The following is a 189,588-nucleotide window of genomic DNA, read 5'->3' as shown; positions in this document are numbered from 1 at the left end:
TGGTAACACATTGAGTCGAGTGATACTAATAGCTCGTGAGGCTTGACCATATTACGAAATGAAAGTAATAACCTTGAGTAAGACTTACTTCTTACTTAAGGTTGGTAACAACGCCAAGTGGGCATCGTAAGATGCCCCGCATGAACATCCATATGATGATCAGCAACAGTGAGATATTCGCAAGTTATAGGACCTAAAGGTCCTGCAGCCGACAATAGTCGACTGTAGTGTGTTTAAGAATAACACTCCAAAAGCCAGAGTTAACACTCTGGCTTTTTTATTATCCGCACCCTCCAGTTGAATAGCGACTTCGTTTTTACTTTGTAAGACGAAGAGATGGAACGAGAAAATAATAATCTGTAATATTACAAAGTGCTAACGTTGTGTATTGTGCTAAAGGCAATTTTTGATGTTTCTCATAGAGGGAATTTGCTAATAACCTTCTATATCCCAAATATTATATTCGATCCTATTAATAACTTCATTTGAATATTGCGAAAATTTAATTTTTGCCATAGATGCTTTCAATATTCATTGAGATTTGTCTTTAAGCTAAATTTTCTGTATATACTTAAGTAAAATACATCTCGAGAATTTCTTTGGATCATTCATGTTTAAAATTTTATAAGATTGTGACGGTTATCGTTTTCTTCTTTGCATTTGGAAATTGTACAAAGGATACATCGATCCCATTACTATTTGGAGCATCATCTTCGAATGGTTCCTATAAAGGGATCCAAGGTATATACTTGATTGATCAAGAGGGAAAAAAATATCCAAGTGGTTCTACATATTCCTTTGGAAATTCTTATGAATATACCTCAAGTCCTGTCCAAAACTTTACAATAGCTTGTGATTGTCCGGATTCTGAGTTCGTAAATTTAACGGGGAACCCGATCATTGATGTTGCAGGTTTACATCTTGATCAATTTATGTTTCCCGGAATTTTACCTTCTTATGGCGAGACAATTTCCGAAAATAATCCATCGAATGTAGAGATTAGTTTTTTACCTAGTAGCTTAGGAGTTAAAACAGCAAAACTGATTATCCCAACAAACGATCCGAATATTGGATCCTATATTCTGAATTTAGTTGGGACAGGTAAAAATTTTGCCGCTCCTAGATTTCAAGTAACTGAAGAAGGTGAAAATACTTATATCGGGGGTAGGATTAATTTTGTTACTTCTCCTGGACAAAGTATAACAAGGACTTTTGTTGTTTCTAATACTGGTGAAAAAGAGTTAACAGTGAATTTGGAAGATCCATATTCAGATCATATCGGATTTACTTGGTCGGAAACAAATTTAACGATTGCGCCAGGCAAAAAAAAGAAATTCACAACGACCTATAACTATAGTCCCACTGGCTTTCTATATTATGGGATAACTCTTCGGTTTACTACGAACGATCCAAACTCTCCCATCTTCGACCATTTTTATGGAGCATTCTCCGTTGCTACACCTGCTCCTGCCGTAGATATTTCTTATGGAAATGAGAATGGAATGATCGATGTAAGGGGGTCCGGCGCTGTTGTTCAAGTAGGAAATGCTGAACCTGGGAAAACCTCTTCCGCTTTGGTATTCACTATGAAGAATACAGGGAACGCGAATTTAGATTTTTCTCAAGGCACATTTAGTTTAAGCGGGGACAATCAAAACGAATTCGTGGTTATCCCTCCTACCCAAGCCATCTTGGCTCCAGGAGAAAAGACAACCTTTAGTGTAAGATTGAAGCCGAACTCTGTTGGATTTAAGATTGCTCTGTTAACTTTTGAATATGCGACTAGATATGCTGACGATCCGTATCCTTACCCCTTCAACATTACTCTTCTCGGAGGGGGAGGTAAGAAGGATGTTTATGTTACCTGGCCCATTTCCAGAAACAAAGAGGTGAACACTTATAAAGGAGGTCACACTGTCTGCTATAAGAAAGGATCCAGCTTTTCTGCGGAGACTGATCCTGGAACAAAATGTGAAGACGTGCTGAATTGGGAATCGTTTGCTTATGCACCTACATTTACAAAATTATATAAACTTTCCAAAGGAACTTGGTATGTTCGTATAAAATCATTTGTGAATCGTTCTCCATACGGCCTTTGGAAATCTGAGTTTTCTCCAGTGCAAACGGTAGTTATTCCATGAAATTATATATGAAGAACCGCTTTTTTATTTACTCTTTATTTTTCTGCTTTTTAGGTTTCGCATTAGTTAGTGGACTTTATTCTCAAAGTAAAGGTATACATGCTCTAGATCTATTTAAATCTGTTTGGTATGCTAACGGAACAGAAAGTAATAGCTCACACTGGAAAGGAGCATATTCATCTTCTCAAAAAATTTTTTATCATCCAACGGAAATTCTAGTCAAGTTTAGAAATAATTCCGGGAATTCAGTAAAGTCGTACGTTGCAAATAGTTTTAGCGCGAAGGTCGAAGATTTTCAAGTTTCAAACAATGGGCTTTCGTTAGTTTCCATTCGTGAGGGATCTTCGATCGAAGAAGCGGTTCAGGAATTTTCAGAACATCCTGATGTAGAATTTGCTCAACCGAATTATATTTATACTGCGAGTATTATCCCGAACGATCCTCTCTTTTCAAATCAATGGGGTTTTCGTAATATAGGGCAAACAATATCAAATTCCGTTTATGTAACGAATAACCCACCAGGAAGCACCGGAAATGATATGGGACTTGCCGAGGCTTGTGAGAATTTTGAGAAAACTTGTAATCAAACTACCGTCGCAGTTTTAGATTCTGGGATCAATTATAATCACCAAGATCTGAATTATTGGAGTTCATCGGAATGTTTTTCCGAGCAAGGAGTTTCGCTAGGAGCTTGTTCATACGGCTGGGATTTCGTAGAGAACGACGGCAACCCAATGGACTTCAATGGTCATGGAACTCATGTTGCAGGTATCATTGGTGCAAAGGGAAATAACGGACTTGGAGGAACAGGTGTCTGTTGGGGAGCGCCAGTTATGGCTGTCCGAGTATTAGATGGAAATGGGATAGGTTCTACGTCCTCTGTTGTAAAGGGAATACAATTTGCAGTTCGTAATGGAGCGAAAGTTTTAAACCTAAGCCTTGCAGGATCTAATTATGATGAGGCTTTACGTTCTGCAATTGCTGAAGCCGGTTCTAAATATGATGCATTAATTGTAGTTGCTGCTGGAAACGAGAATGCTAATCTAAAAGATTCCAATTCATATCCTTGTGAATTCTCTGAATCAAATTTGCTTTGTATCGCCGCTTTAGACCAAGCCTATCAATTGGGAAGTTTCTCCAATTACGATACTTCTCGAAAAAGTGTAGATTTAGCTGCTCCTGGAACAAATATTCAAAACGTATGGGCAGGAGCTGAATCGGACGCATTTGCGAGTTCTGAATTTTCAGATTGGACTTATCAAAATGTTTCTGGAACTCCATTTGGATATTTATCTTGTTTAGTATCTGTAGAGGGCGAACCAGCCTCATCTTATACCAGTTTGCTACTACCAAATAATTGTAATATACCTCTTGCGGGAAAAACAGCAGGTGCTTATCTTCCATCCACTCTTTCTCGTGTTTATAAGTCTGTGCCGATTAGCTCTTCTGCTGATAAGGTAATCGCGGAAATGGTTTTGACTGTTGATTCTCTTCGAGATTATGATTCTCTAAATTTCTTTTACGGGATCAATTCATCCGCTCCCTTCTTGGAACCGAACGGAAAAATGATCTCTTATATAAGCGGAGAGATGAATGGGAAGTTATTACCTTTGACTTTACCTTTAAACGATTGTGTCGGCCAAAGTAGATGTACATTTGGATTTGAATTTTCCTCAGGACCTTATACGGGAAAGTCTGGAGTAGCTGTTATTGGGATTAGCTTAAATACATTTGATAAAGATGTATTGAATGTGTATAAAGTATTAAACGGGACTTCTATGGCTGCGCCGCATGTGGCCGGACTTGCAGCTCTGATCCGTTCTTATAATCCCGAATTTAATTATAAGGACACGATAAATGCTCTTACTACGGGGGGTAGGGCGGTCCCTGATTTGGCTAATAAGACTAAATACGGGAAAGCTGCCGAAGCAGTCGGTTCCTTCAAATATTTAATCCCACCAGAAGAGATTAAAATTGTATTACCTTAATGTATTGTATACAAAAGCCAGAGAAAGATCCCTGGCTTCTTATTTTAAAATTATATAATATTCTTTAATCTAAGGACGGACCTTCCACAGATCATTTTGGAATTCGTTATTTCCATTTGAATCTATACCCATTCCGCCAAAGATCCAGATATTTCCTTTTGAGTCTGTCCATCCGCTAGATCCGTAACGACCTCCGGGATAATAGTCTGTTCCTGCTTTTCCTTTTGGCCCAAAATTTCCAGCCTGAGTGATCAAATCCGTTCCACCTTTCCAGGTCCATTTTTTTCCGTCGAAAATCCAGAGATCGTTTAGTTGCCCCGAGTCGCCGGCAGAGTCTACCCCTTGCCCGCCAAAAATCCAAATCTTACCATTTGGAAGTTTTCCTCCGATTGCGCTATATCGACCCCCGATACTATTACTAGATTTGGTTATATTCTTTTTACCATAAACTCCCGTTTGATCCGACAAGTTAGAACCACCTTTCCAAGTCCAGTTTGTACCATCGAATTTCCAGAGATCATTCAACTGTCCTGCATCATCATAGCTCGCTCCACCGAATAACCAAAGATTGTCGGAAGAATCGACCCAGGATACTGCCTTCCCTCTGGAAGAAGGAATATTGCTGGCAGAAGTAATATTGATCGTTCCCCAATTTCCATCTCCAGGGCCCCCTATTGTTTTCTTTCCAGCTACCCAGGTCCAATTGGCTCCATCAAATTTCCAGAGGTCTTGCATCACTGAGGTAGAGCCGAACGATTCATCGAGGCCGGCATTCGCTCCGAATATCCATGCAGTATCGGAAGAATCTATCCATCCAACGGCACCTTGTCTTCCTCCAGGAAAATTCGCAGAGTTGGCGACACCTTGTGTGCCATAGACTCCGTTTGTATTCTTAGTATTTGGCCCAGCTACCCAAGTCCAATTTGTTCCGTCGAATTTCCAAAGATCACTAAAACAATCGGAACTGTTTATGCTACTGCAACCCCCGAAAAGCCAAAGATTTCCGGAAGAATCCACCCAAGTAGTTCCACTCATCCTTGCACCCGGATCATTTCCTGAATTCGTTACACCTTTAGTCCCGTAAGCTCCTGCTGAATTTACACTATTCGATCCTCTCACCCAAGTCCAATTTTCACCGTCGAATTTCCATAGATCATTCAATCGTCCGAAACCAGTTGCCGCGTCTCTTCCTTGTCCACCGAAGAGCCAAAGATTATTGGATGAATCCACCCATTGCATTGAGTCTTGGCGTCCTCCTGGGAAATTTGCAGGATCGGCTACACCTTTTGTTCCGTAGACAGGTAGGCCGTAGCCACCGCCGAGAATATCCGATGATCTTCCGCTCATCCAAGTCCATGTGGTTGGCAGTTCGGTGGATCCGCCAAGCAAAGCTAATAGACCGAGAGAGTTGTTGCCACCTCCATCCGAACAAGCGGATAAGAAAAACATTATTAAAATTGAATATAGAAATTTGCGCTTCCGTTTTAAGAAATTCACTAGGACGTCCCAAAATTTAAATTATAGGGAATTGTACCTATATTTTGGGAAATTTCTATTCGTACTAATACTTATGTTGAAGAGGCAAATTGGTAGTTATACGAATTTATACGCCTGTAAGAAAGTTAAACGATCGGTAAAAAGAACTGGGACCTTATTCGATCTGCAGAAAATGTCCCATTTAATAAGAAGTAAATTTAAGGGCCGACTACCACACTACCAATGTCTGCCACGTTGATCTCAACGACTCCTATGATTTGCCCCGCCCGCAAGTCCGGAAACCATACATTATAAACATTATCAGAGACTCGATAAATAACTCGAGCCTTTCCTGGAGTAAAACCACTTACGTTAAAACCATCTGAATAGTTAGGAAAGCAGTCATCTATATAAAGATTATCCCAGGTACCGTGTTCGCCACCTGAAATTGTAATATTCGCACCATCTTTACTTCCATAGAAGGTTATGTTTACTTGATTACAGCCGCCTGAAAATGGGAGAGTTCCTGAAACCGTATAATTTCCGCTATTCCCTGCCATAAAGTTTACAGGTGTGCTCGGAAAACTCATCCAACTGATCGGCTCGATTACTAAAGGTGCTTCGCCTGATGAACCACCTAATAACGCGAGTAAGCTTGAGTTTTGATCCTCGCGACCCTGTCCATCTAACTTGTTCTTATATAGAAGCGCCATCCCACAATTGGTATAACTAGATAGGCAAATGGAGATTATAAAGAGAATTTGAATGAATTGTTTTAGCATTTAAATGGCGATTCGGAAAATCTAAGACCGTTTATAATACTTACCAGACCAAAGAACAAGAGATTTTTATGAAGACAGAACAGTCTAAGTAAGAAAACTTAATAAAGAAATGGATCCGGTCCATTTTATATATATAAATACTCGGGAGATTTTCGTGCTAGATTGGATTAAAAATTGGGTCTCAAATCGTACAACGATCCATCAAGGAAAGGAGCTTTTCGCCTCAATTGAAAAAGGCGACAGGCAGGGATTTCGCAAGATCCTGGATCATATCAAAGCAAAAACAGGTCTTAAAGAATGTACGAAAGGGATGCTCGGCTTTTGTGCTTCCGAGATCCAAGACCCGTTCTATTTGGAGACGTTACTCAATATGGGAGTGGACCCGAATATTCCGGATGCCGCTGGGATCTTTCCCCTTCATAAAGCAGTAGAGAACGGTAAATTCGAACCTGTTCAAATTTTATTGGAACATGGGGCTGATCCGAATGTTGCGGATCCTAAAGGAGTTACCCCTTTACATATTTCTTATAGTTATGATGGGTTAGGCGATATCTCGGATCTACTTTTGGCAAAAGGAGCCAATCCGGATCAAAGAGATAATATAGGCAAAAGATATCTAATGTAGAATCCTACAAGTGGGTCTAACGTAAAGTGAATCGTTTCATTCTTTTTTGTTAATCATGTTCACTTATATAAGCCGGATTGCTTTAAGCTTGCGGAAAGAAAGATGATAAAAAGGGAGAAAAGAACAAGGAAAATGCTCTTCTCCCTTCTATCAAATTTTTATAATTCTTATAATTACTTTCTTTCCGTATCGGAAGTTAAATCCGTACTAAAATATCCAGTCTGATCTAACTTCAAAAAAATAGCACCATTCGGGATTGAATATACTACTTTGAAAGCCGTGGATTCACCCGGAGAAAGCCAACCGGAACTAGTACTTGCTCTGTCCGTATCTCGGGACATTGGGGTTCCAAACTCACATGCAACCATTGCCGCTGCGAATAGGTTACCGCTTATATTAGGGAATACCGGTTTACCCGAATAGGTAGAAACCGGATGATTTACTGCAGACGGAATTTCCACTATAAGCTTCATTTGTGGAAAGCCTTGGAGAAATCCTTCTTTGTCGAATTGTTCCGGGTTGGCCTGATAAGCAGCTTTGATATTTGGGTTCCTAGAAAGAATATAATTAAAATTGAATTCTTTTAATTTGTTATTACATACTTGATAGAATTTGTATTTTTGAGATACGTTCTTAACTCGAATTTCGGCAATGTAGAAATCCTTTCCCCACCAATTCCCTCGAACGTCACGATAAAGTCCAAAATCCGCCAATTGGATTTCCCAATCTTTAGAATCATTTTTTACGTTAGAAGCACGGTAATATGGTGCACGAATATCTAAACTCATACAACTCGTAAGAAGTAAAAGTGCTGCAATTTGAAGTAATATCTTACTTTTCATTGCGCTAATATATTTTTTATTTTCATTCTTTCAATAAATTTTTAAGAAACTACTACTTTGACAATCTCTCCTCTCTTTGGAATAAAGTTTCTGATTCGAATCGGATTAATTGTGTAGGACTTCCAACTTCTGGTCGAAGGTTTTGGGCGGCTCGCTCGCGAAATGCTCGCGACCGCGCTGCTACGTGCTTCGCTATCGCTTCGGTCGCATTCGCGACTTCCACTTCGCATCGCTGCCGCATACAAAATACTTTTCTATCATTCAATTTCTGGCGGATCGATATCTTACAAGAACTCGGTTTCTTTACTTGTATCCAAAATTTAATAATCGTATCTGAAATTTTAGGATCTTTACTCGTTTCGACTTATCCTATTTCCTTAGATGAAGAATATATTATTCTTTCGAAAAGGGATCATTTTTAGTTTATTCCTCTTAGTTTTATCCTGCAATAGAGAGCCTGGCTTTTCGTATTCTGTTCAAATTATTGATCAAGATCAAAAAGAAGAAATTCATTCCTTGGCAAAATGGGCAACGGAAGAACAATTTCAAACGAGCGGTTCTAAAATTCGAACAAACGCGATTTTGGTCTCTAAAAATGGGAAGATCGTTTTGGAGGCCTATTCTTCCGGATTCGATGCCGAAACACTTCATCCGACTTGGTCGATCAGTAAATTTTTACTGAATGGTGCTGTAGGCAATGCAATTTCTATCGGAAAACTGGATCTTGAAAAACCGGTAAAACAGTACCTAAAAAATTCTCCCATTCATCCCAACGAAGAATTAAAAGTGAAACATCTCCTTTTCTTCGCATCAGGACTCGACTGGAAGGAAAGATACGAGTGGAGCCCTTTTAATTCGGATATTCTAGAAATATTATACGGAGAAGGGAATTCGGATATTACGGAATATATATCTAAATTAAATTTTTCAAATATACCAGGAACAGCTATTTCTTACTCGAGTGGAGATTCGAATCTATTATCCGCGGTCCTTAATTCGGTAGATCCTGATTATTCCAATTCTTTATTCCGTAAATATGGCATTCATTCCTATATTTGGGAAAAAGATCCGAAGGGTGTACCAATTGCTTCTTCCTATGCTTATTTATCCGCAAGAGATCTTTCTAAAATAGGACATATATATTTAGAAGAAGGATGGGGGAGTGCTTCCGGTATTTTTCCGAAGAATTGGGTTCGGGAAACATTTCGCTATTACGATCCTAAGATTGAAAGGCCTTGGTACACAAAATTGATCCGTCTTCCGATTTTAGGAGGCCATGTTTATCTCAATCGTTCGAATACGAAAACGGATGATCTTTATTATCCTCAAATTTCTTCGGATTCTTTTTTTGCTTCGGGGCATTGGGGGCAGTTTTTAGTGGTCGATCCTAAATCGAAATTAGTCATCGTACGTTTCGGGAACGATCGTGGAGGCAGATTTCCTATGGGAGAATTTTTGACTAAATTAACGAAGGTCCTCGAAGACGAAAAATATATGGATAAATAAAATGAATCGATTTATAAAATTCTTATGTATTTCCTTTTTCATTTCGTTAGTATTAATTCTCTCTTTATATTCCATTTTAAATTGGAGAATTTTGCCGGACAAATTAGGCAAAATATATCCTTCTTTTGCAGCCAAGGAAGGCTGCTCTTGTCTATTTGTAGCCAAAGGTTCCGAAGAATATTGTAAGGATTATGTGAAACAGTTTTTTAAACCGGATGAATGGATTGCCGGGAAAAACTTTCTATCTATAAAATTTTCTACATCGTTTTCGGATTTTCACGTAAAGGCAGTATATAGGCCAAAGCTAGGATGCAATTTGGGACCTATTCCCTGATTAAAATAACCCGAATATTTAAGTTTTAAAAGAGCCGGCCTACTTAATCCATTTCTAAGAGTTTCTTCAATTTTCTGATATTCTTATTTTCCGGATCGATCTCTTCTGCAGACTTTGTGAAGCCAATTGCTTCTTCTCTATTTCCTAAAAGACGATTTAGATCGGACAGATGGACTAAATTTTGTACATTCATAGGCTGCATTTGATTCACCATCATCGCTGCTTCCAAGGATTGAGCTAAATTGCCGATCCGCTTTTCTGCGATCGATAAATAATACCAAAGTTCCGCGGTATCAGGATCTTGAGCTAGATATTTGCTGAGCACTTTTACAGCTAAAGGATAATCTTTTTCTTTGAAAGAGATCAATCCCAGAAGTTTATTCAACTTCTGATTGCTTGCGTCTGTTGCATAAGCATCTAATAGAATGGAGATTGCCTTCTGAGCTTCTCCATTGCGATAGAGTTCTTTTCCTTCTTTATAAAGGTTTTGCAATACCACTCTATCTGCAAATTCGTTTCCATCATCTCTTTGTTCGATCGATGGAGCGTTTGTTTCTTGAAAGCCGATCCGTAAGATGGAAAGATCGTCGATTACTTCTCCGATATTTCGTATATTTTTTTCTATATTTTTAATATCTCCGTCTGAATTTTCCACCACTTCTAAGAATACGTTTTCGTCTTCGTTGATGATCCGTTTTCCATTATGATGGGATAGCAACAGATCGTCTCTTCCGTCAGACGCCAAGATAATTAGATCTCCAGGCAGAAGTTGGAATTTTTTCACCTTAAATTCAAACTCGGAATCTAACCCTAATTTACGAAGTTCTAATGTATCTTCTATAAAGGAAGCTTTTCCGTCCCTGTAGAGAACTGAAAAAGGGTGCTCTGCATTCCAATAGAACATCTCCCCGCTTTCATCGTCAATGAGTGCGACAGTTGCGGATATAACCATGGTCCCGTCAAAACTTTTGAATACGGAATGGATCTCGTTATAAGCTTCAGTTAGCCATTCTGCTGCAGTTTTATTTAATACTCTTTTATTAGCAGCGGAACGGGCCATGATGGAATTCATTACGACCCCCATCACAAGAGAACCTCCGGCACCTTGCATGGATTTCCCCATTGCATCCCCGTTCATTGCCATGGTGTATTTTTTATAATGATCCGGAGTTCCCAGTCTTAGATTTCCGGTTAAGCAGATATCTCCTCCCAATTCTCCTTGTTTATTTCGGAATTCGAAATATTTCTTTTGGCGGATCAGAAAGTTCGTATTAACTTTCGATGATTTGTTTGCATTATAGAAGAGAGGTTTTGCTAAGAGAGAAGTTAAGAAATAGTCCCCATCCTGTTGTATTTTAAGACGTTGGACCTCCTCCATTTTTTCCTGCACTTCTTTTGTACGTTCTTCTACCTTCTCTTCTAGGTGATCTGCGTGTTCTTGTAATTGTTCTCTTGCAACTCGTATAGAATCTACCATGGAGTTAAAGGAGAGAGAAAGGAATCCTATCTCGTCCATAGTTTTTATCCGAACGTTAACGTTTAAATCTCCGTGATTTACTTTTTCAACTCCGGATAGAAGATTGTTTAGAGGGTCGATTAAACTAACTCTTAGTAGGATCGGAAAGGCTACTAAAATGAAAAAAGTGGTCCCGAAGATGATCAAAATTAACCAACGTGCCACGTCATGGATGATCTGTCTGAATTCTATGTATGCAAACCCTACTTCGTATCTGGTTTGCCCTAATTCAAAATCATAATGGATAAAAAAATCTCCCGCGACTCTAAAAAGCCTGGATCCTAGAGGTAATTCGGTCTCTTTCATTTCTTTTAGGGAAATTTCCTCTAGTTCCGGATCGGATTTTCCCTTATGTTTTCTTCTGATCTTCTCTACTGATTCTCTGAGAAGTTGATTTTTATAATACTTCTCTCCTTCCTTCAGAGTATTTTGGTTCAATCCATCCTTAGAATATAAGATCTCATATTTATGATCGAATATGCCTGTCCCGACAGGGCGTGAAATGACGTATTTCACGTTTGGAGGAAAATTAGAGTCCCCGTTCCTGATCTCGGTTTTTACCGAGTTCATCTCCACTAAGTCTTCTTTTTCTATGGATCTATCTGTGGAGAATAGAGTGATGTAACTGATCGCACCAAGAGCAAGAACCACTGTGACGACCGCACTTGAAAGGATCTTGACCATGAAGCTTGTCGGTTCGGGAGAATGATTTAAATAAGCGGTCTGAATGAAAAATATCGTAACTACAGATAAAATAAAATAGGTGATCGCATAAGTATCGTAGGATAAAACTCCTGATTTATTCAGTACATTATTATAAGCATTTACGATATTCAATATTACAGTGAATAAAAATGCTCTTAACGCAATTCCTTCTTTCCCCGCAGGAAGAAGGACTCTCATAAAATTTAATGGGAGGAAAATTGCGACCTTTGTTGCGATTTTTAAAGGTAAGGGTAAAGAGTTGGAGCCTATATTCCATTTTAAAAAGATCCCGGAATAACGGGAGAAATGTATCGTCTTCCTGATCAGTATAATCGTGCTAATAATAAAACAGAGTAATATTGCAAAGCTTGCTTCTTTACCAAAGTCGAAACTGTAATGATGTGCCGTGAATAAATATATCTTCTCTTTGCCATATGTCTTTATTATAAAATGGATCCATGCTCCAAGGGCGATGAAAAGGGAAAGTGGGATAACTACTTTAGATTCTTTAGGATAAATGTTTCTGGGAAAATGATAACAAAAGCCTATAAAACCTACGATCCCGAATATCACGAAAACTGTAAGATATCTATGATAGGCTGCGAATGGGTGAAACGCCGAATAGGATAAGAAATATCCCAAGAACATGATCCCGTATCCCCAATACATTAAAATTAAATAATATGTAGGGAGGCTTCTGCTCTTTTTGAAGATGAGGAATCCTGAAAGAACGAAGGTTAAAAGGAATAAAGAGAAAACTCCGCTAGCGTGATGTGAGAATAAGATGGAGTCGACCATATCGGACTTGTTAGGTTTTGCATAAATGGGTAATTGTCAAGAGGATTCCATCTATCTTCATAAATTGATGGAATGTAAGATATAGTTCCTAGCTTTTTTATCGAGCATTTGATCGACAAAAATAATTTTAAGATCAAGTCGAATGCTGCCTATTACAAATTCGAAATTCGTTTCAAATTTGTTTCGGATTCTGTGTTAAATGACGTGCTGCACTAAGTCTTTAGGATTATGGAGCTGATTCGACTTTCTTATATTAGGTGAGATGAGATAAATTTTTTCGTAACGATTGCTCGGTCTTAAACAACAAATAACTTGTTTAAGACCGAGATCTTAGTTTAGTTCAACCAGACTTTCTTATTTTCTTCTGCATATTGATCAAAACTGATCGGTTCTTTACCGGTGATCTCCTTTACCGTATTTAAAATAGGAGATGCGTGACCTTCTTTTAAGGCTCCGGCAATAAATACCATAAAACTTGCATAGTCTTCGGGGAGTCCCGCTTCTAAGAGTCCGCTTTTGAAAGTTTCCGGGCTAATGTCTTCATAACCTATCTTCAACCCGGTATGTTTTGAGATCTTATCAGCAACTTCTCCATGAGTGATCGCTTCCTTGCCGGTTAAAGTAAGTCCTTTTCCATTGAATGAGTCATCAAGCAGAACGGAGACAACGGAAGAGGCGATATCGTCAGCATGAATGAAGCTTGTTTTTGCATCTCCAGCAGGGAAGTAGATCTTCTTATCCTTTAATATGCTTGAGATCCAATATGTTTGGAAGTTTTGCATAAACCAATTCGGACGAAGGATCGTATAACTTAATCCTGAGTTTTCTAAGCTTAATTCCAATTTTCTGAACGGAGCCTCAGGAGGAGCAAAGTCCACTCCCATTGCGGACATTAAAACCGTTTTTTTCAATTTTACGGATTTGGCTTTTTCAAACCAAGGATTCAGGACGGAATATTGATCCGTATATCCAGGAGGAGAAAGGAAGAAGGCTCTTTCAACTTTTTCTAAAATTTCCAAACCTTTGTTCGGTTGTGTCGCATCTGCGAATACCCAATGTAGTCCGTTTGATTTTTTTCCTTCTTCCGGTTTCCTTGTGCCTGCGTATACCTCGTGTCCTAAGTCCAAAAGTTTTTTGATCACCAAACCGGAAATATGGCCTGTTCCGGCGTAAACGAATACTTTCATATATATTTCTCCTTGTATAAATAATAGTAGCTCGGAATTAAAAAATAGGCTATGTCCCAGGATCTAAAAAACATATCCAAAAGTATAATTGAATCGACTTTTAGATATGTTGGAATATATTATAAGAATGGATCTATTATCTGAAATACTGACTAATGCGGCTTGGAAAGCAGATCTTCTGGCCAGAACATCCGTTTATAAAGCTTGGGGGCTTCGTTTTCCTTGTAGCAAGAGTGGAGGCTTTCATATAATTTCTCAGGGTTCTTGTTTTGCAAGATTGAAGGGAAAGTTGATCCAGTTGGAAAAGGGAGATATATTATTCGTAGCGAAAGGGCTGGACCACGAGCTTGTATATTCTCCAAAAGATAAAGTGATGGACATTACCAAGTTTCATGAAATGTCCCAAAAAGAAAATAAGGCAAACAGACCTCCTTTAACTACTTTCGTTTCAGTGCGTTACGAGGTTCCTGAAACTCCTCAGCATCCGTTCTTTATGGAAATTCCCGAATATATTTTAGTCCGTTCTTCTGATATACTTGCTCATCATCCACTCAATGCCACCCAGATCCTAATTTCTCAGGAGCTAGATTCTGGGATAGGATCCGATCTTATTCTTCAAAGATTGACGGATATACTATTATATTACGTAATTCGCCATTGGTTGGAAATCCATCCTAGTTCTTCCCCTGGATGGAGAAGCGCTTTTAAAGACGAAAAGATCCTAAGCGCTTTGGAAGTTTTACATCGTAGGATCTCCTACCCATGGACTTTAGAAAAACTTTCGAAATCCGTAGGAGTTTCCAGAGCTTCGATCGCGAATCGTTTTAGGGAAGTTTTAGGTTGTACTCCCATGGATTATCTGGCTAAACTTAGAATGGATAAAGGTAAGGTCTTAATGGCGGACGCGAATTCCACTTTAGAGGAAGTTGCTCGGACCGTAGGTTATTCTTCTGCATTCGCTTTCTCAAAAGCATACAAGAGAATTCACGGACTTTCTCCAAGGAATGACGAACAGGAAAAGATCGGAGCTTGAGAGAGGATTATTTTCTACTATAACCAGTTCTAATCTATATCGTTGTAAAGTTCAGGCGTATCTATACGTCTTTTTAAAGGCCGGTTTTATATCAGAAATATTCGTATTTGATCTGTGGATCTATCGTGATATGAAAGCCTAAATTCTTCTTTAAAACCAATCTTTCTTGACGGAAAACTTTTTGGGAATTCTGCTTGGGCAGCCTTTATGGAACAGTTCTATTTTAATTTTTATTTCTTCGGTTCTTTACTTGCCTGTTTATTTTCCATCTATGTGACCTACTTTTTCTTAAGCATCAAGGATAGAAGTAAGGCTGCATTCCATTTAGGTCTTTCCACTTTGGCGATGACCATATTTCATCTCGCGTATATTATCGCCTTCATATCTTTCGAAGAATGGACAATATTTCATCGTTGGCTGGCGATACCGTCTCCGATGATGGGTTTTACTCAATGTTTTATATTCTTTTTCTATTTTCCAACCGAAAGAAACGTTAAGCTTGGTTTGACCATTTATTCTATTCTTTATGCCGGGCTTGCTATTGTTACGGCGACTTTTATCGCTATCACATTGCAGTCCGATCATCGTTTTAATATCGGCAGTAACTATTGGGATTTCGAATCGCATAATTTTTATAAAAAATTTTCTATCATTGTTCTGATCTATAACTTCTCTTTTCTTGCATCCGCTACTTGGAGAGCGATCATCGAAAAAGGAAAAGAACGTAGATGGATCATTTATATTGCAGTCGCTTATTCCACGATCACGATCGTTCCGGGAATTTTAAATGTGATGAGCAGGGATGGATCCATTTCTAGGAAAGTGTTCCAACATACTACGGATATAGCCCTTGTAGCCGGATTGTTTTTAGTACTCATCATCTATGCGAATGCAACTAAAGAAAGAACAACGATCCTAAGTAAGATCGTCGCAGTCACAATGGCGACCTTTCTTTTGGCATTTCAGTTAGTAGGTTACGTACTATTGAATGGTTACGATACTTCCTACGATCAGTTAAAGTCCCAAGCATCTGAACTAGCTGCTATCCAGGGTAAAAAACCGGAAGGATTTGCTTATTTGGTTTCTTATGATCCTGACCAGAAAGAATTCAAATTGGAAAGGGGGGAGAAGGACCCTAGGTTTGATCCGGAAGATAAATTAGAGATCAAGTTTTTTGATACATCTAGAAAGTTAGCCGATCTTGGAACTTTAACTGCAAAAGAGAGATGGGAAAGATCTAAGATAATTTTATCCGACTCTCCTAAAGAGTTTTACGCATATTCGGAAGGGATAAAAGAATTTTTGGGATCTAAGGGCATAGACAAAGTCTCAGACGAAGAGATCCTGATCTTTTTCAAATATTTAAATGAAAAGTTAAATATTGTAAAAAATAAATTCTCCAACCTTCCTTCGAAATCGGATCTTACTTCAATCTCCAAATTACTGAATTCAAGTGAACCCGGCTTAAAGGCTGTGCTTGAGCAAGTCCGTAAGAGAGTAGAAAAGGATATTTCTTCCGGAAAATCCGAAAATGAGATACGTTCTTCTTTTATTCTGCCCTTGTCTCCTTTGCGAGCAATCGGAGAAAGAATGTACAGAGGTGCTAAGTTCAATAAGGCGAACGAAAAAACTCCTGAGTTCTACGTGGCGTATCTGGTACTTCATCCGGAAAATGGAAAAATTTACGAAGTAGGTTTTACATACAGATCTTTAAGGGAATACTTACATTCTCCTTCTTTAATATTAGTTATCTGTCTTTTGGCGGTTATTTTTACGATCAGTTTCGGGTTTAGGTTTTTCTTTCAAAATGCGATCGTGAATCCTATGGAAGAAGTCGTAGTTGGATTGACTGAAGTCAATTCCGGAAACTTGGAATATAGATTAGTGCCAAGAGTAGAGGACGAGATCGGATTTATTGCTCGTTCATTTAATAGAATGGCAAGATCCATTCAGGCCGCCAGGAAAAGATTAGAACAATACGCCAACGAATTAGAAGAGAAGGTCAAGGACCGCACTAAAGAATTAGAACAATCCCTGAATGAGGTGCAGGAACTCAAACAACAACAAGACGCGGATTATTTTTTAACTTCCTTATTGATCAAACCTTTGGGATCCAACAAGGCAAACCAGGAGAATGTTAAGGTCGAGTTCCTCTTGAAACAAAAGAAAAAATTCACATTTAGGAAACACGAGGATGAGATCGGTGGTGATCTTAATATTTCAAATCATATTGAGTTACAGGGTAGATCTTATACAGTCTTTTTGAACGGAGATGCGATGGGTAAATCCATGCAAGGGGCGGGAGGAGCCTTGGTTCTCGGATCAGTATTCGAATCGATCATTGAAAGAACAAGGGTTGTGGATATTATAAAAAAGCAGTCCCCAGAGAGATGGTTAAAGAACGCGTTTATTGAATTGCATAAAGTATTCGAAAGTTTTGACGGCTCCATGTTGGTTTCTTCAGTTATAGGTCTTGTGGATGATGAACTTGGAATATTATATTATATTAATGCGGAACACCCTTGGACTGTTTTGTATCGGGACGGGATCGCCAGCTTCATAGAAAACGAGTTTATGTTCCGCAAATTGGGAACTACCGGAGTAGAGGGTACTATTTTTATCAAAACTTTCCAATTGGAACCGGGGGACGTGATCTTTGCGGGATCGGACGGAAGAGATGATATTATTCTCGGAATGGATTCGGATGGGGATCGTATTATCAACGACGACGAAAAACTATTTTTACATTCTGTGGAACAAGGGAAAGGGGATTTGCAGGAAATCTACAAGGTGATCCTGAATAGAGGGCCGCTAAGTGACGATTTATCTTTGATCCGTTTATCTTTCGAAGGAAATGGTAAAAACGAAATACTCCATGGAGAAAAAAGGCAGAGGATCAAGGAATTACTTCGAAATGCAAAGGAGACTTTTTTGAATAAAGACACTCAAGAAGCTTTAAGTTATTTGGAAGAAGCGGAATCTTTGGATAGTAGAGTCCCGGAAGTTAAAAAGAATTTCGTTAAATTGTTCTTAAAACTGAAAGATTATCAGAAGGTCGCTAGATATGCGGAAGATTATTTTAAGATCAATCCGATCGATAATGAGATCTTATATGTAGCTTCCTTTGCTGCAAGGAAGGTCGGGCAGATCAGAAAGGCATTGGATTTTAGCGAAAGGCTCCGTTTAAGAGAACCGGCTCATATAAAAAATTTGGCTAATTTGGCGGAAATTTATATAGCGATCAAAAATTTCGATAGAGCGGCTTCTATCCTAAAAGACGCGGATAAATTAGAGTCGAATAATGAATCTATTTTAAAAGTAAAAGAATTATTGAAAAAATATTCGGAACGTTTTGCAAACAAGAATGGAAAGCCGAAGGAATGAATAACTTCCCTCGGCGTTTGCACTTTATTATTTTTTAATATGATATCCTGTTTTAAACATCCAGGCGACCACTCCTAAGCAGGATGTTAAGAATAATAAGATCATTAAAAGGCTGATCTCCAAGCTTACGTCTCCAATTTCGTAGAAGCTCCATCTAAATCCGCTAACTAAATATAGGATAGGGTTGAATAGGGTCACTTTTTGCCAAAAAGGTGGGAGCATGCTTGCCGAATAAAAACTTCCTCCTAGGAAAACAAGAGGAGTGATCACGAGCATAGGAATTACTTGCAGTTTCTCGAAATTGTCCGCCCAGATCCCGATGATAAATCCGAAAAGGCTGAACGAAACACAGGTTAAGACTAAGAAGAAAACCATTAAGAAAGGATGTGCTATTTTGATCTCCACGAATAAGGATGCAGTTGCAAGCATGACTGTTCCTAAGATCAAGGATTTGGTAGCTGCGGCTCCAACAAATCCGATGACCGCTTCCATACTGGAAACCGGCGCGGATAAAATTTCGTAAATAGTACCTGTAAATTTTGGGAAATAGATCCCGAAAGAAGCATTTGAAATACTTTCAGTTAATAAGGAAAGCATTACGAGTCCGGGAACTATAAAAGAGCCATAAGAAACTCCATTCACTTCTTGGATCCTGGATCCGATCGCTGAACCGAAAACTATAAAATAAAGTGAAGTAGAAAGAACTGGAGACGCGATACTTTGCATTAAAGTCCTTCTAGTTCTCGCCATCTCGAAAAAGTAAATTGCCTTAATTGCGTTCAGGTTCATTTGGACTCCTTCACTAGTTGTACGAAAATTTCCTCTAGACTGCTTTGAGTGGTATTCAAGTCCCGGAATTCTATACCTGATTTTTTTAATTGGTCCAAGAAATCCGCAATTCCGGTCTCCTTCTCATGACCATCGTAGGTATATAAAAGTTGTCTTCCTTCATTCTTTAATTCTAATTCATATTTTTTTAAACTATCAGGAAGAGACTTTTGAGGAGATACAAGATCCAGTAAGATCTGCTTTTTTCCCAGTTTATGCATAAGTTCGGTTTTTTCTTCTACTAGTACTAGTTCTCCCTTATTTATGATCCCGACCCGATCTGCGATCTCTTCCGCTTCTTCTATATAATGAGTCGTTAAAATAATCGTGACTCCTTGGTCCCTAAGAGATCGGACAACGTTCCACATATCTTTTCTTAATTCTACGTCTACTCCTGCACTAGGTTCGTCCAAAAACAGGACTTTAGGCTCGTGAGAGAGTGCTTTAGCGATCAAAACCCTTCTTTTCATCCCTCCGGATAAGGTCATGATCATTTGGTCTTTTTTTTCCCATAAGGAAAGGGATCTCAAAACTTTCTCCACATAATCGGGATTAGGTGATTTTCCGAATAGACCTCTGCTGAAATTTACAGTAGTAAGGACTGATTCGAATGAATGGACAGTTAATTCCTGTGGAACCAATCCGATCATGGACCTGGTTTGCCTGTAATTTTTTACGATGTCGTAACTACCCACCGTGACGGTTCCTTCTGTAGGAGTTACGATCCCGCAGATCAAAGAGATCAGTGTGGTTTTTCCGGCGCCGTTTGGACCCAAAAGTGCGATGATCTCTCCTTCTTGGATCTCTAAATTTATGCTTTTTAAGGCCTGAAAACCGTTGGAGTAAGACTTAGAAATGTTTTTGATCGAAACAATAGAGGATTTGGACTGCATATGATTGATCTTATTTAAATCCGTTCAATAAATTGTAGGATAATCCAAATTATAGAACTTCATTCCCTGAGCACAGTTCAATTTTGTAGGAAGATCCGTTTTGGTGTAAGATAGAAATAGGTCGGTCCCTGTGATCAGGAACCGACTGTAGGAACTCCTACTTATTCGGAAAAATCGATCAGTTCGAGCTTTGTTTTCCTCTTAGGTAAATATAATATGCGAGTCCGACTGCGACTCCAGGAACAACTCCTAGTAAAAGAGCGATCCATCCATTTTTGATACCTTTGGTCTTTGATTCGTATAGGATCCAAGCAGCTAAAACGAACCATGTAAATATAACATCCAAAGAATATCCTGTGGAGAACGGATTTACAAACCCGCCTAAAAAAGCTCCGAAAACATCGAAGTTTTGGGAGAGAGGAGGGATTACTAAATACAGAAAACAAATCGTAAAAGCGGAGCCTAATACGATCAAAAATATATGTAAGGTTTTCAAATTCATAGCTGAGCACTTGTATTTATGTTTTTCAAATCTACAAGCTTTTTTAAAATTTCAGGTCTATATCCACTTAAGTTCTTTCTGAGCGATTGAAAATACTGGTATACCTTATGCATTCTCATGAAATGATCTCATTTTTGGTACATGGATCCTGTTGCGGAATTAAAAAGTAAGTTCGGTATCTCGGAATTCAGATCCTCTCAAGAGAAGATCATTCGAGATGTTTTGGATGGAACTAATTGCCTGGTCATTATGCCGACCGGGATGGGAAAATCCATCTGCTATCAGTTGCCTGCTCTAATCTTGGATGAATTGACTGTAGTTATTTCTCCTTTGATCGCGCTTATGCAGGATCAGGTGGATCGTTTGAAATCCATAGGAGTGGATGCGGAATATATCAATTCTTCCATAAGTAAAGAAGAAAGGATACAACGTTACGAAAATCTAAAGAATGGAAAATATAGGATCTTATACGTTTCTCCGGAAAGATTTCGTAAATCCGCTTTTCTAGAAATTTTTAAAACTAGAAAAGTTTCTCTATTGGTTGTGGACGAAGCGCATTGTATCAGCCAATGGGGACATGATTTTCGCCCGGATTATACTAAAATTTCAGAGTTCAGAAGGATCCTAAGTTATCCTAGAACAATCGCTTTAACTGCTACTGCAACTTCCGAAATACAAGAAGATATTATCCGTCAGATTGGATTATCTAGATCGGAAATCAAAGTTTATAACGAGGGAATTTGTAGGCCGAATCTTTATATGGAGGTTCGAACTTTTACGGATTCTTCTTCAAAGGCGAAGGAGCTGATTTCCTATCTTAAAGAGTCTAAAGGAAATACGATCGTATATTTTAATCTGATCAAAAACTTAGAAAGTTTCTCCGAATTATTAGATCTTGAAAAAATGAATTATAGGATCTACCACGGTCAGCTAAATCCGGATCGTAGAAAGAAGGTCCAAAACGATTTTTTAAACTCTAAAAATATGTTATTACTCGCTACGAATGCTTTCGGGATGGGAGTGGATAAAGCAAATATTAGGACCGTGATCCATGCTGAATTACCTTCTTCGCTTGAGTCTTACTACCAAGAGATCGGTAGAGCAGGCAGGGATGGTGATCGATCTAATTGTTTACTTTTTTATAATGAAGATGATCTGGCGGTATTGATGGATTTTATCGAATGGCAAAATCCGGATCCTAGTTTTATATCTAAAACCTATCAGGTATTAAAAAGAGAAAAAGATAAATTATCCTCTTTAGGTTACGAGGATCTGCAGGCTATGTTGGTCCATAAGAACAGAGGGGACCATCGTTTGCAAACGGTCTTGAATCTTTTTGAAAGACACGGAGTGGTTTCGGGTGAATTGGAGAGAAATTCGTTAAAGTTAAGAGGTGAAGTTCCGGATACGCTGTTAGATCCTAAACTTTCGGCGGAGAGGAAAACGAAAAGCCTGAACCGTCTGTATCAGATGTTATTATATTCTAAGAGTAAAACATGTCGAAGGGAATTTTTATATAAGTATTTTGATGCTAATTTTTCGGAATGCGGGAATTGTGATATTTGTTTAGGGAAGGATCAAAATTGAGGAATGGAAAAGATGAATTTACTTCCATTTTTTTCTTCCGATTCGACTGAGATCTTTCCGTTATAAGCTTTTATGATGCTATAGACCAGTGGTAATCCTAGGCCTGTTCCGGATTCGTTTTTAGTTCCTAAACGTGTGGACTTGATCTCCGTTGCAAATAAGTTCGGGATCATGTCTTTTGGGATCCCGATCCCAGTATCTTCCACGAAAAATTCTGGGCCTCTTTGACCTTCCACCGTTCCGATCTTGATGATATCATTCTCTCTACAGAATTTAATGGAATTAGAAATTAGATTAATAAAAATTTCAGCGAATAAGGTCCGGTCCACATTCAATTTCAGATCATCAGGAATCTCATTCTTGAGTTGTATTTTTTTAGATTCAGCTTGAGGTAAAAGTTTTAATAATACTCCTTCTACCTCGGGATATACATAGATTAGGCTATTATCTAATGGGAAGGATCCGGACTTTAATCGATTTAAATCGAGTAACGTAGCGATCATTTCCAAGGATTGAGAGGATGTATGTTCTGCTCTATCCAACCATTCGAGTATGGAAGCTTCATCCATTTGTTTGTATTCGTTTTTAATAAGTTGCACTATTCCGATGACCGTAGTGATCGGAGATCTTAGATCATGAGTTACTAAGGAAAGGAATGTATCTTTAAGAGAATTCGCTTCTTCGGCGACTTGTTTCGCTTCTGCTAATTCTTTGGTCCTTTCTTTTACCTTTTGTTCTAAAGATTTTTGTAATTCTTCCAATCTCACAAATGCGTTGGAAAATCTTAAGGAAAGCATGACGGTTTGGGAGAATAAGAATGCGAGTAGTCCCCAGCTTGCAATATATTCTGCTTTTATAACTAAGCTTTGGTTTAATATATCATTTAAGGTTGTTATGAATAAAATGAATGAACCAAGAGAGAATAATATAGCGCCCTCGCGTCTTTTGACGATGGTGACTACGATCAATGCGAAGAAGTAGAAAATGGCACTTCCGACGAACCATTGAAAGAATTTAATATAATACATGTATTCGGAAGAAGGTAGAAATAATACTACGATGAAGAATACGGAACTAACTGCAAAAAATCCCTTATTGAAAAATTGATGGAACTTTTCCTCAGGGAAAACGGCCTTGAGAAAGACCGAAAAAAGAGGAAGTGCTAATACGAAAGTCAATATATCTAATTTATGCAGGAATATCCAAAAAGAATCCGGTGTGATCTCATAGATGAAAACGGATCCCGTAAAAAATCCTCTGAGACTAAGATCGATACAAAACAATCCGAACCATAATGCGGATTTATCCACTCTTCTCATCAAAAATAAGATCAGATGATACAATCCCATGAAGAAGGTGGCTCCGAATACGACCCATCCTAATGCTACCTGTCTTTTTTTAGCCTCGAAGATCGGTAGGGTTTGACCGATCCGGATCGATTTACGAAGGCCTCCGGTTACATGATAAAAATTTGATATTTGTAAGGTAATATTTAGTTCTTTGGATTCTTCATTGATCAATACGATCGGATGTTTATAAGAGGGAAACATTTCCTCTTTCGTTTTTCCTACTTTACCGTTCTCGATCAGGAGTTTTCCATTCAGATAAAGTTTGAATGCGGTAGAAATATCACCCACTAAGAATGCTAAATTTTTGACCGGTTTATCTAAAAGTATTTTGAGTTTATAGGTTCCGGCACCCTGGCCACCATGTGTTTTGCCATTATTTGAGAACTTGTTCCAAGCTCCCGGAACAGGAATGAAACCTTCTTTTGTGAAATTTTCAGGCTCGGCTAATCCGTCGGTAAATTCCCAATCTCCGTCTAAAGAGACGATTGGAAAAACATCACCGTTCCAATTTCTTAGATCCAAAACCCCTTCCTTAGCGATCGGGGAATAAGTTTCAATGTCTTGTTTGCATCCGCCAAATATTACAAGACAGAATAGGAAATAAGGAATGAAAGACCTCATTTGGATTTCAGGTATGAGTTTATACTCCTCCCAAACTATGTATAGAAAATTTTTTAATCTAAAATAGGACAATTCATAAGGCAATTACAGACCGTATGATAATATAACTTGCGGGGGCATGTAGCGAAATGATGAAAAAAAGATTTCAAATATGAATTTTAAAGGAACGGATCAATATTTTTAGGCAACAGTAGAATTCGATCTAAATTAAGAAAATTGCATATTCTTCGCTCTTAGAATAATACGGAAAATCCCAAGAAAAATCCTCTTAGGATCTCATAGTTCCCGGATCTCGAACCGTTTGTGATAGTGAATGCACCCGGAGCTTGAGTTTGACAAGTTAAATCCAATTGATCATAATGTAAATAACTGAAATAAGAGTAGATCTGATTATAGCCTGCATGGAATTTCATATTAGAATGGAATTGGTATTGGAAGGAAATTTCTGATTCGGTCCCTCTATAGATCCCTCTCGTTCCAGCGCTTCCATTTGTGATCAAAAGTGTATCCGGAGTAAGAAGAGGGGTTTTAAGAAAGCGAGTGCCTTCCGTATAAAATAGATCCAAACTTAGATTTAAAGAAAAATTTTCCGTAAAAAGGTAAGAGGATTGCAGAGAGATCTGAGGACCGTACGTATAAAAATATTCACTAAAGGCTCCGTCTTTAACGTAATTTCCGTAAGTATACTTGTTTATATTTCGAATTCCACCGCCTAAAAAGAGGCTCCAATTCTCGGTTGGGTTTATAATTTTATAGATATTTGCTTCGAATTCAGATCTTGCGAGTGGAGAATAATAATGCCTCTCTGCGGAAAGAATACCGGAGTTACTTTTTAGAACATTAGAATTCGGATTTACTAATTCCACTTCATAATAAGATATCTCGGCTCTAAAATTTTTCTCATAATTCTCATAGCTGAAAACTGCAGGGACTAAAACTTTCTGGTTTTGTTGCAGATGATTTGCCACTACAGATTCATTGGGATCTGTTCTCTCCGAAAATGAAGTAAAATTATATGGTGTAATACTATATGTCTGTCTTTTGAGAAGTAGTTCGAACTTTTGTTTCTTTTTTCCGGCAGGAATATTCCCGTTTTCTTCTTCTGAAGCTTCTAAACCAAAAACAGATAAAAGCATAAAGAGTAGAATATGGCATTTTCTGAATATTTTCATACGAACTCCCTTAAGAAGGATCTTAAACGGAATATATGGTAAGTAGGATTAAATTTTTTAAAATCTATTTTTAGGATTTTTTTCTCTATATTCCGTAGGCGACATTCCGGTAAAAGATTTAAATGCAGGATGGAAAGAGGATTTAGAATTGAACCCCACGGAAAGAGCCACAGTTAAAACTGAAAGATTTGGATTTGAGATCAATAATTCGCATGCTTCTTTGATCCTGTATTCGTTTATGAACTGATTGAAATTCTTTTCGTAGGTTGTATTCACAAACTCGGAGATCTGTTCCGGAGTTATTTTTTCCCCTTCTTCGTTCAGAGAAGATGCGAAAACGGAAATGCTCAATTCTTCCGTTCTATATATTTTTTCTTCTTCTAAAAGTTTTTCTATTCTTTGTTTTAGCCGAGCAATATCCAGGGATTGTAATCTACTTTTCTTTTGTTTTCCATTCGGATCCGGGCTGAAGAGGATAGGGAATCTTTGAGAGAAAAAATATAAAAAGCAGATCGTGAGAGTGATAAATAATGCTCCTAAGCCGTGAAGATCACTTTTTAGCATTCCTAAGGATTGTGCGATTAAACTGATCCCAGTTCCAAGTGCCGCAATTGCAGTAAGAAGTAGGAAACTTCTACGAAAAGAGATCCAATCCTTATCCTGCCTATTATTCTTTAATCCTTCTATAAATAGAATGATCGAGATCAGGATTGTAATGATCCTAGGGCCATATGAAAAAAATGCAAGTGGGATGGAAGAAGGAGTTCCTACATTCGGATCGGACCAGGTTGCGACCGCAAGATCTTTCCAATCATAAACTTCCTCTCTGCAAATCCAAAGAAAGAATATTTATAGAATAGATACGAATATGAAAAGGAATATAGAAAGATATGGCTCTTTTCGTATTCGGATTTCAGGCTCTAAAAGTTTTTTTCCGTATAGGTAGAATAAAGGAAGAAATGCGTAAGCCGCCGGAAGATTTAAAAGAGAATAGGGCGCTAGTATTTCCTTTTTCAATTCGAGCAGACTAAAAGCGGTCTGTCCCTGCCAAATACCGAGTAGGAACAACATAAACGCTAGAATAAATTGAGAAGATGATTTTTGGGGCTTAAATAGGATCCCTAAGAATAAGATCCAAGAAAAAAAGGCTCCTAGAAGGACTGCAAATCCCAGGGCGGAATTCATAGAAAAGAAAGATCCTCGAACGTTCTTCTCAGATCAATTCGGAAAAATTGTGATCTTACACTGGTCCGAGATCCTGATTTTGGACGACCAATCCCTTCTAATATTGTATATTCTTTTGAGAAGTTTATTTAAGGATCCATTAGGAGAAGATATGAACGTATTTATTACGGGTGCCTCAGGTTTTGTAGGAGGAGCTGTTGCCCGGCATTTGAAAAACAAATATAAGATTAAGGTATTATCCCGTTCCCAAAAAACGGATGAATTATTATCTAAAGAAGGTTTTGAGATCGTAAGGGGAGATCTTGGGTCCATTCGCCCGGAAGATCTCAAAGGGACTGATATAGTCATACATTGTGCAGCTTTTGTGGGGCCTTGGGGAACCAAGGAAGATTTTTGGAAAGGGAATGTAGACGGGACAAGCAGGCTTCTGGAAATTTCAAAAAAAGCGGGAGTAAAAAGATTCATCCATATGGGGACGGAGGCAGCGTTGTTTCATGGACAAGACATGATCCAAATAGACGAAACATATCCTTATCCTAAAAAAACACCTTATCTTTATAGTATCACAAAGGGAGAAGCGGAAAGAAGAGTGGTTTCTGCAAATAGTTCCGGATTCGAAACGATCGTGCTAAGACCAAGGCTCGTTTGGGGACCGGGAGATACTTCCGTTCTTCCTGTTTTAAAACAAATGGTCTCTGAAGGAAAATTTATGTGGCTGGATCATGGGACCGCAAAAACTTCCGTTACTTGTATCCCGAATTTAGTTGCCGCAACCGAACTTTCCATTACGAAGGGAAAACCCGGCGAAGTATATTTTATCACCGATGATGAAGATAAGACGATACATGAATTTTTAACTTCAATGATGGGAACTCAAGGGATCGTTCTACCTAAAAATTCTATCCCTTCTTCCATTGCAGGATTTGCAGCGAGGATTGTGGAGGGTATCTGGAGAATATTCGGAATTCGTAAAGAACCTCCTTTGATGAGATTTCCGATCGATATTATGGGAAAAGAATGTACGATCCGTATAGATAAGGCAAAAAAGGAATTAGGTTATAGGCCGGTCGTGACCGTGGCTCAAGGCCTGGAGCTAATGAGAAGCGCCCACTAAATTCGATTCTTTCTAAACTAGATTAACGCTTAGCTCTTTGTTTTCTATTCTGATACTTTCGAGAATGGTGTCCAAAAGGCCCGGAAATTTTTTTTCCAAGATCTCTTTGCGCAGAATAGAAAACCTTTGGGTCCCCTCGTATCTGGTAAAGATTAGGCCAGCTTCTCTTAGTTTACTCATATGGTAGGAAAGATTCGTTTTAGGCGCATAGACCAGAAATGTCGAACAATTGGATTCTCCTCTTTCGGAAAGGTCCCAGAGGATCTTTCTACGGATCGGATCGCTAACCGCTTCGAAAATCGAATTCAATTCTATCTGCTCAATACCTGGATGGGTTGGGTTCTTCGACATTGGATTTTTTCCAAAACTCCTAATAAAGTTCAATAATATTTGAACAAAAGATTGACAAGCACTTTCTAAGTTTTATAGTTCAAATATTATTGAACTAATGGGAATAAACGTCGTTCTACCTTAAAAAACCGAAATAAAGGCAGGGCGACGAAAAGGAGACTCCTTATGATAGAGCTTAGGTCGATCCATAAAACTCACAAAAGTTTTCCTCTTCTATTGTTTTCTTTCTTTTTGCTTTCTCCTCTTTATGGGGACGAGATCAAACTGAAGTCCGGGAAAACACTTCAGAATCTAAAACTGGAAAAAGAAGCGGAAGATTATTATATATTTAGTTTGGAAGATTCGATTCCGGTCCGGATCCCGAAATCGGAAATTGCAAGTATCCAAAAAGGCGAGACCAAAACCCAGGAATTAAAAATTGAAAAGCCTGGGACTGCGATCCCTCCTAAAAGGAATTTCGATCTGACTTGGACCCAGTCCTTGACGAATGATGTTTTCATTAACGGAAATAGTTTATATGGGAACGCGTTTGATAGAAGAGGCGGATTACATTACTCGGATATGCCCAAGGCACTTATTTTAGATACTATGGTAAACATTCCAACTCCGATCGAGGGATTGAGCCTAACGATCCGAGATTATTCTCCTTTGACTGCCAGAACAAATCGGGATGTGGACGGTGTGTATCAGGCGCATACATACGGACCCGGAGTCGATCTAGAGAAGGCGATGCAAGATCCGAATACATATCAATTGAGAAAGGAAGCCAACGGATTGAGAGAAGGTCTTGCTACACTGCTCAATTATAGATGGACCACGAATCGATTGGGAGACTGGAATGCAGGTTGGATCTATTATGCAAATAACCAACCTAGTTTTGCTTTAGGCTTATTCACTTTCGGATGGGCGTTACCTATTTTTAAATATGTTCATCCTACATATCAATACAACGTGAGGGTGACTTCTGAAAGAATGGGTGGATCGAGTATCGGAGGTGAGAAGGACTTAGAATCAGGTTATCCTACAAATGCGTTCAACGGAACTACCTTCCATAGATTTTCCTTATTCCATGAATATGAGATCACTGAAAATTTTAAGATCCAACCTGGAGTGGATTTCGGATATCAGTATTATAATGATAATATAGATAGAAGATCCGGATTTAAGAATATAGATTATAAGATAACTGTTAAGTATCTAGGACTTTCTTTCTCTTTAACGGATGTTTATAGACCGAACACTTATATGGTGGATAATAACTATTATTATCCAAATACTGTAGGAGGTCAAACCGTGGGAACAGTTCCTGGAGCTACTTGGGTTACTCCTCTAACCGGAAATACGAACGATGGTTTAACAGTAGATCCTTCTAAAGGTTATGGTTTTGTGAACGATTTTATCTTAAGTTCTATCCAGAACTCAGGGTTGGATCCAAACGTAAAACAGGCATTAGTGAACAAACATCTGGAACAAAAAATACCTCTTCATAGTATCGTTTGGTCTTTCGGATATTCGATCAAGATCTGATCGGAAAAACCGGAGAAGATATATTAAAAAAAATGAATTTACTTCTCCGGTTATTTCAAATTTAGGATGCTCTTCCGAGTTCGGTTGCTTCCTTTACTTCTACCAATTTTCCGGTTCTTACATCGTAATAATAACCGTACACCGGGATATCCTTAGGGATCAAAGGATGGTTTCTGATCCTTTTTACATCGTCTACCACGCTCTTTTCCAAATTTTCGAAAGTTAAGAACGGGATATATTTCGCTTCGTCGGAACCTCCGGATTCTTCCAAGTTTCTCCAACCATTTGCATCAACAGTTGCTGTTTTCAAACTTTTCGCTAATAGGTTTCGGATGATCTGGTCAGTGAATAATTCCATCCCACAATCGGAGTGGTGGATCACGAAAAATTCTTTTGTGCCTAAAAGTTTGTGGGAGATAATCAAAGAGCGGATCGCGTCGTCGCTTGCTCTTCCTCCGGCATTACGAATTACGTGCGCATCTCCTTCGGAAAGCCCGGCGTATTTTGCCGGATCCAAACGAGCGTCCATACATGTGAGGATCGTGAAACTTCTGGCAGGAGGAAGAGCTAATTCTCCCTTCTTCCCGAACTCTGAAACATATTTATTGTTTGCTTCGATTACTTCTTGGTGGATCTTACTGGTTTCTTTTTGCAGAACTGCTGAATTTGACATAGCGTAATTTTATCCGTAATAACGGATAAATCTTCAGTTATTTTAGACAGGGTTTAAGAAAAAGCGGAAATCGGGCCAATTCTCTCTAGAGGTTTCTAGTATTTTAGCCAGTGCATATTGCGTTATTCGGCCTTGGAAGGAGGGAGTTCCTGCCAATCGAATGATTTATTTCCAAAATTTGTCCGTATAGATCGCAGGCAAGATATACGTTTCAGGACGGAAGCTCCGAATCTATGATCAAAAAAATATTTTGCCTAAGTACCTTATCTATACTCTTACTGAATTGTTCCAGCCTTCAGAAAATTTTCACGAACGATCGGAACGATTTTCTATTTTCTTCCCGTTATAAAGAAACCCAAGTTTTTCTCATCCAAGCAGACAAAGACTCTCAAGTGAAAGGAGAAGAGGGAACCATCATCCATTTTCCTTCCAGCTCCTTGCTTGGAGAAGATGGAAAACCGTTGGTAGGAGAGGTTCGGGTAGAACTTTCGGAATATTATTCCAACGCAGATATTCTGCTTTCCGGTTTAAGCACTACAAGCGGCGAGAAAGCGATCGAAACCAAGGGAATGATTCGCTTAGAGGCGTATTCGTCTGAAGGCAAAAAAGTAAGGATCAATAAGAGAAATCCTTTAAGTATAGAATTCAAAAATTCTCCGGAACCAGGTTACGAGATTTTTTATGGTAAGAAGAAAGAAGACGGAAGCCTAGATTGGACGAACGATAGTCTGGGTTGGAATTCCGACATTTCTTTTGCTCCGGCTAAAACAAAAGCTCAGGCAACAAGCCCTTATCCTTATTCTGAAACTGACGGATCCATTCGAATAAACGAAAGAGAAGGTTTTACTCTCTATAATTTCGGCTGGATCAATTGTGATCGCTTCTTAGGCTTCTCCCCAATCATTCCACTTTATCTCAATGTTCTGGAAGAAGAGGTCGTGAAAAAGAATTTTGAAGATAGACCGATCTTTTTGTTAATTTTCAAAGACATCAGTTCTATTATGCCTGTTTATACGGATCCAAACAAAAGAGTTCTATATTTTCCGAATCTACCTCCCGGAAAAAAAGCAACTGTGATCGGTTGGAGAAAGTCTGGAGAAACTAAATGGCTTTATTGGAAAAAAGATCTAATAATTGGAGAAGAAGACAATCTAACTCCTGAATGGACTTCTCATTCTACGAAACAATTGGCTAAACTTTTGAAAGAGATAAAACCGGACGAGCCTCTGGCAAAGAAATAGGGATCTTACGTAATAGGTCATTTAATTGAAAATCTTTAGCCTTTTCATTTTTATATCATTAATTTCCTGTATTTCTATACAGAAATTAAATTCCCAAAGAGATCAAGAGTCAATTTTGACTTTAATGTATAAGAAAACTCAAGTCTACTATACCGATCCTGCGAAAAATTCCGAAATTAAAGGTGATGAAGGTACTCGAATTTATATACAAAAAAATTCAATTTTAACAAAGGACGGAAAGCAAGTTTCTGGAATTGTTAGATTCGAGCTTTCTGAATATTATTCATTTTCTGATATTATCTTGTCTCGACTTTCGACGGAGAGTGAGAGGAAACCAATACAAACAAAAGGGATGATTCGGCTACATGCATATTTGGAGTCGGGAGATTCTTTAGAAATTAATCCAGATTATCCTATTGAAGTTCGTTTTGCAACGCGGCCAGAAAAAGGATATGAACTTTTTTATGGAGGAACAAGAGGAGATGGGAATATAGATTGGAAAGCTGGCAACAAAGATAGAACATTTGATGCTCAAATAAACAATTACAAAGATGATAGTTTGGGGTTCTATACATTAGTAACCTGTGCAAAGCCTAAGGAACGAAAGGGAGCGCCTTTTGCTATTTCATCTAAAAAACAATTATGTTCTGTCGAGAAAAGAATCAGTTTGCCAATTTACGAATTTGGTTGGATTAATTGTGATCGATTCTTGAATTTTAATGATCTAAGAACCATTGTAATTACGGAAAATGAAAGAAGTCTGGATTTGATTGAAAGCCCATACTATATTTTACTATTCCCTGAAATTAAATCTATTCTTCCTGCAGTTTTCGATCCAAAACAAAAGAAGTATATATTTCAGAATATACCCAACGGTGAAAAAGCAATTCTCCTAGGTTTCATACGAATGGAAAACAGGAAATGGAATTACGGAGAGAAAAAATTTATTGTTGGAGCTGAAGGCATTGAGATATCAAAATGGATTCAATATGATGCTCTTGAATTGGAGAGAAGGATTCAGAGTCTAACATTCTGATATTCACGGTTTACATTATCACAACATACAATCTGCAGGAATTCTTGCGGATTGTATTTCATCAAAAGATTAATCTGAAACTCGTTTATCACTTCTCTTGCGGATCTTATCTCCGATCCATTGGAAACTTTGCACTAATGCAATGAGCACGAAAACTGTCGCAAACATGATATCGTCTTCGTATCTATAGTATCCGAATCGGATTGCAAGATCCCCGATCCCGCCTCCTCCTACAATTCCCGCCATTGCAGAATATCCGAGTAAGCTGATCGTAGTTACAGTGATCGCTGAATAAATTCCGGGTAAGGCTTCCGGGATCAGTACTTCTTGGATGATCAATGAAAGTTTTGCTCCGGTAGAAACTGCAGCTTCCAATACTCCTTCCGGAATTTCCCTGAGAGATGTTTCGACTAGTCTTGCTAAGAAAGGTATGGCTGCGACGGATAATGGAACGGAAGCCGCTAATGGGCCGATCGTAGTTCCTACTAATGCTTGTGTGAGAGGGATAAGCGCTACGAGTAAGATCACAAAAGGAATGGAACGAATTAGATTTGCAATAATTCCTAGAACCGCATGAAAGAATTTGTTCGGAATAAATAATTTTTTATCGGTTAGGTAGATTAGAAATCCTAAAGGGATCCCGAATATCAATGCGGAAGATAAAGATATTCCGAGCATTAAGAATGTTTGTCCGAATGCATTCAGTAATTCAGGAAAAAGCTCGATCCATTTAGCAAAATTCATTTGAAAATTTCCTCTACGAAAGCTCCATATCTAACGAATGCAGATCGGATCGTTTCTGCTTGGTCGTCTAGATCCGTTTCTAAATAAAATACTCCGATCGGTTTTCCACCTATGTATTCTATTTTACTATGTATGATGTTCGGGACTATGTTCGTGGCTCGGATGACTTTCCCTAAAATAGGTTCTGTTGCGATCTCGTTTTTCAAGACTATCCTGAGTATTCTACCGTTCGTTCTGGCTAAGGTTTCTTCCGGGATGGAATAATTGAAAACGTTCCCCGTTAATTTTCTGGTGATCTCTTGGGAGGGATCTGCAAACAAGGAATAAACGGATCCACTTTCGATCAATTTACCCTTTTCTAATACTGCAACCGAATCGCAGATTTCTCTTACTACATTCATCTCATGGGTTACAATAAGTATTGTGATCGAAAATTTTTCGTGAATGTCTTTTAGTAAAGATAGAATAGAGCGTGTTGTTTCAGGATCCAATGCAGAAGTAGGTTCGTCGCAGAGTAATAGTGTCGGATGATTTGCAATGGCTCTTGCAATCCCCACCCTTTGTTTTTGCCCTCCACTCAATTGGCTTGGATAAGAATTGATCTTATCTTCCAATCCGATGAGTGAAAGTAATTCCGTGACTCTATGTTTTATATCTGCGGAGTTCCATCCGGAAGCTTTGAGAGGTAATGCGATATTATCGAATACCTTTCTGTTCAGTACTAGATGGGATTGTTGGAATACCATCCCAACTCTGGATCTATGCTCTCTGAGTTCTTTTCCGTTTAAGGAAGAAATATCTTCCGATTCGAAGAATACTTTCCCTGAGTCTGGAGTTTCGAGTAGATTTGCAAATCTAAGTAATGTACTTTTTCCAGCGCCTGTCGTGCCGATAATCCCGAAAATATCTCCTTTACGTATTTGTAAGGATATATCTTGGATAGAAGGATGTAAAGATTTCGGGAACGTCTTAAAAACGTTCCGAAATTCTAATATAGTTTGGTCTTTTTGGTTTACTTCCGTTTCCCGAACCATTCCGGCTTTTGGAATCCTTTAAAATCAGTATCGACTACGGTTTCGAAATTGGAAGAATGGACCGCTTCAACGATATCTTTCGCGAATACGCTGTCCTTTTCCTCTTCTCTCACTACGATGATATTCTTATGTTCTTCCGCCAATTTTTCCAGAATGACCGCTTTTGTCAGATCTAAACCGGATGCGATCGCGAAATTTCCATTGATCGCGGAGAAATCGGTGCTCTCTAATGATCTAGGCAACTGAGCAGCTTCCAAAGGAAGGAATTGGATCTGCTTTTTATTCTCTACTATATCGCTTATAGAAGCTTTTGTAGGAAGAGCTTCCGGATTTACTTTAATAAAACCTAATTCTTGGAATAGTTTTAATGCTCTTAATAGATTAGTGGGATCGTTCGGAAGAGCAATGGATGCTTTTTCTTTGATCGCTTTAGGATCTTTTGTCTTTCCAGCAAATACCGACATCGGAGCTGTGGGAACATTAACGATCGCGCTCAGTTTAAGATTCTTATCTGCAGTGAATTTTTTTAAGTAGGGAACATGTTGGAACAAATTCGCGTCTATATCACCAGATGCGAGTGCCAGATTCGGTTGGATATAATCGCTAAACTGAACGATCTCTATCTTATACCCTTTCTTTTCTAACTCAGGAAATACTCCCTTCTTTAAAAGGTCACCGTAAGGCCCGGGACAGATCCCTATCTTCAGGTTCTTCCTATCACCTGGAAGATTCGGAGCTTCTTTCTTTCCGCAATTGATTAGAAGGGAAAGAAGGGTCATAGCTACGATAATTGCTTTTCGATTCACTTTATTTACCTCTTGCATCATATTTTGACGGGTATTAAAATTTGTAAATCGATATGTCTCGGATGACAGAAAAAATACGTTATATTGAATAATATATTCAAAATAACGTCATGAGATTGAATGGGAATATAGAAGTGGCAGGAACTCCTTTCAAGGAAGAGAATCAGCGTATTCTTTCAATTTATGGAAGAAACGATTTGCTTCCGGATAGGTGAGGTGAAGCCCGTCGCTGTCCTCGTACACAGTCGTTTGATCTCTAAACCAGAGATATTCGGAGGGGGGAAATTTTTTCAAAATGGAATCTCTTGTTCTAGTTTCCTTTGCTGAGATTAGAATTTCAGGATGCATAGGCATTTCGAAAAAAACCGGCCGGATCCCTTTGGAACGTAATTCGCCGAGAACACCTGCAATATACTCCGTTCTCTCATTTAATTTTTTCTGCTCAACGGCGGCGCCATACCAACGTTTCACTTCTTGGATATGATCCTCTTTTAACTTTTTGGAAATTTTTACAGCTTCTTCGTCGGTTCCATTTTTTGTTTGGGTCTCTTTTGGGAAGAAACGATCCGTGAATTGGATCACAAAACCTACTGCATAATTCAAAGGTTGTTTTTCAGAACGTAAGATCGGAAAATTCCTGCGAGTAAATACGAAAAACGGATCCGTGTTCTCTTTGGAAAACTTCTCATTCTCTTTTACAGAGAGTTGATTCACTTCTATAAATACGAATTTAGGAACAGAATCGGAACGGTTTAATATGGATAGCCCGGTCAATCCTCCTTCTCCCACTAAAGAAAGATTGAACCATCCTGAATCTTGTTCAGGCAACATTCTATCCGACATGGAAGATCCTACGATCACGTATTTCGCGTCTTTTCCTTCTGTCAGAAAACTTTCTACTCGTACCCGATTATGCTGCCACCAACTTTGTTTCGGGATCTTTACCGGAGATACAAAATGGATCAAGATCGCATAGAGTCCTGAAAATATCAAAAATAGAAGAGTGAGCCTTAGAAAAAATTTCATAATTAAAACTGAAAATAGATAAACGCCGCAGAAGGGCCCTTATTCAAAACGATCAGAAAAAGCAAAAACGCATATCCGATAACCGAAAGTTTTTCATTCGTTTCATTTTGCGATCTTTCCTTATACCATCCATAAAAATGATATAGGAATACCGGAATGGAGAAGAATATTATAAAAGTGCAAAGTTCCCAATCGGTTGCCAGGTTTAGATTCGTTTTTACCAATCCCAAATATTGTAATGCCACTTCAAAATTCGGTAAACGGAAAAGAAGCCAGAGTAGGGAAACGCTTAAAAAGACGAGTCCTCCTCTTAAAAAAGAAACGATCCTATTTCCGGGAAGTGAGAAAGGGATATTCTGTTCAAAAAATCTTTCTATCAATAATAGTAGTCCGTGGCCTATTCCCCAGACCATATATCTCCATTCCGCTCCATGCCAAAGACCACCTAATGCCATGACTAGAAATAAGTTTATATAGGTCCTGAAATTTCCCTTCCGGTTTCCTCCGAGAGGAATGTAAAGGTAATCTCTCAACCATGTAGAAAGAGATATATGCCATCTTCTCCAAAATTCGGAAAAGCTGGAAGATATATAAGGAAAATTGAAATTTGTAGGAAGTTTATATCCGAATAAAAATGCAGTCCCGATCGCGATGAGAGAATATCCGGCAAAATCGGCAAAAATCTGAGCAGAATATCCAAAGATCAGTAAGATCAATGTGAATGTAGAATGATGAGTATTATACGGGAAATCGATCACAAAAGTGAGATCATTTAGATTATCTGCGATCACTGTTTTTAAAAAATATCCCAAGATCAGGATTTTTGCAGACTGGATCCATGGAATATCCTTAAAATACTTGGGCTGGATCTGAGGAAAAAATTCCTTCGCCTTAACGATGGGGCCTGCTACGAGTTGAGGGAAAAAGTTTATATAAAGTGAAGAGCGTAAGATCAGATTCGGATAGGGGACCTTCTCTTTAAAAATTTCAGGTCCGATCCTATAAAAATCCACGACCATACTGATCCCATGGAACGTATAAAAGGAAATTCCGATCGGTAAAGGGATCAAAAATATCCAGTGCAAATCCCCTTGGCCGGAACTTCCTAAGAAAGTTTTAGCAAATAATCCGCTATATTTAAAAAAGAATAATACGGTTAGATTTAAGACGACCCCGAGTGCTAAGATCGATCTTTTGGAGCGAAAATCCGGAGACTGTATTAAATATACGATACTCGCATTCCAAAAGATGGAGAATAAGAGTAGGATCAAGAGCCAAGGATCAGCGGCTGCATAGAAATAAAAACTTGCTCCGACTACGGTGGCTAATTGGAATCTTTTTAAAAAGGGAAGGTAATAAAGGAAGAAGGTGATCAGTAGGAAAATGAAAAATTCGAGACTGTTAAAATTCATTGGAAAGAAGAACTGACTGGTTCAAATTCTTTCCTGGAATTCTTAGGTCAAGGAGCAATAGGATCGTTTTCCAAAATATTTCAGGACTAGGTTCTTATCTGCTCTTCTTCCTGTTCTCTTGCCGCCTTGACTAAAAACATCTCGATCTCTCCCTTGTTTTTGGCTTTGATGAGCCCTCTTGGCTCGCAGATAAAATCTTCTCTTACAAAATGGAAAGTGTCTTTGGAGATATTTACTTCACCTGGGACTCCTGAACTTTCCATTCTACTAGCTGTATTGACCGTATCTCCCCATATATCGTAGGCAAACTTTTCAGTTCCGATCACTCCTGCGACTACACTCCCAGTATGTATCCCTAAACGTAATTCCCATGTAGGAAGACCTAATTTTAGTTTCTCTTCCTTATGCTTTTTCATAAATTCCTGAAATTCTAAGCCGCAAAAAACCGCGTCTCTCGCATGAGTATGATTTTGTGTAGGAAGTCCTCCAGCAGCCATATAGGAATCCCCGATGGTTTTGATCTTTTCCAAACCGTATTTTTTAGCGATCTTATCGAATTCCGCAAAGAAATAATGAAGTTCTCCTACAAGTTCTTCCGGGCTCATTTTTTCGGCGATCTGAGTGAAACCGGCCATATCCGTAAAAAGTACAGTTACGCTTTCATATCTTTTCGGTTGGACGGAATCGTTCATCTTTAATTCTTCAGCGATAGATTCCGGAAGAATATTTCGAAGTAGATTATCAGATTTTTTTCTTTCTATGTTCAGATTTCGACTTAAGATAAAAATTAATATACCGGTCAATATTTGCACAAACAGATAATTCCCGCCCAAGTCCATGTATTCAGAATCTCTATCTTTTTGAGGGACGATCAGATTCGGATATATATACTCGATCAGATAAAGTGAACCTGTTATGAATGCATAGAACGCATAGATTAAAATAATATTATGGTTTTTTAATAATATGGTGGCAATCACTAAGGCAGGTATGAAGTAATAATGATTCCCTCCGTTGGATCCTCCGTGCAAAAACCAGAGTGAAGAAAGGAATATCAATATTGTTAGGTTTAAAGGCCAGAATAGAACGTAATAGATGCTCTTTACCCTGGAAAAATAATACATTGCTAAAAGGATTAGCCCGGAAACCAGATTTAAGAATATCACCCGATGGGAATATTCTGTCTTTTCTTCAAAAATAGAACCTAATATATTCAGGCTTCCGTTTACCAAAGAGATCGCGTTGAAAAGCCTATGCTCTAAGGAATTCTTTTTAGGATCTCCAAAAATTAGATAAATCAATCGGACAAGTTTCTGTTTCATACGATCCACCCAAATCTGAAAGCCCTAACTGGAAAGGTCGGAGATAATCCTATCCCCTAAATAAAAATTATATAATGCTTTTAAAATGGAAAATAGACCTGCACGTTTTCCCTTGGACTGTCTGGAAATTTTAAAGAGAATTTTCCATTGAGAAAATAGGATGGAATATCTTTCCTTCAGTGAAAATCTAGGATCGTATAAGTTCGTGGACTCGGAAGTGACTCCATTTAGTTCCACAATATGCAAATCCTTGCCTTGCAAAAAGTTTTGTAAGGAAGAGAATCGAATATCATATCTTCCAAAATAAAATCCCGGAAAAGTAAAAGAGATCTTATCTATACTTTCTTCCAATTCCGGAGTGATCCATTCCGAACCGTCCAAGAACAAGGTCCCTTGACAATGATTCCCGGCTTCCGACAATGAGATCGTTTTTCCTTTGGGCAAAACTTCTTCCCAAATTCCTGAAAATCTAGCTCTAAATTTTTCTTTTTGAAGTTTGAACCTAGGATGATCCTCGATCAAAGTTTTAAGAGCCGAGATACCGTCTCCGGTTACTCTAGGAAATACTTTCCTAGTGATAGAGAAAATTCTCCCTTTTTCTTCATTCGGGAACCTATAGTAAAAGATCCCTACCTCAAACGGACCAGGATGATATTCTTGAACGAGTAGGTCCACATTCGATTCTTTTAGATAGTTTTCCAACTCGAAAGAGTTTTTGATCTTTCTTACTCCTTGTCCTCTTTGTCCTGAATCCGGTTTGAGGATGATAGGAAATTCTAATCCAAGAGAATTCATTTTTTCTAAAATGGTTTCCGGATTTTTGGAATCTTTCGGTATAAAAAAGAATTTGAGGACTGATTCAGACTTTATGTTATTTAATATCTGTGCTTTAGATTCTCCGACTAATCCTCCAAGAGGGATGGCAGGATTTGCTGCAGAGATAGAACCGAAACCTAAAGAGCTTAACGATCCAAGGCGTATGGAGCGAAACGATTCGAATACGATATAAGGAATTAGAGGTAGATATAATTTCCAAGTCGGCCAAAATTCCATACTGTCCGATTGGCGCAGTAGATCTTGTTCGGTTTGGGATTCTAACATACTAAATGACCGGATCCCAAGCGAGTAATGGTCTAGAGCTATTGTATTGCAAAGTAGAAATTGCGAACCCGAAACTTTCCGGTATATCTTCAAAGCCCATATGCTCTAACGCCACACGAATGATCGCTTCGTGGTGAATAGTATGTTCTTGAACGTATAACAATTCCCTTTCCCAAGAAGAATCTAATATATTCTCTATTCCGGAGTTAGGATCTACAAGGTAAGACACTTTTATATCACCCTCCCAATCGATACGATTGAATTCTTTCGCAAGTTCCAATATCCTTTCCGCTGTGGCTTTGGGAGAGTTTTCGTAAATAGGATTTCTTGCTCTTTGATCGTAGGAGATTAAATCGGAACCAAAGCCTGATACAAGTGTTTCGGCAACTTCTAAGCAATGGCGGACCTGCTTTCCTACGGTTGCTCCCGACAATAATTGTAAAGGTTTTGTATAGTTTTTATCTGAGATCTTTAAAAGTAAATCCGCTAGCCTTTGAAACAAGGATTCGATCGATCCAACTAATGCAGGTTGTGTTTGGTACATCGCGGAGAACTTCGGATTTCGGTCCCAGTAGGTTACATGAATAAAAAGATTTTTCCATTACGAATTTCTCTTTGGGATAAAAAGTATAAAGAAAAGAGGGTTTAAGGATCGAGAAGGGCAAAAAAAAGCCGGCTATAGCCGGCAGATGATAGGAAAAAATTTCTTTTGGTTAACCGAACTTTCCGGAAATATAATCTTCGGTTTCCTTTTTGGAAGGGTCGTGGAACATTTTTTTAGTAGTATCGAATTCCACTAAACGACCCATATAAAAGAATCCTGTATAATCGCTTACCCTGGCAGCTTGTTGCATATTATGAGTAACGATCACGATCGTATAAGAATCCTTAAATTCAGAGATAAACTCTTCCACCTTTTTCGTGGAAATCGGATCTAATGCGGAGCAAGGCTCATCCATAAGGATCACTTCAGGATTCATTGCAATCGCTCTTGCAATACAAAGTCTTTGTTGTTGTCCACCGGAAAGACCTAAAGCGCTATCGTTCAATCTATCTTTGACTTCTTTCCATAAAGCGGATTTTCTCAAACTTTCTTCAACGATATGATCCATTTCGTCTTTGGAAACTTTACCGTTCAATTTTAATCCATAAGCGATATTTTCGTAGATAGATTTTGGAAACGGGAATGATTTTTGAAATACCATTCCGACCCTTTTTCTAAGCTCTACGACATTCATTAGAGGATCGTAAATATTGATCCCGTCTATTTCCAGTTTGCCGTTTATTTTAGAACTATCGATCACGTCGTTCATACGATTGATCGAACGTAGGAAAGTGGATTTACCACAACCGGAAGGTCCGATAAAAGCGGTCACTTTTTTGGATTGTATTTCCAAGGAGATATCGTGCAGAGCCTGGTTCTCTCCGTAGAAAAAATTGAAATGGCGGGATTTGATTTTTATTTTTGTATCTTTCATCTGCGATTAACTCCTCGCATTCACAATAAAAACATTATACATGGGAACTGCTCCTTGATCTTCGGATCCTGTATCTTAGGAAGGTCGCAAAGAAACTCATTCCGAAAGTAAGAGTAAGTAGAACTACAGTGGTAGCATATTGTTTCGGCATCGCAGCATCCACGTCCGGAGACTGGGTCGCGAGAACGAATAGGTGATATCCTAACTGCATGAATTGATCGGAAAGATGAGAGGGTAGTTCCGGTAAGGAATATACTACTCCTACAAATAGGATCGGTGCTACTTCTCCGGCTCCTCTTCCTATTGCTAAAATTGCTCCAGTCAAGATCCCGGTTAAGGAATTTGGAAGGATGAGTTTCCAGATCGTCTGCCATTTAGTAGCGCCGAGTGCTAAGCTCGATTCTCTCATTTCTCTCGGAATACTTCTCATCGTTTCTTCTACAGAAATGATCACTACTGGTAATGTAAGGATTGCAAGTGTTGCCGCTGCCCAGATCAAAGCTGGTTTTCCCCAGATCGGAGTGGAGTTATTCGCAACGTAATCCATTCCTTTTCCGATGAATTGGATAAAAAATCCGACTCCAAACAAGCCGAATACGATGGAAGGAACTCCTGCCAAAGTATTGATCGCAAAACGAACGGTCATAGCGAACTTGGAATCCCTGGCGGTATATTCGGAAAGAAAGATCCCTGTAGCTGTCCCGATCGGAATACTAAAAAGGATCATTATGAAAACAAGATATACTGTTCCGTAGATCGCTGGGAAAATACCTCCCTCCAGGTTATTATTCCTTGGAGATTCGGTCAAAAATTCCCAGTTCACTCCCGAAATACCTTTATAAAATATATTTCCGAGCATTAGAAGGATTGCAGATAAGATGAGTCCGGTCGCAAGCATCGGGGCTCCCCAAGCAAGAACGGAATAAATCTTGTCTCTAATGATCCTTCTTCTTTTAAGTCTGACTTTTTTCCATTTCAAAGAGGTTTACCAAATCTTATTCGTATTAGGAGCCTTGGAATTTTTTCATGAGTTTCTTTTTAACGTATAACTCAGTGATTGCATTCAAGGTAAAAGTGAAAAGGAAAAGTAGCACCCCTAGGAAAAACAGAATATTATAATGTTCTGATCCCCAGATAACTTCTCCCATTTCCGCGCCGATAGTGGCTGCAAAAGTCCTGCTCGGGTCAAAGACCCCGAAACTCATCATAGGGGCGTTCCCGGTTGCCATTAGTGCGATCATTGTCTCACCAAATGCACGGCCGACCCCTAAAAGAACTGCTGCGAAAACACCGGGTAGTGCCGCTGGAAGCATCACTCTATAAGCAGTTTGCCATTCCGTGGCTCCTAAAGCTAAGGAAGCCTGCCTATAAGATTGGGGAACTGTACTAAGAGCGTCTTCCGCTACGGTGAAGATGATCGGAGTAACTGCAAGAGCGAGGCCGATCCCTCCAGTAAGAGCGTTCAATCTAAAATCAATATCGAATGTTGCTTTTACTACGGTCGCAACATCCATTAAACAAAAAAATCCGATCACTACGGAAGGAAAGTTTGCAAGCATTTCGATCGCAGGTTTAACTATTTCTCTTACTCTTCTCGGAACAAAAAAAGTGATATTTAATGCCGCCAAGATCGCCAAAGGAGCTCCGAGTAAGATTGCAATAAACGTAGTTTTAGCAGTTCCTACGATTAAAGGAAGTATTCCGAATTTAGGAACGGAAGAAACCGGTTGCCAGATCTTGCTCACAAGATTTTCGAATAAGGAAAGTTTTTCCGGTTCAGGGACGGGAATCGTTTCAGTCTTTGCAATTTCCAAAGTATCTCCGTCCGGATTGTATTCGGTTGGAGCATCATTCGTGGTTTGTTCGATGGAAGAAGACGAAGAAGGGCTCGAGAAGAATAGGGAAGAAGCTTCTCTAAAAACGAAGAAAAAAATTAGAAGAATGATCAGGATGGAGGTCGCTGCGATCCCTTTTACCAAGGTTTCTGCGAAGATGTCTATTTTTCTTCTGCTCGGATGTAATAGATATCTCAGCAGAGGATCGAGTTTGCTCATTTAGGATATTCCAAATTTTGGATTTAGGATCGGCTCTCGTTCCCGAGAGCCGACCTATTAGATATTATTTTTTCTTAAGAGGGAAGTAACCTACGTCCTTCACTACTTTTTGTCCGTCTTTTCCGATGATCCAATCGATAAACTTTTTAGTTTGATCCTTTGGAGCTTCTCTCAGATAAAAATACAGATATCTGGAGATCGGATATTTATTTGAAAGGATATTCGCTTCTGTAGGAAGTTCGGCTTTGGAATTTGCATCCGCAGCGACTGCGATGTCCTTCACTCCGGCAGCGTAAGCTGCTCCACCGTAACCGATTCCCCATTTGTCTTTAGAGATCGCGTTAACAAGTGCAGCTGTTCCTACCATATGCTGAACGGAAGCATCAAAATCCTGTTTTTCCAGGACATGATCCTTAAAGTATTCGTAAGTTCCAGAGTTATTTTCCCTGCTGTAAAGAACGATTTTATGATCTTCTCCGCCTAATTCTTTCCAGTTGGTGATCTTTCCTGTAAAAACTTTGCGGATTTCTTCGATAGTCAGCTTTGCAACTGGGTTTTTCTTATTTGCATAAATAGAAAGCCCGTCAATTGCCACTTTGATCTCCACGCCGTTGGAATTGTATTTTTCTTTTAGCTGTTGGATTTCTTGAGGTTTAAGTGGACGAGAAGCGGAGCAAATATCCGTAGTTCCGTTGATTAGAGCTGCAATTCCGGTACCGGAACCCCCTCCAGTAACTTGGAATTGAACGGATTTATCCGGAAAGGTTTCCGTCCATTTTTGGACTAGGATAACCATTGTATCGGATCCTTTGATCGTAATTGTCTTTTTCTCTTCCCCGGATACGGAAAATGAAGAAAGAACTAAAACTAATAAGACAGAAAGTCTTAAACCTATCTTTTTCATCTCTTTGATATTTCTCCTGAAATATTTTTGAATCATAAATACAAACCGTTACGAACTGATTTCTCGAATATTACAATCCTGATACACTCGATTCTATCGCATGGAAACGGCATTTTAACGCATTCTACGAAAATGAAGAAGTTCCCGGAATTACCGGGAACTTTGGTCCATTAATCTGTAGGAAATCCTACTGCAGTCTTGATTTTGTCACCGCAATTTCCGCCCGCTTGGCCTAAATTCGGATCACAGGTATAGTATTTAAAGTTTACAGGGGTCGCATTTGTCGGGATCCCCGATCCTAAAAATCCTAAAGAGGAGCAGGTAGAACTAGAAAGAGCTGACTTTCTAAGCTCGGTATCCAGCGAATGACCAAACATTATGTAAGTATAATAGTTGGTCGGAGAGATCTGGCTATTAGAAACTCCAAGTACAGTAAAACTATCGTAACATTCTCCGGTATAATCCGTAAAGTTACCTGCAACTTCCACAACTACGATCGATTTGTTTCCGTCGTCAGGAGTTCCAACTAATGCAGTAAGCAAGGCGGAATCTTCCGTTTTATTTGAAGAACAAGAAATCGCCAAGAATCCTAAAATAGGAAGGATGAATTTAAGTTTAGATTTCATAAAAATTTCCTAGTCCTCTTAATCTAATCTTGTATTTAATTGGTCCGGGGTTACCATTCCGGTCCAGAATGTCGCCTGGAGTTGGAAATAGATCGTTTGATTATTGACAGTTTCAGGCTCTCTTGTGATCGGATCTATTCCCAGTTTTAAAACAGGGATTTGGTAGAATAACTGCGCTTTGAATAAGTGTTTGTCTCCGAAAAGATTTAAACCCACCCAATAGTATTTTTTCAAATCAGTCTCTTCGATCTTGCCGTTGCGATTAAAATCTCCTTTTAGGAAATCGTATCTGAATACGGGCATAATATAGTATTTATCGAAGATTTGGATATTGTATCCGACGGTTGCCTGCCATCCGGAGAGGCTATTGGACGCAGCTCCTGTATAAGTGGTATAAGCTCCGCTCAGATAGAAACCGTTCCAGCTCATAGTTCCGTCGTACGTATATCCTCTTAAATCCAGATTTTTTTGGCAATAGCTCGTTTGGTAACTTGGAACAGTGCAATCGTAAGTGCTATTATCCGCAGTTGTTTGAGTGGTTAGAAGATATTGTGTAGGAGCTCCTCTTGGAATGGCTCCATCCACTGCTAAAGTGGAAGCAGGACCGGAACTAAAACTTACGTTCTTGGTCTGCATAGTAGCGGCGCCTAAGGATATTTTAAGGTCTTTTTGGAAAATTTCTTCTCCTTCTTGCCATCCTACATTGCTTCCATTCTCTTTTACTAAACCTCCAAGTACGTTCCATTGAACCCTTGCGAAGTAAAGAGGGGAGTTTAAGATCGGTTGATTCGGTCTTCCCGCAACAGTTAGATCTTGGCGTCTACCAGTACCATAGTCTCCGCCACCACCGTGTCCGTTTCCTGCCATCAGATCGATCGTAAGATATCTTTCGTATTTCCCTTCGAAAAAATCCTTTAAAGGAGAGAGTCTTAAGTTTACTCCCATATCGAATTGTGGGTAAGCGTTTGTCATATAAGAACGTTCTAATGCGATGAAGTTTGCAGAAGACATCAGGTATTCCCTGTGGAATTGAGTAGGCAGCTGGCCAAAACTCAATCTCGCACCTAAAATTGGAATATTCACAAAAAGTAAAGCTTCTTGAATATAACCTCTACCTTCTCTTAGGGAAACGTTCGTTACTTCTCCGGTCGCGTTTTTTGATTGGGTGAGATATGGAGCATTCAACATGTTTTCACCACGGATGTTCAAGGCCATTCCCCACCAAGAATTTCCTTGGTATTGAAGTCCCAAACGAAGACGTCTGAAGTTCCAATCTACTGAATTAAAATCCCCGTTCCCATTATTATAATTAGAACCTGTCTGAGCGGAAATCCCTCTAAATTGGATCCTGCCTGTGATAGTCAGTCTTTCTTTCTGAGGTTCGTCGGGTCTACTAGTTAGATGATTTGGATAAGCATTGAATTTAGGGTCGCTCTTATTGATCGCCTTATCCATTTTACTTTTAAAACGTCCTGGTCCGGGCTTAGTGTACAATTGCCCGTCTTGATCTTCATAGATCGTAAATTCTTCCGGTTTCGGTTTTTCTACCTTAGGAGGCTCGCCTCCCGCTTGGGCGATATCATTCGTCGAGTTCGCCTGAGCGAAGAGCGACTTAGAGAATAGGATCAGCCCAAGAATTAGAAAATGAATTTTTACTCCCTCTAAGTTCTTTCTCTTTTTTGCATTCTGGTTCATTCAGAGTTACCTTTGGTATTCGCTTGTTAGGATTTCCCTTTGCGAATTCTATTTTACGTTCGGGTAACAGAATGCCCCTATTTGGTTACAAAATGATTACAGTATAATGAGGATTTAGTCACAAGGGCCGGTTTATGCAGGTTTGGTATCATTCTAATTACAGATACAAAACATAAATATCTAATCATATGTTTGTATTTAATGTATGAATTCGAGAAAATTTACCTAAATAGTTGAGAATTCTCTGAGCTTTGTTTTCGAATTGTAACAATTAGGGGAAAGTAGAGGAAGGATCAGCGTAGAGAGCCATACTATATTCTTAGTCTTTTACTACTCTCTACGCGTTCTCTGAGATCTATTTGCCTGATGCTAATTCCTGTTTCATTCGGTTTGCATCTATTGAGAAACTTCTAGATGCTAAGAAGACGAATACGGAAGTTAAAAGCACGGTGACCGGGATCAAATATAAGGAATCATGCAGTCCAATTGCCTTGAATTGTTCCGACATCTCAGTCGCTCCTGCTTGGATCATTGCAGTACGAGTCAGATAATCTGAAAGTGAGCCGACAACTGCGGGCCCCGCGGCCCCACCTAATAGATACATTGCTGCGAAATAAATTGCCATTGCAGTGGCTCTTAAGCGAGGCTCGATCACATCTTGGATAGCGGGATAAACGCAGGTATAATAATTATAAGAGAGCAGCCAGCCGGCTCCGAGAAGAAGAGAAAATGCTAATACTAATTCTTCCGTCTGAAGAAGAGAAAGCAAGATCAGAATTCCTGAAATGAAGAGTGCTAAGGCGCCGAAAAGTAAACGACCTTTCTCAGATCTTTGATGGATCTTATCTGCGATCCAACCGCCTACAGTAAGTCCGACTAAACCTGTGATCCCAACAATAAAACCTGTAGTCACAGCTGCTTTGACCAGAGTGAAATGGAAAAATCTTTGGAGAAGTGAAACTAGAAAACTATTCACTGCGTATGCGGCAAAATTGAAAGTTAATCCGGAAAGAATGATCCACCACATGGTCGGAATTCTAAGTACTTTACGGATCGGTTGTTCAGGTTTTGTTTGAGAGATCTGTACGGATTCTGCGGCTCCTCTTTCCGGTTCTTTAATGAAGAAAAAGAAAATGGATAGAAGAATACCGGGAATGGCTGCTATGAAGAACGGAGCTCTCCAACTTCCGAATGCTTTCACAAGAGCGCCTATCGTAAAAAACGCGAGTACAAGTCCTAAAGGTAATCCGAGCATGAAAATTCCGACTGCTCTTGCTCTTTTATGAGAGGGAAATAGGTCTCCGATGAGCGAATTTGCAGCGGGAGCATAACTTGCTTCTCCGATCCCGACTCCCATTCTTACCAAGACAAAAGAAAAATAATTCCAAGCATAACCGTTCAATGCAGTAAACCCGCTCCAAACTGCAAGACCCCAACCGATGATCTTCTTTCTGGTCCCTGTATCCGCCAATCTTCCTAGAGGTAATCCGGCGATCGCGTAAATGATAGTAAACGCGGATCCTACTATACCTAATTGAAGATCCGTTAGATCCCATTCGTGACGGATCGGTTCTATAATGATCGCAGGTATTGTTCTATCGAAAAAGTTTAAAAGATTCGCAAAGAATAAAAGGATTAGTATTCTCCAGGCGTACTTTGATTGATTCGAATTTGATTCCATTTATATATTCTCCCAGGCCGGAATTGGCTCAGGTACGAAACAAAAATCAAATCATAAAATTGTAATTCGAACGACTGTTTTGGGATAAAATATAATAGATAAATAATGAACGGGTGTTAGGTGTGAAATTAGAACTTCTTCTTCCGATTGGAAGAAGAAGATATTATCAATAAAGGGAGAAACGGACCGGAACGTAAACCTTTACGGTTATCTTTTTTCCGTCCAAAACGGAAGGTGAGTATCTTTTCTTATAGAAGGCTTGGATCGCGGATTCTTCCAATCCGTAACCTAAGGTTTTTCCTATATTACGAACTCTTAAAACTTCTCCGGTATCCGCAATGATCACTTCTAAGGTCAATGTCCCGCCTATACCTGCAGATTGAGCATCTTTAGTATATTCAGGTTGAACATTCGGAGAAAGATCCACCGGTGCCGTAGCTCCGGAAACGATAGCATCCTGAGCTCCTGCAATCCTTGCGTCTTCTTTCTTTTTAAGAGTATCTGTTACTTCGAACTCTCCATCGTCAGGAGCTTCTCCTACGTTTGGATCTTGGATCACTAAATTCTCAACGAAAGCAACTTCGTCTATGAGTTTGTCCAAATGATCATAACTATTCGGAGGAGTGTACCAAAATAGTAGGGCAGCAATTTGTAGAAAGGCTGAAGAACCTAAAAAGGTCTCCATTCTATAACGATCTACGAATCTACGAAGAGCCGAACGTTTTTTGGAAGAAGGAGGCGCTGCAACTTGGTTCATTTCAGTCCTCCACCTTGGGTAGTCTTGGTAACCAGGGAAACTTTTAATGCCCCTGCTTCTTTCAATAATTCGAAAACATTATCCAGATCCGCATAATTCAGTTCTTTATCCGCATGGATCAGGACTTTTAGATCGGGAGTAGTAGTCAGTTTAGCGCGAACGTTATTGATCGCTTCGTTCAAAGGCATCTTTACTTGGTTAAAGTAAATGGACTTGTCCTTATCCGCACTTAGATAAAGGTTCGCGATTTTCTTATTTAGCTGTTCTCCGCCTGGAACGTCGGGAAGAGCAATGGGAAGATCGGGATCCGTATCCAGGACCGAAGTCACCATGAAGAATACCAAAAGAAGAAAGGCGATATCGGCCATGGAGCTGACCGGAATAGAAGGTGGAGCTTTTTTCTTTTTAAGTGCCATATCTTATTTTAATCTTTTAACGGAGACCTGTTTGAATCCTCTCAACTGAACAGCAGAGAGAGCATCCAACATATTTCCGTACTTCGTTTCGCCGGTCGTTTTGATTAGAGCCACTTTCTCGTCGATATTCGGGATTTCTATATCGTTCAGATCTTTTCTGAATTCTTTTAGATCCTTATAATCTCTATTACCGAGAGCCTTGTTTCTCATCTTAACCGTATCTCCGGCCACCAGAATCTCGTAGATATTCTCTCTTAGGATCAGGGTAGGGTTGGAGTTCTTACGAGGAAGTTGAATATTCAAACCTTCCTTAACGAAGAACACCGCGGTTACCATGAAAAATACAAGGAGAAGGAACGCGATATCCGACATGGAAGAGGCGGAAATCTCTTCCAAACCTCTTTTTTTCTTAAGCTGAATCATATTCTGAATTCCTAATTGGAAGAACTAAGTATTAAGCCCTTGCGTTACGTTTTAGGAATTCTTTATAAATTCTATTTGCAGCTTCTTCTACTTCGGAAGTGAATCCGTCGATCCTGGAAGTAAGGTATTGGTGGAAAGTCATTGCAGGAATTGCGATGATCAAACCTGCCGCAGTGGTGATAAGAGCTTCTTTAATACCGCCCGCTACCACTTTCGCGTTTACTTGGTCCGCATTTGCGATCGCGTCGAACGCGTTGATCATACCGGAAACGGTTCCTAAGAACCCGATCAAAGGTGCGATTGTGGAAACTGCAGCTAAGATCACAAGTCCTCTTTCCAGAACTACGATCACTTCCGCCGCTTCTCTCTCGATCCCTTTTGCGAAAATTTCAGCGTTTCCTGCAGATACGTCGATCCCGTTTTTAAGAATATCAGAGATCTTGTAAGAAGGATTTGCATCGATGAATTCTTTTGCTCCATCAAATCCTTTCTCGTCCACTTTTTCTCCCAAATCGATATTAAATCCTTTTGGAAGAAGTTTGGAAGTAGTGAGGAAGTAGATCCTTTCAAAAATAATTGCAAGAGCGATGATGGAAGAAAGTGCCAATGGATACATTGTCCATCCACCTTTATTGAAAAGGTCTACGAATCCCCATGTTCCACTTTTTTCAGGAGCGGGCGCTGGAGCAGGTTGCTCTGCAGCTGGTTGTTCGGTTTTATTTGCGTCAGTAGGTGCTGCGTCTTGGGAAAAAGTAGGTAATGTTGCAGTTAGGACAAATCCTCCAACGAGTGCAATGGCGATCCATTGGCGTAGGGAGAGATTAGTATATCGATTATGCATAGCTTTCGGAAGCTCCATAAGAAGTAATGAGACATTTTTACGTGATTTGAGTTACATATTTATTACGAAGTGATTACGGGTTGGTTAGTTTGGGGAAGAGGAGAAGAGAGCGGAAGGCGAGGATCGTAAGGGCTGATGCGGGATTGTAATAGTGAGGGAGTGGCACTCCGGTTCATCCGAGCGGGTTGGTTCTTTAAAAATCCAAATTAGATCGATATTTTCTCAAAGTTTCATAAGGATCCTTTGCAAATAGATTGGGAGAAATGCGGATTTCTTCCTTTCTTTTTATCTTAAGTACAATAACTGGCCCTGCTTTTCTATTTATACTCTTTTTAAATATGCTGGAGATGTCTTCTTTAAGAATGATCCGTCTTGGGAAAACTCCCTTTTTATAAATTATGAATTCAGGATGTAGGGAGATCTCGATATGCGATTCGTGATATAGGCAGATTGTAAGAATTAGAAAAAATAGTATGAGCATTATGTTTACCGTGTCCATAAGGTCTTCGCCATTTAAATAAGCGCGAATTTCTAATGGTGTAATTGATACAAATAGAATGGGAAGAAAAACGATCTTAATCCAGAGGGAACTTTTAAATATTATTTTGTTTGTTTCTTGGGACATTTTATTTAAAACATCACTTTAGTTTTATTTTAGGAAGAGGAGTAACATTATACATTTGCAGAATTTCTACTTTTGGAGCTCCTCCAATTTTAAGCGACGGGGTAGGGAATGTTAACGGTTTTGGTCTGGCAGGTGGTAAGACGATTTTCTTTTTTCCGCCTTTTAAGGCTACGTCGAATTCGGAAGATAGAACCCCTTGGACTGTCGATCCTGGTACTTCGCCTGCTAATGTAGCAGTCAGCATTTTACCCATTGTTTTTAATTTCGTATTCAAAAAATTCGCAGTTCCATTTTTATATTTTGTGATCATTTGTTTTGTGACTTGTTTGAAACTTCCTCGCCCTGCAGTAATTCCTTGAATTCCAGGACTCGGGATCATACCAAAAACTGCACCTAATGCAGCATCAAATGCTACTTGCGAAATCATTTCATTCCAGCCTTTGTTACCATTTGGATCGTAATTTTTCCATTCAGTCAGTGCACTTCCAAGGCCCGCAGAAAGACCTCCAGCTACAACTGGATTTTTGAAAGCGTATAGAAGTTCTCCTTGGACAGCACCTGCAACCCCTGCAATTGTATAATCAAGCATATCGCTTTTATTGCCGGTGATTTTATCTGCGGCTATTTTGGCCGAAATTCCTGCCGCGGCCCCCAGTCCTGATGCAACAAGATGATCGACCCAATGTCCGGTAGGATCCTTATATTGGATAGGGTTACCTTGTGTATATGAGTATCTATTCCAACCTTGAGTATTTTCAGAACCATCGATTACGCTATCTGCACTAGTAAACCTGGCGATTTGCGGATCATAATACCTTGCATTATAAAAATAGAAATTAGTCTCTCTATCTAGTTCTTGGGAGTTGTATTTAGGAGCAAAGTCCAAAGTTCCCCTTTGAACGAGAGTTTCTCCATATGGCTCATACTGCATTCTGCTAAGAGTATGAGCTCCTTCGTCCAATACATGTGCTACAGAATCGACTTGATCTGTTAGGAAATAAGCGGTGATCCCATCTTCATTTAGGGCAGCGATCCGTACGCCGTTGAGATAAACGTTGTTGATAGAGCTTAAAATATTCGTTTCTTCTGAATATTCTAATCCATAGAATTTACTCGGATATAAGATCTCTTGATTTTTGAAAGAAGCTCCGCTTGGAATCAAAGCTTGTTTACGAACTCTGAATCCACCTTCGTCATACCAATAATTTCCGATAGTAGTGCTTAGAGCATCTTGGACTTGTGTGATCCTGTTTTGAGAGTCGATTGTGATGGTTTTTGTCAGATCTTTGAAGTTATCTCTCTGGTAAGTCATGTTTCCGGAAGGATCGTAGTTCATGACCAATCGATCGTTTCCGGTTTGTGTTGAATCTATATGAGTGACTTGGTGGTTGGAATATTGATAATTCCACTCATCTATGAGGGTATTATCATTGAAGTTATGATTACGTTTTGCGAGTAGGTTCCCGTTCTTTGCGTAGGCAAAACTTTGGCGGAACGTTTTGGTATAGTTATCTGCAGATTCTTGGTATTGTCCGTCTGCAGCTGTAAGTCTGTTTAAATCATCATAGCTATAGTTATACGCGGTTGTGTATTCAGAAGAGGTGTTTGTGATCCCTGTGATATTGTTTCTGCTATTAAAAGCATACACTGCATCTTGTAGAGTTTTTGTAGTTCCGTCCACATCTCCTACGGAATTGATGCGGATTAATCTTTGTTTTATATCGTAGGTATAATTCGTTTGGACTCCATTTCCTAGACCAAATCCTGCAGTTTGTCCGAATTCATTGTACGTGATATTTTCTACGATAGTTTTGTTACAATATCCGGGGATGATCCCGTTTGTGTTGACTTGGACTGAAATCCCAGCGATATACCCGGCGGTTCCATAGGCATAACAAGCTTTCATTCTGGTATGGCTCACCGGATGTTCTGGGTAATCTATAGAAGTTATGCGACCTAAAAGATCGTATTTATATTCGGTAATATAAGGACCATCTGCGAGTTCTATCGTCAGATTTTTGATGTTTCTGGTTTCTTTCTTGGTACGGCCTAGTTTATCGTAGCTGAATGTTTTAATCTGAACGGAATCTTCTACTCTTACAAGTTTTCCGAGAGCATTTTCGGCCCCAGACCCACTATCATAATCGAAGTATAAGGTTCCATCCGGAGTATCTTTTGTTGCCATTCTTCCAAGAGAATCGTAAGTAAGTGAAGTTGTAATTCCGCGAGCATCAGTAGATTGCGTCAAATCACCAAAAGCATTGTAAGAAGCTGTGCTTACCCCGAAATCAGGATCGCTGTTTTTCTTTAATCTACCAAATGCATCATACAACCAATACGCCTGGTTTTTTCCGGATGTATCTTTTACGTTAATTCCACTTGTATCACAGGATAAAGCACCTCCGTCGTTCAGATCAGACTTTTTGATCATCTTACCTGCTAGATCAAAACAGAAACCGATCTTAGCCTGGGTTCCATCCGACCCGAAATCTTCAATATAAAGAACCTGACCTCTTCCGTCTTTTACGGTTCTTTTGCTAGTTCCACCACTATGAGTTTCAATAATTTCAAAAGGGTCGCTATAAGTTACGATTAAAGTAGTCGCTTCGGTTTCTCCGGCTGCGATTGGTTGAACGGTTTTTTTCGCTCTCCCTATTGCATCGTATTGGATATAACTTGGATTTTTTTCTTGGTTGTGTAAAACGAATGAATCAATTTCTCCGGGGTCTGCCCAATCGGGTTGTCCTAATCGGATAACTTGGCCATTTCCATTATAAGTAATCTTTCCTGATCTTACATATTGTCCATTAGATCCTGTTTTTACAGTATGGACCACTCTTCCCATTCCATCTTTGTAAGAACGAAGAGCGAAACTTGGATCGGGTCCGCCTGTAGGAAAGATTGTCTTTGCACTTAATGGAAAGTTGGATCCGTATTCGTAAATAGAAAGGACCTTGATTCCTGAATCGGTATCCGCACTGGATTCTACTAATCTTCCATAATCGTCATATTCGAAATAACTCTTATTCCCATTTGGATCAGTGGAGTCATCCGGAGAGCCGAATGCTTTTGCATAATTTGTAGTATATCTTGTCTTAAGTTGGATTGAACCGCCAAAGCTGGTTTGTTCTTTTACAAACTGATGTAGCTGGTCATCATAAACATAGGAAGTCCCACGGTTTGGGCTCGCACTCACATTTTTTTCTAGGGATTTATTCCCGTATGTATCGTATTCATATTCCGTAATGTTAGCGGGAACGGATGGAAGTCCGGAACCTGTATAAGTTACCGCATTCCTTGTCAGATTTCCTTGAGAATCATAAGTAAGAGTGCTTGTAGTTTCATGAGAAGAGCCGGATAAAGAAACCGTTTTCTTTGGTCTTGTTTGATTACTTGTAGAATCCGTTTCAAAATCCGTTACCGCACTAAAAGTCTGTGAGGGGTGTGCAGAATCCGCATAATGATCTGTACTTACATCCGTCTTTTTGGTAAGATTATACCCATTAAAGATCACGGAACCTTCGGAAGTAGTGGTCGCGGTTCCATTTATAAAATTCTGTGTTTTGCTCAAACGAGCAAGATAGCTGATCTTTCCCGGAACAGTTTCAATTTGTTGTATCTCGTATGTTTTTTTATTCGAACCATAATCTTGGTTATCCGAACCAATGATATGCATTTCTTTTTCGGCGCCTGAAAGAGCTCGATTATGCATAAAATTAGAATAAGGTTGACTGAAATATGAATGAACTGTGCGAGAGCCGGTTGAATCAGTCATTGTAAACTCGGTAAAACCGAATGCATCAGTTTCTTTTTTGCCATTGATGAATGCAGAGAAAGAAACCCCGTTTTTATAACTATATGTTTTGTAGATCGTATTTCCGAGTCCGTCATCTAAGGTGATCTTCGTACAAACTTTATAATTGATGGAAAGATCCGGGATATTGTCTCCCCCATTATTATCAAACTTGGTCGAATTGGAATATTCTAAGGAGTAAGTTCCACCGATTCCGTTTTTAATCTGCTCGACCACATCCGGAACAGTACCGGAAGACATTGCAAAATACCAAGTAGGTTCTTTGAGATGAATAATACCGATATCAGTGAGTCCGTCTCCATTATAATCCCCTTGGATCCATTCGAATGGATATACCTTGGTCATTAGATCCGGACGATCTAAGGATAAGGCGAATACAGGAGAGGCAGCAGTTATAATCTTACTCTGAGAAAGATCATACACTTTATTCTCTCCATCGGAAACTACGATCGGATTTCCTCTATGATCAAATTGATTATTAAATCCTACAAGGCCTGGATTGTATGCAGTTCTCGTAATGGTAGTTGCGGTAATTCTAATTTTAGAAAATACGATGGAAGAAGTATCTGTAGGATCTTCGTACACAATGGAATTTCCGGCTACTTCAGGATAAAGTGCGTATTGGATTCCGGCTTGGCTTGTTTTATCATAAACTGTAGTAGATACAGGTACATTCACAGAACCAGTCAAAAGTTTGAAGTTGATTGCTGTCATACCAATGGTTCCCAAATACCATTTATGAGTTGTTCCGGTTCTATCAACGAGCAGGATCTGTGCTTTTCCGACTCCTGCAAAATCTCCGGAGAAAATACTGAAACTTGTTCTTCTGTTTCGATTGGTTTCAGTTCCTACTTGGAAAAGATTTTGGAGATATGAATCGAGCACATCTCCAGTAACCGTTAAATATTTCGTTCCACTTGGTCCTGTGAGTAAAAATCGCTGAGCACTTACGGTTGCTCGGTCATTTAGAATAAGAGCTGATTTGGAATTGTTAGAATCGAAATTGTCGATTGCATATGCACTTTCGTTTATATCGAACGATACTACTTGAGAATCCGCAATGCTTGCAAGATCGGTTCTTTTGAATGCAGTTCCGCTATCTTGAGTTACTACGAAAAATTTACTTGTGGTTCCGAAATCCCCGAAGAATAGAACTTCGTCTCTGGTGTTTACCGTATAACGATCCGCTTTTCCTCTATTGATCGTTACGACTCCATTTGTTTCCGGATTAAATCCTGTTAATACGGATTCAGTAAATATGCTTCCTTTCTTAAAATCAAAGACTCCGGTTTTGCGATCAAAGAGCAAAAGTTCAGGAGAAGAAGAACAATCGTTTCCGGTAAAACATCCTACAAACGGAAGTTCTCCTTTGCCCGGGTTGGAGTTCCCATCATACTGATAATCTAATAATACCGTTTTTGTATCTGAAGAAGTGGAAAAAACAGCAGATCCTTTGACAGGTTTGACTTCATCCAAAGGAAGAGGAGTTTGCATCACTCTTTCTTGGTTCGGGCCGAAGCTCATATCACTATAAACTTTGTAACGAAATCCGTTAGATGTTGCTTCGCCGATCCAAAACTTTCCGTCGTTTGCAGAGAAAAATCCGATATCTGTCGCTCCGTCTCCATTGAAATCCCCTTGGAGCCAGCGAGTAACTGTTTTAAATTGAGGAGCCTTGGACCAAATTTGAAAATTGATCGTTTGGTTGATTGTCGCTCCTAAAATCCATTCTCCGGATGAACGATCGAATAATAAGAAATCGGAAGTTCCATCTCCATTAAAATCTCCGGAGAATTGGTCATTAGAGAATAATGTCTGTTCCGGTGCAGTGAATACTTTGTATAAAACCCAGTTGGTAATAAAATAGATAGGGTTTGTTTTATCCGGATTGCGAACATTTTCTCCCACAAACCATTTTCCGCTTCTCTGGTCATAGATGGAAATGTCCGTAAGTCCATCCGCGTTATAATCTCCGCTTAAGAACTTAACTTTTGCTCTATCTTTTCCGTCGATAGTTGTATCATTTGTACTAACACTATCCTGATTCGGATTCGGGGAATAATCTCCTCTGAAAACGTTTTGGAATTTTTTCCCAACTTTTAGAAATTCAAAACTTCCACCTTTGTTCAACATCAAAGTCCAAAGGCCGGTTGGCTCGTCGAATAAGAGAGAATCGGAGAGTCCGTTTCCGTCATAATCTCCCGGAAACCATTCCATCCGGAATATATCCGGAATTCCGCTCATGAGTCTTCCATAATTACGAAATTGGAATACTTGTCCGTCATGTTCGGCTACGATAAAGTCTTTTGTTTCCGGAAGATAGAATGCAAGATCCGCTCTTCCATCTCCGTTAAAATCACCACTTACGTTTCCTTTGAAGAATCGGATCTTAGATGAATCGTCATACCCTTTGTATCTGTTTCCATAGGTTTTGAAATTATATCCGCCTTCTTTTCTTCCTTCTGCTGCTCTCCAATTCCCGGTCTGAGGATTGAAATATACGATATCCGAAATCGCATCCCCGTTAAAATCGCCTTCGAAATATTGAGTGGATGCCGGGAGTAATTCTGGTTCGCTTGATCCTTGGTTGACTATATTCTGCCAAGTTAGAGTTCTTACAGAGGTTGTGTATTTAAATTCAGGTTTAGTGGTATGGCGATCCGATTCTACCGTTTTTAAAATGGGTCTTCCCGAATCGAAAGAAATATCATACACCATTGTGTATGTCCAAAGTTTTCCACCAGTCCAGCCCACTTCTACTTTATCTAGAAGTCTATCCATGACCATGGTAAACCCGGGAGCCTTACTTACATAAGAATCTGCTCTTTGTTTAGTGATAAACTTAACGTACTGTTTTGCAGGGAAGCCACTCCTGCTATTTCCTGTGTATTTGATTTCTTGGATGTATAAATTTCTTTTTTCGGAATATTGGGAGGTGTCGTAAGTCACGTCCATATAGTTCCCGTTTCTATCTTCCGTTCTGGAAAGATACCAACTATATGTTTTTGTAATTTGATTTGGATCGTAGATCCGTTTAGAGGCAGAGTCCCCAAAAATTGTTTTGGTTCCGGAGGAATCCAAGACTTCCCAGGTTCCTCCGTTTTCTATATTTGTTAATTTTAATAATGCAAAATCTTCTTCCGTGATCTCGGGTCTATATACTCCGTTCTCGTTGGAAGTGGAGCCGGAAACCTTAATCAGTCTTTTTCCGTTCCAAGTAAATGTATCTCTGGAATCGTAAAATAATGCTCCATATTCAGGAGTTCTTGTAATCGCTCCGAGTCCGATACTCCAACCTATCCCTGTCCATCCATCTCCTCCGGTAGAAGAATAAGATAGTGCTAAGTTTGGCTGAACTCCCGCTCTTCCTGCAGGAATTTGGATTGGATAATTTAAGGATACTGCTCCATAATTATTCGGCTCAGGAGGAGCGATAAACGATGATCCGGCAACTGCATCCGCCTTTGTTTCCGGATCATCTATTGCTTCGCTATAGTTTGTGGAAATAGAGAATAGATCGCTTCCTTCCGGAGCAGGTGCAGAACCTGGAGATAAAAAAGATGTTCCGGACGGAATGACTCCCGCAAACCGGAATAACTTACTCATCATGTCAGAGCCACCAGAACAAGAAGCTAAGAAGAAAGGAAAGGCGGCCAAGTAAATGGCCGCTTTTCTGAAAATTTCCATAATAGATTACCCGAGATATTTGTTACTGAGTAACCTTAGTCCATATGGTGAAGTCTCTTTCAATCATTGGGGCAATGAAGAAGTTGTTCATTCCATATTGGAGGGTTCCTGGGTTTGCTAGGTTTAAGTAGGTTCCTCTGATTGTCCTCTTTAATGCGTCTTGCGATGACCAAGCTACGAATCCATTGTCTCCGGAATTTGCAATAGTCGGAAACACTTGATTCCCTTCGTTTGTAGTGCTTACGAAAAAATCACCGGGTCCTTTTATAGCTAAAGGGGCAATAGATACAGAACGGCCCCTAAGTGTCGTTTTTCCTCCCTCTGTATGTTCCCAAAGTAAAATTAAGGTATTACCATTTATAATCGAACTTGCGATTCTTTTAGATGTCGCAGATGTTGCCGAGTCGATAGCCAGCGGGGCAACAGAAGCAAATAGGCCTGTGGTCAGATCTACTGTTCTTAAGTAAATTCGATTTCCTTTGGAATAGGTGACTATTCCGGTATTGCTTGAAACATCTGTTGTAGACTGTGAAACACCTGTATCCAATGACAAAGTATTAATAATATTGCTATTTGACAGATCAACAATTTGTGATTGTAGGCTCCCTCCACTCGTACTACTTGTAATTCCTGTGACAATTGCTCTTGCAGCACTCATAGCGATTGATAGATCAGCATTTCCTGTTATCGTAATCGAGCGATCTGAACCTATTTTATTACCAGTGCTTAAATCAATTATTCCATATTTAATGTAAGTTTGGCTAGTTCCATCGTAGTAACGAATGGCCACTATGGCTTTCCCGCCGTTAACTTTCGATAATAGGTAATATATCGACCCGTTGTCGGCATTGTAGTTTATCGTAATTGCAGTTGCTGCAGCGGCAACTGGCAAGCCAGTACTTAGATTGTAGACTCTTGCCTTTACTTGTGAATCTAACCATGAAACAAAAGCTCGTGTCGAATCAGTCGCTAACGTTAATTTTTGATAAGAGCCTGACGAACTTATTACAGTCCCTGAGAAAGTAGTATTAAGAGAAGTGATATCAAAGATTTTAATATAATCCGAAAATGTATTAGCACTATTATCGTATTCTTCCCAAACTAAGACAGCATTTGTTCCTTGTATAGACAGGTCGAAGTTGTCTATAGAAGAACGAGCAACATTGGTAAGTATTACAAATTCATTAGTTAATGCTTGGCCAGTTAAAACATTAAAGTATAACCCTTTCAGTTTCATAGCTACGGAATCATAATGCACCTTGAAACCGGTATTTCCTGAAATTACTACTTTAAGTGAATTACCTAAGCCTCCTGCATTTTGTACAGCGTCGCTTAAAACCACATCTGATTTGGAAGAATCTAATCGATATACTTTTCCAGTATTCGTGGATAATCCAAAGAGCCCACCGGATAAGAATGTCGGAAACTTTGTCGCGTCGGCCCAAGAATTCCATAGTGCAACTCCTTTATTATAAGCTCCTGACCAGTTAACAGCTTCTAAATTCGGAGTAACCCCTAAGCAACTTAGGGGATGGAAAGGATTTGCGGAACAGCTAACGGAGGTTCCAAGTTCGAATGGCAAATATTGGCTAATGTTCCATCCAGTAGAATTAAATGCGGATTGAACTTGAGTATTCCAATCTGTAGCAAATCCATTTTCGACGGTTAGTCTTACATCAGGAGCCGTAAGACTCCCTTTAACATAAACTTCGGTGGTCTTCTTGCTTACCTTCTTGATTGTTGAGCCAATTGTAACTACATAGGAACCATCAGAAGCTGGTGTTCCTATATTAGATATCGTATATGAATTTGAATCTCCAAGTATATAGATACTTTCTCCGATGGCTGCAATTCCCGAGCTATTTGCTACTGAAATAGTATTATCTCCGATTGCTACAGGATTCGCTAATTCACCTCTCATTTTACGGACATCCGTATAAGGAAGAGGCCAAATAGTCCTTCGGTAGGCGTTACTCAATGACGGACGAAGATAAATATTGATCAAACTGACTTCCGGATCTACATAATTATGCTCAGTCGGAAGTTCGATACAAAGAGTGTATGTTTGGTTTACATAATCCAAAGTTCTACCACAATTTTTGGGTTTATATGCATTCGAATTATCTAAATCTTTTACGATATGGAACCAATCTGATCTTTCTCCTCCAAATCCAAGATTGATTTCGAAATCAGCCACCTGATCTATAGAAAGTTTTTTGAGATCATTTGTGATATTATAACTAAAATTAGAATAGTATTGAAATAGGCCGCCATTTACAGGCAACCCGAAGTCTGGAGTTATATATTGGTTATTATTCAATTTAATGTTCAGTTCTAATCTTTCTCCGAATCCTAATTTTCCTAAGAAGAGAGAGTTTACTTCTGGATCGTATGGATATTTTCCTAGTTTGCTAAGGTCCCATGAGGAATTAATCATATAATCTCTTTGTGTTTCGAGAGGATTGGTTCCGAACGTTTTTTCTTCTTCCTTTTTTAACATATCTTTAAAGGAAATATAAACAATATCATAATAGTCTCCCGCCCAGATAATAGAATCCACTCCCTTTACCATTGGTACTTTTTGGCTATTCGTCGGATCGAAAGTTCGAACCGAATCATCTAAATCTTTATAATATTCTGTAAGATTATAATACTTACCGTTGGAGTAAATTGCCCATACTCCTGCATTCTTTTTTTCCTCTTCACTCCATTCGTTTGTTGGTTTTTGTACGCAAGCTGTTCTGGAAACGCCGTCCGATCCGGTCTTTGTCTGATATGTACACGGAATGTTTGTAGGAACAGGACCTAGATTTTTAATTCCCTTGAGATGTATTTTATATTCCCCTAATGAAGGAGCAACTTCAGAAAAATCTATCACATAGTCTTCAAATTCGACTTTAAAACCGTTACATTGTAATCTTTCTAACGCTTTTCTAAGCGTAATGCCAGGTGAAAGTGAGGTTGCCGTTCGAGCACAAGGATCCGAATTTTCTGGAGCGTCGAATGCAGCCACTCGATACATTTGTCTAATGTTTGGCCCATATACTCGAACCAAACCCGTTCTTCCTTTTGCATTTTCTTCGATAATTTTTAGATTATTTCCTGAGAAGTTTAAAAGTGAAGATTTATAATTGGAGTCTTCAACATGTGTCATTTCGTAATCTACGATATAGATTTTCGGATTATATCCTGCTGCGATTGCATTTTCAATTTCAGATGTATTGAGGCCGGACAATTGAACGACGTATGGTCCAAATTCAGAACCACCGTAAACACTAACTTCGAAAAGACTGAAATCATCATTTCTTAGTCGAAAGCTTTGAATCGGTATAAGATCGCCTGTCCCGTTTTCAAACATTAAAGAACAAAGAATATTCTTTAATTTTACTGGCATATTCACTGAAGTGTTTTTAATATAAAGAGCAGCGCGCACATAACCTGCGTTTGCATCGATCTGTGCGGTCTCATTAATCTTTTGCGCCTTTTCGGAACGAAACTTTTTAGCTTTAGAAGTGGCTGATGATGATTTCAAATTATTAGATTGTGTATCAATATTATTCTTAAAAGGCTTGTCGGCCCATTTTGTGGTAGTCATCGAAGTAGAGTTTTTGGATTCCCAACTGATGGAATTGCTCATTCCGTAGTTAAACCCAGTAGAAACGGGGCCAATACCAACCTGTGTTCCCACATTGAAGCTATTATTGACAGTCCCCGAAAGCTCATTTGAACTTGCGAATGAATCTTGGAATTGAACTGTTCTTAAATTTACTTCGTTTTGGTGAATTTTTTCCGATCCTTGTGTTTTAGTGGATTCAAAATCGCTCGAATTGATCTCACTTGTGATCTCATCAGACGTGTTTTGAGAATTTTTTAGAATTTCTATTTTCATTGTGACTGGTGGAGCAACGATTGCTTCGATTACAGGATAATCTGCAACCCATACGTTAGTAGTCGTTTCGTCTGCATTTAGGATCCCGTCTCCATCGAAGTCATTTACGATAGTTGTACCGGTGGGATCTATAGTGCCGCCTAGGGCTGCGGCTTTTACTTTTGTTCCCGGAGGCAATGAGAATAAATTGTTCACAGGAATTGTAGGTTTAACCCCCGGAATTCCTCCCTTATCTACAATGAGAGGGACCTTTTCGGCAACAAGCCATGTGGCTTTTGATAAATCTACATTTCCATTGTCCCAAAAATTCCAACTGCCGGAACATCCTATAAAGAGTTGGAATACGATAATAAAAGAAATATATAATCTGGGATATGATACTTTATTCATATAATCTACCTCATGTGTAGGCTAACGTACTTTTTTATTCGGCTAACTAGCTTTAGGCGATTATAAAAAGTCAAAAATTATTTTATTTAATATTATTACAAATTAATGTTTATTTATATTAATTTAATATTCCGAATGGGATATGTAGAATATTAGGGGAGATGGAAATTGTTTTGAAGAAGAGGGGGCTCGGATTTTCTTTGAGCGATGAGGGAGTTGGGGCTAAAATAAAAAAGCAAACCTACCGAAATTTTATTCGATAGATTTGCTTAATGCTAGCAATCTTTTTGCTTAAAGTTTATATGTTGCTTGGAAAGAGTAGCTTACCCCTGTTCTATAAGATAGGAAGAGTTCCTTCTCTCCTGTAAGCTCATTCTTCTGATATACTCTATAACGAGTGTCAAAGATGTTTTGAGCAGAAACTTTAAACTCTAAATGATCTCCGCGTTTCGCAGTATAAACTACGTCAGTTAAACCCACGGCTCTTTCATACGCGTCCGGTAAATAGTTTGCACCGACTGCATAAAGTCTGTCGCCGAAGTAGTTGTAATAAAATCCAAGTGTTTGGGTCTTCTTCTCGTTTAAGTAGAAGTCGAACTTTAGGTTGAATACGAATGGTGACTGACCTTGTAGAGGCCTGGATAAATTTGTAGGGTTGTAAGACGCAGCCCTGGATAAAGTATCTACCATCCCGGATTGAACTGCAATATACTGCTCCCAAGAAAGAACATCCACTCTTGACTTGATGAAGAACATATTGGTTTCGAATCGAAGCCAGCTTGTTAGTTCTTTTCTAAAGTCAAACTCAACTCCTCGGATTGTCGCTTGTTGAGCGTTTGCGAAAGTGAATTTCTGGCTGATACCACCCGCAACCGGCTGACCGATCATCTCGATCGGATCGGAAATTTGTTTGAAGAATGCTCCGACCCCGACGTAGTCCGTTGAATTCAGATAATATTCATAACGTAAATCGTAGTTATGAATATAAGACCTTTGTAGGGAAGAGTTACCAAAAATAGTGTTTGCTCCATAGTATGGAGTAAATCCGAAAGGAGATAGTTCTCTTAGATCAGGTCTTGTTAAAGTTTGAGTCACCGCTGCTCTTAAAATCTGATCTTTTGCTAATTCCCAGTTCACGTTTAAGGAAGGAAGACGGTCTTTTGTTCTAAGTTCTCCGACCCCGTTATTGAACTGATCACAGACATTATTTCGAACTAAAGCAATCCGAGCGGTTTCATCACTTACGCCACATCCGTAGTCTAGATTCAAGAAGCTAGTAGTGTTCCCGGTGTAATACGTTTTTACCTTTTGATAACTATCCTCATAACGCATACCGAATAATACTTTAAGTTTAGGTAAAATTGGTAAGTCCACCTGGGTATAGTAAGCTTGTAACTTTTGAGAAGCTGTGTAGGCATTGGATTGACCCGCTAACTGTAAAGAAAATTGGTTCGTATTATCCAAGAAGGTAACCGGATTTGAATAAACTTCTCCTGGTAAAGGATAACGTTCTAATCCGGTGGAAGTATTTGGTTTTTGACCATACCAATAAAAAGTGAAATCTTTTTCTCGGGTGGTGGTATAAGTTCCGAGTTTTAATAATGCTTTTAGACCTGACCATTGGTCGAAAGGAATTTCATAATTTAATTTTATGGTTTTGGTAATATCTCTAGTGTTGGAGAAGAATCGAGATCCATCATTAGAATCCCCTAATCTTGTCATATCATAAGGATTCGGGTTACCAATTCCTTGTCTCCAAACCTGTTGTTGTAGGTTTGGTTGGTCTCTATCGGCTTGCGCGTAGTTTACTCTCCAGTCGAATTTATGTGCACGATCTCCAAACCAATTTAAGGCATGATCTCCACCTAAAGTATGGTGTTGGATCAAGCTACTAGTATACTGAGTTGTTTGAGCTTTAAAATGAGCTAGATTGATATAATCATTACCATCTGACTGACGAACAACTCCTTCTCCTTGTTGCGTATATAAAGATTTAAGAAAAACCTGCTGGCCTTTAGTAATTTCGTAGGCTAGGTTCATGTTATTTCCCCAGTTACGCTCTTCAGTATAAAGATCAGCTTTCTGATCTTGTAATTTATTTAAGGTAGAACCTGCAGTTGTTAAAGGGATCGCAGCCGATCCAATATAACGATTTGATTCTTCTTGTCTGAATCTATAATTTCGGTTGTAAGTCGAACCGACTAAAATCCCGATCCTTGAAGTAGCTCCTACCTTAAACGTATCTCCATAATTGATGGAGAAGTTTTTGTCGAATGGGGCAGGACCTGAGTTTGGGGTCCATTTTTGGTTAAATTCTGCAGTACTCGCCTGGACTACTGTAGGATCGTATCCGCCGAAGATGGATCCTGGAATTACTGGAGTAGCATTAGGAACATTTGCAAGAGGGTTTTTCTGGTTATCATTTACTCCTCCTAACATAGTTCCTTGGTTCATATTTAGGAATTTATGACCGGTTGTATTATAGTTCCCTCCAGCTCCTACGGAAACGCTGAAAAGTTTTTCTTCCGGATATTCTTGGGTCTCTATCTTTACAAGACCACCCGAGAATTCAGCAGGAAGTTCCGGAATAAAAGTTTTTATGATCCGAACGTTTTTCAAAACCCCGGAAGGGAAAATATCTAATGCAACAACTCGTTTGTCAGGCTCGGTTGAAGGGACAAGAGTATCGTTCAATTCAGTATTTGAATAACGTTCTCCGAGTCCTCTTACGAATACGAATTTACCACCGACTAAAGTGATCCCTGTAACTCTTCGCACCACTTCACCTGCGGAAGAGTCCGGGCTTTTCTTGATCGCTTCTTTCGAAATACCGTCGGAAACGGAAGAAGATTTCTTTTGCAAAGCGAGTAGGGCAGCCTCAGCGTCGTTGAGTGCACGACCTTTTACATCCACTGTTTCCAAGGTTTGAAGTCCGAAAGTCACGTTAACAACTTGAGGTTTTCCCCCAGTGACTGTAACAGAACGTTTCTGAGGAGCAAACCCCATCATTTGGAATTCGACTTCATGAGTTCCGAGAGGAAGCTCTAAGTCATATGCCCCATCAAAATCCGATTTAGCGAATTTTTTAAGAGAACGAACGACGATGGTCGCACCGAATACGGCCTCCCCGTTATCCCCATCTACGATTTTTCCCCTTACTTTTCCGGTCGCTTGCGCGAAAACATTTTCCGAGAAAGTAAAGACCAGTAAAGCGATTGCAAAAATTTTTATTTTCATAGTTTTATTCTGTTTCAATGTTTTTTAATATTAAGATCCAATAACGCAGACTTTGAATTTCCCTTGGTGTTCGATGACAAGCCGCACTTCTTCAAGTTCAACTTTATCTTTTCCAAAACTGATTACCAAGTTACCAACTCGATGCCCTTTTAATACTTTGAGAGGTCGATTTTCATATTTCCAAGTCAATGTTTCGATTTTGAATTTTTGACCCTTATGGCTTTTAAATACGTTTTGGATTTTTTCTAATGCTACGTATCTACGGAGGTCCGTAAATTTCCATGTTTGCTCTAAAGGCATTGTGTTGGATAACGTATTCTCATCGATGGAGTTAGATAGAAATATGTTTATATATTCATCTTTGGTGAAAATATAACGGTCCGTCTGACCATTCTGAACAGCTTCTAAAAATTTTTGTATTGCTTCTTCTTTGCTATTACTTAGATCAGAAATTTCATAATGATCTTTTAGCTGAGACTTTAAATAAGCCTTTGATTCTTCTATCTTGTTGAAATATTCAGGGTCGTCCCCTTTATATTCTTTTTTGCAATCACTTAAGATTACGGTTATAATTAGTGCAAAGACGATTTGCGAGTTAGCAATCATTCTGCCTTTCATTTTGTATCGATTCCCGGAATTTTATTTTTTTATCTATTTATAAAAAGACCTCCTCTTTTGGAGGAGGTCTTTAGGTCTTAATTTAGTTTTCGATTAACGAGCTCTCCAAACGGCCCAGTTTGCATACCAGCTATTTCCTCCAGTAGGAGTAACAGTGGTTGTTCCATCGAAGTCAGTCAGAGTGCCGCTAGCCGGTGCTCCGCCCCAAGTGAGGGAACCTGCAACGCTGGTTTTTAGATCCGGTTTGAATCCTAAGAAACCGCAATTGTTTTGGGTGCTGGTAATGGACACAACAGGAGCACTAGTTAGAGAAGTTGTTCTGTTGGTTACTGTACAGGTTGCATTTGCATCAAGAAGTGAAGTATCATCGCTGATTAAACCATCAATGATAGATGCGGAATCTCCGTACCCAGTTCCGCTTGTGGTGGCGTTTTCACATTTAACCGTTTGCTTAAATTTGTAAGCGAGGCCATGCAAAAATAATCCTTTCATACCTTCTCTGTGGCGTTCTGCATAACTTGCAGTTTCGTTTACACCGATCAGAGTATATTGGTCAACAAATGGGTTGGAAGGTTCATGAGTTGCAGCAGCACTTGGAGTTTTGGTGGTTCCATCCACTCCGTCCATTTCCATTCCACCTGGGTCTGTAGAAGGTGTTCCACCACAAACTTTAGGGTATTTAACTGCGATAATGTATTTTAGGGATCCAGAGAAACCTTCATCCATATCGAAGTCGTCATCCATACCACCAGTTCCGAGTAAGAATTTACCTTTGAAAGTACGCTCAGTTGCTCCACCAGTTCCTGTTAGGTTCGGAGAACCTGCAGTTCCTACATCAGGAGCGCTTGCGCCTCTTCCGCCTCCCCACCATTCGAAGGAATCATCCAATCCACGGTGAGCTTGCACGTAGTTATAGTTTCCGGTGTTAACCGCATATTGAGAGTAAGAGTTTAACTCGTCCCCAGGTGCTACCTCAGTACCAGCAAATTCATTGATGGTATAATTAAGAGTAACAGAGCTAGAACCGGAAGAAAGTGGATAAGACTGAGGAGAAGTTCCTTCAGTTAAAGCCGCAGCCACTCTGGTATTATTTCCACTTCCGATGAAAGTTAATCCACCCCAGTCTCCAGGGAATCTGGATCCTCTTGCTTGCGCAGAAGTGAAACATACAGGGTTAGCAGCTGTTCCGTTCGTTACAAGGTTTGCACCGATAAAGAACATTGCAGATCCTCTTTCTCCGTAGATCACTGCGCCTGCAGGAACAGTGATAGTTGCTCCATTAGTTACAGTTACAGTTCCACGTAATAGAGTGAATGCTCCTAAGGTTTTGTTAGAAGTGATATTTCCAGAAACGATCTCAGGGGTACCGATAGAATCACATTTGTTCTCTCCAATTGTTGCACCCGGGTTGCTATAAACACCTTTTACTGCGGTGATTAAAGTAATATCGGAAGCAAGGGTGGTTCCGTCGAAAGTCCCAGTAATTTGAAGTCCTGCGCTCGATGCTGCAACATCCGGATCTATTACACCAGTTTCATTTGAGAATGTAACTTGCCCTACGTTAGTAGGATCGCTTACATCAATATCAACTGCCATATCGAAAGTTCCGATTAGTTCGGTGTAGTTAGCTGCGACGTCGCAAGGATTTGTCGAAGAACTATTACAAGTAATTGTGTCTGGAACTGAGTAGACATGACCTTTCAAATTTGTATTTGAGGTGCCAATACGAGTTGTAATGTTAAACTCAGCAGCATCATTGTTTCCGCTGCCACTTGCACATGCAACAGTGAAGTCAGTTCCGCCTGATACGATTGAAGAACCAGTAAGTTTCACAAATAAAGGTTTAGTGAAGGCAGGAGAACTATTAAAGTTCGCAGGGAATTGACCTACACAGTTTGTTTTTGCAAAAGTTCCCGATTGGGTTAACTTCCCGTTGATAATTACGGTTGCTTCGTAGCTATTTCCGCTTAGCGCCGCTAAAGCTAGAGCCGCTCCGTTACTTCCGCCTCCGGAATCACAACCTACAAGAGAAGCAGCAACAACAAGGGCGCTGATCACTTTCCAGGTTTTTTTATTTAACGATTTCATGGATCGAATTTCTCCTATTCATTCTGAAAGAGGCCGAAATCCGATCGACCTCGAGGATTATGTTAGATAAAAATCTTTACGACTTGATTACGTACCTGTTAAGGTTTGAGTTCTTTAGGGTAAAAGTAGTACTATCAAAAAGATCCCACCGAAGATCGCGTAATCGGTGTATCTTTCCTTATCTGGATAGTTTTCTTGCTCTTTTTGTTTCCATTCAACGGGTTTAGCTTCCACAGTAACGACTGTTCTATCAAAACCTCTGCGAGAGCCGTCCTCGAACTCAACGATCACACCCTGTTCTGACTGAGTGGTTTTTACGTTTTCGATTACTTCTTTTGTTTTTGTATTCGTAACCGTATCTGCAGATAGGCTTCCTAAACATATTAGAAAGATTGAAATTGTAATAATTGCTCTCGTAACCATAATGTAATACTTCCGATTCGTTCTATCCTCCTTATGGAAAGGATAGGAACTTCTGCAATTCGATTTGAATGGGAACTGTTACAAACAGATTAATTGTAATATTGGATAGGCTCTTAGAAGGAAGGGTGAGAAGTAATTTGGGAACTTTATTTACTTTTGAAGGTGAATAAGGTTTTTAAATAGGAGTGAAATTAGCTCATTCAGCGGATTTTTTAAGAAGGATAGCTTTTATACCTGCACGAATTTCTCCAATTCTTCTAAGGAAATTGGTCTACTGAATAGAAATCCCTGCGCCTCGTCACACCCTAGGTCCTTAATTTTCTGCAATTGTCCCTCTGTTTCTACACCCTCTGCAGTGATCCTAAGCCCCAAACTTTTACCTAAAGCCACGATTGTTTTGGAAATCGCGAGAGAATTCGGATCCGTGAGTATCTTTCTTACAAAGGATTGGTCTACTTTTAAGGTTTTTAACGGGATTTTACTTAGGTAGGAAAGGCTGGAATATCCAGTCCCGAAATCGTCCAAAGCAAGGGAAATTCCCCAGGAATGTAGCTCTCCTAAAATCTCAAGAGCTGATTGCATATTAGTAATTAAGCTGGATTCGGTGATCTCAAGCTCTAGATCCTCTACGCTCAGCTGGTTTTTCTCAATCACTTGTAGGATCTTTTTAGAAATATTAGGATCTTCTAATTGTTTTGCGGATAGATTCACCGAGATCCTTATAGGTGGATTTCCTTTCTTTTTCCATGCGCCTAGATCTTCCATTGCCTTGGAAAATACCCATTCTCCCATTTCTGCAATGAATCCGCTTTCTTCGGCTATAGGTACAAAAATTGTAGGGGAGATGATCCCGTATTCCGGATGATTCCATCTTAATAATGCTTCTGCGGAGATCTTTTTGCCGCTTTGAACTTCGATCCTCGGTTGGTATTGTAGGAATAATTGTTTTTTACTGATCGCTAGTTTCAGATCTTTTTCTAAAAGGTATTTTTCCTTCATCCTTTCTTTCCATTCGGAGGAATAGGTTTGGATCTTAGAGTTTCCGGAAAGTTTTGCTTGGCTTAAAGCCGTTTCTGATTTCCATAAAAGTTGATCAGAAGATTTTCCATCATAAGGAAAGACCGAAATGCCAATCTGTATTTCAGAAGAGATTTGTTGGTCTATTACTGTGAGTGGAGATGAGATAGTTTTCTGGATCTTCTCCGCCCAGTGTTCCGAATCGAATTCCAATACTTGGGAAGAAGATGAGAGAGGAAAAAAAGATAACTCTCCATCGCCGGTCCTTGCGAGTACAGTCTCCGGACCGAGTATGTTTTCCAATTTTTGGACTAAGGCTCTTACATAAAGATCTCCCATATGGATCCCGAAATTGGAACGGATCTGCTTTAAATGAGTCGCTTCCAAAGAAAAGATCGGAAAACTCAAAGTTTCTTCCTTAATAGAAAGCTCATGCAATGTGAAATTTAATTTTTCTAAGAATAGATCTCGATTCGGTAAACCGGATAAACCGTCATAGTTCGCCATATAATGAATAAGCTCATCCAACTTGCGAACAGTGGTAACAGTATCCGCCATCAAGGAGCCTGCCTCATCATCGAAGCTCACGGGTAAATTTGGGATTTCCCGTTCGGTTAAGTATCTGTTTAAAGATTTGGATGTAAGCACCACGGGCGCTAAAAGTTTATGTAACGCAAGAAGTGTCGCAAATGTCCCGATCAAGGTTGCGACCAACGCAATCCCTAGAATTTTTAAAGCGGTTTGAAGATCTTGTGCGGTAGAAATTACGAAAAATAAAAGTAACGTGATCAAGGGGACGTGAGTTCCCAAGAAGGCGACCAGCATAATTTTACTGGAATAAGTTTTAAGAAGTCGGATACGACTTAAGTAAGAATAAAAATTTAATCCGTTAAGACTCATCAAAACCTCTTTGTTTATTGAATGGGAACGTTATACGTTTTCGCGTTTGGATGGAGCTTTTCGTCTTGAGCAGAAATAATTTTTCTTCTTATTTACCATGCTTTTGAAGAAGGTTCCGTAAACAAGGACAAAAAACGGACACGTTAGTTCCAAAGGTATAGTTGATAATTTATTTCGTAAGATAATTGCTGATCGTTCTACTTATTAGATGAAGTTTTATCGTTTGAAATTATGTATTGAGTAAAAGTTTTAACGTGGCCTTCGGAAATAAGGAAGTTAACTTCTTTGGCTTTCCGATTATAGTTCGATAATCACCAAAAATCGGAAATTTTGTCATTTGTTGGGTTTGCGAATTTTCAACCTCCTGCACGGGAAAAACGAAAAGAAAGCCTTCTGAAATAAAGATTTGGGACATTTTAAAACAATTGTTATAAAAAATATCAGTTTTAGGATTTTTTTCTTGCTTCAAACCCGACTTCTGATATAATACCAAACGTTCGAAATAAATTAGAGACCATCGATTTCGATATAAATCGAAATAGGAGAGAGTGAAATGAGCGTTGGGAAGAGATTATCCTTTTTGATCGCATACCTGATCCCATGCCTTGCAGTGGCTGGGTATTATCTGGGAGGCGGTTATAATTTTCTAACTTTGGCGGTAGTGTTCGGAGCACTTCCTGTTTTGGATCTTTGGATCGGGCCAGATGCAAGTAATCCGAAAGAAGAGGAAGTTCCACAGCTTCAACAGGAATTCTATTTTAGATTTTTGACCTATATTTGGGCGTGGATCCAATTTGCTTTAGTGATCTGGTCCCTTTGGGAAATCCAAAATCACTCTCTTTCAGCGTTAGAATGGGGAGCATTCGTTTTGGCAATCGGTGTGAACACCGGCGGGATCGGGATCACGGTTGCTCATGAACTAGGGCATAAGAATACGAAGATAGAACAATGGTATTCTAAATTCATTTTGATGACTGTTTGTTATATGCATTTCTTCATCGAGCATAACCGCGGACACCATGTGAATGTTTCTACTCATGAAGATCCTGCCTCCAGTAGAAAAGGAGAATCCTTCTTTGCTTTTTATCCAAGAACGGTTTTTGGAAGTTTGACCAGTGCTTGGAATTTGGAGAAAAAAAGATTAGGGAAAATCGGTAAATCCGTTTGGACCTTAGATAATGAGATGATCACTTCAATCATCGTTCCGATCCTGTTTATCTCTTCGGTTACCGGGATTTTCTACGTGATCACTGGGAATTTAAATTGGCAAGTTCCTGTATTCTTCTTCGTTCAAAGTTGGATCGCATTCAGTTTGCTTGAACTTGTGAACTATATAGAACATTACGGTTTAGCACGTAAGGAAGTATCTCCGGGAAAATTCGAAAAGGTCCTACCGATCCATTCTTGGAACCAAAACTTTAGCCTATCTAATGCGTTCTTGTTCCAGCTTCAAAGACATTCCGATCATCATGCGAATGCAGGTAGAAGATATCAATCTCTCCGTCATTTCGAGGAAAGTCCTCAATTACCTTATGGATACGAGTTGATGATACTATTGGCACTATTTCCTCCATTATGGTTCAAGGTAATGGACAAAAAATTGGAGGAATGGAAGTCAGAGCATGGCGAATCTTCCTCAAATTCCAAAATTAAAAAGGAACCTGTAACGGCTTAATCCAGTCTTATATATAGATCTTTTTGGTAAAGAGCTTGAGAGGCTGCCCTCCAAGCTCTTCTTTTTATTAACTCTTATATTTTTCCAAAACTTTCAGAGTCCTTTCTATATCGTCCCTTTGTTGTTGGAGATCCTTCTTTAGTAGTTCAGGTAACTTTTTGTTTTTGTCTAAAAAGTCCTGAGTTCTCTTTAATAAGTTCCTATCCGGTTCGAAAGAAGGGAACATCAAATGTCCGAATGCTGAAGCAAAATGAGGATCTCTAGTTTCATAGACCGAAATGACCGAATAGAAGAAAAGATCCGAAAAGGAAATTAAGATCTGTTTCTGATGATTCCATTGGAATCCTCTCATTCCGTATCTGAGGAAGTCAGTAGAATCTCCTTCTTTTGGTTTAAGAAAACGATCCCAATATTCCCTCTTCGAATTTTGATCCGGGAAGGAAACTTTCGCTAAGAAAGCTTTTTTCGCGCCTAGGTCTGTGTTGTCTTTTGTTAGTTCCGCTTCTATCCTTTTGGATGCTTCCGGATCTCCATAAGCACTCAGTCTAGAAAGGATCACCCATCTTCTTTCTTGGTCCATCGCGATCCCGGGGATACTTTTTTTCTGGTCCAATAATTCTTTTAGGTAAGAAAGTTGTTCGGAAGATTTAGAAGTATTTTCTAATATTCTAAACCATAAGATCTGTTCTTGTTCCGGGTTTTCGGCGAGTAGGGATCTCTCTTTTGCGATCTTGTTAAGTTTATCCGACCAAGTTTTCTTTTCGGTTTCCGGAATATAATTATCGATCACGGTCAATGCCTTGGTGAGGATATGACTGTTCCTAACGGAAAGATCCGGCTCTTTCAGGCCTTGGTCCAAAGAAAGTTCCAGAAATTCTTTAGGTGAAAGTTCTGCATCCCTTACCATTTGCCATAAACTTCCCCATACAACCCTTCTAGAAAATCTGTCCTTGAGTGTATGAAGACTTCTTTTTAGGATCGGGAGGGAGTCTTTGCTAAGATACGTTTTTGCGTATGCGTAATCTTCCGTATTTAAAAGTAAAAGGTCCGCTTCTTCCGTATAATTTTCTTCTAATAGGGTTTCTTTTCCTTTAACGAGTACTCTTTTTTTCCAAACTTCTTCTAAGATCCCGTTCTTTTCTCTGAATAATGTGGATTGAAGAGCATGTGTTCTGAGTAACCCGTTATTTGCGGAAGGCCCTTGTGAAAGGAATAATCTTCCGTTTTGTCGGATCGGGCTAAGAGTGTTTACTCCGGTAGTCTCGAGCCATTCTTTACTCCAGCCTCGGATATCTATCCCGCTTGTTTCGGACATACAGGATAGAAAATCGTTTAGAACTGTATTCTTCTCCGCATATCTTTTGAAATATAAACGCATCGCGTCTCTGAACTTTTCCTCGCCTACATAATACATGAGCTGGCGAAGAACGGATGCTCCTTTGGAATAAGAGATCCCGTCGAAATTACTGATAGCTTCTAATGTATTCTCAGCTTTCCCTGCGATCGGATGTGTAGTGGATAATTGGTCTTCTCTATAGGCCCATTCTTCTCTTACGTAAAAATGTTCTAATGCGTCGGGGAAAATTTTTCCTTTAGACATGGAGTAGTAGGAGAGGTAGTCCGCGAAACTTTCGTTTAGCCAGAGATCATTCCACCATTTCATAGTGACCAAGTTTCCGAACCACATATGGACCATTTCGTGGTACACTGTGTTTGCGCGGTTCAGATATTCGGAATAGATTCTAGGTCCGCGGAAGATATAACTTTCGGAGAATGTCACAGCGCCCACGTTTTCCATCGCTCCCATATTGAATTCGGGAACAAAAATCTGGTCGTATTTGCCGTAAGGATAAGGAACTCCGAAATATTCCTGCAAGAAACCGAATGCTTCTTTGGTGATCGCAAATAAATTCTCCGCATCCATATATTTAGCTAAGGACTTTCTGCAGAAAATCCTTAGAGGAATGTTTCCCGCTTTATCTTCCCATACCGCATAAGGACCGACGATCAGGGAAAATAGATAAGTTGAGAATTTTTTGGTTTTATTGAACCTTATGTTTTTATAATTTCCCTGGGTCTCTTCCGATAAGGGGACAGTGTTATGGATATAGGTCCATTCGGAAGGGCCGGTGATCTCCAGTTCATAGGTGGCTTTCAAGTCCGGCTGGTCGAAAGAAGGGAAAAGTCGATGGGCTTCGAAAGGTTCGAAGTCCGTATGCATATATTCTGCCTTATCCGAAGGATCCGTAAATTTGTGAAAACCTGATCCGCTATGATCGAATACGTTTTTGTATTTGATCCTGAGTTCGTTTTTTCCGTCCGTTAATAATTCCCCGGATAAAAATAATGCGGATTCTTTCTTTTCGAAATTCGTTTCTTCTTTTCCGTTGAGCCAAAGGATCTCTATCTTTTTAGATACAAAATCCACTTTGAGTTTTCCTTTTTTACCGCCGGAATAAAGGAAACGGACTGTTGTTTCTCCTTCGTATTCTTGGGAGCCTTTTTCCAGTTTGAGTTTTAGGGAATACTCTACTTCGGAGATCTGTCCTGAACGAAGCATTGCTTCTTGTTGTGTGAGAATATTGTCCATGTTGTTTCTGTTTTCGGAAACGGATAGGTCGTAGAAATTGATCGCCCTAATTCTTCCGCATCGCTCCTTCTGAAATGATAATAGGATAAAAACTTAATATAGTAGGAAACTTTCTTTGTAAAACCGATCCGAAGATCCGGATCTTCCCGGCAAATGTTGGAACTCCTACAATATAAGGAATCAGCCCCCGCCCCTTCGCAAGCGATCCGTAGAGAGCGAGAAGGCGACCGCTAAAGCGAGTCGATGACCGTAAGGTCAAACGAGTCGGTCCTCCGAATTGAAATGCTCTGCCTTCATCGCACATATTTTTTACAACCACTTTTAGCGAAGATCTTCTTTGTAGGAATTCCTACAAAGCTCTTACAGGAGTTTGTCTTCGAAATTTCATCTCGAAAAAAATTTATCCTAAGAGAGTCTCCCATTTCTGATTTTAGACCGTGATATCTTTTAGATCCATTTTTCTGAGACGAGGTGCGACTGCAGTAACGATCCCCACTGTGATCAGCGTAAGTGTTCCGCCGATAACTACGGATGGAACGAGACCGAACGCCTTCGCGGTTGCTCCGGATTCGAAGGCTCCTAATTCGTTGGAGGAGCCGATGAATATATTATTCACTGCCGAAACTCTTCCTCTCATATGTTCCGGAGTATACATTTGAACGATCGTATGACGAATGACCACGCTTACCATATCGAATGAACCGCTTACGATCAATGCGGCGCAGGAAAGATAGAAATTCCTTGAAAGTGCGAATATGATCATACAGATCCCGAAGCCGAATACACTGCTAAGCAGTATGATCCCTGAATTTGTTCTAGGTGGGCGAACCGCGATGTATAATGCGCAAAGCACGGCACCTATCGCAGGAGCGGATCTTAAAATTCCGTAATATTCCGGCCCCATTCCTAAAACTTCTCTGGAGAATGTTGGAATAAGTGCAACTGCTCCTCCGAATAATACTGCGAATAGATCCAAGGTGATCGCGCCTAAGATCAACTGATGACTAAATACGAATTTCCAACCGGTTCCTAAACTTTTCCAAATGGACTCCTTCTCTCCTTGTTTTTCTGGAACAGGTTTGGAAGGGACTAATAGAAGAAGAAATAAAGAGAGAACCATAATGCAGAAGTCTGCAAGATAAGCAGTTTGTACCCCGTTAAATCCGGTGAGTAATCCTCCAAGCATTGGACCTAAAACTGCAGAACCCTGCCAAGCAACTCCGCTCCAAGTAGCCGCATTTGGAAAAATTTCCTTAGAGACTAATTGTGTTTGGAAGGCGGCAATACTTGGAGATAAAAATCCTCTGCAGATCCCGGAGAAAAAGATCACTGAATAGATTGGATATACCCAATAATCTCTGATTACCCATTCAAAAGCAGGAAGAGTAAAGAGTAGAAGTAAAAACGAGCTAACCGTTAATCCGCTTAAGGAAAGAAAGATGATCTTTTTTCTAGGAAAGCTATCTACAACCAGTCCAGAAAAGAAGGAGACTGCTACGTTCGGAACAAGTTCGGCAAATCCGATAAGTCCCACAAAGAGCGCGTCGTGAGTGATATGGTCTATTTGCCAAAATACAACCGTGGATTGCATTACGAAAGAAAGTGTGACCAAAAATTTTCCAGCCAAGAAGTTCCTGAACTCCGGAACTTGCAGGGAGACGAATGGATTTGTGTTTAAGGATTTTGTCATGAGGTTCTAGTTCTACTTCTCTTATTTAGTTCCGTGTTTCAAAAAGAATAATCCGAATGCAGCGACAACCATCGCGTGGTGAAGGATATTTTTTTCTAAAAGTTCCGGAATTTTATTTAAAGGATATTGATACACTTCGATTTGTTCGCTTTCATCTAGATCCTGTCCGTTTGGATGAGGATAGACGTCTCTTGCAATATATGTATGACACCAATTGTCCATGAAGGCAGGGTTTGCGGAAACTTTTCCTAAATATTCCCAATCATCCGAAACAAGACCTGTCTCTTCTCTTAGTTCAGCCTGTGCGGATTCTAAGATCGTATTTTTTTCTGCGATCCCTCCTGGGATTTCCAAACAATAAGAATGTTTTCCATGCCTGTATTGATCGATCAGGATCACTTGTTTGTCGGAGGTAAGTGCGATTACATTCACCCAATCCTTGGATTCTACCCTGAAAAAATTTCCGGAGATCGTTTTATCGGGAGAAGTTTTCGGAACGGAAACCAACTCGAAGATCGGGGTTTTGTAGGCAGAAGTTTTTTGCCCTTCTTCCCAGAGATTTACATTCGGATGATAATTTTCTGGGTGGAAATCCTTCATATTCCGCACTTTCTTCCAGTGTTTTGAAATCCTTTCAGATTCGCAAACCTTTGCCTGTACGCGGTTGACAAGAAGAGAAAAACCAGGATTATGTCGCTTGAACCTCGGATCCAAAAATGGAATTTTTCGGACCCAGGTCCTATTATTGCCCTAATAAAATCGGATGAAAGAAGATACAAATCATAGTTCCGACCTGTTCTCCCATATGGAAATTCCGGAGAAAAAGCAGGATAACTCCGCCCAGGATCTCCCATTTCTTAGTTTTTCGGAGGCGATCGCCGCAGAGCCGGAGCCTCAAAATATGGAAGGAACTCCCTCGATTTCTTCTCCGGAGGAAGTGGAAGAAGGATCGTATAGTTCTTCTTTTTATGAGGATGATGATCTCACGGAAGAAGTTTCGGCCCCGGATCTTTCTTTTTCCACAATCTCTTCTGCGTCGGATCTAGAACCTTCACCGGATATGGAAGGAACTCCCTCCCAGGAAATAATTTCAGAGGAGTCTTTTACGGAAGAAGAGGAAGTTTTCTCTGTTCCAGCCAACTTCGTCGACTCAGGATCTGCAGAACAAGTGCAAGAATCGGCAGGAGTTCCTTCCATTTCAGAAGAGTTAGATTCCTCTGCGGAAGTCTCGGAAGAGAATACTCATTCCGGATCCACGGAAAACTCTTCGAAAGAAAAAACTCCTTCTAAAAAAAGAAAAGAGGATACCAGTTCTAAGGAATCCAGGGCAGCAATTTTTCAAAGTTTATCTCCGGAGCAGGCGAGGGCAGTGCAAACAGTCCAAGGTCCCCTGCTTATTTTTGCTGGAGCTGGTTCCGGAAAGACAAGAGTAATCTCGAATCGAATCGCTCATATGATCCAAGATCATCATATCCCTGCCGGAAAGATAGTAGCACTTTCATTCACAAACAAAAGTGCGAAAGAAATGGGGGAGAGAGTTCGTAAACTTATCCCACGAAATCTATTAAAAGGGATCGCGCTTTCTACATTCCATTCCTTGGGTTTGGGAATATTAAAAAAACATATTGAAAAACTCGGATACAAACAGCCTTTCCTTCTTCTGAACCAAGCGGATCAAGAAGGTCTTGTGACCGGAATGCTTGTTGCCCAGAAGCTCGAGCCAAAACGTCCCCAGATCATGGAAGTCCTTTCTAAAATCTCCCGTATCAAAAACTCCGGAGAAGATTATTTAGCCGATATGAGAACCTCCATGAATGAAGGAGACCTTCTCGCTGCGTCATTATTCCAACAATACCAGGATACACTCAAAGAGCAGAATTCGATCGATTTCGACGATTTGATCCTTCTTCCTTCCAAACTTCTAAATCAATTTGAAGAAGTTCGGGATGAATATCATAAGAAATATCAATACTTCATGGTGGACGAGTTCCAAGATACGAATCCGATCCAATACGTTTTCTTAAGAGCTCTCATGGGAGAATCCGATAACCTATGTGTGGTCGGTGACGACGATCAATCTATCTATGCATTCCGGGGATCGGATGTAAGTTTGATCCTAGGCTTTGAAAATGATTTTAAAGGCGCGAATGTGATCCGCCTTTTGGAAAATTATAGGTCCACAGACATCATAGTATCCGCAGCGAATTCTCTCATCCGTCATAATCTTTCCAGAAGATCCAAAGAACTTTTTTCAAAAGTCCCAGGCGCTCTCAAAGTAAAATATGTGGAGAGGGCAGACGAGAAAGACGAAGCTGAATGGGTTGCCGACAAGATCAGAGAAGAGATCATCAAAGAGGCAAGAAAGGGAAGCCAGATTGCGATCTTATTCCGCACGAATTTTCAGTCCAGACCTTTCGAAGAAGCGTTCAGAGCTAGGGAAATGCCTTATAAAGTTGTGGGTGGATATAATTTCTTCGACCGTAAAGAAGTCAGGGACCTGATCTCTTATATCCGCCTGATCGCAAATCAAAAGGACGACGCATCTTTATTAAGAATTATTAATTATCCAAAACGAGGGATCGGTGCCGGTTCAATTTCCCTAGTCCATGAAAAAGCCGCTCAGAATAAAGAATCATTATATGAGACATTATTCAGGGTCTGTGAATCTCCTGATTTTATTCCTGATCTAAACCGTAAAATTTCTTCCGAGGTCTATAACTTCGTAAACTTGATCGAGAAAGCCAAAAAGAAATTCTCTTCTGCGCCTAGACTATTCTTCGCATTGAGAGAGTTAATCGCAGATCTGGGTTTGGAAAAAGAAATTATCTTAGAGGAAAAAGAAGAGAAGGTCGCAAAGGCACGTATTTACAATATGTCAGAGCTTGTAAATATGCTCGCGTTCTTCGAGGAGAATAACGACTCGGGGGAGAAGCCAACCTTATTCGACTTTATCAACCGTTTGGCGATGCTGATGGAAGACGAGCCGAATGATGAAAAGGAAGATAACAGAATACAGTTACTCACCATTCACCAATCCAAAGGATTGGAATTCGAGTCTGTTTATGTCGTAGGACTCGAAGAGGGGATCTTGCCATCAGGAAGAGCCACTGTAGAAGACCAATCTGTGGACGAAGAGCGCCGTTTGATGTATGTAGCGATGACTCGTGCTAAGCGGCATTTATGCTTGACAGGGGCCGCTAATCGCCGCAAATTTGGGGAGCAATTGGCCTCCGAGCCGTCTCGTTTCCTAAAAGAGATAGATCCGGAGACCTTAGACTGGCTTTCTAACGAGGAAACCAGGAAGCAGGAGACTGATGATTTCCTGCAAGAACTCGAAAAATTGAAAATCGGATGAGAAAATGAGTAAATATCTGACAATACTAGTGATCGGAACTCAATTCCTCCTCGCCTGCGCAAGTACACAAAAAGAAGGGGCGGTTTCTGCCAATTTGGAGACCCAAGTTCGAGCGGAAATCAAGGGAATCGACCAACAATTAAGTGACATCAGCCCTGATGACAAAAGACGTTCTGAACTACTTCTCCAAAAATCCAAACTTTTCCTAAAAATCGAATCTTTCAAAGAGGCTTCTCTTGTATTAAGAGAACTCCAAAATTCGAAGGAAGGCCGTAATCTTCAACATTTGGACCATTATTTAGGTTCAGCATACTTGGGGATCAACGACTATGATAATGCTATCGTTCATTTCCGTAAATCGGACAATGTGGACCGTGATTTTGAGTCTGTTACTCGCAAAAAAATGTGGGCAAAAGCATATTTCGAAGACGAGAAATACGGCCAAGCTCTTGGGATCTTAGGTCGAGCTTCCAGAGAGAAAAATTTCGAGAAAGATCTTTTCTACTATGAAACAGTAGTAGTCAGCTTCTACAGAATTAAGGAATACAAAAGATGTCAGTTGGTTCTGGAAGAGGGATTACAGAAGTTTCCGGAAAGTCTAGTCCTGAAGGAAACCTCGGAGAAAGTCAACCAAGTTCTCCAACGGTAATCTATTACTCTTTTTTAGTCCCGAAAAACCCGTTTATCAAAAAGGACAGATTTACATTCCAGTTATCTGTCCCTGCTAAACTCTATCGTTTCGTCTCTTCTACATTTCTAAAAATCCAATCGATTACCGAAAGACCTTCTTTCCGGAAAATTTCGATCTCCTTAATCATAGTTTTCATCTTACTCGCGGCTGCAAAAGAAACCGCTGAATGGTATTTTGTTCGAAGAGTATTGGATTTAAGAGGAGTGAAGGAACTCACTCGAGGATTCATCAATGAAGAATTGGATCGTGCTGTAACATTAGGAGTTGTAGAATACGAATTTCCGAATCATGTTTTTATAGAAGATCTCAAAATTTCAAACGATGAGGACTTCGCTTCTCAAAGAATGATCTTCAAGGCGAATAAGATCGAACTTTTACTAAGAGGTCTTTGGAAGGGACAACCTTCTGTTCGAGCGATCCGAGTTCGTAACGCGCAATTAAGTATAGATCTAGAAGATAAAATATCCAGCGAGATACTATCGTATATCCACAAGATCAATATTCCGGAAATCAGATTAGAAGATACGAATGTGACAGTCTATAAGGGCGGGAAGATTCTTTTAGAGAATGTGAAGGGAATAGATCTTACTATCCGAAAGGAAGAAAGTAAGATCAACGTTCAGATCTCGGACTCGTTATTTCCGATCCCCGGTTTTAGATATATGAAGGGAATGTTTACCACAGATATCGGAAGTAAAAATATGCGTCTTGATATTCTGTTTAAAAATATTAAGGCAGGATCTTCCGGTGGATTATATTCTGAATTTACTCAATTCTATCCTAAGAGTGGAAAAATTTCAGGTCAGGCGGTTTTAGAGTCTGACGGTATCAATCTGAAGATCCAGGGAAAAACAGAATTTTCTAATATAGATGGGATTGTTCTACAAGAACTTCCTCTTCAGACTGATATTTGGGAATGGAAGGATGTGAATTTAGACCATGAATGGTCCAGATCGCAGCAAGGAAATTCCTACACAGAAGAACATAAGGTTTTTTCCGGAGAAGACCGTCTTACTCTATCCAAATCCAAGAATGAAAAAGGGTTAAAATCCTGGGATCTAAGTTTAACTGTCCAGGACCTAGACGATGTCCGTAATTTTCTGCCTGTCTCTTCCGATCTAGAAGTTTTTGGAGGAGGTTTGGATCTTCATTGGAAAGGAAATGAAACGGGAAGTTACGGCGATTGGATGAAATCAGAAGCAAAACTTTCTCTTCAAAATTTCAAATGGAAGGATCCTCATCTGGATCTAGAGATCAAAAATGCAGACTTAGGCTGGAATACTTCCGGAGTTTTAGACGCGAAGTTCAGCGGGAAACAATTCGGTTTACCTTGGTTCGCTAGTTTGAAAGGAAAAACGGGATATAGAAAAGGTGTCAAAGGAGACGGGACCGCTTACTTTCCATTGCAGGGCGAATACAATTTAGAACTGGAAACAGAATCCATAGTTCTCTCTAATTTTTTACCATTGTATAGAACGGTTCGTCAATGGATCAGAGAAGATATCCATACTAGAATGGAGAAATTGATCCCGGAAATTAATTTCACTAGAACTCCTATCTATAAATACTTTCTGGAATTCCCAAGTGGAACGATCAAACTCATTTCCAAAGAAGTGAAATGGGATTCAGGGCTTCCGAGCATGGGAAAACTGGATACTTCTCTAAAATTTACCGCTTCTCAATCTAGACTGGATGCAAGTCTGAACGGAACCGGGACTGCTAAACTAAATTCTTATTTTACTTACGGCACTGATAACCCTTATTTCGGGATCGATTTTGAAACGATCAATCTACCTTGGGGAGTTCCTAGTTTTACTTTCTGTGGAGGGGACTTGATCCCTGAAACCTTGGATTCCGACGGAAATATCCGGTTCAACGGGAATAACTTCTTAGACATTCATGATAGAATGTACATTACGATCGATAAGGTAAAACTTTCCAATACGATCTGGAAAGGAAAGGGGGAATTTCCGGTTCCAGTTCCCCCAAAATTTGAGATGGGTTTCGACTATTGGAATCCAGGAAGCCCTCCTAAGAGGAATGTATATTGGAAGGGTGGAAATTTGAGCGCTACTGCTAACTCTTATATAGATTCTGATTCCGTAAAATACTTCGTAACCGGAAATACTTACTCTATCTCAAGCGAATCCAATTCTGCCGTTCCGATCTCAGCATTTGCATTCAAGATCAAAGAGAATAGTGCAGGCTGTATAAAAGAATAATTTTTAAACGGAAGGCGTCGGTTTTTCTTTTAAAAAATGAATAATGGCCCTTGCGGCGTTTTTGGAGCTATGCTCTTCTCCCAAAGATTCTTTTACTGATTTAATCTCTTCTAACATCTGGTTTCTATATTTTTTATTCTTTAGGATAGCCATTGTTTCTCGAACAGTTTCTTCGGGTGTACATTCCGCTTGGATGAGTTCTTTTACTGTCTCTCTTCCGCTTAAAATATTCACGAGCCCGATAAAAGGCGTGCGGATGAGAAGTGCGGAGATAAAATAACTGAGTAAACTTACCTTATATAAGATCACCATCGGCTTTTCGAAATAGACAACTTCTAATGTCGCGGTCCCGGATGTGACTAGTACCAGATCCGAAATTTCTATAGATCTCAAAGATCGATCAAATAAATATTCTATTCGGATGCCTGGACTTAGGATTTCAGTTTCCTGGATCTTGGTTTGGATAAACTCTTCTTCTTTTAGATTAATATTCGGAATTAGAAAACGTACATGTTTTTTATCAGCTTCTGCCTCAGCGTGGATTAAAGAAGCGGATTGAAGAAGTGTATCTAACATCCTATGGATCTCACCCGAACGAGAGCCAGGCATTAGAGTGATCGTCTGTATATTTCCTAGTTTTTCATCTTGTGGAATGATCGCTTCCTTACGGATCTTCTCTCTAATCCTTTGCGCGATAGGATGTCCTACAAAAACGGAACGAACTCCATAATCGTCATAGATCTTCTTTTCAAAAGGAAATAATACGAGCATAAGATCCACACATTCTTTGATCTTATGGATCCTTCCAAAATTCCATGCCCATAATTGAGGGGAAACATAGAAGATAACTTTAATTCCGAGTTCTTTTAATCTTACTGCTAATCTTAAGTTAAAGCCTGGATAATCCACTAAGATCGCGTGGGTGCAAGAACGAGCAATCGCTTCCTCTACTAGTCGATCCATAAGTGCTTTCAGGAATTTATATTTGAATAATACCGCTGTGAAACCGATGACTGAAAGTTCTTCCATATCTTCTATGGATTCGAAACCTTCTTCCAACATTCTTGGTCCGCCGATCCCGAAAAATTGATACTCCGGATCATGCCTTTTTAGTTCTTTTAATACTTCTGCGCCTAGTAGGTCGCCGGAATGTTCTCCGGCCAATACCATAAATACGGGAGAGGAAGAGACGGAATTGATATCCGCTCTGATCTTGTCCCCGGCTTTCTTAGGCTTTAGGGAGCTTTTTTTGGGAAGAGTTAATTTTCGAGACGTTGCCACGGCCGATGCTCAGGATATGGATTTTCAATTTTTCTGCAAGGTTAATAAATTCGGTAGGATTAACTACGATCGTTTCTCCTTCCCTTAGGGCGAGGGTATCGCAGTTATTCTCGCTCATTACTTTTAAGGTTTCGACCCCGACTGTAGGAAGATCGAATCTAGGATCTTGGCTGGGTTTGGAACTTTTACATACAACAGCCTTTCTTTTTTTGGCGAAACTTCCACCTCTGCGGATCGCCTGGTCTGTTCCCTCTACGGCTTCTACTGCCAATACGGATTTATCTACGACTACTACCGCTTGCCCGATATCCAGGTGAGCGATCTTTTCCGCGTATTCCATTCCGAAGGCTACATCCTCGATCTGCTTTTTGTCTAAAGATTTTTTGGTATAACGTCCTTCCGGAAGTAGTAAGGACTTCAGATAAGTTTTCTGGGAAATGATATGAATCCCTTCTTTTTCGAAATCTTCTGCGACTGTTTTGAAGATGGAATAGTCGTGTCTGTTCACCATTCTTGCAAGAAGCGCGATCGCCTTTAGATCGAAATTCAGGCTTTTAAAGATAATCTCTTTTTTAACTTTTCCTAATAGAAGAAGTCTATCTATCTTATTTGCCTTACAGGTCTTTAGGAGACCTCCGATCTTTACGATCCGGATCGGTACAACTCTCTCCGGATAATCACCTGGAGTAAAATCTGATTCAGCAATAGAAAGAAAGAGCGGATCTTCCCCTGCGGCGAGAGCTTCTCTCATTCCTATCTGGGGAAGATTTCCTCCTCCCGCGAGTATTCCTAAACGTCCCAAACTTAGTTGGAAGAAGAGCCGGAGGATCCGGTGGATGATTCAGAACTTTTAGAAGAAGATGATTTATTATCCGTAACGTAGAAACCGGAACCTTTGAATATGATCCCGCCTACGTTGGAGATCAATCTATCCACTTCTCCGGTCTTTCCACATAGAAGACAGGTTGTGATAGGGTCGTCCTTCATGGATTGAAAATGTTCAAAAGTTTGTCCGCAAGCCTTGCATCTGTAATCGTAAGTAGGCACTGATTTCCCTCGCTTGATCCAATGATCAAAATAAAAACTTAAATTGGAACGCTGCTGCATTAGAATCGGATTTTTTATCCGCTTGTAATAGGCAGAGTTTGAAAAGAACTCCTTCCGTAGAACCGAGTTCTTCCTCTGGAGAGATACCTTGTAATACTGTTTTCTCTCCTACTAATAGAGACGCCGAAGTCGCCCCGTTTGCCGAAAAAATTCCGAGCTGGAATCTGTTCTTTCCGGACGCATTTCCAAGTATATACTTGTTCCTATTGATGGAAATACTCTCTCTGTCAAGGTCGATTTGATATGCTGATTTCCACTCTCCCGGTCTTCCAGAGTATAGTTTAAAGATCGGGACCGGTTCTTCTCCGCTTAAACTTGCTGTTAAAAATTCTAAAGATCTAAAAGGTTCCTCTACGATCCTGCATATCTCTTTGTATTTTCCTGTCTTAGCTTTGTACAATACGATCCCGTAATCACCGTCTAAGGCTAATTTTTCCGTAGGAACATATTCCCCGTGAAATCCGGGCGGGATCTTGTCCTCCGTCCAAAATGCAAAGTCCCAGGCTTGGCTTTTTTCGGATTGGGAAAATTCAACAAACATCTCTTCCGCTTTTGTAACCGGATACGGATCTTCTTCTAAGAAATGGGAGAAGATCCAACCTGAGATCTGCAATTCAGGAATATAAACTTGGACCCAATTTCCTTTTCTTCCTTGGACGGTCTCAGATCTAGGATCCTTGTCTATCGCATAGAGTAGAATCCCTTTCTTTAAACGAGTTTTACCCGGGTTCTCAGTCCCTGGGCCTGTTCTTAGATTGGTGTTTTCTCCGGTGTTTTTGAATCTGGAACCTAATAGATTAGAGTCTTCTCTTACGGAAAGAAAACCTAAAAGTTCGGAGACCTTATTTTGGTCTCCGTCACTCAGTTTAGTTTCTCTTCTGAGTGCTTTTTTAAGAACGATTGAATAATTAGAAATTCCTAATGTAACTGGATTACTTCGGATCAATTCTTTCAGGTCTCGTAGGAATAATATATCGTCTTCCCATTCTCCCGCGATCTCTATTCTGGAAAGGATTGCCTTTTGCCTCCAGTATCCGCCCGGTCTTAACTGTAGAAGGAAAGGGTCCTCGAATACTGGAAATTCTCCCTTGGATTCTAAAGATTTACCGGAAGAGATCCCGTTTTCTTTTTGGAGTCTTGTGGAAATTTTTGCTCTATCTTCCGCATCCATCGAAACGAGGTCTGCATTTAATTTCAGAAGAGATTGAGAACCGTAGAAAAGATCTTCCGGGGTAGGAGAGGCGGATTTTTTAACGAGAGAAATTACCTTCTCCCATTTTTCCTTTTTATAATATTCGTAGATCGTATCGGAAGGCTTCGGCCAAAATTTGACCGTAAGCCATACAATCAGCCCGAATAAGACAATCCCGAATATGGAAAGGAAAAATCCGCGTTTCAACGAGAACTACGAAGCCTATTATTCCAAATGTGGGAGAAGTTTATCCACATCTAGATCGAATCTTTCCAGAAGCATGTTTTTCGCGATATAGTATCTCATTAGATCTATATTGAAATTCACTTTTGCTTGAGTAAGACTTAATTGATCTCTTACTAAAGTATCCAGAGCGTTTTTAACAGCCACCGCATCCGCTCTTCCTTGTTGGAAACTGCGGAGAACTCCATTATAATAGTTTTGAGTTTCTTTTTCAGTAACGATCGAATTCTTATAAATTTTATAACTAGCTTCCAAAGAATCGATCCTTCCACGCATATCGTCGCGAACTTCGTTCTTTACTTCGGTTTCTTTAAGAGTTGCCTGTCTTACTCCGATCTCGGAATCTCTATGGCCTGCCGCAACTCCCTTATCAAATAGTGGATAAGAGAAACTTACTTTTCCGTTAAAGTCTTTATAACGTGCAGACTGGACTCCGTCGGTCGCATCCGTAAAATTTTTATCAGGGCTTGTGATTGTCTGAGCTTGGGAAGATGCGGAACCTGAAAGAGTTAGGGTAGGCAATAGGTCGTTTTTTGCGTTCTTCAATAAAAGTTCTGCGATCTCTTTCTCTCTAACTGCGTTTAAGTAATCCGCTCTTTTTTTATAAGCGATCTCCAGATCCTTATTGAAATCGGGTTTTTCAGGAATTTCTTCGAGTAGATCTGTTTCTTCGGAAAGGTCCGAATCGTTCTCTAATTTTAAAGTACGAGCTAATTTTCTTTTTGCTTCGTCCTTTTGAACGGATGCAGTTTCCAATTGGCTATCTGCTTGAGCAAGTAATGCGTTCCATTGGTTGACTTCGAATCCTTCCGATAGTCCTAAACCTTGTTTACGCACTGTAAGATTTCTAATATTGCTTACGTTATCTTTTAATCTACGGAATGTTTTTAAGGACTGCAGTTTAACTGAATAGTCCCAGAAGTCCACGAGAGATCCTACGATCGCTTCGGAGATCTGAAGAGAGACTTGGCTTTTTGCCATCTCCTTTTGATTATCCAAAATTTTCTCTTGGTTTTTACCTTTATATCCAAAGGAGTTTTTTAATAGATCTTGGGAGATGGTAGCAGTGATAAATCCTGTATAAAGAGGAGGAAGAGCGAGTCCTTGGAATCCGGAAGCGAGAGGATTCGATTTATCTTCGAATGCATTCGAGTCGAATCTTCTATTCCCTGCTTCTAACTTGAAGTAAGTTCCGGTAGCTCGGATCGTTTTTTCGATACCACCTTTGATCGTATCGTCGGAGGTTTTTGTTCCGGTAAAGATATTGTTCTGGTTTAAAGGAAGAACGGTTTGTCTGAAACTTCCGTCGGCTACTAATCTCCAAGAGTATTGAGACTCTGCCTTTAAGTAGCTGGAATCGGTTTTTGCCAATTCGTATCTTAGGTTTTGGAGTTTGAAGTTGGAGTCCAAAGCCCTTTTCACGGTTTCTTCCGTAGTAAGTCTTACAACTTTTCCGGATTTATTCTCTTGTGAATAAATTCCGGATAAGCTCGTTAGGAGGATCAGGCCAGCCACTAAAAAGACGGAGAACGCCTTTTTGTTTCCTAGTTCGGTCCAAAAGTTTCCATTTTTCAGTTTCATAACCTTACCTCCGATTATTCGACTCCGGATATTAACCCAGAGCCTTCTTCATTTTTTCGCCCACTTCGGCGATGGATTGGCAAACTGAGATCCCTGCGTCTTGCATTGCAGCCATTTTGGAGGAAGCTGTTCCCATTCCCCCACTAATGATCGCACCTGCGTGACCCATTCTTTTTCCCGGAGGAGCAGTTTGGCCTGCGATAAAACCTACTACAGGTTTTTTTACATGAGCTTTGATATAAGCGGCAGCTTCTTCTTCTGAAGTTCCGCCGATCTCTCCGATCATTACGATACCTTTTGTTTCAGGATCTTCATTCAGAAGTTTGATCGCTTCCGTATGGTTCATTCCTGGAACAGGGTCTCCACCGATCCCGATCACGGTAGATTGTCCTAAACCGTGTTGAGTTAGCTGAGCAACTGATTCATAAGTTAAGGTCCCAGAACGGGAAACAATCCCTACGCTTCCTGCTTGGTGAATGAAGCCAGGCATAATTCCCATTTTTACTTTGTATTTCGGGGAGATCACACCAGGACAATTCGGTCCAACTAGTCTGGTTTTGGAATTACGAAGAGCGCTATACACTTTCAACATATCGTGTGTAGGAATTCCTTCGGTAATACAAACCACTAATGGGATCTCGTTGAAGATACCTTCTAAAATTGCGTCCGCAGCGAATGGAGGCGGAACGAAAATGATAGAAGCGTTTGCTCCTTCTTTTACGATCGCGTCCTTTAAGCTGTTAAATACAGGAACGTTTTTGCTTGCGAGTTCGACCGATTGTCCACCCTTGCCTGGAGTTACTCCTCCTACGACATTAGTTCCGTACTCGATCATTTGTGTAGCGTGGAAGGAACCTTCTTTTCCGGTAATCCCTTGAACTACTACTTTCGTATTGCTATCTACTAATACTGCCATGATATATTAAGTTAACCTTATGTGATTTATTTAATGGCTTCCGCCACTTTTTTAGCTGCGGTGCGAAGATCCTCTTCTCCGATGATGTTTAAACCGGATTCATTTAGGATTTTTTTACCTTCTTCCGCGTTGGTTCCTTTCAAACGAACTACGAGAGGAACATTAATGTTCACAGCTTTCGCAGCTTCGATGATACCAAGAGCGACTCGATCACAACGAACGATCCCGCCGAAAATATTGATGAAGATCCCTTTTACGTTCGGATCTCCTAAGATAAGTTTGAATCCGTTGGTAACAGTGGTAACGTTTGCTCCACCACCCACATCTAGGAAGTTTGCAGGTTCTGCTCCAGCAAGTTTCACGATATCCATAGTTGCCATCGCAAGACCGGCACCGTTCACCATACAGCCGATGTTTCCATCTAACTTAACATAGTTGATATTGTACTCGCTTGCTTGGACTTCTAAAGGATCTTCCTCTGAAACGTCTCTGAAAGCTGCGTTCTCAGGATGACGATATAATGCGTTTTCGTCCAGGTCCATCTTACAGTCACCGGCAACGATCTCATTCTCTTTAGTAAGGATCAAAGGGTTGATCTCTAGTAGAGATGCATCTTCTTTAATGTATGCGTTATAGATGGAAGAAAGAAGTGCTTTGAATGATTTATGGGATTCTGCTGGAAGACCAAGATCAAAAGCTAATTGAGAAGCTTGGTTTGCTTGTAATCCGATCCCTGGATCGATCGCGATCTTTAGGATTTTTTCAGGATGAGTTTCTGCAACTTCTTCGATCTCCATTCCACCTTCAGTGGAAGCCATGATGATCGTTTTACGGATCGCGCGATCCAATAGAATACTAAGATAATATTCCTTCGCGATATTGATCCCTTGCTCTAAATAAACTTTAAGGACTTTTTTTCCTTCTGCTCCCGTTTGAGGAGTTATGAGCTGCATGCCCAGGATCTTATCGATAGCGGCCAAAGAGTCTTCTTTGGTTTTAGTAACTTTAACTCCGCCGCCTTTTCCTCTACCACCTGCGTGGATTTGAGCTTTAACGACGACTACGGATGCCCCGGTTTTGGAAGTTACTTCCTCATGTGCTTTTGCACCGTCTTCTTTTTTATCAATTACTACGCCGAAAGGAACTTTGGCGTTATGGCGTCTCAGGATTTCCTTTGCCTGGTACTCGTGAATTTTCATGAATCAACCTTGTTTTTTTGGATGTGAGTTCAGTTTGGAATGCTTTTTCTAAGGATTTTACCTGGAAGAATCCTGTCCATCCCCTTTCGGTAGGAGTTCCCACAGGAGCCTGGAAATGCAGGGACAAACCTTAGTTCAACTATGAGTTTTGGCCGCCTCTTTGCGAGCAATCCATGTGATCGAGGAGATGCCAATTCATTCATTCGCAAAGACTGGGCTGCTACGGGCTCGGCTATTGCCTCGTCACTTCGTGACTAAAGCCCTTCGCATCCCTGGCGGGTTTGATTTCGTGTGCCTTTATTCTAGATAAGATTTATCTTTGTTTCGATTTCACGCAGAGCTCACAGAGAGCACGGAGATTTTCGATGCCATGAAACTTAAAATCTCTCAGTGAACTCAGTGTTCTCTGTGCGATAGTTCTTATCTGAAAATTGACCGGACATTTCTATGACAATACTTTGGAAACCGTACTAATATATTTTCCGTTATTGCATATAATTCTCCATAATATTGGATAAATGGACTGATTTTTAGGATCATTCTAACCAGAAAGGGCTAACTCGTGGTTCGCCACGTTAGGAGATATATAAATGAAGGTGATCTATATTGGGCTATTGGTAAGCCTATTTTCAGGGGCATTCGTTGCCTGCGACCCGGGAGGCTCGGATTCGAATGCTGCCTTAGCTGCTTTGGCAGGATTCGGTTCTACTATTCCGGTACGTTCCGCTTCTGATCTAACGAATGAATCTGCAGCTTCTTACGATGATAATGAATGGGGATTAGTTACCGCTAGTCGTTTAGAGAGTTGGGTATCCGATTGGCAGACAAATAAACCTGCGCATATCAAGGGTAAACTTGTGATCCTACAAAGTAGCCTCGCGAACAATTTTTCGGGGGATACGAGTGGGAGATCCTACATCAAATCAGACAATTCAAACGGGGTCTATGTGTATCATCTGGACGATTTCCAAGCCGGATTTCGTTTCAACCAGCAAAGAAACATTGGATTAATTCGCAACTCGGTTCGTTACCAAGCGGATGGTACGACTGTGGACCAATGGTTGAAGGTGTATGGGATCAATTTGAATACGGACCTAGTAGTATTCGCAGTTGGATCCGCAAATAATAACGGCACAGCTTATACGAACGGAAGTCAAACCCAAGACGTAACGAGAGGGATTTACTGGTTAAGATATTGGGGGGCAGATATCAAACATCTCGCGATCTTAAACGGAGATATCAGGACCAATTTTACAAACGCTTCCTATCTTGACGCAGCGAAGGATGTTGCTCCAAATGCAAATGGTGGTTTCAGTGTAAAACAATTGAAAGTGGATAATACAATCATCACTTTAACTCTGGAAGATATCATTAAGATCGTGAAGAATAACGGCACTGCTTCTATCAGTGGTTTGACCGGAACTCAGATTATTGTGGATGCAAGACCTACTGCTCAATACGATCAAACTGTTGGGATCACGAATACCGGAGCAAATCATATCACTACTGCTTGGAATGATTCGGGTGCTCCTGTTGCAGGTGTGAGTGGAACTCCTAAAAAGTATGTTCTTTTTGAAACTAGGATCAAAGGAGCAAAAACTTTCCCTTGGGCTTCTCTTTTGGACACTTCCGCTACAGGATATAGATTCAAAGATAAGGCGACTCTTGCCGGGATTTTTGCAAATACAGGAACTGGAGGTGCAAGTTACACTGCAGGAGCAACTATCGTTTCACAATGTAGAACGAATTTCGAAGCTCAGGTGAACGGATTTGCTTCTCAAAATATATTAGGATATCCTACTGTATTTTATGACGGTTCTTTGGTTGAGTGGACTTCTCTTGTAGCGGGGTATCCTGATGGAACAGAAGGAACAAGTTTTAATAAACTTTCTTTAACTTCTCCTTTCAGGACTGACACTTCCGATCTAAGTTATGCTCCGAGTGGAACGATTAATTATAACTCTTATGCTTCCGGAGGGACTTCTTCTCCATACGTAACTGTTGCTCAAGCGGATGTTGATCCAACTTCCAATACTACTCGTAAGGCACAATTAGAAGATAAGGCTTATAAATATTAAGATCTTTGTGTCCTTTCGTGAACTCAGTGCGAAAAAAAATCGCACAGAGGGCACAGAGTTCACTGAGGGTTTATAAAAGAAAAGGCTCCTAATTAGGAGCCTTTTTTAACTAAATATTCTATATTTATAATATTTTAGTTTAAATATGGTAAAAGAGCTAAATCTACAGAGTAAGCTCCGCCGCCTACGATCCCAAGAGCGATTGCAAGTCCGATCGCTAAAACTTGGAATTCGTATCCTTCTCCTTTTTGAGCTCCGAACCAATTCATAAAAAATCCATGTTCTCTATGAACGAGAAGTGCTGCTCCAAGCATAATGAGTCCGATCGAAATTGCGGAAAAACGAGTGAGTATCCCGAGGATCAATGCGACTGAACCGAAGGATTCTCCAATGATAACTAAGAATGCGATGATACCGGGAAGACCGGCAGTTTGAGTGAAATAACCGTAGGTTCCTTTGAATCCGTAACCACCGAACCATCCCAATAGTTTTTGGGCTCCATGTGGGAAAATGACGATACCAAGGGTCAATCTTAGGATCAATGGAGCGATATCGTTGCTTGTTGCTAAAAGTGTTTCTAACATTTTGAATCTTCCTTCTATTTATTCGTTTATGAATTAATAGTTTATTCTTAAAGTATATTACTTTGAGTATGAAGTATTTCTTACAAGTTTTTTTCACTCTGGTCGCCTAAAAACCGGAAAATTTTTCAGGCAGGAACTCCTTCCCATGGTTTGAAATATTTTCTCCCTTAGCTAAAATGCAAAGAAATCCTGTTTTGAGCCGGTTTGAGGAGAGTTTCGCCTATGTTAAAATATTATTCAGTCATACAGCTATCTGGTCAGAATTTTTCTTTAAATTCAATATAACAGAATATAATCTGTTATTTCTGAGGCCCAATTTTGGGATGATTCTAATGATCTTAAGTTAGTACTTAAAAGATCAGTTTGGGAGAAGTAGATGACTGGAACGTTACAATCGATCCTATCCGCTGTATTTTTAGGATTTGTTTTGGGATTTCCTTGGTTCGCAGGAAGTTTTACCAAAAAGTATAAGTGGCTTGGATTTTTGGGCCCGGTCGTTCTATGCTACGCTTCCGGAATTATTCTTGGGAACTTGATCCCGAAAGAGTTCCTGCCAAAGGGCATTTTCGAAACCGTTTCCGAAGTTTCTATCCCGATCGCGATCCCACTTTTACTAGCTTCTTCCGATTTTTTAAAAGGGATTAAAGAAGCAAAACTCGCTTTGTTTTCCTTTTTCCTTTCCTGCATAGCGGTAACGATTGCATCAGTTTCCGTAGGGTTTTTATTCGCTTCTTTGCATCCTGAATCACCTAAGATAGGTGGAATGCTTGCTGGTTTGTATACCGGTGGAACTCCGAACTCGAATGCGATCGGTCAGGCGTTAGATACTGGAAAATCTACGATCGCACTCGTAAATACTGTGGATCTACTTGTCGGTGGATCGTATTTACTTTTTCTACTTAGCTTTTCCAAAAAAGTATATTCGTTTTTTCTAAAACCGGAGCCGGAAGTGGAATTGGGAATTTCGGAAGAAACAGAAGTTTCAGTTTCCCCTAAAAATCCTGTACTTCGTTTGGTAATTGGAATCCTACTTTCTGTGGCTGGACTCGGACTTTCTCTCGCACTATCTAATATTCTTTTCGGAACAGCCTCTGCTCCGTTTATTCTTTTAGGAATTACAACTTGGGGAATAGGGATCTCTTTTTTAAAGAAGGTGAGGAATTTAAATACGTATTCCGCAGGATATTATTTTATCTTAATATTTTCCGTAGCGATCGGATTTCTGGCCGATTTCGGAAGCTTAGTAAAAGGAGCTTCCGGAGTATTGTTTATAGTATTAGCAACGATGTCTGTTGCGATCCTTTTACATTTACTTTTCGGGATTTTATTTAGGATCCCGGTAGATACTTGGATCATTACTTCCGTTTCGAGTATTTATGGCCCCGCATTTGTTCCCTCTGTGGCAGCCGCTATCGGAAATCGTGGTGTTTTGATCCTTGGGATTTTAACAGGTCTCGTCGGATACGCAGTAGGAAATTATCTAGGCTTGGCCGTGTATTGGTTCCTGGCGAGATAAGAAAAAGAAAGCTTGCGTTGGATAATTTTCATGATTCTCTTTCCGGATGATTTCACGTTTCAACAGGTTCATAGATTGGGTCCAATTAACCGGACTCACTCAAGGTCTCAGTGACCAAGAGATACGCGCCATTCGTACCACTGGATCCACACAGTTCATAATATTTATAATCCCAACTTTTCTAGCGATACCAATTTATTTCACTGAGCCCCCTGAAACACATTTATATTCCTATTCTATGCTTACTACCTTCCTTATCGCTCTCGGGTTTGCGCGATATTTACTTACTAAGCGGAGACAGACAGCTGCAGCAGTTATGACACTTGTGGCTCTGAATTTCGAGTTTACAGTTCTCGCTGTCGCACAAGCGGATGACCCTGCACCGCTGGGATTTTTGGTCAGTTCTATTTTGCCGTTCCTGATGATTTTGCGGACTCGGACGAAAACTCTTTGGAGCCTCGTAATTCTTCCGGTCCTTTTTTTCTTGGCCTTTCAATATTATTATAGGGTATTTGGCGGGTCGGCGATATTCGGTCCTCCTAGATGGATTGTGCCTGCAGATTATCTGATGCCTCCTCTTGTTCTTTTGGTAATAGCGATGATCTCTATTATTTATCAGTTCGTAAAGGCGGTCAACAAAGCCGAGGACAAACTGTCCCAAGAACACGCTCAGTCTGAGAAACTTCTGCTTAATATTTTGCCTAGGGAAGTTGCAGATGAATTGAAGCAGAATGGGATCAGTAAACCTCGTCATTTTCCCTCCGCTACGGTTTGTTTCACTGATTTTGAAGGCTTTACTAAAATTTCCGAATCGTTAGGACCTAGCGAACTGGTCGCAGAGTTAGATCGATGTTTTTCCTATTTTGATAGTTTGATGGATCGATACAAACTTGAGAAACTCAAGACCATCGGCGACAGTTATATGTTTGTTGGAGGAATTCCAAATAGCAGCTCTACTCATGCTGTGGACTGTGTGCTCGCAGCTCTCGAGATCCAAGCATTTATGAATCAGATGAAGGAAATTAAGACATCTCAGAATCTTCCATACTGGCAGCTTCGATTGGGAATTCATTCAGGGGACTTGGTGGCAGGAGTCATCGGCGAGAAGAAGTTTGCCTATGATGTTTGGAGTGATACCGTAAATACGGCGAGCAGATGTGAATCTTCCGGTGCCACAGGTAAAATCAATATCTCAGGTGCAACCTATGCACTCGTCAAAGATTTCTTTGATTGTGAGTATCGTGGTCAAATTGCTGCAAAGCATAAGGGGAATATTGATATGTATTTTGTTCAAGGACTCTTGCCTGAATTGCATAGGGCAGGGGAGCCTAGGGTGCCAAACTCCGAATTCGAAAAACGTTACTCGGCTTTGCTATCAAACATGGAGAAGGTTAAGATAGAAAATGCCGGTTAACGAATATTTGGTCCGATTTGTTGGAGTTCAAACCCACACGATTACTTAAAGATTTTTTAATATCTCTCGGATGAGTTCGCCGGTGTCTGTGAAAGATTGTTTTTTTAAGATCTTCTCTACTTCTTTGAGAGCTGCCTTGTCCTCGAATCCGAGTTGGACCAGGGCCTGAACTGCAGTTTCTTTGAAACGATCTTCAGGAGAGGGGAGTCTTTCTTTCGCAATTTCAGGAACAGAAGGATCTTCTGAGCCTGCTTCTAAAAATAATTCTAACTTTTTCAGGTTTTGTTTTACTTCGAAAAATATTTTTTCGGAAGTTTTTGCTCGGACCTTCGGGATCTTTTCTAGCTCCTTTGCTTCTCCAGTGGAAGCGATCTTATGAAGTTCCCAAGGAGTGAAGAAGGATAATACTTTGAGTGCGGTCATTTCTCCGATTCCGTGTAGGCCCTTCATTACTTTGAAAAATTCTTTGTCTCTTTCCTGCAAAAACCCGAAAAGTTTTTGGCCTCTCTCATTGATGGAATGATGAACATGGAGCCTAATCTCTTTTCCGGAGGATTGGAGTTCTTTCAATTCCCAATATGTTTTAAAAGAAATTACGATTTCATAAGTAACTCCGTGTACATCTAAATATACGGAGCCTACTTCTAATTTGCGAATAAAACCTTGGAGACCTGAGATCATGTGTATGAGGACTTTAGAAAGTGATGCCTGCAGAGGCAATCATTTCCACAAAACCGAAGTTTTGTGTTGCTCTATCCTTGGATTTTCCGTTGGTATAGATGCTTGTTAGGTCTATATATCCGCCTTTTGCTCCGAATTCAAAGAAGAAGGATTTGAATAAGTCGATCCTAAGCGCTGAATATCCTGAAACTCCGTATCCGGAAAGGTGAAATCTGTTATTATGGCCTTCCCCGAAGAGCCGAACGTCACTTCTACAAACTACCGGGCCGGCGCCAACCGAACCCACTAAACTGAATGCATTCTCTCCGTTTGCAGAAACCCATAGTGGTGCCACATATCCTACATCTACAAATAGATAATTGAGTCCATCCGTGTGTTCGAATTTTAGGAAGTCGGGAGTGATATTGATGGTTTCTCCTCCGTGGTATCCTGCAAATTGGTTTATATTATTCGGAAATAGTAATGCATATGGAGCGGACTCGAACGAAGTGTGTAGTCTTCCATTTTCTATCGCCAATGGATCTATGTATCCGCTAATACTTGCAGCCTGTCCTCTGGACATTACATATTTCATATGGTCTTGGCCGAAAGCGATGAATAGATTATCAGTGATATAATAAGTAAATTTAAGATTATACTGCGGGATCTCCCAGAGAGAAGGGTTTAAGTAAACATCTGTAGAAAATTTTTCAGGTTTATCCCGAGCGACCACATCCTTTAAGGTGAATTGATAGCCTGGACCTTTGAAGTTAATGTCGCTTTGAGTATAAGAATCCCTGTTGTATCCCCATTGAAAAGACCAACGACCTTTTCTTTGATCTACTCTTCTTTCTTCCTTTTTAGGCTCTTCGGTCTTTTTTTGTTCTTCCGCCTTATTAACGCTTAAGGGTTGGAATTTTTCTTCTCCACCTATTGCATAAATAGAAGAAGTTGATATAAGTAATATTAAAATAACAGAATATTGTTGGATAAGGGATTTCGGCCAGAAATTCATTTTGGGGAATAGCCTCCGCGAAGCACAGTTCTATGCCAGGATTACGAAGTAATTTCGGGAGGCTATGTTTTTTCTTAAAGGCAAAATTTCAAAATCATTCCAAATCTATTCCGCTTCCGATAGTCCACGGTACAATTTTGACCCCATCCTTATTTCCCCAGGAAACTCCGTCGCTAGAGGGAGATATTCCTTTGGTGTCCGGAGAAGAAGGAAAGCTAAGCCTTTGTTTGAGGTCCAACATCGGCTCTTTTGGCAGATCATCTCCTAACGGGAATGTTCCCCAATGGATAGGTGCAAAGGATTTTGCGTTCAAATCCTTAGTAGCCAACAAAGCTTCCGTTGGTCCGATATGCGCATACTTCATGAACCATCTAGGTTTATATGCACCGATAGGAAGAAGTGCTAGGTCGATCGGCTTTCCTAAACGTCCCGAAATATTTTTGAAATGGGAAGAATAGCCAGTATCTCCCGCGAAATAAATAATTTTCCCCTGCGCTTCCAACGCATAACTTCCCCAGAAGTATTGGTTCGTATCGGAAAGCCCCATTCTACTCCAATGATGGGCAGGCATAAAGGTGATCTTCACCGAATTTTTAGATGTTACCTGGCCGAGTTCCTGAGGAATTGAAAGACCTAAATTTTCTTCTTCCGAAAAAGATTTCATACCGGAAGGAAGTAATATTTGTAAGTCCGGATTTTTGCTTCTTAGATAGCGTAAAGTATCTCGATCTAAATGGTCTCTATGAGCGTGACTGACCACTACAAAATCCACAGTTGGAAGATCTTCTTTCGGGACCGGTAGTTTTACTAATCTAGTAACGAAAGGGGGAGCCTCGAAGATAGGATCCGTTAATATGTTTACCGTTTTTCCATTTTGAGTGGATGATATCCATACTGTGGCGTGGCCGAACCAAATCACTCTGACTTTTCCTTCCGGGGCGATCAGATCTTTCGGGCTTCTTTCGAAGACAGTAGGGAGTTCGTCAGTCAATCCTTCTACCGCAGGTGGATCTTTCGGTCCCCATAATTTCCAACGTAAAATGGCCCAAGGTGACTTACCTTGTAATTCCTCGTCCGGATCCAGGTTATGATATCTTCCTTCTCTATAACTTGGGGATTTTACCCGATCCTGATCTAATGGAAAACAGAAGAAGAATGAAAGTCCTAAAACAATGGCAGATATATGGAACAATAAACTCATATTGAAGTTTTTGACCCCCCGTCGTATTTTAGGAGCCGTTTTTTTTCGAAAAACCCGGAATTCATCAATTTATTTCTATATGGAAAGACCCGGGTTTGAATTTGGAATTTTTTTTCAAACCGACCGATGTCGCTGGCCCTATCCCTTACAGGTTGCTTGCAGAAATCAGCCTTTTCACGAGTTCTATCCTAAATGGAAGCCTCTATCCAAATTCGGGAATTGCCGTTTGTTAAAAATCGGAATCTGTCTGGAGCAGTACTATTTTTATTTATCAGCTTCCATTATTTGATCCCTTTGGGACTTTTATACGGCTCGATCTCTCTTTGGTTTGCCTGGATTTTTGCAGCCGTCTTAGGGCCTGTGTCTTATACTTTTTGGAATTTGATCCACGAAAGTATTCATGGCAACTTTTCGAATGAAAGAAAGGAAAATCATTTTTGGGGAAGGCTACTTTGTATCATATTCGGGGCGCCTTATTCCGTTTTGAAATCTAGTCATTTGATGCATCATAAATTTAATCGGGAACCCGGGGATAGAATAGAATTTTATGATCCTTCTTCATCAAAACCTAGATGGATCCAAAGTCTAAATTATTATTTTAGAATAACGGTAGCAACTTATATCTTCGAAGTTGGGACAGGGCTTTTATTAGCTTTGCCTCCCAAATGGACAAGGTCGGTCTCTGAAAAATTTACGGAGTACCCGATAGAAGAAGGATTTTTTAAATGGATCTATCGTCCGGAAGTTTTGAGCGAACTTAGAAAGGATATATTTTGGATCTTAATTTTCTATATTCCTTCATTTTGGTTGTTCGGAAAGAATTGGGAATTGTTGGTATTCCTACTTTTTACTAGATCTTTTTTTATATCGTTTTTTGATAATGCGTATCATTATGGGAAAGAAATTAATGATAAAAATTCCGCCTATAATTTAACTCTACCGAAAGCGGTAAGCGTCTTTTTTCTGCATTTTAATTATCATAGAATACATCATAGATTTCCGGGATGTTCCTGGGATCGACTGCCTAGACAGATGGAGGTTAGTGGGGATACCTGGGATAAAAGTTTTATAAAGCAAGCATGGAGCCAATGGGGCGGGCTCCTAGAACCATTGGATGGAAAAAATTCTAAATAAAAAGAAAAACATATGAGAACGTTAATACAATCATTCATTCACAATAGACTCTTCATGTATTTGGGGATTATATTCATAGTCGTCGCCGGAGGATTTGCTCTCTACAATTTGCGTAGGGACGCGTTTCCAAACGTTGATATGAAACAGCTCGTAATTACCACTAAATTCCCGGGAGCTTCTCCTGCGGATGTGGAATTACGGGTAACGTATCCGATCGAAGAGAAGATCAAAGAAATCGACGGCATAGACGAGATCCGTTCCTTTTCCAGGAACTCCGTATCCGATATAGACGTGCGAGTTAGTCTGGAAGAAAAAAATCCGGAAAAAGTTTTGGATGAGATCCGAAGGGCGGTTGATAACGCGATCGCTGATTTTCCGGTCCAAGTCACCGAAAAACCTAAAATTACCGAAAGAAAATCCGGTTCTTTTCCTATCATGGATTTTTCGGTGTATGGTGGAAAGGATGAAATAGAGCTTCATTCAGTTGCCGAATTTATAGAGCTGGAATTGGAAAAGATCCCAGGGATCGCCAGAGTAGATGTATTCGGAAAACGTGATAGAGAATGGCATATTCTGGTCAACGCGGATAAGCTGAAACAATATCAATTAGATCTGTCGGATATAACAAGGACTATCAGAACTAGGAACATCAATCTTCCTGCCGGATCCGTAGATTCGGAAGACGCGTTTGATCTTCGTATTGATGGTGAATTTAAACAACCTGCTGAGATAGGAAAAATTCCAGTCCGGACAAACGATATTTTTAGTACCGTGAAGATCGGGAACCTTGCAAGAGTTGAGGATACTTTCGAATATCCTAGATTTCTTGCGATCGCGAATGGACAACAAGGGCTTATTCTTTCTGTGATCAAAAAGGAAAGAGCCGATGCGATAGAAGTCGCAAGCATGGTAGAAGCCAGGCTCAAGGAATTAGAGAAAACCTATCCGGAAGGTATCAAAACTTTCAAACTAAATGACGAGGCTAAGAGGACAAAAAACCGTTTGAATGTGGTTTCGTCTAACGCTTTGATCGGATTCTTGATCGTTTTCGGGATCTTGTTCCTATTCTTAGATTTTAGGACCGCTACACTTACATCGATGTCTTTGCCGATCTCGATGCTTATGACTTTCGCAGTGATCCCTTTTTTCGATGTGTCCTTCAATATGATCTCCATGATGGGGCTTATTATTTCTCTTGGGATGCTCGTGGATAACTCCATTGTGATCTCGGAGAATATTTATACTTATTTAGGCGAGAAGATGGATCGAGCCTCTGCGGCGCTAAAAGGAACCACCGAGATGGTGGTCCCGATCTTCGGTTCTTATCTAACTACTGTAGCAGCATTTCTTCCTATGCTATTTATGGCAGGGATCATGGGGAAATTTATCTGGCAGATCCCTCTTGTGGTGATCATCGCATTGACTGCGAGTTTGATAGAATCTTTTCTTTTCCTTCCGGCAAGGATCGCTGCATTTGCGAAAACTCCTGAAGAGTTAAGACAAACCTCAAATTTCAGAAGATCATTAGATGAGTTTTTCGGAAGAATGGAAGAAAGATTTTCCGATTTTGTGGCATTGATGATCCGAAATCGGAACAAATCCTTTTTTGGGATCATTCTGATCGTATTGGGATCTTGCGGAACCATGATGAATATGGATTTCATCCTTTTTCCAAAAGAAGATATTGAGATTTTCTTAATTAAAGCGGAATTCCCTCCTTCTTCTAGAATTTTCCAAACCAGGGAAAAAATGAAGTATATGGAAGATATACTCAAAAAAATCCCTAAAGAAGAATTGGTGAGTTATTCCACTAAGATCGGTGTACAACAGACGGATCCTGATGATCCGCTTTCTAGATTCGGAGAGAATTTAGGAGTGGTGATGGTGTACCTAACTCCGGAATCCCAACGGAAAAGAAAAGCTTCTGAAATACTAGCCTCCATCGAGAACGATATTCGAAAAACCCCTGGATTGTCCGACGTATATTTGGAAGAAATGGCGATGGCTCCTCCTATCGGGGCCCCAATCACGATCGGTGTACTTGGAAAAGATTACGAAGTTCTAAAGAAGGTTTCCGCGGATCTTCAATCCTTCTTAAAAGGGATTAAAGGTGTACATTCAGTTCGAGATGATTACCGTAACGGTCGAAAACAGATGTACATCAAGCTGGATGAAGGTTTGGAAAGTTTTACTGGAATATCTACATTCTCCGCAGCAAATTTACTTCGGACAGCGTATGACGGAGAAAGGGCCGGGAACGTTCGACAGGGAAAAACGAAAATATATTTGAGAGTAATGTACGATAAGAGCTTCCGAAAAAATCCGAATGAAGTAAGGACGATCCCACTTCGGAACAAGGCGGGGAATATCACGAATCTCGCCAAAATTTCTAAGATGGAAATACAGGATTCTCCTGAACTTCTTTCACATAGGGATTTTGAAAGAGCAATTACGGTAAACGGTGATATCAAAATCGAGTCCGGAATGACCTCTATGGAAGCGAACCAAAAAGTCGCTCAAGAATTTAAACCTCTGATCGAAAGACAGTATCCAGGTGTCTCCATCGTATTCGGTGGAGAAGAAAAGGATACCCAGAGATCCATGGCGTCACTTGGAAAGGCTGCACTCATGGCACTTTTGGGAATTTATATCATTCTTGCATTAACCCTGAAGAACGCAGTGAAACCTATTTTGATCTTAAGTACGGTTCCTTTAGGTTTCGTAGGAATTGTTGCCGGATTTATTCTTTCCGGAAAAGCATTTAGCTTTTTAGCTATGATCGGGATCATAGGTCTTGCAGGAGTTCTTGTAAACGCTTCCATTGTTCTTGTGGATTGTATTGATTCGATACAGAAATCTTCGAACGAACCATTGGATGAGATCTTACTCGAAGCTAGCCGCAGAAGATTCCGTCCGATCCTTCTGACCACATTAACTACGGTCGCGGGACTTCTTCCTACTGCATATAGTGTGGGAGGATCCGATCCTGTTTTAATTCCGATGACATTGGCATTGGGTTGGGGATTAGGATTCGGGACTTTGGGAAGTTTACTGTATGTTCCTGTTACACTTTCCGTTTTTGGCAATTTGAGAAACAAATTAGGATTTAAAACGAAACCAGTACCGAAACATCATTAAGAAATTGAGAAACTAAGGGCGCACGGAGGCCACGGAGATCGCAGAGGAAATTCTATGATCCTCCTCCGTGTTCTCTGTGAACTCTGTAGGAAACAAACTTCGCAGCTCATAAATTTAGATTTACGAAGGGCGAAGGCCTTTCGAATTCTCTTGCCTCCGTTTCCCCCCGCATCATTCTGTCCAGAAAATGGCGTACGAGCATAAGAATATCCTGGATACGGACCAGTTCACCAAAGCGGATTTGGACTTTCTCGTGGAAAGAACCAGAGAAATGGAAAGACTGGTGGAGCAAAACAAGGCCTTCGGAATTTTAGAAGGTAAACTTCTGGCTTCTTTATTCTTCGAAGCCTCTACAAGGACCAGGCTTTCCTTCGAAGCTGCGATGGAAAGGTTGGGGGGAAGAGTAATTTCCACAGTAGGATTTCAATTCTCTTCTATCTCTAAGGGGGAGACATTGTACGACACCATGAAAATGGTGGAAGCTTATGCGGACATCGCAGTGATCCGTCACCCTGTAGAAGGATCTTCTAGGATAGCAGCCGGAGCAGTAAAAATCCCGGTTATTAATGCAGGAGACGGAGCAGGGCAACACCCGACTCAAGCGCTACTGGACTTATATACGATCATTTCCGAAAAAGGAAAACTCGACGGACTCACACTTGCGTTTATCGGAGATTTGAAATACGGAAGAACGATACATAGCTTGATCAATCTTCTCCGCCATTATAAAGTTCATCTCTATCTCATTTCTCCTCCTGAACTTTCTCTACCTGAGTCTTATAAAAAAGGGCTCGAGGGATTTCCGATCACATTCGAAGAGTCGGATGATATCAAAAAAGTTTGGGAATGTGATATCGCTTACGTGACCAGGATCCAGGAAGAAAGATTTCCGGATCATAAGGAATACGAAAGACTTAAAGAATCCTTTAAATTGAATAAAGAATTAATTCTTGCTTCTAAAAAAGAGACAACAGTGCTTCATCCTCTTCCTAGAGTAAATGAGCTCTCTACGGATGTGGATGATCTTCCGAATGCGGCTTACTTTCGCCAGGCGAAATATGGAGTGGTCAGTCGAATGACCCTGCTTTGTCTTTCCTTAGGTGTGAAATTCTAAAGGATAGAATGGAACGTAAGATCTGGACATACGAAGACGCTCGCAAAATTTTGCCCTATGTCAGATCCATTACGGAAGAATTTTATGAGTCTGTCGGAAAAGTTCACAAAGAACTAAAAAGCGGGCTCTACCAAGAAAACGAACAGGAAGCTAAGGAAGCAAAAGTAGAATGGCTTTTGACTGAATGGTCTTCTAAGGTTCGAGAACTTGGGATTGAAGTGAAAGGCCTTTGGCTTGTGGACTTCGATAATGGAAAAGGTTATTATTGTTGGCATCTGGGAGAAGAAGATCTTCTTTTCGAACACGGATACGACGAAGGTTTTGCAGGACGCAAGCCGATCGAGAACATAGACGAGGATTACGAATAATTAATATGGCAAATATAAACGAAAATTACCTGAAATTAAAAGCCGGATATCTTTTTCCGGAGATCGGAAGAAGAGTAAAAGTTTATTCCGAAAAAAATCCTTCCGCTAAGATCATTCGACTCGGGATCGGGGATGTGACTCTTCCTTTAGCGCCATCCGTTGTAGACGCTTTGATTTCTTCTTCCAAAGAAATGGGAACAGCTGAAGGTTTTCACGGATACGGTCCGGAGCAAGGTTATTCTTTTCTATTAAAAGCGATTGCTGATAACGATTATGCTCCTCTCGGAGTAAAATTGGACGAAAGCGAAATTTTCGTATCCGACGGATCCAAATGTGATTGCGGGAACATCCAAGAAATTTTCTCCCAGGACGCAAAGATCGCGATCGGAGATCCAGTATATCCGGTTTACGTAGATACAAACGTGATGGCAGGAAGGACTGGAGAAGCCGGCCCTGATGGAAGATATACAAACCTGATCTATATGCCTTCCACAAAAGAAAACGGTTTCCAGCCTGATTTTCCGAAAGAAAGACCGGACCTAATCTATTTATGTTTTCCGAATAATCCGACCGGAACAGTAGCTTCCAAAGAATCTCTCAAGGCTTGGGTAGAATACGCTAAGAAAAATAATAGTATCATTCTTTACGATTCTGCATACGAAGCGTTTATCTCCGAGCCTGGAGTTCCTCGTTCCATTTACGAAGTGGAAGGAGCAAGAGAAGTTGCGATCGAATTCCGTTCCTTCTCCAAAACCGCAGGATTTACCGGATTACGTTGTGCATACATTGTGATCCCTAAAGAATTGAAGGGAAAAACCAAAGACGGACAAGAAGTTTCCATCGGACAACTTTGGAGCAGAAGACATACTACTAAGTTCAACGGAGTCTCGTACGTAACCCAAAAAGCAGCAGAAGCGATCTATTCTCCTCAAGGGAAAAAAGAGATCAGAGCGAGCATCGATGCCTACATGAGTAACGCAAAAGCGATCCGAGAGGGACTCATCAAGGCAGGATACGAAGTATTCGGAGGGGTGAACGCTCCTTATATTTGGCTCAAGACCCCGAATAATCTCAGCTCTTGGGATTTTTTCGATCATCTTTTAGACAAGGCACAGGTTGTCGGAACTCCTGGTTCCGGATTCGGACCTGCTGGAGAGGGATATTTCAGACTTTCCGCCTTTGGCAAAAAAGACGATGTAACCGAGGCGATCCGCCGCATCAGCGCTCTTTAATCCCCAACAACAATGGTTTCGCACAGAGGCCACTGAGAGCACAGAGAATTACGAGTGTGTAGGAACTCCTACTGCAACAGTAATTCCGTGTTCTCTGTGAACTCGGTGAGAAATGAAACCTCTGAAGCTTTTTTCCCAAAAAAAAGAGAATATACATTTTCTAACCCTGCCGATAGACTACTAGTAGGGAAAGCTATGGGTTCGAAATATACACGCATTCTTCTTTTATTATTCGTTGCGGCTCCGATCTTATTCACGGATAGAGCGCATGCAGTTTCGCCGGACCAGACAAATCTTGCGATCCTGATCGATGAGAATAAGATCAATCTGAAATTCATCAATATTTGTATCAGCAATTTGGCCCCTCCTATGGAAGAGGGAAGCGGTCCTAAATCCCAGGCGGGTGTGGCAACTGCCGCAGAAAATGCTCAATCTGGCCAAGGACAAAAACCTGCCTCTAGCCAGGATGAACTTTTCAAAAAGCTGAATGGAATCGACAATTACCGCTCTTTCAAGAAGGCAAACCAAGCTGACTTTAACGGAAATATGTGGTATTTCCAAAGTAATTACAGCCTATCTTATAAAAATCTAAAGTCGGCGCAAGGGGAGATGAAAGATATCTTCCAAGTGGTCCATGAAAATTATATCAGGACAGCAAGAGTGCTTTTAGAAGCCGCTTCTCCTATGATCATTCGCTCCAATGATAAGATCGCTCAACATCTATTAAAATTGGGATTCAGGGATCTAAAATCTTCCGAGGACAGTTTTACAAGCGCATACAATTCTTCTCCATATCAATATAGAGTAAAATTGGTTTTATTCGGAGAAGGGATCAAGATCGCAAGAAGAGCCAGAAGATTCGCGATCCTTTCCATGATCGCAGCAAAAACTCCGAATGACGATAAACACGAATTTCAATTTGTGAATTTGGACGAAGTTCGTAACGCTGCAGAAAAAGAGAATATTTCCGATTACGATCGAATTAGAAACACTCTTATCGATTATATAGACAATGAATTATTAAGCCAAAAGATCGCTCCGCCGGGAGAAGGAAAAGACAATCCGATCGATCTTCTGGAAGTTCATGATGATAATTACAGTTTTATCACGAACGCAAGGGTTTCTTTTTTAGAAAAAAGTAATGAAGAGATCCGATCAGACGATATCAATAAGAACGAAGCTCTTCCTCCTGTACCTAAGCCTGGAGGATCCAACTAATGGATCTGCCTACTCCTGCTGAGATCACTTCTCTCAGAATGAAAGGGGGAAGGTTCTGGAAATGGGTCCTTATCTGTACTGGGCTCATTTTTGCGATGGTTGCTTGGCAAGGGATCTATTCTTCCCAATCGAACCAAGGTTTTAGAGAAAGAAAAAAATCGGCAGATTCCAAGGTCCGCATCTTAAGAGAGATCGGGACTACGTTCGATTCAGTAGAGCTTAAAAAAGATCTACAAAAAATAGAATCTTATTCCGCAGACCTGCATTCAGCATCCAAAGTTGGGAACGCTCAGGAAAAATCAGATTCACTTGCCATCTTAGAAAAAGCACTTCCGGATTCTATGAAACGTTGGTCCGAATTCGCAGAAAATTCTTCAGATAAACTTCTCCAGCATGTAGCGAAAGAATCCCGGTTCTTGAAAATGGGATCCGAAGATAGACATCCTCTAACTGCTAAAGAAGAAGAAAAAGCCAACGATTATTTCAGAATGGCCAGAGAAGAATGGTTATCCGGAAACAAATTCCGTAGGGACGGAAACAATCTATACGCGCTCGTTTTATATAAAAGATCTCTAAAATACTCCCTATCCAGCTTGAAAGTATCCAAACTTCCATATCCGGACGAATACAAAACCGCCGCCACCCGCCTAGTTAAGTAGATTTTATTTCGCACAGAGCTCACTGAGATCACAGAGTTTCTTATCACTCAAAGCTCTCTCACGTTCTCTGTGCGCCAAAAAACTTAGTACCATATGGAAAAAAGTAGAGGAATTTTCCGGCTTAGGCTTCAAAAGAAGTCATTCCGGAGGAAAAAGTCCTCCTTCTCACCATGAGAATCGAAGTCTTATATAAATTTTTTCTTTATAGTCCTACAAGTCATCTTCCGGTTTGGGAGGAAGGTCCCGGTCTACTCGGACTTCTTCCTAAAGAAAGAGTGCTTATGGAATTGGCGGATCTTAGCGCCTCTGAGAGAGAATTTAGTCGTATTCCGGAAGAGTTTCTGATCCGAGAAATTCCAGAGTCCTTACTTTCTTTTTTCCAAAAACAAAGAACAATTCCTGTTCTAAATCCGTTGGGAGAAAAACTGGAAGACTGGGATAAACCCAGATTTTTAGCGGAACTTAGCAGATCGTCTTGGATGGCAAAAGAGCCTGAAAAACCGAAGGCAACTCCTCAAAAAACGGAAGAAGAGAAAGCGAAACAAAGCCAATGGTTTATGGAAGTTCTTCTCCAAAACTTCCCCGATGGATTGCTTGCTACCGATCTAGATGGGCATACAGTATTTTATAACGAAACATTCGAACAAGAGATCCTGGTCAAAAAATGGTTTCGAGACAGTATTCTTCAGGCAGAGAAATTGCTGAAAGAAATGTCCAAAGAGTTACTCGGGAATTATTTAAAAACCCATGAACTCAGATTGGAAGAAGGAAAACTTTCAGTTCAGACCTATCTTCCGGACCTGGATTCTATCGTTCGAGTTTCCGTCTTAAAACAAAAAGGAAAACCTTTAGGATACTTATATCATTTCTCTCCTGCATCCGCTAAACTAAATAGCCAAGATGGGGAAGGGATGGAATTCCCTTCCGTAACCGAAGCATTCAACCAGAAACTTCCACTCGAAACGATCCTAAAAGAAGTGGAAGGAAGTTATATTTATCATACCTTAAAAAGAAACCAAGAGAACGTATCTCATGCTGCATTGGATCTGGGAGTTCCTAGAACCACATTACAGAATCGGATTAAGTTTTTAGATCTAACCAGTAAGTTTAAATTGAACAAGGATCAGCCGATTCCTCGTAAAAAGACAGGAAAACCGAATCTTCCTAAAAAGGTCGCTCCGACTGTAAATAAACCATCTGTAGCGGAATCTAAGCCGAAACAGGCTGCGAAAAAAAAGCAGGTTGTTTCTAAGAAAAAGGCACCGTCTAAAAAAAGGACAAAGCAGAAATAAAATCATTGACAGAGCTTATAATCTGGAAATAGTCCACATTAAGAGCCGACCCTTGCCCCTCTTCGAGCCAATCGCTCGTTTGAAAAAAATAAGGTTCCTCGGTCGCTTAAAAAGAACCGAATAATCCGGATCCTCAAAACCCGCTCTTAATCGAATAAAAAAGAATACAGGAAGGTCCTCCTTCCAAATCCAATAACGGTATTCCATGGCCAACCCAAGACGAGACTCCAAGCCCAGAAACAACTACCAAAACAACAATAACGACGTGCAAAACGACAATAACGAAGAAGAACCGAATTTACCGGAAGATGATCCGGAAACAGCGGAGATCCGTTCCAGAAAAAGACGTCGTGGTTCCTACGAAGGACCTACACCAGCTCCTATCGATCTGGTAGCCCTCAAAAAGACATCCATTGCCGAACTTATAGAAGTCGCTAAAAACCTAGGCGTGGAGAACACAGGCGGGCTAAAAAAGCAAAACTTAATATTCGCCATCCTACAAGCCCAAGCCGAAAGAGAAGGCCAAGTGCATGCAGCCGGGGTTATGGAAAGACTTCCGGATGGATACGGGTTCTTACGTTCCCCGGATTATAACTATGTTCCGGGGCCGGATGATATTTACGTATCTCCTTCTCAAATTAAATTATTCGGGCTTCGCACTGGAGATACGGTCGAAGGTCAGATCCGTCCTCCGAAAGAATCGGAAAGATTTTTCGCGATGCTTCGTGTGGAAACTGTCAACGGATACACTCCTGACGTAGCCAGCAAACGTGCGTTATTCGACAACTTAACTCCGTTATATCCGAATGAAAGATTGAGAATGGAACATGATCCTTCTCAGTTAGATACAAGGATCGTGGATTTAATGTGCCCGATCGGAAAAGGACAAAGAGCTCTAATCGTAGCTCCTCCTAGAACCGGTAAAACCATCCTGATGCAGAATGTCGCAAACGCGATTACAAGCAACCATCCGGAAGTTACACTCATCGTTCTACTCATAGACGAGCGTCCGGAAGAAGTAACAGACATGGCCCGTAATGTTCGAGGAGAAGTAGTATCTTCTACATTCGACGAACCTGCTACCCGCCACGTTCAGGTCGCAGAAATGGTGATCGAAAAGGCAAAAAGACTCGTGGAACACGGAAGAGATGTGGTCATTCTACTCGACTCCATCACCCGTCTTGCTCGCGCTTATAACCAGGTCATTCCTACTTCCGGAAAAATACTCTCCGGTGGGGTGGACTCCAACGCACTTCATAAGCCTAAAAGATTTTTCGGGGCAGCTCGAAATATAGAAGAAGGCGGATCTTTGACGATTATCGCGACAGCACTTGTGGACACCGGATCCAAAATGGACGAGGTGATCTTCGAAGAGTTCAAGGGAACAGGTAATATGGAGATCCATTTGGACAGAAAACTCTCTGACAAACGGATTTTCCCTGCGATCGATATCAATAAGTCCGGAACCAGAAAAGAGGAGCTCCTACTACCTAAGGAAACCCTCCAGAAGGTCTTTGTGCTTCGAAAAGTGCTTTCTCCCATGAGCATCACAGAAAGCATGGAATTATTACTCGAGAAGATGAGACAGTCTAAGACTAACGAGAGCTTCTTGGGCAGCATGAACGCCTAATAAGATTTTGGAAAAGGGGACAACATGAAAACAGACATTCATCCTAAATACGCTGACGCCAAAATTCGCTGTGCTTGTGGGGCGGTATACGAGACTCGCACTACGGTCGGAGACATCCACGTGGAAATTTGCTCCAACTGCCACCCATACTTCACCGGAAAATCCAAAATTCTGGATACAACTGGTCGAGTAGACAAGTTCAAGAAAAAATACAAAATCTCTTAATCGAGGTTTTAGGCTCGGGGCGTCCCCTTCGCAAAGCCATTCGGCTTAGCGAAGGTCGCGCTGCTCCGGGCTTTGGTCGCTTTGCGACTGCTTTCGCACCCTCCACATCGCTGACGCGGACAAAAAAGAAATCTTCCCTCTTAAAAGTGCTTTCCTGTTCCATCAACAAAGTCTAATCTTAGAAAGGCAATCATCATGTCAGTAATGGATTTTAACAGATACAAAGAGATCAACGACCAACGGCTGAACTATAGAGAAATGGAAGATGCAACCGTGGTTTCTAATTATAGAAACGTAGGTTGTGGAGATGGATATAGGATCTATCTCAAGATCGATGAGAACAGAATGGTCACCGATGCAAGTTACACCACAACAGGTTGTGGGTTCGGGATCGTAGCACTTGCCATGGCTACGGAGATCGCAAAGGGAAAATCCATAGACGATCTTAAAAACGTCACGCCTGATGATGTAGAAAAACAATTCGAGTTCCCTGAAAGACGTAAAAATTATCCTGAGTCAGCAGTGGCGGCGCTCCAGCAAGCGATCCGAGACTACGAAAGTGGACAAGGTGTCCCGAAAGAAAGAAGGATCACTGCATCTAAAGCAAAAGAGATCCTTGCAGAAACAGGAAGTCTGAAAGGCCAAGACTTATCTTCAATCATATTAGAAAAAGAAGATCTACATGGTGTGGATTTCTCCGGAGCGAACTTAAACAACGCATTCTTAACCAATTGTAATTTTGCAGGAGCCAATTTCGAAGGAGCAAAACTTCGAGGAGCTTTTTTAAATGGGGCCGATCTAACCGGCGCCAATTTTAAAGGAACGGATTTACGTTGGGCAAAACTTGCAGGAGCCAAGATCGAAGGCGCGGATTTTACGGACGCAGTCTACGATATCGGAACTAGAGTGGATCAAAGACAAATACATATTTTCTCTTCCATGAAGAAGGAAGGAAAAGATATCTATATGGAGAAACATGAAGCCGGGTGATAAAGCCAAACTGACCAAAAGAAGTTTTCTTTTAAAAGGGGTGATCGTACTCACCGGCGCTCAAGTAGAGATCCAAGAAATCAACGGAGATAAAGTTTCCGTCCTATACAATGATCGAGAGGGATATCCCCATACAATCGAAGATCTCTCCCTCGCTGATTTAGCTCCCATCGAATAAAGTTTTTTCTCACAGGAGTCCACGGAGAACACAGAGTTAATTCTCATGTGCTATACTCATTAAAAATTCCCACAATCTCCGCGGACTCAGTGTTCTCTGTGCGAAACTAAAATCCTCTGCGACTTTGCGCCTCTGCGTGAAAACCACCCCGCGTCTCTCCTAAACTCCGCGCCTTCTTTCATATTACAAAAACATGACGTTATTTCTCTTCTCTGAGAAACTGGTATTCAGATTTTTGTCTGGATGAGAATTGATCCGAATATATAGCTGTATGAGAAAAATATTCCTATCGATTCTATTATTCGTAAATTCTTGTTCTAATCCTATCATTCCAGGGCCTGATATAATTTCTTCCTACGATGCAAATGAGAAACTATTGGATCTTTTACCTATAAAATTGCTTCTCCAAGGAGATGAAAAGACTCGTAAGATGGCCCTTGATATATTTCCCAGAACTTCTGGAGACGATGTGATTAACGGTTGTGAAAGAAATGTTGCCTACTTTAAGGAAGACGTGCATAGATGCGAGATTCTCCTTCTTTTAGGAGAACCGAATCGCAGCTTTGATGAAATTTCCGGGGAATACTTTCGAGTATTACTCACTCTATGTCGTTTTAAAACAGCAAATGCATTCGACGTAAAAAATTTCGGTCAAGGGGAATTGCCAATCTTCTGTTTCTGAAACCTCTGTGAACTTAGTGTTCTCTGTGCGAACCATCTCTCCGCGTCCCCGCGCCCCTGTGTGAAAATCGCTCCGCGTCTCTCCTAAACTCTGCGTGAAAACGAATTAAATTTAAAAGAATACTGTCTTAATTTGGTCATCAGAACGATTTAATAAAGTATGATCCGAGCAATTTTGATATTTTTTCTCATTCAAGGAATCTTAAGCGCAGAAGAAAAAATTCCCTCTCTCATGCCAGTACCGGTGGGCGGTAGCTTTTGTAGATATATAGACGAAGAGGGAAATTTTAAATTTAAAACCTATTATAGATGTTCTGAATTCGAATCAAATCTGGCAGTCGTGTATGGAAGGGATTACTCACATATTCTTATCGATCAAAATGGAAGGGAAATCCAAAGGTTGCCTTCCGGATTTGAATATATAGGAGTGAAGAACGGAAAGATCAAGATCCGAAAAGGTTGGCTTTTTGGAATGCTACATTTGGACGGAAGAGTATTTATAAAACCTGAATATTATTCGTTAGGGTACGAGCAGGAAGGAAGGATCGCTTATTGTGAAAAACAATATCGGAATTGCGGCTATCTAGATTCTAATGGAGAGAGGAAATTAGGCGGAGACTTTACCCAGGCTGATGATTTTAAATACGGAGCGGCTAAGGTCCGTAATAAAGAAGATCAAGCTACGCTCATTAACCTTGAAGGGAAACCTATTCTTCCGACAGGATATGAAGCTCCTTGTGGAATTGGGGAAGGATTATTTCCGGTTATTTCCGGCCCAAACAAAAAGATCCATTATTATAGTCTGGATGGAAAATCTAAGGATTTACCGAGTGGAATAAGATTGGTATCCGTATTTTCGGAAGGACTCTCTTTTTTCTTTAAGGACCGTTCTTTCGGAGTGTTGAATGAAAAATTCGAGATCGTTTGGGAGAAACCGTTTCCGGATCTGAACAAACTTTTTATCTACGAGCATACCCCGGTAACGGATGGAGACAGGCAATACTCTATATGTTATTCACCGAATCAATATAGATCCGGATTTGCATTCGTTCGCCAAAATGAACCTCCGCATCATATCGTATTTTTGGATCCGAAAGGAAATCAGCTCGGAACGTTCGGATTTATGGATGCACAACATTTCCAAGGAAACTTTGCTAAAGTCGAAATTACTAAAGACCAATTCGGCATATTGAATCGCTCAGGAAGGATCATTTATAAATATTCTAGAAGAGATTAGATCCATTTTGGATTATCCTTAATTATCAAAACTATCCGCTCATAACCTCCGTGCACTCAGTGTTCTCTGTGCGAACCAGAACTCTCCGGACCTCAGCACTTATCGAATAGTAAAGTTCACGCGAAGTCGCTAAGGTTAAGAAGATTCCTTTCGTGATCATAAAATACCTTCTTTTTCTTTGCGCCTTAGCGTGCTAAACTCAGCGACTTCTTCCCCAAATAAGAGATTGCATTTTATCTAAAACAAGTTCTTTAGAGAAAGTGATCCGTTTTTCAAAAGGAATCTGTGTCTCCTTATTCTCGACCGCATTCTTATTTGGATGTGGCACATATTCTACGTTCTCATATTCCAAATACGAACAGATCCGAGCTTCTCGTTCTAATGCGATCTCTTCCGAAAATTTAAGCCTGATCACAACCAGATTCTTAAAGAGTAACGACCTTTACGAAAAATACAAAGAAGCTCCTAGAGTAGTAATATACGATCTGGACAATCGACTCATTGCATTAAAGACAAGAGATCTCGCATATTATCTTGCGGAGCTTTGTTTTCATACAGGTTCCACTTTGGATTTGGAAGATCCGATGTTTGCAAGAATGTTTGCCTCTTCTTTGGTGTACTCCTATACATATTTATTCGATAAGAAGGCGACCCCGGCCGCAGATCCATTCTCTATGGAATTCAGATTTGCGCTCGAAACATACAATCATTCTCTTGCTCAACTCGTTCGTTTCGCAAAGAAGAATCGAAAACTTGCAAATCTGACTGACTTAAGCCTTCCATTAATGCGAGGGGCACTTCAGATGACAAAGGCTGAAGTGGAAACTGCATGGACCCCGAAAAACTTTTTAGAAGTGGAAGTTGCATACGACTATAAGAACGAGGGATTTTCCAATCAAATCACCAAATATGGGATTGGGACCCCATTAATTCTGATCCGAAAACATCCCGAAAAAGAGCCGATCGAAAGAAGGAAATACGAGTTTGTGGCCGGAGTAGGGCAGGCGTATCCGGGGACCGCACTTCTCACATTGGAAGAATCTTATTTAGAAAATCGTAATTTAACATTAAAAGCGGTCATCCATCTATATGATCCTGTTCATAGGGATCGGATCCAGTTTTCCGGTTTAGATCTTCCAATGGAAAGCGATACAACTACTCCATTGGCTTATATGTTGTCAGGCGCCGAAAAAAGAGATGGATTTACTGCAACATTCGACGGGGAGGTCGGCTTAGAAAGAAAAGGTTTGTATCTGATCTATCCTTACAAAAAAGGAAAAATCCCCGTAGTATTCGTACATGGACTCGCCTCTTCTCCGTTTATCTGGTTCCCGATGATCAATGAGTTATTATCAGATCCTAAGATAAAGGATACATATCAGTTTTGGGTATACTGGTATCCTACAGGAAGTCCGATCACACTTTCTGCAGCTGATTTTAGGGGCACTTTAAAAGACTTAAGAAAAACGTACGATCCTAAGGACGAGGATTCTTCTTTCGATAAGATGCTTCTCGTAGGCCATAGTATGGGTGGGCTTATTTCAAAATTAATGGTGACCAGAAGTAAGAAAGAAGATTGGATGAAGGTTGCCAATGTTCCAATCGATCAATACAATTCTCTTGCTTCCGATACGAAGGAAGAAGTAAAACGAGTCTTCGATTTTACACCTTTACATTTCGTCAAACGTGTTGTGTTCATTGCTACTCCTCATAGAGGTTCTTCACTCGCAGAAGGAATCTTAGGTTCCATCGCGAGAGTACTATTTGTTCTACCTAAAAGTGTGATCCATAATATAGGAAAGGCGTATAATTTCCTAACCTTGGATTCAAAGGAGGAATCCATCGTTCCGGAAACTTACGGCGTAGATGGCCTTTCTCCGAATAGTCTATTTATAAAAGTCACAGGCGATCTTAAGCCGGAAGTGAAATTTCATTCGATTATCGGCAATTCAAAATTCCGCGATCTGGATTGGATCAATGATTCTGTAGTTTCTTACGATAGCTCCCATTTGGACGGGGCGGAGTCCGAACTTCTGATCGATTCGGATCACTCGGTTCAGGATCATATGCCCACCATTTTGGAAATCAAACGTATCCTCCTGGAACATTCCGGGGCCTCTCGTAAATAATCTCAATTTCGTAACCTTTTCCGTTCGGGGAGATGAGCGAAATTTTACTTTTAACATTAAGATATCTTAATGTTGATTATCATTTTTGGTCCATTGATGGAATAGTTCCCTTATAACGAATGGTATATAATGTAATTTTTATATTAAATATGGGATAAAAATATTTTTGTAAAATTTTGGCAATATTGTTTTCCGAAATGTATACCTTATTTTGAGTCGAAAAAAAATAAGAGAGATTTTTATGTTCAGAATTTTTGTGACTGTGCTTCTGGTGTTTAATATTGGTTTTACAAGTTTTTCTTGTACCGAAAACGAGAGAGATGATTTTAATCCGTTTAGCGATACTGACGAAGAAGAGAAAGAGGCTTTTAATAATTTTGTGAAACTATGGCTTCTTCTGGTAGCGACTGCTCAGGCTACTATGAATAATCCACCTTCCTGGTTCCCTTCTTCCGTAGATGCAGAACAAGCAAGGGCAGAGTGGAATAAATTGTCCTCAGAAGCTAAAGCAGAGGCTTGCACCTACGCATTTGCCAGTGGTGAAAACCCTCCAGCAGAATTTTGCTCAAAATAAAAAGTGAATTCACTTGGATCGACGGCAATCTACAATCTCCTTGGTCAGAAAACCGTCGGTCCTTTCTTTTAAGTAAATAAGTCCGGAAATTTTTTAAAAACTACGTTGGATAAACCAATAGGCTCCTAATGAAGAGAGTATAAACAAAAACGAAAGAGATAGTATTTTCTCCTGTTTTTCGTTTTGTTTTAGGTAACGGATCTGACCTCTGATCCAAAGGAAAAGAAACACGATCCCTACAAGGATCAATTGCCCGAGTTCCACTCCTAAATTGAAGCCGAACAGGGGTGCAAAAAGGTGTTCCTTATCCAATCCTGCTTCCAGTAAAAAACCTGCAAAGCCGAACCCATGGATCATTCCGAATGCGGCTGTGCTGATCCCTAAATAGATAACTTTCCCGTTGGAGGTTGGTATATAAGGTTTTAGTGATAGATAGCAGAAAGTAAAAAACGACATTCCGATATAAGCTAAGAATATATGACTTTCTCTCGTCCCGAGTTTCCAAGAAACAAATCCGATTGATAAAGCGACCAATGCCAAAATAAGAGAGATTTTTTTTCGGTTACTGGGTTCCTTTTCGCACACATATTCCGCTGCTACGATCCAGATGGTGAGCCCAATGAATGCTTCTATTCCTAAAGAACTCGGGGATATTTTTGAAAGAACGGAAACTGAGAGTGTGAGGCTATGACCCAGAGTAAATCCGGTTATGGATAATAAGACATCTTTACCTGTCTTTGAGACGAATAAGATCGCCAATAAAAATGCGATATGGTCCAATCCACTTCCTATATGCTCAATCCCTGCAATTACGAATTGTAAAAATCCTGAGATCGGTTGATCCGTCTGGGAAGATCCTTGGTTTAGATCCCATTCAGTTCGTTTAGATTGAAAAAGGTTCTCCGATAGATTCCCATTCTCGAAATATAATCTGGAATAATGTAAATGAGAAGGAGCGTATTCGAATAATCCAGTATATATAAGTAAGTCTGGTGCAGAGTCCCTACAAGTATAAGTTAGTTCTACTCGGATAAACGTGGAAGAAGATCTTAAAATGCGAGGTTCGGATGAAACGGGGCAATCCTCTTTTTGGGAACGAATGATTATATGGGAAACTAAATAAGATGAAAAACGTTTTCCTAAATTATCCGTTTCTTCTTTAGAATAGGGGATCCTTGTGGCTTCTTTTGCAGGTATCGTAATTATTCCGTGTAAGTTGTTTTTTTTAAGATGCCAAACGGAAGAAGACTCACTTTTATTATGGGCCTGCGTATTTGAAACGCCGGATAAAAGAAGGATGATATAAAAAAACAGTTTCATCGACTATAAAGGGAATCTTTTTATTTTCGATTTTCTTTTGAGTAGATCCAGATACTCTCTTAAAGATTTGTCTTCTTTGTCTTGTTTATACTCCGTTTTTATTTCTTCTTTGATCTCTCCGAATTTTGGGATATTTCCGGGCTCTAAAGAAAGTATCTTTAAGATCAGGAACTTGTTTCCGGATCTTAAAGGCAACGATACTTCTCCAGTTTGCAGATTTTCTAAAGCAGCTGTTGCGAACGGGCCTAAATAATCCAAAAGTTTACGAGGAGGAAGAGGCGAATCCGGTAAAGGTACTATAGTTCCATTCTGTATTTTACCGTTCTTCTTCCATTCTTCCGATAGAAGAATCGCCTTTTTTTCTTCGGCTTCCTCGTAGGCTAAAACTTTGTATCTAGGTGTAGAAAAGAATTTTTCTTTATGAGATAGGTAATAAAAACGTAATTCTAATTCGCTCGGTTCTTCTGCCGAGATCTCAGAGATCGCGGATTGGATCACTGAACGAACTAATCCCGCTCGGATCTGTTTGTCTTGACTTGCAAAACCTAATTCTAATCCTCTTTGGACAAGTAATTCTTCTTCGATCAATCTTTCCAATACATTGGCCCTGATCTCGTTTGTCAGTGGGTTTTTACTATCTGAAGAATATCCTGCAAGAGCTCTTAGATATTCTTCTTTTCCGATCCGGACACCGTTTACATCTGCTGCAATATCTTCAAAAGAATTTTCTATATTCGGAAAAAGTAAACCTATGAGAGCAAGAGAAAAGCCGAAAAACGATCCCAAACCTAATAGAAGGCCTGGAAGTGTTTCCGATTTGTATTCTAACTTCATTTATTTTCCTTTTGGTCTGGTCAAATAGATCGGAGAAGACCAGGCTCTTTCTTCGACATTTGCAGTACAGTCATCCTTAGGATCGGTACGGTAATCTCCGTAGCATGGTTTTACTTTTATACAACGTCCTTGATCGTCGTATTCACATCTTAACTGTCCACCGTTCACAGCAGGAGAAGGTTCTTCTATCGCTCTTACATAATATAATGCATCTCTTCCTAAACGTGCGTAATCTGGATCTTGGAATTCCGCCTCACATCCGGATTGATTCGGTTTGCACGATATGGTTTTCCAAGGATCCTGGATGAGTTTTTCTACTTTTTCTTCCGGAGAAGTTTGGGGAAGAATACGGATCACTTCTATCCTCGTTATTAGTTTTCTTTCGGAAGAAGGGTTATAACATTCTCCTTTGCATAATCTCTGTAATCTTTCATTTCCGATCCCGGTTACACTGGATTCAGGGCAACCCGGTTTTTGTTTAAATGCACCTAATGCTTTCACTTTGAATATTGGGTTTTTAGAAAATTCTAACTCGGAGCCCATCGGAATTCCCGATCTTTCTTTAGAATTTCCGGAATTGATCAAGTGAAACCAAAGAAGGATCCTATCTCCCGAAGTTGCATAAACTTCTCTTCTTTCCAGAGAATCCCAGATAGAATCCCGATTTCTTTCTTTAGAATGTACTGCGACGAGTCCTGCAGTTAAAAAGAAGGATGCTTGTCTTTCTGCTTCTACCACTTCGAAACCTCCGATCCCTCCTCTTGCTTGGAAAGGAACCGAATAGGGAACCGCTTTTTTCCGATTTTTTGCAGGCTCCAATAATCCAAACGGATTCGGTTTATCCGGACCGGCAGCTTCAGTTAATCCCTTTCTCCAGAATTCTTTATAACCATTTCCTGCTCTTGCAGTATGAGAATCACTTGAGCCTATAAAACCTAAACGAAAATTTCTAGGATGATTCGGATCATCGAAGTTTGTGATCGCTAATGCATACTGGACAGAATTGCTCGGCCTATAATTGAATGCTGGAAGAAAACAATCCGGACATTGTCCTGCATTTCCCCAATCGTCCGGAGTAGCTCCGGGCACGGTTAAAAATCCGGAAATCCCTGCTTGAGCATGATTGCTTCTTGCGACTTCTGCTCTCTTCTCACATTCTTCTAATGTTTCCCCGGTCTTTAAACATCTTTGTCGGATAATTTCTCCTGCTCTCCAACATGAAGGTTCGAAACCTTGTTTCGGTTCATTACAGACCGCCTTTCCATCCGGATCAAAACTGACTTCTTGCCAAGGGCGGTATTCTTCAGAATTTCCATGACCTGAATAGATCTCTACTAACTTCTGCAATCCTTCATCATGATCTTTTCCTTTCAGTTGTTTATCGTAATTGATCCCTGGTGGAGTATAGAACCCCCAGGTAGTTCCATGAGGAATTACTAAAGAAGGAATATCCCATTGTTTTAATTTTTCAAAAAGTTCGGAAGGAGTTGCTGCCCATTCAGTACAATCTTTCGGAAGATCTTTTACATGAACTCCCTTAGTGCAGCGAGGAACATCTAGACGTTCCGTAATAAAATCAGAGAAATCATAATATGCTTGGCGATTTCCTCCAGGAGCGATGATCTTCAGAAGTGTTCTTTGCAAAAAACCAGGACCGACTAACGCTTCTCCCGCAGGCCCAGATGCACCGATCGGACGAGTAGGAACTTTATCTTCTGCAGTATCTTTGAAGATCACATTCCTATGTCCGTAATGATTTTTTACGTCCGTTCCGATTTGGGTCCATTCCCATCCTAAAAAGGAAACCATTTCCGGATTGGAAGGATCGCCTGCATTCGCATTACACTGGCGGATCAGATCTTTTTCTTCCTGCCATTGTTTAGAAGTCATTCCTTCTGCATGATCGTTTAAGGACCAAAAATCCAGAGAAGAGCAATACCTTGCAAAATCACATGCGTCTTTTGGAGGATGAGCTCCTTCTCCATTTAGCATAGGCAAGCTGATCGCGAATGCATCCGGTGAGAAAGTAGTGTGAACATGTAGATCTCCGAAGAGGATCTGCTTTCCGTAGAGTGGATCTTGGTTGGCCTCCTCCCTCGAACGAGGAGTGGATTCCTTTTTCTGGCGAAAGGGAGCTCCGAACCAATCTTCTGTAGAACCGTACAATATTATAAAAAAAATAATTCCGAATAACCCCAGAGACGAGACAATCTTCTTCCCCATCTACTTCTCCTAACGTTTTAAGCTAAAACGAACTCTTCACGACAAACTGGATTTCTTTCGATCCAAGAATTTCGTAATGTAATTTCGCTATATTTACAATTAATCCCTTATAAGGAAAATTATATTTGATATATTTTATTATAATTCGTTTTGATGGATAAAAAATTCAATATATAATAATACGAACCAGATTTTCCGGATCATTTTCTTTCGAGGGGGAAGGAGAAAAACCGACTTCGGTTTGTTTTTGAAAGGAGCATTCGTGGAGATTTCTTCTCATCGAATTTTAAAGAATGCATTTTTAGCTCTAAGTGCATTCGGAGTTTGGAGCCTTCCCTCATCCCTAAGCGCAATTGCGAGCAATAGTCGAAATGCGATCAATGCAAGATACGAAGGTCTTGCGGGTGTGAACCTTGGATTAGGCGGTTCACCCATTGACGTAGCATTGAATCCTGCCAACCTTTCTCTCACAAAAGGAAAGAAAGTGGAATTCGGACTTGGTGGCACTTATGCTACTGTGAAATTTCAGGATCGTTTTTTAGATGATGATCCGAATTCGAATTATTCAAATTCTAAAACCAGAAGTTCTGCGGGTCCTGCACCTTATCTTGCATTAAAACTTCCTGTGACTGATTCTATCGATTACGGATTTGCTGCATTCGTCTACGGTGGAGTGAATGGCGCCGCAGAAAAAATCGATCGGAATACTCCGAATGGAGAATCCGTAAACCAATGGGCAGGAGTAAACTTACCTGGAGCGCTTGGTGCCGGAAGAAGGATCCAAGAAACATCAGAGAATCGAGGAGTTTTCATAAAAGCTGTTAATGGCCTTTCCGTAAAACTTGGAAATCTTTCTATCGGTGGAAGTTTAGAAGTCAACTACGCGAGACAAACCCGCTCTATCAAGTATTACGATGCATCCGGAAGTTTTGAAATTCCAGGGCAAGGAGTTTCTTACGAAAGCAGAAGTAATGCTTTGGCTCTAAGTGGAATATTAGGTTTAAATTATAGATTTTCGGATTGGTTTAGAGTAGGTTATTCTTATCAGACTAGGACTAGTTTTCCTTTTGATGGGACTTATACCTTCAATCAAAACGATCCGAATTATTATAGATCAACCGGAGTTTCTTATCAATTTAATCTTCCTGAAAAACATGGATTGGGATTTGCTTTTGGTCCTGAAAATCTGAAAGTAGGGATCGATTTTGTTTATTCCAACTACGTAACCTACTTAAAAAATATACATCAACACTTGGGAGATTCTTGGTATCCTTCTCCTCAAGGAAAAACTGCGAATGTGATCGGACATTTAAATTATAGGGACCAATGGGCAGCATTGATCGGGCTTGAACATAAAATCACTCCTGAATGGACTTATCGTCTTGGATATAGTTATAATTCTCCGATCGTTTCTCCGAATGCTGCAAACGGAGCACAAGGGATCGTTCTAACATTCAATCAGGTCGTTGCTGCAGGTTTTAGTTATTTAACTGGACCTTGGAGTTTTGATTTCGGTTTCAGTTATTTTCTTCCTGGAAAAAGTTTAGAAGGAGGGAAGGGAACGGATTGGGCTCTTACTCATGCGATCAACGGACCGAATGAAAAAAACTTCGTAGGTTATTCTTATAACGTGCAAGCGATCAATTCGATCGGGATTAATTTCGGTGCGACCCGTTCTTTTGATTAAGGACGGTTTCTGATAGAATGAAAAAGTTTTTGATCCTTTTAATCTTCTGTTTTCCGTTTTCTATTTTGTTTGCCGCTCCTGAGAATGAAGCGGTTCCTTCTTCCGAAAGATCTCGTTGGGATATCATTTGGAGAAGTGCGGTGGTTCCCGGTTGGGGACTCATTCATGCAGGTGAAACTAGAAAAGGGATTTTTGCATTCAGCACTTTCGCAATCTTTGTTGCCTTGGAAATCCAAGGGCATAAGGACCTAGAGCATAGAAACGAAAAATACGAACAAAGCCAGGATATTTTGAACGTTTATCTTTTGCAGTTTCACAGTAATCCTGATCCGGTAACACTTGTGACCTTGCAGGCCCAGAAGGAGATCCAACATCTGGAATATGAGAACGCCGCCTATAAATCCAATGTGAAACTAGGTTTACTGGTCCTAAAATATCTGGTCCAATTGGGATTTGCGAATTATTACGGGTTGAAATGGGAGAAGGGAGAATTAGGAAATGGTTTCCGTTTAGATGTGGATAAGGATTATGCTTCTTTACCTTATCAAGGAGCTAATTCCTCTTTTGCATCTTCACAGAGATATAGCCTATCTTATTCCTTCTTATTCTGATATTTGCGAAAAGGAAATTTTATATGAGTCGCTTTAGTTTTGTTTCTTGGTCTTTGATATTTGCTTGGACAATCGGTTGTGGTAGTTTTACTCCAAAACAAGAGACAAAACATTCTGATCCTAAGTTGAGTGAATTCAATAAAGAATTCGAAAAGAAGATCTATGAAGTGACTCCAGGGATTTACTCTGCGGTAGGATATGGGATCGCTAACTCCATACTGATTATAGGAAAAGACGGATTGATCATAGTAGATACTATGGATGATCGTAAGGCAGGAGAAGAAGTCTTTGCAGAATTCAGAAAAATTTCCACTCTTCCTGTAAAAGCGATCATCTATACTCATAGTCATCCGGATCATATTTTCGGTTCTGGTGCTTTTGCAAAGGACGGAAACCCTGAGATCTACGCTCACGAAACTTTAAAAACAAATGTAGAACGTCTCGCTAGTGAAACTGCTCCGATCATAAGCCAAAGAAGCGCAAGAATGTTCGGGAACTTTTTAAAAGAAGAAGAGCTGATCAACGCAGGTATTGGCCCTTTTTTGGGATACACAAAAGAAAGTAAGGCAGATTATATTCCCCCTACAAAAACGTTTAAGGACAAACTTTTAGTCAAGATCTCAGGAATATCTTTGGAACTCATCCATGCTCCCGGAGAAACGGATGACCAGATCTATGTTTTTATTCCTGAAAAAAAGACGATCTTAACGGGAGATAATTTTTATAAAGCATTCCCGAATTTATATACGATCCGTGGAACATGGTTTCGTAATTTAAAAAATTGGTATAGATCTCTGGATATCATTCGAGAGATCCGACCTGAATTTTTAGTGCCTAGCCATGGACGTCCTTTATCTGATGCTCAAATAATATATGATACAGTAACTGATTACAGGGATGCGATCCAATTTGTACATGATCAGTCTTTAAGAGGGATCAACGGGGGGCTTCATCCTGACGACTTGGTAGAATATGTAAAACTTCCGGCTCACTTGGCTAAATCTCCTTATCTTCAAGAGATATACGGAAAAGTTTCCTGGTCTGTAAGATCCTCTTTTAACGGAAACTTGGGTTGGTTTAGCGGGGATCCGGCAGAGTTACATCCCTTGCCTAGGGACAAATTTGCCGGGTTTATCTCGGAACTTGCGGGAGGAAAGGATTCCTTATTAAAATTTTCTAAAGAATACTTTAATAAACATCAGTATCAAGAGACTCTCCAGTTGACCGGTTATATTCTTAGATTAGATCCTAAGAATAAGGAAGCATTAGATCTTAGGATCTCTTCTTTAGAACGTTTGGGAGAGAAGGAAGAGAATGCGAATGCGAGACACTACTATCTCACAGAGGCCTTAGAACTAAGGGAAAAGTTCGTGGCAAAACTTCCGATCCAAGCGAGTACCGAACTCTTAAAAAAATATTCCGTATATGTGATCTTATCTGCTTTGGTCGCGAACTTAGATCCGAGATCGAGTGCAGATCTGGATCAGAAAGTGGGTTTCCAATTTAATGATACAGGAGAAGAATATACGATTCATATCCGAAAGGGAGTCGCGGAATTGAAACGTAACTTGGATGAAAATCCCGACATCTTGGTGCAACTGGATTCACTGGAATGGAAGAAGATGCTTTCTAAGATTAAGAGCCCTTTACTTACATTGCCCGGGTTTCATTATAAAAAAGGAAATTCTCTTCAATTCGCAAGATTCTTAAAGAACTTCTCACCCTTGGAGCCGAAACTCCCGTTTGAAAAACCTTAAGAATGTAGTTTCGAACTTTAAGAATTCATTCCTTTCCAGATCCAATCGAATGATTCCGAAAGTGCGGATCCTAAATCACCTTCTAATAGCCATAAATTCTTATTCATGAAGGCGTTCTTTACGTCTTCCGGAGGATTATGATGCTGCCAAAGCATTAATCCTAAAAAATAAAAACGTAATATGAATTTTCTGGCGTTTGCGATTGTCAAATTTGTTTCTTTGGAAAGCCAAACTCTAGCCAGTTCATCCATCGAATCCGAGGTGGTTCTTTTGAATTCATAAAGAAAATCATGATCCACATTACTTTCCAAAATTCCAGGAATGATCAGCCCTAAAAACATGAAGATCTCATTTTGAGAGAATTGATGGATAATTTTCTCTTTCAATTTCGCCAAGGAATAATCCTGACCCTGTAGGAGTTCCCCCAATTCTTTAAAAAAAAGATCAGCTTCCTGCAGATGTAAGGTTAAAAAGATCTCTTCTCTTGTTTTAAAATAAAAATAGATCACACCTTTGGTGACACCTGCGGCTTCAGCGATCTCTTGGGTGCTAGGAAGAGGATGTTTTTGTTTTTCTAAAAGAGTTCGCAAGGCAGTCACAATGGACTGCTTGCGGATCTCTTTTTCTTCCGGCCGTCTGGCTCTTTTTTTATCCACGTCCAGGAAACTATACTGCAGTGGACAACATCCAGTCAACCGTCTCTTGAAGCGATTTACGGATCGGCATTGGTTTCCAATGGAATTCTTTCGCTAAACGATCCGAATTATATTCCTGTTTTCTTTGAAGATAATCTTCTACGATCTCCGAATTGATCTGTCTGTCCAATCCTGTCAGAGCATGTTTAGCTGCATCTAAGTAAGGCATAACACGAACGATAAAAGAAGGTAGTTCCTTACCTGTGGTTTTTGCCTTAGGATGGATCTCCTTTACTAATTTACATACTTGAGAAACGGATAATGTCTCTCCTGTTGCGATGTATCTTCCTTTTGCGGAAGGATTTTCATACGCTAGAATATGTGCCATTGCCACATCTCTTACATCTACATAAGAGAAAGTCATTTTAGGTGCAAATGGAAGCTGTCCTTTTAAGATATCCTGGATCAATTTTAAGGAAGAAGTAGGTTGAGTGAATTGGGGACCCAAAATGGTTCCAGGTAAAACGGTAACAAGGTTCAGACCTAATTTTTCCGCAATTTCCCAAGCTAATTTTTCGGACTGTGTTTTTGAGATCGCATAAGGTTCTTTAGCAGAATCGTTCCAGGAGGATTCATTCAAAGGATTTTCACCATCTGCAATTGTTCCTACAGCAGCTATACTCGAAGTATATACGATCTTTTTTATCCCTGCTTTATGAGCTTCTTCTAATATATTTCTAGTCCCGTTGATATTCGGTTCTACAACTTCTTTTTGCGGATTTTTCGCGGTAAGGTTGAAGGCCGCCGCAACTTGGAAAAGACCGTCTTGTCCTTTAAGAGCATTTCGTAAGGATTCTCGATCTTCCAAATCCGCCGATACTAATTTTGCTCCTAACTTTCTCAGGCTTGCAGTTTTCTTTTCATCGTTCTTATTTCTCACTGCAGCGGTTACATCGTATCCCTTTTCCAGGAGAAGTTTTACTAAGGAAAATCCCAGATGCCCACTGGCGCCGGTCACTAATACTTTTTTCATGGAGTTACTACCTCTTATTATATTCTATTGGACTATAAATAATATACTAATAGTCAATTATTTTTCAAAAAGATGAATTGCTCTGTTTTGGAATTCGCTGCCAATTTGGCATATTCGAAAGAGACGTGTAATAGGGGGTTTGACTCTTTCAGATCAAAATAATTACGTGAAAGAAAAATAAGTAAGGTGAACTACTATGTTTGATAAGTGAATATTATGATATGTTAATGTAATATTTGAATGCCGCTATTTCTTTTAGCGCCTTTTGATAAGACCCGAGTGAGTTTATATCCCCTATTGGGTAATGCGTGATCTTCCTCTTATTTTAATTCTAGTTGTCTTAGCCCTTCTTGATAAAACTATGTCTTAACTTTCAATCTATTCGTATAGATGAAGTAAGGTAATTTCAAATTATAATATTTTCATGAACAAAAGTTTCATTCTATTATTACTTCTTTTTTCTATTTCCATTTTTTCTCAAGATCAGATCCCGGAATCTCCAAAAGTACAAGAGGATACTAAGGAGCTAACAAAATCGGAACAATCTGTAAGACCGGAAACACAAACGTCCGAAAAGAAGACGGATGCTATCGAGCCTAAGGAAACTTCAAAAAAAGAAGTCCAGGATGCAAAAGATACGAATGCCCCCATTGTAGAATTCGGGATCCGTATGCAGAAATCGGAATATGCACCTTATGACTACAAAGCAAATTCAAATATAGCAATGCAAAGGGTGAATTATGATTTTAATCTTACTGGAAATGTAAGAACTATCTATCCTATTTATTTAAAGTATATAAATGCAGATAGGAAATACGGATTGGAATTTCAATTTGCAGAAAATTCGCTGAATAAAGCTCGCTATTATTCTTTCGCAGGAGATCCTAGTGGGGTAAGTTTTAGCCGCAACGAAGTAGTCGATCTAGAAAGAAGGGATTATAAATTAAACTATTTGGCGTATCATTTAACTCGTTTCGGAGAGAAATTGTATTTTGGATTGGGGCTGAGAAAGATTGATCGCGCGGTTTGGGACGGATCACTTTTTTCTATATATTCAAATCGAGTGGAAACCTTAGGACCTCAATTAAGTGTTAAAAGCAATATACCTTTGTATGAGAATCTGTCTCTAAATATGAGTTTGGAATTTTACTACACCCAAGGTTCTCGTACCTTTGCTCGCCAATTCTTTTTTCCTTACTACGAAGTAGACGTTACGATCCAAAGGGAAAATACTTTGGGAATTTTTAGGGGAGTTGAATGGGATCTTTCTCTTTCTTATCTTTGGAAAGGAAAGTATAAGTTTTACTTCGGCTATAATTATAATAAGGCGAATTTTGCGAACCAAAATGCCTTAGATTATAGATTGAGCTACAATGCTACATTGGATAGTGTGAATTTATATTATAATTTACCTGAGTCTGGTAGAGAGATCATTAGGGGATATTATCTAGGTTTTTCGACAGTGCTGTAGATTGTTGGATAAAGGGGCAGGGAAAATTGAAAAAGAAATTCAAACTAAAAGCAGAAGAGATTAAGACCATTATTTCCGGTTTGGGAGCTTGTCTTGCTACCGATCAGATTACCGTAGAGGGATTGCCCGTACATTTTATGTATCGCGAAACTCCGGACAATGATATGGATAGCGGTTGGAGATTTTTTTCTGGAATGGAAAGTGAAGAGTATATTTCGGATCCGAAAAATACTTCCGTTTTCGATGTGAACACGATCGCAAATTATGATGAGTCCATTTTACCTTTCTTACATTCCGAGATCAATACAGCATTTGAAAAGGATCCTAAAACCAAAAAGTTTCATCAGGTTGATGATTTTGAGTTCCCTGAGTAGAGACCTGTTACAGTAAATCGTCTTCCAAATTTTATTTGGATTTCTGTTTTCTATACATTGCAGGAGACATTCCTGTAAACTTCACGAATTGAGAATGAAAAGTGGATTTAGAATTAAATCCTACCGCAAAACCTACATCTAATACCGAAATTTCGGATCCTTCTTCTAATCGTTTGCAAGCTTCTTGTACCCTGTATCGATTGATTAGTTCGTAAAAATTCATCCTATGAACTTCATTTAGATATCTAGAGGTCTGATGAAGATTTAAACTTAATTCTGCCGCCAAATCCACAAGCCTGAGTTCACTATCTCTATATAAATATTTGATCTCTAATAATTCTTTGAGTTTGGAATTTGCAGCCTCTATTTCTTTTGTGAGAAGGGAAGTGTTTTGATATTTCGCATTTTGAATGACTTCACTGATCTCGCTAAAGAACCCTGGATATTTTTCTCTAACGATAAATAGTAAAAGGATCATGATGCAGATTAAAGATGCACCAGATTCGAATAGAAGTTTGTTTTTTAAGAAATAAGCGGAGCCAATCATACTATTTGCGAGGACAGGAAGTAGTAAAATGAGCCAAACTAATTTGAGTTCGTAAATTTCGTATTTGCGACTTACTTTATGATACAGGTACAAGCAGAATAAAGAATAAAAGGAAACTTGTAGGCTTGCGATAAAACTCGCCATATGAGCCGCATCAAAACGGAATTCTATACTTCCTTTGATGATCTGGTTTCTTAATTCATTTCGGTCCTGTAGGAAGAAAAAACATTCGAAGATTGCAAATAATAACACCGGCCAAAAATGAATACAAACTCGTACAAGTTTATTGCGACGATTTTCTGTTTCTTCTTCATTTTGTAGAAAAGAGCGGATATAAATATAAATTAAAGGACCTACAGCTATCACGCTCGTATGCAAAAATAAAAATAGATAAGGAAATTCTAATAGGTCATCCTGTAAATACCATGAATATCTAAGAAGAATACTTCCGGTTAGGATCATGATCAGTATTAGGATCCTGTTTTTGTCCCTATTCTTCGTTAACTCTAAAAATCCGTATAAAAAAGATGCTCCTGCTCCAAATTGCAGAAATTTCAGAAAGAAGATATGCAGATATTCCATGATAAGATTTGGGCCGCAGGCTATTAGATCTTTTCCATATTTTCTGCCAAACAGATTTGAGAGAATTTTGTACGGAATCGACCCTTGAATTCCTGTTGGAACTCCAACAGGAATTTAGGCTGAAAAAATCCCTTGAAAAGGCTGCGATTTTCTGCGGAATTTTCGTTCAGAGCGATTTAGGCTATGTTCTCAGTGGTTTTTGCTCCCTGCGGCAGAGATACGAAGGGCTTTAGTCCTGGCCTTGAGGCCAGGATGAGCGCATTGCGCGAACCCGTAGTAGCTCGGTTCGAGCTTTCGCGAGAAGCCGCCCAAAATTTCCCGTTGGAGTTCCTACATAATGGTGTCCAAGTATCCGATCCGATAAGTTCGGATATCCGAACCTATGGAGAAGGTCGACGTTTCTTTTGGAATTTGCTAATCTTAGTGAATGAATTCAGAGACCTATCCTTTAGCAGTTCTTCAATTGAAAGGTTCCCAAGTCGAAATGGGAAGACAGTTCGGCGAGATCATGAATGAGATCGGACAATTCGAACCGATTTTTGATTTTTATCCTGTAATGGCAAGAAACCTACTCTTAGGAAGTTTGCCCCGCAGCCAAAGGAATTTTTTAGCGAAAGGTGTTACTTCTTTTTTGGTCAACTGGATGTCCAAAAGAATGAAGAAACATCGGCCTTCCGAATTTTCGGCTAGAACGATTGCAGCCTTGGAGGCAGCAGGGCGTTCTTCTAAGTTGGAGAAGGAACTTTTTACGATGGATGCGTTCCAAAATTCCGTCGGCTTCTTGGGAATGATCCAACTTCTTCCTGAATTGGCTCACTTGAGCCCCGCGAGAAATCCTCAAATTATTCCTGCATGCACAAGTGTTTCTGTTTGGGGAGATCAGAGTGCGGATGGTAAATTATATCATGCACGCAATTTCGATTTTCCAGGTGTGGAAGTCTGGGATAAACGCCCGATCGTTGTTTTCTGCACTCCTGAAAAAGGATTACGTTATGGTTATATAGCATGTAGGGGGGCCGATGTTCCGGGGATCACCGCGTTTAACGAAGCAGGGCTTACGATCGCTTTCCACACTCGCTTTCATAAGAAGATCGGTTTTAGCGGTTTGGGAGTGATAGACTTCGGGCATAAGATCATTTCGGAAGCTAGAAGTATAGAAGACGCAGTGAAGATCGCCAAGGACCATAAAATCAATTCTACTTGGGGGTTGATCGTTACCAATCATAATGAAAAGGGGCCTAAGGCCGCAATTATAGAGACAAATTATGGAAATGTGGATGTGGTCTACCCTAAATTAGGAAAAGATCATATAGTAAACACAAACCATTATCAAAGCGAAAAATTACAGGATGGAGAGATCATGGCGGCTCCTGTTTTCTATCATCATTGTTTGAGCCGTTTTGATAGGGCAGAACAACTTCTTTCTTCTCAAAAAAGAAAGGGGACTAGCGTGGTTGATCTTCAGAATATTTTAAATGATACCGTGGATTGTACAAGCGGAGAGATCCGGACCATGGGATCTACGATCCGCCAAATCACTTCGGTTAAATCAGTAGTGATGAGTGTAGAGGCCCGTAAAATTTACGTTTCAGTCGGAACCGCTCCTACCGGAAGCGGCCCTTATATGGAAATTCCTATGGCTTGGGGAGAGCCAGGTTATAAAGTATTGGATCTTTCCAATACCAAAAAGGCAAAGGTCACAAAACAAGGAAAGATCGACCAAGGGAAAACGGACACAGCGATAAAATATTATAAAAATGCAATGCTTATCAACGATGACCCTAAGTTGGGAGGAGTGGACGAAATTCTTTCCGAATTGAATAAGGCAAATAACTTAGCTTCCGGTAAGGACCCGTCCATTTTATTTTTGGAAGCGATCTTGTATTTAGAAAAGGGGAACCTGAATAAAGCGGCGTTTTTATTGGAACAAGCCGAAGATTTGGAAACTTCTTCTTTTAGAAAACAACAAAGTGCATTGTGGTTAGCAAGGACTCAATCGGTTTTGGGAAAACAAAGGATCGCAAATCATTTCTATGATAAGATCAGAAACTCTAAAACGGAATTTTCTACTCAGATCTGGAAACAGAAAGTTTTTCAGGACAAAGGGAAATATTCCGCAAAAAAACTCAGACAGGTCACTCCGAACTTTATCATCGTAGAAGCGAACGAACTATAAAAAGCGGGACTTCTTCTTTTATTTCTATGAAGAAGAAGTCCTATTTAATCCGGCTTAAGGTCCTGCTACGCAGCGAGCTCTAGTCGAATTGGTTTCGGTTTTAGTAGTAGTAGTAAGCTGATAGGAATTTTGAGTATATGCCTGAGTGAAAAAACTCGTGCTTGTAGATGTCCAAGTGACTAAGACACTATTCGGGAAATAATCATTTGGAAGATCTCCAACTCCGTAGCTAGGTTCTGAATGAAAGTATGCCTCTCTAGCCGATGGTAATCTCCAATCTGTCCTTCCTGCAAAATCTAAATTATTGCATGAGTCTAAAGCTTGTTGCCAGGTTAAAAAAGTAGCGGCGCCAGTACAATTCGCATCGTTCGCTTGCCCCTGTGCACATTTTTTGATGAGTAACCCGGTGCTTTCTTCTCTGATTGTTCCATCTCCTTGATCTGTGAACACGGCTTGGGGAATTTTAGGACCGGAAACGCAACGTACTTTTAAACCGGTATTTTGGTCTGATTGCCCTATACCCCCAGCTGCATACGCAGTGAATCTTCCGAAAAAAGAAGTGATCGGTGTAGAAGCCCAGTAAGAGCTTGCACCATTATTCGGAAAACTTATAGGAACAGCATTCGTTTGTGAGAAGTCTCCGAAAAAGGAAGCTTCTCTTGCAGTAGGTAATCTCCAGTTTCGACCCGCAAGAGTGAGAGAAGAACAATACTCATCTGCTGCCTGCCAGTACAAGTTTAAGGCTCCGGCTTGGCAGGTTGTTCCATTCCATGTGCTTCCGAAGGAGCATCTTTGCCAGACTAACCTGGAACTTTCTTCTAATACTGTATGCCCTCCGTCTTGGATTTGAAAGGAAAGGGGAGCCGGTGTATTCAGAAATTCCCCATCTTCTCCCGTTCCTGAACAAGCTCTTGTGCTTCCGGTAGAATCGGAACATACGGTTTGATTCGAATCCGGAACAAGGAATGGTGTTGCTGAGGCAGTGGGAGTGCTACTTAAGTTTAGTAGCATGGAAGTTTCCAAGGCATAATCCTTGGATTCAGGTGCGCAATTCCAATGACTCAATAGTAAAAGGAATAGAATATTAGAATATTTGATTTTTCTCACGTTATAGCATCCGATTTTCAATATTTTATACGGATTCTATACATTTGTGAGATAGATGAAGTCAGGTAGAAGACAAAAAATATCCCATTTTGAATGTGTTTTGGCTATTTATCTCGGATCTTATATCCTAAATGAGTAATATTATCTTTCGCTTGCGACGGATTCCCTTTCCATCCACATTCCGGAATCTTTGATGAGTTGTACAAGTCTTTCGTCTGCATCTTCGGAAGGAACATTTTTTAGAACGATCTCTTTGCCCCTATAGAGATGTACTTTTCCAGGTCCTGCTCCTACGTATCCGAAATCCGCGTCTGCCATTTCGCCTGGACCGTTTACAATGCAGCCCATTACTGCGATCTTTACACCTTTTAAATGCCCAGTTTTTTCTTTGATACGTGCAGTAGTAGTTTGCAGATCGAATAAGGTCCTCCCACAGGAAGGGCAGGAAATATATTCGGTTTTTGTAAGACGAAGTCTGGTTGCTTGGAGTATATCGAAACCTAATTGTAAGATGTTTTCAGGTTCTGAATCGACTACTTTGATCCTAAGCATGTCGCCGATCCCGTCTGTGAGCATTCCTCCGATCCCGATCGAAGATTCATAAAGAGCAGTTTCCATATCAGGATATTCCGCGCTTAAGAAGATAGGATAATCGAAGTCGCTTAGGATCCTTGCGAGCTTTCTGTAATCATGGAGAATATGAGAGGTTTGGACAGAGAATGCAACGGATTCTATACCTGCGTTTTTAAATTCGTCAGGTAGGCCTTTTAAACTTTCTATCTGATATGCTTGAACATTCAGTTCTGTGACACCTTTACCTTCTCGTTTATTCAGAAAGTCTAATAGAGAATCCCTATTTTGAAAATGGTGAAAAGGATCCACAGTCACTTTAGGGAATGGGATCAGATCCTCTATAACATCCTCAAGTAAAAGTTCGTTTTGTTCTACGATCACTCCCATTGGAACTGAGGAAGACTTACTTGCAGAAATACATTCTTCTCTCAGGAATTCGTCTGTTGGTAAAGGAACCGAAACCATTTCCAATTCTAAAGATCTGGATCTGGCATAATTTTTAAGAGAAGAAAGTTCTTGGGAAAATTTACCTTCGGACTCGAAAGGAAGGATCGTTTCTATTCGAACTGCCTGAGTTTCTCCAAGGCCTAATGTTCCTACTTGTATCGGTTTACTATAAAATCTTTGATAAGAATAAGGATTTCTAAATTCAGAATATCCGATGCTTGGGGCTTCCGGAAATCTAAGTTTATTATATTTATCCGCAAGTAACCTTGCGACTGGAACTTCGTGGATTGGATCCTCAGTCAGAGAAACTCGGATCGTATCTCCTAACCCGTCTTCCAATAAGGAACCTATACCGATTGCGGATTTAATTCTTCCGTCTTTTCCGTCTCCCGCTTCGGTGACTCCTAAATGAAGTGGATAGTCCATTTGTAGTTCCATAAATCGACTACAAAGAAGTCGATAAGCTTGGACCATGACTTGAGGATTGGAAGCTTTCATACTTACTATAATATCTTTGTAAGAAAGACTTTCCGCAATACGGATAAATTCGATCGCGGACTCCACCATACCTTGAGGAGTGTCACCGTATCGATTCATGATACGATCGGACAAGGAACCATGATTTGTTCCGATCCTCATGGAAACGCCTAACTCTTTACAACGTAAAACTAATGGGCTGAATACTTCGGAAATTCTTTCCAATTCCTCTGTGTATTCTATATCAGTATAATCTCTAACCGCGAATTTTTTCTTATCCGCAAAATTTCCTGGATTGATCCGTACTTTTTCAACCCATTCTACTGACTTCATCGCGACGCTAGGAGTGAAATGAATATCCGCCACAAGAGGGACCTTACTTCCTAGACGTTTTAATTCTTGTCGGATATTGGGAAGATTATCCGCATCCGGTTGAGAAGGTACAGTCAAACGAACGATCTCACATCCTGCCTTTTCCAATTCCAAAATTTGTCTTACTGAGTTTTCAGTATCTCTAGTATCCGCAGTGATCATGGATTGGATCCGGATCGGATTATTACCACCGATCCCTACATCTCCCACTTTTACCTCTCTGGTTTTACGACGTTGGTAGGAGAATGGGGAATGATTATAGCGGAAGTTCATTGTGGCTCTCTTATTCCATTTAGAACGAAAGCAATCGGCTGTCATTTAGGATTTTTTCGAAAAAAGAACGAACTTACGTATGTTTTTGGCATTTTGTCGGAATTCCTACTACATGGGATCCCCGACAAAAGGGCGGAGAATCTAAAAAATTGACTGATTTTGGCTATCATTCAAATTTGCAAAAATAGATCCGATATGAAGTTCCTCAAAAGTTTCCTTAATAAAATAGAATCCGTTCAGGAGGCGGAGGAATTCTTAAATTTTTCCTCCAAGATCTTATTTTGTATCGGGATCTTACAAGGGATTTTGTTCGCTTTTCTTTTAGGTTCATTAAGTACTTTTTATTTTGATCCGCTCTTGATGTTTGTCTTCGGATTAGTGATCCGTTTTTCGAGAAGCAGGACTGCCTCGGTACTTCTATTCGTTTATTCTTCTATCATTTTTATTGCGACTGGACTTAGTCTTTTGGAAATTATCGGAGGAGTGGGGAATAATCCGATCTTAGCTCTGGCTTTGTTTCTGGTTTCTATTAGGATCTTATATGCGAGTTTTAAATTTCATTTTTTAATGAAGAGTATTTTTGTTTGGAAAAACATTTGGATACGTAATTTGATCTCTATTGTTTTTGCATTTGTGACTTCGGTTATTCTTTTTATATTTTTCGTATTTCTTTCTAGATCTATAGGGATCATTCAATTGAATAATGTACAGGGCGAGATCTTATTATTTTCATTTCCGATCCTTTATATTCTACTCTTACTCCCTTTCTTTCCTTGGGCGAAAAAAAGGCCCATGTATCTTCCTTCTGAGAAGGGAGATTTAGTCGGGACCTGAATTTTATAGGTTCAATTCCGTCAAAGAAAAGCTTCTGTTTGATATCAAATAAATCGGATATTCCTCTGTAGTGCTCGTTACATGAAATGTGAGCTTTTCCTCACTTTTTTTATTTTTGATCCAAAAAACGATCCATAAAGTTAGCAACAATTTGTTGTTCAGAACATATCGGATTGAACCGCAAACTTGTATAACGTGTTCTTTGGGCGAAGTTTTGAAACCAAAGGAATTCATCAACTCACATAACACGCGTTTATTCCTGAATTTGTATTGTTCATTCCGAACTTTCCGATCAGTTCTTAAAAAACTCGGAAAATTAGAGGGCCTTCATCTTTACTGTGTAAAAAAGTTATATTGGTTAAAATGAGTTCTATAAAAATAAAAAGTTACATTATCAAAACTATCTTAAGCATATTGGTACTTTCCGAAGTTTCCTGTTCCGAAGATCCTAAAAATCTTGGTGAACTAGTAGCAGCCGCAAAATCGGTCTTAGACGGAACAAATGCGCCGGTTCCGATCCCTCCTGGAAATCCTGCTCCTCCGGGGCAACCTGTGAACGCACCTGATCTTCAAGAATCAACGATCACTAGTTTCGATATTTCGGATGAAGACGAGCTTAGTTTTTTGGGATTATTCTCTATTCAGTCGATCGATTTTGTTTTGCCGGTTCATGATAATACTACAGTTTCTGCATTCATCGGCGGAAGGAATATGGCACTGACTCCGGAGAATACAGTTATAAATTCATTCTCTCATTGGACTGTAACTGCTGGACAACTTGCGCAGCCGGGTGCAAATCCTCCTGCCTTGGTTGGACCTTCGGATCGGAAATTGAAGATCTTAATCGTGGCAAGGAATGAATTCGGGATCTCTTCCAAAGTAAAACAACTAGGACAAGGGCATTTCTGCACTGGTGCTGCGGCTCTTCCTGCTACTGTTGGAACTTGCGCTCCTGCGTGTGCGAAGGCTTCCTTAAATGGAGATACGGTAGAATTTAAATCCGAATTTGCGGTCTCTGTAGATACCTTCGATTATTTGTACACCGATATCGCTGCTAGTCAACCTATCTCTTTTTCTATTCCAGCGGCTCCACTCGGGTATTTCGACATATTTGATCCGGTCCCTCCCGGAACATATAGCGCTACAACAAGTTTGAATCGAAATAATTTTGATTATATGTGTGTAGAAATAGTATCGTATTCTTATGCGGATGGCCCCTTTCAGGACTATTTCCTTCGTGGAAGAGTGACGATTCCTTAAAGTAAAAGCGAAAGTATATATAAAATAAATAGAATATGCCGTATTGGACCATGAAAAAAATAACCGTTTGCCTTCTGATCTCAACTTTGACTTTTTATAATTGTTCCCAAGAGGGGCAATCTTTCGATCCGGTAAGTGCTTTGCTTGCAGTGATCTCTCCAAGTGGAGGAACTGGAACTCCAACAGATCCAGCGCCTCCTGGAGATGCACCTCAATGGGTTACTGCAAGTGACGCGACATTTACGAACAAGGTAGAGATCAACTGGGATCCGATCCCTGCATCCGAATATCGAGTCTTTAGAAAGTCCAGTTTTGAGTCTTCTTACCAACAAATCGGAACAACTTCCAACTCTACGTTTACGGATAATGTTTCAGATACTCAGAAATCTTTTCAATATGCAGTCCAAGCTGTCAGCTTAGAAGGTAATGTTTCCTCCATGAGTTTGTTCGATACGGGAGGGATTTCGTATAATACCGGTTGCTCCACAAAATTAAACTCCAACGGTGGGGGAGGAACTCAATTTGTCCGTTTCAAAAACGGATTTGCAGGAGGAGTTTTATCCGCTACTTCCTGGGGAAATTTACTTTTAGTCTCTAGCGGAGCGAATACATATCTTTTGAATACAACAAGAGAAGTGATCGGAGTCTGGACCGGTGTGGCTTCCAAATCGATTGTTGTAGATCCTTCGAATCGTATTTTTGCTTTAGTCGGCATGAAAGTATTCGAACTTTTCTCGGACTGTAGTCAGGCAAGTATTATTGATCTCCCTGCCGATTCGGAACCTAAAGATCTTGCAGTAGATACTTCAGGAAATCTTTATATTAGTGAGGCGAATTTCGATACTGGTACGGATCGTATTTTTAGATATTCTTCTTCCGGAAATTTATTAAAAACCTGGGATCTACCTGGAACTTTCAGAGAGCCTTACGCAATTTACATTCATCCTGCGGATGGAAGTCTACTTGTAGCGGATAACAGTAATTTCGATCTATATCAATACGATATAAGTGGAGATACTCCTGTACAACTTGCTTCTAAAGACATTTTTGTAGGACAGATCATCGATATGACTATGGTAGGGAATCAGATCATAGTAGCTATTAAGAAAAATTCTTTTCCGGATCTTGGAAATTATTTGGTGAGATTTCATAGTGGAATGTCTGGAGGATCAGTGCTCCTTCCGATCACTCCTTCCTTAAGTTCTACAGTCCAAAGTATCTCGACCGATTCAAGGACGGGAAATGTTTTTGTAGCGGATGCCGGAAGAGGCTCTGTCGTTTCTTGTTCTTCCCCGATCATGACTCCGTGCTTTCAAGATCTGATCGGTTCTTCTCCGATCCAAGTCGTGAGAGATACAAATCAGAATTTCTATATTCTTCATACGACAGGCCAGATCACGAAATTGAACGCGAATGGGGCTCAGATTTCCAGTTTTGTTCTTCCTACTTTTCAAGGATCAACAATACAAGGAACGGATATGGAAATAGGAGGGGACTCTTTATATCTCTCCGGACGGACTTCCAGCGCAAAAGTATTAATAAAAGTTAAAACGGATTTTACGGGGGCAACTACAAGTTCTCTGCCTTCGAATGTTTTTGTACCATTTACGAATCTCGCTATTTATAATAATTCATTATTCACAAGTCAGGTGGATATTGGGGATGAAGATTATTTTATGTATTTGAATTATTCTTCTCTAATAGGAGGTAGCTCAGGTACTTATATTGATAATCCTTTCCGTGAGTGGGGAATCTTTAGCACAGATGAATTAGAAGTCGATAATGTCGGAAATTTTTATCAAATGATTTTCGCGCAGAATGAAACCGATTTTTATACAGGTATCATAAAATTCGATTTAAATTCTTTAACTTGGACCAATTTATCCGGAGCTTCGAGCGTTGCATACCAACAGATTACTACGGATAAGAACGGTAAGTTGTATACTCTGGAAGGGACAGTGGGGAACGGATTTAAGATCGTAATAAGAGATTCTAACTTTACGAACTTGGGCGAAGTTGCTATTCCTACGAATCAAATATCTACAAAAGTTCTATATGTTTCGGACACAGGAGATTCGGCCTTTCTTGCCACTCCTTGGACTTTGCATAAAATTATGTTACCTTGATTTTGTCGCACAGAGATCACTGAGTGCACGGAGAAGTTCTGTTTTAGGAATTCTTCTCCACGCTAGTAACCCCTCAGTGTTCTCCGTGGCCTCTGTGCGAAATAATCTTCCTGAGAAACGAAACATATCGACCTAATCTAAATTTTCCAAAAGTAAAAAAATTCTATCTTACGAATTTGAGATCGGGGGGTGGGAAAACCGATACTTTGGGTATAGAAAATCGTTAAGATTTTTGATCCGCAGAGTGTCGCTATGGAATTTCTGGAAGCAAAAGACCAACTGGAGAATAAATCCTACCGGATCCGTCTTACAGTAGCGATCTACAGAAATAATATTTTATCCTATAAAAACGATATCGTTGTCCCTTCCGTGTATTTAAGAAGGAACGAAGCCAGGGCCCATATTCGTAAGGAAGTTACCGAACGTTTGGCTCATTCTTCTTTTTTTAGATCCCCGAGACCTGACTACGATCTGGTCCGCTATTCGGAAGAAGCTACCTGTAATACCTTTCTGAGGTACAGAATTATTAGCGGAAGTCCGAGCGAAGAAACGATCCCGAAAAGAGTCTGACTCTTTAATTGTCTTGAATTCCGAGCCAAGCTTGTAAAAACTTGACTGCGAATCCGGATTATGGCTGGCCCAGAAAAAAAGGTCATAGAAAAAAACGCCCACGGCGAGTACGTTCTGACCGCGTACGGTGAATTCTTAAGTTATTTCCATACTCATATCCAACTTTTCGGGACGATCATCTCCGCGAAAAAAATCCCGTTGAAAGAGCAGGATGCTCTTAAAACTAAAATTCGTTCTTATATCTCCACTAATGTCCAAAAGACGGATCATTTCTTTGATCAGCTTCCGCAGTTCGCTCAATTTTTAGGAATGGGTTCTCAGGAACTTTCTTCCTACATGAACCGCAACTTTTTAGGGGCCTTAAACAAGGTAAAAACGAAACTGATCGAGCAGGAATCTTCTGCAGAGCAAGTTCCTCGAAAGAAAAAATACTCTAAGATTTCGGATGAGATTTTAGAAGGTCTAGGTTTTACTTTTCCTGCGGGTCATAGATTCGAATCGGAAGAGGGAATGGTCTATCTGGTTGAAATTGCGACCGGCAAAAAAAGAGAGGCCGCTTCCTTAGGTGAAGTAGCAAGGGAAGTCGCCGCAGCAGGTGCTGCAGCAAGGCCGATCCCAGTTCCTGTTAGAAAAGGTCCAGAGACCCCTATACTCGCGGAAATATTACAAAAATATGGTGAACTATTCTCCGGAAGACCTTTGATCATGAAGGTGGAAGAATTGGAAGAAGACGATTCTTCCGTTCAAATCGGAGAAGATATTCTTTCGGATGTGGAAGATCTGCATTTCGACGGCGATTTCGGAGGAGAAACTCCGAGTTATACGGAACCTCCGGTAAGTATTCCTTTTTCTAAATATATGGACCAAGTTGGAAAAGTGAGAGTTTTCCAAAAGGCCGGACAGCTGGAAGAATATAAACGTTGGGTTGCTTCTTTACCTGTAGAAGAGAACGCGCTTGTTCAATTGCAAACTTCTTTATTAAAAGAATCCAGAGGGGAAGTTGTGGAATGGGATGGGACTCTAGGTCAATTGGGAACACGTACTGGTCTTTCAGAATCTAGGCTTAGAAAAGTTTTAGAACTAGGCCGCGACTTCTTTAGGATCCGAAGCCAATTGGAAAATTCTTGGAACAAAGCAAGGACTGCAAGTCCTGCAGTTGCGGAGTTAGTTAAAAAAGCTTGGCCTCATATTTTAAGAGTGATGGACGAGTATCCTGATTTCACTCAGATCAAAGGGAAGATGGATCAACTTCTCTCCCGTATTCCTGATGCGAGCCAGAGAAAGATCCTTTCGGACCTTTTCTTAAATCCTGTTCTCTCTATTCGTAGAAATTAATATTCAAATTTGGTTTCATGCAGAGAATGCCGAGTTCACTGAGGTGAAACGTGAATATTAATTCTTCTGTGTTCTCCGTGGCCTCTATGCGAAACTTTCGAAGTCTTCTTCTACCTAAAACATACTTGGAATCAAAATTCCGCGTAATATACAGATCGTTATTGAAAATTTGAGAATTTGATGATATACGAGACCGAGCCTTTCCCACAAGGCCCTCCCCTCCACCCGAATGCTGCGCCTAATTTATTGCAGCTTGTTTGATTTGAATTTTAACTTCGCATTTGCTCAGTTACCCTTCGGGAATCTTGGCTCCCTACTGGTCGCAAGATTGGGCGGGGGCAATTTTTTCTCGTAGGAACTCCAACAGAAATCTTCTTCTCTTCGCGGCTTCGCGTGAAAGTTGTTTTCAGAATTTTTTAAGTTCACGATAAGGCGCTAAGTTTATTTCCCTAATTCCTAACTCCGTGGCCTCTGGCCTCTGTGCGAAATAGAAAATTCAATCCAGAACAGAATCTTTCAAGACTGCACTTCTACCGTCTTCTTTTTTGATCTGCCAGAAGATAAAGCTGGATGAAAGAGTGATCAGCCCCATGCATACGAATGTGCTTTTGAAAGACAAAAGCATATTTGTAGGCTCCTTTCCGAATAGATCGGTGAATCCTTCTAATGCCGCCGCTCCACAGGCGACCCCCATTCCCATTGCCAACATTTGTACCATAGAAAGGATTGTGTTCCCGCTACTTGTGAAATTTCCTTCCAGATCCTTTAAAGTGAAAGTGTTCATCGCAGTGAATTGAAGTGAGTTAAAGGCTCCGAAACAAAATAATTGTAAGGAAAGAAGCCACCAAATATCTGAAGAATCCAACCAAAAGAAACTACTCATGCTGAATCCGATCAGAATGGTGTTTGTTGCGAGAACATTCCTGTATCCGAATTTATAGATGAGGAACGGAGCGAATCTTTTGATCCCGATCCCTGCAGCAGCCATTGGAAGAAGCATAAGCCCCGCGCGAAAAGGAGAATATCCCATATTCACTTGTAGGAACAGAGGAACTAAGAATGGCATGCTGGAGCTTCCCAAACGAGAGAATAGATTGCCAAGCAAACCAATGCTCAAAGTAGGAATGGAAAAAATTTTAGGAGAAAATAATGGTTTAGGATTTCTGGAGGCATGGATCCAGTAGCCTGCGATGCTCGCCAAACCGAAGATCATCAAGAGTAAGATGCCTGCTCTTCTTAAACCTAAACTATAACCTGCATCCATCGCCAAAGAAACGGAGACCATTCCGAATGCGAGAAGCAGATATCCGGTCCAATCGAAAGAAGAAGATTCGGCTTCAGGATCTCCTTTCATATAGATCGAGGCAGCGATCCCTCCTATGATCCCTACAGGAATATTGATCAAAAAAATCCAATGCCAAGAGGCAACTTCTACAAGCCATCCTCCAAGAACAGGACCTATGAGTGGACCCAAGAGTCCTGGGGTTGCTACGAAACTAATCGCTTGTAAGAATTGATCATGAGGAACGGAACGAAGAAGAGCAAGTCTTCCTACGGGAAGTAAAAGTGCTCCTCCCATTCCTTGCAGGATCCTTGAAAGAACAAGTTGAGTTAGATTTTGGGAAAAAGCGCAGAATAAGGAACCGGTTGCAAATAACGCGAGCGCTCCGATGAAAACTTGCCTGACCCCGAATTTGTCGGAGATCCAACCGGAAGCCGGAATGATCATTGCCATGGTCAATAAGTAGGCGACCACAACGGATTGCATTTTGAGAGGACTTGTTTGAAGATTTTTCGCAATTCCCGGTAATGCGGTGTTGACTATGGTTCCATCTAGGGTTTGCATAAAAAAGCCGCAAGCGACTAGCCATAGAAGAGCCCGACTTCCTTTTGATTCCGTTGTCATTGTTAGTTAGACGTTGATTCCATAAATTTCATGATCGAATTAAGGAAGAAGCCGGAACGCAGATTCATTTGTAGGAGCTCCTACACGCGGATTCCGGAAAAATTCCTCTTGAAGGAAAAATGAAAATCTGCTATGGAGATTTTTCTCGAGAAGCAAGCGTACCACCGCACCGGCCCCCACCCAAAGAAGGGTGGGGAATACCTTTTGCACGAAAAAGGTCCCGTTGCATAACAGAATCTCTATTTTCTATTTTTCGTCGCTTTGCTTGGCTCTCGTACTATAACTCAGAGACTATTTTACTCTCTTAGGCTTCACAAAATCCGGATTATAAGCCGGATCTAGGTCTTCAGCCCTTCCTTCCCCCAAAAAGATCGTTTTCAAAGTAAGCACTCGCAAATTTACTGGTCTAAGAATCGGGCATTTGCTACAAAATTCAGCCAAACATCGCGTTTTGCGTCTTCGCATTCCGTGGATAGGGGCGAAGCAATGTCCCGAATCTATTACCAACCCTAAAGAGGAACCTTAGCGGATGTTAAACCTTGACGAACAGTTGCGGATCCAAAAGTACTTGGAGGAAAACGGTCTATACGACAGGTCCTTCGAGCGCGATAACTGCGGAGTAGGCTTCGTCGCTTCTTATAAGGGCGAGTCCAATCACCGAGTTGTATCTATGGGTTTGAAGGCGGTTGCCTGCCTTACTCACCGTGGAGCCGTAGACGCCGATATGCAAACCGGAGACGGCGCCGGGATCATGATCCGTATCCCTAAGAAACTGTTTGCGAAATACATCGAGGAAATGGGACACAGACGCCCGGACGAAGATTCCATCGGTGTAGGGATGGTGTTCCTTCCAAGAGAAGATATAGATAAACAAGATGTTTGTCGCAGTCTTATCGAATCAGCACTTATGCAATTCAACTTCAAGCTTTATGCTTGGAGATATGTTCCTGTAAATCCGGAAGTTTTAGGGCCGAAGGCAAACTCTTCACGTCCTCAGATCGAACAAGTTTTGATCGGAAAACCGGATGGAATGTCCAATGAGGACTTCGAGACCAAATTATTTCTGATCCAAAAGAAAGTGATGAGAGATGCTCTGAAACTTTCTATGAGCGAAGATTTTTATATCTGTTCTTTCTCTTCAGAAAGGATCGTGTTCAAAGGATTATTCAACGGAAACCAAGTCTCTCAATTTTATGAAGATCTAAAAAGTGAGGAAATGGTTTCTCCTTATTGTATCTTCCACCAAAGATATTCTACGAATACATTCCCAAGTTGGGCGCTTGCTCAACCTTTCCGTATTCTCGCACATAACGGTGAGATTAATACGATCGTAGGAAATAGGATTTGGATGCTCGCTAGAGAAGAAGAGCTCGCCTGCGAAAAATGGGGAGAGTTCCAAAAAGAGATCCATCCTATTATTCGACCACATTTATCCGACTCTGCAAGTTTGGATAATGCGATGGAAGCGATCGTACGTTCCGGAAAAGACGTACTTCACGCGAAAGCGATGCTTATTCCGAATGCATGGAGTAAGAACGTTCAGATGTCCGAAGGACTGAAAGCATTCTACGAATACAATAACACATTGACCGAGCCATGGGACGGACCTGCTGCTCTCGCATTCGCGGAAGGAGATTGGGTCGGTGGAAGTTTGGATAGAAACGGACTTCGCCCTGCAAGATATGTGATTACAGAAGACGGACTCGTAGTTATGGGTTCCGAGACTGGACTTGTTCATATCGACGAAGAGATTATCACTAAAAAAGGAAGATTGGGACCGGGCGATATGCTCGCGATCAACCTGAAAGAAGGAAAGATCTACTTCAACGAAGATGTGAACGCATTCTTCGAGAAAAAATACGATTATAGAGAATGGTCCAAAGAGAATGTAGAATATCTGGACCAAACGATCGACGAGTCTATTGCTCAAACCGTAACTTATACCGGAGACGAGCTAAGAAGAAGACAGATCCTTTTCGCATATTCTCCTTATAAACAAAAAGCGGTGATCAAACCTCAGGCGCTTGCAGGAAAAGAAGCGATCGGTTCCATGGGAGATGATACTCCTCTTTCTATCCTAATGCTTTCTCGTATCGGATTGTATACTTACTTCCGCCAGAGATTCGCTCAGGTTACCAATCCTCCGATCGACTATTTAAGAGAAAAAGGTGTTACCTCTCTTTATACTCGTTTAGTGAAGAAGACGAATTTATTCGCAGATGAAAAACCTCAGAACTGTCTCGTTCTATCTCATCCGTATCTGACGAATCTCGGATTACAAAGAATTCGGGATAAGGATGGGAAACAATACAAGGTTGTGACCCTAGATGCAACCTTCGAGGCTCATCATGAGGAAGGCGCTGCCAGAAATTATCTAGAGCTCGCTTTGGATAAATTACTTGCGGATGCAGTGAAGGCTGCTGAATCCGAAGTGAATATCCTCATTCTTTCGGATAAAAAACTGAACAAAGACCGCGCGCCGATCCCTATGGAATTGGCCGTTGCTGCAGTCCATAATCACTTGATCCGTAATAAAAAACGTGCGGCGACTAGCATTCTTGTGGAAACAGGATCTGCATTCGAAATTCATAATGTGGCTGTTCTTTTAGGTTACGGAGCTTCCGGAGTAAACAGTTATCTGATCTGGGATACTCTTCACGATCTTTGGACCAAAGGTGATTTTGATTCAGAAGACGGAACTCGTCCTTCTTTTGCTTCTCTTTGCGCGAATTATCGCGCGGGGGTAGACGACGGACTTATGAAGATCATGTCCAAGATGGGAATTTCCATCATGTCTTCCTATGTAGGTGGACAGGTTTTCGAAGCAATCGGTCTTTCTAGAACTTTGATCTCTAAATACTTCCCGGGAACTTATTCCAGAATTTCCGGGATCGGTATCGGCGGGATCGAGCAGAATATTCTTAGAAACCACGACTCTGCATTTAACAAAGAAATTAATCCTGAGGATTTCGTTTCTGAAAAGGACGACCAACCTCATAGATGGTCTCCTAAAGTCGTAAAATTCATCCGCAAAGCTGCGGTGGATAATGACTACGAAGCGTTCTTGGAAGCTTCCAAGCTGATGGAAGAAAGTGATCCGATCAATATTAGAGATCTTTTCGATTTCGTGGATCGTTCTCCTGTTCCGATCGAAGAAGTGGAAACAGTTTCTGAGATCCAGAAACGTTTCCTAACTCCTGGTATGAGCCATGGAGCACTTTCTATCGAAGCACATACGGATCTTGCAATTGCTATGAACCGTCTTGGAGCAAAATCTTCCTCCGGAGAAGGTGGAGAAAATCCATCTCGTTACGTTGTGGATGAGAAGGGCGATCTTGCTAATTCTTCCATCAAACAAGTGGCTTCCGGAAGATTCGGTGTGACCTCAGAGTATCTCAACTCCGCAAAAGAATTGGAGATCAAGATCGCTCAGGGTGCAAAACCGGGAGAAGGCGGACAACTTCCAGGGAAGAAGAATAACGAGGAGATCGCGACCAATCGTCATACTCCTCAGGGGATCGATTTGATCTCTCCTCCTCCTCACCATGATATTTATTCTATCGAGGATCTATCTCAGCTGATTTACGATTTGAAGCAGGCGAACCATACTGCTCAAGTTTCCGTAAAATTAGTATCCGAAGCCGGGGTAGGAACAATCGCTGCGGGTGTTGCGAAAGCAAACGCTGACGTGATCCTGATCTCTGGACATGTGGGAGGAACTGGAGCTGCGTCTCTTACTTCCATCAAACATGCAGGATCTCCTTGGGAATTAGGTCTTTCCGAAACACATCAAGTTTTAGTAATGAATGGTCTACGTGATCGTATCGTTCTCCGTACTGACGGCGGTATCGTTTCCGGAAGGGACGTGATCATCGCTGCGTGTTTAGGTGCGGAAGAATACGGGATCGGAACAGCTTCTCTCGTGGCTCTGGGTTGTATCATGGCAAGAAAATGCCATCTAAACAATTGTCCTACAGGTATCGCTACCCAGGACATGAAGTTCAGAGCGAAATACAAGGGTTCTCCTGACCAAGTTGCGAACCTAATGACACTTCTTGCAATGGAAGTGAGAGAATATCTCGCTAAATTGGGCTTCCGTTCCATGGACGAGATCATCGGAAGAACTGATCTTCTGAAACAGATCACTCGTTATGAGCAAGACCGTTTAGATTCACTTGACTTGAATCCGATTTTAGTTCGTCTTCCACTTCTTTACGATCCTAAGAAGAAAAAAGACAGATTCGTTAGAAGAGAAGCTGTCGGAGAAGTTTTAGACGATCGTATCTTAAAAGATGCTGAGCCTGCTTTGGAAGGAAAAACTTCCATGTCTCTTTCTTATTCGGTTAAGAATACGAACAGAACAGTAGGTGCGAAAGTTTCCGGGATCATTGCTCGTAAATACGGAGCAAAAGGTCTTCCTGGAAAACTGGAGATCATTCTGGAAGGAACTGCAGGACAATCCTTGGGCGCTTGGCTTGTGAAAGGTGTACAAATCACTCTTCACGGGGATGCAAACGACTACGTAGGAAAAGGACTCTGCGGTGGAACCATCGTGATCCGCAAACATCGTCGTTCCAAATTGAAACCATACGAGAACGTGATCATCGGTAACACTTGTCTTTATGGGGCAACTTCCGGAAAACTTTTCAGCTCAGGAAGAGCAGGAGAAAGATTCGGTGTAAGGAACTCCGGAGCGGACGCTGTAGTAGGCGGCGCAGGGGACCACTTCTTGGAATACATGACAAGCGGGACCATCGTATGCCTTGGAACCGTTGGGAAAAATATGGGAGCCGGTATGACCGGAGGAAATGCATATTTCTTCCAAAAAGATTGGGAACTCGAACCTTTAATTAACAAAGAATACGTGAAAATCGTGGATCTTGAAAATGAAGATTACGAAATCATAAAGTCTTTGATTACGGAGCATACTAAGTTGACCGGATCTGATCTTTCAGAAGAGATCCTGAAAACTTGGGAAAATTCCAAAAAGTATTTTGTGAAGGTGACTCCTAAATAAAAGAATTCGGGGAAAATTTTTCCGATCTGAATGAAGGGCAAGGTTCCAAGGTTCGATTGATTTCGAGCTTAAAAGACCTTGCCCTCATTGTTTACGGATGATAGACTGGTTCTAACATCCGTTCTCGCTTACTTGAAAGGAAAGAAAACGAATTGTTACGAGTGCATATAATTCTGGCCTTTGTGGCAACTGCCTTGCTCTTTGCCGTCGCAGATCGACAGCAGAGGCGGGATAGAGAAGAACCCGACTTTTCTTCTTCTCCTTTTCTAAGTGTGATGGAAGGAGAGGTTTCCGACCAGAATACCTATCCCACTTTCAAATTTTCATTCTCCGATCTCAAATTAAAAGCTAGAGCATTATCCAAACAACGTTACATTCCTCCTAAACTTTCTACTACAGACTTTTTGAAAGGTCTACCATGGAATCAGTATAAGAACATTGTATTTCGTCCTGAAAAATCGGTTTGGAAAAAAGAAGGAAACCCTTTCCAGTTGCAATTCCTACATCCGGGGCATTTGTATAATACGAACGTAAGAGTGTTTGAAGTCAGAGGAGATTTTGCAAGAGAGATCCCATACGATCCTTCTTCTTTCGATCTATCCAAACTAAAAGGAGTGGGAGAACTTCCGACTAATCTTGGTTATTCGGGATTCAAGATCCATTTTCCGATCAATACCCAGGAGCATACGGATGAGTTTGCAGTCTTCCAGGGAGCAAGTTATTATAGGATCATTTCCAAAAAACAATGGTATGGACTTTCCGCTCGAGGAATTGCAGTCAATACCGGAATGCCTTATCCGGAGGATTTTCCGGCATTCCGTGAATTTTATGTAGTTAAGCCAGACAAAACGGATTCTTCAATTACCGTTTATGCATTGTTAGATGGGAAAACTGCTACAGGCGCTTATGAATTTCAGATCACACCCGGAAAGGTTTCTGCGGTAAAAGTCAGTGCAGAAGTTACCTTAAGAACAAAAGTGGATCGTTTGGGAATCGCTCCATTGACCAGTATGTATTGGTATAGCGAGACGAGAGGTATTCCGAAAGGACAGGCTTATCCGGAATCTCATGACTCCGACGGCTTACTTATTCATTCTGGAAGAGGAGAATGGATCTGGAGACCTCTCGATAATCCGAAACGAAGCACTACGTATTCTTTTCCGGAAGAAAATCCGAGAGGATTCGGTTTGATCCAAAGAGATAGAGAATTCCAAAATTATCAGCATAGCGAAATGAAATACCAACTTAGGCCGAGCGCTTGGGTGGAGCCGGAAACTCCTTTCGGTAAGGGGAGTGTTCAACTTCTGGAAAATCCTACCGTCCAAGATTCTGATGATAATATGGGGGCGTATTGGATGCCGGATCCGATCCCGGGTCCAGGAACTCCATTCGATTTTTCTTATACTGTTCGCTGGCCTGATACCGACCCGTTACCTGAAAGTTTAGCGAAAGTTGTCGCGACTCGGATCGGGGATGCTCAGGGAGATCCCGACTTGAAGATGTTCTATGTGGATTTCAAAAATTCCAGTCTTAGTTCTTTGGATGCTTTCTCTTATATCCAAGCAAAGATAGATACCGGAGAGAATGCGGAACTTTCCGAATACTCAGTACAAAAAATAGAAGAGACTGGGGTATGGAGACTTACCTTTGGGGTTTATCCTAAAAATAAATTCAGGCCCTCAGACCTAAAGGCCGCATTGAGCAGAAACCAAGAAATCATTTCAGAAACCTGGAATTTCGTACTTGAGCCGAACTAAAAAAAAACCGGAAGACCTGGAAAACGCCGGTTTTCCGAAAAATCCGAATTCTTCCAAAGAGTGGGATCGTTTGGAGCTTTATCTAAGAGGAATGGGAATAGAAGATAGTTTGGAGATCCAAAAGATCCTTTCCAAAGTATTCTCGAAAGCTGAAAATCAGAACGTAAGTATATTCGAAATTTTTAAAGAAGAAATTTCCGCGAAATTGGATCGAGATTGGGAAAGTGGACTTCCTTCTTTGGAGCCAGGTTCAATGGTCCCTAGACCGATCGATTTTGGACCTCTTGCGGATCTGGCCTCTCCCTCTGCAGAAAAACCGGAACCTGTGGCATTGGTACTCACTGCGTTATTCTGGGCGGCGGTTTATATATCTTTAGCATTCTGGTATTTTTCATGAACGGAGAAACGATATCTTCTAATTTTTCTGCTCCGGAAGGGATCTTAAAAGAAGCATTCGATTCCAGAAAATTTACTTATAGAAGATTAGGATTTGTTGGTCTTCTTGGACTTCTTTCCTTATTCGGAATTTATTTAGAATATCGTTTTCTTCTAATCAACGGAATTTCCCCTCTGGAATGGGCCACTCTTTTATTATTCTGCTTTTTATTTCCTTTATTAGCATTCGGAGCGACTACCGCAATTTTTGGGGCCATCCAAAGAATAAGAGGAGGAGATCCTACAAGAATTTCAGGATTAATTTCCGGAGTGAAAGTTGTTCCGAAAGATCTTCCTCCCACGGCGGTAGTAATTCCGATCCATTGTGAAGACGTAGCAAGAGTCACAGCTGGATTAGAATCTATGATGAGATCTGCGGCTTCAGTCGGTCTAGGAGAGAACTTGGACTTCTTTCTTTTATCCGACACTACGGATCCGGATATATGGCTCCAGGAAGAAAAAGCGTTCTCTAAACTTTCCAGAAAACCTGAAACAAAAGGTAGAGTATATTACAGAAAACGAAGGATCAACTTAAATAAAAAATCCGGGAACATTGCCGACTTTTGCAGAAGATGGGGAAGACGTTATAGATACATGATCGTTTTGGACGCAGACAGCATCTTAACAGGTGAATGTATGCTGAATCTGATCCGACTCATGGAAGCAGTGCCTAACGCAGGTATCATACAAACAGTCCCTAAGATCATTCGTGGTAGAAGTTTATTCCAAAGACTCGCTCAGTTCGGGACCTGGCTTGGTAATCCTATCTTTGGCGCAGGCTCTTATTATTGGCAGGTGTTTTCGGGTCCTTTCTGGGGTCATAATGCGATCGTAAGATTAAAACCTTTTATGGAGCATTGTGGTCTTCCTGGTTTACCCGGAGAAGGTGCCATCGGTGGAAAGATCCTATCTCATGATACTGTAGAGGCTGCATTAATTAGAAAAGCTGGATATACTGTTTGGTTTGCATATGATTTGGAAGGCTCCTACGAAGAATGTCCTCCAAACCTTTTGGAAAGTCTGAAGAGGGATAATCGTTGGTGCCAGGGGAATCTTCAACATTTCTGGTTTTTGTTCGTGGGAGGTCTTAGGATCTCGAGTAGGATCCATATTCTTTTGGGAATATTATCCTACGGAAGCTCTCTTCTTTGGGCGCTACTTTTGATCGCTACCAGTTTTACAGTAATGGCTGATACGGATTATTATCGTCTCGCTTCCATTCCGGAAGAATGGGCCCAGTTCCAAGAGAGTATGTATCTTCCTGTATTTTACGGATTACAAATTTATACGATTCTAATATTATTTTTACCTAGGATCCTTTCTTTTCTGGACGGTCTGTTTTTCAGAAGAAAGGAAAGTGGCATCGGTTTTTTCTCGTTTATATTTTCTTTCTTCGCAGAATTTATTCAATCAGTGATTTTGGCTCCTGCGTATATGGTGCAATATACCCGTTTCCTTTGGACAACATTCTGGAATCGTAAAATTGAATGGGGGCCTCAGAATAGAGACCCTGCACTCGGTATTGATAGAATGGCGGCAGCTCGTGCTCTATTGCCTCAGGCGTTTTATGGCACGGGAATTTCAGTCTGGTTATTCGTTTATTATCCGGTCCTATTCTATTGGTTGCTTCCGATTACTGGGGGATGGCTTCTCTCTTATTTTTGGAGTGTATGGACTTCTTCTTCAAAACAAGGAGAGGTATGGAAGAAGAGAGGTTTACTTCTGACCCCGGAAGAGACTAAGGACAATCCGATACTATCCGATACGGAAAAATTAGAGAAAGAATACTCGGAGTTTTTGGAAGGAATGGATGAAGGTAAGGGAATTTTCCTATCTATAGCTGATCCTTTACTTTTTCGTTTTCATACTTCTCGTTTAAGATCCAGAAAGAAAGAATCCGATGCTCGTAAACGATATATGGATGTTTTAGTTTCAAATTGGAAAGAGTCAGGACCGAATTCATTAAATTCCAAAGAGATCAATCGGATCTTATGGGATAAAAGAACATTAAACGATTTGCATCTTTGGTTTTGGGAAACCGATCTTTCTAAACCTCATACTTGGTGGAAGGAAAGGTTTTTAGAATACCAGACCAGGCTTCGTAAAGAGCAGATCGTATCCTGGTTTCAATAAGATATGAGTTATTTTCACACAGAGCTCACAGAGATTTAATTTTCTCCAAAATTCTCCGTGAACTCTGTGCGAAATTGATTTCCTGCCCTTATAAAATATATTCGATCGCGTCCTGCGAAAAAGTTAGGATCTAAATTAGGAATTAGTCTTTGGAATTCTTTGGGCAGGATCGTAAAAGAACTGCTCTTGTTTGATCTTCTCTCCTTCCCATAATTGGTATGTCAATTCTTCCATGTCTGTGGAAGTTCCATCCTTCCAATCAAAATGAAACACCCATCGGATCACAACATGATCTCCATTTACAAACACCGGACGAATACATTTGGATGATAAAGATTTTGCCCTTCTTAAGACTAAACGTTCGTTTGTAAGATGAAGATCTCTTCCAATTCTAGGAGGAGAAAGGTTTTCTTGCATCGAAGAGTCTTCAGTATAGAATAGTTCTATTGCTTCGTCATGTTTATTTGATTCTACGACAGTTATAAATTTTTCTAAGGTCTCTATACTCGGCATATTGGGCTCCTAAAGTTACATTAGAGTTTTAGCTTTGCATCAATTGATCTAACTTAGAATCTCTTTAATGGAATCTAAGATGTCTTGGGTCGAATCTTTTTGGAAACGAGGATCATTCTTAGGGTTCGCAAATTTTGCAGTAGATGAGGCTTCCGTCCATTGAAAATTAAACAATTCCTCATGAGAGATGTAGGAAGATTTATATTGGGATTTTAGCGCTTCTACTAGATAAGGATACTCCGGAAAATTTCCGCGATCTGTATACAGAATAGGAGTCTCGGCAAAATACGCTTCGCTCAAGATCCCATAACCCGGTTTAGTAAGCACAAAATCGCAGGCACTGAGTAAATCGGGATAATGGCAGTTCGGAATGGTCACAATCCCTAAATTGTTCTTGGATTCAATTTTCCATTCTATCCCGCCGATCACGATCCTTCGTTTGGAAGGATCCCAATATTTCCAGTCAAATTGAGAAGAATCGATCCCATAGGCTCCGAAAGAAAAAAGATAATATTCAATTCCTTCTTCGAAGCCGTAATATTTTCTCGCTTCTTCTTTACTTAAATTTGGTTTTCTCCCGAGTAATCCGATCTCTTTCTTTTTTAAAATAGATGTCACTGGGCAAGAAAGAGGAAGAATAAGTCCTAAATCGCAGAGTGAGTATTCTTTTTTTAATTCTTTTGAATATTCCTGAAATATTAAGGAATCATAATGGGAATATATATAATCCCAGGTGAAATTTCCCAAAAATAGGGAAGGGATCTTTAGGTCCGAGGATATTTGGAATGGCAAGGAACCTGAGTCCGACCAGATTAGATCCGGTTTTTCCTTTTTAATAAAATCGCATTCGGATCCAAATAGATCTGTGACTTTCTTTTTAAATTCTATGATCTCTTTCTCGGTAGAATCCAAATCCATTCCGAGCGAATCTTTTTGAACGATTCCTACGTCAGTTTTGGTTTTTCTGAATTGAACTTTAGTTTTTACGGTTCCCCAGATCCCGTTCATATCTAAAGAAGAGGCAAATTCTTCTCCTCTAGGAGAATGTATGGTCGCAGACCATTCAGGATTTTGGTATAAAAGTTTGGTGATTGCTTCTAAGGAACGGCTGATATGTCCGAAACCATGGCCGCTAACGAATGCGGAGATCTTTACTTTTTTCATTTACGGTTTTGTCGAAGGACTTCGTACATTAGGATCCCTGCAGACATCGCAAGATTTAAACTATCCGCAACACCTTTCATAGGAAGAGAAATATATTCGTCGCTTTGGGATCGAGCGTAGGAACTCAAACCGTATTGTTCGCTTCCGAATACAAGTGCAATTTTCCCTTTCAGATTTCCGTCCCAATGTAAGGATTTTGCTTCCGGAGTGACCGCGATGGTCCTATAGCCAGATTTTTTTAAAACAGGATATAATTCCTGGATGTCGGACTGGAAAACATCCAAGGTGAATAAGGTTCCGGTAGAAGAGCGAATAACGTTTGGGTTGAATAGATCGAGTCTTGGATCCGCGACAAAAACGGCATTAAATCCTGCGCCTTCTGCCGTTCGCAAAATAGTTCCGAGATTTCCCGGCTTTTCCACACCTTCGATTACGAGTACTGGATCTCCGCTGAGTTTTATCTTTGGAGAAAGAGAAAAATCCGGAAGTTCGGCGGTCGCAATTAAACCGTCGGGGCGATCTCTATAGGAAATTTTTTCGAAAACCTGCTTAGGTACTAGGATTGTCTTAGCATCGATGGAATCTACGAGTTCTTCTTCGTTTTCTCCTAAGTAGCAGGAAGGAGAAATGAGCAAGTATTCGAATTTTACTTTTCCAGAAACTTTCGCTCTCTGGATCTCTCTGTAACCTTCTATAAAAAAAGTTTTGGATTTTTCTCGGTTTTTCTTCTCCTTTAAACCGGAAATGTATTTTAACTTTTCGTTTGAAAAGCTGCTTATCTCCAAAACGTTCTTCTTCAAAGTTTTACTCTGTTCGAATAGAATACACAATTAGAACCGGCAGGATGTAATCTTCCTGTGGATTCGTTGATCGAAAGTTCTTCGGTTAAATAATGACCTGGAGTTTTGATCCTTCCTTCTAAAATCCTGCGAAGAGCCAATGGACTAAATCCTGTGGAATGGCAGGTTAAAAACACGAACTCGGGCTTGTTATCACAGAGTTGCATCAAAAGGTCCATCATTTCGGGAAGGTCTTTTTCTATTTTGAAAACTTCTCCGCTTGCTCCTCTTCCGAATGTAGGAGGATCTAATATGAATCCTATATATTTTTTATTCCTTCTGATCTCTCTATTCAGGAATTTTAATACGTCTTCCACGATCCAACGGACTTTTTTATCTGCGAGGCCTGAAACTTGCGCGTTCTCTCTAGCCCATTCTACCATTCCTTTTGAGGAATCCAAATGACAGGCATCCAAACCTCCTGCAAGCACGGATAAGGTGGAAAGTCCCGAGTAAGCGAATAAGTTAAGGACTTCTCCTTGGCCTTCTAATTGAGAAGATACATTTCGGATCCTATCCCAGTTTGCTAATTGTTCCGGGAATATTCCCAAATGTCCGAAGGGAGTAAAACGGACCTTTACCGTCAAAGGTGGGATCTGGATCAGAAACTCATCTTCGGAGTCTGGTCTTGCTGCCCCGCCTGTTTTCCAATTCCAATTTCCACCTCCCTTATCGCTACGATGGTACTCGCCGTCTGCGTCTTTCCAAAGAGAGATTTGTGTGGGAGGCCAAGCTGCTACAGGAGAAGGGCGAATTACTTTGAAAGGACCCACTTGTTCCAGTTTTTTAAAATTTCCGGAATCGATCAGCTGGTAGGTATTTTTATTTTTACTCATATATTTCGAAGAAGTTTCTAAAACCTTAAGTTCCATAGAAGGCTCCCGGATCTTTGATCCAAAGACAACTTAAGTTTTAGGTTCGGGATCTTTCGGATACATTTCTCGATAGATATGCACCTTGAAATATTTACCTTCCGGAAATTCCTTACGTGTAGGATGATCCGGTTCAGGCTTTAATTTCAAAAGATCCTTATACTTCCATCCTTTGGATTCCAGGGTTTCTCTGCCAATCTTTTCGAATTCGGGTTCGAGGATTCTTCCGGAACAGGATAATAGGATCAGGTCCCCTCCAGGTTCTAAAAAAGAAATTGCCTTACTAATTAGACTGCGATAAGCTTTTTTACCTGCAGGAACGGATGCCTGATTCGGAGTTAGATTGGGTGGGTCTAAAACGATCAGGGAAAACTTTTTTTCTCCTAAAAAATCCCATTCTTTAAACAAGTCTGCTCTGATCAGATGATGTTTTCCTTTGGTAAAGATCCTGTTCTTTTCTTCAAAGTTCAATTTTTCGTCCGGAGCGTCTATCCTGGATGAAAATTCCTCCAAGGCTTCCTTTGCACCGTCCACAGAAGTAATCGATTTTGCTCCAGCGGCTTCTATACAAACTGATGTGAGGCCGGTATGAGAGAATAGGTGCAGACAATCCCTTCCGCCTGCTAATTCATTTTTTTTTAATATATGAAGCCTTAAGTTCCTTACATCTAAGAAGAAGCCTCCTTTCTGTCCGGGGATTTGTGTCTTCCATCGGACCCGATCTAAAAAGATATTCTCTTCATAAGGGATTTCTTTTTTTCCTCGAATAAATCGTAAAGGAGCGGAATCTTCCGATCCGATCCTTTGAGGGGAGATCCAGACGATCTGTTCCGGAAGGGGAGAAACGATAGAATAAAGAATTCGAATGACTAATCTTGTAAATTTACGAAGAGACTTGGAATAAGTTTGGACCACCCAAGTTTTCCCGTATCTATCCACAGTGATTCCCGGAATAAGATCATTCTCTCCATGTAAGAGTCGATATGCGTCCGTATTTTTTAAGAGAGGTTTTCTAAGATCGAATGCATTCGAGATCGTTTTTTTTAATTCAGTAAGTGAAAAATCTTTTCCTCTCTGTATGATCCGGATTCCCACAAGTCCGGTAGAAGAATAGATTCCGAATCCTAAAGTTTCATTTGCGCCGGATACAAGTTTTACCCAATCTCCGTCTTTAAATGCGGAAATTGCCGAAGATAATTTTCCGTTTAAGATCCAAGGATGTCCCGAGCGAAGGACTGCCTCGGTGGTTTTATTTAATTGATATCTACGGAAACGATTCGGAATTTCGACGGAAGCCACTTTGATTTCGACTTAGAGTGATTCAGGTCAATGTATGATAAATAGATTGGATTTCAATTCATTAAACGATCTCACGCTAAGCAGTAAAGAGAATAAGGCCGATCCTTATAATCTAAATCCCTTTGCGTTTTCGCGTCTCTGCGTGAGAATTTCTAAATAAAAAAAGGACAGAGATAAAACCCTGTCCTTTTCAAAAAATCGGATTTGAAAAATCTTATTTTTTCTTAGCGTCGTCGTATTTAGTGTCAGTCGCTCCGGTGTAGATCTGACGAGGTCTTCCGATTTTCATGTCGGGAGATTCTATCATTTCTTTCCATTGAGCGATCCAGCCAGGAAGACGTCCCATTGCGAACATTACTGTGAACATGTTCACAGGAATTCCAAGCGCGCGGTAGATGATACCGCTATAGAAGTCAACGTTCGGATAAAGTTTTCTTTCTACGAAGTAAGAATCATTCAGAGCCGCTTCTTCCAGTTCTTTAGCAATATCTAATAGAGGATCGTTTACTCCTAGTCTAGAAAGAACCGCGTCACAAGCTTTTTTGATGATCTTAGCGCGTGGGTCGAAGTTTTTATAAACTCTATGTCCGAATCCGGAAAGACGGAATGCGTCGTTTTTATCTTTTGCTTTTTCTACGATCTTTTTCACAGGAAGACCGGAAGCTTTGATCTCCAAAAGCATTTCTAATACTTCTTGGTTTGCTCCACCGTGGCGAGGTCCCCAAAGAGCACAGATCCCAGCAGAGATCGCACCGTATAAGTTCGCGAGTGAAGATCCTACCAAACGAACAGTAGAAGTGGAGCAGTTCTGTTCGTGATCCGCGTGTAGGATAAGCAGAAGGTTCAATGCTTTTACGATTTCAGGATCCACATAATATTCCTCGCTTGGAACGGAGAACATCATGTTTAAAAAGTTACTACAATAATCCAAATGATTCAGAGGATGGATCGTAGGTTGCCCCAAAGATTTTTTGTAAGCGAATGCCGCGATTGTGGGGAATTTCGCCAGAAGACGGATCATAGAAATATGTCTATGTTCCGCATTTTCAGGATCATAAGAATCCTGATAATAAGTGGATAGGGAACCGATCATAGTAGACATGATCGCCATAGGGTGACCGTCTTTAGGGAATCCATTATAAAGGCGTTTTAGATCCTCATGAATGAGGGTATGCATCGTAAGTTCTTTGTCCCAATCTTGGAGTTCCTTTTCGGAAGGTAAACGTCCGTAGATCAGAAGATAAGCTACTTCAGTGAAGCTAGATTTTTCCGCGAGTTGTTCGATCGGAATTCCACGATATCTTAAAATTCCAAGCTCTCCGTCCAGGAAAGTCACAGCACTCGTACATGCTCCGGTATTTAAGTAACCGTTATCTAAAGTGATGTATCCTGTTTGTTGTCTGAGTTTGGAGATGTCTATGGCCTTTTCGTTTTCGGTTCCGACAATGATCGGTAGTTCGTATTCTTTACCGTCGATTTTTAAAATTGCGGTGTTTGCCATTTTTTACTCCTGTTAGTTGAATGATATTTAAAGAACTGGTTCAGGTAGACCTCGGGGCAGCGAGACGAAATTAGAATCCCGCCCCGGTCCCTAGAACTATTCCATGAATTGGAAATTCTAGACAATCCAAAAAAAAGAATCCGTTTCGCTGGCTCAGCGGTTTTTGTACTGCCTTAAACTTTGGTAATTATAATAGTTCGACGTTACGATCCTGCAATAATCACGCGGTTCTTTTAGTGGGAGTTCCTCTAAAAAATGATTAAAATCTCCGTGATAATGGTTCCGTTTCCATTTTCTGAGATTTCCCGGACCTCCGTTATAAGCGATCGAGGCCCATTTCAAATCGTTTTCGTTGGAAGAAAGAAGGTATTTTAGGAATTTTGCACCCATTTGTATAGAAATTTCCGGATCAAAAAGAGAATAAGGTCCAAGTCCCAGCCCCTGAGCTAACCCTTTTCCCGTAGGTCCCATAATCTGCATGAGCCCTCTTGCATTGGAAGAAGATACCGCATTTTCTTTAAAAAAGGATTCCTGCCTCATTACGGCATATACTATGTCTTCGTCGATCCCGAAAGATTGGGAATATCTTGCCACATGATCTCTATGAGGTCTCGGATAAATCCTGGATGCAAGTTTAGAAGGAAGAAGGATCACATCGTCAGGTATCCTTCTTCTTTTCATTAGATTTCTTGTATGGAATACTGTAAGATATTGGTTTCCTGTAACTTCGCCTAAGGCCGCGAGTATTTCGTCTTTTTCTTCTTCCGAAGTTCCGCTTTGTTGTGCGAATTTATCAACCAGGGAATTCGCATGAGACATTTCCCCGATCTCCAGATATTCTTTAGCATTTTGTAATAGATGATTACTTCTGATCTTACTATGAGCGGAGTCTATTCGGATATCCAAAGAGAAAGAATCCGGAAAATACGCAAATTCCAGGTCCCTCCCTATGATCTTGTCAGAATATTTCGGGTCTCCTGCAGTAAGGGATAAATATTCGTAAAGAGTATCCTTATTTCTTAAAGGGCTCTCCGGTTTTTGGATGGAAGAGATCTCATTTGCGAATTCTTCCCGTATTACCCTCGTATAGTAGGAACCTGGAATGGATCTATAATAGGATTTTAGCCAGGAGATCAGTTCTTCCTGTTTTCCTTTTGATTTTAGACTTCTAAGATACCAATAGACCAATCTTCCTTTTACTGGTAGATTCGGAATTCGTTTCAGCGCCTCTTTCCAATAGTTCTCTTCTAAAAAATGAGAATGATCCCCAATCAAAAGATCGATGAGTTCGTCTTGTCGGATTAGGTTATAAGGATTTTTTTCTAAAGAGGAAAGTAGACCGTTGAAATACTTATCCCTTTCTCCTAATCTTTTATAGGCCCTTGCATATGCATATTCCACGGATTCGGAAGAAGAAAGATTTGTTTTTTCTAATAGATCTAAACCAGCTTTCGCCAAATTCTGATTAGAAAGCTCCACAGACATCGCAGCTGTGAACTCTGGAAAATATTCCGCAAAACTTTTATGTCTGGAGAATAAGGAAGAAAGTCTCTCCGGATAATATTGGACTAAACCTCTACAAGCTGCCTTCCAACTCTCAGGCCTTTCGAAAATGACCGAACCGAAATATTGGTGGGATGAAATAAAAGATTTTTTGTCTCCAATATCCATGAATGGAATGAATAGAACCGCCTTATCCAAAGAAATATGTTGGTAGAAATTTTCTCCCTTCCAAGTCCTCAAGTCTGTATATATGTCTTTTTTTACGTAAGAAGGAACATTCGGGTCATCCGCCAAAGCGTAAAGAAGTGCTTCTCCTTTTTGGGTCTCTCCAAACTTATATAAGGCCTTGGCGTATCTATAATATGCCATCGCTCCAAAATATTCTTTTCTATCTTTTTCGGAAAAACTTTCCGCGTATTCTTTTGCTTCCTTAAATTCTCCGCTTTCGTAATGGATCCTCAGGATCTCTGTGATCACATTTTTATAGACAGGATCGTAGTCAGGGGGAAGTTTTTTTAGATAGGAGATGAGTTCGGAGGAGGATAAACTTTTTCGTTTTACCATTTCTTCATACAATTTCCAAAAACTTGTTTTGGTAACTGCGTTTAAAGGTGGGAGAGGGCTTTTGATTATTCCTAAAAGTTCTTCTTTCGTTACCCCGACCACCAATCTTCCTTTCAAAAGGGATACAAGATATCTGAATTTATTTCCCTCGTCTCCGTCCGGATGCGTTTCATGAAAACGGACTAGGGCAAATACTTCGGATTCTTTGGAAGGGGATCTCTCCCTGAAAATCCTACGTATTTTTTCCAAACTATAGGATTTCACCAGATATTTTAGGTCTTCATCAGCGAAAAGACTGCCGACAACTAGAAAAGGGAGTAACCCCAGAATCGTTTTTTTCATGCGATTCTTCTCACTTAATCCACCTTAAAAAGGGTTCAACTCCAAAAAGGAGTCTTTATGCATATATCGGTATCTGAAACAGAATGGCCTGAAATAACTTTAAGGCATCCGGACTTTGAGGTCAAAAAACAGGATCGAAAACCGGACACGGAAGTGCTAAGGCTAAAAACCAAGATCCTGGATCATTATAGCGGAAGTATTTTAACTCATCTTAGGCCATTTCAATGTTTCCGAGCGGACTTGTACGGAAGATTCGTGTTCCATTCTCCTAGATTTGATTGGATCAGAGAAGACGGAATTACTGAGAGAGAAGAGAAACTTCTTCGGTTATTTTTTCAGGAACTATTGGATGAATTGAAAGGGAATCTGGTTTGGGATCCCGAACTTTTCTTTTTATGTTCAGCTTTCCTTCTTTGTGAGGATAGGGTCCGAGAATATCAGGAATTATTGTATTCTTTCGGAGAAGATCTAAAAGAAGCAAAAGAAGGAAGACGTTTATTATATTTTATCGGACAAATCTCAGAGTCGGATATTTTCCTTAAAGAAGGTCTAGAAAGAAAAGAAAGACTCGCATACATTCACAAAACTGCCGGCCTAAGTCAGGAAGAACAGAATGAATTATTCGATCTAGTCATTTCTTCCCAAGAGCCCGATTTGCTTGGTCTCGCGTATCATTATTTCAAAGATAAATTGGAAGGACTTAGAAACGTAAAAGTTTTAGATGCGATCCTCTCTAGAAAAATAGAAGAATTTTCCAGAACGGAAGCTGACTTCTTCTTAGAACAATATTCTCTTAGGCATACAATCTTAGATCGTTTCTTCCTGATCAAAAAATGCAAACCAAGAGACGTGGTCTTCGAATGGATTGCAGAGGAAAAAAAGAAAAACGGAAGAGAAGAGTTAAAAGAAACTTTGAGAGATTCTATCCAAGAGGGTGGAGATGATTCCTTATTCGATCGTTATAAGATCTTGAAAGAGCAGGGGATGTCCTACACTCTTAGGCCCTTCGAACTTTTAGTTCTTTGGAATTCTACATTAGCTGGAGAGTTGGATTCGGATATGATCTCTGTTAGAGCTCAAACTCCAGGATCTTATCTGACACAAAGAGCGATCGCAGTCCAAGAGTTTAAGGATAAAAAATTTGAGACTTTCAGAGAAAGATTACCTTTAACAGGAAGATTTCAATATTCTCCTGAAATGATCTACTTGAAAGCGATCTCTCTTTTGGAAACCGGTCCTGCGGAAGAAGGAGTCCAGTTGATGGAATCTTTGGTTCATAAGTTCCCACAATCCGATTTTCTCAGACTGGTCTTGGACCGGTATAAAAGAAAAAGTTAAGGCCCCGAGGTAAATCCTCCCTGTGTTCCTACGGATGGATAATTCGTATTATTATAGGAGTAGTACATTTGATCTGCACCGGAATAATATACGGAAGTTGCAGTCCGACCCGTTTCTGGCGGGCCAAAAAGATCCATGCCCACGAAAGTGCCGTTCAGTTCGTAAAAACCTCGAAATGGAATTAGATATCCGTTAGTACTTATATTATTAACGGTCCCGATGGCAGTTCCGAAAACCATGACCCGATTAAAGGAAGCATAGGAGATTGCGACTTGATCTGTGCTTCCTCCTGAATATCCAATTACGTGATACCATTGTTTGGTTCCAGAAGAATTGAATTTGTATATTAGGGAATTATTATAACCTAAATATTGGTTGCCTTCTACATAGCCGGTGCCGTTAAAACTTCCGCCTAAGTATATATTTCCACTTGGATCAAATGTTGTCCCAGTGGATTTGTAACTATTGCCGTTTACACCTACACCAACATAACGCACCCATTCTTGAGATAGATTGGAATTATATTTAGCTAGATATACAGTTGTTCCGTTCCCACCTGGAGTTTGTCCTCCTAAGGAGCCATTGGTTCTTCCTGTAAAATAGATATTTCCGCTCGGATCTATTGAAATTGTTTCACCGTATGTATATTTATTGGCCGCTCCTAAAAGTAGAGATGAGATTAGATTTCCATCTGTATCCAGTTTTAATACGAAGGCGTCCCAGGTTCCGCTTGGGTTCTGGCCATTCACTGCAGAACTTGTAGAACCGATCGTATAAACATTGCCGGAAGGATCTAAAGCGATTTTATTGGAACCGGCAAATAAGGTACTGTTTAATAACTTTGACCATAAGATATTCCCATCTTTATCTAATTTTATGAGGAAATTACAGAACCCGGTGTTACTACATGTATTTACTCCGAAGGTCCCACTTCCTGAACTTCCAATAATGTAAATATTCGCATTTGAATCGATAGCTCCTCCAGTGATTTGACCGTAAAGCATTGTATCTGTAAAAGTTTGGACCCATTCCCTACAACTACTGATGCTTGGAAATTTTAAGACGTAAGGAGTTTGGGTTTTTTGTGGGTTTTTCCCTCCCAAATTTTCCGTGGTATTTCCCGCTACGTAAATAGCCCCTTGAGAGTCTTTGAAAATGGCGGTTGTAGTCGTATCCTTTCTGCCTATATTATTGTAATTGTACATACATTCGGACTCGTGCAAATTCCCATCATCCGAATTTCCATTGTTTTGAGGTTGGGATAATAGTGGTAGTAGAGATAGAGGGTTTGTTCCTCCAGAAGGATCACAAGAAATAAGAAAACTTGATATTACGAAAATAGAGAATAATGTTTTAGGACTGTTCATGTTTATATTTTTTATTCAAGGATTTTGAAAGTAAGACAGGGATCTACAAATTTTATTTGAATAGATGTATAACGTTTCTCATAAAATAGGTTCTAAGACTGGGAGTCTCGTGTATCCCATATGGGATGAGGTTGGGTCCTGTGTTCTCAATGTTGATTAAGGTGTTTTGAGTATTCGTTACTTCGTTAAAATTTCCGGTCCATAAGCTCCCAGGATCTGATTTGCTCCTGGACCGGTATAAAAGAAAAAGTTAATATTTAAAATGAGAGTATCTGTCCTTTACTGTCATAAGAAGCATTTGAAATTACGGTCCCGAAATAGACCCCTCCGCTTCCTCCATAAGTAACACCGATCGGGAAGTAGGTAGTTCCGCTCGTCCCAAAACGATTCGTAGAAACTTTCGTACCGTTTGGCTGATAAATAGTAGCGAATACATCTGCATTTCCTATTTTAAGAACGGAATCGAAAGAATATGCCGAGGTTCTTCCTACTATATAGATATTGCCGGACGGGCCCATTGTGATCCCTTCGGAGGCTGCATAAGGTGTTCCTGGTAATCCACCTAAGAGTCTTGTCCATTGTTTGGTCCCGGAAGAATTATACTTCATCGTAAATATATTCCCGTCCCCTTGGCTGGTTTGTCCGTCAATAGAACCGTCTATGCTAGAGTCACCAAGAACATAGATATTTCCGGAAGCATCCGTTGTGGCGCCTCTTACGTTTAAAGTTCCTACTTGTCCAAAGTAATTTGTGAAATTTGATAAACGTACCCATTGGAGAGCAAGGCTCGAATCGAATTTCGCAACATACATATTATTGGAAACGGAAGAAGTTTCTTCCCCTAAGGCGTAGCCCGCTTGTCCCGCTAAAATAATATTTCCATCAGAATCGATTGCTACTGCATAAGGAATCGTAGCAGTTCCCGCATTTCCTAAACGAACAACGCTACTTAGATCTCCGTTCGGTTCGATTTTTTGAATGAATGCGTCATTTAAGCCGGAAGCTGGTTGACCATTGAATGTTCCACCGATTGATCCTACCCAATAAATATTGCCGGAAGGATCGAGAGCGATCTTTGATTTAGAAAATATCTCAGGAAACATCTTGGTCCATAATACGGAGCCGTTACTGGAATTTAGTTTAGATAAAAATGTACATGGATAGCCGCTGCAACTAACTCCCTTTACGGCCCCGAAAGACAATCCTAGTACGTAAATATTTCCATTAAGATCAGCTAAGACATTGTTTACGGATCCTCCATTCCCGGATGGATCATCTAAAACTGTGATCCATTCCTTGCAAAGATCGCCCGATCTATATTTGATCACAAATGCGTTTTTGTAAGAATTAACTGAGTTTCCACCCAGGTCATTGGTCGATTGACCTGCAAGATATATGTTCCCGGAATGATCTTTAAAAATCGACTCTGGGTCGGTGTCATCCGTTCCGATCGGATCGGCTGCAGTTTGGTTTAAACATTCTTCCGGACCGCTACTGCCGCCACCTCCGTCTCCTCCACCGGAATTATTTCCGCTTTCACTCGAATTTCCGGACAGAAATGGTAACGCCAATCCTAAACCTTGTGAGGAAGAAGAATCGGAGCAAGATGGCAATAGTAATATTGTTAATAAAACACTAATGGATGTTGATTTTATATTTTTCATTCTATTTTATATAGCGATTTAGTTGATAAGTGAGACAAGGGATTTCGGTTTATTTTGAAATAAGTATATTATTTAAATATGATGTATATCTTCTGTGGGATATGATTGTGTCAATGTTTTGTTACGGTGTAAATTTTACCGAACCTTGATCCACCGCTTGTCTGGATTTGAGATAAGAATTGTATAGAACTAGGCCCTTTGTATATGATTGCCTTTGCCTCACTATCTATACTTTCGTTTCCAGATAATAGATACGGCCCAGTCTTTCCGTTAGAACGATAACTTAAGAGAAAAGAAGAAGTATTCCCATTAGATACTAGTTTTCCTAAATTCCCATTTGTTGTACCTAAAACATATAATAGTCCGTCGGGACCAATCGTTAATTCAGATGAATAAGTAGAAGTTCCAAATGATCCACCTAAAACCTTCGTCCAAATTTTGTTTCCTAGAGGATCTAATTTGATCGTAAATGCATCCGTTCCAGAAACGGTATTTTGCCCGGTAATCTGACCGTCTCCTATAGAGTTCCCTAAAGCATAAACATTTCCCGAAGAGTCTGATGCTAGATCCGTTAATGCCAATTGTGGTGTGTCATTTGCTTGTTGGATAACATTAAGCCAGAGTTGGTTGAGACCAGAATCGTATTTAGCTACGAATATGCTGCTGGTTAATGAATTTACTTCCATCGTTCCCAAAAGAAATACATCGCCCGAAGAATTTACGGATAAAAAGGTAGGATAAGAAAAATCGGTTTTACAATCGGTCACCAATGATTTGGTTACATTTCCATTCGTATCATATTTTAAGATGATAATTTTGTCTACACCTATGCCGAAATCTACTCCATCATATTCATCAGAAGAATAAGATATATAAATATTATTATCCTGATCAATTGCCAAACTAGGAACTTGTCCGAACGAACTTAAGATCTTTGACCAAACTCTTGTTCCGGAAGGATTGTATTTATAAAGGAATATGCAAAAGCCGGAGCAGCCTGGGTTATTTCCAAAACTCGCTTTTCCGGTAACATAAATATTTCCGGAAGAATCGGTAACAACACTGAATACCTCTTCTCCACTGCTTGTAGTGGATACACTTAGGAACTTCACCCATTCTAAACTATTGCTGGAAGATTTGTATTTGGCTAAGAAAGGATTCATACGAGAGGAATTATTGCCCCCGCCAAGATTTTCTGAACTCATTCCAACTACATAAAGATTGGAATTAGAATGATCAAAATAAAACTTAGAAGGCTCTGTATTGATATTTCCAATTGAAAATAATTCATAGGGTTGGTCGAAACCTTCCGGGACTTGGACTAGTGCCAAAAGAGGAAAAAATGGGACAGCCGGACCTCCGCCAGTTAGCTCGCAATTGAATAGCTGCAAACATAGCAGAAAAGGAAGAAAGCGTAGGGGCCGATTCGGATACATGTAGTTCTATTCTTATTCAATTTCTAACCCCGTCTGGAATTAAAGTAAATTATGACAGCTTATATGAAAAATGAATGACTTTGAGGATGGAAGCCGGGGGTGACGCGTAGCGAGAATATTCCGATTGGGATATGAATTTCAATGGAAATGATTTTTGATACATTCGGATAATCTGTAATATATTATAAAAACATAAAGTATGGAAAAACTTTTATTGCCGATAGAATAGGCCTTTACTGTAAGGATTGTAGGTTTGTTTAGCTTAAAACCAAATCTGGGCAACTTTAAAGGAGGGGGAATTTTGCCTGGAAATAGCCGGAATTTCCTTGCCTTAAGATTGTACTCCTTCTAAAATTTGTCCTAGACCCATGGCGATCACCCAAGAGCAAATCCTAGAACTCCAAAGGCATCAGAAGATGATCCAACAATTGGAGAAAATCCAAAGACTCTCCAAAAATGACGAACAGAAATACAGGGTTTCTAGGGATTTGGAAAAATATAGGAATCGTATGAGAGAGATTTCCCCGGAAGGGATCCCTGATAATTTGGAGACAGCAGCAGAACAGATCCGAATGTTCCGAGAAAATCCGGACGCAGCGGGGCGCATTCTTGCAAAATATCCGATCATGAAAATTTCTCCGAACTCAAACGATACGGAAGTGAATCAGATCGGTACCTGGATCAATGTTTTGGACAGAGAATATCTTCCGATCCTAAACGAAACACATATACGTTTCGACTTCTCTCATGGGAATGAGAAGGACGGCGTGGTAAAACATATGGAGAATATCCGTAGGAACATCAAAGTTCTCACCGAAACGATCGAAGAATACCAGGCAGCCGAAAAACAAGACTTCAGAGAGCAGCTTAGCAGGATGAAGAATAAACAAACTCGGATCTTTATCGCGGAAGCATTCGAGATGTTCCAAAAGTTCAACGAATTCCTCGCAAAAGTTTTAGGTGAATATAAAGCGGGAGGAGGAGTGATCATGAACATTGAGGACAATATCGCATTCAACTCTCGTTTTGAAAAAGCGACAGAGCTGGAAGGTAAATCTATTCCGGACGCTTTGGAAGAATTCAGGGAATTTACCGGCGAAGTTTTGGACAGGATCAACGTTCCAAATATCAAACACTAGATCCGAAATTTTTTCGTTTCTGGAAAAACTCTAACTATCTATCGATATTTTTCGCGGGTGTACGCGAATTTTCTAAACAAATACATGGACCCAAAGATTAGAAAACTTTCTTCAAACGAAACTCCTCCAATGGATCTTCTTTTACTTGCAGATCCGAATGAATCGATCGTGAGAGCATATTGGGACAGGGCGGAATGTTATATTCTGGAATCCGAAAAATCGGAAGTTTTAGGAGTGTATGTACTTCTTAAAACTAGACCCGGTACATATGAGATCATCAATGTTGCTGTAAAAGAAACCGAGCAAGGAAAAGGGTTCGGAAAAAAATTGGTGCTCCACGCGATCTCTCAGGCCAAAGAGAACGGAATACATAGCCTGGAAATCGGGACGGGGAATGCAGGGATTGGACAGCTGAGTCTATACCAAAAATGCGGTTTTAGAATTACAGGGATCGATTTCGATTTTTTTACGAAAAATTATCCGGAACCGATCTACGAAAACGGTATTTTGTGCAGGGATATGATCCGAATGAGTCTGGATCTTTGATCTTTTTCTACCCTTGGTCGTTTTTGGGGAGAAAAGAGACAGAAACCGTAAAAATAGCCGCTTCCTTAAAAAATTCCTTTTCCCAGGGGTGGGCTCGGTTTATTTAGTGTATAAACCCATTACCTGCGGGCTTTCGCAAATAGGATTTTATATTCATGGCACTTGTTAAGAATTCTTCCGAAGTTACAAACTCCACAATCGGTGAAAATTCCTACTTTAACGGAAAATTTTTCATCAATGGATCCTTAAAGATCGATGGAAAGTTCGAAGGAAAATCACTACAGGCGGAGCAATTGTATATCGGAGCATCCGGTAAGGTCCGCACTAATATCACCGCAGCGAGCGTTATCATAGAAGGGATCGTGATCGGAAATATCACTGCTCGTAACAGAGTGATGCTTCTTCCAACTTCCAGAATTTTGGGAGATATCCGCACGCCTGAGTTGATCATTCAAAACGGGGTTGTTCTGGAAGGACGTTGTATCATTTCCAGTGATCTAAAACATTCCAATAAGGATCATATCGAATTAGAATACGCTAAGGACTCTTTGACCTTAGAAAGACTTTTCGGTAAACAAACCGCAGCTAAGGAAGCTTAATCTTCCAAAAGACTTAGGCCTTGGTTCCCATTCTCATTACAGAAGGAGATCCTTGTGGAATCGGGCCGGAAATCCTCCAAATGTCCCGGGAGAAATTGCAATCATTCTCTCGGGAAAAAATAATCCTACTTATCAGTTCCCATCCTAATTTAGAATATCCTGATTGGAAAGAGATCAGCGATCCTTACCAGATTTCTTCGCCAGGCCTTTATGTTTGGAGAACTGGATTATTAAAATCTTCTGAAGTAAACTTTTTGCAAATAGGCAAACCAAGTGAGAGTTCGGGAAAAGCGGCTTTCTCTAGTTTGCAAGAAGGAGTTAAGATCCAAAAGAAGATCGGAGGGAACCTGATTACACTTCCTTTAAGTAAGGAATGGGTGATCCAATCCGGTATCAAAAAATTCAGAGGTCATACAGAGTATCTCGCAGAAAGTTATAAAAGGCAAACCTATATGCTCATGGCTGGAAAGGAACTGAATGTTCTTCCTTTGACCACTCATGTCCCTCTGAAGAAGGTTTCTTTCTACTTGAAAAAGATCCATTTACCTAGTCTAATTTCTGCGATCCGTTCTGCGCCTATCTCTCCCAAAGGTAAGATCGCATTTTTAGGTTTGAATCCTCACGCGGGAGAAGGAGGGAAGGTTGGAGACGAGGAGAAAAAGATCCTGATGCCGATCATTACAAAGATGAGAAAATCCGGTTTGGAAGTAACGGATCCGATCTCTGCAGATGGGGCATTCAGTGAGACTGCAAGATCCAAGTTTTCATTGTTTTTAGCCTGCTATCATGACCAAGGTTTGATACCTTTCAAGATGTGGGAGGGTAAATTCGGAGTAAATCTTACCTTAGGCCTGGATTTTATTCGGGTTTCTCCGGATCATGGAACGGCTTTTGATATTGCAGGCCAAAGAAAAGCGGATCCGGAAAGTTTTCTACAATGTTTAGAGTGGGTTTCCAGACCGGTTTCTGCCGAAAATGATCTTAGGAGATCTCATTAATGGTTCTTGCCCAATCAGGTACTTTACTGCAACAGATCGTATTTCCGATTTTTCTGATCTGGTTTGTAGGATTAACATTAGTTTTAATTCGTAACGATATAGAGATCATCTGGAAAATCGCGACATTCTTCATATTTGTGTTTTACTTCTTCCAATTTTTTCCGGAATTGAAAGAAGCCTACGAAAGGTTATCTAAATCTTATCCTTCCGAGATCTTAAGCTGGTTGTACGGGATCCCGAGAGCATTTTACTTTTTCCTACTATTCCTTTGGCCGATCGCAGTGATCCGGATGTATTATTCTGCATCTTCTACTCTTGCGAATATGACTGCTAAAACCCTGGTTGCAGCTACATTGGCATACTGGATTTTCTTTCTAGCCTATCATCAATTCACAGGGCCTATCGATGAATTTTTTAAGACCAAGTTTGTAGATTGGATCACGATCGTTCCTACTAAGTAAGGCTTTAGGTTTTTTATAGAGAGGGCTGCGAGCTTTATCAGTATAAAATATATAATACTGTGTATAGATCGTGTTGCCGCTGCTAATCAGTAAATTACTGATTGAGACTAAATCACAATCATTCGAAACTTCATATCGATGAAATATAAAATTAGGAGAGTACTTCCATGAGATTATTTATATTCTTTTTAATTCTATGTTTGAATTCGATCAATGTGTTTTCTGAAACAAGAGAATGCATTATTGAAGAAGGAGAAAAAATTTGCTTCATTAAGGATGAGGAAAAGGAAACTCGTTCTTTTTATATAGGTAAAACCGATGAGCTCTTCCGACAGACTATTACTTATAAAAACGGAATGATTAAGCATAGATCTTTCAAAAACGGAAAGTTAAAAGAAGAAAAAAGTTATATAGGGAATGTAGACTATTATTATAAAAATTTTTCCGCCGAAAAACCGAAGCCTAAAGGTGTTCCAACAGAAGCAAAATATGTCAAAGTTTTGAAAAAATGGGTGGTGATGTCGATCCTAAAAGACAAGTTACACGGCAGATATGAATATTACGACAACGAAGGATTTAGGTTATTGCAGGCTTCCTTTGAATATGGAAAATTAAGAGGCTCTTTGATTGAATATAATGCGAACCATACACAAACTCTAAATGTTAATATTGATCCGAAAGGGGAAATTACCACTTCCGTTAATGAGACGGGATTTCCTGTCGGCATTTATATAAATATGATGGAGCAAAATTGTCGTTAGTACTATAAATCGATTTTCAATTCTTAAAGTCCTGAAACCGAGATAATTTCTTTTATCTGATCCGATAGGCCCCTTTATTTTCCAGACCTGAACAATCTCCGCCTAAAAGGTTTGTTTGTCCTGCGGAAGAAATTAAACCGAGGGTAAAGAGCTGCATTTCCTGAATACAAGCGGTTATATCCTTCTTTTGATAATATTTACTTTCTACTATTTTTGAAGATGCTTCGAGTAGGGCCTGGTCCAGAAGTAAAGAAGAGTCGATCTCGGAAGATTTAATTGATCCTCGTTCCGCTAAAGTTTGGAAATAAGCCACATCGATTACGTAAGCCGAATTTCTTAATAATTCTTTGGCTTCATTTCCTCTTAATATGGATTTACTCGGGCCTTCCAACCCGCATTGGATCAAAGTAAGGCCTAACGTAAAAAACGTAATGTATACGCTTTGTTTCACTTTAAATTCCCATTTTTGTAAGTAAGTTTTCAGGATATCAATAAAAAGTTGATTTTCGAAGTTTTGTCAATTCATAAAACTTTCGATGGGGTGGAGAGGAATCCTATTATAGATTTATAAAATATTTATTATTTGAAAATCCTATCTGCGTAATCTTTCGTAAAATTTCCGGCTTCCCATTCTCCAACAGCTGCAATCCCACCTCTTGGATCGAATAAAGTCCCTTTTCCGTTCCTTTTACCCTCTTTCCAAGAACCGATATATTTGCTTCCGTCTTCATATCTATAAAGACCATCGCCTTCGTAGATAATACCGTTACGATATATTCCGTTTAACACGATCCCATTGAAAAATACGAGAGTGCATTTTCCTTCTGCCTTCCCATGAACAAAGATCCCTGAAAGTTTGGTATTATCTGGCCAGACGTAAGTTCCTAAACCTTCGACCGAGCCTTCATTGAACTTCCCAATAAATAAACTACCGTCTTCGTTTTGTTGTCTTCCTTGACCGTGCCTCTTTCCCGCTTTCCAGATCCCTTCATAAGATATACCGTTGTCCATCTTAAGAATGCCATAATCCTGGTACTTCCCTTTATAAAAATTACCAGTATATAACTTTCCGTCGTTAAAGCTTAAGGCACCGAAGCCTAACTCACAATTTCCGTAAATACATCTCGGTCTATTACTCAAATGGTATATGACAAAGAGACTTAAGATCAGAAGAAAGGAAGAAGACGCGTAAGATAAATTACGTTCCTTAGGAGATAATTGTGCAAAAGAAGTAACTAGCTCTTTTGTTATTAGAAAGAATTTTTCGAAAAAAATTTTAAATCGATTCATCTTCTATGTCACGTTCTTTCGATAATATAATTCAAAACGGTAGCAGCTTTGAGCCATAGTTAGCTAAAATGAATTTTTGTAACCATTATTTCAAAAATGTACTGGAAATTTAATGCGAAGAAAAGTGCCTTGGCAATTGTGGAAGAGATATAACGCATGAAGATTTGGCACAAGATCGCACTCGTATATATATTCATTTTAGGTTTGAATTGTTCAACCCAAGCCCAAACAAGTATGGAAGATAAGATAAAAGCATCTGAATTAAACATGCAAGGTATCCAATTGCTTCAACAGAAGCGTAACGAATCTGCTAGAGAATACTTTCAAAAAGCGGCGGATACGGATCCAAGTACTGGAGAATATCCGAATAATGTAGGCGTTACTTATTTGAACGATGGCAAGCTGGAACTTGCGCTTAAATATTTTACCAAAGCTTCAGAAGTAGAGCCTAGTCTTCCACGCCCTTTCTATAATTTGGGAGTTGTATACCAAGCCTTAAGAGAAGACGAAAAGGCTGCGACTAGTTACGAAAAAGCCGTTTCTCTTTCTCCAAATGCAGAGTCATACTTCAATTTGGGTATTGTTTATTCCAGATTGGGTAATAAAACGAAAGCGATCCAATCTTACGAAAAATTCATCAATATTGCTCCGAAAGAGTATGTAGGTCCTATAAAGGATGCGAAAGAAAAAATAGCGGCGTTGAAGAAGGGCTGATCAGATATATATAAATATGAAAAATAAGGCAAATCTTCTCTTCTCCATCGTACTTCCCTTAACAATTATCTTACTTAATATCAGCTGTAAAAAGGATTACCGCTTAGAAGAGTTCGTAGAAAAAAAAATGAAGTCGAGAGAGGGAAAACCAACGATTTTCCTTTTGGACAATAAGAGTTTCTCTGCTGAGATTTTTAGGTCCGAACTTATGTTCGAGAGAAGCCATTTGGAGACTAAACAAGAATTTCCGGACCCTCAAGGACTTCGTCGTTATTTGGACCAATATATAGAAGAATCCGTAATTTTAGAAGAGGCGATGGCCGATTTCGATCTGAATAATCCAGAAGTAGCGGCTTATTTATGGCCTTATATTAGAAAGGGGATCATTTCCTACTATTTGGATAAAAAATCAGGAGTTTTCGATCTAAATCAAAATTATTCTGATATTGATGTCCCAGAAGAGGAGCTAAAGGGATTCTATAAAGAACACGCAAATTCCTTTAAGGGATTTTCTGAAAAAGAAGCGTTATCTAGGATCTCTAATACCGCGCGTTTCCTGAAATGGAAAAAGTTGTATGATATCAAGAATGAGTCGAAAAAGAACGTTATGGGCCGTTTGAAGAAAAATCATACTGTCCTCGTACGGGAAACTGAGTTTAATAAAGTTGGTTCTGATCTTTAATGAAAAATAATACGGGATATATTTCGATGAAAGTTTGGGTCCGAGTTATAATTATGGCGGTTCTGTTAATTTCAATGACGTCTTGTTCATCGAAAGAAGAATCGCTAAAATATTATTCGATCGGTCTCAAAGCTTATTCGGAAAAAAATCTTAAGATAGCCATCGAAAATTTTGAGAAAGCTATCGATCAGGATAAAAAGAATATATCCGCAAGGAATATGTTAGGAAAGTCCTATTATTATTCTCAGAGATTCGAAGATTCCAAAAAAGTTTTCGATGATATTGTTGATGATTTTCCGGGAAATGCATCTGCTCACGTTTGGAGCGCTCGTATTTTAATGTATGAGAATCCTACTCCCGAAAAAGTGAAAGAAGCAAAAGAGAAATTATTATACGCAATTCAACTAGATGACGCCAATCCGGACGCTCATTATCACTTAGCTAAATTATACGAATACGAAGGTAATGTTGTAAACGCATTACTCGAATATAATAGTGCCTTAAAATTAGGATCTCAAATCAGCAGAATTCATAAAGATCTAGCCACTTTATACAAAAAGGCAGGTATGGAGGATCGGGCGCTAGAACATATGCAAGCTTTATCTTCATCTGATCGGATTGCTGCATCCGGAGAAACAAATAACGAAGAGGAAGTTCCCAAAAAGAAAAAAAAGGGTTTAAAGTAACCTTAGATTCATTTTGCGGATTAGGATTGAATGCGAAAAATTTCACTCAGAAAGTTATTTCCTTTTCTTGGATTCCTCCAAATTCTCTTTCTTTTAAATTGTCATGACGGGTTGAATGAAGAGTCGATATTATCGAAACTCGGAGTTCAATGGACGGACGCATATCAATACCCTCAAATTGTTGCCACGGAACCCCCTGATGGTGCGTTAGACATCGCCCCTGATTCTAGAATTGTAATCGATTTCAGTAAACCGATGAATAAGATCGTAACTGAAGGTGGAATTACGATCACCGCAAACGGCGGAAATACTACTTTTTCTCCTTCTTGGGTATTTGATAACAGATTGATCCTGAATTTTTCAAGCGGTTTGACTGAAGGAAAACGTTATGAAGTTACTTTAAGCAAGTCGGGCGCAAAAGATACGGACGGAAATTTTTTACCCAAAAATTATCTTTTTCATTTTTATACGGAGGGTGGAGGTCATGTTCCTTCCATCGTATCCTCTAATCCTCAACCCAATGGGGGAGTGGTCACAGGCTGGCCTGCGAATGGAAATATTATCATTGGTTTTTCCGAACCGATGGATGAAGCGTCTACAAATTCTGCGGTTGCTTTGAGTGGTGGTGCTGCTCTGTTCATTCCTGTATGGAGTGCGGACAAAACTCAACTAACTCTGCAATTAAAATCGGATTTGGAAATAGGAACAACTTATACTTTAAGACTTGGGACGACTGCAAAAAGCAGAGCGGGGATCGCTCTTGCTTCGGAATTTTTGGTCGTCTTCAGCACGGGTTCCGTATTCACCAGGCCGGATGTTGCAGCAAATGTGACGACAGGAACTCCTTGGACATCTCCAGTACCTAGTCCATTGCCTGCAGTAAATGCTCCGATCCACGGAGTTTCTAAATACGATAATTTTACTTTTCAATACACGGAATCTATGGATAGACAGTCGGTCCTGGATTCTATTTCTTTTCAGCCTGCGATTTCCGGAGTTTATAGTTGGGTAGGGCCGTCCTTATTAAGATTTACTCCGAGCGAACCTTTATCTCAAGGTAAGACATATCGATTAAAAATTGATTCTAGCGCTAAGTCCTCTCAAGGGCAGCTTATGTTAAACAGTTATATAATCGATTTCGTTGTGGATGATCCTTTTACTAGTGTTCCTGTTAATTTTAATAGTGTAGTGGGACGTACGTACTCGATAGCGGACTGCGTTACTCTTCTTTCGGATATTACTCTTTCCGGTCCGACTTTTCCGAATCGATCCACTGAAAACGTCATTAACCCCCAGAATGCTTGTACTACAGTATATCAATTCGAAGTTAGGTTAGACACGGCGGGAGGAGCTCCTCTAAAAACTTCCGGAGACGGAGATGTTTTCTCTAGTTCGAACATTGCGATCGATTATATGTTTGGTGGACCCTCGGCTCCCGCCTTACGAGTTTATCAGATTAATTATATCCCTTCTGCAAATCCTCAAACTCTTCGTGTGATTTTAGCCGGTACACCTGGAAGTGGCCTTCGCTATAAATTTAATCTAAGAGGTGGAAACGGCGGAATTCAAGATTCTAACGGAAATTTCCTACCTCAAGATTTGGAATTCTTATTTTATGGGAACTAAAAGTTATCCTAACATGCGGGTCATAAAAAGTATTCCAAACTTTCTTTTGGTATTCGGGATTCTTTTACAATTCGAATGTTCTCAACTATTGGATAATGCCGACGGTCCTCTGGATTTTCTTCCTTCATTACATATTTTAGATGATTTTAATCCGCCTCTTGTTCAATTCAATTCGCCTATTCAAGGCGCTACTGGTGTGGATTCGGCAAGTCATATTGTTGTGACATTCTCTAAGGAGATGAACCATCAATATACTGAAAGTGCTTTCTCTCTTTCGAATAACGGTCAAACTATTGATGGGCTTTTTGAATGGGCGAATAACACTTTGGTCTTTAAACCTGCCAAACCTTTATCATCTCCAGGTCTTTATACCTATGTTATATCCAGGTCTCGGGCGGAGAGTAAGAATGGCGTAAATTTGCTGGATGACTTACGTATTAGTTTCAGCTACAATTCCGACCTTTCGCAACCAAAAGTAAGTCAAACAATTCCTGCAGATCGTGCGACGGCTGTTGCTCCCAATAGTTTTTTGACAGTTGTTTTTGATAAGCCGATGGATGCGGTTTCTGTTTTAAGTTCCATTAGCACTAGTCCGGATATGAATCTTGAGTTACCTGCTACAGTTATTACGAATAATAATACTCGATTTGAATTTCATCCTCGTTCGGATCTTACATATGGTACTGTTTATACTGTTACCATTCCTAGCAGTGTAAAAGACAGGGTTGGAAATCAAATGGCCCAAACTTCTAATATAAGTTTTACCGTTGGAGACGATTTTATCGCACCAAGTTTGTCATCGATCCAATTCTCAAGTCTTCCTACAAATCATCTTACTGACGAGTATAATGTGATCTCCGGAATGAATAAGACGGATTCCTTTATCCTTGATTTTTCAGAGCCGGTTCGCCCTTCTTCTTTGTTGGATGCAATTTCGATCTCACCGTCCCAAACCTATCGTGTAACTCAATTAAACGCGGCAGGAAGTTCTTATTCTGTAACTTTCGACGAACCACTTGATGTATATCAGGTATATAATTTGAAGATCTCAACGGCGATTGTTGATCTTCAAAATAATAAATTATCAAAGAATTATAGTTATTATTTTAAAATTGATGGTTCTTTTTCTCAGAAAATCCGGTTCCGAGGAATATTTTCAAATTCCGGTTTTACCGGTCCTTCTCAATTGTTCACGACTCAGATAAATACGAATGCTCCTCAATTAACGACCGCAACATGCACTGCGTTAGAATGTACCCAAGACCTTTATTTACATTTTTGTTATGATGATGGAACTGGTAGTTGTGCACCGACTTATACTTTGTTAACAGGTTCGATCCTATATCTTAGCTCTCTCCAGGTGTCTATAGAAAAAGAGTTTGGGGGATCGTCCGTAGGTTGTTTGGAATATGTAAGTAATATCACCGATGTTACGCCGATTGGATATACTCCTGCCAGTGTTCTTGTGTTTCATACGACTGCGGCTTGTTTAGATATAGGTAGTACTTATTTAATTCGTGTAAAAGGCGGATCTTCGGGAATCACCGACGATTACGGAAATAGAATGGATCAGGATTATTCAGTCCGGGTCCGATTCTGATTTTCCAAAGATGACAGCTTATTTTTTAAAAAACCGCGTTACCACATTAGTGGTTTTCCTTTTAATTTTACTTGTCGGTTTTGTAAGTTTAAAGGATCTGAAAATCGATCTTTTACCCGATATATCTTATCCGACTTTGACAGTCGTCACGGTCTATGAAAATGTTTCTCCATCCGAGATCGAAACGTTAGTAACTAAGCCTATCGAAGAGATTGTTTCTTCCGTAAACGGCGTGGATCGGATCACTTCTGAATCACTGGAAGGGGTATCTTTAGTAAAGATTCGGTTTCGTTGGGGAACTAATATGGATACCGCGTCTATTCAAACGCGGGAAAAGGTGGATTTAGTAAAAGGAAGCCTTCCTATCGATGCAAAAAAATCCATTGTTTTGAAATTCGATCCTAACGATGCTCCTTTACTTCAAATCGCGGCGATCCCAACCGGAATAGATCAAAAAGAGCTGAGAACTTTTATTAAAAAGAATCTTTCTCCATATTTCGAGAGAGTCGACGGGATTGCGGCAGTCTCTATTACCGGCGGTTACGAAAAACAAATTTTGGTCGATATCGACAGAGGAAAATTGGACGCTTACGGGCTCAACCCGTCCGAAATTGTTCAGAGAATCGCATCAAATAATTTCAATTTTCCTGCGGGAAACGTAAAGCGAGAAGATCGGGAAATCCTAGTACGCACGATGGGAGCGTATGAAAATGTAGAAGCCATTTCGGATCTAGTAGTGAATCTATCTGAAAGAGGAGCTCCTGTATATCTAAAAAATCTCGCAGAAGTTCAGGACTCCTATAAAGAACGTACCAGCGTAAGTTATTTAAATTCTGAAGAATGTGTCGCAGTTGTCCTAAAAAAGGAAGCTGGAAAGAATAGTGTAACCGTAGCCGACGAAGCGAAAGATCTGATCCGATCGTTGAATGAGGAATTCGGATCGAAGGTAAAACTTATAGTCGTAGCCGATCAGAGTAGATTTATTCGAGACTCGATCGGAGGAGTTGCGTCTGCAGGTTTACAAGCTATAGTTATATGCTTTTTCGTACTTTCATTCTTCCTAGGGACTTTTAGAGAATCTGCGATCGTAACCTTATCCATCCCGGTTTCAATTCTTGTTACTTTGGTCTTTCTTTATTTCCAGAAGATGACCCTAAATACGATGTCTCTGGGGGGATTATCGGTAGGCGTTGGTATGATGGTTGACTCTTCAATCGTGGTGTTGGAGTCAATTTATGCCTTTCGTAAAATGGGCAGGAGTCCTTTTGACAGTGCGTTAGAAGGAACAAAAGACGTATTCGGCTCCTTGTTCGCATCTACTCTTACTAGTATTGTGGTATTTTTACCGATCCTTTTTTTAGAAGGTATAGCAGCGTCTATTTTTAAGGAATTTGCACTTTCAATCACTTATTCCTTGATCTCTTCCTTTTTCGTATCCGTCAGTTTTATTCCTGTGCTTTGTATTTTGCCGGTTTTTTCATCCGAATCGAACGGACCCGCTTTTTTACAGCCATTTTGGAAGATCCGCGAAGGAATATTAAATACATTAGAGAATCTTTATGTGTTTTGGGTTAAGTTCGTATTAAATAATCCAAGGAAGATATTGATTACGGTAGTAGTACTTCTTCCGATCACATTTTTAATTTTTAAACTGTTACCGACAGAATTGATGCCTCAAGTCGAAAAAGCCGAATTAAACGTAAAGGTTGTCCTTCCTCCCGGATCTTCTTTACGTAAGACGGAAGAAGTTTCTAACGAGATCGTTTCTGTTCTAAATAAAACCAATCTTGTTGAAAACGCATTTTTAAAGGTCGGTTATGAAGAGAGAGATCTAGTTATCAATCCTCGGGGAGATTTTGGATTAAATAGGGCCGAATTATTCCTGAATTTGGTTAGATACGATGCGATGGAAGATTTAGTCGAATCGACCCATAACGATCTGGAAGAGATCGAAGGTAGAACCGGTGTTCAAATACTTTTTATGCCTGCAAAGGATCTTCTTTCGGACGTGTTGCCGGAAACTAACGAAGGGTTAGTGTTGGAAGTTTCCGGCCAGGATTTGTTTACAGTTCGGGAAGTATGCGAGGAGATCCAAAGGGAGATCCAGAAAACCGGAAAGTTCGGAGAAGTAATTACTTCATTCGGAGAGGATACTCCTGAAATTCGTGTGCTGATCGATAGAGACAAGATGTCCACTTTCGGACTTTCAGTAGAGTTGGTAGCCAAAACATTAAGAGCGGTAGTTAAAGGCGAGGCTGCAACTAGATTTAAACGAAATGACGAAGAGATCCCTGTTTTGGTCCGTCATAGATTGTCCGATCGCTCCGGCACGGACTCGTTAGCGAATACTCTTTTTAAAATTCCTTCCGGCAATTTGATCAGGTTACAGGACTTCTCTTCGATTGTTTCCGGAAATTCGAATCGGAAAATTCTGCGTTATGACGGAAAACGTGTAGGTCTTGTAAAAGCCGGTCTCAATTCATTAAGTTATTCTGAAGGGTTGAACATGGTAGAGCCCATAATCGACAAATATTCCAATAAGAAGGATATATCGATCCTTCCGGGTGAAACGCAAAAGATCATGGAGAAGTCGATCCAATCCTTGGCATTTGCAGTGGTACTTTCCATATTACTCGTTTATATGGTCTTGGCATCGAATATGGAGAATTTAGGTCTTCCATTCATCATATTATTTTCTATATTCGTTTCGGGTGCGGGAGTTGGACTCGGACTTTTTTTAACCGCAAACAGTTTAAACATAATCTCAATTATGGGGATAATATTGCTTGCGGGCGTAGTGGTGAATAACGCGATTATTTTAATCGAATTCTACCAATTGCATGAATCAGATTTTAATAATATAGATGATCTGGTGATTGCGGGAGGGAGAAGACGTTTAAATCCTATTCTGAGTACAACCGCTACTACAATTCTAGGTTTACTTCCTTTAATTATCACTTTTGGACCTCCTTCTCCCCAAGGGCCGATGGCTGCATCGGTGATGGGAGGATTGTTAGTATCCACTTTGCTTACTTTATTATTCGTTCCTCTCGCATATCGATGGTATTATCTTCGATTTCTAAAAGGACGTAGGTAGAAGCGGTTATGACTTCGATATTGGGGTTTTTTCTGCGAAGAAAGATTACTTCCTTTATGATCTTCGGAGGTTTCTTTCTATGGGGGCTTTTATCCGTAAATCTTCTCCCTGTTTCCTTAATGCCTCCTACGGAGTCCCCAGCACTTAGTATAGTAACGAAATATCCGGGCGTTGCCCCTTCTAGAATTGAAGAGATCCTAACCAAGCCTATGGAAGAACAGATAGTAGGGGTTGGAGGAATTGAGTCGATATACTCTACCTCGGAAGAAGGTGAATCAAGGATCAACGTTATCTTCTCCGAAGTAAGAGATATCACTCTCAAGGCTGTTGAATTAAAATCTAAAATCGATTTAATTCGTCATACTTTTCCTAGGGAAGTGCAAGAGCCGACTGTAATTCGGTACGATCCAAGTGACAGACCTATCTTTATCGTAAAAATGGAATCTTCTGCCTATTCTCTAAAAGAGATGAGGGAGATCGCGGAAAATAAAATAAAAAAAAGATTGGAAAGGGTAGATGGAGTAAGCGAGGTTCGGGTCGGAGGCGGTAGATATCGCGAAATTCTAGTAGAAGTAAACCGTAATATTTTAAACTTCCTTGGGATCTCTCTTGCAGAAGTTATGGAGCGGATCCGAAATTCAAACGTTGATTTGCCCGCGGGAAGGATCCAGGAAAATGAAGGTTGGATCAATGTAAGAGTTTTAGGGAAATTTTCGGCGATCCAAACTATGGAGGAGATAGTTGTTCGGTCTCCTTCTCAAAACAAATGGGTGAAACTTCGTGAATTAGGAAGTGTGTATGATGGACATCGGGATCGGGAGGATATTTCACGAGAAGATGGAAACGAGAACGTAACCATCTATGTTCAAAAAGCAGGAGATGCAAATACCATCTCAGTCTGCGAAGGTCTGCGTGATGAACTATCACAAGTCTCTTTTCCCGAAGTGAAGACTGAAATAACTTATGACCAATCCGAATTTATAAAAATTTCCATAGATAGGGTTGCTGGCTCGGCGATGACCGGGGGATTAATTGCAGTATTTGTAATATTTTTATTTTTAAGGAATTTTAGAGCTACTTTGATAGTCGGCGCATCTATTCCTTTGTCGATCGTCATCACGTTTGCGATCATGTTCGTGTCAAAGATAGGTTTTAACGTAATGACACTTGCAGGGCTTGCCTTAGGAGCAGGCTTACTAATAGATAACTCTATTGTAGTATTGGATCGTATCTTTCGTCTTCGCCAAGCGGTAGTTTTGAGCCAGAGTATTCCTGTGGAAAACACCAAGCGGCATAAGAAGAAAAAGAAACAACAACTAGAACCGGTTGAAAAGAAACCTATTCCTTTAGATTTGAAGCAGATTGTTGATGATTCAGTAATGGGGTTATATAAGGAACTCGCAGCTTCTACGTTTACGAATATCGCGGTTTTCTTACCTTTTTTCTTCGGTTCTAGAGAATTAAAACAGTTATACGGCGGTATGTCATTGACTGTAAGTTTTTCAATTTTAATCTCCTTAGCGGTCTCTCTCTTTTTTCTACCTCAATTAGCTAAACTTCTTTTATCTAAACCGGAACATTTCGAAAATTTTAAATTTAAAACGTTTCAAGATAGGCTCGTCGCAATTTTGGGAAAGAACGGGCCACGATTTGAAGATAAATTGATCCGCTTTCAGAATTCCTTTTCGAAACTAGATACTCGTTTTGATAAAGTTAAACGGTTTTTGAGCCTGAAATTCGTTCAAGAAAGATACATGAAATTTCTTACTCGAATTTTCAGAAATCCAAAATGGGCATATATGGCCTTGATCTTTCTGTTAGTTTCCGGAACTGCTGTAGTTCCATTTTTAAAACAAGAATATATCGATCCAGTGGATGCGGGAGAAATTCGAGCAAGCGTAGAATTGGAAACCGGAACTCATTTGGATGCCACAAGTGAAAAAGTTAAAACGATAGAAGCAATTTTAGGAAAAGTCGAAGACGTTGATAAGATTAACGCAAAAGTCGAAAAATGGCATGCTGATCTATATATAAAACTTAAACCGTTGAATAAAAGGCGCAAAACTTCGGAAGAACTTATATCCGAGTTTAAAGAATTAACTTCTTCGCTTGAAGATGTTTTCGTATATTACGTCGAGAACACTTCAATGGATAGTAGTAGAGAGTTAGATATTGAATTCATTGGGGATGACACTGAAGTTTTAAAAAAAGTTGCTAAGGCCGGTGCTGGAAAAATTAAACAGATACCGGGTATCCAAGAAACAGTTCTCCGTTTTAGGGATGGAAAGCAGGAATTTTTATTAAATATTCATCAAGATAAAATGGCTTTGATCGGCCTCAGTTCGGAAGAGGTAGGGAATTATATACGCACAGCGATCCAAGGCTCTATCCCTACAAAGTTTATTGAAGATTCTAAAGAAGTAGATATAAGGGTCCGGTTTAGAGAAGAAGATAGATTAAATATAGAGCAAATACCTAATTATAAAATACCCGGTGATAAATCCGTCGTATCCGTTGCGGAATTGTCCATCCCTCAGGAAAAGGAAGGGGAGACCAAAATATACAGAAAGAATAAAAGGCGAATGGTGACTATCACAGCTAAACTAGGATCACTCGATCTAGGAACTGCTGTCGAAAAAATTAAAGAAACCTTAAACGGCGTACAATTGCCGAATAACTATTATTATGAATTCGGAGGTTCTTTCAAAAAATTACAGAAAAACCGGATTGAGATGGCCTTTATGATCTTTCTGGCGATTTTTTTGATCTATTGTATCCTTGCGTCACTTTTCGAGGATCTACGCTTACCTTGGCTTTTGATGGTTTCGGTTCCTTTGGGTATATTTGCCGATTTATTAATATTGTTTTGCTTTCGAATGTCGTTGAATATATCCGTTTATATCGGTTTCATTTTGCTTGCTGGGATCGCTATTAATAACTCGATTATGCTAGTGGATCAAGCGATGCATCTTTTTAGACATAGCAAAGCGAAAAATCAAAGATTCGCCTTGTTAATTGCTACGGTCCGTTCCGCTTCAGAACGCCTTAGGCCGATTTTAATGACTACATTTACTACAGTGACTGCTCTGATCCCTACGATGTTGGATTTTGGAGAGGGAAGTCAGCTTTGGAGACCTCTTGCGATCACCGTATTTTGGGGACTAAGTATATCTACTTTGCTAACTTTAATTTTAGTACCGGTTTTATTCTTTCATTTCCAAGGAAGAACATTTAGAGAAAAACCGGAAGGTACTATATTCCGGTTCTTTAGAAAGAAAACCTATCGCACTTTACCATTATAGAGTGATTTCATTTAGGTTTTTCTTGAGATTTTGGTTGAGGTGCTGGTTCTCCTTCTTTGAGATTACCAACTGATCCTACTGCGATCAATTCACCTACGGATAATTCTCCGGATATACGAGAAAGTTCTCCGCTAACTCCTTCTATTTTTACTTTCTTTTTAAAAAGTAATCCGTTCTTTTCCACAAATACAAAACCTTCGTCTTTTTCTTTTGCCGATAGAACACTCTTGGATGGGATATAGAATGCAGGAGCGGGATGAAGATCTTCTACTTCTGCTCTCGCAAACATTCCTGGTTTAAGTTCATCTTTTTCATTTTTATAAATCACTTTTATTTCCGCTGTCCTACTTTGAGGATCAATCAGCGGACTGATGATCAGTATCTTTCCTTTGAACTTCCGTTTTGGATGTGCATCCACAGTAAAATTTACTTCTTGGCTCGGAGTAATCCTACTCAAGTCTGATTCATTAACTGAGAATTTCAGTAAAACTTCTGCGTCATCTACGACTACAAAAATAGCTTGTCCTTCCTTTACCGCTTCTCCTGGGAAAATGGATCGAACCGCAACGATACCTCTAAGAGGAGCAACGATCGTGGATTCTTTGATCAATAATTTGGTTGAATCGATACCTGCTTGTATACTTTGAAGATTTGCGATCGCGATATCTAACTCAGATTTTTCAACTATCGTATTGAGATCGACTAACGCTTCATTTAGTTTACTTTTCTCGGTGGGAACTTTCATCCCGGCTTTTTTTAGATCTTCCGGCCTGTAGCCTACTTGTAGAGTATCTAGACTTTTTTGTGCTTTAAAATAACTCGTTTGTGCGGAAATTAAACCGGTCTCGACTCCTTTTAATTCGGTTTCGGATACTGCACCGATCTTAAATAATTCCTGCTTATTCGAAAATGTTCTTTGTAAATTTTCGTATGTGGCTTTGGAATCGTTCACGTCAGCCCTAGCTTTTTCTATATTCGCTAGTTCTCTTTCCACTCTTTGTTTTGATTGGATGTAGCGGGATCTATTCAACTCTATCTGTTTATTCTGGACTTCTAAAGAGGCGAGGTCCTTCTTTAGTTGGATCTCTAAATTTAGGGTCTCTATTTTGGCTAACGGTTGCCCTTTTGCTATCCGATCACCTTCTTCTCTGAAAATTTTCTCCACTCTTCCTAAAACTTTGGAAGAAATTTCTGCTTTTTGAAAATGAGCGACACTACCGAGTAGGCTCACTACGGTCTGTTGTTTTTTTAGTTCTAGCGGGATCATTTCATAAGGTAGGGCAGTTTCATCCTGAGCTGATTCCTTCTTTTTTTTCCCGCAATCGATCAATAGTATAGAGAGTACGATTAATGAAAAAACGATCGTTTTGTTCTTCATGAGCTTTCCGGTTTTATTTTTTGATTTTTATTAATTCTAAACTGTCCAAGCTAGCTCCGACAGCCATTTCTAATTGTGATACTGTAGTTAGGTATTGAACCCTACTCGTAATCATCGTGTTTATTGCCTGCAGGTAGAAAATTTCAGTTTCCGCTAAATCCACTCTCTTAGCATCTCCAAGAGAGACTTCTTTTTCCTTGATCTTAAGCCTTTTTTCGAATAGTTTAGCGTTTTCGTCCGCTATAATCATGGATTCCCAGCTTTGTCTGTAATTTTGTAAAGCCTTAATCACTTCTATCCTGACTATATCGTCTTGTTGCTTTCTTGTAATTCTTGCTTGTTCGGCGCTAATCCCAGTTTGAGCAATCTTTCTCTTATATTGCATGTTATCCATGATATTCATAGAAGTAGTCGAGGTGAGTGATCTATTGGTATCATCTCCTCTAGAGATGAAGTTAGAAGTATCCTGAAGTGTATTCGGACCTATGGGCATACTCAACTTAAAATTAAAACCGTATTCTCTTTGTCTAGGTTCGAACCGATCTCCGGATCCTGCATAGTAACCGCCGACTGAAACTGTAGGAATATAGAATGATTTTGCGATCTCGAATTCAGATAATGCCTGCATTTCCGCTGCTTTATTTCTTTCGAATTCTACTCTGGATTGCATTGCGAGGCCGATCAATTGTTCGATCGGTATTTCTTTATAAGAGAATGTAATACCGTTCAATATATCTGCCGAAAGTAGGATTTTTGCCGTACTTGGAAGTCTTAATTGTATTTTAAATTCTTCGATCCCGCTTTGATATGCGGTTTCAGTCCTTTTGCTTTGGAGAATAATTTCGTTTAAACGATTTTCTATTTGCAAGACTTGGAGTTCGGTGCTATCTCCCAGTTGTTTTTCTCTTTTGGCGAATCTAAGCTGTTCTTTTTGCCGATCTATCGATCTTTTTTGTATTTCCAACTGCGCTTTATTGCTGAGTAAATTATAATACGCGGAACGAACTTTGAATTTTAGATTATTAATTCCCAATAAAAAATCGAATTTGGATAAATTCAGATCGTTTAATGCGGCTTGTAGTGCGAGGTATCTTCTTCCCCCGTCATAAACCACTTGATCTAAAGTTAATGCCAATCTTTGAGATCTACTTTCTGAATCGTTTTCTACTACGTTTGCGTTCCTGAACCAAGAAACTGATGCAGTCGGAAAATAAGCCCTCCAATTTTCTCTTACTAATAAGGCTTTGATCATCTGTTGGCCACCGAGCATTCTGAGCTCGGGGCTATTTTCGACAGCGATATCCTCCGCTTTTCTTTGATCTAAGACTAATGTTTCTCCCTCTGCAAATAGTAGATAAGGAATTAAAATTAAAAAGAAAGCCCCGGTGAGTTGATATGTCTTCGAATTTGATAATCGTTTGATCATATTTTGTACGAAAGAAAACATATTCTGATTATATAATATTTTTTATTTGTTTTGTTTATTCCCAAAACTTCCACTTAAATCCTGATCTGTTGGAATAACCTATCCCGTTTGAAATTTTTTCGGCCAACATTTCTGCGAGAACTGAGTTGTTTTGGAAAATTTCCATTGTTGCTGAAGAGCTAACTTTTACTTGCCCGAGTAATATTCCGGTTTGAGAGTAAAGGCGGACAAATATTCCGGTGGTAATCTCTTCATCTAGGATGTTTCCCATTCTTTTTTCGTATATGTATCCGTCTATGTAGAGATCGCATTTTACTAAAGAGCATGCTTTTTGAATGGATTCCTTCGGTAACTCGATCGGTTTCTCGCCGGATTCTAAAAATACGTTGGATGAAAACATCGTAGGAGTTGTGGAGGGAGCCGGTCCTATTGTATTACCAATACCTTCCGTACTATTTGATGTGTTTGAAGAAGCTTGTTTGGTTTCGGCAGGAATTTCTTGTATGAGAGTTTCGATCCCCTCTTTCATTAGATAGAATCGTAAATTGTTTGTGAAGTTTTCCCCTGCAAAAGTTGAGAAGGATGCTGGTCTGGTTTGGAATTTATTGACTGCTATCCGTCTAACCGAAGTTTGTTTCTCCGCAGGATTTTTTGCCTCTAAAATTTCAGCTGTATATCTGAGTTTCGTTGTCTGATAAGTTGAACAACCGAAAATAAATAAGAGGACTAAGTATCTCAGTTTTGAAATTGATGTAAAAGATGTCATAACTTGTCCGGATTTTTTAAATATATAGTTCTTTAGATAATTTTCGGACGTTTTTTTATTTTCTTCTTGAAAATTTACTTTTGGACGAAAAATAAACTAGGAAGCCAAGATTTGTGAGAAGTGTCTTTAACTTAAGTCGGAATGGTTCGCTTAACAAAGGAGTTCGATTCTTTTATCCCGTTTGGATAATCGTTTTATTCTTTTCGATCCTGAATTGCGAATTACGGGAAAAGGAAAATGCCACTGATCGTTTGCTAAAAGAACTGGTAAACGGAGCCGCCACTCCTTCCTCCGCAGGAGCTAATGATTCTGATAATAAATATTTCAAGGTAGGCGGGACGATTTCTGGAATGGATGGGGGAAAATCGATTACTTTGGCGAATAACCTCTTTGAGGTATCCGTTTTTGTTTTTAATGGCCCTTTTAGTTTTCCTTATTCGTACGTAAATAACACTACTTATTCAGTGTCGATTACCAGTCAGCCTGTAGGACAAACCTGCACTCTTGCAAACCAGAATGGTTCTATTCTAAATGCAGATGTGACTAGCGTAATTATTCTTTGTAACTGAGTCGCTTCTTACTTTCATATCCCAAAAGTAATATTTGTCGGAAAGACGTTATGTTTCACATACTCTGACAAAAAGGAAAAATTTTTACATTTCTGTGTCGGTTTTTCTTGCCTGAAAAGGTATATTTTCCACTGTTACCTGTACCTTGGGGTTTATTCCTTTTTCGATGATATTCAGTTTATTCAACAAATTATTTCGGAGACGCTTCAGGGCATTTTTCATTTTCTTTTTCGTTATTTCCCTAATTTTCAATTTAGAGAT

At 40.1% G+C, this 189,588-nt stretch carries 142 protein-coding genes and 1 pseudogene; 64 read left to right on the top strand and 79 right to left on the bottom strand.

The annotated features are described in order from the left end of the window. The first annotated feature begins 632 nt into the window (after positions 1-632). Positions 633-2,141, top strand: a complete 1,509-nt coding sequence (locus EHQ64_RS03095; protein ID WP_135648033.1) for a choice-of-anchor D domain-containing protein — start codon at positions 633-635, stop codon at positions 2,139-2,141. 8 nt (positions 2,142-2,149) lie between these two features. Further along, complete coding sequence (locus EHQ64_RS03090) at positions 2,150-4,129, top strand: S8 family serine peptidase (protein ID WP_167882341.1); 1,980 nt, start codon at positions 2,150-2,152, stop codon at positions 4,127-4,129. A 69-nt stretch (positions 4,130-4,198) separates the two neighbouring features. Here EHQ64_RS03090 and EHQ64_RS03085 read toward each other — a convergent pair whose 3' ends face one another. Continuing rightward, positions 4,199-5,476 carry a Kelch repeat-containing protein gene (locus EHQ64_RS03085; RefSeq protein WP_246048558.1) on the bottom strand — a complete coding sequence of 426 codons (1,278 nt, stop codon included), beginning with the start codon at positions 5,474-5,476 and terminating at the stop codon, positions 4,199-4,201. A 347-nt stretch (positions 5,477-5,823) separates the two neighbouring features. Then, complete coding sequence (locus tag EHQ64_RS03080) at positions 5,824-6,318, bottom strand: hypothetical protein (RefSeq protein ID WP_135648030.1); 495 nt, start codon at positions 6,316-6,318, stop codon at positions 5,824-5,826. 223 nt (positions 6,319-6,541) lie between these two features. Between EHQ64_RS03080 and EHQ64_RS03075 the strand changes: the two genes are divergently transcribed. After that, a complete protein-coding gene (locus tag EHQ64_RS03075; protein ID WP_135648029.1) occupies positions 6,542-7,012 on the top strand; it encodes an ankyrin repeat domain-containing protein in 471 nt (156 codons plus the stop codon). Positions 7,013-7,185: 173 nt separating this feature from the next. Here the strand turns inward: EHQ64_RS03075 and EHQ64_RS03070 are convergent, their stop codons facing one another. Further along, a complete protein-coding gene (locus tag EHQ64_RS03070; protein WP_135648028.1) occupies positions 7,186-7,854 on the bottom strand; it encodes a hypothetical protein in 669 nt (222 codons plus the stop codon). 381 nt (positions 7,855-8,235) lie between these two features. Here EHQ64_RS03070 and EHQ64_RS03065 point away from each other — a divergent pair, with 381 nt between their 5' ends. Then, positions 8,236-9,360, top strand: a complete 1,125-nt coding sequence (locus EHQ64_RS03065; RefSeq protein ID WP_135648027.1) for a serine hydrolase domain-containing protein — start codon at positions 8,236-8,238, stop codon at positions 9,358-9,360. Between the two features lie 377 nt (positions 9,361-9,737). On the opposite strand, the gene EHQ64_RS03055 is transcribed toward EHQ64_RS03065, so the two are convergent. Further along, a complete protein-coding gene (locus EHQ64_RS03055; protein WP_135648026.1) occupies positions 9,738-12,713 on the bottom strand; it encodes a SpoIIE family protein phosphatase in 2,976 nt (991 codons plus the stop codon). 335 nt (positions 12,714-13,048) lie between these two features. Continuing rightward, positions 13,049-13,900, bottom strand: coding sequence for an NmrA family NAD(P)-binding protein (locus EHQ64_RS03050; protein ID WP_135648025.1), 852 nt, complete (start codon positions 13,898-13,900; stop codon positions 13,049-13,051). Positions 13,901-14,027: 127 nt separating this feature from the next. Between EHQ64_RS03050 and EHQ64_RS03045 the strand changes: the two genes are divergently transcribed. Further along, positions 14,028-14,933, top strand: a complete 906-nt coding sequence (locus tag EHQ64_RS03045) for an AraC family transcriptional regulator (RefSeq protein ID WP_135648048.1) — start codon at positions 14,028-14,030, stop codon at positions 14,931-14,933. A 207-nt stretch (positions 14,934-15,140) separates the two neighbouring features. After that, positions 15,141-18,317, top strand: coding sequence for a SpoIIE family protein phosphatase (locus EHQ64_RS03040; protein ID WP_135648024.1), 3,177 nt, complete (start codon positions 15,141-15,143; stop codon positions 18,315-18,317). A gap of 27 nt (positions 18,318-18,344) precedes the next feature. Here the strand turns inward: EHQ64_RS03040 and EHQ64_RS03035 are convergent, their stop codons facing one another. The 3 genes from EHQ64_RS03035 to EHQ64_RS03025 form a co-directional block, all read right to left on the bottom strand. Next, the gene (locus EHQ64_RS03035) at positions 18,345-19,106 is read right to left on the bottom strand and encodes an ABC transporter permease (RefSeq protein ID WP_135648023.1); all 762 of its coding nucleotides are present in this window, start codon (positions 19,104-19,106) and stop codon (positions 18,345-18,347) included. Beyond that, complete coding sequence (locus EHQ64_RS03030; RefSeq protein ID WP_135648022.1) at positions 19,103-20,038, bottom strand: ABC transporter ATP-binding protein; 936 nt, start codon at positions 20,036-20,038, stop codon at positions 19,103-19,105. Before EHQ64_RS03030 ends, EHQ64_RS03035 begins: the two co-directional genes overlap by 4 nt. Positions 20,039-20,216: 178 nt before the next feature. Further along, a complete protein-coding gene (locus tag EHQ64_RS03025; RefSeq protein WP_135648021.1) occupies positions 20,217-20,540 on the bottom strand; it encodes a DUF2834 domain-containing protein in 324 nt (107 codons plus the stop codon). A 141-nt stretch (positions 20,541-20,681) separates the two neighbouring features. Here EHQ64_RS03025 and EHQ64_RS03020 point away from each other — a divergent pair, with 141 nt between their 5' ends. Further along, positions 20,682-22,127, top strand: coding sequence for a RecQ family ATP-dependent DNA helicase (locus EHQ64_RS03020; protein WP_135648020.1), 1,446 nt, complete (start codon positions 20,682-20,684; stop codon positions 22,125-22,127). Here the strand turns inward: EHQ64_RS03020 and EHQ64_RS03015 are convergent. The 4 genes from EHQ64_RS03015 to EHQ64_RS20350 all read right to left on the bottom strand — a co-directional run bounded on the left by EHQ64_RS03015 (position 22,118) and on the right by EHQ64_RS20350 (position 26,454). Further along, entirely contained in the window at positions 22,118-24,097 is a 1,980-nt protein-coding gene (locus tag EHQ64_RS03015; protein ID WP_135648019.1) for a sensor histidine kinase, read from the bottom strand. The genes EHQ64_RS03020 and EHQ64_RS03015 overlap by 10 nt on opposite strands. A gap of 233 nt (positions 24,098-24,330) precedes the next feature. Continuing rightward, positions 24,331-25,269 (bottom strand): LA_2444/LA_4059 family outer membrane protein, encoded by a 939-nt coding sequence (locus EHQ64_RS03010; RefSeq protein WP_135648018.1) that lies wholly within the window; start codon positions 25,267-25,269, stop codon positions 24,331-24,333. 57 nt (positions 25,270-25,326) lie between these two features. Next, complete coding sequence (locus tag EHQ64_RS20355; protein ID WP_246048556.1) at positions 25,327-25,833, bottom strand: helix-turn-helix domain-containing protein; 507 nt, start codon at positions 25,831-25,833, stop codon at positions 25,327-25,329. A gap of 285 nt (positions 25,834-26,118) precedes the next feature. Continuing rightward, positions 26,119-26,454, bottom strand: a complete 336-nt coding sequence (locus EHQ64_RS20350) for a hypothetical protein (RefSeq protein WP_246048553.1) — start codon at positions 26,452-26,454, stop codon at positions 26,119-26,121. Positions 26,455-26,605: 151 nt separating this feature from the next. Here EHQ64_RS20350 and EHQ64_RS03000 point away from each other — a divergent pair, with 151 nt between their 5' ends. Beyond that, positions 26,606-27,568: an NAD-dependent epimerase/dehydratase family protein gene (locus EHQ64_RS03000; protein WP_135648047.1), complete on the top strand. Its 963-nt coding sequence runs from the start codon at positions 26,606-26,608 to the stop codon at positions 27,566-27,568. A 12-nt stretch (positions 27,569-27,580) separates the two neighbouring features. Here EHQ64_RS03000 and EHQ64_RS02995 read toward each other — a convergent pair whose 3' ends face one another. Further along, positions 27,581-27,919, bottom strand: a complete 339-nt coding sequence (locus EHQ64_RS02995) for an ArsR/SmtB family transcription factor (RefSeq protein WP_135648017.1) — start codon at positions 27,917-27,919, stop codon at positions 27,581-27,583. Between the two features lie 165 nt (positions 27,920-28,084). Here EHQ64_RS02995 and EHQ64_RS02990 point away from each other — a divergent pair, with 165 nt between their 5' ends. Next, positions 28,085-29,446, top strand: coding sequence for a hypothetical protein (locus tag EHQ64_RS02990; protein ID WP_135648016.1), 1,362 nt, complete (start codon positions 28,085-28,087; stop codon positions 29,444-29,446). Between the two features lie 61 nt (positions 29,447-29,507). On the opposite strand, the gene EHQ64_RS02985 is transcribed toward EHQ64_RS02990, so the two are convergent. Next, positions 29,508-30,119 carry a beta-class carbonic anhydrase gene (locus tag EHQ64_RS02985; RefSeq protein WP_135648015.1) on the bottom strand — a complete coding sequence of 204 codons (612 nt, stop codon included), beginning with the start codon at positions 30,117-30,119 and terminating at the stop codon, positions 29,508-29,510. Positions 30,120-30,352: 233 nt separating this feature from the next. Here EHQ64_RS02985 and EHQ64_RS02980 point away from each other — a divergent pair, with 233 nt between their 5' ends. Both EHQ64_RS02980 and EHQ64_RS02975 read left to right on the top strand, forming a co-directional pair. Next, positions 30,353-31,360: a hypothetical protein gene (locus tag EHQ64_RS02980; RefSeq protein ID WP_135648014.1), complete on the top strand. Its 1,008-nt coding sequence runs from the start codon at positions 30,353-30,355 to the stop codon at positions 31,358-31,360. A 124-nt stretch (positions 31,361-31,484) separates the two neighbouring features. Continuing rightward, entirely contained in the window at positions 31,485-32,396 is a 912-nt protein-coding gene (locus EHQ64_RS02975; RefSeq protein WP_135648013.1) for a hypothetical protein, read from the top strand. 69 nt (positions 32,397-32,465) lie between these two features. On the opposite strand, the gene EHQ64_RS02970 is transcribed toward EHQ64_RS02975, so the two are convergent. The 27 genes and pseudogenes from EHQ64_RS02970 to EHQ64_RS02840 form a co-directional block, all read right to left on the bottom strand. Continuing rightward, a complete protein-coding gene (locus EHQ64_RS02970) occupies positions 32,466-33,140 on the bottom strand; it encodes a methionine ABC transporter permease (protein ID WP_135648012.1) in 675 nt (224 codons plus the stop codon). Then, positions 33,137-34,174 (bottom strand): methionine ABC transporter ATP-binding protein, encoded by a 1,038-nt coding sequence (locus EHQ64_RS02965; protein ID WP_135648011.1) that lies wholly within the window; start codon positions 34,172-34,174, stop codon positions 33,137-33,139. Before EHQ64_RS02965 ends, EHQ64_RS02970 begins: the two co-directional genes overlap by 4 nt. Beyond that, positions 34,153-34,980 (bottom strand): MetQ/NlpA family ABC transporter substrate-binding protein, encoded by an 828-nt coding sequence (locus EHQ64_RS02960; RefSeq protein ID WP_246048551.1) that lies wholly within the window; start codon positions 34,978-34,980, stop codon positions 34,153-34,155. Before EHQ64_RS02960 ends, EHQ64_RS02965 begins: the two co-directional genes overlap by 22 nt. A 150-nt stretch (positions 34,981-35,130) precedes the next feature. Then, positions 35,131-36,006, bottom strand: a complete 876-nt coding sequence (locus tag EHQ64_RS02955; RefSeq protein ID WP_135648010.1) for a hypothetical protein — start codon at positions 36,004-36,006, stop codon at positions 35,131-35,133. A 2-nt stretch (positions 36,007-36,008) separates the two neighbouring features. Next, complete coding sequence (locus EHQ64_RS02950; protein ID WP_135648009.1) at positions 36,009-37,418, bottom strand: MBOAT family O-acyltransferase; 1,410 nt, start codon at positions 37,416-37,418, stop codon at positions 36,009-36,011. Between the two features lie 113 nt (positions 37,419-37,531). After that, a pseudogene (locus EHQ64_RS02945) lies at positions 37,532-38,740 on the bottom strand (adenylate/guanylate cyclase domain-containing protein); the annotation flags it as partial. A gap of 24 nt (positions 38,741-38,764) precedes the next feature. Continuing rightward, the gene (locus tag EHQ64_RS02940; protein WP_135648007.1) at positions 38,765-39,841 is read right to left on the bottom strand and encodes an ATP-grasp domain-containing protein; all 1,077 of its coding nucleotides are present in this window, start codon (positions 39,839-39,841) and stop codon (positions 38,765-38,767) included. Between the two features lies 1 nt (position 39,842). Beyond that, on the bottom strand, positions 39,843-40,385 hold the full coding sequence (locus EHQ64_RS02935) for a hypothetical protein (RefSeq protein WP_135648006.1): 543 nt from the start codon (positions 40,383-40,385) through the stop codon (positions 39,843-39,845). Positions 40,386-40,554: 169 nt separating this feature from the next. Next, entirely contained in the window at positions 40,555-41,319 is a 765-nt protein-coding gene (pstB, locus tag EHQ64_RS02930; RefSeq protein WP_135648005.1) for a phosphate ABC transporter ATP-binding protein PstB, read from the bottom strand. Between the two features lie 34 nt (positions 41,320-41,353). Further along, positions 41,354-42,298, bottom strand: a complete 945-nt coding sequence (gene pstA, locus EHQ64_RS02925; RefSeq protein ID WP_135648004.1) for a phosphate ABC transporter permease PstA — start codon at positions 42,296-42,298, stop codon at positions 41,354-41,356. 25 nt (positions 42,299-42,323) lie between these two features. Then, a complete protein-coding gene (pstC, locus tag EHQ64_RS02920) occupies positions 42,324-43,373 on the bottom strand; it encodes a phosphate ABC transporter permease subunit PstC (protein ID WP_135648003.1) in 1,050 nt (349 codons plus the stop codon). A gap of 64 nt (positions 43,374-43,437) precedes the next feature. Next, positions 43,438-44,277: a phosphate ABC transporter substrate-binding protein gene (locus tag EHQ64_RS02915; RefSeq protein ID WP_135648002.1), complete on the bottom strand. Its 840-nt coding sequence runs from the start codon at positions 44,275-44,277 to the stop codon at positions 43,438-43,440. Between the two features lie 170 nt (positions 44,278-44,447). Beyond that, positions 44,448-44,903, bottom strand: a complete 456-nt coding sequence (locus tag EHQ64_RS02910; RefSeq protein ID WP_135648001.1) for an LA_3150 family lipoprotein — start codon at positions 44,901-44,903, stop codon at positions 44,448-44,450. An 18-nt stretch (positions 44,904-44,921) separates the two neighbouring features. After that, on the bottom strand, positions 44,922-46,598 hold the full coding sequence (locus EHQ64_RS02905; protein WP_135648000.1) for a hypothetical protein: 1,677 nt from the start codon (positions 46,596-46,598) through the stop codon (positions 44,922-44,924). Between the two features lie 355 nt (positions 46,599-46,953). Continuing rightward, positions 46,954-48,279, bottom strand: a complete 1,326-nt coding sequence (locus EHQ64_RS02900) for a spinster family MFS transporter (protein WP_135647999.1) — start codon at positions 48,277-48,279, stop codon at positions 46,954-46,956. 166 nt (positions 48,280-48,445) lie between these two features. Beyond that, a complete protein-coding gene (locus tag EHQ64_RS02895) occupies positions 48,446-49,036 on the bottom strand; it encodes an energy transducer TonB (RefSeq protein WP_135647998.1) in 591 nt (196 codons plus the stop codon). Next, positions 49,033-49,452 carry an ExbD/TolR family protein gene (locus tag EHQ64_RS02890; RefSeq protein WP_135647997.1) on the bottom strand — a complete coding sequence of 140 codons (420 nt, stop codon included), beginning with the start codon at positions 49,450-49,452 and terminating at the stop codon, positions 49,033-49,035. The genes EHQ64_RS02895 and EHQ64_RS02890 overlap by 4 nt, the downstream gene beginning before the upstream one ends. A gap of 3 nt (positions 49,453-49,455) precedes the next feature. After that, on the bottom strand, positions 49,456-49,875 hold the full coding sequence (locus tag EHQ64_RS02885; protein WP_135647996.1) for an ExbD/TolR family protein: 420 nt from the start codon (positions 49,873-49,875) through the stop codon (positions 49,456-49,458). Positions 49,876-49,906: 31 nt separating this feature from the next. Continuing rightward, positions 49,907-50,716 carry a MotA/TolQ/ExbB proton channel family protein gene (locus EHQ64_RS02880; protein WP_135647995.1) on the bottom strand — a complete coding sequence of 270 codons (810 nt, stop codon included), beginning with the start codon at positions 50,714-50,716 and terminating at the stop codon, positions 49,907-49,909. Between the two features lie 193 nt (positions 50,717-50,909). Next, positions 50,910-51,341, bottom strand: a complete 432-nt coding sequence (locus EHQ64_RS20345) for a hypothetical protein (protein WP_246048549.1) — start codon at positions 51,339-51,341, stop codon at positions 50,910-50,912. A 13-nt stretch (positions 51,342-51,354) separates the two neighbouring features. Continuing rightward, positions 51,355-58,764, bottom strand: coding sequence for a SpvB/TcaC N-terminal domain-containing protein (locus tag EHQ64_RS02870; protein ID WP_246048560.1), 7,410 nt, complete (start codon positions 58,762-58,764; stop codon positions 51,355-51,357). Between the two features lie 100 nt (positions 58,765-58,864). Continuing rightward, positions 58,865-63,121 (bottom strand): LIC12048 family lipoprotein, encoded by a 4,257-nt coding sequence (locus EHQ64_RS02865; RefSeq protein WP_246048547.1) that lies wholly within the window; start codon positions 63,119-63,121, stop codon positions 58,865-58,867. 291 nt (positions 63,122-63,412) lie between these two features. After that, entirely contained in the window at positions 63,413-66,358 is a 2,946-nt protein-coding gene (locus tag EHQ64_RS02860) for a TonB-dependent receptor domain-containing protein (protein ID WP_135647993.1), read from the bottom strand. A gap of 30 nt (positions 66,359-66,388) precedes the next feature. Further along, positions 66,389-66,976 (bottom strand): hypothetical protein, encoded by a 588-nt coding sequence (locus EHQ64_RS02855; protein WP_135647992.1) that lies wholly within the window; start codon positions 66,974-66,976, stop codon positions 66,389-66,391. Between the two features lie 93 nt (positions 66,977-67,069). Beyond that, positions 67,070-69,064, bottom strand: coding sequence for a hypothetical protein (locus EHQ64_RS02850; protein ID WP_135647991.1), 1,995 nt, complete (start codon positions 69,062-69,064; stop codon positions 67,070-67,072). Between the two features lie 114 nt (positions 69,065-69,178). Then, positions 69,179-69,487 (bottom strand): LIMLP_04285 family protein, encoded by a 309-nt coding sequence (locus EHQ64_RS02845; RefSeq protein ID WP_135647990.1) that lies wholly within the window; start codon positions 69,485-69,487, stop codon positions 69,179-69,181. A 228-nt stretch (positions 69,488-69,715) separates the two neighbouring features. After that, entirely contained in the window at positions 69,716-71,404 is a 1,689-nt protein-coding gene (locus EHQ64_RS02840; RefSeq protein ID WP_135647989.1) for a putative bifunctional diguanylate cyclase/phosphodiesterase, read from the bottom strand. Between the two features lie 553 nt (positions 71,405-71,957). Between EHQ64_RS02840 and EHQ64_RS02835 the strand changes: the two genes are divergently transcribed. Continuing rightward, on the top strand, positions 71,958-73,079 hold the full coding sequence (locus EHQ64_RS02835; protein ID WP_135647988.1) for an alkane 1-monooxygenase: 1,122 nt from the start codon (positions 71,958-71,960) through the stop codon (positions 73,077-73,079). A gap of 67 nt (positions 73,080-73,146) precedes the next feature. Here the strand turns inward: EHQ64_RS02835 and pepN are convergent, their stop codons facing one another. From pepN to EHQ64_RS02820, 3 genes are all read right to left on the bottom strand, one after another. Further along, positions 73,147-75,669 carry an aminopeptidase N gene (gene pepN, locus EHQ64_RS02830; RefSeq protein WP_135647987.1) on the bottom strand — a complete coding sequence of 841 codons (2,523 nt, stop codon included), beginning with the start codon at positions 75,667-75,669 and terminating at the stop codon, positions 73,147-73,149. A gap of 430 nt (positions 75,670-76,099) precedes the next feature. Beyond that, positions 76,100-77,359, bottom strand: coding sequence for an MFS transporter (locus EHQ64_RS02825; protein WP_135647986.1), 1,260 nt, complete (start codon positions 77,357-77,359; stop codon positions 76,100-76,102). A 21-nt stretch (positions 77,360-77,380) separates the two neighbouring features. Continuing rightward, positions 77,381-77,959, bottom strand: a complete 579-nt coding sequence (locus EHQ64_RS02820; protein WP_135647985.1) for an NUDIX hydrolase — start codon at positions 77,957-77,959, stop codon at positions 77,381-77,383. Between the two features lie 733 nt (positions 77,960-78,692). Between EHQ64_RS02820 and EHQ64_RS02815 the strand changes: the two genes are divergently transcribed. Genes EHQ64_RS02815 through EHQ64_RS02805 form a run of 3 tightly spaced genes read left to right on the top strand, consistent with a single transcriptional unit; the run spans position 78,693 to position 83,627 of the window. Further along, the gene (locus EHQ64_RS02815; protein WP_167882343.1) at positions 78,693-80,714 is read left to right on the top strand and encodes an ATP-dependent helicase; all 2,022 of its coding nucleotides are present in this window, start codon (positions 78,693-78,695) and stop codon (positions 80,712-80,714) included. A gap of 4 nt (positions 80,715-80,718) precedes the next feature. Further along, a complete protein-coding gene (locus tag EHQ64_RS02810; protein WP_135647983.1) occupies positions 80,719-81,363 on the top strand; it encodes a tetratricopeptide repeat protein in 645 nt (214 codons plus the stop codon). Continuing rightward, positions 81,267-83,627: an LIC_12586 family protein gene (locus tag EHQ64_RS02805; protein ID WP_246048545.1), complete on the top strand. Its 2,361-nt coding sequence runs from the start codon at positions 81,267-81,269 to the stop codon at positions 83,625-83,627. The genes EHQ64_RS02810 and EHQ64_RS02805 overlap by 97 nt, the downstream gene beginning before the upstream one ends. A gap of 3 nt (positions 83,628-83,630) precedes the next feature. Here EHQ64_RS02805 and lpxB read toward each other — a convergent pair whose 3' ends face one another. From lpxB to sucC, 7 genes are read right to left on the bottom strand one after another with little or no spacing between them, the layout of a single operon-like run. Continuing rightward, positions 83,631-84,908, bottom strand: coding sequence for a lipid-A-disaccharide synthase (lpxB, locus tag EHQ64_RS02800; protein WP_135647982.1), 1,278 nt, complete (start codon positions 84,906-84,908; stop codon positions 83,631-83,633). Then, entirely contained in the window at positions 84,856-85,710 is an 855-nt protein-coding gene (locus EHQ64_RS02795; RefSeq protein ID WP_135647981.1) for an LpxI family protein, read from the bottom strand. Before EHQ64_RS02795 ends, lpxB begins: the two co-directional genes overlap by 53 nt. 2 nt (positions 85,711-85,712) lie before the next feature. After that, a complete protein-coding gene (locus EHQ64_RS02790) occupies positions 85,713-85,955 on the bottom strand; it encodes an FmdB family zinc ribbon protein (RefSeq protein WP_135647980.1) in 243 nt (80 codons plus the stop codon). Positions 85,956-85,980: 25 nt separating this feature from the next. Next, complete coding sequence (locus EHQ64_RS02785; protein ID WP_135647979.1) at positions 85,981-87,414, bottom strand: SH3 domain-containing protein; 1,434 nt, start codon at positions 87,412-87,414, stop codon at positions 85,981-85,983. Between the two features lie 18 nt (positions 87,415-87,432). Next, the gene (locus tag EHQ64_RS02780; protein WP_135647978.1) at positions 87,433-89,031 is read right to left on the bottom strand and encodes a TolC family protein; all 1,599 of its coding nucleotides are present in this window, start codon (positions 89,029-89,031) and stop codon (positions 87,433-87,435) included. Positions 89,032-89,062: 31 nt separating this feature from the next. Beyond that, a complete protein-coding gene (gene sucD / locus EHQ64_RS02775) occupies positions 89,063-89,947 on the bottom strand; it encodes a succinate--CoA ligase subunit alpha (protein ID WP_135647977.1) in 885 nt (294 codons plus the stop codon). 26 nt (positions 89,948-89,973) lie between these two features. Then, complete coding sequence (gene sucC / locus EHQ64_RS02770; protein WP_135647976.1) at positions 89,974-91,146, bottom strand: ADP-forming succinate--CoA ligase subunit beta; 1,173 nt, start codon at positions 91,144-91,146, stop codon at positions 89,974-89,976. 590 nt (positions 91,147-91,736) lie between these two features. Between sucC and EHQ64_RS02760 the strand changes: the two genes are divergently transcribed. Further along, complete coding sequence (locus tag EHQ64_RS02760) at positions 91,737-93,224, top strand: sulfurtransferase (RefSeq protein ID WP_135647975.1); 1,488 nt, start codon at positions 91,737-91,739, stop codon at positions 93,222-93,224. A gap of 134 nt (positions 93,225-93,358) precedes the next feature. Here EHQ64_RS02760 and EHQ64_RS02755 read toward each other — a convergent pair whose 3' ends face one another. Next, the gene (locus EHQ64_RS02755; protein WP_135647974.1) at positions 93,359-93,808 is read right to left on the bottom strand and encodes a DoxX family protein; all 450 of its coding nucleotides are present in this window, start codon (positions 93,806-93,808) and stop codon (positions 93,359-93,361) included. Positions 93,809-94,184: 376 nt separating this feature from the next. Here EHQ64_RS02755 and EHQ64_RS02750 point away from each other — a divergent pair, with 376 nt between their 5' ends. Together EHQ64_RS02750 and EHQ64_RS02745 are read left to right on the top strand one after the other, a co-directional pair. Next, entirely contained in the window at positions 94,185-95,324 is a 1,140-nt protein-coding gene (locus EHQ64_RS02750; RefSeq protein WP_135647973.1) for a DUF819 family protein, read from the top strand. Between the two features lie 46 nt (positions 95,325-95,370). Further along, positions 95,371-96,738, top strand: coding sequence for an adenylate/guanylate cyclase domain-containing protein (locus EHQ64_RS02745; protein WP_135647972.1), 1,368 nt, complete (start codon positions 95,371-95,373; stop codon positions 96,736-96,738). Between the two features lie 45 nt (positions 96,739-96,783). Here EHQ64_RS02745 and ruvA read toward each other — a convergent pair whose 3' ends face one another. From ruvA to EHQ64_RS02730, 3 genes are all read right to left on the bottom strand, one after another. Then, complete coding sequence (ruvA, locus tag EHQ64_RS02740) at positions 96,784-97,419, bottom strand: Holliday junction branch migration protein RuvA (protein WP_167882342.1); 636 nt, start codon at positions 97,417-97,419, stop codon at positions 96,784-96,786. A 13-nt stretch (positions 97,420-97,432) separates the two neighbouring features. After that, on the bottom strand, positions 97,433-98,341 hold the full coding sequence (locus EHQ64_RS02735; protein WP_425460386.1) for a hypothetical protein: 909 nt from the start codon (positions 98,339-98,341) through the stop codon (positions 97,433-97,435). A gap of 166 nt (positions 98,342-98,507) precedes the next feature. After that, positions 98,508-99,614 (bottom strand): MBL fold metallo-hydrolase, encoded by a 1,107-nt coding sequence (locus tag EHQ64_RS02730; RefSeq protein WP_210410805.1) that lies wholly within the window; start codon positions 99,612-99,614, stop codon positions 98,508-98,510. 192 nt (positions 99,615-99,806) lie between these two features. Here EHQ64_RS02730 and EHQ64_RS02725 point away from each other — a divergent pair, with 192 nt between their 5' ends. From EHQ64_RS02725 to EHQ64_RS02650, 16 genes are all read left to right on the top strand, one after another. Beyond that, positions 99,807-100,748: a fatty acid desaturase family protein gene (locus EHQ64_RS02725; RefSeq protein WP_135647968.1), complete on the top strand. Its 942-nt coding sequence runs from the start codon at positions 99,807-99,809 to the stop codon at positions 100,746-100,748. A 12-nt stretch (positions 100,749-100,760) separates the two neighbouring features. Beyond that, the gene (locus tag EHQ64_RS02720) at positions 100,761-103,886 is read left to right on the top strand and encodes an efflux RND transporter permease subunit (RefSeq protein ID WP_135647967.1); all 3,126 of its coding nucleotides are present in this window, start codon (positions 100,761-100,763) and stop codon (positions 103,884-103,886) included. A gap of 187 nt (positions 103,887-104,073) precedes the next feature. Then, the gene (gene pyrB, locus EHQ64_RS02715; protein ID WP_135647966.1) at positions 104,074-105,000 is read left to right on the top strand and encodes an aspartate carbamoyltransferase; all 927 of its coding nucleotides are present in this window, start codon (positions 104,074-104,076) and stop codon (positions 104,998-105,000) included. Between the two features lie 8 nt (positions 105,001-105,008). Continuing rightward, positions 105,009-105,368, top strand: coding sequence for a DUF2203 domain-containing protein (locus EHQ64_RS02710; protein ID WP_135647965.1), 360 nt, complete (start codon positions 105,009-105,011; stop codon positions 105,366-105,368). Positions 105,369-105,373: 5 nt separating this feature from the next. Continuing rightward, positions 105,374-106,600: an LL-diaminopimelate aminotransferase gene (locus tag EHQ64_RS02705; RefSeq protein ID WP_135647964.1), complete on the top strand. Its 1,227-nt coding sequence runs from the start codon at positions 105,374-105,376 to the stop codon at positions 106,598-106,600. A 216-nt stretch (positions 106,601-106,816) separates the two neighbouring features. Beyond that, positions 106,817-107,818 (top strand): adhesin OmpL37 family surface protein, encoded by a 1,002-nt coding sequence (locus EHQ64_RS02700; protein WP_425460385.1) that lies wholly within the window; start codon positions 106,817-106,819, stop codon positions 107,816-107,818. Next, entirely contained in the window at positions 107,818-108,477 is a 660-nt protein-coding gene (locus EHQ64_RS02695; RefSeq protein ID WP_135647962.1) for a PROCN domain protein, read from the top strand. Before EHQ64_RS02700 ends, EHQ64_RS02695 begins: the two co-directional genes overlap by 1 nt. 170 nt (positions 108,478-108,647) lie before the next feature. Further along, a complete protein-coding gene (locus tag EHQ64_RS02690; protein WP_135647961.1) occupies positions 108,648-109,769 on the top strand; it encodes a PAS domain-containing protein in 1,122 nt (373 codons plus the stop codon). Between the two features lie 205 nt (positions 109,770-109,974). Next, positions 109,975-111,399 (top strand): transcription termination factor Rho, encoded by a 1,425-nt coding sequence (gene rho / locus EHQ64_RS02685; RefSeq protein ID WP_135647960.1) that lies wholly within the window; start codon positions 109,975-109,977, stop codon positions 111,397-111,399. A gap of 24 nt (positions 111,400-111,423) precedes the next feature. Beyond that, positions 111,424-111,624 (top strand): 50S ribosomal protein L31, encoded by a 201-nt coding sequence (gene rpmE, locus EHQ64_RS02680; protein WP_008592280.1) that lies wholly within the window; start codon positions 111,424-111,426, stop codon positions 111,622-111,624. A 195-nt stretch (positions 111,625-111,819) separates the two neighbouring features. Beyond that, a complete protein-coding gene (locus EHQ64_RS02675; RefSeq protein ID WP_135647959.1) occupies positions 111,820-112,614 on the top strand; it encodes a pentapeptide repeat-containing protein in 795 nt (264 codons plus the stop codon). Then, positions 112,601-112,792, top strand: coding sequence for a hypothetical protein (locus EHQ64_RS02670; protein ID WP_100724277.1), 192 nt, complete (start codon positions 112,601-112,603; stop codon positions 112,790-112,792). The genes EHQ64_RS02675 and EHQ64_RS02670 overlap by 14 nt, the downstream gene beginning before the upstream one ends. A gap of 271 nt (positions 112,793-113,063) precedes the next feature. Then, positions 113,064-113,474: a hypothetical protein gene (locus tag EHQ64_RS02665; RefSeq protein ID WP_135647958.1), complete on the top strand. Its 411-nt coding sequence runs from the start codon at positions 113,064-113,066 to the stop codon at positions 113,472-113,474. Positions 113,475-113,705: 231 nt separating this feature from the next. Beyond that, positions 113,706-114,710 carry a hypothetical protein gene (locus EHQ64_RS02660; protein WP_135647957.1) on the top strand — a complete coding sequence of 335 codons (1,005 nt, stop codon included), beginning with the start codon at positions 113,706-113,708 and terminating at the stop codon, positions 114,708-114,710. A gap of 260 nt (positions 114,711-114,970) precedes the next feature. Continuing rightward, a complete protein-coding gene (locus EHQ64_RS02655; protein WP_246048537.1) occupies positions 114,971-116,839 on the top strand; it encodes an esterase/lipase family protein in 1,869 nt (622 codons plus the stop codon). A gap of 211 nt (positions 116,840-117,050) precedes the next feature. After that, positions 117,051-117,413 carry a hypothetical protein gene (locus tag EHQ64_RS02650; RefSeq protein ID WP_246048535.1) on the top strand — a complete coding sequence of 121 codons (363 nt, stop codon included), beginning with the start codon at positions 117,051-117,053 and terminating at the stop codon, positions 117,411-117,413. Between the two features lie 93 nt (positions 117,414-117,506). Here the strand turns inward: EHQ64_RS02650 and EHQ64_RS02645 are convergent, their stop codons facing one another. From EHQ64_RS02645 to EHQ64_RS02635, 3 genes are read right to left on the bottom strand one after another with little or no spacing between them, the layout of a single operon-like run. Then, positions 117,507-118,733 carry a HupE/UreJ family protein gene (locus tag EHQ64_RS02645; protein ID WP_135647956.1) on the bottom strand — a complete coding sequence of 409 codons (1,227 nt, stop codon included), beginning with the start codon at positions 118,731-118,733 and terminating at the stop codon, positions 117,507-117,509. A gap of 3 nt (positions 118,734-118,736) precedes the next feature. Then, on the bottom strand, positions 118,737-119,567 hold the full coding sequence (locus EHQ64_RS02640) for a peptidyl-prolyl cis-trans isomerase (RefSeq protein WP_135647955.1): 831 nt from the start codon (positions 119,565-119,567) through the stop codon (positions 118,737-118,739). After that, positions 119,568-121,790: a DUF3604 domain-containing protein gene (locus tag EHQ64_RS02635; protein WP_135647954.1), complete on the bottom strand. Its 2,223-nt coding sequence runs from the start codon at positions 121,788-121,790 to the stop codon at positions 119,568-119,570. It abuts the gene before it with no gap. Positions 121,791-122,052: 262 nt separating this feature from the next. Between EHQ64_RS02635 and EHQ64_RS02630 the strand changes: the two genes are divergently transcribed. Genes EHQ64_RS02630 through EHQ64_RS02620 form a run of 3 tightly spaced genes read left to right on the top strand, consistent with a single transcriptional unit; the run spans position 122,053 to position 125,845 of the window. Next, positions 122,053-123,477 carry an OmpP1/FadL family transporter gene (locus tag EHQ64_RS02630; RefSeq protein ID WP_167882340.1) on the top strand — a complete coding sequence of 475 codons (1,425 nt, stop codon included), beginning with the start codon at positions 122,053-122,055 and terminating at the stop codon, positions 123,475-123,477. A 17-nt stretch (positions 123,478-123,494) separates the two neighbouring features. Beyond that, positions 123,495-124,088 carry a hypothetical protein gene (locus EHQ64_RS02625; RefSeq protein ID WP_135647953.1) on the top strand — a complete coding sequence of 198 codons (594 nt, stop codon included), beginning with the start codon at positions 123,495-123,497 and terminating at the stop codon, positions 124,086-124,088. A gap of 23 nt (positions 124,089-124,111) precedes the next feature. Next, a complete protein-coding gene (locus tag EHQ64_RS02620) occupies positions 124,112-125,845 on the top strand; it encodes an alkyl sulfatase dimerization domain-containing protein (RefSeq protein ID WP_135647952.1) in 1,734 nt (577 codons plus the stop codon). Positions 125,846-125,862: 17 nt separating this feature from the next. Here the strand turns inward: EHQ64_RS02620 and EHQ64_RS02615 are convergent, their stop codons facing one another. Continuing rightward, a complete protein-coding gene (locus EHQ64_RS02615; protein WP_135647951.1) occupies positions 125,863-126,501 on the bottom strand; it encodes a TetR/AcrR family transcriptional regulator in 639 nt (212 codons plus the stop codon). A 10-nt stretch (positions 126,502-126,511) separates the two neighbouring features. Continuing rightward, positions 126,512-127,513 (bottom strand): SDR family NAD(P)-dependent oxidoreductase, encoded by a 1,002-nt coding sequence (locus tag EHQ64_RS02610; RefSeq protein ID WP_135647950.1) that lies wholly within the window; start codon positions 127,511-127,513, stop codon positions 126,512-126,514. A 424-nt stretch (positions 127,514-127,937) separates the two neighbouring features. On the opposite strand from EHQ64_RS02610, the gene EHQ64_RS02605 reads away from it, so the two are divergent. Next, the gene (locus EHQ64_RS02605) at positions 127,938-128,984 is read left to right on the top strand and encodes an LA_2444/LA_4059 family outer membrane protein (RefSeq protein WP_135647949.1); all 1,047 of its coding nucleotides are present in this window, start codon (positions 127,938-127,940) and stop codon (positions 128,982-128,984) included. 26 nt (positions 128,985-129,010) lie between these two features. Beyond that, on the top strand, positions 129,011-129,358 hold the full coding sequence (locus EHQ64_RS02600) for a DUF2185 domain-containing protein (protein ID WP_135647948.1): 348 nt from the start codon (positions 129,011-129,013) through the stop codon (positions 129,356-129,358). A gap of 31 nt (positions 129,359-129,389) precedes the next feature. Here the strand turns inward: EHQ64_RS02600 and EHQ64_RS02595 are convergent, their stop codons facing one another. Continuing rightward, the gene (locus tag EHQ64_RS02595; RefSeq protein WP_135647947.1) at positions 129,390-130,487 is read right to left on the bottom strand and encodes an AraC family transcriptional regulator; all 1,098 of its coding nucleotides are present in this window, start codon (positions 130,485-130,487) and stop codon (positions 129,390-129,392) included. A 427-nt stretch (positions 130,488-130,914) separates the two neighbouring features. Between EHQ64_RS02595 and EHQ64_RS02590 the strand changes: the two genes are divergently transcribed. Then, the gene (locus tag EHQ64_RS02590) at positions 130,915-132,663 is read left to right on the top strand and encodes a C45 family autoproteolytic acyltransferase/hydrolase (RefSeq protein WP_246048533.1); all 1,749 of its coding nucleotides are present in this window, start codon (positions 130,915-130,917) and stop codon (positions 132,661-132,663) included. 54 nt (positions 132,664-132,717) lie between these two features. Here EHQ64_RS02590 and EHQ64_RS02585 read toward each other — a convergent pair whose 3' ends face one another. Then, positions 132,718-133,770, bottom strand: a complete 1,053-nt coding sequence (locus EHQ64_RS02585) for an Lcl C-terminal domain-containing protein (RefSeq protein ID WP_246048531.1) — start codon at positions 133,768-133,770, stop codon at positions 132,718-132,720. A gap of 141 nt (positions 133,771-133,911) precedes the next feature. Beyond that, positions 133,912-135,912, bottom strand: a complete 2,001-nt coding sequence (gene ispG, locus EHQ64_RS02580) for a (E)-4-hydroxy-3-methylbut-2-enyl-diphosphate synthase (RefSeq protein WP_135647946.1) — start codon at positions 135,910-135,912, stop codon at positions 133,912-133,914. Between the two features lie 195 nt (positions 135,913-136,107). On the opposite strand from ispG, the gene EHQ64_RS02575 reads away from it, so the two are divergent. The 5 genes from EHQ64_RS02575 to EHQ64_RS02555 all read left to right on the top strand — a co-directional run bounded on the left by EHQ64_RS02575 (position 136,108) and on the right by EHQ64_RS02555 (position 142,037). Further along, positions 136,108-136,746 (top strand): hypothetical protein, encoded by a 639-nt coding sequence (locus tag EHQ64_RS02575; protein ID WP_135647945.1) that lies wholly within the window; start codon positions 136,108-136,110, stop codon positions 136,744-136,746. A 363-nt stretch (positions 136,747-137,109) separates the two neighbouring features. Continuing rightward, positions 137,110-138,006, top strand: a complete 897-nt coding sequence (locus EHQ64_RS02570) for a hypothetical protein (RefSeq protein ID WP_246048530.1) — start codon at positions 137,110-137,112, stop codon at positions 138,004-138,006. Positions 138,007-138,056: 50 nt separating this feature from the next. Further along, on the top strand, positions 138,057-140,132 hold the full coding sequence (locus EHQ64_RS02565; protein WP_135647944.1) for a hypothetical protein: 2,076 nt from the start codon (positions 138,057-138,059) through the stop codon (positions 140,130-140,132). Between the two features lie 252 nt (positions 140,133-140,384). Beyond that, a complete protein-coding gene (locus EHQ64_RS02560; protein ID WP_135647943.1) occupies positions 140,385-140,702 on the top strand; it encodes a hypothetical protein in 318 nt (105 codons plus the stop codon). A 60-nt stretch (positions 140,703-140,762) separates the two neighbouring features. Continuing rightward, a complete protein-coding gene (locus EHQ64_RS02555; RefSeq protein ID WP_135647942.1) occupies positions 140,763-142,037 on the top strand; it encodes a hypothetical protein in 1,275 nt (424 codons plus the stop codon). Positions 142,038-142,533: 496 nt separating this feature from the next. Here EHQ64_RS02555 and mdtD read toward each other — a convergent pair whose 3' ends face one another. Further along, on the bottom strand, positions 142,534-143,943 hold the full coding sequence (gene mdtD / locus EHQ64_RS02550) for a multidrug transporter subunit MdtD (protein ID WP_135647941.1): 1,410 nt from the start codon (positions 143,941-143,943) through the stop codon (positions 142,534-142,536). Between the two features lie 529 nt (positions 143,944-144,472). Between mdtD and gltB the strand changes: the two genes are divergently transcribed. The 4 genes from gltB (at position 144,473) to mdoH (ending at position 153,285) form a co-directional block, all read left to right on the top strand. Continuing rightward, complete coding sequence (gltB, locus tag EHQ64_RS02545; protein ID WP_135647940.1) at positions 144,473-148,960, top strand: glutamate synthase large subunit; 4,488 nt, start codon at positions 144,473-144,475, stop codon at positions 148,958-148,960. Positions 148,961-149,154: 194 nt separating this feature from the next. Then, positions 149,155-150,717, top strand: a complete 1,563-nt coding sequence (locus tag EHQ64_RS02540) for an OpgD/OpgG family glucan biosynthesis protein (protein ID WP_246048528.1) — start codon at positions 149,155-149,157, stop codon at positions 150,715-150,717. Further along, positions 150,704-151,114, top strand: a complete 411-nt coding sequence (locus tag EHQ64_RS02535; RefSeq protein ID WP_135647938.1) for a hypothetical protein — start codon at positions 150,704-150,706, stop codon at positions 151,112-151,114. The genes EHQ64_RS02540 and EHQ64_RS02535 overlap by 14 nt, the downstream gene beginning before the upstream one ends. Further along, a complete protein-coding gene (gene mdoH, locus EHQ64_RS02530) occupies positions 151,111-153,285 on the top strand; it encodes a glucans biosynthesis glucosyltransferase MdoH (protein WP_135647937.1) in 2,175 nt (724 codons plus the stop codon). Before EHQ64_RS02535 ends, mdoH begins: the two co-directional genes overlap by 4 nt. Positions 153,286-153,420: 135 nt before the next feature. Here mdoH and EHQ64_RS02525 read toward each other — a convergent pair whose 3' ends face one another. The 7 genes from EHQ64_RS02525 to EHQ64_RS02495 form a co-directional block, all read right to left on the bottom strand. Continuing rightward, complete coding sequence (locus EHQ64_RS02525; protein ID WP_135647936.1) at positions 153,421-153,798, bottom strand: nuclear transport factor 2-like protein; 378 nt, start codon at positions 153,796-153,798, stop codon at positions 153,421-153,423. A 48-nt stretch (positions 153,799-153,846) separates the two neighbouring features. Next, positions 153,847-154,962: a glycosyl transferase gene (locus tag EHQ64_RS02520; RefSeq protein WP_135647935.1), complete on the bottom strand. Its 1,116-nt coding sequence runs from the start codon at positions 154,960-154,962 to the stop codon at positions 153,847-153,849. Further along, the gene (locus tag EHQ64_RS02515; protein ID WP_135647934.1) at positions 154,959-155,762 is read right to left on the bottom strand and encodes a TrmH family RNA methyltransferase; all 804 of its coding nucleotides are present in this window, start codon (positions 155,760-155,762) and stop codon (positions 154,959-154,961) included. The genes EHQ64_RS02520 and EHQ64_RS02515 overlap by 4 nt, the downstream gene beginning before the upstream one ends. Continuing rightward, positions 155,759-156,673 (bottom strand): class I SAM-dependent methyltransferase, encoded by a 915-nt coding sequence (locus tag EHQ64_RS02510; protein WP_246048526.1) that lies wholly within the window; start codon positions 156,671-156,673, stop codon positions 155,759-155,761. Before EHQ64_RS02510 ends, EHQ64_RS02515 begins: the two co-directional genes overlap by 4 nt. Before the next feature lie 33 nt (positions 156,674-156,706). Continuing rightward, complete coding sequence (locus EHQ64_RS02505; protein ID WP_246048525.1) at positions 156,707-157,972, bottom strand: class I SAM-dependent rRNA methyltransferase; 1,266 nt, start codon at positions 157,970-157,972, stop codon at positions 156,707-156,709. A gap of 214 nt (positions 157,973-158,186) precedes the next feature. Further along, positions 158,187-159,473 (bottom strand): citrate synthase, encoded by a 1,287-nt coding sequence (locus tag EHQ64_RS02500; protein WP_135647933.1) that lies wholly within the window; start codon positions 159,471-159,473, stop codon positions 158,187-158,189. 153 nt (positions 159,474-159,626) lie between these two features. Then, on the bottom strand, positions 159,627-161,882 hold the full coding sequence (locus EHQ64_RS02495; protein ID WP_135647932.1) for a transglycosylase SLT domain-containing protein: 2,256 nt from the start codon (positions 161,880-161,882) through the stop codon (positions 159,627-159,629). 57 nt (positions 161,883-161,939) lie between these two features. On the opposite strand from EHQ64_RS02495, the gene EHQ64_RS02490 reads away from it, so the two are divergent. Beyond that, positions 161,940-163,220: a hypothetical protein gene (locus EHQ64_RS02490; RefSeq protein WP_135647931.1), complete on the top strand. Its 1,281-nt coding sequence runs from the start codon at positions 161,940-161,942 to the stop codon at positions 163,218-163,220. Here EHQ64_RS02490 and EHQ64_RS02485 read toward each other — a convergent pair. The 3 genes from EHQ64_RS02485 to EHQ64_RS02475 form a co-directional block, all read right to left on the bottom strand. Continuing rightward, entirely contained in the window at positions 163,217-164,587 is a 1,371-nt protein-coding gene (locus EHQ64_RS02485; protein WP_135647930.1) for an SBBP repeat-containing protein, read from the bottom strand. The genes EHQ64_RS02490 and EHQ64_RS02485 overlap by 4 nt on opposite strands. Before the next feature lie 257 nt (positions 164,588-164,844). Beyond that, positions 164,845-166,200, bottom strand: coding sequence for an NHL repeat-containing protein (locus tag EHQ64_RS02480; protein ID WP_210410804.1), 1,356 nt, complete (start codon positions 166,198-166,200; stop codon positions 164,845-164,847). Between the two features lie 161 nt (positions 166,201-166,361). Then, entirely contained in the window at positions 166,362-167,642 is a 1,281-nt protein-coding gene (locus EHQ64_RS02475; RefSeq protein WP_210410803.1) for an NHL repeat-containing protein, read from the bottom strand. A gap of 413 nt (positions 167,643-168,055) precedes the next feature. Between EHQ64_RS02475 and EHQ64_RS02470 the strand changes: the two genes are divergently transcribed. From EHQ64_RS02470 to EHQ64_RS02445, 6 genes are all read left to right on the top strand, one after another. Further along, the gene (locus tag EHQ64_RS02470) at positions 168,056-168,826 is read left to right on the top strand and encodes a hypothetical protein (RefSeq protein WP_135647927.1); all 771 of its coding nucleotides are present in this window, start codon (positions 168,056-168,058) and stop codon (positions 168,824-168,826) included. Between the two features lie 84 nt (positions 168,827-168,910). After that, positions 168,911-169,372: a GNAT family N-acetyltransferase gene (locus EHQ64_RS02465; protein ID WP_135647926.1), complete on the top strand. Its 462-nt coding sequence runs from the start codon at positions 168,911-168,913 to the stop codon at positions 169,370-169,372. A 155-nt stretch (positions 169,373-169,527) separates the two neighbouring features. Beyond that, positions 169,528-169,971, top strand: coding sequence for a bactofilin family protein (locus EHQ64_RS02460; RefSeq protein ID WP_008592184.1), 444 nt, complete (start codon positions 169,528-169,530; stop codon positions 169,969-169,971). Positions 169,972-170,051: 80 nt separating this feature from the next. After that, positions 170,052-170,969 (top strand): PdxA family dehydrogenase, encoded by a 918-nt coding sequence (locus EHQ64_RS02455; RefSeq protein ID WP_135647925.1) that lies wholly within the window; start codon positions 170,052-170,054, stop codon positions 170,967-170,969. Then, positions 170,969-171,430 (top strand): hypothetical protein, encoded by a 462-nt coding sequence (locus tag EHQ64_RS02450; protein ID WP_135647924.1) that lies wholly within the window; start codon positions 170,969-170,971, stop codon positions 171,428-171,430. Before EHQ64_RS02455 ends, EHQ64_RS02450 begins: the two co-directional genes overlap by 1 nt. A 215-nt stretch (positions 171,431-171,645) precedes the next feature. After that, positions 171,646-172,191 carry a hypothetical protein gene (locus EHQ64_RS02445; protein WP_135647923.1) on the top strand — a complete coding sequence of 182 codons (546 nt, stop codon included), beginning with the start codon at positions 171,646-171,648 and terminating at the stop codon, positions 172,189-172,191. Between the two features lie 52 nt (positions 172,192-172,243). Here the strand turns inward: EHQ64_RS02445 and EHQ64_RS02440 are convergent, their stop codons facing one another. Next, positions 172,244-172,642, bottom strand: coding sequence for a TIGR04452 family lipoprotein (locus tag EHQ64_RS02440; protein ID WP_167882339.1), 399 nt, complete (start codon positions 172,640-172,642; stop codon positions 172,244-172,246). Between the two features lie 128 nt (positions 172,643-172,770). Then, positions 172,771-173,481 (bottom strand): MORN repeat-containing protein, encoded by a 711-nt coding sequence (locus EHQ64_RS02435; RefSeq protein ID WP_135647921.1) that lies wholly within the window; start codon positions 173,479-173,481, stop codon positions 172,771-172,773. A 156-nt stretch (positions 173,482-173,637) separates the two neighbouring features. Between EHQ64_RS02435 and EHQ64_RS02430 the strand changes: the two genes are divergently transcribed. The 7 genes from EHQ64_RS02430 to EHQ64_RS02400 are packed head-to-tail and all read left to right on the top strand — an operon-like array spanning position 173,638 to position 185,188. Next, on the top strand, positions 173,638-174,195 hold the full coding sequence (locus EHQ64_RS02430) for a tetratricopeptide repeat protein (protein ID WP_135647920.1): 558 nt from the start codon (positions 173,638-173,640) through the stop codon (positions 174,193-174,195). 16 nt (positions 174,196-174,211) lie between these two features. Beyond that, positions 174,212-174,877, top strand: a complete 666-nt coding sequence (locus EHQ64_RS02425) for a hypothetical protein (protein ID WP_135647919.1) — start codon at positions 174,212-174,214, stop codon at positions 174,875-174,877. Continuing rightward, positions 174,877-175,563 (top strand): tetratricopeptide repeat protein, encoded by a 687-nt coding sequence (locus EHQ64_RS02420; RefSeq protein WP_342775327.1) that lies wholly within the window; start codon positions 174,877-174,879, stop codon positions 175,561-175,563. The genes EHQ64_RS02425 and EHQ64_RS02420 overlap by 1 nt, the downstream gene beginning before the upstream one ends. Positions 175,564-175,593: 30 nt before the next feature. Continuing rightward, a complete protein-coding gene (locus EHQ64_RS02415) occupies positions 175,594-177,189 on the top strand; it encodes an Ig-like domain-containing domain (RefSeq protein ID WP_135647918.1) in 1,596 nt (531 codons plus the stop codon). Continuing rightward, entirely contained in the window at positions 177,179-178,789 is a 1,611-nt protein-coding gene (locus EHQ64_RS02410; protein ID WP_135647917.1) for an Ig-like domain-containing domain, read from the top strand. Before EHQ64_RS02415 ends, EHQ64_RS02410 begins: the two co-directional genes overlap by 11 nt. A gap of 10 nt (positions 178,790-178,799) precedes the next feature. Next, the gene (locus EHQ64_RS02405) at positions 178,800-181,886 is read left to right on the top strand and encodes an efflux RND transporter permease subunit (protein WP_135647916.1); all 3,087 of its coding nucleotides are present in this window, start codon (positions 178,800-178,802) and stop codon (positions 181,884-181,886) included. An 8-nt stretch (positions 181,887-181,894) separates the two neighbouring features. Next, positions 181,895-185,188, top strand: a complete 3,294-nt coding sequence (locus EHQ64_RS02400; RefSeq protein WP_135647915.1) for an efflux RND transporter permease subunit — start codon at positions 181,895-181,897, stop codon at positions 185,186-185,188. 7 nt (positions 185,189-185,195) lie between these two features. Here the strand turns inward: EHQ64_RS02400 and EHQ64_RS02395 are convergent, their stop codons facing one another. The 3 genes from EHQ64_RS02395 to EHQ64_RS02385 are packed head-to-tail and all read right to left on the bottom strand — an operon-like array spanning position 185,196 to position 188,758. Continuing rightward, the gene (locus EHQ64_RS02395; RefSeq protein ID WP_135647914.1) at positions 185,196-186,566 is read right to left on the bottom strand and encodes an efflux RND transporter periplasmic adaptor subunit; all 1,371 of its coding nucleotides are present in this window, start codon (positions 186,564-186,566) and stop codon (positions 185,196-185,198) included. 13 nt (positions 186,567-186,579) lie between these two features. Further along, complete coding sequence (locus EHQ64_RS02390; RefSeq protein WP_246048521.1) at positions 186,580-188,013, bottom strand: TolC family protein; 1,434 nt, start codon at positions 188,011-188,013, stop codon at positions 186,580-186,582. A 34-nt stretch (positions 188,014-188,047) separates the two neighbouring features. Then, positions 188,048-188,758: a lipoprotein gene (locus EHQ64_RS02385; protein WP_135647913.1), complete on the bottom strand. Its 711-nt coding sequence runs from the start codon at positions 188,756-188,758 to the stop codon at positions 188,048-188,050. A 251-nt stretch (positions 188,759-189,009) separates the two neighbouring features. On the opposite strand from EHQ64_RS02385, the gene EHQ64_RS02380 reads away from it, so the two are divergent. Further along, a complete protein-coding gene (locus EHQ64_RS02380) occupies positions 189,010-189,327 on the top strand; it encodes a hemagglutinin (protein WP_246048519.1) in 318 nt (105 codons plus the stop codon). Positions 189,328-189,588 lie beyond the last annotated feature (261 nt).

Source organism: Leptospira sarikeiensis, assembly GCF_004769615.1.
Taxonomy (GTDB): domain Bacteria; phylum Spirochaetota; class Leptospiria; order Leptospirales; family Leptospiraceae; genus Leptospira_B; species Leptospira_B sarikeiensis.
Note: the sequence above shows the minus strand (reverse complement) of the source record. Positions and strands in the feature narration are given on the sequence as shown.

What these genes read in the sequence shown, in the direction of transcription:
- EHQ64_RS02525 (WP_135647936.1), bottom strand. Translation starts at nt 153,798, where the DNA reads ATGCCGAGTATAGAGACCTTAGAAAAATTTATAACTGTCGTAGAATCA.
- EHQ64_RS03080 (WP_135648030.1), bottom strand. Translation starts at nt 6,318, where the DNA reads ATGGCGCTTCTATATAAGAACAAGTTAGATGGACAGGGTCGCGAGGAT.
- EHQ64_RS02855 (WP_135647992.1), bottom strand. Translation starts at nt 66,976, where the DNA reads ATGAAAGGCAGAATGATTGCTAACTCGCAAATCGTCTTTGCACTAATT.
- EHQ64_RS02955 (WP_135648010.1), bottom strand. Translation starts at nt 36,006, where the DNA reads ATGAAATTTTTTCTAAGGCTCACTCTTCTATTTTTGATATTTTCAGGA.
- EHQ64_RS20355 (WP_246048556.1), bottom strand. Translation starts at nt 25,833, where the DNA reads ATGCTAAAAAGTGATCTTCACGGCTTAGGAGCATTATTTATCACTCTC.
- ispG (WP_135647946.1), bottom strand. Translation starts at nt 135,912, where the DNA reads ATGAACTTCCGCTATAATCATTCCCCATTCTCCTACCAACGTCGTAAA.
- EHQ64_RS02850 (WP_135647991.1), bottom strand. Translation starts at nt 69,064, where the DNA reads ATGAAATCGTTAAATAAAAAAACCTGGAAAGTGATCAGCGCCCTTGTT.
- EHQ64_RS02690 (WP_135647961.1), top strand. Translation starts at nt 108,648, where the DNA reads ATGAGAATCGAAGTCTTATATAAATTTTTTCTTTATAGTCCTACAAGT.
- pepN (WP_135647987.1), bottom strand. Translation starts at nt 75,669, where the DNA reads ATGGACAATATTCTCACACAACAAGAAGCAATGCTTCGTTCAGGACAG.
- EHQ64_RS02805 (WP_246048545.1), top strand. Translation starts at nt 81,267, where the DNA reads ATGTCAGTTGGTTCTGGAAGAGGGATTACAGAAGTTTCCGGAAAGTCT.
- EHQ64_RS02420 (WP_342775327.1), top strand. Translation starts at nt 174,877, where the DNA reads ATGAAAAATAATACGGGATATATTTCGATGAAAGTTTGGGTCCGAGTT.
- EHQ64_RS02990 (WP_135648016.1), top strand. Translation starts at nt 28,085, where the DNA reads ATGATAGAGCTTAGGTCGATCCATAAAACTCACAAAAGTTTTCCTCTT.
- EHQ64_RS20345 (WP_246048549.1), bottom strand. Translation starts at nt 51,341, where the DNA reads ATGTCCCAAGAAACAAACAAAATAATATTTAAAAGTTCCCTCTGGATT.
- EHQ64_RS02975 (WP_135648013.1), top strand. Translation starts at nt 31,485, where the DNA reads ATGTATAAGAAAACTCAAGTCTACTATACCGATCCTGCGAAAAATTCC.
- EHQ64_RS02720 (WP_135647967.1), top strand. Translation starts at nt 100,761, where the DNA reads ATGAGAACGTTAATACAATCATTCATTCACAATAGACTCTTCATGTAT.
- EHQ64_RS02905 (WP_135648000.1), bottom strand. Translation starts at nt 46,598, where the DNA reads ATGAACCAGAATGCAAAAAAGAGAAAGAACTTAGAGGGAGTAAAAATT.
- EHQ64_RS02410 (WP_135647917.1), top strand. Translation starts at nt 177,179, where the DNA reads ATGGGAACTAAAAGTTATCCTAACATGCGGGTCATAAAAAGTATTCCA.
- EHQ64_RS02595 (WP_135647947.1), bottom strand. Translation starts at nt 130,487, where the DNA reads ATGGAATATCTGCATATCTTCTTTCTGAAATTTCTGCAATTTGGAGCA.
- EHQ64_RS03050 (WP_135648025.1), bottom strand. Translation starts at nt 13,900, where the DNA reads ATGAAAGTATTCGTTTACGCCGGAACAGGCCATATTTCCGGTTTGGTG.
- EHQ64_RS02500 (WP_135647933.1), bottom strand. Translation starts at nt 159,473, where the DNA reads ATGGCAAACACCGCAATTTTAAAAATCGACGGTAAAGAATACGAACTA.
- EHQ64_RS02665 (WP_135647958.1), top strand. Translation starts at nt 113,064, where the DNA reads ATGAGAAAAATATTCCTATCGATTCTATTATTCGTAAATTCTTGTTCT.
- EHQ64_RS03085 (WP_246048558.1), bottom strand. Translation starts at nt 5,476, where the DNA reads ATGAGCGGAAGATCATCGGATATTCTCGGCGGTGGCTACGGCCTACCT.
- EHQ64_RS03020 (WP_135648020.1), top strand. Translation starts at nt 20,682, where the DNA reads ATGGATCCTGTTGCGGAATTAAAAAGTAAGTTCGGTATCTCGGAATTC.
- EHQ64_RS02495 (WP_135647932.1), bottom strand. Translation starts at nt 161,882, where the DNA reads ATGAAAAAAACGATTCTGGGGTTACTCCCTTTTCTAGTTGTCGGCAGT.
- EHQ64_RS03000 (WP_135648047.1), top strand. Translation starts at nt 26,606, where the DNA reads ATGAACGTATTTATTACGGGTGCCTCAGGTTTTGTAGGAGGAGCTGTT.
- EHQ64_RS02970 (WP_135648012.1), bottom strand. Translation starts at nt 33,140, where the DNA reads ATGAATTTTGCTAAATGGATCGAGCTTTTTCCTGAATTACTGAATGCA.
- EHQ64_RS02845 (WP_135647990.1), bottom strand. Translation starts at nt 69,487, where the DNA reads ATGGTTACGAGAGCAATTATTACAATTTCAATCTTTCTAATATGTTTA.
- EHQ64_RS02865 (WP_246048547.1), bottom strand. Translation starts at nt 63,121, where the DNA reads ATGAATAAAGTATCATATCCCAGATTATATATTTCTTTTATTATCGTA.
- EHQ64_RS02745 (WP_135647972.1), top strand. Translation starts at nt 95,371, where the DNA reads ATGATTTCACGTTTCAACAGGTTCATAGATTGGGTCCAATTAACCGGA.
- EHQ64_RS02455 (WP_135647925.1), top strand. Translation starts at nt 170,052, where the DNA reads ATGTCCCGGGAGAAATTGCAATCATTCTCTCGGGAAAAAATAATCCTA.
- EHQ64_RS03015 (WP_135648019.1), bottom strand. Translation starts at nt 24,097, where the DNA reads ATGAGGTCTTTCATTCCTTATTTCCTATTCTGTCTTGTAATATTTGGC.
- gltB (WP_135647940.1), top strand. Translation starts at nt 144,473, where the DNA reads ATGTTAAACCTTGACGAACAGTTGCGGATCCAAAAGTACTTGGAGGAA.
- EHQ64_RS02555 (WP_135647942.1), top strand. Translation starts at nt 140,763, where the DNA reads ATGGCTGGCCCAGAAAAAAAGGTCATAGAAAAAAACGCCCACGGCGAG.
- EHQ64_RS02885 (WP_135647996.1), bottom strand. Translation starts at nt 49,875, where the DNA reads ATGATTCAGCTTAAGAAAAAAAGAGGTTTGGAAGAGATTTCCGCCTCT.
- EHQ64_RS02575 (WP_135647945.1), top strand. Translation starts at nt 136,108, where the DNA reads ATGAAGTTCCTCAAAAGTTTCCTTAATAAAATAGAATCCGTTCAGGAG.
- EHQ64_RS02425 (WP_135647919.1), top strand. Translation starts at nt 174,212, where the DNA reads ATGAAAAATAAGGCAAATCTTCTCTTCTCCATCGTACTTCCCTTAACA.
- EHQ64_RS02895 (WP_135647998.1), bottom strand. Translation starts at nt 49,036, where the DNA reads ATGAACCAAGTTGCAGCGCCTCCTTCTTCCAAAAAACGTTCGGCTCTT.
- EHQ64_RS02860 (WP_135647993.1), bottom strand. Translation starts at nt 66,358, where the DNA reads ATGAAAATAAAAATTTTTGCAATCGCTTTACTGGTCTTTACTTTCTCG.
- EHQ64_RS03030 (WP_135648022.1), bottom strand. Translation starts at nt 20,038, where the DNA reads ATGCAGTCCAAATCCTCTATTGTTTCGATCAAAAACATTTCTAAGTCT.
- EHQ64_RS02985 (WP_135648015.1), bottom strand. Translation starts at nt 30,119, where the DNA reads ATGTCAAATTCAGCAGTTCTGCAAAAAGAAACCAGTAAGATCCACCAA.
- EHQ64_RS03035 (WP_135648023.1), bottom strand. Translation starts at nt 19,106, where the DNA reads ATGAACCTGAACGCAATTAAGGCAATTTACTTTTTCGAGATGGCGAGA.
- EHQ64_RS03055 (WP_135648026.1), bottom strand. Translation starts at nt 12,713, where the DNA reads ATGGTCGACTCCATCTTATTCTCACATCACGCTAGCGGAGTTTTCTCT.
- EHQ64_RS02710 (WP_135647965.1), top strand. Translation starts at nt 105,009, where the DNA reads ATGGAACGTAAGATCTGGACATACGAAGACGCTCGCAAAATTTTGCCC.
- EHQ64_RS02560 (WP_135647943.1), top strand. Translation starts at nt 140,385, where the DNA reads ATGGAATTTCTGGAAGCAAAAGACCAACTGGAGAATAAATCCTACCGG.
- EHQ64_RS02620 (WP_135647952.1), top strand. Translation starts at nt 124,112, where the DNA reads ATGAGTCGCTTTAGTTTTGTTTCTTGGTCTTTGATATTTGCTTGGACA.
- ruvA (WP_167882342.1), bottom strand. Translation starts at nt 97,419, where the DNA reads ATGATCTCAGGTCTCCAAGGTTTTATTCGCAAATTAGAAGTAGGCTCC.
- EHQ64_RS02460 (WP_008592184.1), top strand. Translation starts at nt 169,528, where the DNA reads ATGGCACTTGTTAAGAATTCTTCCGAAGTTACAAACTCCACAATCGGT.
- EHQ64_RS02485 (WP_135647930.1), bottom strand. Translation starts at nt 164,587, where the DNA reads ATGAACAGTCCTAAAACATTATTCTCTATTTTCGTAATATCAAGTTTT.
- EHQ64_RS03010 (WP_135648018.1), bottom strand. Translation starts at nt 25,269, where the DNA reads ATGAAAATATTCAGAAAATGCCATATTCTACTCTTTATGCTTTTATCT.
- EHQ64_RS02435 (WP_135647921.1), bottom strand. Translation starts at nt 173,481, where the DNA reads ATGAATCGATTTAAAATTTTTTTCGAAAAATTCTTTCTAATAACAAAA.
- EHQ64_RS02750 (WP_135647973.1), top strand. Translation starts at nt 94,185, where the DNA reads ATGACTGGAACGTTACAATCGATCCTATCCGCTGTATTTTTAGGATTT.
- EHQ64_RS02870 (WP_246048560.1), bottom strand. Translation starts at nt 58,764, where the DNA reads ATGATGAGTAAGTTATTCCGGTTTGCGGGAGTCATTCCGTCCGGAACA.
- sucD (WP_135647977.1), bottom strand. Translation starts at nt 89,947, where the DNA reads ATGGCAGTATTAGTAGATAGCAATACGAAAGTAGTAGTTCAAGGGATT.
- EHQ64_RS02570 (WP_246048530.1), top strand. Translation starts at nt 137,110, where the DNA reads ATGAGTTCTATAAAAATAAAAAGTTACATTATCAAAACTATCTTAAGC.
- rho (WP_135647960.1), top strand. Translation starts at nt 109,975, where the DNA reads ATGGCCAACCCAAGACGAGACTCCAAGCCCAGAAACAACTACCAAAAC.
- EHQ64_RS02670 (WP_100724277.1), top strand. Translation starts at nt 112,601, where the DNA reads ATGAAGCCGGGTGATAAAGCCAAACTGACCAAAAGAAGTTTTCTTTTA.
- EHQ64_RS20350 (WP_246048553.1), bottom strand. Translation starts at nt 26,454, where the DNA reads ATGAATTCCGCCCTGGGATTTGCAGTCCTTCTAGGAGCCTTTTTTTCT.
- EHQ64_RS02415 (WP_135647918.1), top strand. Translation starts at nt 175,594, where the DNA reads ATGCGAAAAATTTCACTCAGAAAGTTATTTCCTTTTCTTGGATTCCTC.
- EHQ64_RS02395 (WP_135647914.1), bottom strand. Translation starts at nt 186,566, where the DNA reads ATGAAGAACAAAACGATCGTTTTTTCATTAATCGTACTCTCTATACTA.
- EHQ64_RS02400 (WP_135647915.1), top strand. Translation starts at nt 181,895, where the DNA reads ATGACTTCGATATTGGGGTTTTTTCTGCGAAGAAAGATTACTTCCTTT.
- EHQ64_RS02390 (WP_246048521.1), bottom strand. Translation starts at nt 188,013, where the DNA reads ATGTTTTCTTTCGTACAAAATATGATCAAACGATTATCAAATTCGAAG.
- pyrB (WP_135647966.1), top strand. Translation starts at nt 104,074, where the DNA reads ATGGCGTACGAGCATAAGAATATCCTGGATACGGACCAGTTCACCAAA.
- EHQ64_RS02880 (WP_135647995.1), bottom strand. Translation starts at nt 50,716, where the DNA reads ATGCATAATCGATATACTAATCTCTCCCTACGCCAATGGATCGCCATT.
- EHQ64_RS02995 (WP_135648017.1), bottom strand. Translation starts at nt 27,919, where the DNA reads ATGTCGAAGAACCCAACCCATCCAGGTATTGAGCAGATAGAATTGAAT.
- EHQ64_RS02405 (WP_135647916.1), top strand. Translation starts at nt 178,800, where the DNA reads ATGACAGCTTATTTTTTAAAAAACCGCGTTACCACATTAGTGGTTTTC.
- mdtD (WP_135647941.1), bottom strand. Translation starts at nt 143,943, where the DNA reads ATGACAACGGAATCAAAAGGAAGTCGGGCTCTTCTATGGCTAGTCGCT.
- EHQ64_RS02565 (WP_135647944.1), top strand. Translation starts at nt 138,057, where the DNA reads ATGAAAAAAATAACCGTTTGCCTTCTGATCTCAACTTTGACTTTTTAT.
- mdoH (WP_135647937.1), top strand. Translation starts at nt 151,111, where the DNA reads ATGAACGGAGAAACGATATCTTCTAATTTTTCTGCTCCGGAAGGGATC.
- EHQ64_RS02645 (WP_135647956.1), bottom strand. Translation starts at nt 118,733, where the DNA reads ATGAAACTGTTTTTTTATATCATCCTTCTTTTATCCGGCGTTTCAAAT.
- EHQ64_RS03025 (WP_135648021.1), bottom strand. Translation starts at nt 20,540, where the DNA reads ATGAATTTGAAAACCTTACATATATTTTTGATCGTATTAGGCTCCGCT.
- EHQ64_RS02610 (WP_135647950.1), bottom strand. Translation starts at nt 127,513, where the DNA reads ATGAAAAAAGTATTAGTGACCGGCGCCAGTGGGCATCTGGGATTTTCC.
- EHQ64_RS02900 (WP_135647999.1), bottom strand. Translation starts at nt 48,279, where the DNA reads ATGGAATCAAATTCGAATCAATCAAAGTACGCCTGGAGAATACTAATC.
- EHQ64_RS02835 (WP_135647988.1), top strand. Translation starts at nt 71,958, where the DNA reads ATGAGCGTTGGGAAGAGATTATCCTTTTTGATCGCATACCTGATCCCA.
- EHQ64_RS02470 (WP_135647927.1), top strand. Translation starts at nt 168,056, where the DNA reads ATGGCGATCACCCAAGAGCAAATCCTAGAACTCCAAAGGCATCAGAAG.
- EHQ64_RS02640 (WP_135647955.1), bottom strand. Translation starts at nt 119,567, where the DNA reads ATGAAGTTAGAATACAAATCGGAAACACTTCCAGGCCTTCTATTAGGT.
- sucC (WP_135647976.1), bottom strand. Translation starts at nt 91,146, where the DNA reads ATGAAAATTCACGAGTACCAGGCAAAGGAAATCCTGAGACGCCATAAC.
- EHQ64_RS03065 (WP_135648027.1), top strand. Translation starts at nt 8,236, where the DNA reads ATGAAGAATATATTATTCTTTCGAAAAGGGATCATTTTTAGTTTATTC.
- EHQ64_RS02520 (WP_135647935.1), bottom strand. Translation starts at nt 154,962, where the DNA reads ATGAAAAAAGTAAAGATCTCCGCATTCGTTAGCGGCCATGGTTTCGGA.
- EHQ64_RS02730 (WP_210410805.1), bottom strand. Translation starts at nt 99,614, where the DNA reads ATGAGTTTATTGTTCCATATATCTGCCATTGTTTTAGGACTTTCATTC.
- pstC (WP_135648003.1), bottom strand. Translation starts at nt 43,373, where the DNA reads ATGAGCAAACTCGATCCTCTGCTGAGATATCTATTACATCCGAGCAGA.
- EHQ64_RS02780 (WP_135647978.1), bottom strand. Translation starts at nt 89,031, where the DNA reads ATGAAACTGAAAAATGGAAACTTTTGGACCGAACTAGGAAACAAAAAG.
- EHQ64_RS02980 (WP_135648014.1), top strand. Translation starts at nt 30,353, where the DNA reads ATGATCAAAAAAATATTTTGCCTAAGTACCTTATCTATACTCTTACTG.
- pstB (WP_135648005.1), bottom strand. Translation starts at nt 41,319, where the DNA reads ATGAAAGATACAAAAATAAAAATCAAATCCCGCCATTTCAATTTTTTC.
- EHQ64_RS02510 (WP_246048526.1), bottom strand. Translation starts at nt 156,673, where the DNA reads ATGGAACTTAAGGTTTTAGAAACTTCTTCGAAATATATGAGTAAAAAT.
- rpmE (WP_008592280.1), top strand. Translation starts at nt 111,424, where the DNA reads ATGAAAACAGACATTCATCCTAAATACGCTGACGCCAAAATTCGCTGT.
- EHQ64_RS02450 (WP_135647924.1), top strand. Translation starts at nt 170,969, where the DNA reads ATGGTTCTTGCCCAATCAGGTACTTTACTGCAACAGATCGTATTTCCG.
- EHQ64_RS02695 (WP_135647962.1), top strand. Translation starts at nt 107,818, where the DNA reads ATGGATCTGCCTACTCCTGCTGAGATCACTTCTCTCAGAATGAAAGGG.
- EHQ64_RS02965 (WP_135648011.1), bottom strand. Translation starts at nt 34,174, where the DNA reads ATGGTTCGGGAAACGGAAGTAAACCAAAAAGACCAAACTATATTAGAA.
- EHQ64_RS02605 (WP_135647949.1), top strand. Translation starts at nt 127,938, where the DNA reads ATGAACAAAAGTTTCATTCTATTATTACTTCTTTTTTCTATTTCCATT.
- EHQ64_RS02950 (WP_135648009.1), bottom strand. Translation starts at nt 37,418, where the DNA reads ATGAATTTTAACAGTCTCGAATTTTTCATTTTCCTACTGATCACCTTC.
- EHQ64_RS03090 (WP_167882341.1), top strand. Translation starts at nt 2,150, where the DNA reads ATGAAGAACCGCTTTTTTATTTACTCTTTATTTTTCTGCTTTTTAGGT.
- EHQ64_RS02825 (WP_135647986.1), bottom strand. Translation starts at nt 77,359, where the DNA reads ATGACAAAATCCTTAAACACAAATCCATTCGTCTCCCTGCAAGTTCCG.
- EHQ64_RS02760 (WP_135647975.1), top strand. Translation starts at nt 91,737, where the DNA reads ATGAAGGTGATCTATATTGGGCTATTGGTAAGCCTATTTTCAGGGGCA.
- EHQ64_RS02625 (WP_135647953.1), top strand. Translation starts at nt 123,495, where the DNA reads ATGAAAAAGTTTTTGATCCTTTTAATCTTCTGTTTTCCGTTTTCTATT.
- EHQ64_RS02465 (WP_135647926.1), top strand. Translation starts at nt 168,911, where the DNA reads ATGGACCCAAAGATTAGAAAACTTTCTTCAAACGAAACTCCTCCAATG.
- EHQ64_RS03040 (WP_135648024.1), top strand. Translation starts at nt 15,141, where the DNA reads ATGGAACAGTTCTATTTTAATTTTTATTTCTTCGGTTCTTTACTTGCC.
- EHQ64_RS03045 (WP_135648048.1), top strand. Translation starts at nt 14,028, where the DNA reads ATGGATCTATTATCTGAAATACTGACTAATGCGGCTTGGAAAGCAGAT.
- EHQ64_RS02935 (WP_135648006.1), bottom strand. Translation starts at nt 40,385, where the DNA reads ATGTACCAAACACAACCTGCATTAGTTGGATCGATCGAATCCTTGTTT.
- EHQ64_RS02430 (WP_135647920.1), top strand. Translation starts at nt 173,638, where the DNA reads ATGAAGATTTGGCACAAGATCGCACTCGTATATATATTCATTTTAGGT.
- EHQ64_RS02675 (WP_135647959.1), top strand. Translation starts at nt 111,820, where the DNA reads ATGTCAGTAATGGATTTTAACAGATACAAAGAGATCAACGACCAACGG.
- EHQ64_RS02490 (WP_135647931.1), top strand. Translation starts at nt 161,940, where the DNA reads ATGCATATATCGGTATCTGAAACAGAATGGCCTGAAATAACTTTAAGG.
- EHQ64_RS02635 (WP_135647954.1), bottom strand. Translation starts at nt 121,790, where the DNA reads ATGGGGAAGAAGATTGTCTCGTCTCTGGGGTTATTCGGAATTATTTTT.
- EHQ64_RS02840 (WP_135647989.1), bottom strand. Translation starts at nt 71,404, where the DNA reads ATGAGTCTTAACGGATTAAATTTTTATTCTTACTTAAGTCGTATCCGA.
- EHQ64_RS02890 (WP_135647997.1), bottom strand. Translation starts at nt 49,452, where the DNA reads ATGGCACTTAAAAAGAAAAAAGCTCCACCTTCTATTCCGGTCAGCTCC.
- EHQ64_RS02810 (WP_135647983.1), top strand. Translation starts at nt 80,719, where the DNA reads ATGAGTAAATATCTGACAATACTAGTGATCGGAACTCAATTCCTCCTC.
- EHQ64_RS02705 (WP_135647964.1), top strand. Translation starts at nt 105,374, where the DNA reads ATGGCAAATATAAACGAAAATTACCTGAAATTAAAAGCCGGATATCTT.
- EHQ64_RS02820 (WP_135647985.1), bottom strand. Translation starts at nt 77,959, where the DNA reads ATGAAGGATTTCCACCCAGAAAATTATCATCCGAATGTAAATCTCTGG.
- EHQ64_RS02385 (WP_135647913.1), bottom strand. Translation starts at nt 188,758, where the DNA reads ATGACATCTTTTACATCAATTTCAAAACTGAGATACTTAGTCCTCTTA.
- EHQ64_RS02590 (WP_246048533.1), top strand. Translation starts at nt 130,915, where the DNA reads ATGAATTCAGAGACCTATCCTTTAGCAGTTCTTCAATTGAAAGGTTCC.
- EHQ64_RS02915 (WP_135648002.1), bottom strand. Translation starts at nt 44,277, where the DNA reads ATGAAAAAGATAGGTTTAAGACTTTCTGTCTTATTAGTTTTAGTTCTT.
- EHQ64_RS02725 (WP_135647968.1), top strand. Translation starts at nt 99,807, where the DNA reads ATGGAAGCCTCTATCCAAATTCGGGAATTGCCGTTTGTTAAAAATCGG.
- EHQ64_RS03070 (WP_135648028.1), bottom strand. Translation starts at nt 7,854, where the DNA reads ATGAAAAGTAAGATATTACTTCAAATTGCAGCACTTTTACTTCTTACG.
- EHQ64_RS02940 (WP_135648007.1), bottom strand. Translation starts at nt 39,841, where the DNA reads ATGTTAGAATCCCAAACCGAACAAGATCTACTGCGCCAATCGGACAGT.
- EHQ64_RS02755 (WP_135647974.1), bottom strand. Translation starts at nt 93,808, where the DNA reads ATGTTAGAAACACTTTTAGCAACAAGCAACGATATCGCTCCATTGATC.
- EHQ64_RS02910 (WP_135648001.1), bottom strand. Translation starts at nt 44,903, where the DNA reads ATGAAATCTAAACTTAAATTCATCCTTCCTATTTTAGGATTCTTGGCG.
- EHQ64_RS02660 (WP_135647957.1), top strand. Translation starts at nt 113,706, where the DNA reads ATGCCAGTACCGGTGGGCGGTAGCTTTTGTAGATATATAGACGAAGAG.